The sequence below is a fragment of the Streptomyces sp. NPDC008139 genome (assembly GCF_042957025.1).
Classification (GTDB): Bacteria; Actinomycetota; Actinomycetes; order Streptomycetales; family Streptomycetaceae; genus Actinacidiphila.
On record NZ_JBIBHM010000005.1, the window covers coordinates 253393 to 481935 of the forward strand.

At 71.7% G+C, this 228543-nt stretch carries 205 protein-coding genes, 1 tRNA gene, 2 pseudogenes and 1 riboswitch (2 of these 209 cut by a window edge); of the genes and pseudogenes, 116 read left to right on the forward strand and 92 right to left on the reverse strand.

The annotated features are described in order from the left end of the window. Nucleotides 1-429 carry the beginning of a glucosyl-3-phosphoglycerate synthase gene (locus tag ACFZBB_RS12420; protein WP_391120526.1) on the reverse strand. Its footprint begins 540 nt before the window's first position, so the window shows 429 of its 969 coding nt (coding positions 1-429); it begins with the start codon at nt 427-429; the stop codon falls past the left edge of the window. Between the two features lie 195 nt (nt 430-624). Then, a riboswitch (SAM riboswitch) is annotated at nt 625-754 on the forward strand. A gap of 17 nt (nt 755-771) precedes the next feature. Between ACFZBB_RS12420 and thrC the strand changes: the two genes are divergently transcribed. The 11 genes from thrC to ACFZBB_RS12475 all read left to right on the forward strand — a co-directional run bounded on the left by thrC (nt 772) and on the right by ACFZBB_RS12475 (nt 11530). Further along, a complete protein-coding gene (gene thrC / locus ACFZBB_RS12425; RefSeq protein WP_391120528.1) occupies nt 772-2064 on the forward strand; it encodes a threonine synthase in 1293 nt (430 codons plus the stop codon). Then, a complete protein-coding gene (locus ACFZBB_RS12430) occupies nt 2061-2336 on the forward strand; it encodes a MoaD/ThiS family protein (RefSeq protein WP_188285379.1) in 276 nt (91 codons plus the stop codon). The genes thrC and ACFZBB_RS12430 overlap by 4 nt, the downstream gene beginning before the upstream one ends. Before the next feature lie 476 nt (nt 2337-2812). After that, nucleotides 2813-3019, forward strand: coding sequence for a cold-shock protein (locus ACFZBB_RS12435; RefSeq protein WP_093715500.1), 207 nt, complete (start codon nt 2813-2815; stop codon nt 3017-3019). 308 nt (nt 3020-3327) lie between these two features. Next, nucleotides 3328-4953, forward strand: a complete 1626-nt coding sequence (gene groL / locus ACFZBB_RS12440; RefSeq protein ID WP_188285378.1) for a chaperonin GroEL — start codon at nt 3328-3330, stop codon at nt 4951-4953. A 297-nt stretch (nt 4954-5250) separates the two neighbouring features. Then, on the forward strand, nt 5251-6432 hold the full coding sequence (locus ACFZBB_RS12445; protein ID WP_355337346.1) for an ATP-binding protein: 1182 nt from the start codon (nt 5251-5253) through the stop codon (nt 6430-6432). An 8-nt stretch (nt 6433-6440) separates the two neighbouring features. Then, nucleotides 6441-6845, forward strand: a complete 405-nt coding sequence (locus tag ACFZBB_RS12450) for a roadblock/LC7 domain-containing protein (RefSeq protein ID WP_391121086.1) — start codon at nt 6441-6443, stop codon at nt 6843-6845. Continuing rightward, on the forward strand, nt 6842-7216 hold the full coding sequence (locus ACFZBB_RS12455) for a DUF742 domain-containing protein (protein WP_355337348.1): 375 nt from the start codon (nt 6842-6844) through the stop codon (nt 7214-7216). The genes ACFZBB_RS12450 and ACFZBB_RS12455 overlap by 4 nt, the downstream gene beginning before the upstream one ends. Then, nucleotides 7191-7808: an ATP/GTP-binding protein gene (locus ACFZBB_RS12460; protein ID WP_391120531.1), complete on the forward strand. Its 618-nt coding sequence runs from the start codon at nt 7191-7193 to the stop codon at nt 7806-7808. Before ACFZBB_RS12455 ends, ACFZBB_RS12460 begins: the two co-directional genes overlap by 26 nt. Nucleotides 7809-7862: 54 nt before the next feature. Then, nucleotides 7863-9212, forward strand: a complete 1350-nt coding sequence (locus tag ACFZBB_RS12465) for a cytochrome P450 (RefSeq protein WP_391120533.1) — start codon at nt 7863-7865, stop codon at nt 9210-9212. A 594-nt stretch (nt 9213-9806) separates the two neighbouring features. Beyond that, nucleotides 9807-10718, forward strand: a complete 912-nt coding sequence (locus tag ACFZBB_RS12470) for a cytochrome P450 (protein ID WP_391120535.1) — start codon at nt 9807-9809, stop codon at nt 10716-10718. A gap of 47 nt (nt 10719-10765) precedes the next feature. Further along, a complete protein-coding gene (locus tag ACFZBB_RS12475) occupies nt 10766-11530 on the forward strand; it encodes an enoyl-CoA hydratase-related protein (RefSeq protein ID WP_391121089.1) in 765 nt (254 codons plus the stop codon). Nucleotides 11531-11548: 18 nt separating this feature from the next. On the opposite strand, the gene murQ is transcribed toward ACFZBB_RS12475, so the two are convergent. Continuing rightward, a complete protein-coding gene (gene murQ / locus ACFZBB_RS12480; protein WP_355337360.1) occupies nt 11549-12493 on the reverse strand; it encodes an N-acetylmuramic acid 6-phosphate etherase in 945 nt (314 codons plus the stop codon). Between the two features lie 40 nt (nt 12494-12533). Further along, nucleotides 12534-13502, reverse strand: coding sequence for an SIS domain-containing protein (locus ACFZBB_RS12485; RefSeq protein WP_391043062.1), 969 nt, complete (start codon nt 13500-13502; stop codon nt 12534-12536). An 89-nt stretch (nt 13503-13591) separates the two neighbouring features. On the opposite strand from ACFZBB_RS12485, the gene ACFZBB_RS12490 reads away from it, so the two are divergent. After that, a complete protein-coding gene (locus ACFZBB_RS12490) occupies nt 13592-13945 on the forward strand; it encodes a hypothetical protein (RefSeq protein ID WP_391043064.1) in 354 nt (117 codons plus the stop codon). Nucleotides 13946-13970: 25 nt separating this feature from the next. Continuing rightward, the gene (locus ACFZBB_RS12495) at nt 13971-14237 is read left to right on the forward strand and encodes a DUF4031 domain-containing protein (protein ID WP_355337366.1); all 267 of its coding nucleotides are present in this window, start codon (nt 13971-13973) and stop codon (nt 14235-14237) included. 15 nt (nt 14238-14252) lie between these two features. Here the strand turns inward: ACFZBB_RS12495 and ACFZBB_RS12500 are convergent, their stop codons facing one another. After that, nucleotides 14253-14933 (reverse strand): hypothetical protein, encoded by a 681-nt coding sequence (locus ACFZBB_RS12500; protein ID WP_391120537.1) that lies wholly within the window; start codon nt 14931-14933, stop codon nt 14253-14255. A gap of 60 nt (nt 14934-14993) precedes the next feature. Here ACFZBB_RS12500 and ACFZBB_RS12505 point away from each other — a divergent pair, with 60 nt between their 5' ends. The 3 genes from ACFZBB_RS12505 (at nt 14994) to ACFZBB_RS12515 (ending at nt 16774) form a co-directional block, all read left to right on the forward strand. Then, on the forward strand, nt 14994-15704 hold the full coding sequence (locus ACFZBB_RS12505) for a copper homeostasis protein CutC (protein ID WP_391120539.1): 711 nt from the start codon (nt 14994-14996) through the stop codon (nt 15702-15704). 193 nt (nt 15705-15897) lie between these two features. Beyond that, nucleotides 15898-16317 (forward strand): helix-turn-helix domain-containing protein, encoded by a 420-nt coding sequence (locus tag ACFZBB_RS12510; RefSeq protein ID WP_391121092.1) that lies wholly within the window; start codon nt 15898-15900, stop codon nt 16315-16317. A 52-nt stretch (nt 16318-16369) separates the two neighbouring features. Next, a complete protein-coding gene (locus tag ACFZBB_RS12515) occupies nt 16370-16774 on the forward strand; it encodes a VOC family protein (RefSeq protein ID WP_391120541.1) in 405 nt (134 codons plus the stop codon). Nucleotides 16775-16840: 66 nt separating this feature from the next. Here the strand turns inward: ACFZBB_RS12515 and ACFZBB_RS12520 are convergent, their stop codons facing one another. After that, nucleotides 16841-18955: a HelD family protein gene (locus ACFZBB_RS12520; RefSeq protein ID WP_391120543.1), complete on the reverse strand. Its 2115-nt coding sequence runs from the start codon at nt 18953-18955 to the stop codon at nt 16841-16843. A 465-nt stretch (nt 18956-19420) separates the two neighbouring features. On the opposite strand from ACFZBB_RS12520, the gene ACFZBB_RS12525 reads away from it, so the two are divergent. From ACFZBB_RS12525 to ACFZBB_RS12535, 3 genes are read left to right on the forward strand one after another with little or no spacing between them, the layout of a single operon-like run. Beyond that, entirely contained in the window at nt 19421-19591 is a 171-nt protein-coding gene (locus ACFZBB_RS12525) for a hypothetical protein (RefSeq protein WP_391120545.1), read from the forward strand. Between the two features lie 59 nt (nt 19592-19650). Beyond that, the gene (locus ACFZBB_RS12530; protein ID WP_391120547.1) at nt 19651-21018 is read left to right on the forward strand and encodes a glycosyltransferase 87 family protein; all 1368 of its coding nucleotides are present in this window, start codon (nt 19651-19653) and stop codon (nt 21016-21018) included. Next, a complete protein-coding gene (locus tag ACFZBB_RS12535) occupies nt 21015-21491 on the forward strand; it encodes a hypothetical protein (RefSeq protein WP_391120549.1) in 477 nt (158 codons plus the stop codon). The genes ACFZBB_RS12530 and ACFZBB_RS12535 overlap by 4 nt, the downstream gene beginning before the upstream one ends. Nucleotides 21492-21574: 83 nt before the next feature. Here ACFZBB_RS12535 and ACFZBB_RS12540 read toward each other — a convergent pair whose 3' ends face one another. The 3 genes from ACFZBB_RS12540 to ACFZBB_RS12550 all read right to left on the reverse strand — a co-directional run bounded on the left by ACFZBB_RS12540 (nt 21575) and on the right by ACFZBB_RS12550 (nt 24538). Beyond that, complete coding sequence (locus ACFZBB_RS12540; protein WP_391120552.1) at nt 21575-21886, reverse strand: hypothetical protein; 312 nt, start codon at nt 21884-21886, stop codon at nt 21575-21577. Nucleotides 21887-22254: 368 nt separating this feature from the next. Continuing rightward, the gene (locus tag ACFZBB_RS12545; RefSeq protein ID WP_391120554.1) at nt 22255-23901 is read right to left on the reverse strand and encodes a DNA repair helicase XPB; all 1647 of its coding nucleotides are present in this window, start codon (nt 23899-23901) and stop codon (nt 22255-22257) included. A gap of 172 nt (nt 23902-24073) precedes the next feature. Further along, nucleotides 24074-24538, reverse strand: a complete 465-nt coding sequence (locus ACFZBB_RS12550) for a hypothetical protein (protein ID WP_391121145.1) — start codon at nt 24536-24538, stop codon at nt 24074-24076. A 19-nt stretch (nt 24539-24557) separates the two neighbouring features. On the opposite strand from ACFZBB_RS12550, the pseudogene ACFZBB_RS12555 reads away from it, so the two are divergent. Together ACFZBB_RS12555 and ACFZBB_RS12560 are read left to right on the forward strand one after the other, a co-directional pair. Further along, a pseudogene (locus ACFZBB_RS12555) lies at nt 24558-24677 on the forward strand (LPXTG cell wall anchor domain-containing protein); the annotation flags it as partial. 116 nt (nt 24678-24793) lie between these two features. Then, the gene (locus ACFZBB_RS12560; protein ID WP_391120556.1) at nt 24794-25831 is read left to right on the forward strand and encodes a VanZ family protein; all 1038 of its coding nucleotides are present in this window, start codon (nt 24794-24796) and stop codon (nt 25829-25831) included. On the opposite strand, the gene ACFZBB_RS12565 is transcribed toward ACFZBB_RS12560, so the two are convergent. Continuing rightward, nucleotides 25794-28322, reverse strand: a complete 2529-nt coding sequence (locus ACFZBB_RS12565) for a helicase-associated domain-containing protein (protein WP_391120557.1) — start codon at nt 28320-28322, stop codon at nt 25794-25796. The two genes, ACFZBB_RS12560 and ACFZBB_RS12565, sit on opposite strands and share 38 nt — an antisense overlap. A gap of 126 nt (nt 28323-28448) precedes the next feature. Between ACFZBB_RS12565 and ACFZBB_RS12570 the strand changes: the two genes are divergently transcribed. Both ACFZBB_RS12570 and ACFZBB_RS12575 read left to right on the forward strand, forming a co-directional pair. Further along, nucleotides 28449-29462 carry a hypothetical protein gene (locus ACFZBB_RS12570; RefSeq protein WP_391120559.1) on the forward strand — a complete coding sequence of 338 codons (1014 nt, stop codon included), beginning with the start codon at nt 28449-28451 and terminating at the stop codon, nt 29460-29462. Nucleotides 29463-29871: 409 nt separating this feature from the next. Further along, nucleotides 29872-30525, forward strand: a complete 654-nt coding sequence (locus tag ACFZBB_RS12575) for a haloacid dehalogenase-like hydrolase (protein ID WP_391120561.1) — start codon at nt 29872-29874, stop codon at nt 30523-30525. A 58-nt stretch (nt 30526-30583) separates the two neighbouring features. On the opposite strand, the gene ACFZBB_RS12580 is transcribed toward ACFZBB_RS12575, so the two are convergent. Next, the gene (locus tag ACFZBB_RS12580) at nt 30584-30832 is read right to left on the reverse strand and encodes a hypothetical protein (RefSeq protein ID WP_391120563.1); all 249 of its coding nucleotides are present in this window, start codon (nt 30830-30832) and stop codon (nt 30584-30586) included. A 165-nt stretch (nt 30833-30997) separates the two neighbouring features. Between ACFZBB_RS12580 and ACFZBB_RS12585 the strand changes: the two genes are divergently transcribed. Next, on the forward strand, nt 30998-31381 hold the full coding sequence (locus ACFZBB_RS12585) for a cold-shock protein (protein ID WP_033173507.1): 384 nt from the start codon (nt 30998-31000) through the stop codon (nt 31379-31381). 155 nt (nt 31382-31536) lie between these two features. On the opposite strand, the gene ACFZBB_RS12590 is transcribed toward ACFZBB_RS12585, so the two are convergent. From ACFZBB_RS12590 to ACFZBB_RS12605, 4 genes are all read right to left on the reverse strand, one after another. After that, a complete protein-coding gene (locus tag ACFZBB_RS12590) occupies nt 31537-32421 on the reverse strand; it encodes an MqnA/MqnD/SBP family protein (RefSeq protein WP_391120565.1) in 885 nt (294 codons plus the stop codon). After that, complete coding sequence (locus ACFZBB_RS12595; RefSeq protein WP_391120567.1) at nt 32411-33073, reverse strand: futalosine hydrolase; 663 nt, start codon at nt 33071-33073, stop codon at nt 32411-32413. Before ACFZBB_RS12595 ends, ACFZBB_RS12590 begins: the two co-directional genes overlap by 11 nt. 71 nt (nt 33074-33144) lie before the next feature. Continuing rightward, entirely contained in the window at nt 33145-33636 is a 492-nt protein-coding gene (locus ACFZBB_RS12600; RefSeq protein WP_391120569.1) for a hypothetical protein, read from the reverse strand. A 153-nt stretch (nt 33637-33789) separates the two neighbouring features. Next, nucleotides 33790-35169, reverse strand: coding sequence for an MFS transporter (locus tag ACFZBB_RS12605; RefSeq protein WP_391120571.1), 1380 nt, complete (start codon nt 35167-35169; stop codon nt 33790-33792). Between the two features lie 259 nt (nt 35170-35428). Here ACFZBB_RS12605 and ACFZBB_RS12610 point away from each other — a divergent pair, with 259 nt between their 5' ends. Together ACFZBB_RS12610 and ACFZBB_RS12615 are read left to right on the forward strand one after the other, a co-directional pair. Next, nucleotides 35429-36325, forward strand: a complete 897-nt coding sequence (locus ACFZBB_RS12610) for a DUF3027 domain-containing protein (protein ID WP_391120573.1) — start codon at nt 35429-35431, stop codon at nt 36323-36325. 139 nt (nt 36326-36464) lie between these two features. Then, the gene (locus ACFZBB_RS12615) at nt 36465-39701 is read left to right on the forward strand and encodes a sacsin N-terminal ATP-binding-like domain-containing protein (RefSeq protein ID WP_391120575.1); all 3237 of its coding nucleotides are present in this window, start codon (nt 36465-36467) and stop codon (nt 39699-39701) included. Nucleotides 39702-39722: 21 nt separating this feature from the next. On the opposite strand, the gene ACFZBB_RS12620 is transcribed toward ACFZBB_RS12615, so the two are convergent. Together ACFZBB_RS12620 and ACFZBB_RS12625 are read right to left on the reverse strand one after the other, a co-directional pair. Continuing rightward, nucleotides 39723-42194 carry an HAD-IC family P-type ATPase gene (locus tag ACFZBB_RS12620; RefSeq protein ID WP_391120577.1) on the reverse strand — a complete coding sequence of 824 codons (2472 nt, stop codon included), beginning with the start codon at nt 42192-42194 and terminating at the stop codon, nt 39723-39725. A gap of 30 nt (nt 42195-42224) precedes the next feature. Continuing rightward, nucleotides 42225-42503, reverse strand: a complete 279-nt coding sequence (locus ACFZBB_RS12625; protein ID WP_391120579.1) for a DUF2530 domain-containing protein — start codon at nt 42501-42503, stop codon at nt 42225-42227. Nucleotides 42504-42676: 173 nt separating this feature from the next. Between ACFZBB_RS12625 and ACFZBB_RS12630 the strand changes: the two genes are divergently transcribed. After that, nucleotides 42677-44086, forward strand: a complete 1410-nt coding sequence (locus ACFZBB_RS12630) for a solute carrier family 23 protein (protein ID WP_391121095.1) — start codon at nt 42677-42679, stop codon at nt 44084-44086. Here ACFZBB_RS12630 and ACFZBB_RS12635 read toward each other — a convergent pair. Further along, the gene (locus tag ACFZBB_RS12635; protein ID WP_391120581.1) at nt 44056-44307 is read right to left on the reverse strand and encodes a ribbon-helix-helix protein, CopG family; all 252 of its coding nucleotides are present in this window, start codon (nt 44305-44307) and stop codon (nt 44056-44058) included. The two genes, ACFZBB_RS12630 and ACFZBB_RS12635, sit on opposite strands and share 31 nt — an antisense overlap. Nucleotides 44308-44514: 207 nt before the next feature. On the opposite strand from ACFZBB_RS12635, the gene ACFZBB_RS12640 reads away from it, so the two are divergent. The 3 genes from ACFZBB_RS12640 to thpR all read left to right on the forward strand — a co-directional run bounded on the left by ACFZBB_RS12640 (nt 44515) and on the right by thpR (nt 47485). Continuing rightward, complete coding sequence (locus ACFZBB_RS12640) at nt 44515-44892, forward strand: MarR family transcriptional regulator (protein ID WP_391121098.1); 378 nt, start codon at nt 44515-44517, stop codon at nt 44890-44892. A gap of 252 nt (nt 44893-45144) precedes the next feature. Then, the gene (locus ACFZBB_RS12645; protein ID WP_391120583.1) at nt 45145-46701 is read left to right on the forward strand and encodes an MFS transporter; all 1557 of its coding nucleotides are present in this window, start codon (nt 45145-45147) and stop codon (nt 46699-46701) included. Nucleotides 46702-46891: 190 nt separating this feature from the next. Continuing rightward, a complete protein-coding gene (gene thpR, locus ACFZBB_RS12650; protein ID WP_391120585.1) occupies nt 46892-47485 on the forward strand; it encodes an RNA 2',3'-cyclic phosphodiesterase in 594 nt (197 codons plus the stop codon). Nucleotides 47486-47768: 283 nt separating this feature from the next. On the opposite strand, the gene ACFZBB_RS12655 is transcribed toward thpR, so the two are convergent. Beyond that, the gene (locus ACFZBB_RS12655) at nt 47769-48764 is read right to left on the reverse strand and encodes an aldo/keto reductase (RefSeq protein ID WP_391043100.1); all 996 of its coding nucleotides are present in this window, start codon (nt 48762-48764) and stop codon (nt 47769-47771) included. 126 nt (nt 48765-48890) lie between these two features. After that, nucleotides 48891-49571 (reverse strand): GDSL-type esterase/lipase family protein, encoded by a 681-nt coding sequence (locus ACFZBB_RS12660; protein ID WP_391120588.1) that lies wholly within the window; start codon nt 49569-49571, stop codon nt 48891-48893. 47 nt (nt 49572-49618) lie between these two features. Between ACFZBB_RS12660 and ACFZBB_RS12665 the strand changes: the two genes are divergently transcribed. Further along, complete coding sequence (locus tag ACFZBB_RS12665) at nt 49619-50674, forward strand: hypothetical protein (RefSeq protein WP_391120591.1); 1056 nt, start codon at nt 49619-49621, stop codon at nt 50672-50674. 166 nt (nt 50675-50840) lie between these two features. Here the strand turns inward: ACFZBB_RS12665 and serC are convergent, their stop codons facing one another. Both serC and ACFZBB_RS12675 read right to left on the reverse strand, forming a co-directional pair. Beyond that, a complete protein-coding gene (serC, locus tag ACFZBB_RS12670) occupies nt 50841-51959 on the reverse strand; it encodes a phosphoserine transaminase (protein ID WP_391043108.1) in 1119 nt (372 codons plus the stop codon). 191 nt (nt 51960-52150) lie between these two features. Next, nucleotides 52151-53251, reverse strand: coding sequence for a citrate synthase (locus tag ACFZBB_RS12675; protein WP_391120594.1), 1101 nt, complete (start codon nt 53249-53251; stop codon nt 52151-52153). Between the two features lie 363 nt (nt 53252-53614). Here ACFZBB_RS12675 and pdxH point away from each other — a divergent pair, with 363 nt between their 5' ends. Then, complete coding sequence (gene pdxH, locus ACFZBB_RS12680) at nt 53615-54253, forward strand: pyridoxamine 5'-phosphate oxidase (protein ID WP_391121101.1); 639 nt, start codon at nt 53615-53617, stop codon at nt 54251-54253. Between the two features lie 323 nt (nt 54254-54576). Beyond that, nucleotides 54577-56073, forward strand: coding sequence for a PAS domain-containing protein (locus ACFZBB_RS12685; RefSeq protein ID WP_391120597.1), 1497 nt, complete (start codon nt 54577-54579; stop codon nt 56071-56073). Nucleotides 56074-56180: 107 nt separating this feature from the next. On the opposite strand, the gene ACFZBB_RS12690 is transcribed toward ACFZBB_RS12685, so the two are convergent. After that, on the reverse strand, nt 56181-56942 hold the full coding sequence (locus ACFZBB_RS12690; RefSeq protein WP_355337455.1) for an SIS domain-containing protein: 762 nt from the start codon (nt 56940-56942) through the stop codon (nt 56181-56183). A 124-nt stretch (nt 56943-57066) separates the two neighbouring features. Here ACFZBB_RS12690 and ACFZBB_RS12695 point away from each other — a divergent pair, with 124 nt between their 5' ends. Beyond that, nucleotides 57067-57759, forward strand: coding sequence for a metal-dependent transcriptional regulator (locus tag ACFZBB_RS12695; protein WP_188279958.1), 693 nt, complete (start codon nt 57067-57069; stop codon nt 57757-57759). A gap of 340 nt (nt 57760-58099) precedes the next feature. Beyond that, nucleotides 58100-59098, forward strand: a complete 999-nt coding sequence (locus ACFZBB_RS12700; RefSeq protein ID WP_391120600.1) for an alpha/beta fold hydrolase — start codon at nt 58100-58102, stop codon at nt 59096-59098. A gap of 115 nt (nt 59099-59213) precedes the next feature. On the opposite strand, the gene ACFZBB_RS12705 is transcribed toward ACFZBB_RS12700, so the two are convergent. The 5 genes from ACFZBB_RS12705 to ACFZBB_RS12725 form a co-directional block, all read right to left on the reverse strand. Continuing rightward, entirely contained in the window at nt 59214-59993 is a 780-nt protein-coding gene (locus ACFZBB_RS12705) for a hypothetical protein (protein WP_391120603.1), read from the reverse strand. Next, complete coding sequence (locus ACFZBB_RS12710; RefSeq protein ID WP_391120606.1) at nt 59990-60859, reverse strand: hypothetical protein; 870 nt, start codon at nt 60857-60859, stop codon at nt 59990-59992. The genes ACFZBB_RS12705 and ACFZBB_RS12710 overlap by 4 nt, the downstream gene beginning before the upstream one ends. 149 nt (nt 60860-61008) lie before the next feature. After that, nucleotides 61009-61890 carry a hypothetical protein gene (locus ACFZBB_RS12715; protein WP_391120609.1) on the reverse strand — a complete coding sequence of 294 codons (882 nt, stop codon included), beginning with the start codon at nt 61888-61890 and terminating at the stop codon, nt 61009-61011. A 139-nt stretch (nt 61891-62029) separates the two neighbouring features. Further along, on the reverse strand, nt 62030-63373 hold the full coding sequence (locus ACFZBB_RS12720; RefSeq protein ID WP_391120612.1) for a putative T7SS-secreted protein: 1344 nt from the start codon (nt 63371-63373) through the stop codon (nt 62030-62032). 5 nt (nt 63374-63378) lie between these two features. After that, nucleotides 63379-63672: a hypothetical protein gene (locus ACFZBB_RS12725; protein WP_391120614.1), complete on the reverse strand. Its 294-nt coding sequence runs from the start codon at nt 63670-63672 to the stop codon at nt 63379-63381. A 254-nt stretch (nt 63673-63926) separates the two neighbouring features. Here ACFZBB_RS12725 and ACFZBB_RS12730 point away from each other — a divergent pair, with 254 nt between their 5' ends. After that, nucleotides 63927-64382 (forward strand): hypothetical protein, encoded by a 456-nt coding sequence (locus tag ACFZBB_RS12730; protein WP_391120617.1) that lies wholly within the window; start codon nt 63927-63929, stop codon nt 64380-64382. Nucleotides 64383-64421: 39 nt separating this feature from the next. Here the strand turns inward: ACFZBB_RS12730 and ACFZBB_RS12735 are convergent, their stop codons facing one another. Next, nucleotides 64422-68960 (reverse strand): FtsK/SpoIIIE domain-containing protein, encoded by a 4539-nt coding sequence (locus tag ACFZBB_RS12735; RefSeq protein ID WP_391120620.1) that lies wholly within the window; start codon nt 68958-68960, stop codon nt 64422-64424. A 506-nt stretch (nt 68961-69466) separates the two neighbouring features. Here ACFZBB_RS12735 and ACFZBB_RS12740 point away from each other — a divergent pair. The 15 genes from ACFZBB_RS12740 (at nt 69467) to ACFZBB_RS12810 (ending at nt 82732) form a co-directional block, all read left to right on the forward strand. Continuing rightward, entirely contained in the window at nt 69467-70132 is a 666-nt protein-coding gene (locus ACFZBB_RS12740) for a hypothetical protein (RefSeq protein ID WP_391120623.1), read from the forward strand. A 19-nt stretch (nt 70133-70151) separates the two neighbouring features. Next, entirely contained in the window at nt 70152-70955 is an 804-nt protein-coding gene (locus tag ACFZBB_RS12745; RefSeq protein WP_391120626.1) for a hypothetical protein, read from the forward strand. Further along, on the forward strand, nt 70952-72259 hold the full coding sequence (locus ACFZBB_RS12750) for an ATPase, T2SS/T4P/T4SS family (protein ID WP_391120629.1): 1308 nt from the start codon (nt 70952-70954) through the stop codon (nt 72257-72259). The genes ACFZBB_RS12745 and ACFZBB_RS12750 overlap by 4 nt, the downstream gene beginning before the upstream one ends. Further along, on the forward strand, nt 72259-73335 hold the full coding sequence (locus tag ACFZBB_RS12755) for a type II secretion system F family protein (RefSeq protein ID WP_391120632.1): 1077 nt from the start codon (nt 72259-72261) through the stop codon (nt 73333-73335). The genes ACFZBB_RS12750 and ACFZBB_RS12755 overlap by 1 nt, the downstream gene beginning before the upstream one ends. After that, nucleotides 73332-74243: a type II secretion system F family protein gene (locus tag ACFZBB_RS12760; RefSeq protein WP_391120635.1), complete on the forward strand. Its 912-nt coding sequence runs from the start codon at nt 73332-73334 to the stop codon at nt 74241-74243. Before ACFZBB_RS12755 ends, ACFZBB_RS12760 begins: the two co-directional genes overlap by 4 nt. A gap of 100 nt (nt 74244-74343) precedes the next feature. Further along, nucleotides 74344-74592 carry a hypothetical protein gene (locus ACFZBB_RS12765; RefSeq protein WP_355337495.1) on the forward strand — a complete coding sequence of 83 codons (249 nt, stop codon included), beginning with the start codon at nt 74344-74346 and terminating at the stop codon, nt 74590-74592. A gap of 159 nt (nt 74593-74751) precedes the next feature. After that, nucleotides 74752-75132: a TadE/TadG family type IV pilus assembly protein gene (locus ACFZBB_RS12770; RefSeq protein WP_391121104.1), complete on the forward strand. Its 381-nt coding sequence runs from the start codon at nt 74752-74754 to the stop codon at nt 75130-75132. Nucleotides 75133-75136: 4 nt separating this feature from the next. Then, entirely contained in the window at nt 75137-75580 is a 444-nt protein-coding gene (locus ACFZBB_RS12775; protein WP_391120639.1) for a TadE/TadG family type IV pilus assembly protein, read from the forward strand. 3 nt (nt 75581-75583) lie between these two features. Then, nucleotides 75584-76075, forward strand: coding sequence for a pilus assembly protein TadG-related protein (locus ACFZBB_RS12780; protein WP_391120642.1), 492 nt, complete (start codon nt 75584-75586; stop codon nt 76073-76075). Nucleotides 76076-76214: 139 nt separating this feature from the next. Next, the gene (locus ACFZBB_RS12785; protein ID WP_391120645.1) at nt 76215-79271 is read left to right on the forward strand and encodes a BTAD domain-containing putative transcriptional regulator; all 3057 of its coding nucleotides are present in this window, start codon (nt 76215-76217) and stop codon (nt 79269-79271) included. Nucleotides 79272-79407: 136 nt separating this feature from the next. Continuing rightward, nucleotides 79408-79683 carry a hypothetical protein gene (locus ACFZBB_RS12790; protein ID WP_391120648.1) on the forward strand — a complete coding sequence of 92 codons (276 nt, stop codon included), beginning with the start codon at nt 79408-79410 and terminating at the stop codon, nt 79681-79683. A gap of 5 nt (nt 79684-79688) precedes the next feature. Beyond that, nucleotides 79689-81056 carry a hypothetical protein gene (locus ACFZBB_RS12795; RefSeq protein WP_391120651.1) on the forward strand — a complete coding sequence of 456 codons (1368 nt, stop codon included), beginning with the start codon at nt 79689-79691 and terminating at the stop codon, nt 81054-81056. A 55-nt stretch (nt 81057-81111) separates the two neighbouring features. Next, entirely contained in the window at nt 81112-81498 is a 387-nt protein-coding gene (locus ACFZBB_RS12800) for a hypothetical protein (protein ID WP_391120655.1), read from the forward strand. Then, the gene (locus ACFZBB_RS12805) at nt 81495-82130 is read left to right on the forward strand and encodes a hypothetical protein (protein WP_391120658.1); all 636 of its coding nucleotides are present in this window, start codon (nt 81495-81497) and stop codon (nt 82128-82130) included. Before ACFZBB_RS12800 ends, ACFZBB_RS12805 begins: the two co-directional genes overlap by 4 nt. Next, a complete protein-coding gene (locus ACFZBB_RS12810) occupies nt 82127-82732 on the forward strand; it encodes a hypothetical protein (protein ID WP_391120661.1) in 606 nt (201 codons plus the stop codon). Before ACFZBB_RS12805 ends, ACFZBB_RS12810 begins: the two co-directional genes overlap by 4 nt. A gap of 9 nt (nt 82733-82741) precedes the next feature. Here the strand turns inward: ACFZBB_RS12810 and ACFZBB_RS12815 are convergent, their stop codons facing one another. Further along, complete coding sequence (locus tag ACFZBB_RS12815; RefSeq protein ID WP_391120665.1) at nt 82742-83380, reverse strand: ABATE domain-containing protein; 639 nt, start codon at nt 83378-83380, stop codon at nt 82742-82744. Nucleotides 83381-83574: 194 nt separating this feature from the next. Here ACFZBB_RS12815 and ACFZBB_RS12820 point away from each other — a divergent pair, with 194 nt between their 5' ends. Then, nucleotides 83575-84927 carry an MFS transporter gene (locus ACFZBB_RS12820; protein WP_391120668.1) on the forward strand — a complete coding sequence of 451 codons (1353 nt, stop codon included), beginning with the start codon at nt 83575-83577 and terminating at the stop codon, nt 84925-84927. Here ACFZBB_RS12820 and ACFZBB_RS12825 read toward each other — a convergent pair. The 3 genes and pseudogenes from ACFZBB_RS12825 to ACFZBB_RS12835 form a co-directional block, all read right to left on the reverse strand. Then, nucleotides 84866-86545: a transporter gene (locus ACFZBB_RS12825; RefSeq protein ID WP_391120671.1), complete on the reverse strand. Its 1680-nt coding sequence runs from the start codon at nt 86543-86545 to the stop codon at nt 84866-84868. The two genes, ACFZBB_RS12820 and ACFZBB_RS12825, sit on opposite strands and share 62 nt — an antisense overlap. After that, a complete protein-coding gene (locus ACFZBB_RS12830; protein WP_391120674.1) occupies nt 86545-87426 on the reverse strand; it encodes an ATP-binding cassette domain-containing protein in 882 nt (293 codons plus the stop codon). The genes ACFZBB_RS12825 and ACFZBB_RS12830 overlap by 1 nt, the downstream gene beginning before the upstream one ends. 141 nt (nt 87427-87567) lie before the next feature. Beyond that, a pseudogene (locus ACFZBB_RS12835) lies at nt 87568-88224 on the reverse strand (bifunctional DNA primase/polymerase). Nucleotides 88225-88481: 257 nt separating this feature from the next. Between ACFZBB_RS12835 and ACFZBB_RS12840 the strand changes: the two are divergent. The 3 genes from ACFZBB_RS12840 (at nt 88482) to ACFZBB_RS12850 (ending at nt 92952) form a co-directional block, all read left to right on the forward strand. Next, nucleotides 88482-89861 (forward strand): transcriptional regulator, encoded by a 1380-nt coding sequence (locus ACFZBB_RS12840; protein ID WP_391120677.1) that lies wholly within the window; start codon nt 88482-88484, stop codon nt 89859-89861. A gap of 235 nt (nt 89862-90096) precedes the next feature. Continuing rightward, nucleotides 90097-91569, forward strand: coding sequence for a hypothetical protein (locus ACFZBB_RS12845; protein WP_391120680.1), 1473 nt, complete (start codon nt 90097-90099; stop codon nt 91567-91569). A 198-nt stretch (nt 91570-91767) separates the two neighbouring features. Beyond that, a complete protein-coding gene (locus tag ACFZBB_RS12850; protein WP_391120683.1) occupies nt 91768-92952 on the forward strand; it encodes a serine hydrolase in 1185 nt (394 codons plus the stop codon). A 64-nt stretch (nt 92953-93016) separates the two neighbouring features. Here the strand turns inward: ACFZBB_RS12850 and ACFZBB_RS12855 are convergent, their stop codons facing one another. After that, the gene (locus ACFZBB_RS12855; RefSeq protein ID WP_391120686.1) at nt 93017-94279 is read right to left on the reverse strand and encodes an ABC transporter substrate-binding protein; all 1263 of its coding nucleotides are present in this window, start codon (nt 94277-94279) and stop codon (nt 93017-93019) included. A gap of 160 nt (nt 94280-94439) precedes the next feature. Here ACFZBB_RS12855 and ACFZBB_RS12860 point away from each other — a divergent pair, with 160 nt between their 5' ends. Together ACFZBB_RS12860 and purU are read left to right on the forward strand one after the other, a co-directional pair. After that, nucleotides 94440-94886: a hypothetical protein gene (locus ACFZBB_RS12860; RefSeq protein ID WP_391120689.1), complete on the forward strand. Its 447-nt coding sequence runs from the start codon at nt 94440-94442 to the stop codon at nt 94884-94886. Between the two features lie 151 nt (nt 94887-95037). Beyond that, a complete protein-coding gene (gene purU / locus ACFZBB_RS12865) occupies nt 95038-95913 on the forward strand; it encodes a formyltetrahydrofolate deformylase (protein ID WP_391120692.1) in 876 nt (291 codons plus the stop codon). 69 nt (nt 95914-95982) lie between these two features. On the opposite strand, the gene ACFZBB_RS12870 is transcribed toward purU, so the two are convergent. Next, a complete protein-coding gene (locus ACFZBB_RS12870; RefSeq protein ID WP_391120695.1) occupies nt 95983-97332 on the reverse strand; it encodes a maleylpyruvate isomerase N-terminal domain-containing protein in 1350 nt (449 codons plus the stop codon). Continuing rightward, a complete protein-coding gene (locus ACFZBB_RS12875) occupies nt 97329-97907 on the reverse strand; it encodes a sigma-70 family RNA polymerase sigma factor (RefSeq protein ID WP_391120697.1) in 579 nt (192 codons plus the stop codon). Before ACFZBB_RS12875 ends, ACFZBB_RS12870 begins: the two co-directional genes overlap by 4 nt. A 282-nt stretch (nt 97908-98189) precedes the next feature. Between ACFZBB_RS12875 and ACFZBB_RS12880 the strand changes: the two genes are divergently transcribed. Next, nucleotides 98190-98579, forward strand: a complete 390-nt coding sequence (locus tag ACFZBB_RS12880) for an anti-sigma factor antagonist (protein WP_391043574.1) — start codon at nt 98190-98192, stop codon at nt 98577-98579. Between the two features lie 94 nt (nt 98580-98673). Here ACFZBB_RS12880 and ACFZBB_RS12885 read toward each other — a convergent pair whose 3' ends face one another. Then, on the reverse strand, nt 98674-99312 hold the full coding sequence (locus ACFZBB_RS12885; RefSeq protein ID WP_391120700.1) for a TetR family transcriptional regulator: 639 nt from the start codon (nt 99310-99312) through the stop codon (nt 98674-98676). 104 nt (nt 99313-99416) lie between these two features. On the opposite strand from ACFZBB_RS12885, the gene mca reads away from it, so the two are divergent. Next, nucleotides 99417-100268 carry a mycothiol conjugate amidase Mca gene (gene mca / locus ACFZBB_RS12890; RefSeq protein ID WP_391120703.1) on the forward strand — a complete coding sequence of 284 codons (852 nt, stop codon included), beginning with the start codon at nt 99417-99419 and terminating at the stop codon, nt 100266-100268. 70 nt (nt 100269-100338) lie between these two features. On the opposite strand, the gene ACFZBB_RS12895 is transcribed toward mca, so the two are convergent. Continuing rightward, a complete protein-coding gene (locus tag ACFZBB_RS12895; protein ID WP_391120706.1) occupies nt 100339-101871 on the reverse strand; it encodes an AMP-binding protein in 1533 nt (510 codons plus the stop codon). Nucleotides 101872-102049: 178 nt separating this feature from the next. Between ACFZBB_RS12895 and ACFZBB_RS12900 the strand changes: the two genes are divergently transcribed. The 5 genes from ACFZBB_RS12900 to ACFZBB_RS12920 all read left to right on the forward strand — a co-directional run bounded on the left by ACFZBB_RS12900 (nt 102050) and on the right by ACFZBB_RS12920 (nt 107147). Then, nucleotides 102050-103240, forward strand: coding sequence for an amidohydrolase family protein (locus ACFZBB_RS12900; RefSeq protein WP_391120709.1), 1191 nt, complete (start codon nt 102050-102052; stop codon nt 103238-103240). Next, nucleotides 103230-104138: an SDR family oxidoreductase gene (locus ACFZBB_RS12905; protein ID WP_391120713.1), complete on the forward strand. Its 909-nt coding sequence runs from the start codon at nt 103230-103232 to the stop codon at nt 104136-104138. Before ACFZBB_RS12900 ends, ACFZBB_RS12905 begins: the two co-directional genes overlap by 11 nt. 7 nt (nt 104139-104145) lie before the next feature. Next, nucleotides 104146-105366, forward strand: a complete 1221-nt coding sequence (locus ACFZBB_RS12910) for an acyl-CoA dehydrogenase family protein (RefSeq protein ID WP_391120716.1) — start codon at nt 104146-104148, stop codon at nt 105364-105366. Then, nucleotides 105351-106358 carry an acyl-CoA dehydrogenase family protein gene (locus ACFZBB_RS12915; RefSeq protein ID WP_391120719.1) on the forward strand — a complete coding sequence of 336 codons (1008 nt, stop codon included), beginning with the start codon at nt 105351-105353 and terminating at the stop codon, nt 106356-106358. The genes ACFZBB_RS12910 and ACFZBB_RS12915 overlap by 16 nt, the downstream gene beginning before the upstream one ends. Nucleotides 106359-106733: 375 nt before the next feature. Beyond that, the gene (locus ACFZBB_RS12920; RefSeq protein WP_391120722.1) at nt 106734-107147 is read left to right on the forward strand and encodes an ATP-binding protein; all 414 of its coding nucleotides are present in this window, start codon (nt 106734-106736) and stop codon (nt 107145-107147) included. Nucleotides 107148-107271: 124 nt separating this feature from the next. On the opposite strand, the gene ACFZBB_RS12925 is transcribed toward ACFZBB_RS12920, so the two are convergent. Further along, a complete protein-coding gene (locus tag ACFZBB_RS12925; RefSeq protein WP_391120725.1) occupies nt 107272-108198 on the reverse strand; it encodes a cyclase family protein in 927 nt (308 codons plus the stop codon). A 135-nt stretch (nt 108199-108333) separates the two neighbouring features. On the opposite strand from ACFZBB_RS12925, the gene ACFZBB_RS12930 reads away from it, so the two are divergent. From ACFZBB_RS12930 to ACFZBB_RS12945, 4 genes are all read left to right on the forward strand, one after another. Further along, nucleotides 108334-109245 (forward strand): SDR family oxidoreductase, encoded by a 912-nt coding sequence (locus ACFZBB_RS12930; protein WP_391120728.1) that lies wholly within the window; start codon nt 108334-108336, stop codon nt 109243-109245. An 8-nt stretch (nt 109246-109253) separates the two neighbouring features. Then, nucleotides 109254-110420: an acyl-CoA dehydrogenase family protein gene (locus ACFZBB_RS12935; protein WP_391120731.1), complete on the forward strand. Its 1167-nt coding sequence runs from the start codon at nt 109254-109256 to the stop codon at nt 110418-110420. Nucleotides 110421-110449: 29 nt separating this feature from the next. Then, nucleotides 110450-111271, forward strand: coding sequence for an SDR family oxidoreductase (locus tag ACFZBB_RS12940; protein WP_391121107.1), 822 nt, complete (start codon nt 110450-110452; stop codon nt 111269-111271). A 127-nt stretch (nt 111272-111398) separates the two neighbouring features. Then, complete coding sequence (locus ACFZBB_RS12945; RefSeq protein WP_391121110.1) at nt 111399-112448, forward strand: alcohol dehydrogenase catalytic domain-containing protein; 1050 nt, start codon at nt 111399-111401, stop codon at nt 112446-112448. Nucleotides 112449-112508: 60 nt separating this feature from the next. Here the strand turns inward: ACFZBB_RS12945 and ACFZBB_RS12950 are convergent, their stop codons facing one another. Next, the gene (locus tag ACFZBB_RS12950) at nt 112509-113504 is read right to left on the reverse strand and encodes a helix-turn-helix domain-containing protein (RefSeq protein ID WP_391120734.1); all 996 of its coding nucleotides are present in this window, start codon (nt 113502-113504) and stop codon (nt 112509-112511) included. A 181-nt stretch (nt 113505-113685) separates the two neighbouring features. Between ACFZBB_RS12950 and ACFZBB_RS12955 the strand changes: the two genes are divergently transcribed. Next, nucleotides 113686-115026: an MFS transporter gene (locus ACFZBB_RS12955; protein ID WP_391121113.1), complete on the forward strand. Its 1341-nt coding sequence runs from the start codon at nt 113686-113688 to the stop codon at nt 115024-115026. Here ACFZBB_RS12955 and ACFZBB_RS12960 read toward each other — a convergent pair. The 4 genes from ACFZBB_RS12960 to ACFZBB_RS12975 form a co-directional block, all read right to left on the reverse strand. After that, nucleotides 115016-115711 (reverse strand): flavin reductase, encoded by a 696-nt coding sequence (locus ACFZBB_RS12960; RefSeq protein ID WP_391121115.1) that lies wholly within the window; start codon nt 115709-115711, stop codon nt 115016-115018. The genes ACFZBB_RS12955 and ACFZBB_RS12960 overlap by 11 nt on opposite strands. 185 nt (nt 115712-115896) lie before the next feature. Further along, on the reverse strand, nt 115897-116757 hold the full coding sequence (locus ACFZBB_RS12965; protein WP_391120737.1) for an enoyl-CoA hydratase-related protein: 861 nt from the start codon (nt 116755-116757) through the stop codon (nt 115897-115899). A gap of 181 nt (nt 116758-116938) precedes the next feature. Next, complete coding sequence (locus tag ACFZBB_RS12970; protein ID WP_391120740.1) at nt 116939-119116, reverse strand: acetate--CoA ligase family protein; 2178 nt, start codon at nt 119114-119116, stop codon at nt 116939-116941. A gap of 290 nt (nt 119117-119406) precedes the next feature. Next, complete coding sequence (locus ACFZBB_RS12975) at nt 119407-120588, reverse strand: NAD(P)-binding domain-containing protein (protein ID WP_391120743.1); 1182 nt, start codon at nt 120586-120588, stop codon at nt 119407-119409. Between the two features lie 183 nt (nt 120589-120771). Between ACFZBB_RS12975 and ACFZBB_RS12980 the strand changes: the two genes are divergently transcribed. Then, nucleotides 120772-121224 (forward strand): DoxX family protein, encoded by a 453-nt coding sequence (locus tag ACFZBB_RS12980; RefSeq protein WP_391120746.1) that lies wholly within the window; start codon nt 120772-120774, stop codon nt 121222-121224. Beyond that, complete coding sequence (locus tag ACFZBB_RS12985; protein WP_391120749.1) at nt 121221-121658, forward strand: OB-fold domain-containing protein; 438 nt, start codon at nt 121221-121223, stop codon at nt 121656-121658. The genes ACFZBB_RS12980 and ACFZBB_RS12985 overlap by 4 nt, the downstream gene beginning before the upstream one ends. 27 nt (nt 121659-121685) lie before the next feature. On the opposite strand, the gene ACFZBB_RS12990 is transcribed toward ACFZBB_RS12985, so the two are convergent. From ACFZBB_RS12990 to ACFZBB_RS13000, 3 genes are all read right to left on the reverse strand, one after another. Further along, nucleotides 121686-122618, reverse strand: a complete 933-nt coding sequence (locus ACFZBB_RS12990; protein ID WP_391120753.1) for a trypsin-like peptidase domain-containing protein — start codon at nt 122616-122618, stop codon at nt 121686-121688. Between the two features lie 74 nt (nt 122619-122692). Then, nucleotides 122693-123871, reverse strand: a complete 1179-nt coding sequence (locus ACFZBB_RS12995; RefSeq protein ID WP_391120757.1) for an acetyl-CoA acetyltransferase — start codon at nt 123869-123871, stop codon at nt 122693-122695. 53 nt (nt 123872-123924) lie between these two features. Next, on the reverse strand, nt 123925-124191 hold the full coding sequence (locus tag ACFZBB_RS13000; RefSeq protein ID WP_355337618.1) for a hypothetical protein: 267 nt from the start codon (nt 124189-124191) through the stop codon (nt 123925-123927). A gap of 286 nt (nt 124192-124477) precedes the next feature. On the opposite strand from ACFZBB_RS13000, the gene ACFZBB_RS13005 reads away from it, so the two are divergent. Beyond that, nucleotides 124478-125704: an acyl-CoA dehydrogenase family protein gene (locus ACFZBB_RS13005; protein ID WP_391120760.1), complete on the forward strand. Its 1227-nt coding sequence runs from the start codon at nt 124478-124480 to the stop codon at nt 125702-125704. An 80-nt stretch (nt 125705-125784) separates the two neighbouring features. Then, the gene (locus tag ACFZBB_RS13010) at nt 125785-126237 is read left to right on the forward strand and encodes a nitroreductase/quinone reductase family protein (RefSeq protein ID WP_391121118.1); all 453 of its coding nucleotides are present in this window, start codon (nt 125785-125787) and stop codon (nt 126235-126237) included. Nucleotides 126238-126526: 289 nt separating this feature from the next. Here the strand turns inward: ACFZBB_RS13010 and ACFZBB_RS13015 are convergent, their stop codons facing one another. Further along, nucleotides 126527-127174 carry a TetR/AcrR family transcriptional regulator gene (locus ACFZBB_RS13015; protein ID WP_355337624.1) on the reverse strand — a complete coding sequence of 216 codons (648 nt, stop codon included), beginning with the start codon at nt 127172-127174 and terminating at the stop codon, nt 126527-126529. Between the two features lie 4 nt (nt 127175-127178). Continuing rightward, nucleotides 127179-127961, reverse strand: a complete 783-nt coding sequence (locus ACFZBB_RS13020) for an SDR family oxidoreductase (protein ID WP_391120763.1) — start codon at nt 127959-127961, stop codon at nt 127179-127181. Between the two features lie 111 nt (nt 127962-128072). Here ACFZBB_RS13020 and ACFZBB_RS13025 point away from each other — a divergent pair, with 111 nt between their 5' ends. The 5 genes from ACFZBB_RS13025 to ACFZBB_RS13045 all read left to right on the forward strand — a co-directional run bounded on the left by ACFZBB_RS13025 (nt 128073) and on the right by ACFZBB_RS13045 (nt 132449). After that, nucleotides 128073-128822, forward strand: a complete 750-nt coding sequence (locus ACFZBB_RS13025; protein WP_391120765.1) for an enoyl-CoA hydratase family protein — start codon at nt 128073-128075, stop codon at nt 128820-128822. Then, the gene (locus tag ACFZBB_RS13030) at nt 128819-129691 is read left to right on the forward strand and encodes a CoA-transferase (RefSeq protein ID WP_391120769.1); all 873 of its coding nucleotides are present in this window, start codon (nt 128819-128821) and stop codon (nt 129689-129691) included. Before ACFZBB_RS13025 ends, ACFZBB_RS13030 begins: the two co-directional genes overlap by 4 nt. Continuing rightward, nucleotides 129688-130503 (forward strand): CoA-transferase, encoded by an 816-nt coding sequence (locus ACFZBB_RS13035; protein ID WP_391120772.1) that lies wholly within the window; start codon nt 129688-129690, stop codon nt 130501-130503. Before ACFZBB_RS13030 ends, ACFZBB_RS13035 begins: the two co-directional genes overlap by 4 nt. Continuing rightward, on the forward strand, nt 130500-131573 hold the full coding sequence (locus ACFZBB_RS13040; protein ID WP_391120775.1) for a nitronate monooxygenase: 1074 nt from the start codon (nt 130500-130502) through the stop codon (nt 131571-131573). Before ACFZBB_RS13035 ends, ACFZBB_RS13040 begins: the two co-directional genes overlap by 4 nt. 84 nt (nt 131574-131657) lie before the next feature. Then, nucleotides 131658-132449, forward strand: coding sequence for a VOC family protein (locus ACFZBB_RS13045; RefSeq protein ID WP_391120777.1), 792 nt, complete (start codon nt 131658-131660; stop codon nt 132447-132449). Between the two features lie 6 nt (nt 132450-132455). On the opposite strand, the gene ACFZBB_RS13050 is transcribed toward ACFZBB_RS13045, so the two are convergent. After that, nucleotides 132456-133607 carry an acetyl-CoA C-acetyltransferase gene (locus ACFZBB_RS13050; protein WP_391120780.1) on the reverse strand — a complete coding sequence of 384 codons (1152 nt, stop codon included), beginning with the start codon at nt 133605-133607 and terminating at the stop codon, nt 132456-132458. A gap of 175 nt (nt 133608-133782) precedes the next feature. Between ACFZBB_RS13050 and ACFZBB_RS13055 the strand changes: the two genes are divergently transcribed. The 3 genes from ACFZBB_RS13055 to ACFZBB_RS13065 all read left to right on the forward strand — a co-directional run bounded on the left by ACFZBB_RS13055 (nt 133783) and on the right by ACFZBB_RS13065 (nt 139264). Further along, nucleotides 133783-134931, forward strand: coding sequence for an acyl-CoA dehydrogenase family protein (locus ACFZBB_RS13055; protein ID WP_391120783.1), 1149 nt, complete (start codon nt 133783-133785; stop codon nt 134929-134931). After that, nucleotides 134928-136145, forward strand: a complete 1218-nt coding sequence (locus ACFZBB_RS13060; protein WP_391120788.1) for an acyl-CoA dehydrogenase family protein — start codon at nt 134928-134930, stop codon at nt 136143-136145. Before ACFZBB_RS13055 ends, ACFZBB_RS13060 begins: the two co-directional genes overlap by 4 nt. Before the next feature lie 521 nt (nt 136146-136666). Continuing rightward, entirely contained in the window at nt 136667-139264 is a 2598-nt protein-coding gene (locus ACFZBB_RS13065) for a PQQ-binding-like beta-propeller repeat protein (protein WP_391120791.1), read from the forward strand. A 60-nt stretch (nt 139265-139324) separates the two neighbouring features. Here ACFZBB_RS13065 and ACFZBB_RS13070 read toward each other — a convergent pair whose 3' ends face one another. The 4 genes from ACFZBB_RS13070 to ACFZBB_RS13085 all read right to left on the reverse strand — a co-directional run bounded on the left by ACFZBB_RS13070 (nt 139325) and on the right by ACFZBB_RS13085 (nt 142514). Then, the gene (locus ACFZBB_RS13070; RefSeq protein WP_391120794.1) at nt 139325-139972 is read right to left on the reverse strand and encodes a hypothetical protein; all 648 of its coding nucleotides are present in this window, start codon (nt 139970-139972) and stop codon (nt 139325-139327) included. A 156-nt stretch (nt 139973-140128) separates the two neighbouring features. Further along, nucleotides 140129-140905 carry an enoyl-CoA hydratase-related protein gene (locus tag ACFZBB_RS13075; RefSeq protein ID WP_391120797.1) on the reverse strand — a complete coding sequence of 259 codons (777 nt, stop codon included), beginning with the start codon at nt 140903-140905 and terminating at the stop codon, nt 140129-140131. Beyond that, nucleotides 140902-141351, reverse strand: coding sequence for an OB-fold domain-containing protein (locus ACFZBB_RS13080; RefSeq protein WP_391121121.1), 450 nt, complete (start codon nt 141349-141351; stop codon nt 140902-140904). The genes ACFZBB_RS13075 and ACFZBB_RS13080 overlap by 4 nt, the downstream gene beginning before the upstream one ends. 8 nt (nt 141352-141359) lie before the next feature. Continuing rightward, nucleotides 141360-142514: a lipid-transfer protein gene (locus ACFZBB_RS13085; protein WP_391120800.1), complete on the reverse strand. Its 1155-nt coding sequence runs from the start codon at nt 142512-142514 to the stop codon at nt 141360-141362. Nucleotides 142515-142615: 101 nt separating this feature from the next. Here ACFZBB_RS13085 and ACFZBB_RS13090 point away from each other — a divergent pair, with 101 nt between their 5' ends. Further along, nucleotides 142616-144319, forward strand: coding sequence for a FadD3 family acyl-CoA ligase (locus tag ACFZBB_RS13090; RefSeq protein WP_391120803.1), 1704 nt, complete (start codon nt 142616-142618; stop codon nt 144317-144319). A gap of 363 nt (nt 144320-144682) precedes the next feature. Here ACFZBB_RS13090 and ACFZBB_RS13095 read toward each other — a convergent pair whose 3' ends face one another. Both ACFZBB_RS13095 and ACFZBB_RS13100 read right to left on the reverse strand, forming a co-directional pair. Beyond that, entirely contained in the window at nt 144683-144850 is a 168-nt protein-coding gene (locus ACFZBB_RS13095; protein ID WP_391120806.1) for a hypothetical protein, read from the reverse strand. A 166-nt stretch (nt 144851-145016) separates the two neighbouring features. Continuing rightward, entirely contained in the window at nt 145017-147950 is a 2934-nt protein-coding gene (locus ACFZBB_RS13100) for a BTAD domain-containing putative transcriptional regulator (RefSeq protein ID WP_391120809.1), read from the reverse strand. 574 nt (nt 147951-148524) lie between these two features. Here ACFZBB_RS13100 and ACFZBB_RS13105 point away from each other — a divergent pair. The 14 genes from ACFZBB_RS13105 (at nt 148525) to ACFZBB_RS13170 (ending at nt 166917) form a co-directional block, all read left to right on the forward strand. Continuing rightward, nucleotides 148525-149313, forward strand: coding sequence for an AMP-binding protein (locus ACFZBB_RS13105; RefSeq protein ID WP_391120812.1), 789 nt, complete (start codon nt 148525-148527; stop codon nt 149311-149313). A 97-nt stretch (nt 149314-149410) separates the two neighbouring features. Next, nucleotides 149411-150673, forward strand: a complete 1263-nt coding sequence (locus tag ACFZBB_RS13110) for an amidohydrolase family protein (RefSeq protein ID WP_391120814.1) — start codon at nt 149411-149413, stop codon at nt 150671-150673. Between the two features lie 3 nt (nt 150674-150676). Further along, the gene (locus ACFZBB_RS13115; protein WP_391120817.1) at nt 150677-151633 is read left to right on the forward strand and encodes a TIGR03619 family F420-dependent LLM class oxidoreductase; all 957 of its coding nucleotides are present in this window, start codon (nt 150677-150679) and stop codon (nt 151631-151633) included. A 55-nt stretch (nt 151634-151688) separates the two neighbouring features. Beyond that, complete coding sequence (locus ACFZBB_RS13120; RefSeq protein ID WP_391120820.1) at nt 151689-152471, forward strand: glucose 1-dehydrogenase; 783 nt, start codon at nt 151689-151691, stop codon at nt 152469-152471. Between the two features lie 111 nt (nt 152472-152582). Then, a complete protein-coding gene (locus ACFZBB_RS13125; protein ID WP_391043245.1) occupies nt 152583-153707 on the forward strand; it encodes an LLM class flavin-dependent oxidoreductase in 1125 nt (374 codons plus the stop codon). 48 nt (nt 153708-153755) lie between these two features. Continuing rightward, entirely contained in the window at nt 153756-155498 is a 1743-nt protein-coding gene (locus ACFZBB_RS13130; protein ID WP_391120823.1) for an amidohydrolase family protein, read from the forward strand. 130 nt (nt 155499-155628) lie between these two features. Continuing rightward, nucleotides 155629-156216: a GNAT family N-acetyltransferase gene (locus tag ACFZBB_RS13135; RefSeq protein WP_391120826.1), complete on the forward strand. Its 588-nt coding sequence runs from the start codon at nt 155629-155631 to the stop codon at nt 156214-156216. Between the two features lie 151 nt (nt 156217-156367). After that, entirely contained in the window at nt 156368-157273 is a 906-nt protein-coding gene (locus tag ACFZBB_RS13140; RefSeq protein ID WP_391120829.1) for an alcohol dehydrogenase catalytic domain-containing protein, read from the forward strand. 124 nt (nt 157274-157397) lie between these two features. Then, nucleotides 157398-157754: a DoxX family protein gene (locus ACFZBB_RS13145; protein WP_391120832.1), complete on the forward strand. Its 357-nt coding sequence runs from the start codon at nt 157398-157400 to the stop codon at nt 157752-157754. 275 nt (nt 157755-158029) lie between these two features. Next, complete coding sequence (locus ACFZBB_RS13150; protein ID WP_391120835.1) at nt 158030-160612, forward strand: hypothetical protein; 2583 nt, start codon at nt 158030-158032, stop codon at nt 160610-160612. 48 nt (nt 160613-160660) lie between these two features. Further along, the gene (locus ACFZBB_RS13155) at nt 160661-161488 is read left to right on the forward strand and encodes a TIGR03619 family F420-dependent LLM class oxidoreductase (protein WP_391120838.1); all 828 of its coding nucleotides are present in this window, start codon (nt 160661-160663) and stop codon (nt 161486-161488) included. A 114-nt stretch (nt 161489-161602) separates the two neighbouring features. Continuing rightward, entirely contained in the window at nt 161603-164182 is a 2580-nt protein-coding gene (locus ACFZBB_RS13160; RefSeq protein WP_391120841.1) for a bifunctional FO biosynthesis protein CofGH, read from the forward strand. 156 nt (nt 164183-164338) lie between these two features. Continuing rightward, nucleotides 164339-165559, forward strand: coding sequence for a phosphodiester glycosidase family protein (locus ACFZBB_RS13165; RefSeq protein WP_391120845.1), 1221 nt, complete (start codon nt 164339-164341; stop codon nt 165557-165559). Between the two features lie 254 nt (nt 165560-165813). After that, nucleotides 165814-166917, forward strand: coding sequence for an ADP-ribosylglycohydrolase family protein (locus ACFZBB_RS13170; RefSeq protein WP_391120848.1), 1104 nt, complete (start codon nt 165814-165816; stop codon nt 166915-166917). Between the two features lie 233 nt (nt 166918-167150). Here the strand turns inward: ACFZBB_RS13170 and ACFZBB_RS13175 are convergent, their stop codons facing one another. Then, complete coding sequence (locus tag ACFZBB_RS13175; RefSeq protein WP_391120850.1) at nt 167151-168722, reverse strand: sodium:solute symporter family protein; 1572 nt, start codon at nt 168720-168722, stop codon at nt 167151-167153. Nucleotides 168723-169154: 432 nt separating this feature from the next. Between ACFZBB_RS13175 and ACFZBB_RS13180 the strand changes: the two genes are divergently transcribed. Next, a complete protein-coding gene (locus tag ACFZBB_RS13180; RefSeq protein WP_391120853.1) occupies nt 169155-169943 on the forward strand; it encodes an SDR family oxidoreductase in 789 nt (262 codons plus the stop codon). A gap of 118 nt (nt 169944-170061) precedes the next feature. Here the strand turns inward: ACFZBB_RS13180 and ACFZBB_RS13185 are convergent, their stop codons facing one another. Further along, nucleotides 170062-171252 (reverse strand): aminotransferase class I/II-fold pyridoxal phosphate-dependent enzyme, encoded by a 1191-nt coding sequence (locus ACFZBB_RS13185; RefSeq protein ID WP_391120856.1) that lies wholly within the window; start codon nt 171250-171252, stop codon nt 170062-170064. Nucleotides 171253-171347: 95 nt separating this feature from the next. Between ACFZBB_RS13185 and ACFZBB_RS13190 the strand changes: the two genes are divergently transcribed. After that, the gene (locus ACFZBB_RS13190) at nt 171348-172226 is read left to right on the forward strand and encodes a hypothetical protein (RefSeq protein WP_391120859.1); all 879 of its coding nucleotides are present in this window, start codon (nt 171348-171350) and stop codon (nt 172224-172226) included. A gap of 210 nt (nt 172227-172436) precedes the next feature. Here ACFZBB_RS13190 and ACFZBB_RS13195 read toward each other — a convergent pair whose 3' ends face one another. The 3 genes from ACFZBB_RS13195 to ACFZBB_RS13205 all read right to left on the reverse strand — a co-directional run bounded on the left by ACFZBB_RS13195 (nt 172437) and on the right by ACFZBB_RS13205 (nt 174783). Beyond that, the gene (locus ACFZBB_RS13195) at nt 172437-172646 is read right to left on the reverse strand and encodes a DUF397 domain-containing protein (RefSeq protein ID WP_355337727.1); all 210 of its coding nucleotides are present in this window, start codon (nt 172644-172646) and stop codon (nt 172437-172439) included. Nucleotides 172647-172818: 172 nt separating this feature from the next. Further along, nucleotides 172819-173676: a Scr1 family TA system antitoxin-like transcriptional regulator gene (locus tag ACFZBB_RS13200; RefSeq protein ID WP_391120862.1), complete on the reverse strand. Its 858-nt coding sequence runs from the start codon at nt 173674-173676 to the stop codon at nt 172819-172821. 405 nt (nt 173677-174081) lie between these two features. Next, nucleotides 174082-174783, reverse strand: a complete 702-nt coding sequence (locus ACFZBB_RS13205; protein WP_355337733.1) for a GPP34 family phosphoprotein — start codon at nt 174781-174783, stop codon at nt 174082-174084. A gap of 253 nt (nt 174784-175036) precedes the next feature. Between ACFZBB_RS13205 and ACFZBB_RS13210 the strand changes: the two genes are divergently transcribed. Continuing rightward, nucleotides 175037-177586, forward strand: coding sequence for a D-alanyl-D-alanine carboxypeptidase (locus tag ACFZBB_RS13210; RefSeq protein WP_391120865.1), 2550 nt, complete (start codon nt 175037-175039; stop codon nt 177584-177586). Here ACFZBB_RS13210 and ACFZBB_RS13215 read toward each other — a convergent pair. From ACFZBB_RS13215 to ACFZBB_RS13230, 4 genes are all read right to left on the reverse strand, one after another. Then, the gene (locus ACFZBB_RS13215; protein WP_391120868.1) at nt 177570-178283 is read right to left on the reverse strand and encodes a rhomboid-like protein; all 714 of its coding nucleotides are present in this window, start codon (nt 178281-178283) and stop codon (nt 177570-177572) included. The two genes, ACFZBB_RS13210 and ACFZBB_RS13215, sit on opposite strands and share 17 nt — an antisense overlap. A gap of 94 nt (nt 178284-178377) precedes the next feature. Beyond that, the gene (locus ACFZBB_RS13220) at nt 178378-179559 is read right to left on the reverse strand and encodes a DNA glycosylase AlkZ-like family protein (RefSeq protein ID WP_391120871.1); all 1182 of its coding nucleotides are present in this window, start codon (nt 179557-179559) and stop codon (nt 178378-178380) included. Nucleotides 179560-179587: 28 nt separating this feature from the next. Beyond that, the gene (locus ACFZBB_RS13225; RefSeq protein WP_391120874.1) at nt 179588-181873 is read right to left on the reverse strand and encodes a heavy metal translocating P-type ATPase; all 2286 of its coding nucleotides are present in this window, start codon (nt 181871-181873) and stop codon (nt 179588-179590) included. Nucleotides 181874-181965: 92 nt separating this feature from the next. Then, a complete protein-coding gene (locus ACFZBB_RS13230; RefSeq protein WP_391120877.1) occupies nt 181966-182178 on the reverse strand; it encodes a cation transporter in 213 nt (70 codons plus the stop codon). Between the two features lie 222 nt (nt 182179-182400). On the opposite strand from ACFZBB_RS13230, the gene panD reads away from it, so the two are divergent. Continuing rightward, nucleotides 182401-182823, forward strand: a complete 423-nt coding sequence (panD, locus tag ACFZBB_RS13235; protein WP_391120881.1) for an aspartate 1-decarboxylase — start codon at nt 182401-182403, stop codon at nt 182821-182823. Between the two features lie 105 nt (nt 182824-182928). Here panD and ACFZBB_RS13240 read toward each other — a convergent pair whose 3' ends face one another. After that, nucleotides 182929-183144, reverse strand: coding sequence for a hypothetical protein (locus ACFZBB_RS13240; protein ID WP_188279703.1), 216 nt, complete (start codon nt 183142-183144; stop codon nt 182929-182931). Nucleotides 183145-183466: 322 nt separating this feature from the next. Between ACFZBB_RS13240 and ACFZBB_RS13245 the strand changes: the two genes are divergently transcribed. Continuing rightward, a complete protein-coding gene (locus ACFZBB_RS13245; RefSeq protein ID WP_391120884.1) occupies nt 183467-184267 on the forward strand; it encodes a VOC family protein in 801 nt (266 codons plus the stop codon). A 49-nt stretch (nt 184268-184316) separates the two neighbouring features. Here the strand turns inward: ACFZBB_RS13245 and ACFZBB_RS13250 are convergent, their stop codons facing one another. From ACFZBB_RS13250 to ACFZBB_RS13275, 6 genes are all read right to left on the reverse strand, one after another. After that, a complete protein-coding gene (locus ACFZBB_RS13250; RefSeq protein WP_391120886.1) occupies nt 184317-184727 on the reverse strand; it encodes an STAS domain-containing protein in 411 nt (136 codons plus the stop codon). After that, complete coding sequence (locus tag ACFZBB_RS13255; RefSeq protein WP_391120889.1) at nt 184724-185872, reverse strand: cobalamin-dependent protein; 1149 nt, start codon at nt 185870-185872, stop codon at nt 184724-184726. The genes ACFZBB_RS13250 and ACFZBB_RS13255 overlap by 4 nt, the downstream gene beginning before the upstream one ends. Beyond that, nucleotides 185869-187476, reverse strand: coding sequence for a SpoIIE family protein phosphatase (locus ACFZBB_RS13260; RefSeq protein ID WP_391121124.1), 1608 nt, complete (start codon nt 187474-187476; stop codon nt 185869-185871). The genes ACFZBB_RS13255 and ACFZBB_RS13260 overlap by 4 nt, the downstream gene beginning before the upstream one ends. Nucleotides 187477-187713: 237 nt before the next feature. After that, nucleotides 187714-188670 carry a pseudouridine synthase gene (locus ACFZBB_RS13265; RefSeq protein WP_391120892.1) on the reverse strand — a complete coding sequence of 319 codons (957 nt, stop codon included), beginning with the start codon at nt 188668-188670 and terminating at the stop codon, nt 187714-187716. A 16-nt stretch (nt 188671-188686) separates the two neighbouring features. Beyond that, nucleotides 188687-189034, reverse strand: a complete 348-nt coding sequence (locus ACFZBB_RS13270; RefSeq protein WP_391120895.1) for a hypothetical protein — start codon at nt 189032-189034, stop codon at nt 188687-188689. Further along, nucleotides 189035-189394 (reverse strand): hypothetical protein, encoded by a 360-nt coding sequence (locus ACFZBB_RS13275; RefSeq protein WP_391120898.1) that lies wholly within the window; start codon nt 189392-189394, stop codon nt 189035-189037. It lies immediately after the preceding gene. A gap of 153 nt (nt 189395-189547) precedes the next feature. Here ACFZBB_RS13275 and ACFZBB_RS13280 point away from each other — a divergent pair, with 153 nt between their 5' ends. Both ACFZBB_RS13280 and ACFZBB_RS13285 read left to right on the forward strand, forming a co-directional pair. Continuing rightward, nucleotides 189548-190480, forward strand: coding sequence for an NAD-dependent epimerase/dehydratase family protein (locus ACFZBB_RS13280; protein ID WP_391120901.1), 933 nt, complete (start codon nt 189548-189550; stop codon nt 190478-190480). A gap of 20 nt (nt 190481-190500) precedes the next feature. Continuing rightward, nucleotides 190501-191547, forward strand: coding sequence for an RNA polymerase sigma-70 factor (locus ACFZBB_RS13285; protein ID WP_391121127.1), 1047 nt, complete (start codon nt 190501-190503; stop codon nt 191545-191547). 42 nt (nt 191548-191589) lie between these two features. On the opposite strand, the gene ACFZBB_RS13290 is transcribed toward ACFZBB_RS13285, so the two are convergent. The 5 genes from ACFZBB_RS13290 to ACFZBB_RS13310 all read right to left on the reverse strand — a co-directional run bounded on the left by ACFZBB_RS13290 (nt 191590) and on the right by ACFZBB_RS13310 (nt 197752). Next, nucleotides 191590-192225: a sigma-70 family RNA polymerase sigma factor gene (locus ACFZBB_RS13290; protein WP_391120904.1), complete on the reverse strand. Its 636-nt coding sequence runs from the start codon at nt 192223-192225 to the stop codon at nt 191590-191592. 203 nt (nt 192226-192428) lie between these two features. Next, a complete protein-coding gene (locus ACFZBB_RS13295) occupies nt 192429-192878 on the reverse strand; it encodes a hypothetical protein (RefSeq protein ID WP_391120907.1) in 450 nt (149 codons plus the stop codon). A 53-nt stretch (nt 192879-192931) separates the two neighbouring features. Continuing rightward, nucleotides 192932-194773: a hypothetical protein gene (locus tag ACFZBB_RS13300; protein ID WP_391120910.1), complete on the reverse strand. Its 1842-nt coding sequence runs from the start codon at nt 194771-194773 to the stop codon at nt 192932-192934. Then, the gene (locus ACFZBB_RS13305) at nt 194770-196185 is read right to left on the reverse strand and encodes a tetratricopeptide repeat protein (RefSeq protein WP_391120913.1); all 1416 of its coding nucleotides are present in this window, start codon (nt 196183-196185) and stop codon (nt 194770-194772) included. The genes ACFZBB_RS13300 and ACFZBB_RS13305 overlap by 4 nt, the downstream gene beginning before the upstream one ends. Before the next feature lie 121 nt (nt 196186-196306). After that, nucleotides 196307-197752 carry a DUF4331 family protein gene (locus ACFZBB_RS13310; protein WP_391120916.1) on the reverse strand — a complete coding sequence of 482 codons (1446 nt, stop codon included), beginning with the start codon at nt 197750-197752 and terminating at the stop codon, nt 196307-196309. Between the two features lie 425 nt (nt 197753-198177). Here ACFZBB_RS13310 and ACFZBB_RS13315 point away from each other — a divergent pair, with 425 nt between their 5' ends. From ACFZBB_RS13315 to ACFZBB_RS13325, 3 genes are all read left to right on the forward strand, one after another. Further along, complete coding sequence (locus ACFZBB_RS13315; protein ID WP_391120919.1) at nt 198178-198981, forward strand: hypothetical protein; 804 nt, start codon at nt 198178-198180, stop codon at nt 198979-198981. Beyond that, nucleotides 198978-199832, forward strand: a complete 855-nt coding sequence (locus tag ACFZBB_RS13320) for a class F sortase (protein WP_391120922.1) — start codon at nt 198978-198980, stop codon at nt 199830-199832. Before ACFZBB_RS13315 ends, ACFZBB_RS13320 begins: the two co-directional genes overlap by 4 nt. A 168-nt stretch (nt 199833-200000) precedes the next feature. Then, nucleotides 200001-201851 carry an FG-GAP-like repeat-containing protein gene (locus tag ACFZBB_RS13325; RefSeq protein ID WP_391120925.1) on the forward strand — a complete coding sequence of 617 codons (1851 nt, stop codon included), beginning with the start codon at nt 200001-200003 and terminating at the stop codon, nt 201849-201851. Nucleotides 201852-202000: 149 nt separating this feature from the next. Here the strand turns inward: ACFZBB_RS13325 and ACFZBB_RS13330 are convergent. Together ACFZBB_RS13330 and ACFZBB_RS13335 are read right to left on the reverse strand one after the other, a co-directional pair. Further along, nucleotides 202001-202073, reverse strand: a tRNA-Arg gene (locus ACFZBB_RS13330). 73 nt (nt 202074-202146) lie between these two features. Beyond that, nucleotides 202147-202845 (reverse strand): DJ-1/PfpI family protein, encoded by a 699-nt coding sequence (locus ACFZBB_RS13335; RefSeq protein ID WP_391120928.1) that lies wholly within the window; start codon nt 202843-202845, stop codon nt 202147-202149. 212 nt (nt 202846-203057) lie between these two features. On the opposite strand from ACFZBB_RS13335, the gene ACFZBB_RS13340 reads away from it, so the two are divergent. Then, nucleotides 203058-204167 (forward strand): CE1758 family FMN-dependent luciferase-like monooxygenase, encoded by a 1110-nt coding sequence (locus ACFZBB_RS13340; RefSeq protein WP_391120931.1) that lies wholly within the window; start codon nt 203058-203060, stop codon nt 204165-204167. Further along, nucleotides 204164-204877, forward strand: coding sequence for a CE1759 family FMN reductase (locus ACFZBB_RS13345; protein ID WP_391120934.1), 714 nt, complete (start codon nt 204164-204166; stop codon nt 204875-204877). Before ACFZBB_RS13340 ends, ACFZBB_RS13345 begins: the two co-directional genes overlap by 4 nt. A 60-nt stretch (nt 204878-204937) precedes the next feature. On the opposite strand, the gene ACFZBB_RS13350 is transcribed toward ACFZBB_RS13345, so the two are convergent. Next, a complete protein-coding gene (locus ACFZBB_RS13350) occupies nt 204938-206275 on the reverse strand; it encodes a hypothetical protein (protein WP_391120938.1) in 1338 nt (445 codons plus the stop codon). A gap of 683 nt (nt 206276-206958) precedes the next feature. On the opposite strand from ACFZBB_RS13350, the gene ACFZBB_RS13355 reads away from it, so the two are divergent. Together ACFZBB_RS13355 and ACFZBB_RS13360 are read left to right on the forward strand one after the other, a co-directional pair. Beyond that, nucleotides 206959-208545 carry a DHA2 family efflux MFS transporter permease subunit gene (locus ACFZBB_RS13355; RefSeq protein WP_391120941.1) on the forward strand — a complete coding sequence of 529 codons (1587 nt, stop codon included), beginning with the start codon at nt 206959-206961 and terminating at the stop codon, nt 208543-208545. A 78-nt stretch (nt 208546-208623) separates the two neighbouring features. After that, entirely contained in the window at nt 208624-209421 is a 798-nt protein-coding gene (locus ACFZBB_RS13360) for an ATP-binding cassette domain-containing protein (protein ID WP_391120944.1), read from the forward strand. A 60-nt stretch (nt 209422-209481) separates the two neighbouring features. Here ACFZBB_RS13360 and ACFZBB_RS13365 read toward each other — a convergent pair whose 3' ends face one another. After that, nucleotides 209482-209967: a MarR family transcriptional regulator gene (locus tag ACFZBB_RS13365; protein WP_391120947.1), complete on the reverse strand. Its 486-nt coding sequence runs from the start codon at nt 209965-209967 to the stop codon at nt 209482-209484. Nucleotides 209968-210245: 278 nt separating this feature from the next. Between ACFZBB_RS13365 and ACFZBB_RS13370 the strand changes: the two genes are divergently transcribed. Both ACFZBB_RS13370 and ACFZBB_RS13375 read left to right on the forward strand, forming a co-directional pair. Continuing rightward, nucleotides 210246-210929 carry a TetR family transcriptional regulator gene (locus ACFZBB_RS13370; RefSeq protein ID WP_391043333.1) on the forward strand — a complete coding sequence of 228 codons (684 nt, stop codon included), beginning with the start codon at nt 210246-210248 and terminating at the stop codon, nt 210927-210929. Nucleotides 210930-211122: 193 nt separating this feature from the next. Continuing rightward, nucleotides 211123-212628 (forward strand): DHA2 family efflux MFS transporter permease subunit, encoded by a 1506-nt coding sequence (locus ACFZBB_RS13375; protein WP_391120950.1) that lies wholly within the window; start codon nt 211123-211125, stop codon nt 212626-212628. 125 nt (nt 212629-212753) lie between these two features. On the opposite strand, the gene ACFZBB_RS13380 is transcribed toward ACFZBB_RS13375, so the two are convergent. From ACFZBB_RS13380 to ACFZBB_RS13390, 3 genes are all read right to left on the reverse strand, one after another. Further along, a complete protein-coding gene (locus ACFZBB_RS13380) occupies nt 212754-213380 on the reverse strand; it encodes a hypothetical protein (RefSeq protein ID WP_391120953.1) in 627 nt (208 codons plus the stop codon). A gap of 19 nt (nt 213381-213399) precedes the next feature. After that, the gene (locus ACFZBB_RS13385; RefSeq protein WP_391120956.1) at nt 213400-214185 is read right to left on the reverse strand and encodes a dioxygenase; all 786 of its coding nucleotides are present in this window, start codon (nt 214183-214185) and stop codon (nt 213400-213402) included. 140 nt (nt 214186-214325) lie between these two features. Further along, nucleotides 214326-214847, reverse strand: coding sequence for a GNAT family N-acetyltransferase (locus ACFZBB_RS13390; protein WP_391120959.1), 522 nt, complete (start codon nt 214845-214847; stop codon nt 214326-214328). A 208-nt stretch (nt 214848-215055) separates the two neighbouring features. Between ACFZBB_RS13390 and ACFZBB_RS13395 the strand changes: the two genes are divergently transcribed. Next, on the forward strand, nt 215056-216054 hold the full coding sequence (locus tag ACFZBB_RS13395) for a sigma-70 family RNA polymerase sigma factor (RefSeq protein WP_391120962.1): 999 nt from the start codon (nt 215056-215058) through the stop codon (nt 216052-216054). A 123-nt stretch (nt 216055-216177) separates the two neighbouring features. Next, the gene (locus ACFZBB_RS13400; RefSeq protein WP_391120965.1) at nt 216178-216912 is read left to right on the forward strand and encodes a VIT1/CCC1 transporter family protein; all 735 of its coding nucleotides are present in this window, start codon (nt 216178-216180) and stop codon (nt 216910-216912) included. Here the strand turns inward: ACFZBB_RS13400 and ACFZBB_RS13405 are convergent. After that, the gene (locus tag ACFZBB_RS13405) at nt 216870-218102 is read right to left on the reverse strand and encodes a low temperature requirement protein A (RefSeq protein WP_391120968.1); all 1233 of its coding nucleotides are present in this window, start codon (nt 218100-218102) and stop codon (nt 216870-216872) included. The genes ACFZBB_RS13400 and ACFZBB_RS13405 overlap by 43 nt on opposite strands. Nucleotides 218103-218164: 62 nt before the next feature. Beyond that, the gene (locus ACFZBB_RS13410) at nt 218165-219247 is read right to left on the reverse strand and encodes a pyridoxal-phosphate dependent enzyme (RefSeq protein ID WP_391120971.1); all 1083 of its coding nucleotides are present in this window, start codon (nt 219245-219247) and stop codon (nt 218165-218167) included. A gap of 281 nt (nt 219248-219528) precedes the next feature. Between ACFZBB_RS13410 and ACFZBB_RS13415 the strand changes: the two genes are divergently transcribed. Further along, nucleotides 219529-219753, forward strand: a complete 225-nt coding sequence (locus ACFZBB_RS13415; RefSeq protein WP_391120974.1) for a hypothetical protein — start codon at nt 219529-219531, stop codon at nt 219751-219753. A gap of 13 nt (nt 219754-219766) precedes the next feature. Here ACFZBB_RS13415 and mscL read toward each other — a convergent pair whose 3' ends face one another. From mscL to ACFZBB_RS13445, 6 genes are all read right to left on the reverse strand, one after another. Beyond that, entirely contained in the window at nt 219767-220237 is a 471-nt protein-coding gene (mscL, locus tag ACFZBB_RS13420; RefSeq protein WP_391120977.1) for a large conductance mechanosensitive channel protein MscL, read from the reverse strand. 102 nt (nt 220238-220339) lie between these two features. Beyond that, entirely contained in the window at nt 220340-220639 is a 300-nt protein-coding gene (locus ACFZBB_RS13425) for a hypothetical protein (RefSeq protein WP_391120980.1), read from the reverse strand. Nucleotides 220640-221128: 489 nt separating this feature from the next. After that, a complete protein-coding gene (locus ACFZBB_RS13430; RefSeq protein ID WP_391120983.1) occupies nt 221129-221986 on the reverse strand; it encodes an S-methyl-5'-thioadenosine phosphorylase in 858 nt (285 codons plus the stop codon). A 93-nt stretch (nt 221987-222079) separates the two neighbouring features. After that, nucleotides 222080-222412, reverse strand: a complete 333-nt coding sequence (locus tag ACFZBB_RS13435; RefSeq protein ID WP_391043359.1) for an FmdB family zinc ribbon protein — start codon at nt 222410-222412, stop codon at nt 222080-222082. A gap of 66 nt (nt 222413-222478) precedes the next feature. Next, nucleotides 222479-223732 (reverse strand): MFS transporter, encoded by a 1254-nt coding sequence (locus ACFZBB_RS13440; RefSeq protein ID WP_391121130.1) that lies wholly within the window; start codon nt 223730-223732, stop codon nt 222479-222481. A 292-nt stretch (nt 223733-224024) separates the two neighbouring features. After that, complete coding sequence (locus ACFZBB_RS13445; RefSeq protein ID WP_391121133.1) at nt 224025-225554, reverse strand: potassium/proton antiporter; 1530 nt, start codon at nt 225552-225554, stop codon at nt 224025-224027. A 157-nt stretch (nt 225555-225711) separates the two neighbouring features. Here ACFZBB_RS13445 and ACFZBB_RS13450 point away from each other — a divergent pair, with 157 nt between their 5' ends. Further along, nucleotides 225712-228426 (forward strand): penicillin acylase family protein, encoded by a 2715-nt coding sequence (locus ACFZBB_RS13450; RefSeq protein WP_391120986.1) that lies wholly within the window; start codon nt 225712-225714, stop codon nt 228424-228426. Nucleotides 228427-228479: 53 nt separating this feature from the next. On the opposite strand, the gene ACFZBB_RS13455 is transcribed toward ACFZBB_RS13450, so the two are convergent. After that, nucleotides 228480-228543, reverse strand: the 3' portion of a protein-coding gene (locus ACFZBB_RS13455; protein WP_391120989.1) for a 5-formyltetrahydrofolate cyclo-ligase. It continues 530 nt past the right edge of the window; the window shows 64 of its 594 coding nt (coding positions 531-594); its start codon lies off the right edge, out of view; its stop codon occupies nt 228480-228482.

Here is a 228543-nt window from a genome sequence, read left to right on the forward strand (position 1 = left end):
CCCCGACACGAAGCGCGAGTCGAACGAGCGCAGGTCCGCGTCCACGAAGCAGACGATCTCGCCGCTGGTGACCAGCAGCGACCGCCACAGCACCTCGCCCTTGCCGGGCAGCGTGGGCAGCCGCGGCAGGATCGCGTCGCGCTGCACCACCCGCGCTCCGGCCCGCGCCGCGACCTGCGCCGTACGGTCGCGGGAGCCGGAGTCGACCACGATCAGCTCGTCGACCAGCGGCACCTCGTCGGTCATCAGGTCGCGGCGGATCGCCGCGACGATCTCGCCGACCGTCGCCTCCTCGTCGAGCGCGGGCAGCACCACGCTGACCGTGCCCTGCGGCCCCGCCGCCCGCTTCGCGGCGAGCAGCAGGTCGAGCGGCCGGTCGGCGGCGGACCAGGACCGCCGCTCCAGCCACCGCTCCACCTCATCGAGCACGGTCCCGTCCCCTTTTCGTACGGTGGAAGTGCGCCGGACGGCCGCCCCAGCGGCCATCTCGCCGTTCGGACGACTATCTCAACTGTCACGCTTGTCGGTTACAGTCTTGAACAACGCGTATGACCGCCGCATGCCGGGGGTCGTAGCGCGGGACAAACGCGTCGCCGCCGCACTGAAGGCGGGCAGGCGCCATACCGCTCATCCAGAGGGGCAGAGGGAACGGCCCGTTGAAGCCCCGGCAACCCTCCCGCCGACCGCGAGGTCACACGGTGGGGAAGGTGCCAATTCCGTCTTGTGGCGACGTACGTCACAAGGAAGATGAGGAGAAAGGGCCTCGCCATCATGGCTGTGCAGACCGTCGCCAGCACCCACGACAGCACCAGCACCCCCCCCTTCGGACCGGCCTCCGCGCTGTCCTGCCGGGAGTGCGGCACCCGCTTCCCGCTGAGCCCGATCTTCGCCTGCGAGGAGTGTTTCGGGCCCCTCGAAGTGGCGTACGACCTGCCGCTCGGCGACCCCGAGTCGCTGCGCAAGCGGATCGAGGCGGGACCCACCAGCATCTGGCGGTACGCGCCGCTGCTGCCGGTCCCCGCCGACGTCACCGACAAGCCCAACCTCCACCCGGGCTGGACCAAGCTCGTCAAGGCCGACAACCTCGCCCGTGAACTGGGCATCACCGGCGGCCTGCACATCAAGGACGACTCCGGCAACCCGACGCACTCCTTCAAGGACCGTGTCGTCGCCATCGCCCTGGAGGCCGCCCGCACCTTCGGCCTCACCACGCTCTCCTGCTCCTCCACCGGCAACCTCGCGGGCGCCGTCGGCGCCGCCGCCGCGCGCGCCGGTTTCCGCTCCTGCGTGTTCATCCCGCACGACCTGGAGGCGGGCAAGGTCGTCATGGCCGCGGTCTACGGCGGCGAACTGGTCGGCATCGAGGGCTCGTACGACGACGTGAACCGCTTCTGCTCCGAGCTGATCGGCGACCCGATCGGCGAGGGCTGGGGCTTCGTCAACGTCAATCTGCGGCCCTACTACGGCGAGGGCTCCAAGACCCTGGCGTACGAGATCTGCGAACAGCTCGGCTGGCGCATCCCCGACAACCTGGTGATCCCGATCGCGTCCGGCTCCCAGCTCACCAAGATCGACAAGGGCCTGCGTGAGCTGATCAAGCTCGGCCTGGTCGAGGACAAGCCGTACAAGATCTACGGCGCCCAGGCCGAGGGCTGCTCGCCGGTCTCGGCGGCGTTCAAGGCGGGGCACGACGTGGTGCGGCCGGTGAAGCCGGACACCATCGCCAAGTCGCTGGCGATCGGCAACCCGGCGGACGGCCCGTACGTGCTGGACATCGCCCGGCGGACCGGCGGCGCGGTCGACGACGTGAACGACGAGCAGGTCGTGGACGCGATCAAGCTGCTCGCGCGCACCGAGGGGATCTTCGCGGAGACCGCGGGCGGGGTGACGGTGGGGGTGCTGAAGAAGCTGATCGAGACCGGGCAGCTCGACCCGGCCGCCGAGACCGTCGTCCTCAACACCGGCGACGGACTGAAGACCCTGGACGCGGTGGCACCGACCACCGGCCCGACCGCCACCATCCGCCCGACCCTTGACGCGTTCCGAGAGGCTGGCCTCGCATGAGTGCTTCTGTACGTATCCCCACCATTCTCCGCACCTACACCGGCGGCCAGGCCGAGGTTCCGGCCGAGGGCGGCACGCTGGCCGAGGTGATCGACTCGCTGGAGAAGAATCACGCGGGCATTTCGGCGCGCGTTCTCGACGACACCGGAAAACTCCGTCGTTTCGTGAACGTCTATGTCAACGACGACGATGTTCGCTTTTCCGACGGTCTCGCCACCGCTGTCCCCGACGGTGCGAGCGTTTCGATCATTCCGGCGGTAGCGGGCGGCTGATCAACTTCTCGTAACGGCCTGGCTACACCTGCCGTTTTGTGCCCCGTTCACCCTTTTGCGGTGGATGGGGCACAGTGCTGTCCGGGGGTCGGACCTGGCCGAACGGCCGTGTCCTGGGCGGTAGTTGAAAGGTTGTACTGTTGCCACGGGCAAGTTGCCGCCGCGAACGGTCGGTGCGGCGATTTATCGCCAAATTCACGTGTGGATTGTCGCTTAGGCGACGTATGTCCGGTCCGAGATGCCCTGCCATAGCGCCCTATTCTGGTGTATTTCCGATCGGTCGCTCCCCGAATTCTCGTCCGATTGACCTGTTGCAGAGGGCATCCGTGCAGATACATTCAGCCGCGGTCGACGCGTTCCGGCGCACACCACCAGGGATCCCCTGTCGCTCAGGCAACGGCTTCCCCGGCGGTGAGTTCTGACCCGGACCCGCGGAGTGCGGGGCCGCGATAGGGCCAGTAATAGGGGAGTTAGGAATGGCTCAGGGCACCGTCAAGTGGTTCAACGCGGAGAAGGGCTACGGCTTCATCGCGGTCGACGGTGGTGCGGATGTCTTCGTCCACTACAGCGCGATTCAGATGGACGGTTACCGCACCCTCGAAGAAGGCCAGCGGGTCGAGTTCGAGATCTCGCAGGGTCAGAAGGGGCCGCAGGCGGACATGGTCCGGCTGGCCACCGCCTGACAGCCCGGCGCGCTCGGCGACCGACACGACGCACTCACGCACCAAGGGTCCGTACCTCTTTGAGGGGACGGGCCCTTCGTGCGTGCCCCGGAGTTGTCCACAGGCGCTTGCACTCGATGGGGTCGAGTGCTAATCATTGGCGTTAGCACTCTCCTAGTGAGAGTGCTGAAGGACCGGGTCGGTGAGGCCCGCCCGGCCGCCGGGAAGGAACCGGCGACCAGGTCGGCCGTCCGTCGCGGGCACCACACGGTCCGAGCCGTCGCCCCCTGCTCCGGTGGGGGAACCCCAGTCCGCGGAGGACACTTCACATGGCAAAGATCATCGCGTTCGACGAGGAGGCACGGCGCGGTCTCGAGCGCGGGATGAACCAGCTCGCCGACGCCGTCAAGGTCACCCTCGGCCCGAAGGGCCGCAACGTCGTCCTCGAGAAGAAGTGGGGCGCCCCCACGATCACCAACGATGGTGTGTCCATCGCCAAGGAGATCGAGCTCGAGGACCCGTACGAGAAGATCGGCGCCGAGCTGGTCAAGGAGGTCGCGAAGAAGACCGACGACGTCGCGGGTGACGGCACCACCACCGCGACCGTCCTGGCCCAGGCCCTGGTCAAGGAAGGCCTGCGCAACGTCGCGGCCGGCGCCAACCCGATGGCCCTCAAGCGCGGCATCGAGAAGGCCGTCGAGGCCGTCTCCGCCGCTCTGCTGGAGCAGGCCAAGGACGTGGAGACCAAGGAGCAGATCGCTTCGACCGCCTCCATCTCCGCCGCCGACACCCAGATCGGCGAGCTGATCGCCGAGGCCATGGACAAGGTCGGCAAGGAAGGCGTCATCACCGTCGAGGAGTCGCAGACCTTCGGGCTCGAGCTCGAGCTCACCGAGGGCATGCGCTTCGACAAGGGCTTCATCTCCGCCTACTTCGCGACCGACCTGGAGCGTATGGAGGCGTCGCTCGACGACCCGTACATCCTGATCGTCAACTCCAAGATCTCCTCGGTGAAGGACCTGCTCCCGCTGCTGGAGAAGGTCATGCAGTCCGGCAAGCCGCTGCTGATCATCGCCGAGGACGTCGAGGGCGAGGCCCTGTCGACCCTGGTGGTCAACAAGATCCGCGGCACCTTCAAGTCCGTCGCCGTCAAGGCGCCCGGCTTCGGTGACCGCCGCAAGGCCATGCTCGGCGACATCGCCATCCTCACCGGTGGCACCGTCATCTCCGAAGAGGTCGGCCTCAAGCTGGAGAACGCGGGCCTGGACCTGCTCGGCCGCGCCCGTACCGTCGTCATCACCAAGGACGAGACCACCATCGTCGACGGTGCCGGTGACAGCGACCAGGTCGCCGGGCGGGTCAACCAGATCCGCGCCGAGATCGACAACAGCGACTCGGACTACGACCGCGAGAAGCTCCAGGAGCGCCTGGCGAAGCTGGCCGGCGGCGTGGCCGTCATCAAGGCCGGCGCCGCCACCGAGGTCGAGCTCAAGGAGCGCAAGCACCGCATCGAGGACGCGGTGCGCAACGCGAAGGCCGCCGTGGAAGAGGGCATCGTCGCCGGTGGCGGCGTGGCCCTGCTCCAGGCGACCGCGGTCTTCGAGAAGCTGGAGCTCGAGGGCGACGAGGCGACCGGTGCCAACGCCGTGAAGCTCGCGCTGGAGGCCCCGCTGAAGCAGATCGCCGTCAACGGTGGTCTCGAAGGCGGCGTCATCGTCGAGAAGGTGCGCAACCTGCCCGTCGGCCACGGCCTCAACGCCGCGACCGGTGAGTACGTCGACATGATCGCCGAGGGCATCATCGACCCGGCGAAGGTCACGCGCTCCGCGCTCCAGAACGCGGCCTCCATCGCCGCGCTGTTCCTCACCACCGAGGCCGTCATCGCCGACAAGCCGGAGAAGGCCGCCCCCGGCGGCGCTCCGGGCGGCATGCCCGGCGGTGACATGGACTTCTGATCCACGGGGCGCGAGCCCGGATCAGCAGGACCGCACGACGGCACCCCCCGGTCACCCGGGGGGTGCCGTCTTTGTGTTCGGTGCATTGTTCGGAACAATTCACCAAGACTGCCCCAAAACGGGGCAATTTTGAATTACCGTCAGATGCCGGTAGCAGGACAAGTACGGGGGGTACCGGGGTCAAACCTGCTGCTAGGCTCTCATTGCTTGGCAAGTGTCATGCGCAAGTGTTCCGCATTTTTGTTCGGATTTGAAAGAGATTCCGCAAATGGCGGCCCCTCGCCTGAAGAGAGCCTCATGACGTCCTACTTACATGATCCAGCACTTTGGGGCCTGATCGCAGGTACTCCTGTCGCCGCGACCGCGATTGCGCTCAGCCGGAAAACTAATGCGAAGCTCCGTGCCGCGCTCGCCGAGCAGTCGGCGCGCCGCGCCTCCCTGGAAGTCGGCCGCGAGCAGATCGTGGATGAGGCCAGACGCCGGGCCGAGGAGGGCACCAAGAGCGTGCTCAAGGCCGCCATGCGGACCCTCCAGGGTCTGGCGGGCGAGCAGCAGGTCGCCATCGCCAAGCTCCAGCGGGAGAACGGTGAGCACGCGGCGCTCCAGGGCCTGTTGGACGTGGACCACGGCAACGCGCAGTTCACCCGGCGCGCCCAGTCCATAGCCGTGCTCTGCGACGGCTGGCTCGGCCGCCGCAAGAACGCGGCGTCCGTCTACGACGTGGTCCGCAGCGCCAAGGGCCGCATCCGGCATTTCACGCGCGTGGAAATCCGTTCGCAGAGCAATTTCGCGGTGGTGAGCCGCGCGGTCGAACCGGTCGCACTCGCCCTTTCTGAACTGCTCGACAACGCCACGAGTTATTCGGCCCCTGAAACGTCCATCGAAATCAATATCCAGCCCGTGCCCAAGGGCGTCTGCATCGTCGTCGACGACGCGGGTGTCGGCATGAGCGACGAAGAGAAGACGCTGGCGGGAGAACTCCTCACCGGCCAGCGCACTCCGGGTGTTTCCGGCCTCGGAAATCCGCCGCAATTCGGTTTCGCGGTGATCGGCGTACTCGCCAACCGTTACGGATTCAGCGTCTCGGTGGATTCCACCTCGCCGTACGGCGGAGTGCGCGCCGTGCTGCTGCTCCCCGACGAACTCCTCACCACCACCATCGAGCCCGAGGAGACTCCCGTCGTGGGTGAAGCGTCCGAGCCGGTGGAGCAGAGCGCACCCGAGCCGGTGGTGCCCGCCACCACCTTCGGCGGCCTGCCCAAGCGGCGGCGCTTCCGGCACCCGATCTCGATAGTGCCCACGGCCGAGGAGCGGTCCGACGACAGAACCGGTGACAGAGCCGGGGACAGAGTCGAGCGGGCGCCCGAGCCGGTGCGCGACAGTCACGAAGTCGCCTCCCGCATGGGCGCGTTCCAGCGGGGCACTCAGTCCGGCCGCCGTTCCATCGGCGCGAGCAGCGAAGGGCAGGACGCCCAATGAGCCCAATGATCGGAAGAGATCTGTCGTGGATGCTCGACAGCGCCCTTGAGGTGCCCGAGGCCCGGCACGCGATCCTGGTGTCGGCCGACGGCCTGCTGATGGCCCGCTCCAACGAGGTCGGCAGGGACCACGCCGACACCGTCGCGGCGGCGATGAGCGGCATGCAGTCGCTGAGCCGTACGGTGTCCGACTTCGTCGGCGGCGACGACCACCGCCAGGAGTGGCGGCAGACCCTGGTGGAGTTCGACCACGGCTGGGTCTTCCTCATCTCGGCAGGTGAAGGCGCCTATCTCGCGGTCTCCGCGTCCCCGGACGCGGACCTCGCGGAGATCACCTTCCGGATGCAGCAGCTCGTCGGCCAACTCGGCAAGGTGCTGACCACACCTCCTCGCGAGAACGCTGACGTCAATTGACGGGCGAACCGGAGCTGGAGTTAGAAGCCACGGAATTAGTGCGTCCGTATGTGATCACCAACGGTCGCGAGCTTCCGGTCGACGGCGGCTTCACGATGATCACACTGGTCGCCGTATCCGAAAACGCGCCCCGGACAAGGGTTCTTGATCCCGAGAAGCTGCGGGTGATGGAACTGTGCTCGGGCGGTTATCTCGCGGTCGCGGAGATCGCCGCGCACACCGGGCTGCCGATGGGCGTGGTCAAGATCCTTCTGTCGGATCTGGTGGAGGACGGGTATCTGCTCGCGCGGGCACCCGTTCCCCGCGCGCAGTTGGTCGAGAGGGAACTGCTGGAGGAGGTGCTGCATGGGCTCCGGGCTCGCTTCGGATAGGGACAGTGCTCCCCAGACGCCGCGCGACAACGTCTATCTGCCCAGTTCGGTACGGACGGTCGCCAAGATCCTCGTGGTCGGGCACTTCGCCGTGGGCAAGACGACGTTCATCGGCACCATGTCGGAGATCCCGCCGCTGCGCACCGAGGAAGTGATGACGCAGGCCAGCGCGGACATCGACGACCTCAGGGGCGCGCCCAACAAGACCACCACCACGGTCGCGATGGACTTCGGCCGGCTGACCCTCAGCGACGAACTGGTGCTGTACATGTTCGGTACGCCGGGCCAGCAGCGGTTCGTGCGGCTGTGGGAGGACCTGTCGCGCGGCGCGCTCGGCGCGCTCGTGCTGGTCGACCCGCTCCGGCTCCAGGAGTCCTTCCCCGTGATGGACCTCGTGGAGCGGCACGGTCTGCCGTACGCCATCGCCGTGAACCGCTTCGACGGTGCGCCCCCGCACTCGCTCGAAGAGGTGCGCGAGGCGCTGGATCTGCTTCCCGAGACCCCGGTGGTCTCGTGCGACGCACGCGACGAGCGGTCATCGGCGGGTTCACTGATCGCTCTGGTGCAGTATTTGCAGTCTCGCCTCAACTAGTAGGTCACCGCAGGTAGTTCAGGTAGCTCAGGTATTTCAACGAGGAGCACAGGCATGCAGACCCCTCCGGACTTCCAGGCCCCGCCGCCCGGCTGCCCCGCGCACGACAGCGGCCAGAGTGTGCCGCTGTACGGCCCGGAGTTCGCCGCCGCTCCGGAGGCGTTCTACTCCTACATGCGGCAGTTCGGCCCGAGTGCTCCGGTGGAGCTGGCGCCGGGGGTGGAGGCCGAACTCGTCACGGACTACACCGAGGCGCTGCGGGTCCTCCAGAACCCGGGCACCTTCGCCCGCGACTCGCGCCGCTGGCGCGCGATGAACGAGGGTCAGATACCGGCGGACAGTCCGGTGATGGGGATGATGGCCTACCGGCCGAATCTGCTGTTCTCCGACGGCGCCGAGCACATGCGGCTGCGGCAGGCGGCGACCGACAGCCTGGCCATGGTCGACTCGCACCGGCTGAGCCGGCACGTCGACCAGGTCGCCTCGTATCTGATCAGCCAGTTCAGCGCCAAGGGGCGGGCCGACCTGGTCGCCGACTACGCGCAGCAGGTGCCGCTGCTGGTCTTCAACGACCTCTTCGGCTGCACCGAGGACATCGGCAACCGGCTGGTGTTCGGGATCTCCGGCATCTTCGATGGCATCGATGTCGAGAAGTCGCTGGAGGTGCTGACCGGGGCGCTGGTCGAACTGGTCGAGCTGAAGCGGACCACGCCGGGCGAGGACATCACCTCCTGGATGATGCAGCACCGCTCCGCGCTGACCACCGAGGAGATGATCCACCAGCTCTTCCCGATGATCGCCGCGGGTACCGAGCCGGTGCAGAACATGATCTCCAGCGCGCTGCGGCTGCTGCTGTCCGACGACAAGTACGCCGACAGCCAGCACATGGCGGGCCTGCTGGTCGAGGACGCGCTCAACGACGTGCTGTGGAACTACCCGCCGATGGCCAACTACGGCGTGCACTACCCGGTGCACGACGTGGACCTCGCCGGGATCACGCTGCGCGCGGGCGACCCCGTGGTGATCAGTTACGCGGCGGCCAACACCGACCCGAGCCTGGGCGGCGGCGGCCAGACGATGAGCAAGCGGGCACACCTGGGCTGGGGCGCGGGCCCCCATGTCTGCCCGGCCAAGGACCCGGCCACGCTGATCTCGCTGCGGGCCATCGAGAAGCTGCTCAACACGCTGCCGGACATCGACCTGGCGGTGCCGGTGGAGAGCCTGACCTGGCGTCCGGGTCCCTTCCACCGCGCGCTCACCTCGCTGCCCGCCCGGTTCACCCCGGCGCGGCAGCCGGTCCGCTCGGAGGAGAGCCAGGCGGGCCAGGCCCCGGCCGACCACGGGCAGGGCAAGCCGAAGGCGGCCAGCCGCTGGAGCTCGTTCCTCAACTGGCTCAAGGCGTAACACGCGACGACGCACAAGTCGAAAACCGGCCGACCGTGGCTTTACGGTCGGCCGGTTTCGATAAAGAACGGACCTGGCCGGAAACCATCGCCGACGGTGTGACGCTTGCCACAATTACAAGCAGTGTCCGATCGGATACGCATCTCGTGCCCGGGGTATGCAGGACAGGTCAATCAGGCCTGGCATTGAGGACCAAGGAGAAATGCCGCCATGGTCACACCGTATTCGGTCGCCCCCACCGACCGGCGAAGAGTTGTATCACTTTTTTCCCGACTCCGTAAGCCCGGCGGACAGGAAAGTCCGCTGCCTCTTTACGACGAGCTTCGCTCGATGGGGGATGTCGTCCCGGCGCCCTGGGGTGGCCACCTGGTCACGTCGTTCGGCCTCAGCGACCAGGTGCTGAGGGACCGGTCCTGGCGTGTGACCGACAACGAATGGGCCGCCAGGCAAGGCCAGGGAACGCGCTGGAGCGCGCCTTCCTCACGGCAGATCGGCCAGACTCTGGTCCGGCTCAATCCACCGCATCACACAATGATGCGCCGCTCGGTCGGAAATATGTTCGACCGGAGGGCGCTCGGTGACATTCGGATATCGGTGGAAAAGACGACGGACCGCCTGGTCGGCCGGCTCGCGGAACACCTGCGTGACGGAGTGGCCGATTTTGTGTCACTGGTGAGCGAGGAGCTGCCGGTGCGCACGATAGGAGAGTGGATGGGTTTGCCTTCCGCTGACTTCCCTCTTTTGCGGGACTTGACCCACGCCCAGGTGTTCACCCAGGAGCTGCTGCCCACCCCGAGCCAGCTCGCGATCTCCGACGAAGCCACCGTGACACTGCACCAGTACTTCGCCGCGTTGGTGCGTGAAAGGCGCAGGTCGCCGGGGGACGACCCGGTCTCGCAGTGGCTGCGCACCTGGGACGAACTGGAGCCGGACCGCGACCGCGCCGACGAGGCCGTCTACTACCTCGCGCTGCTGGTGGTGCTCGCCGCCCTGGAGACCACCTCCAATCTGCTGTCCACCATGGCGTGGCTGATCGCCGAGCACCCCCGCCAGATGGGCTGGCTGCGCGCCCACCCGCAGGACATCCCCGGCGCGGTCGAGGAGGTGCTGCGCTACGACCCGCCGATACACGTCGTGACGCGGGTCGCGGGCGACGACATGACGCTCGCGGGCATCGAGGTGCCCAAGGACGAGACCGTCCACCTGATGCTCGCCGCCGCCAACCACGACCCCGCGCAGTACGCCGACCCGCACATCTTCGACATCCGCCGCAAGGTCAGCCACCTCAGCTTCGGCGGCGGCATCCACTACTGCGTCGGCGCCCCGCTGGCCAGGATGGAGGCCACCGCGCTGCTGACCGCGCTGCTCAGGAAGCTGCCGGGACTGAGCGTCCACCGCGACCCCGAGTGGGCGCCGCGGGTCGCCTTCCGGCGGATGACGACACTGACGGTGTCCGACTCCGCGTCCGCCCGCGTACCCGAACAGGCGGGCCCCAGAGACCTGTAGGCCGCACACGGCACGACCGTACGAGAGAACCGGTGGCGAACGACAGCATGATGAACTACTTCAAGGTCCTGCGCGTCAGCCAGGAAGGAGCGCTGCTGCGCGTACGGCTGAACACCCCGGAGACCGGGAACGCCGTCACCGGCCCGGTCCTGGACGAACTGCTCGCCGTACTCCGCTCGGTGCAGGACCACCCCGGCATACGGGTGCTCGAACTCTCCGGCGCCGGCGAGCACTTCTGCCTCGGCGGCGACCGCAGGGAATTCGCCGAGTCGCTGGCCGCCGACCCCACGGGGTCCGGCCTGCGCACCATGGGCAACAAGGCGCGGCAGGTGTGCGAGGCGCTCGCCACGCTCGGCGCCGTCACCGTCGCGCGGGTGCACGGCGACGTGATCGGCGCGGGCGTGGCGCTCGCGATGTTCTGCGACCTGCGGGTCGGCGCCGACACCAGCCGGTTCCGGCTGCCCGAACTGGCGTTGGGCCTGCCGCCCGCCTGGGGCGGCATCCTGCCCCGGCTGCTCAACGAGGTGGGAGCCGCCCGCATCCGCGAACTCGTCCTCACCGGCGAGGCGTTCGACGCGGTCAGGGCCGTCGAGCTGTCCGTCCTGCACAAGGCCGTGCCCGAGGCCGAGCTGGACGCCGCCGTCGACCAGTGGGCGCGGCCGATGCTCCGCCGCTCCCCGGCCGCGCTGCGCGCCGCCAAGACGATGCTCAACGCGTACGGCGGCGCCCACCGCCTGGCGGACGCCACCCTCTTCGACGGCGAATGGCTGGCCTCGGTGCTGATGGCGGCCGAGTCCGCCAAGCGCCCGTGAACTCCCGTTCCCGCGCGGCTACTTCGGCGCGGCCTCCAGCGCCTGCCGCAGGTGGCCGCCCGACTCCGTCAGCAGCCGGGCCGCCGTGGCCGCGTCCACATGGGCGAGCAGCGTCAAGATGGCGTGCTTGACCTCGCCGTCGGTGGCGGTCAGCGCGTCCTCGATCGCCTCCTCGTCCGCACCGGTGGCCAGCGCGACGATCCGCCGCGAGCGTGCCCGAAGCTTCTCGTTGGAGGCCCGCACGTCGACCATGAGGTTCCCGTACGTCTTGCCGAGCCGGATCATCGTGATGGTCGAGAGCATGTTGAGCACGAGCTTCTGCGCGGTGCCGGACTTCAACCGGGTGGAACCGGCGATCAGTTCGGGCCCGACGACGACCTCGATGCCGTGGTCGGCCGCCGCCGCGAGCGGCGAGTCCGCGTTGCAGGACAGGCCCACGGTGAGCGCCCCGGTGGCGCGCGCGTACTCCACCGCGCCGACCGCGTAGGGCGTGCGCCCGGAGGCGGAGACGCCGACGACGCTGTCGGCCGGGGTCAGTCCGAGTGCGGCGAGGTCGGCGGCGGCCAGCTCCTTGCTGTCCTCCGCGCCCTCGATGGAGGTGATCATCGCGGACGGGCCGCCCGCGATCAGTCCGAGCACCTCGCGTCCCGGCGTGGTGTTGAAGGTCGGCGGGCACTCGCTCGCGTCGAGCACGCCGAGCCTGCCCGCCGTACCGGCGCCCGCGTAGATCAGCCGTCCGCCGCGTTCCATCCGGGCGGCGATCCCGTCGATGGCGGCGGCGATCACGGGCAACTGCCCGGCGACCGCGGCCGGAACGGTGGCGTCCTCACCGTTCATGGTCCGCGCGATCTCCAGGGTGGGCATCCGGTCGATCTCGGCGAGCTCGGGCCGGAACGCCTCGGTGGTGAGGGTCTCCAGCTCGCGGCGCAGCTCGGTGTAGTGCGACATATGCGGCTCGTTCATCCTTCTGCTGTGGGGGTCGTGGAGTGGTGCGGACCGGCCGTCAGGCGCGGCCCGAGCGGGGACTGTGCCGGTGCGCGAGCGCTTCGTACGAGGCGGACAGCGCCGGGGCCGCGGTCTCGTAGGTGCGCTGCGCGACGCCGATGAACAGACAGTCGACGACGAGGAGCTGACTCGTACGACTGGACATCGCGGCGGGCCGCAGCTCGCTCTCGCGGGAGGTGGACGTGGTCAGGACCAGATCGGCGTACTGCGTGACCGCGCCGTCCGCCCGGCCGGTGATGGCGATGGTCGTCGCCCCCCGGTCGAACGCGGCCCGCAGCGGCTCGATGACGTCGTGCGTACTGCCCGAGTGCGTGATGGCCAGGGCCACATCGCCCGGCTTGAGCTGTACGGCGTTGGTGACCGCCAGGTGCGGGTCGGCGTGCGCGTGCGCGATCAGGCCGATCCGCAGCAGCTTCTGCGCCAGGTCCTGGCCGACCAGCGCGGACGCGGCTATCCCGTAGATGTCGGTCCGCCGGGCGGCGGCCAACGCGGCGACGGCGGCCTCCAGTTGGCCCATGTCGAGCTGGGCGGCGGTGTCGGCGAGGGTCTGCTGCTCCTCCATGGCCAGCTTGGTGACCACGTCGGCGAGCGGGTCGTCGACGGCGATGTCGGCGGTGACGGCGGGCGGCGCCCCGGTGGCCTGCTGGGCGGCGAGCGCGGCCAGCGCCAGCCGCAGATCGCGGTAGCCGGGGTAGCCCAGCAGCCGGGCGGTGCGGACGACGGTCGCCTCGCTGGTGCCGGTGCGCACCGCGAGCGCCGTGACGGTCAGATGGGCACAGCCCGCCGGATCACCCGCGACGGCTTCCGCGACCCGGTGCATGGACCGGGTCATCGACGGCGCGAGGGTGCGGACCTTGGCGGCGAGGGCCCCCGGGTCGGGGGGCGTGACGGGGAGGACGGGCGCGCCGGACACGCCGCGGAGGGCGCGGACGCTCGGGGAGAAAGTTTCCTTCACGCTATAGGTCACCTTCTGAAAGGTATTTTCAGAGACGGCCGTACGTCAAGGCACCCGCCGATCACGGCGTCCGCGTCCGCCGGGCTTGCGACAATGGAGGGATGGAAGGTGAAACCGTGCTGCATGGTGCCCGAGCTCTCGTGCTGTCCGACCTCAGCGCCCGCGGTGTCGCGGAGGCCGACATCGTCTCGCTGGTCGAGGATGCCGTCAGCAAGCGCCGCTGGTGGCTGGAGCAGTGGCCGGACGGCGCGGAGTACATCCCCGGGCTGCTCGCCCAGGACGTCCAGGACGCCCTGCTCGAACGCTACGGGCGCTGGCCGCTGTGCCCGGACTGCGACGACCCGCACGCCCTGGCCGTCGAACCCGAACTCGGCCCCGACCCGCACTGGGTCTGCGAGGCCCGCGGCGCCGTCGTCGCCCCCGTCGGCGCCCTGACCCCGGTGAACCCGGTATGACCCACTACGCCGAGTCGGACCCCTCATGACCCTCTACATCGACCCGCCGACCTGGCCCGGCCACGGCCGCCACTGGTCGCACCTGGTCAGCGACGTCTCCTACGCCGAACTGCACGCCTTCGCGGCCCGCCTCGGCGCCCCGTCCCGCGCCTTCGAACGCGACCACTACGACATCCCCTCCGAGCGGTACGCCGACGCGGTCGCCCTCGGCGCGGTCGAGACCGGCAGCAAGGAGATCGTCCGCCTGCTGACCGCCGCGGGCCTGCGGCGGCGCAAATACGTCAGGCCGTGAGCAGCTCCAGCTCCGTCAGGCCGTGAGCAGCTCCAGTTCCGTCGTCAGATTGCGGCGGGCCGTGCGTTCCCACTGGTCCCTGCCGTAGGGGGTGCGGAACAGGGCGGGGAGGGCGAGGAGTTGGCGCAGGACGGCGGCGCGGCCGGTGCGGAAGGCGTCGTCGGGCACGAAGGCGTACTCGGAGCGGACGGCGGCGGCGTAGGCCGCGTAGGCGGCGGGGTCGCCGGCCAGGACGGCGAGGTCGGCGTCGCAGAGGACCTCGCCGTTGTGGTCGCCCTCGGCCGGGTCGTGGGTGACCGTCAGACGCACCAGGCGGGCGACTTCGGCGGTGCGGTCGGCGGCCACGCCCGCCTCGGGTAGGGCGCGTTCGGCGAGGTGGGCGCTGCGCTCCTCGTTCTCCGAGCGGTCGGGGCGGTAGACCGCGTCGTGGAACCAGGCGGCGAGGGCCACCGCGTCGGAATCGTCGGCGTACGCGGTCAGTTCGGTGGCGTGGTCCAGGACCGCCTGGAGATGGTCCAGCGTGTGGTAGCGCCGCTGCGGTTCGGCCCATCGGCCGAGCAGATCGGCGCCGTACGGCGCGGGGTCGGGGGCGGGCGCGTCGTCCGCTGTCGGCTCCTGGCAGCGGCGCAGCAGGTCGCACCACTCGGCGAGCAGGGCGTCGTAGCGGGGGTGAGGGGCGGCGGGCGTGAAGGACATGCCGGTAATTGTGCGCTACACGTCTCGCGCGGGAGTGACGCATGTGGCACCCTTGCTCATATGTCTAGACCAATCTTCGAGGTGATCGCCCTCGGCGCGGACGATGCCGTAGCGGCCCGGGACGGCGGCGCGGACCGCCTCGAACTGGTCACCGACATGGCCGCGGACGGGCTCACCCCCTCCCGCGCCACCTTCGGGGCGGTCAGGGCGGCCGTCGACATCCCGCTGCGCGTCATGCTGCGGCTGTCCGACGGATTCAGCGCCGGGGACGCGCGCGACCTCGACGCCCTGTGCGCCGCCGCGCAGTCCCTGCGGTCCGAGGGCGCCGACGAGTTCGTCCTCGGCTTCCTCGACGACGGCGGGCGCGCCGACCTCGACGCCGTGCACGCGCTGGTCGACGTCATCGACGGCTGCCGCTGGACCTTCCACCGGGCCATCGACCGCGCCGCCGACCGCGACGCGCTCCGCCTCCAGCTCGCCGGGCTGCCGGGCCTCGACACGTACCTCACCGCGGGCGCCGCGGACGGCGTGCCCGCCGGGCTCTCGGTGCTCTGCGACGAGGCCGCGCGCACCGGCGAGCCGGGGTACGAACCCCAGCTCCTCGTCGGCGGCGGCCTGCTCCTTGACCATGTGCCGCACCTGCGCGGCGCGGGGCTCGACGGCTTCCACGTCGGCGGCGCCGTGCGCCCCGCGGGCTGGACCTCCCCGGTCGACGTCCGCGCCGTCGCCCGCTGGCGCACCGCCCTGGACACCCCGGTCGCGGTCTCCTGAGGCACGGCGGTACGGCCGCCGCGCCGCCCCGGACGGTCCCGCCGTCCGGCGGACGGGAGCCGTGCGTCTGCGGGCGCGCCGCCTCGGCCGCCCCCGCCGTCCGGCGGGACCGGCGGCTCCGGTCCGGTGCGCCTGGTCCGGGGCGCGTACCGGCGTTGTCGTACCCCCGCGCCACAATGGAGCCATGAGCGTCATGGACCTGGACGAACTGCGGCTTCTTCGGCGTGCCCGCGACCGTATGGACCGCGAGTACGCCGAGCCGCTCGACGTCCCGGCCCTGGCCCGGACCGCGCTGATGTCGACCGGCCACTTCAGCCGCCAGTTCCGCGCGGCGTACGGCGAGACCCCGTACTCCTACCTCATGACCCGCCGCATCGAGCGCGCCACCGCCCTCCTACGGCGCGGCGACGTCAGCGTCACCGACGCCTGCTTCGCCGTCGGCTGCACCAGCCTGGGCTCCTTCTCCGCCCGCTTCACCCAGATCGTCGGCGAGACCCCCAGCGCCTACCGCGCCCGCGACCACAGCGACTTGGAGGTCGTCCCCGGCTGCCAGGTCATGCTGGTGACCCGCCCCCGCAAGACGGGCGGCGCCGCCGCGCGCTCGCCGCTCTGACGCCGCGCCCGTCGCCTCCGGTATCGGCCGGACAGGCCCTAGCATCGGCCGTATGACCGTTTCCATCAGTGCCGTGCACGTCCTCGTCGACGACCCCGACGCCGCCCTCGTCTTCTACCGGGACACCCTCGGTCTCACCGTGCGCAATGAGGTCGAGCACGACGGGTTCCGGTGGATCACGCTGACGACCAAGAGCCAGCCGGAGATCCAGATCGTGCTGTCGCAGCCGCACGCGGGGCGGTCGAAGGAGGACGGGGACACGCTGGCGGCGCTGCTGGCCAAGGGGGAACTGCGGCCGTTGCACTTCCGCAGCGACGACCTCGACGCGACGTTCGAGGCCGTCGCGGGGGCGGCGGGGGCCGAGGTGCTCCAGGAGCCCGCCAGTCAGCCGTGGGGGGTACGGGACGGCGCCGTACGGGATCCGGCGGGCAACTTCTTCCGCATCGAGCAGTCGTAGCGCGGAGCGGCGCGCCAGGCGCGGTCAGTCGGGCGCCGTCAGCGGCCGAGACCGTGCGGACGCGCCCTAGACCGAGGCCAGGGCCTCGGGGAGCGGCGCGGTGTGCAGCACCGCGAGGCCGGAGACGGCGCGGGTGAGGCAGACGTACAGGCGTCGCAGGCCGGTGCGGACGTCGGGCTCGGCGGCCACGATGTCCGCGGGCTCGTCGAGCACGACGTAGTCGTACTCCAGGCCCTTGGCCAGGGACGCGGGCACCAGCGTGACGCGGGCCTCGGCGGAGGTCTCCTCGCCGGGCGAGACGTACTGGATTCCGGCGGCGTCAAGTGCCCTGGCCAGTACGGGAATCCGCGGGTCGGCGGCGATCAGGCCGACGGACCCCTCGTGCCGGAGCGCCGTGTCGCAGGCCGCGAGCACGGCCGCGTCCAGCGCGTCGGCGGCGACGGCCCGTACCGACATCGTGCCGGCCGCCTCACGGACGGACGTGGCGGGCGCGAGGCCCGGCGCGATCTGCGGCAGCAGCCGCGTGGCGTACGCGATCACCTCGCGCGGCACACGGAAACCGGCCGTCAACTCCTCGACGCGGGCGTCCGGTTTGCCGAGATGGCCCAGCGCCTCGGCCCACGAGCCGGTGGCCCAGGGCGTGGTGCCCTGCGCGAGGTCGCCGAGCACGGTCGCGGACCCGGTCGAGCAGCGCCGCCCCACCGCGCGGTACTGCATCGGCGACAGGTCCTGCGCCTCGTCCAGCACCACATGCCCGAGCGACGACGTCCGCTGCACGAGGTCGTACGCCTCGTCGATCAACACCGCGTCGGCGGCTGACCACTTGGCCGACGCCAGCCCCCGCGCGGGCTTCGCCCACAGGATCGTCCGCTGCTCCTCGGCGTCCAGCACCCCGTCCGCCGCCTCGGCCAGGAACTCCGGGTCCGACAGCAGCCGCAGCACCGTCTTGGCCGGGTCGACCGCGGGCCAGCAGGCCTTGACGGCCGCCTTCACGGCGGGAGTTCGCGCCACCGCGTCCTGCACGCGGTCGTCCGGCGCCTCGCCCGAGCGCTCCATCTGTACGAGGACGACGTGCGCGATCCGCTGCGGCAGCGCGTCGTGCGCGGCGCCGTACCGGATGTCGCGGGCCGCCAACTCCTTGACGATCTCCTCCAGTTCGTACGCCGGGACCCGCCAGCGCCGCGAGCCGCGCACCACCATCACCGGCTCGGTGGGCATCCGGATGCCGGACCGCACCGCCCGTCGCAGCACCTCCGCCATCCGCGCGTCGCCCTTGACGGTGGCCGCCGCCGCCGAGTCGGTGCCGCGCACCTCGACATGGGCCACCAGGTCGTCCACGGTGGCCTGCTTGACCTGCAACTCGCCCAGCGCGGGCAGCACTTGCTCGATGTACTGGAGGAAGGACCGGTTCGGCCCGATCACCAGCGTGCCGGTCCGCGCCAGCCGCTCGCGGTGCGCGTACAGCAGATACGCGACCCGGTGCAGGCCGACGGCGGTCTTCCCCGTGCCGGGCGCGCCCTGCACACAGACGCTGCCGGTGATGTCGGCGCGGACGATCTCGTCCTGCTCGGGCTGGATGGTGGCGACGATGTCGCGCATGGGGCCGACGCGAGGCCGTTCGATCTCGCTCTGGAGCAGCTTGCTCGACGTCCCCGGATCCGCCGCGCCCTCGGGCGGGTCGGTGAGGTACTCGTCCTCGTACGCGGTCAGGTCCCCGCCGGTGTAGCCGAACCTGCGGCGCAGCCGTACGTCCATCGGCTTGCGGCGCGACGCCTGGTAGAAGGGCTGCGAGACCGGCGCGCGCCAGTCGATCACCATCGGGTCGCCGTCCGCGTCGTGCACATGGCGGCGGCCGATGTAGAACTGCTCGCCGGTCGCGCCCTCGGCCAGTTCCGTGCCGGGCGCGTGCAGGTAGTCCAGGCGGCCGAAGAAGAGCGGGGTGTCGGCGAGGTCGGAGAGCGCCTTGATGCGGTCGTCGATCTCGGCGGCGAGGATCTTGGCGTTGACCCAGTTTCCCGTCACGTCCGTGATGTCGAGCGACTCCACGTCGTGCCGCATGGCGCGCAGCGCTGTACGGGACGAGGCGAGGTGGGAGCGTTCCCTGCCGAGCGGGTCGGGGGAGTGGTCGGTGCTGTCCTGCGGGCTGGGGCTGCTGCCCTGGGTCGGGACGTGCGAGGGCACGGCTTTGCCTCCGGCTGATACGAGTGCGTACGCGAGGGGTCGTCGGCGAGGCGACGAGCCGACCGGTTTCCGTCCGGCCGGCGGCACTCCCGTGGGGAGGCGGCAAGACCGGCGATCATACGCGTCCGCGCGGGGAGCCGCGAATGGATTTCACCCCCCGTTCGACCCGCGGCCGGGCGGTGCGGGGACGCGGCGCGGGCGGGGCCTCGGCGGGGTGCGGGCGCGGCGGGGACACGGGGCGGGCACGTCCCGGGCGGGGTGCGGGCGGGTCCCGGTCGGGGCTTTGGCGGGGCGCGGTCGGCGCGGGGGATCGGGGTGCCCGGGGGAGCCGCAGGCCGTAGGGCCTCAGGGGTGACCCTGATACCCGGGTCAGGGTCCGGTGTCAGACCAGAGTCGGACACGGAGCGTGAGAGTTACGCCCTGAGCCCGACGTAGGCCGTATGCCTGATTTCGTACGGTGGATTCATGACCACCTCCACCGTTGCCCCAGGTCCCACCGTCCACGGCGGCACCGCTCTCGGTGCCCGCCCCGATCACCCCCGCCACCTGCTGGGAAGCACGCTGCGCGCGGTCCGTGTCTTCGCCGTCACGGCCGTCGAAGTGGTGCTGCTTGGCAACGAGGGCAAGCGCTATTGAGCGGCGGCCCCGCGCCGCCTTGACGATCACCGGCGGGCAGGTCCACTACTGTCGCCGCGGTGACCGCTCCCGCGCTCGGCCCGGCGCGCCCCGCCGACCCTCGCCGTCCCCGTAGCGCCCGCTTCTCCGGCACGACCGCGCCGGCGCTGGCCGCGCTCGCGCTCTCCCTCGCCCTCTTCGCTGCCTGGTGGCTCTGCCGCCCGGTCCCGATGGCCGACCTTCAGGTCTACCGCGCCGAAGGCGCCGCCGTCCTCGGCGGCCGGGACCTGTACGGATTCCGCGTCACACGCTGGCGCCTGCCCGCCACGTACCCGCCCTTCGCGGCCCTGCTCTTCGCCCCGGTCGCCCGGCTCCCGCTGTCGGCCGCCCGCGCGGCCTGCGTCGCCGCCAATCTGGCCCTGCTGGCCGCCCTCGTCCGCCTCTCCCTGCGGCTGGCCGCGGACACCAGGACCGCCGCCGCCGCCGACGCCGTACGGTCCCGGCGGTACGCGGCGCCCGTCCTGCTCGGCACCGCGGGCGCGCTCTGGCTCGAACCCGTCTTCCAGACGGTGGTCTTCGGGCAGATCAACCTCGCCGTCGTCGCCCTCGTCCTGTGGGACCTCACCCGCCCCGAGGGCGCGCGCGGCAAGGGATTCGCGCTGGGCCTCGCGGCGGGCGTCAAGATCACGCCCGCGCTGCTGGCCGTGCACCTCGCGCTCACCGGCCGCCGCCGGGAGGCGGGCCGCGCCGCCGCCGGATTCGCCGCGAGCGCGGCCCTGGGGCTCGCCGTCCTGCCCGGCGCCTCGCTGGACTTCTGGACCGCCCGGCTCTACGAGACCGACCGGGTCGGCAAGGTCTGGATCGTCGACAACCAGTCCCTCCAGGGTCTGCTCGCCCGCGTCCTGCACACCCCGGCCCCCGGCCTGCTCTGGGCCGCGTCCGCCCTGTTCACCGCCGCCGCGGGACTCGCCGTCGCCGCCCGCGCCCACCGCTGCGGCCGGCCCGCGCTCGGCCTGCTCTGCGCGGCCGTCACCGCGCTGCTGGTCTCGCCGGTGAGCTGGTCCCACCACTGGGTCTGGTGCGTGCCCCTCCTGACGTTCCTGGCCACGCGCCTGTCCGCGGAAGGCCCAGGCCCAGGCCCAGGCAGCGGCCCAGGCCCCGGCTCCCGTACGGCACGGTCGCGCGGTCCGCGCCCCGCCGTCCTGCTCGGCCGCTGCGCCGCGCTCCTCGGCTGCGCCGCCGTCTTCTACGGCCGCAGCATGTGGCTCGTGCCGCACCAGGGCGACCGCGACCTGCACTTCCGCTGGTGGGAACAGCCCCTCGCCGCCCCCTACCCCCTGCTCGGCCTCGCCCTGCTGGCCGGCACCGCCCTGAGTACCCGCCCACGCCGACCTGAGTACGACGCCGGATCTGGCCCGGCCGCCCGGTCCGTTGAATGGATGACATGACCAACAGCCGCCCGTACGTCCCGCAGGACCCGTACGGCCCGCCGCAGCCGCACGAGTGGCAGCACGGCGCGGGCGTCCGTCCGCAGGTCCGGCAGAGCCCCGCCTACGGCCCCGCCCCCGTCATGCCTGCCTTCGTGCCCCGCTTCAGGCCGCCGGACCACGACAGCCGCGCCTACGTCGCCCCGCTGATCGCCACCGTCCTCGGCGGCCCGGTCATCGCCTTCTGCGGCCTGATCGCGATGTTCTCCCCGATGGCGACGGACTCCTGCACGCCGAACGGCTGCCAGGCGCTGACCACCATGCTCCTGGTCGCCCCCGCCGTCCTCCTGCTCGCCGTCGTCGCGCTCGTCGTGTCCTGGGTCCTCCCCTGGCGCCTGCGCCACCGCACGACCCGCGCCGTCGCCTCCCTCGCCGCCCCGCTCCTCGCCGTCACCACCCTCCTGATCTACTTCCACCTCCCCGCCGCCGGCTAAGCGCTGTCGTCATGACGCCGGGCCCGCACGGCAGCTCTCAGCGGGGGCAGTCGCTGCCGCGGACTCCCGCCCGCCGCCCGGATCTACGGCGGCGGCCACTGGACTCCGCTTGCCGCCAAGCGGTTCCGATGCCGCGCGAGTCTGAGCCGCGCGATGCCGAGCCCGATCAGGTACACGGCGAAGAAAGCCAGCCATACGCCCGCGCCGACGAGGACGTGACGCACGGTGTATCCGGGAAAGAAGAGGACGACCGCTATGACGACGAGCAGCACCAGGATGTTCTTCAGCGCCCGCCGGCTGTAGCGAAGGCACGCGTCGACGACCATCCGCGAATGGATCAGGCGCACGTCACCCGCCGCCGACTTCGCGGGCCGCAGCCCGCGTCCCTCGACCATCCCCGGCAGCGGACCGCCCCCGGCCGGGTCGGGATACCGGGCCGCGGTCCGCGCGGCGAGATCCCCCGACTCCGGGCTCCGCCGGAAGGTCATCAGCGGCTGGTTCATCGAGCGGGCTGCCGGGCGCCGGGCCCGCGTACCGGTAGCCGAACTGCTCGGCCACATAGGCGTAGGCGGCGAGTTTCCTCAGGCCCGGAGAGGTGAGCCGCACCTCGTACTGGTCGCGTCCGGTGGCGACGGCGTCCCTCAGCGCGGTGAGCGGAGTCCCGTGTGGCATGAAGCGCTCCTCACCGCCCTCTCCCTGGCCGTCGGCCGCCGTGCCCGCGTATGCGGAGATCCCCTTCGTGGCCTCGGAGATCGGAACCGGTCTAGGCCGTCTCGCCTTCCAGGAGGCCGTCGGCGTCGATGATGCGATAGGCGTAGCCCTGTTCGGCGAGGAAGCGCTGGCGGTGGGCGGCGAAGTCCTGGTCGATGGTGTCGCGGGCGACGACGGAGTAGAAGCGGGCCTCGTGGCCGTCGGCCTTGGGGCGCAGGACGCGGCCGAGGCGCTGGGCCTCCTCCTGGCGGGAGCCGAAGGTGCCGGAGACCTGGATGGCGACGGTGGCCTCGGGGAGGTCGATGGAGAAGTTGGCGACCTTGGAGACGACCAGGACGGAGATCTCGCCGTTGCGGAAGGCGCCGAAGAGCTTCTCGCGCTGGGCGTTGGTGGTCTCGCCCTTGATGACGGGGGCGTTGAGGTGTTCGCCCAACTCGTCGAGCTGGTCGATGTACTGGCCGATGACGAGGGTCTGCTGACCCTTGTGCTGGGCGACCAGCGCCTCGGTGACGCGCCGCTTGGTGGCGGTCGTGGCGCAGTAGCGGTACTTCTCCTCGGGCTCGGCGGTCGCGTAGGCGAGCCGCTCGGAGTCGGTGAGGTTGACGCGGACCTCGACGCAGTCGGCGGGCGCGATGTAGCCCTGCGCCTCGATCTCCTTCCAGGGCGCGTCGAACCGCTTCGGGCCGATGAGGGAGAAGACGTCGGACTCGCGGCCGTCCTCGCGGACCAGCGTCGCGGTCAGGCCGAGCCGCCGCCGGGCCTGGAGGTCGGCGGTGAACTTGAAGACCGGCGCGGGCAGCAGGTGTACCTCGTCGTAGAGGATCAGACCCCAGTCGCGGGAGTCGAACAGCTCCAGGTGCGCGTAGACGCCCTTCCGCTTGGTCGTCAGCACCTGGTACGTGGCGATGGTGACCGGCCGGATCTCCTTGCGGGTGCCGCTGTACTCGCCGATCTCCTCCTCGGTCAGCGACGTCCGCTTGATCAGCTCGCTCTTCCACTGCCGCGCCGAGACGGTGTTCGTCACCAGGATCAGCGTGGTCGCCTTGGCCTCGGCCATCGCGCCCGCGCCGACCAGCGTCTTGCCCGCGCCGCAGGGCAGCACGACGACACCGGAGCCGCCGTGCCAGAAGTTCTCCACGGCCTGCCGCTGGTACGGCCGCAGCGCCCAGCCGGTCTCGTCCAGCTCGATCGGGTGCGCCTCGCCGTCCACGTAACCGGCGAAGTCCTCGGCGGGCCAGCCGAGCTTGAGCAGCACCTGCTTGATCTGGCCGCGCTCGGAGGGGTGCACCAGCACCGTGTCCGGGTCGATCCGGTCGCCCACCAGCGGCTGGATCTTCTTCGAGCGCAGGATCTCCTCGAGGACCGGGCGGTCGGTGCTGGTCAGCACCAGGCCGTGGGTGGGGTGCTTGCTCAGCCGCAGCCGCCCGTAGCGGTCCATCGTCTCGGCCACGTCGACCAGCAGCGCGTGCGGCACCGGATAGCGCGAGTACTCGACCAGCGCGTCCACCACCTGCTCGGCGTCGTGGCCCGCCGCCCGCGCGTTCCACAGGCCGAGCGGGGTCAGCCGGTAGGTGTGGATGTGCTCGGGGGCGCGCTCCAGCTCCGCGAAGGGCGCGATGGCCCGGCGGCAGGCGTCCGCCTGCTCGTGATCGACCTCCAGGAGGAGCGTTTTGTCGCTCTGCACGATGAGACAGGACACGCATTACCTCCGCTGACGGGACCGAACAGAGAAGTGTACTGCGAATGGCGGTCAAGACCGCGTGTCGCGGTTCACCCCGATGGCGGCCAACCCTGCGCGCAACCGTTCGCCATCCGAGCGAAGCTGCGCCGATCGCGTACGTGGCGACCGGCGCGTCGCACCCGACCTGCTGTTATCTGCCCGCTATGGACAACCCACTGTCTCCTCCCCCCGCGCTTCCCCCCGCAGACCCGCGTGAGCGGGGGAAGCTGCGGGCCGTCGCGGCCTCCACAGCCGTCGTCGGCGCCGCGGTCATGGCCGCGGCCGGGCTGCTGCTCCCCGGTTCGGCGGCCGGCGCGGCCCCGAGCCCCGCGGACGGGCCCTCGTACAGCGATACGGGATGGTCGTCCGCCCCCGACACCGGGTGGCCGTCGCCCAGCGAGAGCACGTCGTGCCCGCCGACGACCCCGCCGTACTCGTCGCCTCCCACGTCGCCTCCCACGTCCCCGCCCACCACGCCGCCGACGACGGGCTGGACGACGCCTCCGACCACGCCGCCGACCACCCCGCCGACGACGGGCTGGACGACGCCTCCGACCACGCCGCCCACGACGCCGCCGACGACGGGCTGGACGACGCCTCCGACGGCCCCGCCCACGTCACCTCCGACCTCGCCTCCCGGGCAGCTTCCGCACACCGGCGCGGAGACCGCGTGGCTGGCCGTGGCGGCGGCCGGGGCGCTGGGAGCGGGCGGGCTGCTCGTCGCGGCGACGCGACGCAGGGGCCGCCACGGCTGAAGTCCCCTGCCGCCCAAGGAGATCGGCCGTCGAGTCGTCGTGTGCGGACGGCGTACGGCGGCCGGTCGCGGGTATGCGCCGCCATGACGGTGTCTATCCGAGGGGGGCAAGGGTTCATGGCGGTGAGGATGGCGCTGTTCCGCGCGGCGTCGAAGGAACCGAAGGACGGGCCGAAGGCGAAGGCGTCGAAGGCCACGGCGGACCCGGCCCCCACGGCGAAGTCCGCGGCCAAGCCCGCACGCACCCCCGTACGCAAGGCCGCCCAGCCGCGTACCAAGGCCCAGGCCCTGACCCGTAAGAAGGCACCGGCGAAAGCACCCGCGAAGACGGCACCGAAGGCCCGGACGACGGCTCGGGACACGCCGCCCGCCCGGACCTGGCCCTGGACGAAGGCCGCGCCCCCGGCCGCCAAGGCCGGTCCGAAGGCGACCCCGGAGCCCGAGCTGAGGCCCACGCTGAGGTCCAGGTTCGGGCCGAAGCCCAAGGCCGCGCCCGTCGTCGAGCCCGAGCCGGTCGAGGAGCCGTACGTCCCCCTGCTGCAGCGCCGTTCGTGGGGCGCGACGCTCGCCCGTGTGGTGGTGCTGGCGGCGGCGATCGTCGGGATGGTGGCCTTCGCGGTGGCGCTGGCGAAGGTCACGCTGGTGCCGTCACCGGCGTCCGTCTCGCTGATCCACTCCAATCTGCATCCGGGCCACTCGATCAGGGCCTACCTCAACGGGCCGAGCACGCGCGACGCGGTGAAGCAGATCGGCGGGAACATCCTGCTCGGCGTGCCCTTCGGAATCCTGCTGCCGATGCTGTTCCCGAAGGCGCGCGGCCTGCTCAGGGTGGGCGTGCTGACCGGTCTGGTGATGCTGATGGTGGAGACCACCCAGGGCGTCATCATCGTGGGCCGGTCCTTCGACATCGACGACGTCATCCTCAACACCGCGGGTGCCCTCATCGGCTACCTGCTGCTGGGCCTGCGCCTCGGCCGCGCCCTCTACCCGCGCCGCCACCACTGGTGGCAGGGCAGGCGGCCGGACAGCGGACCGCGCCGGGACGGGCGCCGGGACGTCCGGCGGGGCGTACGGCAGGAAGGGATCGTGCGGCCGGAAGGGACCGTGCGGGCGCGCGTCAGGCCGGGTCGTCGGCCAGCTCCGAAACGCCCGTGACCCGGTGCAGCGCGAAGGTGCGCACCTCGTCCACGGTGTGGTCGTACGCCGTCACATAGCCGCCCTCGACCCGTACCGGCGCGATCACCCGCTGACTGGCGGCGCCGTCCGCGTTGACGTAACCGATCCACAGCGACTCGCCGCTCAGCACCGCCGCCTGCATGGTGGCGAGCGTGTCGGCGGCGGGCGTACGGGGCAGGCCGCCGTCCCCGCTCCCGGCGGCGGTTGAGGACACCGCGGAGTCGGGCGAGCGGCGTACGGCGGTCGAGGCGCGGTCGCCCGCGCGGACCGCCTTCACCGCGGCCCCCAGCAGCGCCCCCGCGGGCACCGGCGGCCCGTCCGTGACGGGCGTGGGCGGCGTACGCGGCGGGGTGCGGCGGGCGTCGGCGCGGGTGATCAGCACATCGCCGTCCGCGGACTCGGCGGCCGGGGCCAGGCCCATCGCGCGCAATTTGTCGAGCAGCACGGCCGGTTCCGACTGGGCCGCGAGCACCGTCGGCGCCAGGCGGCGCAGCCCGAGGCCCGACGCGCGCCGGTCGGCGAGCAGTTCGGTCAGCAGCGCGTCGTCGTCGCAGCGCAGATACGCCGACGCGGCCCCCACCCGCAGCGTGCCGTGCCTGCGCGCCACGTCGTCGATCAGGTAACTCAGCGGCTGCGGCACCGGCGTGCGCGAGTGCGAGGTCAGGAAGTCCTGGAGCTCCGCCGCCGTGCGCCCGGCGTCCAGGGCGCGCCGTACCGACTCCGGCGTGAAGCGGTAGACCGTCGCGCCGCCCTTGGACTCGATGTCGGCCAGCACCCCGAGCGTCTCGGCGAGCGGCGCCATCAGCGGCCCCGGCGCAACCGCCGTCAGGTCGGCCTGGAGCAGCACGTGGTCCAGCGGCTCGGGCAGCAGCGGCGCGAGCAGCCCGGCCGCGGCACCGGCCGCCGCGGCGGACTCCGCCGCCGTGCGGGTCCCCGCGCCGCCCAGCAGCGGCCTGGCGTGCGCGGCGAGCGCCCCGCGCCCGGTCAGGCCCAGATTCTCGGCGTCCTGGAGCGTCCAGCGCAGCAGGTCGGCGCGGAGCGCGTCCGCGCCGGGCCGCAGCGGCCGTTCCCAGCGCAGCCGGGCCAGCAGTTCGTCGGGGGCCGCCGCCGAGCCCGGCGGCAGATCGGCGAGGACGCGCAGCGTGCGGCGGCGCACCCGGGGCGCGAGCGACCGGTCGAGGTCGGGGCCGAGCGCCGACAGCGCGCGGCCCTTGGCGTCCTTGCTGCCGACCACGCCCGGCGTCCGCGTCGCCGTCAGCCAGGCGGCGGCCAGCGTCGCCCACCGCTCCTGCGCGGGCAGCAGCAGCCACTCGTCGGCCGCGGGCGTCGGCGCGTACGCCTCGTCCAGCTCGCCGTCCGTCGCGATCAGCCCGGCCGCGTAGGCCAGCTCCAGCCAGAAGGCGGCCTGCGCCTCGGTCAGGTCCAGCGCGGTCGCGGTCCGCTTGAGGTCGCGGACGCTGATGCCGCCCGCGCGCAGGACGGAAGGACCGCCGGTCTGCCACTCCTTCAGCAGCTCGCCGACCGTGCTGACGGCCGTGAACGCCTGCCCCGCCGCCGTCATGTCCACGGTCCGCTCGGTACGCGGCACCGGCGCGACGGCGGGCGGCAGCGGCTCCGGCGTACGGTGCGCCCGGCCGCCGCGCAGGCTCAGCGCGGCCTCGCGCGGCAGCAGCACATTGTGCTGGCCCGCGGGCAGCAGCAGGCCGCGGGCGAGCAGCCACTGCACGGGCGTCACCGCGTCCGCGGCCCGCACCGGCACGGTCGCGTCCCGTACCTCGCCGTACGGCGGCCCCCACACCAGCCGGTCGAGCACCTTGCGCGCGTCCCCGTCCGGCGCGGTGTCCAGCAGCGCCGCCGTGCGGTCGCGGTCCGCGAAGAGTCCGGCCAGCGCGGTGACCGCGCTCATCGGGTCGTGCGTCGGATCGAGCCCGGCGTCGGCCAGGATCTCCTGGAGCCGGGAGGGCGACATGCCCGAGGTCGCCTCGCTCACCGAGGGTCCGAGGCCGGTCGCGGACGGCACGGTGGCGGCGGGCGCCAGCACGTCCCGCGCGGTGCGCACCAGCCGCAGCCGGTCGTCGGGGCCCCACAGCAGCGCCCGCGCCCGCAGTACGTCCACCGCGCGCGGCAGCGCGGCCGTCACCGCGGCCACCAGCTCCGCGTCCAGCGGCTCCGCGTGCCCGGTGCCCTCGGGGCCGCCCGTCATCAGCGTGAGCAGCGTCCCGTACGAGCACGGGTCCTGCGTCACCGCCAGGGCCTCGGCGACCTGCTGCGTGAAGCGGTCCAGGTGCTCCAGCGCGCGGACCACCGACGTACGGGTGGAGGCGCGGGTCGCGAGCTGCGTCAGGTCGTTCGGTACGGGGCTCAGCAGGTCCGGCCGGGCGCGCAGCAGCCGCCCCAGCGCCTCGTCGTCACGTGCGCGCAGGTCCTCCGCGAGCGTGCGCGGGACAGATCCTTGCCCTCCGGTCGTCATCCGTTCCACATTAGCCCCCCTCGGCGCGGCGGCCATGGATGGCGGCCGCGGATGAGGACAGCGGTGACGGCGGGCGGGTACGGTCGGTGCAGGGTCGGACACGGGCGCGGACAAAGGGGCTTGGCGGTGGGTGTCGAGAGCGACCAGATGGTGTTCGACTACCTCAGCCGGATCGGCGACCTCGCGCAGACCGCGCTGCCCGCCTCCCAGCGCATGCGGCTGGTCGCGCAGCTCCGCACCGACATCGACCGGGAGCGCAAGGACAGCGACAACCCGGCGACCGTCCGCCGCATCCTGGGCCGGATCGGCAGCCCGGACGCCGTCGTGGAGGCCGCGGCCGGCGGCTCCGGTGCCGCCTCGTCCGGCGCCGCCGCCGGCCCCGAGGTCCCGGCCCCGCCCTCGTCCCCGTCCGCGCCCGCCGGGGGCCCCTACGGCCCGTACGGCGTGCCCTCGATGCGGAAGACGGCGGGCAGGGACGGTACGGAGAAGGCCGGCGGCGGCAAGGGCGGCGGCGGCAAGGGCGCGGGAAAGAAGGACGACTGGTGGGACCGGGACGAGCGCCGCGACGGCCACCTCAGGGCCGGTGACGAACTCACGGGCCTGCCCGGTATGACCGGCGGCGTCTTCATCCCCTTCGACGACGAGGACCTGGACGACGACGGTGACACCCGGGCCAGGGTCAGGCCCGGAGCGGCGCGTGCGCCGGTCGAGGAAGAGGTCGAGGAGGGGGCCGAGTACGAGGAGGAGGTCGCCGCCCGTCCGCGCCGCCGCTGGCTGCCGCGCCGCCGCGCCGCCCGTACCGTCACCTGGGGCAGCCCGCTGCTCCTGCTCGCCGCCGCCCTTCTCGTCGCGGGTGCCGTCATCGGCTCCTGGATTCCCCTCGGCCTCGGCTGGCTCGCCGGTTATCTCTCCCGCCAACTCACCCGCCGCCAGGCCAAATTCGGCATCCTCGGGATTCCCGGGGCCGCCGCCCTCGGGCTCGTCGTCTGGGTCTGGGGGCGCGACACCGGCAAATGGGGCGATCCCATCGCCCAGGGGCAGATGGGCCACGCCTTCCAGGACGCCTATCCCTTCGCGGTCCGCGTCGCCGCCGTTGGCTCCGCCCTCTACCTGATCCTCCGCGCCCGCCGCCGCGCCTAGGGCTCCGCTCCGGTCGGTTCCCCTTGCGAAGGCGGGTTCTCCCCGAGGCGCGGCCCCGGTCGGTCCCTATGCGCCGGGCGGCGGGCCGAGTCTTCCGGGGCGCGGCCCCGGTCGGTCCCTTTGCGCTGGGCGGCGGGCCGATCTTTTAGGGGCGCGGGGAACTGCGCGCTCAGCCACGATGCTCCCGCAGGTCACCACCGGCCCCAGAGGGGCAATTCGGTGGTGTCCCGACCACCGGTCGGTGGGGGCGGGCCGCGCAGTTCCTCCCCCAGCTACCGCTGGGAGGTGCCCCCAGCGCCCCTTCGGGGCACGAACCCGCCGTGCGGACAGTGCACCGCCGCGACGGCTGGCCGCGCGGTTCCCCGCGCCCCCTACGGGGACAAAAATCGGGTTGACCCGGCAGGGGAGAATGGGGGGCGTGACCAGCGACCTCAGCCCCGTACTGCCCCGGCCCACCCTCACGGTGGGCTTCGACCTCGACATGACGCTCATCGACTCCCGGCCGGGGATCAAGGCCGTGTACGACCGGCTCTCGGCGGAGACCGGTGTGTGGATCGACTCGGAGTTGGCGGTCACGCGGCTGGGCCCGCCACTGGACGACGAACTGGCGAACTGGTTCCCCGCGGAGCGCGTGGCCGAGATCGGCGATCTGTACCGGGCGCTGTATCCGGACCACGCCATCGCGCCGACGCCCGCGATGCGCGGTGCGGCGGAGGCGGTCGCGGCGGTGCGGGCGGGCGGCGGGCGGCCGGTGGTGGTGACGGCGAAGTACGGGCCCAACGCGGAACTGCACCTGGCGCACGTCGGGATCGAGGCCGAGGTGCGCGGCTGGCTGTGGGCGGAGCAGAAGGCCCAGGCGCTGATCGAGTACGGCGCGAGCGTGTACGTCGGCGACCACGTCGGGGACGTGCGCGGCGCGCGAAAAGCGGGCGCGCTGTCGGTGGCGGTGGCCACGGGCCCGTGCGACGCGGCGGAGTTGCGGGCGGCCGGAGCCGATGTCGTCCTGGACGATCTCACCGAATTTCCGGCCTGGTTCGCGGCCCACACGTCCGCGGCGGCCTGAGCGCACCGGAGGCGGCGGAAGCCGCCGCCGGATTCGGCGGGAGAACCCGGCGGCCGGTTCAGGAACCGGCCGCGCCCCGCTCCCGTGCGGTCTGCCGCTGAGCGAGGGCGGACCTCAGCAGCCCGCACAGCGCCACCGCCATACCCACGCCCATCAGCATGGACACGAAATACGCCGGCGTCGGCAGCGTATGCGTGCCCAGCAGCAGCGGCGCGACGGTGACGAGAGTGCCGACCGCGCCCACGAGGAAGACGATCGCGCCGACACGGACCAGGAGGTCACCGGCGCCCATGGTTTGTTTGCTCACCGGACAAGGGTAGATCCGTTCAGGGGGCGGTCGAACGGCCGGGGAACGGGACCTTGGCGTCTTGTCACACAGCACCAGGCCATTAGCCTTGGTGCCAGCGGGTCTCCGATGGACCCGCTGAAGTCTTATTCAGAGTCGTTTCGAGCAATGAGGACGAGGTCGGACGTGCCTACCGGCAAGGTCAAGTGGTTCAACAGCGAGAAGGGCTTCGGCTTTCTCTCCCGCGATGACGGCGGCGACGTCTTCGTGCACTCGTCGGTGCTGCCTGACGGAGTCGCTGCGCTCAAGCCCGGCCAGCGCGTGGAATTCGGCGTCGTCGCAGGACAGCGCGGTGATCAGGCGCTTTCGGTGACACTTCTGGATCCCGCTCCTTCGGTCGCGGCGGCACAGCGCCGTAAACCCGATGAGCTGCTGCCGATCGTCCAGGACCTCACCACGCTGCTCGAAGACGTCGCGCGTTCCCTCCAGCGCGGCCGGTATCCCGACAAGGCGCACGGACACAAGATCGCTTCCGTACTGCGCGTTGTCGCCGATCAGCTCGACGTATGAGTCTGCTATGACGTATGGAAGTTGACCGTTTTTAGCGCCGCTTTGCCGGAAGCCCGCCTTCCGGTAAAGCGGCGAAGTGCCGATGTACGCAACTGCCGAAGTGCGCAAGTGCGCAACGGGCACGGTGAATTCCGGCCACCCGACGAAAATCTCGGTCAGAATGCGAGCGCGTCGGGGGCGAGCGGCGGCACCAGTCCCTCGGCGGCGGCCCGCGTCAACAGTCCGCGTACGGCGGCGTATCCGTCCTCGCCGAGATCGGCGGTGAACTCGTTGACGTACAGCCCGATGTGCTGGTCCGCGACCGCCGGGTCCATCTCCTGCGAGTTCTCCAGCACGTAGTCGCGCGACGGCTCCGGGTCGTCCCACGCCATCCGTACCGACGTACGGGCCGACTCGGCGAGCGCGTGCAGCCGCTCCTTGCCGAGCGAGCGCTTGGCGATGATCGCGCCCAGCGGGATCGGCAGCCCGGTCGTCGCCTCCCAGTGCTCGCCCATGTCCGCGAGCTTGTGCAGGCCGTAGTTCTGGTAAGTGAAGCGCGCCTCGTGGATCACCAGACCGGCGTCCACCCGGCCGTCCCGTACCGCGGGCATGATCTCGTGGAACGGCAGCACCACGATCGCCCCGACCCCGCCCGGCACCTCGGTCGCCGCCCAGAGCCGGAACAGCAGATACGCCGTCGACCGCTCGCTGGGCACCGCGACCGTCCTGCCCGCCAGGTCCGCGCCCGGCTCCCGGGTCAGCACCAGCGGCCCGCAGCCGCGCCCCAGCGCCCCGCCGCACGGCAGCAACGCGTACTCGTCCAGCACCCACGGCAGCACCGCGTACGACACCTTCAGCACGTCGAACTCGCCGCGCTCGGCCATCCCGTTGGTGATGTCGATGTCCGCGAAGGTCACGTCGAGCGGCGGCGCCTGCGGCACCAGGCCGTGCGCCCACGCGTGGAAGACGAAGGTGTCGTTGGGACAGGGGGAATACGCGATCCGCAGCGCGGCATCGTGCGGGGCCCCGGCCGGGCCCGTGTTCGCGGTGTCAGTCGTCATGTGTGGCTTCAACCTCCAAGGCGGCCGGGAGCTTCCCGAACGCCACCGTCAGGGCCGCCAGCGCGTCGCCGATCCGCCACGCCTCGCGGTCACGGGGGCCGACGGCGTTCGACACCGCGCGGATCTCCAGCATCGGCACATCGCGCGCCGCGGCGGCCTCCGCCACCCCGAAGCCCTCCATCGCCTCCGCGACGGCGCCCGGGTGACGGCCGCTCAGCTCCGCGGCCCGCTCCCCGGTGCCGGTGACCGTGCTCACGGTCAGCAGCGGGCCGTACGCCGCGCCCAGCGCCCGTGCCACGCCCCGGCTCAGCCGCGCGGGCGGCCGGTGCTCAGAGGTGCCGAAACCCAGCTCCACGACCGGTACGAAGCCCTCGTCGGTCTGCGCGCCCAGGTCAGCCGCCACGACCGTCTCCGCGACCGTCACATGGCCCACCGGCGCGACCGGCGCGAAACCGCCCGCGATCCCGGCGCAGACCACCAGGCCGTACGGCGCGCCCGCCGCCTCGGCCAGCGCCAGCGCGGTGGCCGTGCCCGCCGCTGCCGCCGCCGGACCCACACCGACGGCGATCACGTCCGCCGTCACGGCGGTGGGCGGTGGCGCCGCGCTCAGCCCGGCCTCGACGGCCGCGCGTTCCGCGTCCACCGCGGTCACGACGAGGAGCCTGCCGTAAGGCGCGGGACCCAGTTCCGGGCCGGGCGCGGGACCGGCGGCGCGGTCGGGTGTCACTTGCCGCGGACGAGCTTGATCTTCCAGATGCCGTACGTCTTGCGGCCCGTCAGGTCGCCGGACTCCACGATGTTCAAGGTGACTTCCTTGACCTGCGTGGACTGGCCGGTCTGCTGGTCCTGCACGGTGAACAGGGTGCCGCTGTCGAGCGTCCAGTACGTCTGGTTCTTGAGCAGTTCCTGCGTGACGAGCTGGGTGCCGTTGGCGAGCAGCCAGCCCTTCTTCGCCAGCTTCGGGTCGACGCCGATGCGTACCTGGTCGCCCAGGCCGACCGTGAGGTGGTGCTTGGGGGCGGCCGTCAGACACGCCTCGAAGATCGTCTGGGGGAGCAGCTTGCCGTGGGCGTAGCACTTGTCCACGGCTTCCGCGGTCACGGACCGGGTGCCCACGGTCACGGTTGCCAGGGGGGTCGGCTTGTCGCAGGCGGTCAGGGCGACGAGCCCGAGGGAGACGGCACCGATGGTGGTGGCAGCGCGGCGAATGCTCATGGCAGGAGGCTACCGGGCTGTTGCCCCCAGGCTGCGCGGGGGTGGGACGTGTCCCGCGACGGCCCGACGATCACCGCCGCCGTACACCCGTACCGGTTACGGCCGGATCCCCGCCGCGTACGCCAGGGCCCGTACCGCGTACGGGCGGTGTCCTTACGCCACCCGTGCCGACGCCGTGTTGCCGCCGCGCCGCGCCGAGCCGAACAGGCCGCGTACCGACACCACGAACGCCACGAGCACCAGACAGGCCGCGACCGACATGCCGAGCTGGCCGTTGAGCGGGAGCACTATGCCCAGGCCGCCGCCGACCACCCAGGACAGCTGGAGGGCGGTCTCGGAGCGGGCGAAGGCGGAGGTGCGCACCAACTCCGGCACATCGCGCTGGATCAGCGCGTCCAGCGACAGCTTCGCCAGGGCCTGCGAGATGCCCGCGACGGCCGCCGCGGCGGCGACGGTGACCAGGCCGTACCAGGTGGCCGCGGCGATCGTCGCCGTCAGCGAGCAGATCAGGACACTGCCGATGATGATTTCGGGGCCGCGCGCCTTCAGCCACGCGCCGAGCGCCGTGCCCAGCGCGTTGCCCGCGCCGGCGGAGACGACCACGACGCTCAGGGAGGCCGCCGCGGTGAGGCCGCCCAGCGGATGCTCGCGCAGCATGAACGCCAGGAACATCGTCAGGAAGCCGGACAGCGAGCGCAGCCCCGCGTTGCCCTGGAGGGCGTGCAGCACCGAGGAGCCGACGCCCAGCAGGCTCGGCCGCTTGCCCGGAATCCCCGACGGCTCAGGCGGCGCCTCCTCGTCGGCCGACAGCCGGACCTTGCCCTCGCCGCGCGAGGAGTCGACCTTCGAGGGCAGCGACATCGACAGCAGCGCGCCGATGATGAAGATCACGAAGGCGCCGTAGAGCGGCCACTGCGGGCCGATGGCGTGCAGCCCCGCGCCGACCGGCGCGGCGATGGCCGTCGCGAGCAGACCCGCCAGCGTCACCCGTGAATTGGCCTTCACGAGTGTCGTTCTGTCCGGCAGAAGCCGTGGCACCACCGCGCTTCGCACCACGCCGTACGCCTTCGACGCCACCAGGACGCCCAACGCCATCGGATACAGGCCCAGGCCCGCGGTGCTGATCACCCCGGCCATCGTCCAGGCCAGCACGCCGCGCGCCATCATCGCCATCGCTATGGCCGCCCGGCGGCCGTGCTGGAGCCGGTCGAGCAGCGGACCGATCACCGGGGCCAGGAGCGCGAACGGCGCCATCGTCACGAGCAGGTAGAGCGCGACCCGGCCGCGGGCCTGTCCGGTCGGGACCGAGAAGAACACCGAACTCGCGAGCGCGATCGTGATCAACATGTCGCCCGCCGAGTTCACGGCGTGCAGTTCGATCAGCTTCGCCAGCCCCGACTCGCCCGCGCCGCCCGCGTGTGTCGTACGCCTGATACGACGGCGCAAGGCACCGCCGGACCGCCCCACGCCGTTAGCGAGGGCGCGTCCGGCCCTGCGCACGGGCCCTGGGCCCGCAGTCACCGTTCGTGCCACGACAGCAATCCTGCCCCAATCGGAAGACCACGCACCCCCTCCTTTGCGCACGTGGTGCGCACAGGTAGCGTGCGATCGCGCAGAATGGGTGACAACAGGTGCGCCCGAAGACGCTCGGGCAGGGCCACGAAGGCAGAAAACCAAGGCGTCGAAGCGGTCCACAGGTCCGCTCCGCCCCGGTTTTCCGCGTCGGGTCCGTCGCGTCGCGGCGCACACGTGAGACGGCGTAGAGAGAGAAACGATTTCTGTGAGTGCTGCGATGCGAAGCCGTACCCCTGACCGCCTGTGCGCCGAGGCGGTCGATGTCGCGCTGGCTGTGACGGAGGAGGCGGCGGGGCCGCAGTCCGTCGGCGAGCACCTCGGCGTCGTCGCCGAGGGGGACCGCGTCGTCACCCACTACTTCGCCTGTAAAGAGCCCGCCTACCGCGGCTGGCGCTGGGCCACCACCCTCACGCGGGCGTCCCGCGCCAAGGTCGTGACCATCGACGAGACGGTGCTGCTGCCGGGCGACGACGCGATTCTCGCGCCCGAGTGGGTGCCGTGGAGCGAGCGGCTGCGGCCCGGCGACATGGGCCCCGGCGACCTGCTGCCCACCGAGGCCGACGACCTGCGCCTGGAGCCGGGGTGGACCGGTGAGGACGACGAGCGCTTCCCGGGCTTCCCCGACGGGTCGGCCGACGCCCCGGCCCCCGAGGGCGCCGCGGACCCCGCCGACGCCGACTTCGTGGTGCCCACGCCCGCGACGATCACCGCGGTCGCCGCCGAGATCGGCATGGGACGGCCGCGGGTGCTCTCCCGCTACGGCCTGCACGCGGCCGCCGACCGCTGGGAGGAGCAGTTCGGCGCCAAGACGCCCATGGCCCAGGCCGCGCCCGCCAACTGCGTGAGCTGCGGCTTCCTCGTCGCGATCAAGGGCTCCCTCAGCCAGGCGTTCGGGATCTGCGCCAACGAGTTCTCGCCCGCCGACGGCCGCCTGGTCTCCCTGTCCTACGGCTGCGGCGGCCACTCCGAGGCCGCCGTGATGCCCAAGACCCCCACGCCGCCGCCGATGGTCCTGGACGACATGGAGGAGACCGAGCAGGTCTCCCTGCACCCCGGCCGCGTGTCCCCGGCGGACGACGACGCCGCCGAAGCGGACTGGCCGGGCCGCTCGTAGCCGCGGTACCCCCGGCGGGTGGGCCGGGGGCGGCGGGGAACCCCGTGCGGGCGACCGCCGCGCGGGCGCGGCCCCATTGGCGGTACGGTCGCCCCGACAGGGGCCCGGCCGCGGGCCGCAGGAACAACCGGAGGGCCACGTGAGCCGCGCAGGGACCCGACCGACGGTCGTCACGGAAGCCACCAGCGACCCCTTCGGCACCGCCGCGCTCCGCGCGGGCGTGACCACGGCCTGGTCCGCGTCGGCCGCCCGCTTCCGTGAGGACGCGAACGCCGAGGAGGACCTGGCCCTCGGCGGCTACCGCGACCGCCTCGTCGTGGAACTGGCCCAGAACGCCGCCGACGCGGCGGTGCGGGCCGGCGTCCCCGGCCGCCTGCGGCTGACCCTCCACGGGGCCGGTGAGGGCGATGACGACCCCGCCCTGCTGGCCGCCGCCAACACCGGCGCGCCGCTCGACGCCGCCGCCGTCGAATCGCTGTCCACGCTCCGCGCCTCCGCCAAGCGCGACGACGGCCCGGCCGCCGTCGGCCGCTTCGGCGTCGGCTTCGCGGCGGTGCTGGCCGTCAGCGACGAACCGGCCGTGGTCGGCCGCACCGGCGGCGTCCGCTGGTCGCTGGCCGAGGCCCGCGCGCTGGCCGCCGAAGTCCCCGGCCTGACCGATGAGTTGCGGCGCCGCGACGGCCATGTCCCGCTGCTGCGCCTGCCGTTCCCCGCGGAGGGCCGCGCGCCCGACACGTACGACACCGTCGTGCTGCTGCCGCTGCGCGACGGCGCCGCGGGCGACCTCGCGGCCCGGCTGCTGGCGGCCGTGGACGACGCGCTGCTGCTCGCGCTGCCGGGCCTGTCCGAGGTCGTGGTGGAAACCCCGGACGGGGTACGGACCCTGACCCGCCGTCAGACCGAAGACGGCGACGTGGTCATCGAGGACAGCGACCGCGACGGCGCCGCCCGCTGGCGTGTGTCGTCGGCCTCCGGTGCCCTCACCCCCGACCTGCTGGCCGACCGCCCGGTCGAGGAACGGCTGCGCCCCGTCTGGTCGGTGACCTGGGCGGTCCCCGTGGACGAGGAGGGCGCCCCGGCCGCCCCCCGCACCGCGCCCGTCGTCCACGCGCCCACGCCCACCGACGAACCGCTCGGCCTGCCCGCGCTGCTGCTCGCCTCCTTCCCGCTCGACCCGACCCGCCGCCACGCCGCCCTCGGCCCGCTCACCGACTTCCTGCTGGCCCGCGCCGCCGAGTCGTACGTGGCGCTGCTGGCCGGCTGGCGGCCGGTCGACACCGGCGTGGTCGACCTGGTGCCGGGACCGCTCGGCAAGGGCGAACTCGACGCCGAGCTGCGCCGCAGGATCCTCGCCGAGCTGCCCCGTACCGCCTTCCTGCCGCGCGCCGCCGAGCCGCGCCCCGACGACGGCCCCGACAGCCCCGAGACGGCGGAGAAGGCCGCAGACGACGGCTCCTGGGACGGCGGCGGCCCGCTGGCCGGTGAGGCGCCCGCGCTGCGCCCGGTCGAGGCCGAGGTCGTGGAGGGCGCCACGGCGCAGGCCGTACGCGTCCTGGCCGAGGTGCTGCCGACGCTGGTCCCCTCCACGCTCGAACGGCGGCCCGCGCTGCGCCAGTTGGGCGTCGCCCGGCTGACCCTCGCCGACGCCGTGGACCGCCTCGCGGGCACCGAACGCCCCGCGGGCTGGTGGTGGCGCCTGTACGACGCGCTGGCCGGAACCGACGCCGACGTCCTCAGCGGCCTCCCGGTGCCGCTCGCCGACGGCCGTACGGTCGTCGGCCCGCGCCAGGTGCTGCTGCCGGTGCCGGGGGAGGGGGACGACGGCGACACGGGCGCGGTCGACCCCGCCGCGCTGGCCCGCCTCGGCCTGCGCGTCGCCCACGCCGACGCCGTGCACCCGCTGCTCGAAAAGCTCGGCGCGTCCCCCGCCACCCCGCGCGCCGTCCTGAACACCCCTCAGGTCAGGGCCGCCGTGGCCGCCTCGCTGGACGACGAGGGCGCCGCCTGGGACGACGAGAACGCCCTGGACACCGAGGAGTTGGCCGACACCGTCCTCGCTCTGGCCCGCGCCGCGGGGCTCGCGCCCGGCGAGGAGCCCTGGCTCGCCGCCCTCGCGCTGCCCGACGAGGAGGGCGAACTCGCCCCGGCCGGCGAGCTGGTCTTCCCCGGCAGCGCCCTGGAATCCGTCCTGCGCGAGGGCGAACTGGCCGCCGTGGACGCCGAGTTGGCCGAGCGCTGGGGCGAACAGCCGCTCGCCGCGGTCGGGGTGCTCGCCACCTTCGCGCTGGTCCGCGCCGCCGACGTCGTCCTCGACCCCGACGACCTCGAACCGCGCGACAGCGACTGGGCCGAGCCCGACGACATCGGCCTGCTCGACGCCGTCGACGTGTGGTGCGAGGACGTCCTGGACCGCCTCCCCGAGACCGACGTGCCGCCGGTCGCCACCGAGGTGATCGGCGTCCGCGACCTCGACCTGGTGGACGACGACGCCTGGCCGCAGGCGCTGGCGCTGCTCTCCCGCCCCCCGCTGCGCGACGCGATCACCGCACCCGTACGCGTCCTGCTCCCCGACGGCACCACCGACTCCGTACGCCCCTACGCCGCCTGGTGGCTCCGCGACCACCCCGTGCTCGACGGCCGCCGCCCGGTCGGCCTGCGCGCGGCCGGCGGCGACCCGCTGCTCGCCGGGCTCTACGACGAGGCCGCCACCGGCACGGCCGTGGACGAGCAGGTGCTGCGGGCGCTGGGCGTCCGCACCTCCGTACGCGCGCTGCTGGACGAACCGGGCGGGGCCGCCGAACTCCTCGCGCGGCTGGCCGACCCCGAGCGGCGGGTCACCCCCGCCCAGCTCCACCACCTCTACGCGGCGCTGGCCGAACTCGACCCCGAGCAGGTCACGCTCCCCGACGATCTGCGGGCCGTCGTGGACGGCGTGCCCCGAGTGGTCGACGCCGCCGACGCGTTGGTCGCCGACGCCCCCGACCTGCTGCCGCTCGCCGCGGGCCGCGCCCTGCTGCCCGTGCCGCCGCGGCTGGCCGCGGACCTCGCCGACCTCTTCCAGGTCCGCCGCCTCAGCGACGCCGTCGAGGCCCGTGTCGTCTCCGAGGGCGAGATCCACGACGTGCTGCCCGCCGTCCACGACCTGCTCCCCGGCGCCCCCGCCACGTACATCGAGCACGAGGAACTGCTCGTCACCGGGGACGTCGAACTCTCCTGGCGCTACGTCGACGGCACCCTGCACGCCTCCACGGTCGAGGGCGTGGCCGCGGGCCTGGCCTGGGCCACGGCCCACTGGCACCGCCGCTTCGAACTGGCCGCGCTCCTCGAAGACCCCACCCGTACCGAGGAGTTGGCCATGGACCGCTGGTTCGACTGACGGACCCTCAGGTGTGGGGGTTCACGCCTCGTCGCGCCTGCGCAGCCACCCCCACACCACTTCGAGCACCACTCCGCCCGCCACCGCGATACCGACGGCCGTCCACGGCATCTGCGTGCCCACCAGCTTCAGCGCGAAGAAGGACTGGAGCCACGGGACGACCAGCACGATCAGGAAGCCGACGCCCATCGCCAGCACCAGCGCGATCCGCCACCAGGTGTAGGGCCTGGCCACGATCGCCAGCACCCACACCTCCAGCAGGAACAGCGTGAGCGTGGCCGCGCTGGTCTCGGCGTCCAGCCCCCCGCCGCCGGAGTAGTGGTGCCGGGCCAGCAGGTACGACAGCATCGCCGCGAGCCCGCAGACGATCCCCGCTGGGGTCGAGTACCGCATGACCCGCCGGACGAAATGCGGCTTGGCCCGCTCCTTGTTGGGCGCCAGCGCCAGGAAGAAGGCGGGCACGCCGATGGTGAGCGTGGACAGCAGCGTGAGGTGCCGCGGCAGGAAGGGGTACGGCACCTGCCAGCACACCACCAGCACCGCGAGCAGCACGGAGTAGACCGTCTTGGTGAGGAACAGCGTGGCGACCCGGGTGATGTTGCCGATCACCCGCCGGCCCTCGGCGACCACCGAAGGCAGCGTCGCGAAGCTGTTGTTGAGCAGCACGATCTGGGCGACGGCGCGGGTGGCCTCGGAACCCGACCCCATGGAGACGCCGATGTCGGCGTCCTTGAGGGCGAGTACGTCGTTGACGCCGTCGCCGGTCATCGCCACGTTGTGCCCGCGGGACTGCAGGGCGCCGACCATGTCCCGCTTCTGCTGCGGCGTGACCCGCCCGAAGACGGCACCGTCCTCCAGCACTTGCGCCATCTCGTCCTGGTCGGTGGGCAGTTGGCGCGCGTCCACCGGGGCGTCCGCGCCCGGCAGCCCGAGCTTGCCGGCGACCGCGCCGACCGACACCGCGTTGTCGCCGGAGATGACCTTGGTCTGCACATTCTGCTCGGCGAAGTACCGCAGGGTGTCCCCGGCGTCGGGCCGCAGCCGCTGTTCGAGGACGACCAGCGCGTACGGGGTGACGGTCTCGGCCACCCGCGGGTCGTCGAGCGGGCGGTCGGTGCGGGCCAGCAGCAGCACCCGCAGGCCCTCGTTGTTGAGCTGGTCGATCTCGGCGAGCGAGCCGTGCCCGGTGGGCAGCAGCACGTCGGGCGCGCCGAGCAGCCACGTACTGCTGGTGCCGTCGGGCTCGTTGAAGGCGGCGCCGCTGTACTTGCGGGCCGAGCTGAAGGGCAGCGCCTCGGTGCAGCGCCAACCGCCGTCCGCGGCGGCGTCCTTGGCGGCGCTGTTGTCCTGGGCGCCGTCCTGGTTGCCGTCCTCGGAGCCGCCGTTGGAGCCGTCCTTCGAAGCACTGCCGCCCGGCTGGGGGTAGGCGTCGATGATGGCCTGGAGGCTGGCGTTGGGGCGCGGGTCGGAGGTGCCGAGCGCGGACAGGACGCGGGCGACGTAGTCGCGGTCCGCGCCGTCCAGCGGGCGCAGGTCCGAGACGTCCATGCCGCCCTCGGTGAGGGTGCCGGTCTTGTCCAGGCAGACGATGTCCACCCGGGCCAGGCCCTCGATCGCGGGCAGTTCCTGGACCAGGCACTGCTTGCGGCCCAGCCGGATCACGCCGATCGCGAAGGCCACCGAGGTCAGCAGCACCAGACCCTCCGGCACCATCGGCACGATGCCGCCGACCGTACGGCGGACGGCCTCGCTCCCGTCGTGGCTCTCCACCGTGAACTGGCTGATGATCAGGCCGACCGCGGTCGGCACCATCATCCACATCACGTACTTGAGGATCTGGCTGATGCCGTTGCGCAGCTCGGAGTTGACCAGCGTGAAGCGGGACGCCTCGTCGGCGAGCTGCGCCGCGTACGCCTCCCGGCCGACCTTGGTGGCGGTGAAGGCGCCGCCGCCCGCCACCACGAAGCTGCCGGACATCGCCTGGTCCCCGGCGTGCTTGAGCACGGGGTCGGCCTCACCGGTCAGCAGCGACTCGTCGATCTCCAGGCCGTCGGCCTCCTCGATGACGCCGTCCACGACGACCTTGTCACCGGGGCCCAACTCGATGAGGTCGCCGAGGACGATCTCCGAGGTGTGGATCTCGGCCGACGCTCCGTCACGGCGCACCGAGGGCTTGGACTCGCCGATCACGGCGAGGCTGTCCAGGGTCCGCTTGGCGCGCAGCTCCTGGATGATGCCGATCGCGGTGTTGGCGACGATCACGAAGCCGAAGAGGCCGTCCTGGATCGGACCGACCACCAAAATGATCAGAAAAAGAAAGCCGATGATCGCGTTGAACCGGGTGAAGACATTCGCCCGGACGATCTCGGAAGTTGAGCGGGAGGAGCGTACCGGTACGTCATTGACCTCGCCGCGCGCGACGCGTTCCGCGACCTCGCCGCCGGTCAGTCCCGTTTTCCGGGTGACGACCTCCGTGTCCGTGCGTTCCGTCATGGGTCCGACGGTACGTGGCGCCCGGCGCTTCTACCCGGCGGAGGTCCCTTCCTGACCGCGCGCCGCGGCGGCGCGACGGATCGCGGCACGCCGCGCGGTGACGTATTTCAGGCCGATCAGCCCGAGCCCCGCACCCGCCAGACAGGTCCAGATCAGCCACGTATGGCCGTGATCCGCGTACCAGCCGTAGAGGGGGAGCTGCACGACGAACAGCACGGCCCAGATGATCGTGCCGACTGTGACAGTGGCCACATCGTTGGCCTCCAGCGGCTCTGGGGCCTCGCGCAGGGGGGTCCGGTTGCTGCTCATGTGCCCATCGTAAGGGGGCCGGTCGCGGTGCCCGCGAGGTGGTGGCGGCCGTGCGGTTCAAGGATCTACGCGCGCAGATGGCGTTTGACAAGTTGTTTATTCATACTGAAGCAGCCACGCGCTGGCCGAATTTGTTCGTATGATCATCCAAGCTGAGCACCTTGAGGACCCGTATGCCGCCCGCCGCCCCCGGCCTTGACCGCTATTTCCGGATCTCCGAGCGCGGGTCCAGCATCCCGAGGGAGATTCGCGGCGGTCTCGCCACGTTCTTCGCGATGGCGTACATCATCGTGCTCAACCCGATCATCCTCGGCTCCGCCGTGGACAAGTACGGCCACCACCTGGTCGGCGGCCAGCTCGTCACCGCGACCGTGATCACCGCCGCCTTCACCACCCTGCTGATGGGCGTGGTCGGCAATGTGCCGATCGCGCTCGCCGCCGGGCTCGGCGTGAACACCGTCGTCGCCCTCCAGCTCGCGCCCAAGATGAGCTGGCCGGACGCGATGGGCATGGTCGTGCTCGCCGGTTTCGCGATCATGATCATGGTCGCCACCGGGCTGCGGGAGCGCGTGATGAGCGCGGTGCCGCTCGGCCTGCGCAAGGGCATCGCGATCGGCATCGGCCTGTTCATCATGCTGATCGGCCTGGTCGACTCCGGCTTCGTCACCCGTATCCCGGACGCCGCCCACACCACAGTGCCGCTCCAGCTCGGCGCCGACGGCCACCTCAACGGCTGGCCCGTGCTGATCTTCATCCTCGGCACGCTGCTCACCCTGGCGCTGATCATCCGCAAGGTCGCGGGCGCGATCCTGATCTCCATCGTCGCGATGACGGTCCTCGCGGTGATCCTGGACGCCGTCGCCGACATCCCCGCCGCCAACTGGGGCCTCACGGTCCCGAAGTGGCCCGGCAACCCGGTCGCCAGCCCCGACTTCGGCCTCGTCGGCAAGGTGAGCCTCTTCGGCGGCTTCCAGCAGGTCGGCATCCTGACCGGCGTGCTCTTCGTCTTCACCGTGCTGCTGTCCTGCTTCTTCGACGCGATGGGCACCATCCTCGGCGTCAGCGACGAGGCGGATCTGCTCGACGAGAAGGGCGACCTACCCGGCATCAACAAGGTGCTGATGATCGACGGCATCGCCACCGCCGTCGGCGGCGCCTCCTCCTCGTCCGCCAACACCTGCTTCGTGGAGTCCACGGCGGGCGTCGGCGAGGGCGCCAGGACCGGTCTCGCCAGCATCGTGACCGGCCTGATGTTCGTGCTCGCGCTGTTCTTCACACCGCTGGCCACCATGGTCCCGGCCCAGGCGGCCACGCCCGCCCTGGTCGCGGTCGGCTTCCTGATCCTTGCGGGCTCGGTCCGGGAGATCGACTGGAGCGACTTCACCATCGCGGTGCCGGCGTTCCTGACCATGGTGATGATGCCGTTCACGTACTCGATCACCAACGGCATCGGCATCGGCTTCCTGAGCTTCTGCCTGCTGCGGCTGGCCGCCGGCCGCTGGCGCGAGGTGCCGGTCGCGCTCTACGCCGTGGCCGCGGTCTTCGCCTTCTACTACCTGATGCCCGCGCTCGGCCTGCTCTGAGCCGGTGCCTGAGGGGTGGGGGCGGGTCCGCTCAGCGGCCCGTCCTGCCCGTAGAACCGCTCGGTCTCGTCGACGGCCGCCTTGAACCGTTCGTCGAAGTCGTCACGGATGAGCGCCTGGACCACATAGTCCTGGGCGCTCATTCCGCGTTTGGCGGCATGGTCGCGGATCCGGTCCCACAGGTCTGCGTCTATGCGGAGGCTGAGCACTCTCGATGCCATACGCCCAAAGGTCCCCGGACGGGGGGCCGCCGCGGGGGGCTTTCGGCGGCCATCTCACCCGTATGGGTGAGATCAGGGCACATGAGGGTTGAGTGGGGACCCGGTGGGCCAAGTTTTACTTAGGTTAGCTAATGAGCTAATCTAAGGAACGTGACCGAACTGTCCGAGGACGACCGCGCCGCAGTGAATTCGCTGCGCTCCGCCGTGATGCGCCTCTCCCGCCGACTGCGCCACCAGCGTGTCGACGAGACGCTCAGCCCGACCGAGATGGCGGTACTGGGCACCCTGGCCCGCTGCGGGTCCGCCACCCCTGGCGAACTGGCCCGCAGGGAACACGTGCAGCCGCCGTCGATGACCCGCATCGTGGCGATGCTCGAGGCCAAGGGGCTGGTCCGCCGGGAACCGCACCCCGACGACCGGCGCCAGGTCGTGGTGAGCCAGACCGAGCAGGCCGAGGCGATCCTCGCCGACGCCCGCGCCACGCGGAACGCCTGGCTGGCCCGGCTCACCGAGGGCCTGACCGACGAGGAGCGCGCGGTGCTCCGCGAGGCGGCTCCTGTCCTGGAGAAGCTCGCTCACCTGTGACCTGTACGACCTCGTACGACCTCGTACGACGCGCACGAACCGTATGACCTGCACGAGCTGTACGACCCGCACGAACGTATGACCGTATGACCTGCACGAGCTGTACGACCCGCGCGAACGTATGACCGTATGACCTGCACGAACCGTATGACCGTATGTACCGCACGAGCTGTATGACCCGTACGACACCTGTGCCGCGCGAGCCATCGGACAGCACGACCGACCACCTGTTGAAGGGGAGGCGAGACCCGATTGAGTTCGGCAGCCGGACCAGGCACCGTAACCGAACCTGACCGACCCGCGGACGGCAGGACGAGCACCTTCAGCTCGCTCAAGGTCCGCAACTACCGGCTTTTCGCGACCGGCGCCGTGGTGTCCAACACCGGCACCTGGATGTCGCGGATCGCCCAGGACTGGCTGGTGCTCAGCATCACCGGCTCGTCCTTCGCGGTGGGCATCACCACCGCGCTGCAATTCCTGCCGATGCTTCTCTTCGGCCTCTGGGGCGGCGTCATCGCCGACCGCTACCCCAAGCGGCAGATCCTGATCCTCACCCAGGCCGCACTCGGCCTCCTGGGACTCCTGCTGGCCTTCCTCACCCTCAGCGGTGTCGTCCAGGTCTGGCACGTCTACACGATCGCCTTCCTGCTCGGCGCGGTCACCGTGATCGACAACCCCGCGCGGCAGACCTTCGTCATGGAGATGGTCGGCCCGAGCCATGTGCGCAACGCGGTCTCGCTCAACTCCGCGAACTTCCAGTCCGCGCGCCTGATCGGCCCCGCCGTCGCCGGTGTGATGATCACGGCCGTCGGCAGTGGCTGGGCGTTCCTCTTCAACGGCCTGTCCTTCATGGCCCCGCTCGTCGGCCTGCTGCTGATGCGCACCTCCGAGCTGCACCGGGTCGACCGCGTGCCCCGCGGCAAGGGCCAGCTCCGCGAGGGCCTGCACTACGTGGCGGGCAAGCCGGAACTCATCTGGCCGATCGTCCTGGTCGGCTTCATCGGCACCTTCGGCTTCAACTTCCCGATCTGGCTCTCCGCCTTCGTCAACCAGGTCTTCCACAGCGGCGCCAGCACCTATGGCCTGCTCAACACCCTGATGGCGGCCGGTTCCCTGCTCGGCGCGCTGCTCGCCGCCCGCCGCACCCGTACCCGGCTGCGCATGCTGGTCGCCGCGGCCTGCGTCTTCGGGCTGCTGGAGGCCGCCGCGGCCGTGGCGCCCGCCTTCTGGATCTTCGCCGTCCTGCTGGTCCCGATCGGCATCTTCGGCCTGACGTTCAACACGACGGCCAACGCCACCGTCCAGCTCGCCACCGAACCCGTCATGCGCGGCCGGGTGATGAGCCTGTACATGATGGTCTTCGTCGGCGGCACCCCGATCGGCGGTCCGGTGATGGGCTGGGTGACCGACACCTACGGCGCCCGCGTCGGCTTCCTGTCCGGCGGCCTGATCTCCGCGGCGGCTGCCGCGGCAGTCGCCATCGTCCTGGCGCGGATCGGGGGCCTCCGGCCCCGTCTGAACCTTCGCCACGGCAGGATCAAGGGCCAGCCCCTGCTCTCCTTCGTGCCCCGCGAGCCGGTCACCGGCGACGTGGACGCCGAGGACGCGCCGGAGGCGGCGGGGGAGGGCGCTCCGGCGGCACCCTGCCCGGACGCGAAGACGCCGGCGCCTCAGGGCCAGGCGCGGGCCACGTCCCACGCACAGGATCGGTCCCAAGCCCAAGCCCAGGCCCAGACCCGGTCCCAGGCGCGGCCTCAGCCCCAGCCTCAGGACGACGAGTCGGCGCCCCGGCTCACCCCGGCCGTATGAGCCCGCGCGGGCTCGCGGGACCGGTGCGGGCGGCGGCCCCCGCCGGGTCGGTTCCGGTACCGCCGGTTCCGTCCCGGTCGGTTCGGGCACACCTGCTTACGGCACACCTGCTTACGGCACGCCTCGCTCCGGCCCGGCGGCTTCCGGCTCGCTGGGCCACGGCCCGCCCGGTTCCGGTACGGCCGGTCCTGTGAGGCTCTTCGTCGCGCTGCTGCCGCCACCGTCCGTCGCCGACGAACTGGCCGACGCGGTCGGCCCGTTGAGGCGTCTGCCCGACGCCTCGGCGCTGCGCTGGACCACCCGGGAGAGCTGGCACTTCACCCTCGCCTTCCTCGGCGAGGTGGCCGACCCCGTCAGATCCGAGCTGGCGGAACGCCTCGGGCGGGCCGCCGCCCGTCACGACCTCTGCGCACTGCGGCTGTCCGGCGGCGGCCGGTTCGGCGATCGCGCGCTGTGGGCGGGCGCCGACGGCGACCTGACCCGTCTCGCCGCGCTGGCCGACTCCGTACGGGCCGCGGCCCGGCGGGCGGGCGCGCCACCCGACGCGGAGCACGCCTTCCGCCCCCACCTCACCCTGGCCCGCACCCAGCGCGGCCACGCGGTGAGCCTGCTGCCCTTCGCCGACGCCCTCGCCGCCCTCCACGGGGCGGCCTGGAGCGCCGACACCCTCCACCTGGTCAGCAGCGCCCTGCCGCGCTCCGGGGTCCCCGGCGAGCAGCCCCGCTACACCACGGAGGAGTCCTGGCCGCTGGGCCGCCCGGCGGCCCACCGGCCGGAGGAGTGACCGGGGCCGGTTAACCTCGGGGTGTGGACCCCAAGACCCGTACCCGTGTGATGACCGCCGCCTTCGTCCTGATGCTCGTGGTGGTGGTCGTCGCCGCCGCGCTGGGCTGACCCGCGGCGGCACCTCCGGACCGTCCGTCCACACCGCCCGGCTGCGCGGGCCGCCTGGCCGCCTGGCCGTCCGGGCCGGACGTCGGCGCGGCGGGCACGGCCGCCGCGGCTGTTCCGCCCGCCGCGCCCGCCGTGTTCCTCTGGGTTCCTCTGAGTTCCCTCGGTGCCGGGACCTACCAGGCGAAGGCTTCCGGGGACGGCCCAGGACCGGGGAAGATCTCGTCGAGCGCCGCCAGGAACTCCTCCGACAGCTCCAGCTCCAGCGCGCGCAGCGCCGAGTCGAGCTGGTCCTGCGTGCGCGGGCCGACGATCGGACCGGTCACACCCGGACGGGTGAGGAGCCAGGCGAGACCGACGTCACCGGGCTGGAGGCCGTGCTTGTCGCACAGGTCCTCGTACGCCTGGACCTGGTCGCGCAGCTTGCCGTCCTGGAGCGCCTTCGCGGTGTGCCCGCTGGTGGAACGCGCGCCGCCGCCCTCGCGCTGCTTGCGCAGCGCGCCGCCGAGCAGACCGCCGTTCAGCGGCGACCAGGGGATCACGCCGAGGCCGTAGTGCCGCGCCGCCGGGATGACCTCCATCTCCGCCCGCCGCTCCGCCAGGTTGTACAGGCACTGCTCGGTGATCAGACCGAGCGAACCGCGCCGCGCCGCCGCCTCATTGGCCTGCGCGATGTGCCAGCCCGCGAAGTTGCTCGACCCGGCGTAGAGGATCTTGCCCTGCTGGATCAGGACGTCGATCGCCTGCCAGATCTCCTCCCACGGAGTGTCCCGGTCGACGTGGTGGAACTGGTACACGTCGATGTAGTCGGTGTTCAGCCGCTTGAGGCTGGCCTCGACGGCGCGCCGGATGTTGAGCGCGCTGAGCTTGTCGTGGTTCGGCCAGGGCTCGTCGGCGGTGCCCATGTAGCCGTTCACCTTGGTGGCCAGCACCGTCTTGTCGCGGCGGTCGCCGCCCTTGGCGAACCAGGTGCCGATGATCTTCTCGGTGCGGCCCTTGTTCTCGCCCCAGCCGTAGACGTTGGCGGTGTCGAAGTAGTTGACGCCCGCCGCGAGGGCCGCGTCCATGATCGAGTGGCTGTCCGCCTCATCCGTCTCCGGGCCGAAGTTCATCGTGCCGAGAACCAGACGGCTGACCTTGAGGCCGGTACGTCCGAGCTGTGTGTACTCCATGGCGTTCAGCCAAGCTCTTGGAGTGCGCTCGAATCAAGGGGCAATCCGGGGGGCACCCGCGGCGTCGTCCGCTGTTCGGCCCACGGTCCTGGCGCCGTTCGGCCCACGGTCCTGGCGCCGTTCGGCTCAGTACTCGTTGTAGGGCGCCCCGATGTCCCACGCCTGGTACATCGCGTCCGCGAAAGCCGCCGCCAATTTGTGCTCGCCCGCCGCGTTGGGATGGGTGCCGTCGTAGGTGTGGAGCAGGATGTCGTACCCCTCGGGGCGGGAGGCCAGCAGCAGCGGCGAGGCGGGCGAGTCGTGCTCGGCGACCGCCTTCGCCATGCGGGTGTTCAGCTCCGCGCACTGGTCCGCGAAGCCCGGATCCAGATCGGCCCTGGTGTTGGGGATGACCGGCAGCAGCACCATCCGCAGTTCGGGGCCCGCCGCGCGGGCCGCCGCGATGAACCGCTCCACATTGCGCGCGGTCTGCTCGGCGTCGGTGTAGAAGCCGAGGTCGATCAGGCCGAGCGATATCAGCAGCACGTCCGGACGGTGCTCCCGTACGACGTCGCCGATCATCGGCACCATGTGGTGCCAGCCCTCGCCCCAGCCCGCCAGATGCCGCCTGGCCCGGTCCGGGAACAACGGGTCGGCGTAGTCGGAGGAGACGGCCGCGCCGGCCGCCGTGTCGTACAGCGTGGTGCGCGGCCCCACCACCGTGAACGGCTCGCCCAGCTCGTTCAGGTGCTGCCACATGCGGTAGCGCCACGTGTAGTCGCCCGCGGCGCCCACGGTCATGGAGTCGCCGACGAATAGGTAACGCATGCCGGGCATCATCCCCGACCGCCCGCCGACCAGGGACACTGGGGTGCATGCGTGCGTATCTCCTGACGGCCGCCGCGTGCGCCGCCGTGGCCCTGGCCTGCGGCACCGCCGTACCCGCCGTCGCCGACAGCGGCCCCTCGGTCGCCTTCTCCCTCAGCGACCCGCGGATCACCGAGTCCAGCGGCCTGGCCGCCAGCCGCCTCCACCCCGGCGTGTACTGGACGCACAACGACAGCGACGACGGCCCGTACGTCTACGCCGTCGACGCGGCCACCGGCAAGACCGTGGCCAGGGTCACCATGCGCGGCATCCACGCGCGGGACGTGGAGGCGATCGGCCTGGGCCCCGACGGCGACCTCTACGTGGGCGACATCGGCGACAACCTGGGCGGCACCTGGCCCGAGGTCTGGATCTACCGCTTCCCCGAGCCGAAGCAGCTCGGCGACCGCACCGTCGACGTCACCCGCTACACCGTCCGTTACGACGCGGGACCCCGCAACGCCGAGGCCCTGATGGTGCATCCGAAGACAGGCCGGGTGTACATCGCCAGCAAGAATCAGGACGGCGGCGCCCTTTACGCCGGTCCGGCCGAGCTCAGCGCGGGCGGCGTCAACACCTTCCACCGCATAGCCGACGTCCCCTGGGTGACCGACGGCGCCTTCTCGCCCGACGGCACCCGCCTGGTGCTGCGCGGGTACCTCGGGGCGACCGGCTACCGCTGGGCCGACGGCGCCCCGCACAAGATCGGCAGCCTCGACGTCCCCATGCAACGGCAGGGCGAGTCCGTCACCTTCACCACCGACGGCCGGAATCTGATGTTCGGCAGCGAGGGCAAGAACAGCGACGTGTGGCGTGCGCCGCTCAGCGGCGACGAACTGCCCGACAGCGTGGCCGCCTCGGCGAGCGCGTCGGCGGACGACCACAAGGGCGCCCAGACCTCTTCCGGGGCCTCTCCGGTGGCCTCACCGGGCACGGCCAAGGACACCGGCACCACGAGCACCGGCAGCAGGGTCGTGGGCATCGGGGTGCTCGCCGTGATCGGCGCCGTCGGCGTGGGCGCCCGCAAGCTGCTGCGCCGCAACCGGGAACGTCACCGCGACTGACGCCGACTGGCCGCGGCGGTACGGGCGTACGGGCGTACGGGCGTACGGGCGGCACGGGCGGGCAGACGATACGACGATGCGACGGTACGCCGCGACCCCGGCCGTCCTGCCTGGCCGGGGTCGCGGTTCCGTCGTACGGGGCGTGCGTTCGTACGTGGAGCAGCGGTCAGAGCTGCCCGATGACGTAGTCGATGCAGGCGGTCAGCGCCTCGACGTCGGCCGGGTCGACGGCCGTGAACATCGCGACCCGGAGCTGGTTGCGGCCCAGCTTGCGGTACGGCTCGGTGTCCACGATCCCGTTGGCCCGCAGCACCTTCGCGACGGCCGCCGCGTCGACGCCGTCCTCGAAGTCGATGGTGCCGATGACCTGCGAGCGCTGCGCGGGGTCCGCCACGAACGGCGTCGCGAAGGAGGACTTCTCCGCCCAGCCGTACAGTCGCGACGCGGAGTCGGCGGTGCGCTTGACCGCCCACTCCAGACCGCCCTGGCCGTTGATCCACTCGAGCTGCTCCTTGAGCAGGAAGAGCGTCGACAGCGCCGGGGTGTTGTACGTCTGGTTCTTCACCGAGTTGTCGATCGCCGTCGGCAGGTCGAAGAACGCCGGGATGTGCCGCCCGGACGCGGCGACCGAGGCCGCCCGCTCCAGCGCGGCGGGGGAGAAGGCGGCGACCCACAGGCCGCCGTCGGCCGCGAAGTTCTTCTGCGGCGCGAAGTAGTAGACGTCCGTCTCGGTGATGTCGACGGGCAGACCGCCCGCGCCCGAGGTGGCGTCCACCAGGACCAGGGCCCCGTCGTCCGCGCCCGCGACCCGGCGCAGCGGCGCCGCGACACCCGTGGACGTCTCATTGTGCGTGAAGGCGTATACGTCGACGCCCGCCTCGGCGACCGGCTCCGGGTGCGTACCCGGCTCCGACTTCACGATCGTCGGCTCCTGGAGCCACGGCGCGAGCTGCGCCGCCTTCGCGAACTTCGACGAGAACTCGCCGAAGGACAGGTGCTGCGACTTGCTGTCGATCAGCCCGTGCGTGGCGATGTCCCAGAACGCGGTCGAGCCGCCGTTCCCGAGCACCACCTCGTAGCCGTCGGGCAGCGAGAAGAGCTCCTTGACTCCCTGGCGGACCTGGCCCACCAGGTTCTTCACCGGCGCCTGCCGGTGGGAGGTACCGAGCAGGGACGTCCCGGTCGCGGCCAGCGCTTCGAGCGCTTCCGTCCGCACCTTGGAGGGGCCCGCCCCGAATCGTCCGTCGGCGGGCTTGATGTCAGCGGGAATCTCGATATCGGCCACGGTCGCAGCGTAGTCCGTCACGGGCGTGTTTCCGGGAGCGTTCCATCGGGTGAGACGGTGTCACACAGGGTGTGCGCCCCGGCCGGACGGACACCTGGCCCTGCGTCGCGCACCGGCGCGCGAAACGGCGAAGGGGCGCGCGAGGACCGGCCGACGGCCCTCCCGCGCCCTGCGCCGACATGCGCCGCGGTTCAGTGCGCGATACTCGCGAAACCCTCGATGTCCCGCGGTCCGCGGACACCGGGCCCGACGTAGCGCGCCGAGGGCCTGACAAGGCGGCCGGTACGTTTCTGCTCCAGGATGTGCGCGGACCAGCCGGCCGTACGGGCGCAGGTGAACATCGAGGTGAACATGTGCGCCGGGACCTCCGCGAAGTCCAGCATGATCGCCGCCCAGAACTCGACGTTCGTGGCGAGCACCCGGTCGGGGCGGCGGGCGTGCAGCTCGGCGAGCGCCGCCTTCTCCAGCGCCTCGGCGACCTCGTAGCGCGGCGCGCCCAGCTCGCGCGCCGTACGCCGCAGCACGCGCGCCCGCGGGTCCTCCGCGCGGTAGACGCGGTGGCCGAAGCCCATCAGGCGCTCACCCTTGTCGAGGGCGGCCTTCACGTACGCCTCCGCGTCCCCGGTCCGCTCGATCTCCTCGATCATGCCGAGGACGCGGGACGGCGCGCCGCCGTGCAGTGGGCCCGACATGGCGCCGACCGCGCCGGACAGCGCGGCGGCGACGTCCGCGCCGGTCGAGGCGATGACCCGTGCGGTGAAGGTGGAGGCGTTCATGCCGTGCTCGGCCGCCGACGTCCAGTACGCGTCCACCGCCGCGACGTGCTTGGGGTCGGGCTCGCCGCGCCAGCGGATCATGAACCGCTCGGCGATGGACTGCGCCTTGTCGATCTCCTTCTGCGGCACCATGGGCAGCCCCTGGCCGCGCGCGGACTGGGCGACGTACGACAGTGCCATCACCGCGGCGCGCGCGAGGTCGTCGCGCGCCTCCGCCTCGTCGATGTCCAGCAGCGGCCTGAGACCCCACACCGGGGCGAGCATGGCGAGCGCGGACTGCACGTCCACCCGGATGTCGCCGGAGTGCACCGGGATGGGGAAGGGCTCGGCGGGCGGCAGACCGGGGTTGAACTTCCCGTCGACCAGCAGGCCCCACACGTTCCCGAAGGACACATGGCCGACCAGGTCCTCGATGTCGACACCGCGATAACGCAGCGAACCGCCTTCCTTGTCGGGCTCGGCGATCTCCGTTTCGAACGCGATGACTCCCTCGAGTCCGGGTACGAAGTCGGACATGAGGCGGCTCCTCTTGATGATCACGACAGTGCGGTGGTGCGGCAGTGCCTGATGAATGAGATGACGACGGTGCCCGGGGGTGTGCGGGCGGGGGTGCGCCGGACGGGCCGACCCCACGGTCATGCCCCGCCCGAGGGGCTGTCACCCTGCTCCATCCGGATCAGCCTGGACCGTCCACGATCCGCCGGACAGGACCTGGCCCCGGCCGGTCATTCTCCTTGCTGCCGGACGCGCCGGACAGCGTGAGTTCCGGCACATTCGCGGACGTCGGCGCCGGGACCCGCCGTCCTGCAAGATGTGCCCGTGCGACAACCACACGAAGAGCGCCAGGTGAAGCCCCTCCCGGCCGCGGACCCGGCGGGGATGCGCGAGCAGTACCGGGCCGCGGGACTGACCGAGCCGGAGCTCGCGGCCGACCCCTACGAGCAGTTCGCCCGCTGGTTCGCCGACGCCGTACGGGCACGGGACGACGGCGCGCTCGCCGAACCCAACGCCATGGTGGTGTCCACGGCCGACGCCGACGGCGTACCCAGCTCCCGTACGGTCCTGCTCAAGGGCTACGACCAGCGCGGATTCGTTTTCTTCAGCAATTACGCGTCGCGCAAGGGCCGTGAGCTGGCCGCCAACCCGCACCTGGCGCTGCTCTTCCCCTGGCATCCGATCGCCCGCCAGGTGATCGTCGGGGGCTCGGCGACGCGCGTGCCGCAGGACGAGACGGCGGCGTATTTCCGCAGCCGCCCGTACGGTTCGCGGATCGGCGCCTGGGCGAGCGAGCAGTCGGCCGTGGTGGCCTCACGCGAGGTGCTGGAGGCGCGTTACGCGGAGCTGTGCGCGCGCTGGCCGGAAGGGACGGACGTGCCCGTACCGCCGTTCTGGGGCGGCTTCAGGGTCGAGCCGCGCACCGTCGAATTCTGGCAGGGCCGGGAGAACCGGCTGCACGATCGGCTGCGCTATACGCGCGGTGCGGACGGCGGATGGGGAATCGAGCGCCTGGCGCCGTAGAACGCCGGTGCTGGAGCGGTGGGTCCCGGAAGGCCGGTCCTTGAGGGCCGGTCCTGGAGCGCTGGTCCTGGAGCGCTGGTTCCGGAACGCGAACGACCCGCGGGCTGCTCCCCGGAGCCAGGAGGCTCCGGGCACCGGCCGGACAAGTCCGACGAGCCCGCGGGTCGGGTGAACTGCGTGGGATTGGCGCGCTTCGCGCACGCCCAGTGCGCGGAGCTAGCCCGCAGCCACCTCACGTGTCCGAGTGCACTTCATGCGTCAGACCACCTCCCTTCGTGTGTCCCGCAACAGTAAGAAGCCGGCCGGAACCGCACAACCTATTTATGGAAATCTCGTGTGACGCAGCCCACACCAGAGTTCAATGTTGCGACGTGCAGCCTTTCGACGCGCAATCAAAGCCGCTCGATGACGGCGGCAGTGGCGACAACGGTGGTGGCGAAGTCCACGGGAGCCAGGGGGGTGGCGACGGCATTGCCCCGGACGGGGCCCATGACGGGCACGAGGGCGACGAGCACTTGCTCGCCGCGCTCCTCGACGGCATGGAAGCGGGCCTGTGCGCCTTCGACCGCCATGGCGTGATCACCCACTGGAACTCCGAAGCCGTCCGCATCCTGGGCTGGACCGCGCAGGACGCGATCGGGCGGCACGGATTCGCCGGCTGGGCGGCGCGTACGGCCGACGCCCGCGAGACCGAGGAACGCCTGCTCGGCGCCATGGACGGCCCCGGCCGCCAGGTGCACGAATTCGCGCTCGTCACCAAGGACGGCCGCCGGGTGCTCGTCCGTACCCAGTCGGCAGCCGTGCAGGGCGCCGACGGGCAGCCGAGCGGCGTCTATTGCGCCTTCTCCGAGGTACACGCGCAGATCGATCTGGAACGCTCGATCGCTCTCAGCGAAGTGCTCTTCACCGACGCCTCATGGGGTGTGGTACTGATCGACGCCGATCTGCGCCCCGCCGTGGTCAACGCGCACGCCGCCCGCCTGCTGCGCACCGGCCGCGACTCGCTGCTCGGCAGGCCGCTGGGCGACCTGCTGGCCCAGGGCGTCGAGGAGCTGGAGAACGTGCTCCAGCACGTGCTCTCCGAGGGCGCGCCGCCCGCCACCACCGACCTGTGGGTGACCGTGCGCGGCGACGAGACCGGCGGGCGCTACTGCTGGCGCAGCGGATTCGTCCGGCTCGGTTCGCCGCTGGGCGAGGAACCCGTACCGCTGGGCGTGGGCTGGCTCTTCCTGGACATCACCCGGCAGAAGGCGCTGGAGAAGGACGGGGCCCAGGTGCGTTTCCGCTACCAGCAGCTCCACCGCGCCGACCGCGCCGCCGCCGAGTGCGAGAGCGCCCTTGAGGCCGCGACCTTGCAGCTCGACTTCGCGCTGGCCGGATTCGCCGACCACGCCCTGGTCGACATCACCGACGACGCGGGCCGCCTGATCCGGATCGCGGCGACCCCGGCGGGCGAGCCCGGCCCTGCCGACGCCACCGAGGACAACTCCATCCCGGTCGGCTACGGCGTCGCCCACCCCGTCCTCCAGGCGCTGGAACGGATCGGTACCGTACGCGCCAGCTTCGGCGCGCTGACGGCGGACGAACCGGCGACCGGTGAACGGATCGACGAGTGGGCGGCGGCCAGGCGCTGGCCCTCCGGGACCGTGCACGGGCTGGCCACGGTGCTGCGCAGCAGAGGCCGTACGGTCGGCGCGCTCACCTTCCTGCGCGGCTCGGGGCGCAGGCTCTTCGACCGGGCGGACGCGGCGTACGCGGAGGACGTCGCGGCGCGGGTCGCCATGGCGCTGGACCTTGCGGGACTGACGGGGGACCGCTGAGCGCCGACGCCCCTCGCGGGGCGTCGGCGCTCAGTGGACGAACGCCGGTGCGGGCGGCCCTGTCGCCGGTCAGTGCCGGAACGTCGGTGCGGCCGGCCCGTCGCCGGTCAGTGCCGGAAGAAGATCCGCTCCCGGTACTCCTCGAAGATCCGGCCGTTCCAGTCGTGGCCGCCGTCGACGTTGCCCGAGCGCAGCATGGGCGGGGTGACGCCGCGGGCGGCGAGCCCGGTGGCGGCGGTCGCGACGACGGCCTGCATCAGGGCGCTGATGACGACCGTGGAGGCGGGGGCGAAGGGCGCGGGGATGGCGTCGTCGGTCAGCTCCGCGTCGCCGACCGCGATCTTGGAGTCGAGGACGATGTCGCAGTGGTCCTTGAGGAAGGTGCCCGAGGCGTGCCGGGAACGCGTCTCCTTGGCGTACGCGACCGAGGTGACGCCGATCACGGTGAGGCCGAGGGCGCGGGCGTTCTGCGCCATCTCGACCGGCAGCGCGTTGCGCCCGGACAGGGAGATCACGAACAGGACGTCGCCCGGCCGTACGGGGCTGGTGTCCAGAACGGCGCCCGCGAGGCCGTCGACCCGCTCCAGGGCGCTGCCCAAGGTGGCGGGCATCACGTCCACGCCGACGACGCCGGGAACAGCCAGTAGATTGATGAGGGCGAGGCCGCCCGCCCGGTAGACCACGTCCTGGGCGGGCAGCGAGGAGTGGCCGGCACCGAAGACGAAGACCCGCCCGTCCGCGGCGATGGCGTCGGCGACGGCGTCCGCGGCGGCCTGGATCCCGGCGGCCTCCTCGTCCCTGATCCGGTGCAGAAGGGTGATCGCGGCGTCGAAGTATCGGTCGGCCAGGGACTCGCGAGGCTCACTCATGCGGATCACCGTGCGGCCCCCGCGAGCCGGTGTCAAGAAAGGCCGACGACCGGATCGGGGACCGTTGTCGGCGCTATGGGTCAGAATTGGTTGAGGGCCACGCACGAACAAACGAGGGGCGCGCATGTCCGGATTGATCGACACGACGGAGATGTATCTCCGCACCATCCTGGAGTTGGAGGAGGAGGGTGTGGTCCCCATGCGCGCCCGAATCGCCGAGCGGCTCGACCAGAGCGGCCCGACGGTCTCCCAGACGGTGGCGCGGATGGAGCGCGACGGGCTGCTGCACGTCGCCAACGACCGGCATCTGGAGCTGACCGACGAGGGGCGCCGCACCGCCACCCGCGTGATGCGCAAGCACCGCATCGCCGAGTGCCTGCTGGTCGATGTGATCGGCCTGGAGTGGGAGCAGGTGCACGCGGAGGCGTGCCGCTGGGAGCACGTGATGAGCGAGGCGGTGGAGCGGCGCGTGCTCGAACTGCTGCGCCACCCGACCGAGTCGCCGTACGGGAACCCGATTCCCGGGCTCGAGGAACTGGGCGAGAAGGGCGAGGCCGATCCGTTCCTGGAGGACGGCATGGTCAGTCTCAACGAGTTGCAGCCGGGCGCCGCCGGGGCGAGCGTCGTGGTGCGCAGGATCGGTGAGCCGATCCAGACCGACGCGCAGGTGATGTACACGCTGCGGCGGGCCGGTGTGCAGCCGGGCGCCGTGGTCAGCGTCACGTCGTCGGCGGGCGGAGTGCTTGTCGGCAGCGGCGGAGAGGCGGCCGAACTGGACGCCGAGATCGCCTCGCACGTCTTCGTGGCCAAGCGGTAGGCCCACGGCTTCGTGCCTACCTGAAGGTGAGGGCCCCGACGCCGTCGAACGGCGTCGGGGCCCCTCCTCCCCTTGTCCCTCCCCTTGGGACCCCCTCGAAGGACCCGGGACCCCGAGCCTCCCGAGTGCCTCCCGCGGCCCGCTTCCCCTGCGCGCCGCGCCCCGCAGAAGTCCTCCCCTCGGCCTGAGCCGCCAATCCTTGAGCGTTGTCACTCGAAAGAGCGGTGTTGGGCGCGTGACGAGCTTGTTCGAATAAAAGTTCGATAGCGTGGGGGTCCTGGACGAGCCGGCCGCGAGCGTGCGGCCGGACGGACGAGATCGACGGAAGGGGGTGGGGCACATGGCCGGCCACGCGACGCGGCAGACTGCTCGGCACACGACGCGGCATACGACCCGGCGCACCGAGGTGATCGGGGCGGACGGGGTCCGGCTCGCCGCCTGGGACTTCGCGGCCGAGGTGGATTCCGGCGCCGGTTCCGCTTCCCGTTCCGGTGGTGACTCCCCTTCCCGTTCCGGAGCCGGTCCCGGTCCAGGGCCCGAATCCAGTGCCCGGCGTCCCGGCGTGCTCCTCCTGCACGGCCTGCTCGGCCGCGCCTCGCACTGGGCGCCGACCGCCCGCCGTCTCTCCTCGCGCTACCGGGCCGTCGCCCTCGACCAGCGCGGCCACGGACGCAGCGCGAAGCCGGAGGGCCCGTACACCCCGGAGGCGTACGTGGCGGACGCCGTCGCCGCCGTCGAACAGCTCGACCTCGGCCCGGTCACCCTGGTCGGCCACTCCATGGGGGCGCTCACCGCCTGGCAGGTCGCCGCGAGCCGTCCCGACCTCGTGGCCGCGGTGGTCATCTGCGACATGCGCGCGGCGGCGCTCGGCGAGGCCGGGCAGCGCGAGTGGGAGGACTGGACGCGGTCCTGGCCGCTGCCCTTCGACACGCTCGCCGACGCGCGCCGGTGGTTCGGCGTGGAGGACCCGTGGGCCGATCCGCCGAATCCGGCCAGGGGTGACTTCTTCGCCGAGGTCATGGAGGAGCGGGGCGACGGCTGGCGCCCGCTCTACGCGCCCCGCCATCTGCTGCGCTCCCGCGACCCCTGGATACGTGACGCCCACTGGGACGAGCTGGCGCGGGTCGGCTGCCCCGCCCTCGTCGTCCGCGGTCTCGACGGCGAGCTGGGCCGCGCGGAGGCCCAGGAGATGGTCCGGGTGCTGCCCCGGGGCAGTTACGCGGAGATCCCGGACGCCGGTCACCTCGTCCCGTGGGACCAGCCCGACGCGTGGTGCGAGGCGGTCGAGGGCTTCCTGCGGGGCGCGCTGGCGGAGCCGCAGACGGCGGAGAGCCGCTGAGACCGGGCGTACGGGGGGCGTCCGTCCGGCGGCGGTCGGGGTGCCTGTCGGGAGGCGGTGGTGGCCGCCGTGCCGCCCGGCCGCCCTGCCGGTGGGGCCAGGCGTCGGTGTCCGGTCAGGCGGAGGCGCGGGAGCCGTAGTCGGGGGAGGCCAGCCGACGGGGGTAGTAGCCGGGGTTCGGGCCCTCGGCGGGGCTGGCGGCGCCGGTCAGCCGGTAGCGCTCACCGACGGCGGTGGCGCGCACGATCGTGAGGACGAGCAGGAGGAAGGCGCCGCCGACGAAGCCGGAGAGGACCGGCGAGCCGTCGGTGCGGTCGCCGAACGCGGGGGCGGCGATGCCGGAGGGGTCCTGCGTCACGGTGACGTGCTTGCCGACCGACGCCCGGTCGCAGCGGATCTCCCGGTCCACCATGGCGCCGCTGTCCAGCCGGACCCGGCACGACTCCCAGGACGTACGCAGCGTGGTGCGGTTCGTGTACTCGGTGATCACACCGGTGGACACCTCACCGCGCGCCGCGAACAGCGCGCTGGAGACGGCGTAACCACCGACGAACATGCAGAAGAGCAGAAGGAGGAAACCGCACATGACCTGACCGATGGAGCCGTGCAGCCAGTACAGCGTCAGCACCATGGTGACCGAGGCGGTCACCACGATCAGGGCGACGCCCGCCACGGCGAAGGAGCCCGCGTAGGTGGCGTGCGACCAGCCGATCGCGACCGCGACGGTCGCGAGCACGGTGAACAGCAGGGTGACGGCGCAGCGTGCCCAGGCGGCGCCGCGGGTCGGGGAGCCGATCCGGCCCGCTTCCCACACGCGGGCGAATCCGGTGGGGGGTCCGGTGGGGAGTCCGACCGCTTCCGGGTCGTGGGGCGTGCCGGGAAGCGGCGCCGTCATCGGTCGGCCTGCGGCGAGGTCGTGCCGGTGCCGGTGCCGGTGCCGGTGCCCGTGCTTGCGCCGGGGCCGGTCGGCGTCACGGTCTGGCCGTTCCCGCTGCCGTTCCCGCTTCCGGGTCCGTCCTCGGCCGCGGATGCCGTTGCGGTGCCGTCGCCGACGGTGCCGTCGTCGTCCGCGAAGCTGACGCTGCGCAGGATGGCCATCGTCAGCTCGCTGAACTCGCCCCAGTAGTTGACGGCCGCGGTGTCCAGGGTGAAGACCGCGGTGTAGGGGCCAGTGGGGAAGGGCACGTACACCTGCACCTGGCCCATCTGGAGCTTGACCTCTTCGCCGCTGGCGGTGAGTTCGGCGCCGATGACGTATTCGCGCAGGGTCACGCAGGAGACGGCGGGGCCGCAGGGCAGGTCGAGCCAGCGGGCGTCGTTGGTCTCCTCGCGGACCAGGATCTCCCGGATGCCGAGCGCGGCGACCTCGGGGGAGGGGTGATCGGAGGCGATCGCGGCGACCGTGAAGGAGCAGTGGGCTATGCCCTCGTCGATGGAGAACAGGCCCATCGCGGAGTACGCGAGTCCCCGGTCGCCCATCGCCTCGCCGAGCGCCGCGTAGTACGGGGCGGCGGGCGTCCACAGGTCGTCGTTGCCCTCCGGGTACATCTCCCGTACGAACTCCTCGGCGAGCGCGGCGCGCTCCTCGGGGGTGGCCGCGATCGGCAGTCCGTGGAAAGACTCGGGGACGACGAAGGACATCGGGGGGACGTCCGACATCTCGACTGCCTGGAGTTCGGGGCCGGTGTCGTCCGCCGCGGCTGTCGGGCCCGCCGCGGCGGGGGTTTCCGGGGTGATGGCGTCCGGAGGGGGAGTCGTCATGGTGGTCTCGCCTAGAGGTTCTGGACGGCAGAGGTCGTCAAGGGGAGTCGGGGCGTCGGGCGTCGGGTGTCGGGGCGTTGGACGGCTGGGCGTTGGACGGCTGGGCTTCGGACGGTGGGGCTTCGGACGGCGGCCGAGGACCGGCGGGGTCAGAGGTCACCGGGCTGCGGGCGGGCCGGTTCGCCGGACTCGCCCATGATGACGGAGTGGGTCTCGAACAGCCCCTTGCCGACCTTCGCCGGGACCTGGGACTCGACGAGGACGGCACCGCTGGCCAGCCGGAAGGCGCGCGGCGGCTGCGCCGTGGCGGGCAGTTCGCCGACGAAACGGGCCAGCCGCTCGCGCTGTCCCGCGGTCAGTTCGGACTCGGGCAGCGGCTTGCGCCGCTCGGCCAGCACCCCGGCGAATTTGTCGGCCGCTCCGGTGGACAGCCGCACCCACGACCCGTCGGTGAAGGTGACGCGCACATCGTGCCCGCCCTCGCTGAACGCCAACTGCTCGGCACCGCCCACCGACTCGCGGGGCGTCTCCCACAGGACGGTGGCGGACGCCGTGAGGTCGGGCCCGACGCCCAGCAGCAGGAAGCGGCGCTCGGTGACGACCGCGTCCACGCGGGTGCGCTCCGCGCTGCGCGCGGGGTCCAACTGCCACGGCAGGGTGCGGGCGACGGTCCCCGGCGCGGCCCACATCACCGGGAAGTCCTCGGACTCGTTCGCCGGGTCCTGCGGCGCCGACCGCGACGCCCCGCCGACCTGCACGGAGTTGCCGCCGGTCACCGCCTCGACGGCGACATGCAGCGCGGTCACGATGCCGCCGAGAAGGCCGCCGCCCACCCGGTCGACCTTCTGCGTCGTCTTGGAGTGCAGGGTGTACTCCGGCCCGGCGGGCCAGCCCGGCAGCTCCGCCTGGATGTCGCGCCGCTCGGTGTCCCGGAACCACCGCGAGCCCGCCACCGGATGCGCGTAGCCGGTGGCGAAACGGATCGGCGTACGTACCAGCGTGGATTCGTCCTGATCCGGGAACCAGTCCATCGTCGTGCGCCTTTCGGTCGGCTCTGAGCGGAGTCGCTGTGCGGAGTCACTGTGCGGGGTCGCTGTCGACGTCGCCGTGGAGTCCTCGTGCGGCGGCTGTGCGGATACGACCGTACGCGGCCGCCGGTCGCGCCGGTCGTCAGTTGGCGGTGGCCGCCCGGTCGAAGCGGTCGCCGAGGTGGACGGCCTCGCCGATGTGCTGCGGGATCGAGTAGAGCTTCGGCGCGAGCTTGAGCCCCACGTCGATGGAGCGGCCCACGTTGCCCATCGCGTCGATCGCCACCCGGCCGCCGGTGACCATCTTGATGCCCTTCGTACCGATCAACTGGCCACCGTGGTAAAGCTGCTCGGAAACCGTCTGCATACGATTGATGATCTTGCCGTCGGAGATGACCTGCCCGGCGGTCTTGAGGCCGCCGAACTCCAGGGTGACGTTCTTGAACAGCTTTATCTGCTTGCCACCGGCGATGAAATCGCCCGCTTTGCCGACGAAGTTCCGGCTGATGGTGGTGACCCCGCGGAATCCCTCGCCGAGTTCGGCGGCGCGGGTGGCGGCGATGGCTCCGTCGGCGACCTTGGCGCCCTTGGCGAAGGCGCCGATTCCGGGTATCGCGCCCAGCGCGTCGAAGCCGATGCTGATCCAGCTCACGTCGGCGCCCGCGGCCATGGCGATCAGGTGGGTGATCAGCGCGGCGGCGCTGGTGACGACGGCCGCGGCGGCGAAGATCGCGCCCAGCGGCTCGAAGGGCGCGGTGATGATGGCCAGTACGCCGAGGAGGCCGCTGAGGTCGCTGAGCAGGTCGCCGATGAGTTTGATCATGTCGGCGTGGTCCTTGACCCACTGGATCGTGTCGTTCCAGGCGTCCTCGATGCCGTGCACCATGCGGCTGAACAGGCCCGGCTTGTCCGGGGCGATGTCACCGGCCTTGTCCAGGTCGTGGCTGATCGCGTTGGCGGCGCTGGTGAAACGGTTGTGCAGCTCTTCCGCGCGGTGGCGCACGCCGTCCAGCGCGTTGTTCGCGTCGGTGACGGCCTGCTGCTTCTTCTTCGCGTCGGCGGCGGCAGCCGGGTCCGGGTCGGGGGACGCCTGAGGCTGCGGGTGCGGAACGCTGTTGTCCGTGGGGATGCCCGCGGCGGTCTTCGCGTGGTCGAGCGTGCCCTGCTTGGTGGCGGCCTCCCGCTCCAGCGTGTCGGCCTCCGCCTGGAAGCCGTGGAGTTGCTCGGCCCAGCGGCCCAGCGCGCTGGAGGCTCGGCCGAAGGAGTCGTGCGCCTTCTTGATCAACGGGGTGACATCGCTGTCGATGTGAGAAATGAAGGCCTTGGCGGCCTCGCCCTTCCAATAACCGCAGTCGAGCCGGCCCAGTTCGGAGACCGTGGTGCTCAACTCGGTGTGCACATCACCGATCTGCCGGGCCAGTGAGCGGGTGAGCTCGACGTCCCCGGGCGTGGGGTCGAAGCCCAGATGCGGAAAGCTGCGCGTCACGCCCGTCACTTCCCGGCGGTCTTGAGGGAGTTGGCGAGTTGCAGGTCGGCGTCGTCGAAGGTCTTGCCGATCTGGTCGATCATGTGGACCGCGGTGTCGGCGTGCTGGCCGATCTGCTTGATGCCGTAGTGCCAGTCGTCGGCGAAGTCGTGGACGTCGTCTATCAGCTTGGGCGCGCCGACCGACTCGCCGTTGGCATTGCCCATCGCCCGGCTCACCGTGTCCATTCGGTCCGCAATGGTGGAGAACGTCTTTCGCAAGTCCCCCATCACCGTCCCGTTGATCTGCAAGTCCCCCATGGAAAATCAACCCTTTCTCGGCATTACGTAAGATTCCGCGGGCCGCGTGCGGATCTCAGGGCCCCTACTCTATTAGGCGTATGCGGGCCGTCGATGGCCCACTGGTCACGGTCCTGTGGCAGTCGCGTGTGTGCGCCGATCTACCCACGCCCGCTTCGGGGACCTGCTGGTAGCTTGCCGACGCCGGGTCCAGACAGCGACATGGGGGAGTTCAGGTGCTTCGTCGTACGTCCACGGGAGCGGGAATCGCCGCAATGGCGGTCGTCACCGCACTCGCTGTGAGCGGGTGCGGAAGTGGCGGCGGGAACGAGGCGAAGAAGGCGCCGCCCGCGAGCGCGCCCGCGACCGGCACTCCGGGCACGGCGGCGAGCATGTCCGCCGAGCCGGGCGCGTCGGGCAGTCCGACCGCCTCCTCCGGCGTCGGCGGCGACTCGACGCAGGGCGTCGAGGGCGTCTGGCTGGCGACGCAGGGCTCGACGAAGGTCCAACTCGTCCTCGGCAAGGGCAAGGCCGGGCTGACCAGCGGCCACCTGTGCGGCGGCACCTACACCGACCGCGACGGCCTAGGCCTGACGCTGACCTGCATGGACGGCGACAAGGAACGCACCTCCGGCCGCGGCGAACTGACCGGTGACGGCAAGACCCTCACCGTGCGCTGGACCGGTGGCCCGACCGACACCTTCTCCCGCACGGGACTGCCGAGCAGCTGACCGGCGGCCCGTCAGGCCGCCGGTCCCCACGGCGGTCGCTCAGGTGGTCAGCGGCACCGTCACCGTCAGCGGCTCACCGTCGCCGAGGTGGAGCAGAGCCCGGCCCGGCGTGACCTGCCCGCCGACGCTGCTGCGGCTCAGCCGTGTACCGATCAGTTCACCGCTCATGGTCTGCTGCGGCGAGAGCAGCACACCGCGGCGCGCCTTCTTGGCGTCGACCTGCCAGCCGGAGAAGCCCGAGCAGATGTCCTCCTCGCCGCCCGCGATGACCACGGCCCGGCCGTGGTCGGAACCGCGGGCGATGATCTCCTTCAGCACATCCTTGGCGTCGCAGTCGCGCAGCAGCTCCGCGTCGTCGGCCATGACGACCACCGGGCCGCCCTCGGCCTCCTCCAGCGCCTTGCCCAGGTCGTCGGCGGGTATGTCGCTGTCGGTGTACATCCGCAACACCCCTTCGCCGCCCGCCAGTTCACGCAGCGGTGACGTGCGGGGAGCCGCGACGACCAGCTTCACGCCCTGCTGCTGGTAGCTGCGCGCGAGGGTGAGCAGCAGCGTCGAGCGGCCCGACTTGCCGGGGCCGCCGATGACGAACGCGGGCAGGCCGTCGGACAGGTTGGGCCCGTAGCCGGTGAGTTCGTCGCCGCCGACGCCGACGAGCGCCCACAGCGGATTGCGCGCCGCGTCGGTGTCGCGCATCTCCCACGCGTCGGCGAACGACAGCCGCGAGGGCAGCACGTCCACCCGGAACGGCCGCCGCGCCCTGGGCAGCGCCGCGTCCCGCTCGGTGGCGGCGGCGCCGATCGCGGCGAGCGCCGCGGCCTGGCCCTGACCGGTGGAGTCGTCGGTGAGCAGCGCGACCTGCGTCTCGATACCGGACTCCGCCCGGTACGCGCGGCCCGGCTGGATCTCGTCAGGCACCTTGCGCGGATTGACCGAGATCAGCGAGAAGTCCGAGCGGTCCGCGAGCCGGAAGGCGATCTTGTCCTCGGTGAGCGTGGAGATCCGGCCCGCCATCAGCGTGCGGTCACCGGTGATGATCAGGTGGATGCCGACCGAGGCGCCTTCCCGCAGGAACATGAACAGCTCGTCGCTGAGCGCCCCGTGGTCCAGCTCGCCGAGCGAGGGCGTCCAGCCCTCCCAGCGGTCGAGCAGGATCACGATGTGCGGCAGCCGCTCCTCCTCGGTGGTCACCGCCGCGCGCTGCTCGCCGATGTCCGCGAACCCGTCACCGGCCAGCAGCTCCTGACGGCGCGTCATCTCCGCCTTGAGCCGCCCGATCAGCCGGATCGCCCGCTCCGACTGCGCCCGGCCCACGACCGCGCCGCAGTGCGGAAGCTTCGTCAGCGCGTTCAGCGCGCCGTTGCCGCAGTCGATGCCGTACAGGTGCAGATCCGCGGTGGAGTGCGTACGGGCCAGCGAGCCCGCGATCGTCCGCAGGAGCTGGGAGCGGCCGGAGCGTGGGGCGCCCGCCGCCAACAGGTGGCCGAAGGTGTGGAAGTCGATGGCCACCGGGCGCCGGGCCTGGAGCGCGGGCAGGTCCTCGATGCCGTACGCGGCGGGCGGCAACGCCCCCGCGGCGACCGGCGTCGGCAACTCGTCCAGCAGCAGACTGTCGGGCAGCGCGGGCAGCCACGGGCTGTGCTGCGGCGGGATCGCCATCCGCTCGTTGGCCTCGCAGATCGCCTCGACGAGCACCTTCAGGTCGGTGATCTCGTCCTCCTCGCCCTTGGCGCCCGCGGGGCGGCGGGGGGCCGAACGGCCGAGCTGCGACCAGTCGACGATGCCCACCCAGGGCGCCACCGTCACGTTCTCGACCGCGCCCGGCCGCCGTCCGCCGACCCGGCCGGACTGGAAGGGGACCAGCGAGGTCGCGCCGAGCCGCACATAGGCGCGGCCCGGAGTGGACTTGGAGATGTTGCCCGCGTCCGGGGCGTCGATGACGTCGGAGGACTCGCTGCCGTCGGTGACGCGCAGCGCTATCCGCAGGTTGGTGTTGGCCCGGATCTCCGGCGAGACGACACCGCTCGGCCGTTGCGTGGCGAGGATGAGGTGGATGCCCAGCGAACGGCCTCGCTGGGCGATGTTGACCAGACCGGTGACGAAGTCGGGCAGCTCACGGACCATCGAGGCGAACTCGTCGATCACGATCAGCAGCCGCGGCATCGGCTTCAGCTCGGGCTGGCGCCGCATCAGGTCGGTGTAGTCCTCGATGTCCTTGGCCCCGGCCTCGGCCAGGATGTGCTCGCGCCGCTTCAGCTCCGCGCCCAGCGACTCCAGCGCGCGCTCCACCAGGTGGGCGTCGAGGTCGGTCACCATGCCGACGGTGTGCGGGAGTTGCACACAGTCCTTGAACGCCGAGCCGCCCTTGTAGTCGATGAGCACGAACGTCATCGCCTCGGGGGTGTTCGCCACCGCCAGCGAGGCCACGATGGTCTGCAACAGCTCCGACTTACCCGAACCGGTCGTACCCGCGATCAGGCCGTGCGGCCCGTCCTTGCGGATGTCGATCGCGAACGGACCGTCGTAGGACTCGCCGACGACCGCCTGGGTGGAGATCGGGCTCAGCCGCCAGCGCGAGGCGATGGCGTCGGCCGTCGGCGGCTCGATCTCCAGGACGTCCAACAGGCGGCTGGCGGACGGGATCGCGGAGTCCTCGGCGTCACCGCTGATGTCCCGGATGGGCGACAGGCAGCGGGCCAGCCGGGAGCACCAGGCGGGCGAGACGAGGTCGGGCCGCACCTTGCGGATGCGCGCCACCCCCGCCTGCTCGACGCGCAACCGGAAGGCGCCGGAGGCCGGTTGCGCCGCCACCGCCTGGGCCTGCTGCGCGCCCGCGTACCAGGCGTTCACCGAGGGGAAGCCGCCCTGCCGGGGCGCGGCCGACGCGGCGGTCTCCGGAACGGAAGCGACGGTCGCGTCCACGGCGGGCGCCTCGAACTCCGCAATCACCACGGCCTGGCACTCGCCGGGCAGGAAGCGCTCCTCGGAGTCCAGACAGATGGCGAACATCCCGACACCGGGGCCTTCGCGCAGCAGTTGCACCACGCCGGGCAGCGACCGCATCCGCCGCGACCCGTCGAGGATCACCACGATGTCCGGGTCCTTGAAGAAGGCCGCGTGATTGGCCGCGCTGCCCGCCTTCTGCTTCGCCTTCTGCCGTCCGTCCAGAATGGAGGTCAGCTCGGCGACCCGCGCTGCGACCGTCTCGGCGTCCGTGCCCAGCAGCGCGCTGGCGTCCTGCCCGTCGGTCGGCCGCGAGTGCGGCAGCCACCGCACCCAGTCCCAACTCTGCTGCCCCGACTGCTCGGTGAGCACATAGAACTGCACATCCATCGGGCTGCTCAGCGCCGCCATCTGCGCCACCGCCCAACGGCCCATCGCGCGCGCGTCGTCGCCGGGCGCCGCGAAACCGATCACGCCGAGCCTGCGCAACTCCACTGCGACCGGGGCGTCGTCGATCTCCCAGGTCACCTTGCGGCGGTGCTCCTCCTGCTCCGGGTCGTCCAGGATCACCTCGGACGGCAGCTTCGCCGTGCCGACCCTGATCAGCAGGTGGTCGGCGTCGCCGCGCCGCCGCTCCCACAGCCGGGTGCGCGGTCCCGTCGCGGTGTTGAGCACGGTCGCCGGGTCGGGCGAGGCCGCGGCCCGGTCCTTGCGTTCGAGGTCGAGCGCCTTGTTGGCGTCCTGCTCGATGCGTTCCTTGCGCTCGCGGAACTCGGTGACCGTCTTCGCGTACGACTTACGGCCGTTCTTCTTGTCCATGAAGTGGTTGCCGACCATGACCATCGGGCTGACGACCGCCATGAACAGGTACATCATGCGGTGCATCATGAAGGCCATCATCACGGCCATGAGCAGCGGCATGACCGCCATCAGCCACGGCAGCGGCCGGCCGGCCGGCTCCTTCGGCGGGGTCGGCAGCCGGAAGACGGTGGTCCGCTCGGGCGGTGACAGCCGCGGCGGACGGTTGTAGTCGTAGGTCGCCCCGTCCTCGCCGGGATGCAGCGCCGCGTTCGGCGGGATATAGGGGCCAAGCTCCAGAAGGCTGTTGCCGAGGGAGAGCTGGTCGCCGAGCGGCCATTCCTTCGTGTCGCCGCCGACCGTGACCTGGCAGGTGCCGCCCATGCCGACGGTCAGCACCGCGGCGCGCTCCGCCAACTCCGAGTCGTCGATGCGGATTCGGGACGAGGCACCGCGCCCGATCTCCACCTTGCCGATGCCCAGACGGTGGACCGCGCCAGCGTCCGGGCCGCCCGCGACCCGCAGTTCGACCACACCGGCGGGCTCGCCCGGCAGGCAGCCCGCCGGGTCGTAGAGGCTGACCACCGCGCCATCGCGCAGCGGTGACTGGGCCACCGACCAACTCGGGTCGACCGCGTACCCGTCCACGTACACCGCGGGCGAGCCGGGCGCGCGCGAGGGGCCGCCGGAGATCGAGATGATCTCCGCGCCGCCTCCGCCGACTTTCCGTCCGAGCTCGCGCGCGACATCCGCCACGGTCGACGCGGACTCGGTCTCCACCACAACATCGGCGCGGTCCCCGCCGAGCGGGTCGACCACGGTCAACGACAGACGCACGACGTTCCTCGTTCCCCCGGATTCGACTTGGTTTCTCAGGACGATATCCGCTGGAGGCCGGTCGTGGGGCCGCAGGTGCCCGGCCTGTGGATAACCTGCACGGGTTTATCCACAGGCTGGGAACAGGGCTGGACACGGCCCCCGTCGCGGGTGGGACAGTGGTCCTCAGGCCGGAGGGAAGAGGGGTGGACGGGGCGGGTGGGGTAGCGTGCGGCCCGAGCGTGGGCATGTCACGGAAGCCGTTCCGTTCTGTTGCAAGGCTGTGAGTCGCTTGTCACGGGATGCGCCTTGAGGGTGTTTGTAAGGCGCTGATAGCGTGCGGTGACTTGACATCGGCCTGCGGGCTGTCGCCGGACAGGAGCGCGGCAGTCTCTCCCCACGCAACCGATTTCGAAGAAGCACGGCGGCTCGACGGGGGCAGTGACGTGAGGACCAGAGAACGTTCCGCTGCGGGCGGCGGCAGTAACAGCCGTCAGTCCGGATCCGCGCCCATGCATGGGGCGCCGATGGGCGGAGAGCGGCTGCCGACAGTGTCGCGGGAGCGCAAACCCGCGCTGGCCGCACTGGCCGTGCTGCTCATTCTCGTCGGCGCGCTCGGCGCCACCGTGATGGTCATGCGCGCGGGGAACAAGATCTCGGTCGTGAAGATCGACCAGGACATCCCGGTCGGGGACCGGATTCCCACCTCCGCGCTCCGCGAGGTCATGGTCTCCGACGACTCCGGGGTCAACTTCGTGCTGTGGAAGCAGCGCGGCGACCTGGAGAAGAACTACCGGGCGTCCACGAACATCGTCAAAGGCTCCGTCCTGGTCAAGGAGATGGTGACGAACAGCAGCGCCCTCCCGGCCGGGAAGTCGCTGGTCGGACTCTCCCTCAAGCAGGGCGTGTTCCCCGACGGTCTCGCCAACGGCCACACCGTCGCCGCGTATCTGGTGGGGAACGACGCGGCCAAGGGGCAGAACGGCTCCTCGGGCGACAGCGGCGGAGCGAGCGCCAACACGCTGATCAGCGACAGCCTGATCATCAAGTCCGTGAAGTCCGACTCCTCCGGGCTCGGTGGCGGCGACACCCTGGTCACCGTGATCGCCGACTCCTCGGTCGCGGGCAAACTCACCCTCGCCGCCGCGGCGAACGAAGTGGCGCTCGTGCTCATGCCCGACAGCAAGAACTGAGCGAGCGGGCGAATACGTCATGGCACTGATCGCAATCGCCGCGGACAAGGGCTCACCAGGCGTCACCACCAGCGCCGTCGCGCTCGCCGCCGTATGGCCGCGCCGTGTCCTGCTGGCGGAGGCCGACCCGGCGGGCGGCGACCTCGTCTACCGCTCGCCCGCCGCGCACGGCGGCATGCTCGACCCCAACACCGGCCTGCTCTCGCTGGCCGCCACCGCCCGACGCGGCCTGGCCGCCGAGCAGTTGTGGGACCACGCCCAGCCGCTGGCCGGCGGACTCGACGTCCTCGTCGGCATCGGCAGCGCCGAACAGGCCGCCGGCCTGTCCGGACTGTGGCCGATGCTCGGCCAGGCCTTCGCCACGCTCGGCGAGTCGCCCAACGGCGCCGCTGACGTGATCGCCGACTGCGGCCGGATCGGCGCCGACTCGCCCACCCTCGACCTTTTCTCGCACGCCGCCCTCGTCCTCCTGGTGGCCCGCACCGAACCCGAACACCTCGCGCGGGTACGGGACAGGGCCGGTGCGCTGTCGGCCAAACTGCACGGCTCGCAGCGCGGCGCCGCCGCCGCGCTCGGCTACCCGCCGATCGGCATCGTGCTCATCACCGACCCCAGCCACAGCGCCCGACAGGCCAGCCAGGTCAACGAGATGCTGGTGGCCTCGCAGATCTCCGCGCGGGTCGTCGGCACCCTCGCCCACGACACGGCGGGCGCCGACACCCTCAACGGCCGTCGCCGGGGCCGCCTGGACAAGTCCCTGCTGATCCGCTCGGCCCGGCAGATCACCGCCGACGTACCGCACCGGTACGGAGTGCTCCGATGAGCACCGTCGACCACCAGTTGGTCAAGCGGTTCCGGCAGGAGGCGGGCGACCGCATCTCGGAACAGCGCCGACTGGACCAGGTGACCGGCGAACCCGCCATGTCACCCGAGGACGAGCGGCAGTTCGCGCGGGCGATCATCGCGCAGATCCTGGAGGACTACGCCCGCGCCGAGATCAACCTCGGCCGCACCCCGCCCGACGCGCAGGCCGAGGAGGCATACGCGGCAGCCGTGCACGCCGCGCTCTTCGGCGTCGGCAGGCTCCAGCCGCTGCTCGACGACACCGAGGTCGAAAACATCGACATCAACGGCTGCGACCAGGTCTTCGTCGGCTACTCCGACGGCCGCGAGCTCCAGGTCGAGCCGGTCGCCGAGTCCGACGAGGAACTCATCGAGCTGATCCAGGTGCTCGGCGCGTACTCCGGCCTGTCCTCGCGCCCCTTCGACTCCGCGAACCCGCAACTCGACCTGCGGCTCCCGGACGGCTCCCGGCTCTCCGCAGTCATGGACGTCACGCGCCGCCCCGCGCTGTCCATCCGCCGTGCCCGCCTCGGCAAGGTCTTCCTCTCCGACCTGGTCGGCAACTACACGCTCACACCGGAGTTGGGCTCCTTCCTGTCGGCCGCCGTCCTCGCCCGTAAGAACGTGATGATCGCCGGCGCCACCAACGCCGGAAAGACGACGCTGCTGCGCGCGCTGGCCAACGTCATCCCGCCGCACGAGCGCCTGATCACCGTCGAGCGCGCGCTGGAACTCGGCCTCGACCAGTTCCCCGAGATCCACCCCAACGTCGTGGCGTTCGAGGAGCGGCTGCCCAACTCCGAAGGCCAGGGTGCCATTTCGATGGCCGAGCTGGTCCGCCGCTCGCTGCGCATGAACCCCTCGCGCGTCATCGTCGGTGAGGTACTCGGCGACGAGATCGTCACCATGCTCAACGCGATGTCACAGGGCAACGACGGCTCCCTGTCCACCATTCACGCCAACAGCTCCGCCGAGGTCTTCAACCGCATCTCCACCTACGCCCTCCAGGCACGCGAGCGGCTGCCGGTCGAGGCGTCGCAGATGCTGGTGGCGGGCGCCATCGACTTCGTCGTCTTCGTACAGCGACGCAACGACTTCCAGCGCGGCGGCACCCTGCGCCGTATGGTCACCTCCGTCCGTGAGGTGAACGGCGTGGACGGCCGCGTACTGTCCAGCGAGGTGTTCGCCGAGGGGCGGGAGGGCGTGGCACTGCCGCACGCCCCGATCTCCTGCCTCGATGAACTCCTCGCCAACGGCTACCAGCCCACGGGGGTGTGGCGGTAATGACCGGGATCTTCTCCCTGTCCGTGCTCTACGGACTGCTCGCCGGAGCCGCCGTCGGCGGCGGTATCGCGCTGTTCGTCCTCGCGATGCGCGGCTGGGCGCCCAAGCCCGGTGCGACAGCGCCGGGTGAGTCGTCCGGCGACAAAGCGGCGGAGTTCATGCGCTTCCTGTCGCAGCGCGGCTCGCTCGCCATCGTCGCGGGACTCGTCGTCCTCGGCCTGACCCGCTGGGCCGTCCTCGGTGTCTCCACCGCCGTGCTGGTCTTCACCTGGGACAAGCTCTTCGGCGGCGCGGCGGAGGAACGCGCCGCGATGAAGCGCGTCGAAGCCCTGGCGGCCTGGACCGAGTCGCTGCGCGACACCATCGCGGGCGCCGTCGGCCTCGAACAGGCCATACCCGCCTCGGCCCGCGCCGCCGCACCCGCACTGCGCGGCCACCTGTCGTCGCTCGTCGACCGCCTCAGGTCGCGCACCCCGCTGCCGGAAGCGCTCCAGCACCTCGCCGACGAGATCAACGACGCGTCGGCCGACATCATCATCGCCGCGCTCATCCTCAACGCCCGCCTGCGCGGACCCGGTCTGCGCGAAGTGCTCGGCGCGCTCGCCAAGTCGGCCCGCGAGGAAGTGGACATGCGGCAGCGCGTGATGGCACAGCGCGCGAGCACCCGGCGCAGTGTGCAGATCGTCGTCGTGGTGTCCGTGGCCTTCGTGCTGGGCCTGGCCATCTTCAACCGCAGCTTCGTCGAGCCGTACGGCACGGCGATCGGCCAGGCCGTACTCACCTTGGTGTGCGCCCTGTTCGCGGCCGGATTCTGGTGGCTGCGGAAGCTGTCGAACATCGAGACGCCGGACCGGTTCCTGGTCCATGAGCCGGAGCGGATCTCGGCCGCCGACCGCATCGGCGTGCCGCCGGGCCACGGCGCCCACGCACAGGCGACCCCCGGCCAGCCGCTGCCGGGTCACGGAGCGCCGGGGCGCGCCGCACCCGGCCACGCGGCGGCACCGGGCCACGGCGGAGTGCCCGGCCACGGCGGCGTACCGGGCCAGGCCATCCCGGGTCAGGGGGCGGCACGATGAACAACATCCTCTTCACCTGCCTGGTCGGCGCGGCCGTCGGCCTCGGCGTCTTCGTCCTCATCCGGGCGCTCATGCCCGGCAAGCGCAGCGCCGTGCACACGGTGGCGCAGATCGACGCGATGCGCGCCGCGGGCCCGGTCAGCAGCGGACCGGCGCACTCCGCACCGACCGACTTCAAGGGCCGCGTCGGCCAGCGGGTCGCGAACTTCTACCTCCAGCAGGGCTGGGAGCAGCGCTCGCTCCGCGCCGACCTCGCCGTGCTCGACCGGAGCTGGGAGAACTTCCTGGCCACGAAGATCATCCTGGCCGCGGCCGGTGTGATCTTCGGGCCGTTCCTCTTCGCCGTGATCTGGCAGCTCGGCATGGGCAGCAACCCCGTGATCCCGGTCTGGATGGCCCTGATCTGCGGCGGCGTCTTCTTCCTCCTGCCGGACTTCGAAGTGCGCCGTGACGCCGCCGACAAGCGCAAGGACCTGCGCCGGGTCATCGGCGCCTACCTCGACCTGGTGTCCATGAACCTCGCGGGCGGCCGTGGTCTGCCCGAGGCCCTGATGGCCGCCGCCGAGATCAGCGACGGCTGGGCCCTGACCCGTATCCGCAACTGCCTGGCCGATGCCCGGATCACCGGCACCAGCCAGTGGGTGGCCCTCGGCAGACTCGGCGACGAGCTGGGCGTCGAGGAGTTGAGGGACCTGTCCGTCACACTCGGCCTGGTGGCCGACGACGGCGCGAAGGTCCGCGAGTCGCTCGCCTCGCGCGCCGAGACGATGCGGCACCGGGAACTCGCCGAGATCGAGGGATCCGCGGGCGAGAAGTCCCAGTCCATGCTCGTCGCGCAACTCCTGCTGTGCGCGGGCTTCCTGGTCTTCCTGATCTTTCCCGCCGCGATGCGCGTGTTCCAGGTCTGACCACCAACGTCTCTGAGCACCACTGTCTCCGATCGTCACCGTCCCTCCTGAGCACCACTGTCATCGAAACGCCGAGCGTCGAGTCGAGAGGACTTGAACCATGAACCGCTTGCCCAAGGTCAGCCATCCGGCTGTCGACTTCCTTCTCACCTTCCTCAAGGGGCGCGTCGAGCGCGCCCGTTCCGAGGGCCTGTCCCGCGGTGCCTCCGCAGTCGAGTGGGTGATCATCTCCGCGGTGGTCGTCACCGTCGTCGGCGTGGTCGCCGTCATCATCAACGGCGCGCTCAAGGGCAAGGCCTCGGACGTCGGCAACTGCATCTCGAACACCACGGACAGCAAGACCTGCTGAGGCCGGGGACCGATATCCGTGATGGAACGACGAAGCGACGCGCTGCACCACGCCGTACGCCGCAGGCTGGACGCCGCCAGCGGCGACAGCGGCGTGGGCAGCCGTACGAGCACGAGAGCGGTAAGCGGCGCGGGGGCGCCTACCGGCGATGACCGCGGGATGACCGCGATCGAGTTCGTCTTCCTCACCCCGGTCCTGTTCTTCATGATCTTCGCGACGGTGCAGTTCGGTCTGTACTCCTTCGCCGACCATGTCGCGCAGGCGGCCGCGCACGCCGGTGCCCGCAAGGCGCGGGCGGAGGCCGACGCGGATCCCGGCGGCTGGTCGGGCAAGGCGACAAGCGCGGCCGAGGACCGTATCGACCAACTCGGACCGAATCTGCTGGACGGCCGCAAGGTGACGTCCTTGCAGCCGGACGCGGCCACGGTCGGCGTGCGCGTCACGGCCGACGTACCGACCATCTTCCCCGGCTTCCACTTCAAGGTGAACGAGAGTTCCCAGGGGCCGGTGGAGCGCTTCGTACCGGACAACGGGGGCTGATCCGATGCGTACCCGACTGCGAACCGCACTGCGCACCAGACGGGTGGGCGAGCGGGCCGACCGAGGGCTGTCCACCATCGAGGTGGTGATCCTCGCCCCGATCATGATCCTGTTCATCCTGATCCTGGTCGCCTTCGGCCAACTCGTCGACGGCCGGGGCGCGGTGGACGGCGCCGCCAGGGACGCCGCTCGCGCGGGGTCGATCCAGCGCAGTCGGGGCGTCGCCATGTCCGAGGCGATCGCGGCGGCCCAGGCGGACCTCGGCGACACCTGCGTGGCCGGCACCTTGTCGGTGAAACAGACCAGCCCGGGTTTCGAGGCCGACACCCTCTTCAGGGTCGAGGTGAGCTGCACCATCCGCGGCCTCGCCTCGCTCGGGCTCAAGATCAACAAGACGATCACGTCGACGGCGGCCTCACCGCTCGACCCGTACCGACGGGCGGAGTGACCGATGCACGCGACACGGCACGTCGTACGGCGCCTCGTAGGACTGGCGGCACGGAGGGTGGTACGCCGCCCCGACCGCGGCTCCGGCACCGCCGCGATGCTCATCTTCGCCGTGGTGTTCATGGCGCTCGCCGCCTTCGTCGTCGACGGCGGACTGTCGATCTCCAAGCGCGAGCGCGCCGCCGACATAGCCGAGCAGGCGGCCCGTTACGCGGCCCAGGACATCGACGTCGAGGCGCTGCGCAACGCCCCCGCGGGCACCCAGCCCGTGATCAACACCGGGGCCTGCACCGGCAGGGTCAGAACCTTCGCTGAGCAGTCGGGGCTGAGCCCGGCCGACGTGACCGCCTCCTACTGCACCTCCGCCCTGCCCAACCGGGTGGAGGTGACCGTCCAGCTCACGTATCAGCCCATGCTCACCGGTTTCTTCTACGACCACAACATCGTCGTCCACGGTACGGCGGCGGCCGAGTCCGTCACGGGACCGGCCAACTAGTCGGCCACCAGCAGCTCTTAGCAGCAGTCGTTCAGCAGCAGTCGTATAGCACCAGTCGTTCAGCCGAAGCACCAGTCGTATAGCAACAGCCGTTCAGCCGAAGCACCAGCCGCTCCAACCGAAGGCAGAGGAAGCAGCCATGGCACGCACGACCGCCACGGGACGTAACCGTACGCAGCAGGGTGGGGCGGCGGCGCGCCCGCCGCGCAGGCACCGTACGTTCGGCGACTTCGTGCGCGCGCTCGGCGCGTTCCTGGCGCTCGCCGTGCTCGTGGTGGGTGTGCCGGGCGCGCTCCTGTACTTCATCGGGTCGCCGTTCCCGCACCACTTCGACTCCGACCTGGTGCAACAGCCGATCACCAGCGAGACGTTCGTCAACACGCTGGCCGTGATCGTATGGCTGGCCTGGGCGCAGTTCACGGCGTGCGTGCTGGTCGAGACCAAGGCGGCGGTCTCCGGCGTGGGCATGCCGAGCCGAGTGCCGGGCTCGGGCCCGAGCCAGTTGCTGGCACGGCAGTTGATCGCGGCGCTGCTGCTCGTCGGCGTGAGCACGGCGGGCCTCGTCCCCGGTCTGTCCCAGCTCGGTCAGGGCAACCAGCACGAGAGCCAGGCGCGGCCGGGCGTGGCCGCCACCGCGCAGCAGACCCCCGGCCAGCAGCACCAGGCACGTACCGTCAGCGCCGCCGTGCCGCATCAGCAGGCCGCCCAGCACGCGGCGGGATCGCATCAGAGCGCGGGTCAGTCGGCGCAGAAGGACACCAAGTTCTACCGGATCCAGCCGCCCGAGGGCCGGCACCACGACTCGCTGTGGGAGATCGCGCAGCGCCACCTCGGCGACGGACGCAGGTACAACGAGATCTACCAGCTCAACAAGGACCGCGTGCAGCCGGACGGCTCCAAGCTGTCGCAGGCCAGCCTCATCCGGCCCGGCTGGGTCATGGAGATGCCCTCCGACGCGCACGGCGGCGACCTCGTGGAGATGCCCGTCGCGGCCACCCATGTCGCGCCCGACGTGCAGCATTACGCCGAGCACGGCGGCGCCAAGGACACCACGGCCGAGGGCGCGCACGCCTCCGCCCAGCACGCGGCGGCCGAGCAGGGCGGCGACGGGACCGGCGCCCAGGGCGGCGGATCGGGCGGTTCCGGCTCCACCGACAGCGCGTCCGCCGAGACCGGCCCCGGCGGTACGGGCACGGGCGGTACGGGCGGGTCCGGCGGTCGCCACGCGGCCGTCACCACCCCGGCCCACGCCGAGACGGCCCCCGAGCACGGGCCCACCGCCGCCTTCACCGCGAACTCCTCCCACTCGCACGGCTTCGACCTGTCCGAAGCCCTGATCGCCGCCCCGCTGCTGGCCGCGGGCCTGCTCGCCGCGCTCGGCCGCCGCCGTCGTACGGCCCTGTGGCAATCGGTCACCGCGGGCGGCCTGCGCACGCCGCGCACCCCCACCGGGCCGCAGGCCGACGCCGCCGACGCGCTGCGCGTGGGCGCCGACCAGGACACCGTCGCCTTCCTCGACCGCGCGCTGCGCGCGCTGTCCGGCCGCCTGGACGCCGAGGGCCTCAAGCTCCCGACCGTCTACGCCGCTTGGCTCACCGACGAGGCCCTGCACCTGCAACTGGCCTGGCCCGAGGGCCAGCCGCCGGCCCCCTGGCAGCTCGGCCAGGACCAGACCTTCTGGCGGCTCGACCGCGCCGACCTCACCGAGGACGCGGACGTGTCGGCGGCGGCCCCGTACCCCGGCCTGGTCGCGCTCGGCACACTCGACGGCGCGCGGCTGCTGCTCAACCTCGAAGCGGTGCCCGGCATCGTCTCGCTGTCCGGAGCCGCCGCCGACCGCGAGGCCGTACTGGCCTCCGTCGCCTCGGAGCTGGCCACCAACGGCTGGTCGGACCGGATGACCGTCACCCTCGTCGGCTTCGCCGAGGACCTCACGGCCCTCGCCCCCGCCCGCGTCCGGCACCTCGCCGACGTGCCCGAGGTCATCGAGACGATGTCCGCGGAGACCGCGCAGCGGGCGGGCGCCCTGCGTACGGCGGGCCAGGACAGCGTCCTCACCGGCCGCACCGGCCGCGCCCAGCACACCCAATGGGCACCGCACCTCGTCCTGCTCGCCGCCGAGCCCACCGAGGAGGAGGCGAACCGGCTGGCCGAACTCGCCTCCGACGCGGGCCGGCTCGGCATCGGCTACCTCGTCGCCTCCAGTCGTCCCGACATGCCGGGCGCCGCCTGGGAGCTGGAGATCACCTCCGCGGGACGGCTGCTCGCCCCGCTGCTCGGCCTCGACCTCGAAGCGCAGGTGCTGCCCGCCGACCAGTACCAGGCCGTGCTGCGGCTGTTCGCCGAGGCAGGCGGCGAGGAGGGCCCCGGATCGGGCCCCGACGCCCCGCCGTTCATGGTGGACCTCTCCGACCAGGGACGGCCTGGCGTGTACGCGCGCCTGCTCGGCTCCTTCGAACTCGTCGGCGTCGACGAGCCGTCCGCCGAGCGCAGCCAGCTCCTCCACGAGGCCCTGGCCCTGCTCCTCCTGCACCGGGAAGGCGTCCACCCCCGCGTCATGGCCTCCGCGCTCTGGCCGCGCGGCGTCACCGAGGACGTACGCGACGCCCTCGTCGAGCGCCTCCGCGACTGGCTCGGCACCGACCCCGGCGGCATCGCCCGGCTCACCATCGACGACACCGGCCGGATCGTCCTCGCGTCCTCCGTCGTCTCCGACTGGGACGTCCTCCAGACCCTCCACCACGAGGCCACCGAGGGCAGCGCCGCCTCCGACCCCACCGCCCGCCGCCGCCTGCTCACCCAGGCCCTCTCGCTGGCCCGCGGCCCGCTCCTCCAGGACCGCACCGCTGGCCGCTACGGCTGGCTCTCCCACGAGATAGTCGACGCCCAACACCCCGTCCTCGTCGCCGAGATCGCCCTCGCGCTCTCCGCCCTCCACCTCGACGCGGCCAAGCCGAAGGCGGCCGTCGCGGCCATCGAGACGGCCCTCGTCGTCTCCCCCAACGACGAGCGCCTCTGGCTCGAACTCCTCCGCGCCACCCAGGCCACGGGCGACCCCGCCCGCCTCCAGGCCGCCGCCAACTCCCTCATCGCCCGCAGCGACTCCCTCAACGGCCCCAGCCGCGGCCTCCCGCCCCGCGTCGAAGCCCTCCTGGACGAGCTGCTCCCCGAATGGCGCGGCAGCATCGCCAACTGACCCCCGGAAGGCTCTGCCTTACGCGCCGCGCGCCGTCAAATCCGATTCACCCGTAACCCCGAGGCGGATCGGGGTCGTTGTCAGTCCGTAGGTAACGGCATATGACGGCGACAACGAGGGTGGTCGGGGTACGAGGATGGCGGACCTCAAGGTGACGGATCAGGTGCTCGCCGATTCGGAGCGGCTGTTGACGAAGCTGCACTTCGAATTCAAGAGCATCAAGGCCCATCGGGACGACCTGCACCACATCTGGGGGTCGGGCGCGGTGGCGGGGGCGATGGACGCGTTCGTCAACAACTGGGCCTGGTACCGCAAGAAGCTCATCGGCGGCATCGAGTCCGTCGGCGGACTCGTCGGCGCGGCCCGCGAGACGTTCAAGCAGACCGACGAACACCTCGCCAAGAGCGGCTGACCCCCGTGGCGACCACCACCAAGCCGCGCCCGCGCGACTGGCACCCCCTCACCGACACCGATCCCACCCCCGGCGACCCCGAGTCCATCCGCGACGAGGTCGCCCACATGAAGCACCTCGCGGGCATGCTCAGAGCCGAGGCCGCCGACCTCAAGGTCATCGGCACCGGCGACGGTCTCAAAGGCCGCTACGCCACCAAACTCCGCGACGAAGCCCGCGAACTGGAAGACCACCTCCGCGAGACCGCCGGCCGCTACGAACGCGTCCACGGCCATCTCACCGCCTGGGCCGCCGAATTGGAGGCCATCCAGTCCGACGCCGACCGCATCCTGCGAGGCGCGCGCGCCGACGCCGAGACGGCTCCCCCTGAGGACGCCGAATCCGCCTCCGAATCCGCCTCCGCCTCCGCCTCGGGCTCGGGCTCGGGCTCCGGTTCCGGTTCCGGCGACGACCCGCTCGCCAGGCACCGCCGCTCCCTGACCAGGGTCGAGGCCCACCGCGACGAGCGGGCGGCGCACTACGCGGCGCGTATCCGGCACGAGATCAACGACGAGATCAAGGACAGTTGGTGGGAGCGGCGCAAGAACGAGATTGACGGGGTAAAGGGGGCGATTTCGCTTGTCGCGGATGTGATGAGCTGGGTCGCCACGGTCATCGCCCTGGTGGCGATCGTGATGACTCCAGCGGGCTGGGTCGCGGCCCTCGCGATGTGGCTCGCGATCGGCGTTTTCGCCGCGCACCTGCTGCTCGCCTCCGCCGGTGACTGTTCCTGGCTGGACGTCGGCATGGACATCTTCGGCCTCCTCACCATGGGCGTCGGCACGATCGCCCTCAACAATCTCCGAGGCGTCCAGATCGCCACGAAGCTCGCCGCGGAGGCCGCAGCCGAGGAGCGGGCCGCCGCCACCGCCACCCGCGCCTCCCGGTCGGTCCTCGACCGGACCTCCGCCACCGTCAACCGTCGCGGTACCACCAACGCTGCCCGGGCCACGGCCCGCCACGAGCGCAACATCGCCAAGGCGGCGGCCAAGCGCGCGGGCCGCGCCGCCGCTGCGGGCGAGGCCGCCACCCCAGTGGCCGAGGCCACCCAGCGCGAAGCGGTGCTTCTCGGCGGCGACCGCGAGACGGCGAATCTCTACAAGGACGTGGTCCGGATGCGGGCCGCGTATCCGGAGAGTGGCGCTGTGAAGCGGGCGAGCCAGGGTGCCGAGAGGCACCGACGGCTGTTTCAAGGAGCTTGGGGAGCTGCCACCGCGGCCGATGGCGTCGACAAGATCGTGGGCGATAGCGATGCGATTCCGCAGAAACCTGCTTATGGGCCCTACGGAGACTTCAAGGACCGGTACACGCGGGAGGTCGGAACCACGTGGTAAGCGCACGGCAGCAGACGGCGGCTCACGACTTGCTCCGGGAACAGGGGTGTTCTCTGTGAGCGACACGACGAATGCTTCCTTGCTCGCGCGCAGCGACAAGTTGGTCCGTTGGGGCGCGGTGGTGCCGTTCGGTGGGCTCTGCCTGATTTCCGTCACAGCTCGCCTGACCGATCTGAGCCGGACCGTCTTCGTCGCGGAGATGCTGAGTTTGTCCTGCGCAGGACAGCTCCTGGTGTGGCTAGGAATGCACGGGCTGCGGCGTAGTCGAGGCTGGGATTCCGGGGTGCTCTTCTACGTGTGGCTCGGCGGATTGATGAACGCCTTGGCGGTCGCGTCGACCGGCATCGTCTACCTCGCCCCCATCCCCCTCTTGGCTCCAGCCACCGCCTGGCTCGCCAAAGTGCGGCTGCGCCGCAAACCCCCGGCGGAGGCGGCCCGGTGACCGCCGCGACCCTCCCCGTCGGGTACACCCTCGTGCTGCCCCCGGGCTGGGCCCGGATCCCTCTGCGCGCGGGCACCGCGACGGCGTTGGACGAGAAGGTGTTTCGGGGGATCGAGCGGATTCCGGCGGGGGTGCCGAGGGATGAGGGGATGGCGTTTCGGGCGGAGGTGCGCCGGAGGGTGGAGGGGATGGCGCGGGAGGCGAGGGCGGGGGGTGGGCTGGATCTGTATGTGCCGGTGAAGGCGCGGGCGGGGCTGGTGGTGGGGGCGTCGTTCGTGGTCGCCGAGGTGGCGGGGGAGTGGGCGGGGGAGGAGACGGGGGCGGAGGCCGTGTTGGGGCGGCTGGTGGGGGAGGAGCGGGGCGGGGCGCCGGGGGAAGTGCGGGAGGTCGCGGGGACGTTGGGCGTGCGGTGGGAGTACGTGGAGCCGCCGGCGCACCGCGAGAGTGAACCGGTGGAGACGTATGCGCGGCATGTCGACTACGTCGTCCCCGTGCCGAGGCAGGGCGCGGGGCGGTGGCTCGCGGTGGCGTTCTCGACGGTGGGGGACGGGGATCCGGGCAGCGAATTCACCAGGGCGCTGGCCGAGTTGTTCGACGCGCTGATGACGACGTTCCGTTGGAGCTACGCGTGAGCGGGAGCCGGCTGGACGTCCGGCGGGTGGACGGTTCGCGGTGGGTGTGGGTGCCGCCGGAATGGCCGGTGCCGGGGAGCGAGGGGGAGTTCCCGGACGCCGCCGCGTACGCGCGGGTGATCGCCGAGGCGCACTGGGAGGACAGCGCCTTGACGCCGGGCCCCGGCGAGGTGCGGGAGTTGGCCGAGGCGCTGACGTACGGGATGGAGCGGTATCCGCGCGTCTATCCGGGGTACGGGCTGCACTTCCACCTGGACGGCCCGCGCGGGAATCCGCTGGCCGTGTACTGGGCGGAGTTCGACATCGAGGGTGAACTGCCCCGCGAATTGCGGGAGCTCACCCACGCGGACGCGGAGTACGCCGTGGAGCCGCCGATCGTGGAGGACTTCGGCAGCGAGCACTTGGGCACCGGGATCCGCGTGATGCGCTACTTCGTCGACCCGGACGACAACGGCATCACCATCGGCCTTCGTTACGCGTGGCGCGTGCCCGAGCACGGTGCGGACGTGCTGCTGATGACGGCGGCGCCCGATCCGGGGCGGGTGCTCCGGGCGATGGACGACATCGACGCCTTCGCGCGTGCCCTGCACTTCGGCCCCTGACGTCACCGGCTACGCGCTCCGCGCCCGTAGCGCCGTCTTCTTGGCCTGGTTGCCGCACACGTCCATGGAGCACCAACGCCGCGTCCCCGGACGGGACTGGTCGAGGAAGACGGCGCCGCAGGTCGGAGAGGCGCAGGGGCGCAGGCGCGGAAGCAGTTCGGGGGTGGCGGCGAGGTCGAGGGCGTCGCGGGCGATCAGGGCGAGGGTCGCGGTGAGGGGGTCGTCCGCGTGCCACTGGAGGTCGCCGGAGGGGGCGAGGCGGGGGGCGGGGACGGCGTGGGCGGCGGCGCGGTTGAGCCGGGTGCGGGCGGTGTCGTCGAGGCCGGAGCCGGGGGCCGCGCCGGGTTCCCTGCCGGGATCCATGGCGGCGCTGACCAGCGCGTGGACCGCCTCACGCAAGGCGCGGGCCTCGCGGAGCCGGGCGGGTGTGGGCGGGGTGACGGGTACGTCGGAGCAGGGGCCGCACTGCCGTACCCAGGCGATCAGCGCCTCCGGATCGGCCAGCTCCTCGGTGACCGCGGGCGTGCCCCGGTAGCGCAGTGTCCGCAGGTAATCGAGGCACAGCCGCCCGGCGCCCTCGCGGAAACGCGGCTGAGTACGGCCGCCGTCGAGGGCCGGGGCGTAGGCGTCGATGCCGTTCGCGGTCATACGGCCCACTCTACCGGGGAACCGGTTTAACTGGTACCTTCGGAACTGGTTAAACCGGTTTCCACTTCGACGAGGTATCGATGTCCCAGCCGTCGTCCGACGCACCGTCCCCAGGGCCCGAACCCGTACACATACCCGCGTCCGGACCCGCCGCCGCAAGGCCCGGACGGGCAGTCGGCGCCACACCGGTCCCCGTGCCGGGCCCGCCCCGCCGCCTCATCGTCCTGCTCGCCGTCGCCTGCGGCCTGACCGTCGCCAACCTCTACTATGCGCAGCCGCTGCTCAGCGAACTGCGCCAGGCGTTCGGGATCGGCGCGGTCGCCGCGGGCAGCCTCGTCACCGTCTCCCAACTCGGTTACGCCGCCGGCCTGCTGCTCATCGTCCCGCTCGGCGACGTCATCGAGAAGCGCCGCCTCGCCACCGTCCTGCTCGCCCTCACCATCGCCGGTCTGGTGCTGGCCGGTCTCGCACCGGGCTTCGCCGTCCTGCTCGCCGCGCTGCTGATCGTCGGCACGACGCTCGTCGTCGCCCAGATCCTCGTACCCTTCGCCGCCGACCTCGCGCCGGACGAGAGCCGCGGAAAGGTCGTCGGGCAGGTGATGAGCGGCTTGCTGACCGGCATCCTGCTGTCCCGTACCTTCGGCAGCCTGCTGGCGAACGCGACCAGTTGGCGGGTGGTCTACCTGACCTCGGCCGGGCTGATGACCGTACTGACCCTGGTATTGCGCAGGTCCCTGCCGCGCCGCGCTCCCGGAGCCGACGCCGCCGCGCTGTCGTACGGGCTCCTGCTGCGCTCCACCGCCCGCCTGCTGCGCGTCCACCCGGCGCTGCGGCGCAGGGCGCTGTACCAGGCCGCGATGTTCGGCGCCTTCAGCGTTTTCTGGACCACCATCTCCTTCGTTCTGACCAGCGATCCCTTCAACTACAGCCAGTGGCAGGTCGGCCTCTTCGCGCTCGCGGGCGCGGGCGGCGCACTGGTGGCGCCGCTCGCCGGACGCTGGGCCGACCGCGGCCTGGTCCGGCCGATGACGGCCGTCGCCTTCGTCACCGCCGCCCTGGCCTTCGGCCTCGCCGGGGTGGGACGGCACAGCGTCATCGCGCTCGGCGCCGCCGCGGTGCTTCTCGACATGGCCGTGCAGACCACCCTGATCCTCGGCCAGCAGGTGATCTACCGGCTCGACGGCCAGGCCAGGTCCCGGCTCAACAGCGCCTTTATGGCCACCTTCTTCGTCGGCGGCGCGATCGGCTCACAGGCCGGTTCGTACGCCTACCACGCCGGTGGCTGGACCTCGGTGGCCCTGCTCGGCGCCGCCCTGCCCGCCCTCGCGCTGCTCTACTGGATCGCGGAATGGCGCCGTCCGCGGCGCAGCGCCGACCGAGCGGACGGCATCGGCACGGCCAGCACCGTCGACAGGAAAATCAGCACAGGCTGGGCAGGCAAGGAGGGCGCCGCCCTTGAGGACCACGTGCCACCGGCCCCGCCCGTCACGCCTTCGCCACCACCCCCAGGATCTCCGGAAGACGATCGAGCAGCCGCGGAGCGGTGAACCGTAGCGAGGCCGCCGCGACCGCGAGCCCGTACAGCGCGCCCACCGGGAGCACCAGCCACAGCAGCGAATGGAGATCGTTGAAGTGGAGGGCGAGAGTAAGCGCGATCACCGGTAGCGACAGCGCCGCGCCGCTGAAGGTGCCGCCGACGACGTTCAGCGCGACGAGACCGCCCTGGCCGGGCGCCGCGTTGGCGAACGGGTTGTCCTGCGGGAGCGCGTACGGGTAGCGGACGCTCGCGTAACTGCCGGTCGCGACGAGCGCGCCCAGGAAGGCGAAGGACAGCCCCAGCGTCTCGGGCAGCGCCGACACCCGGTGGAGCAGCAGCGCCGCGCCGGTGGTGACGACGGTGACGTACGGCACGGCGATGGCGGCCAACGTCAGCGCCCGGCCGCGCAGTTCGAGCGCCGCGTCCCTGCGGGTGGTGATCGTCGCCGACACCGTCCAGAAGGCGGAGCCGTCCATGCCGAACTGGTTGTACATCTGCATGCCGAGCAGCCCCGCCGCCCACAGGCACTGGTAGACGGTGCCGTGCTGCACCACCGCGACCAGCGGCAGCAGCAGCCCGACGGCCAGCCCGGTCGCCCACGCCGCCTTCGACCTCGGGTCGCGCCACAGGTACCGGAACTGCCGCTCCATCACCGTGGCCGTCCGGCCGCCCACCAGCCGTCCGGGCAACAGCCGGGCCAGCAGCGAAGGGCCCGCCGCCGTCCCGCCCCGCGCCTTCGACCCCTCGCGCTCCGGCGCCGCCTGGAGCGTGGACGCGTCGGGTGACACCATCAGCCGGTGCAGGCTGGCGTGCCACCAGCGCAGGACCAGCGCCAGCACGGCGACGGTGAGGGCCAGTTGCACGACGGCCAGGCCGTACGACCCGCGCGCCGTCGAACGCACCGCGTCCACGGCGGGCGCGGGCGGAATCCAGCGCAGTACGGACGCCACCGAGGTCGCCCGGTGCAGACCGCCGTCGGACGACAGCGAGTTGACGCCGAGGTTGACGAGCTGGGCACCCACCGCCACGAACAGACCGCTGAGCAGGGCCAGGTCGCGGCCCTTGCGGCTGGTCAGCAGCCGGGTGTTGGCGGCGGCCACCGCCCGCGACAGCGCCACGCACAGCAGCAGCGTCAGGGCCACGGCCAGGACGGCGACGACCCACGCGGCCCCGCCGTGCGCGACCGCGACGACCGCCCCGGTCGACACCAGCAGTGTGAAGAGCGGACCGACGCCGATCAGCGACGACACCAACAGCGCCGTTATCAGCGGGCGCGGCCGTAGCGGCAGCATCGCCAGCCGGGTCGGGTCGAGCGTGTCGTCGCCGCCGAAGAAGAACAGCGGCATGATCGCCCAGCCCACGACCAGGACGACGGTCACCGTGACGGCGGCGGACGGTGCGTAGTGGTTGTTCCGCAGCGCGACCATTCCGGCGCCCATGCCGAGCGCGTACAGCATCGCGAAGGCGACGCCGAGGGACCAGCCGACGGTACGGCCGGTGGACCGGCGCAGGCCGTTGCGGAAGAGGGTGAGCTTGAGCCGTACGAAGACCGGCGTGAGCGAGGAACCGCGACCGGGCGGGGGCGCCGGCGCGGGAGCGGCGAGCGGGGCGGTGGCCGAGGTGGTCATCACTTGCCGCCGCTCAGCCAGTCGAGCGCCTGCCCGTCGCGCCGGTCGGCGCCCACCAGCGACAAGAAGGCGTCCTGGAGCGAGGGAGCGGTGCCGCGCACCTCGGCGAGCGGGCCGCGCGCCACGATCTTGCCCGCGGCCATGACCGCGACCCAGTCGCACAGGCTCTCCACCAGCTCCATCACGTGCGAGGAGAAGACGACCGTGCCGCCCGACTCCGTATAACGCTCCAGTACACCGCGGATGACCTGCGCGGACACCGGGTCGACGCCCTCGAACGGCTCGTCGAGGAAGAGGACTTCGGGATTGTGCAGCAGGGCGGCGGCCAGGCCGATCTTCTTCCGCATACCGGTGGAGTAGTCGACGACCAGTTTGTTCTGCGCGGCCGACAGGTCCAGGACGTCGAGGAGCTGACCGGCGCGCTTGTCGACCTCGGCGCCCGGCAGACCGCGCAACCGGCCCGTGTAACCGAGCAGTTCACGCCCCGACAGCCGCTCGAACAGCCGCAGGCCCTCCGGCAGCACGCCGATCCTGGACTTCACGCCGACCGGGTCCGTCCACACGTCGTGGCCGACGATCCGCACACTGCCGTCGTCCGGCCGCAGCAGGCCGGTGATCATGGAGAGCGAGGTCGTCTTCCCGGCCCCGTTGGGCCCCACCAGGCCGATGAAGCGGCCCGCGGGCAGCTCCAGATCGATCCCGGCCACGGCCACTTGCTCGCCGAACCGCTTCCACAGCCCGCGCACACGCACAGCGACCGGATCGGTGTCTCCGGCCGCCTCGGACACCTCCTCGGCGGTCCTCCCGTACGGCACCGGCCGGTACGGCTTCAGCTTCCGCTGCGACTCCTGCTCCCCCTGCGACCTCTGCGGCTCCGACATGGCGGCACCTCTCCCCGTCTCGCGCCCCTGCCCTCGGCGCGCCGCTGGTCGGACGACGCGCGAAGGTCTACGTCCGACAACCCTAGACGCGACCACTGACAGTGACCGAAGGACTCGGGAGCGTGAGCTCCCGCGTGGGGGTCAGCGGCCCCTCGCCGCCGCCAACTCCCGCCCGCACGCGTACGCCAGCGGGCTCAGCAACTCCTCGACGTCCGGCAGCCACCGGTTCAGGGCGGTCGGCTGCCGCGCCCACTGCACCGAGGCGCCCGGCCCCGTCCGCGTCGGCGGCGCGGCGATCCAGTCGCCCTCGCCGCGCACCCGCAGGTCGAGCGAGCCGGGCGCCCAGCCCAACTTCCGCAGCAGATCGGGCACCTTGACGGTGGCGCCGGGCAGGACGAAGAAGACCAGCCTGCGGTCGGGCGTGCAGATCACGGGACCCAGCGGCAGATCCATCCGCTCCATCCTGGCCAGCGCCAGGCACCCCGCCACCTCCGGCACGTCGACCGCGTCGAACGTACGGCCCGTCGGCAGCAGCACCGAGGCGCGCGGCTGCTTGCCCCACATGCGCCGTACCGCGTCGGCGCTGCCGCTGGCGTGCGCCGCCCAGTCGGGTCAGGTCGGGTGGGCGCCGGGAGCCGGGCAGGTGGGAGACGCGCAGGAGCACAGCGCGGGGCCGCCCGTGTCGTCCTCGATCCAGGAGCCGGGGAGCACGTCCCAGTGCCGCTCCTGCGCGTATCGGACGGCCGTGTCGAGAAGTTGGGCGGTGAGCTGCCGCGGTGCTCCGATGGTGTCTTCCACGCGCTGCACAACTTCCCTCGTCAGCGTGAGTTACGGGGCCGGCCCCTCGGCTCATGGCGGGCGCACTGGTGCACGCCCGGGGGCGCGTGCGCGATCCGGGCCCGTATTCGGGTAGTCACTTGGGGTCCGCGTGTCGTTCCGCTCCTTCCGCTAAAGGCGAAAACGACATGAAATGCAGCTGTAACAGGGCATTTTTCGGTTGTGAGATGGGCACCTGTCACCAGGACGAGGTACGCATCGTTGAAGTGGGGGAATTGATGGCCGCACGACCGCTCGTGGCTCGGCAACCGAACGAACGGCTCCAGGCACTTATCCAGGAGGCCGGCTGCTCCAACGCCGGGCTCGCCCGCAGGGTCAACATGTGCGGTGCCGAACACGGCCTCGACCTGCGGTACGACAAGACGTCCGTGGCCCGCTGGCTGCGGGGTCAGCAGCCGCGCGGCCGGGCCCCGGCCATCATCGCCGAGGCGATCGGCCGCAAGCTGGGACGCGCCGTGTCCATCGACGAGATCGGCATGGCCAACGGCAAGAACCTGGCCACCGGCATAGGTCTGCACTTCGCGCCGACCGTCCTCGGCGCGATCGAGCAGGTCTGCGAGCTGTGGCGCAGCGATGTCGGCCGCCGCGACTTCCTCACCGGCTCCACGGTCGCCGCCTCCGCCCTCGTCGAGCCCAGCCGCGACTGGCTGATCACCCGCCCCGACCAAGGCGTCGCCCGCAACGGCGGTGCCAGGGTGGGCATGTCGGACGTCGAGGCCGTCAAGGCGACGACGCGGGCGCTCACCGACCTGGACCACCGCTTCGGCAGCGGACACGTCCGCCCGGTCGTCGTCCACTACCTCAACAGCGTGGTGTCCGGGTTACTCGCGGGCACCTACCGCGACCAGGTCGGCAGGGAACTCTTCGGCGCCGTAGCGCGGTTGACCGAACTGGCGGGCTACATGGCCGTCGACACCGGGCAGCCGGGACTCGCCCAGCGCTATTACATCCAGGCGCTGCGCCTGGCCCAGGCGGCGGGCGACCGCGGCTACGGCGGCTACATCCTCGCGGCCAGCATGAGCCACCTCGCCGCCTCCCTCGGCAACCCGCGCGAGATCGCCCAACTCGCCCGCGCGGCACAGGAAGGCGCCCGCGGCCAGGTGACACCCACGGCGGAGGCGATGTTCTACGCCGCGGAGGCCCGCGGCCACGCGCTGCTCGGCGACGCCCGCACCTTCGCCACCGTGGCCAACCTCGCGGTCGAGTCCATGGAACACTCCCGGCCCGACGACGACCCGCCCTGGATCGCCCACTTCGACCACGCCTACCTCGCCGACGAGTTGGCGCACTGTCACCGCGACCTCGGCCAGGCCGCGCCCGCCGCGCGCCGCGCGGAGGAAGCACTCGCCGCGCACCCCGAATCGCGCACCAGGCGCCGTGCCATCGACCTGCTGCTGCTCGCCGACGCCCAGGTGCAGCAGCGCGAACTGGAGGAGGCCTGCAACACGGGCACCCGCGCCGTCACCCTTCTGTCCGGTCTGCGCTCCAACCGCGGCGCGGAGTACCTGGACGACTTCCGGCGCCGCCTGGAGCCCTACGCGGCGGAGCCCGTGGTCCGCGAGTTCGGCGCCCGTCTGGAGGAACAGGACGCCGCATAGCGGACCATCACCGAATCGTTACGCGACCGACACCGCGTCCCCGCGCGGTGGCCAAAGCGCTGGAGAGACCTTGCGGGAACGGGCCCGGTACGCCCGGTACTTCCGCCCTCTCGGTGTGTCATGACGTTCACTCGTTCGGGTACGTGGTTGATGGTCCGGTTAACCCGGTAGCGTTGGTGGATGGTTCGGAAGGATCCGGCAACGGACGACAGGGCATAGGCAGGAGTCAGCGGCGATGCACACCGACGGACGCGGCGAGGAGACGCCTGAGGCGTACCGGGGCGTCGTGGTGCCCGCGGGGCGGCAGCAGCCGCCCTACGGGGAACATGTGCAGCCGGCCGGCGGCTCCCCCTGGGGCGAGCCCGCCCCACTGCCCGAGCCCGCCGACGCCACCCAGATGCTGCCGCCGTATCCCGGGAGCATGCCGCCGCCCGCCGTTCCGGTGGCCGACGCCACGCAAATGCTGCCCCCGTACCCCGGCGGCGACCCCGGCATGCCGATGGCCGCCGCGAGCCAGGGGCCGGGCCCCGTACCGCCGCTGCCGCCCGTACCGCCGCAGGCACCGCCCACGGCCCCGCAGCAGCAGGCCGCCGACGCCACCCAGGCGCTGCCGCTGTCGATCTTCCAGGACCGCGACCAGCAGGAACAGCAGCCGCAGTACGGCGGCCCGCAGTCCCCGCCCCCGCAGCAGTCGTACGAGCAGTCCTATGAGCAGCCTTACGACGGCTACGGGCAGCAGGGGTACGACCAGCAGCAGTCGTACGGCGGCCAGAAGCAGTACGGCCAGCAGTCTTACGACCAAGGCCAGGGCCAGGGCGGCGGGTACGAGGAGCAGCCCCAGACGGGGCCGCAGCACGACAGCGACTACGACCACCTGTTCCGCAGCGACGTGCCGGGCCCGGAACCGCTGCGCCAGCGGATCATCCAGCCGCCGTCCCAGCAACAGCAACAGCAGCAGTACGGGCAGCAGCAGGGCGGAATGGGCCAGCCCCCGCAGCAGCCGTACGACCCCGGTTACGGCTACGACGGCGGGCACGGTCAGGACGGCGGTCCGCGCCGCAGGCTGTCGCCCCTCATGGTGATCGGCATCGTCGTCGCCGGGTGCGTGGTCGCGGGCCTCGTGGTCGGCGGGCTGTTGAACAAGGGCGGCGACGCCAAGACGGACAACACCGCGTCGAAGAGCGGCACCCCGGCGTCCTCCGCGCCGAGCACGTCCGCGAGCGGCAGCACCGACTCCGCGGCCGACGACGCCGTCAAGCAGCAGGCGCAGGGCCTCGACGCGCTGCTGAAGACCAGCGGCAACAGCCGCAGCTCCGTGGTGAGCGCGGTCGAGTCGATCAAGAACTGCAAGAATCTCGGCCCCGCCGCCGCCGACCTGCGGTCCGCCGCCACCCAGCGCACCGGCCTGGTCACCCAGCTCGGCGGCCTGTCGGTGGACAAGCTGCCCAACCACGCCGACCTGACCGAAGCCCTCACCAAGGCGTGGCAGGCGTCGGCCGCCGCGGACGGCCACTACGCGAACTGGGCCGACCAGGCCGCGCACAACCACAGCGTCTGCAAGGGCGGCCACGCCCGCAGCACCGGCGAGGCCCAGGACGGCAACCGCGAGAGCGGCACCGCCACCGAGCAGAAGAAGCGCGCGGTCCGGCTGTGGAACGCCATAGCGAAGCAGTACGGGCTCACCGAGCGGCAGTACAGCCAGCTCTGAGCCGGGCCCGTTGGTTTACGGGGCCACGCGCGTATACGCGTCACCGCGCGGTTACTTGCACTCCTGTGCGCTCCCGTGCGCTTATATGCGCGCGTACGCGGACGGACGGTGACGGACCCGACGCGTCCGCGCCCGACCGATGAATCCGCGCCGACGCGGCGGTCTTCCTCTCGACCGCACCATGCGAGAGGTGGACCGATGACGCATCCAACGAACAGTTCCACGACCGATCCGGCGCCGGGCCTGCGCGGTGTCCTGGAGCCGTACATCGACAACGGCACGATTCCGGGTGCGGTGGGTCTGGTGGCGCGCGGCGACCGGGTGGAGGTCGCAGCGGTCGGTTCCGCGCACCTTGAGGGCGCCGTGCCGATGGCCAGGGACGCGATCTTCCGGATCGCCTCCGTCAGCAAGCCGATCACCGCCGCCGCCGTGATGATGCTCGTCGACGACGGCCGGATCGCGCTGGACGACCCGATCGCGACCTGGCTGCCGGAACTGGCCGCGCCGGTCGTCGTCCGCACCCCGGACGCCCCGGTCGACGACGTGGTCCCGGCCGACCGGCCGGTCACCGTGGCCGACGTGCTCACCTTCAGGGCCGGGTACGGCATGCCCAGCGACTTCTCGCTGCCCGCCCTGCAACCGCTGTTCACCGAGCTGAAGCAGGGCGCGGCGCGGCTGTCGGGCTTCGGAGGCCCCGACGACTGGCTGGCGACGCTGGCCCGTATCCCGATGCTCCACCAGTCGGGAGAAGCGTGGCTGTACAACACCGGCTCGGACATCCAGGGCGCGTTGATCGCCCGGGTCTCGGGCCGCTCCTTCGCAGAGTTCCTCGCCGAGCGGATCTTCGAACCGCTCGGCATGGCCGACACCGGCTTCACCGTGGCCGCGACCGCGCTCGACCGGCTGACCAGCGCCTACGGGACGGGCGCGGACGGCGGTATCGAACTGTCGGACCCGCCGGGCGAGGAGTGGACCAAGGCGCCCGGTTTCACCTCGGGCGCGGGCGGCCTCGTCTCGACCGTCGACGACTGGTTCGCCTTCGCCCGCATGCTGCTCGCCGAGGGGACCGTGGACGGCCGCAGGCTGCTGTCCGCGCGGTCGGTACGGATGATGGCCACCGACCACCTGACGCGGTCCCAGCGCGACGCGAGCGAGCTGTTCCTCGAAGGCCAGGGGTGGGGCTTCGGCGGCTCGGTGGACGTCGCGGAGATCGCCCCGTGGAACGTCCTCGGCCGCTACGGCTGGGTCGGCGGCAGCGGCACCACGGCGCACGTCACGCCGTCGACCGGCGCTGTCGGCATCCTCTTCACGCAGCGCTCGATGACCGGCCCGACGCCGCCCCAGGTGATGCGGGACTTCTGGCGGTACGCGGCGGGGGTGTGAGGCGCGCGCGTCCTGGACGGGACGCTACGGGGCGCTACGGGTCGGTCGGGCCGCTCGTGGGCGGTCAGTTCTGCCCGGACGAGTTCTGCCTGAGCGTCTTCGTCAGGTCCACGAAGCCCGGCCGGGCCAGCACGAGCCGCCCGTCGCGTACCACCTGATAAGTGACCTTGGAATTCACCATCCGGGAGTGGCTCGGGATGCCCAGCAGATCGGCCTGCGTCCAGCCGAGGTCCGGGGTGAGGCCGCCGGTCGACAGGTGGGTCGTGGTGTCCATCGCGCGGTGCAGATTGTCGGCGTTCACGCTGACCTTCTCGTCCATCTCCCGCACCACCTTGGCGAAGACGGTGTACGCGACCCAGGTGGTCTGCACCCCCGGGTCGGCGACGTCGATCCGGTCGTCGCCGAACGCGTACTTCTTCACCACCGACTTCATCTCGGCCCACTTGGCGTCGGACGCGGGCGGGTACCAGCCGGTCACGTACGCGTTCTCCAGCGGGCTGCCCGCGCCGCCGGTCGAGTCCACCACCGACTGCTGCACGCTGCCGAGCACCGAGGACAGCCGCACTTTCGGCTGTTCCTCGCCGACCCGGCGCAGGGAGTCGAAGAAGGTGCTGGTGCGGTCGCCGAGCACTGCGGAGACGCAGGTGGACGGCTTGTTGTTGCCGACCGCGGCGGTGGCGATGTCGGTGTAGTCGTTGGAGTCGTCGGCCGTGAGCATGTCGCGCGCGGGCGGCCGGCCGCCGCTCTTGAGCCCCTGGTCGAGGAAGATCGGGAACTGGTCACCGGTGATCGTGTCGGGCCGCACCAGATTGACCTTCTTGCACAGGTCCGCCAACTGCCGTCCGCTGCCTGCCAGCAGCGCGGGCAGACCGCCGTTGACCGGGTACGACAACAGGCTCTGGAACTCGTCGGCAGTGATGCCGTAGCCGCCGATGTACGGGATGCCGTTCGACTCCAGGGCGGTGGTGAAACTGCCGCCCTCTTCGCTGTAGGAACCGACAACCGCGACCGCGCCCGCCTTCGCCGCCTGCTGCGCGCAGTCCGTGACGGCGACCGCGTCATGGCGTTCGTTGCAGGTCAGCACCTTCAACTTGCGGCCGTTGAGACCGCCCTGCTCGTTGGTGTACTTCTCGAATGCCTGCGCCATGGCGAGCATTCCCGGCATATTGGTCGATTTCGTGTCGATCGGCGCCCACGTCATCACCACGAGCGGTCCCGTGGAGCCGCCCGAACCTCCGGGAAGCACACCGCACCCGCTGAGCAGCGCACTTGTGGCCAGCAGCGCGACGGCAGCCGTGCGGACCCTGCGGATACGCCGTTCCCTCATGTCATGCGAAGATTCCGGCCCGCACCCAACGCCGGGGTGACCACAAGCGAACGGGCGGTCACTATCAGGTGAATTACGGGTGGCGTTGGTGGAGAACGTACGATGCGCCATTGTGCAAGGTTCGGAGAAGTCTTCCCGTCGCGGCCGTCACTCCTCCACGATGGGGGGCATGCCGCTCAATGACATGCCCTGGTGGCGCTGGCGCAGCAATGTGCGCTCCGCGCTGCACATGATCAGCGACCCGGTGTTCCAGCGGGAGGTCTGGCAGACCGGCCGCGAGGGATACGGGGACGTCACGGACGCCGTGTACCGGCTCGTCGAGGACACCTGGCTCGACAACTGGTCCGCCGAGAAGTACGTGGGCACGATCTTCCGCGACTCGCAGGAGGCCGCGCTCGTCGACGTCGCCGTGCTGCGCGTCCTGAAAATCCTGCACCAGGTGGGCGCCGACGCACCAGTCGCCGCCTATCTCGACCACCACGCCTGGCCGGAGGCGGTCCGCGCCGCCCGCGACGCCCACGTACGGATGTCCGCCGCCGACGGCGACGACCCGGACACGCCGCCGCGCTCGTTGGACGTGCTGGCGATCTACATACGGTCGGCGTGACCGTTGGACGTTCGTACGTCCCCGGGCCACACCTGGTGCGTGTTTTCCGGTGGCACCTGGTTTTCCCCGCGCCACCTGGCGCGCGATATCCGTGGGTTCCGCTTGACGGACAGTCCGACCTGAGGGGGTCGGTTTGTGCGAGGCTGACGGCGTGACCGAACAGCAGCCGCCGCAGCCAGACCCGCAGTACGTCCTCACCCTGTCCTGCCCGGACAAACAGGGCATCGTGCACGCGGTCTCCAGCTATCTCTTCATGACCGGTTGCAACATCGTCGACAGCCAGCAGTTCGGCGACCAGGACACCGGCCTGTTCTTCATGCGGGTGCACTTCTCCGCCGAGCAGGCGGTGACCGTGGACAAGCTGCGCGCCAGCTTCGCGGCGATCGCCGAGGCGTACCACATGGACTGGCGGATCCACCCGTCCGACGAGCGCATGCGGATCGTGCTCATGGTCAGCAAGTTCGGGCACTGCCTCAACGACCTGCTCTTCCGCACCAGCATCGGCGCGCTGCCGGTCGAGATCGCCGCCGTGGTCTCCAACCACACCGACTTCCAGGAACTTGTGGGTTCCTACGGCGTTCCCTTCCACCATGTGCCGGTCACCAGGGACACCAAGGCCGAGGCCGAGGCGCGGCTGCTGGAGATCGTGCGCAAGGAGGGTGTCGAACTCGTCGTGCTCGCGCGCTACATGCAGGTGATCTCCGACAACCTGTGCCGTGAGCTGTCCGGTCAGATCATCAACATCCACCACTCCTTCCTGCCGAGCTTCAAGGGCGCCAAGCCCTACCACCAGGCGCACGCCCGCGGTGTGAAGCTCATTGGTGCCACCGCGCACTATGTGACGGCCGACCTCGACGAGGGGCCGATCATCGAGCAGGAGGTCGAGCGGGTCGGCCACGAGGTCACGCCGGAACAGCTCGTCGCCATCGGGCGCGATGTGGAGTGCCAGGCGCTGGCCCGCGCGGTGAAGTGGCACAGCGAGCACCGGGTGCTGCTCAACGGCCACCGGACGGTCGTCTTCGCCTGAGCGGGCTCTTCGGTTGAAGCTTTTGTTTGCGCGGGCTCTTCACCCGGCCCTCGTCAGGGCAGAGGCGTCTCAGAGGCGGGACAGGGACGCCGTGGCGAAGAGCACGTCACGGATGACGTCGCGGTCGCCGATCTGGCCGACCGCGATCCGCTCCGGCTCGATGTGGCCCGCCGCCAACTGGCAGAACTCGACGCAGTCCATCGCCACATGGGCGACCATCGCCTCCGGCGACGCGGCGGCGCCGGGCGAGTCCAGCGGCAGATACCACTGGCCGCCGCCCTTGCCCTCGACTTCGAGCAGCAGCGAACGGCCCGGCGTACCGGCCGTCACCAGATGCGTCGGCGAGGTGGTCAGACCGGCCCTGCGCCGACCTGCCAGCGCCTCGGGCAGCAGCCGCGCGGCGAGGTCGATGATGCGGTTGAGGTTGCGCGGCTCCGGAGGATCGTACGGATAGTCCACGGCCTCGGCGATGTCCGACGCGTGGATCCAGCACTCGAAGGCCCGGTCCAGGAAGGCGTCTTCCAGCGGCAGCGCGAACGAGCCGTAGTCGACATCGAGCCCTGCCGCGCCGCCGCCCGCGAAGGAGACCGTACGCACCAGGCTGTGGCTCTGCTCGCGCCACAGGGAGCGCACGGTGGCTCCGGGCAGCATGCTGTGCGTCGCCCAGTGCGCGGCGGTGCGCTCGACCGGGGTGAGCGGGAAGTCGCCCATATTGCGGGCATTGCGCAGCCGGGCGCGGGAGGCGATGCCCATACCGATGCCCAGGCCCAACCCGCCGAGCCCGGAACGCGGCGGGTCCGCCGACGGGTCGCCGCCGTCCGGCGGCAGCCCGAGCGACCTGGCGATCAGGCTGTCCACGGCGGTGAGATGACCGATGACCTGCGCGACGGTGAACTCCGTCGAGCGCTGCTCGCCGTCGTGCCACTTCAGCTCGACCGGTGCCTTCCAGTAGCCGTCGCCGAGGTCGCGCAGCAGCGCGTCCAGCCGGGCGGCCTCCGCGTCGAACGGTCCGGCCCACTCGGGCACCGGGATACGCGCCGGCCGGCGGCCCAGGCAGCCTTCCAACACCCGTGCCCGCAGCAGCGGATCGAGGTCGAGCGAATCCTCCTGGTGCAGCAGACCCACCGCGTCCCGCAGTCGCAGCGCCTCATCCGCACAGGTGGCGCAGTCCGTCAGATGCACTTCGACCGCCAGTGCCTCGTCGTGCGAGCACACCGACAACGCCCACGCGCCGAGCAGCGACTTGAGGGTGCGGTGGTCGTAGTGCGGCAGTTGGGGCATCGGCTGGTGCGGCTCCGCGGGCGGCTGCCGGTGCGCGGTCTCCCGCGTCTCGGGCTGTTCGCGCTGGTACGGGACGCGCGGCTCGCCGTCGTCCCCGCCGTGCGCACCGTCGCCGTTGTGGAACGCGGGACCGCTCATCGTCGCCCTCGCTGTCCCCGGGGATCCAGCGGGTGGTCGTCGCCCTGCTCGCCCGGTTCCATGGCGGTGGACAGCAGTTGCAGCCCTAGCCGGAGCCGACGGCGCGCTTCGTCCTCGCTCACCCCGAGCCCGGCCGCCGCGGCGCGGTAGTCGACCCTTTCCCGGTAGGCCAGTTCGAGGGCGGCGCGCAGCGGCGCGGGCATCGAGGTGACGATGAAGTCGGCGCGGGCCGCCGTGTTGGCCTCGCGTACCCGGGCCTCCACCTCGTCCGGCGTGGAACGGCCCCGGTTCGACTGCTGTCGCAGCCGGTGCACGGCCTGCCGCTGGGTGAGTGTCGCTATCCACGAACGCAGCGAGCCGTGCTTCGGGTCGTAGGCGTCCGGATTTTCCCAGATGTAGCCGAACACCTCGCGGGTGATGAGGTCGGCCGCGTCGTCGTCGTCCATCACGCGATAGGCCAGGCCGTGCACGAGTGAGGCGTACCGGTCGTACAGCTCGCCGAGTGCGGCTTCCTCACCGCGCGCCAGCCGCTGCTGCATCTTGCGGTCCCAGCGCGGTGGTGCGGGTGTCGCCATCTGCCGCCCCCTTGCCTCGTCGCCTGCCCTGTCGCCCCTCGCCCGGCCACCGACCGTAGCCAAGTGTGTTCAGCGCGCCCGAATGCGCTCAGGTCGAATGTAACGGGCACCTCCTGCGACGTGCGTCGCTTTGCACCAACCTGCTGCTGACTGTGATCGATTTTGGCGGTCTGTTATCCGGGTGTGACCGGAACATTGCAGAGTTACGACGGAGAACGGGCATAGGGTCATGGTGATGATGTTCCTGAAGTCGACGGCGAGGCGAGGTGGGAACCGGTGCTGGTGACCCAGGCCGAGCGAGACGGCTGGGTGGTGGTGACGGTCGCGGGTGAGATGGACCTGATCTCGTCTCCCGCGGTCCGGCAGAAGGTTCACGACGCGGTCGCCGCAGGGCGGCGCCGGGTGGTACTCGACCTCGTTGACGTGCGCTTCTGTGATTCCAGCGGAGTCGGTGTCCTGATCGGTGCCCGGCGACTGATGCGGTCCTGTGCGGGCCGCCTGCGCATCGTGCTGCCCGAGGACGTTCCCACGGTGACGGCGCCCACCGAGGGCTACGGCGGCGGCGCGCACGTCAACCGGGTGCTGGCCGCCCTCGGCGTGCGACGGCTCTTCGAGGTCTATCCGGATCTGGAAGCCGCGACGGACGACACCGCCAGGCCCCTCTCGGCCTGAACCGGCCTCTGTCGGCGGCCCCTTTCGGCCAATCTCGCTCGACTTCCCTCGCCTTCACCATTCCTCTCCTTTCCCCTTCCATTCCCGTCCGTCTTCACTCGTGCGGGGACTCCCGCACCGCGTACGCGCCCAATGACGGCTCAAGTCGCGTGAACGCCTCCCGCGCAATCAGTCCCAGCGTGTCGAACAACTCCCTTTCGGTCGTGCCCTGTCGCACCCGGCGCTGCGCCTCGCCGAACAACAGCCTCAGCACCGTGCTGAGTTGGGCGGCGGCATGCCGCGGCTCGAAGGCGTCCGGCTCGTCGCCCACGGCCTCGGCGAGCGTGACGGACAGTGCCTGCTCCTGGTGGTCGTACATCTCGCGGAGCCGGGCACGCAGCACCGGACTCTCGTCGATCAGCCGCGTGAATCCAGGCTGGGTCCAGCCGAGCAGCGCGTCGTGCCGCTCGACCGCTTCGAGGTAGTCCCGGCGCACCGCGTCCAGTGCGGACTCGCCGACGGGGCGGGCGGCGAAGGCGCGGGCGGGGCCGGTGATCACCTCTTCGTGCATGTCGAAGAACAGGTCCTCCTTGCGCGGGAAGTAGTTCGTGACGGTCATCTTCGAGACCCCGGCCGCCTCGGCGACGTCGGCGATCGTCGTCCCCTCGAAGCCCCGCTCGACGAAGAGGGCGGTGGCGGCGTGGGTGATGGTCTGTCGGGTCTGTTGCTTCTTGAACTCGCGGAGCTGGGCCATGGTTCCCACTTTAGTAGGTCGGACCTAAAAAAGGTCTTGACAGGTTGAGTGGGTCAGTCCTAATTTTAGGTCTAACACAAGAAATCGAGGAAGAGGAGACCTTGATGACGCTCCGACTGATGGCCGTCCACGCCCACCCCGACGACGAGTCCAGCAAGGGCGCCGCCACGCTCGCGCACTACGCGGCCCATGGCGTCGATGTCCTGGTCGTCACCTGCACGGGTGGGGAGCGCGGTGACGTGCTCAACCCGCTGCTGGACACACCGGAGGTCAGGGCCCGGCTGCCGGAGGTGCGACGACGGGAGATGGCCGCAGCGGCGGCCGTCCTCGGTGTGCGCCAACGGTTCCTCGGTTTCCCCGACTCGGGACTGCCCGGGCAGGGCGAGACCCTGCCGGACGGCTGCTTCGCCCGCGAGGATCCGCTGGTCGCAGCCGAGCGGCTGGTCGCGGTGGTCCGGGAGTTCCGGCCCCATGTCCTCGTCACCTACGACGAATCCGGCGGCTATCCACATCCGGATCATGTCCAGACCCATCGCGTCGCCGCCGAGGCGTTCGACGCGGCGGGGGACTCGGCGCGCTTCCCGCTGGCGGGTCCGGTCTGGCAACCGCTGAAGCTGTACTACCAAGTGGCCTTCTCGCGCGCCTGGTTCGAGACCCTGCACCACGGCATGACGGCCCGGGGGCTCACCTCCTCGATGGGCCAGGTGCTGGACGAGTGGCCCGACTGGGCGGTCGAGTTGCACCCGACGACCCGGATCCGCTGCGAGGACCACTTCACCACCCGCGACCAGGCCTTTCGCGCGCACGCCAGTCAGGCCGCTCCGGACAACCCCTTCTTCTCCCACCCTCGCGACCTCGAACGGGCCCTGTGGCCCACCGAGGACTACGTTCTCGCCCGCTCGTACATCCCGGCAAAGCTTCCGGAGACCGATCTCTTCGCCGGAATCAAGGAGTGACGGGGGGTGCTTCGGGGAGGAGGGAGCGCGGGGCGCGCGGCGCCGGTCGCGACCTGGTCGGCCGGTCCGCTCAGTTCCTCCGCTCGCGAGTGTCGGCGAAGCGCTCGCGGAGCTTGAACTTGAGGACCTTGCGCAGGGTCTCGTTGCGGGGTAGGGCGTCCACGATCTCCAGTTGCTCGGGGAGTTTATGGACGGCGAGGCCCGAGCGGCGCAGATGGTCGACGACGGCGGCCAGGGTGAGGGGACCGGCGCCCGGCGGCTGTTCGACCACGGCGCAGACGCGTTCACCACGGTCGGGATCCGGCAGGCCGATGACGGCGACATCGCCCACCGCCGGGTGCTGGTAGAGGAGTTCCTCGATCTCCTTGGCGGAGATGTTCTCGCCCTTGCGGATGATGACGTCCTTCAGGCGCCCGGTCAGGACGAGATGACCGGTCTCGGTGAGGCGGCCGAGGTCACCGGTGTGGAAGTAGCCCTGGGTGTCGAAGGATTCGGCGGTCAAAGCGGGGTCGGTGTAGCCGAGGCACACGGCCTCACCGCGCAGCAGCACCTCGCCGTCGTCGGCGATGAGGATCTCCATCGCGGCGGGCGGGCGGCCCTCGGTGGTGGCCCTTTGGTCGACGGTGTCACGGGGCGAGCCCATGGTGATCATCGGTGCCTCGGTCATGCCGTAGCCGTGGGCGAGATCGCAGCCGAGTTCCCGGACGATCTCGTGGTACAGCTCCGGCGGCTTGGGGGCGCCGCCTCCGGAGAGCAACCGCAGGGTGGGGATGAGTGTGCGGCCGGGCTGCTTGCGCTGCTCGGTGAGGAAGAGCGAGTAGAAGGCGGTGGAGCCGCCGGCCATGGTGACGCCGTGGGACCGGTAGGCGTCCAGAGAGGCGGGGAGGGCGAATTGTTCGAGGAGCAGGGCCGGAAAGCCGTACAGCAGCAGCATCACCAGATAGTCGGGTCCACCGATGTGAGCGAAGGGGAAGGCGATGGAACCGATGTCCTCGGGCCGCATCTCCAGTGCGTGGGCGAGACAGGAACCGCCCGCGATCAGACCGCGGTCGCAGTGCAGCACGCCCTTGGGGTCCGAGGTGGTGCCCGAGGTCCAGTAGATCCAGCGGACGGTGGTCCCGTCGGACGGCGGCGAGGGCAGGGCGCCGGGATCGCCTTCGGGAAGGGAGTCATAGGCGATCAGGACGGACGGGCGCTCGGCGAGATCGAGGCGGTCGGCCATGGCGGTGTAGTCGAAGCCGCGCCAGGTGCCGGGTACGGCGAAGAACTCGGCCCGTGTGCGGTTGAGGGCGTAACCGACCTCGCGGTCGCGGTAGATGGGGATGACCGGGATCTGCACCGCCCCGAGCCGGGCCAGGGCCAGGGAGAGGACGACGGTCTCGACGCGGGTGGGCAGTTGCCAGGCGAAGTGGCTGCCGGGCCGCACCCCGAGTCCGTACAGGCCGGCGGCGACGCGCAGCGCCCGTGCGTGCAGTTCGCCGAAGGTGACGCGGCGGTCCTCGGCGTCGAACAGCACGGGGGCGTCGGGGCTGAGGGCGGCGCGGCGGTCCAGTAGCTCCCACAGGGTGCGGGAGTCGCTGAGTGTCGCGATGGTCGGATCCATGCCGATCGCCTCCCGGGCACCATAACTGACGACGCGTCAGATTTTTCAGAAGGGTAAGTCGCCGCCGCTTGTCGGTCCAGAGGTGGGTCGATACGGTATATCTGACGGTCCATCAGATCGGATGCCTCGTCAGATCGGCGATCGGAAGCGTCATCCGGATGCAGTGAGGGAGTGGCCGATGGAACTGCCCAGGATCATCAGCGTCGACGACCATGTCATCGAGCCCGCGCATCTCTTCTCGACCTGGCTGCCGGAGAGGTTCCGCGAGCGGGGGCCGCAGCCGCTGACGGCGGGGATCGGTGAGCTGGAGTACGTCGGGGGGAAGTACCGGTTCACCACTGATCCCGAGGGTCAGCTCACTGACTGGTGGCAGTACGAGGGCGAGTTCTTCCCGTACAAGCGGATCATCGCGGCGGTGGGGTTCTCGCGGGACGAGATGACGCTGGACGGGATCACGCGGGAGGAGATGCGGCGGGGGTGCTGGGATCCTGTCGAGCGGCTGAAGGACATGGATCTCAATCATGTGGAGGGGTCGCTGTGTTTCCCGACGTTCCCGCGCTTTTGCGGGCAGACGTTCGCGGAGGCGCAGGACAAGGAGGTGGCTCTGGCGTGTGTGCGGGCCTACAACGACTGGATGGTGGAGGAGTGGTGCGGTGACAGCGGGGGCCGGCTGATCCCGTTGTGCCTGATTCCTTTGTGGGACGTGGAGTTGGCGGTGGCGGAGATCCGCAGGAACGCCGCGCGGGGGGTTAGGGCGGTCACCTTCAGTGAGATCCCGACGTATCTGGGGCTGCCGTCGATCCACTCGGGGTACTGGGACCCGTTCTTCGCGGTGTGCGAGGAGACCGGCACGGTGGTGAACATGCACATCGGGTCGTCGTCGCAGATGCCCGCCGCGTCACCGGACGCGCCTCCGGCGGTGCAGGCGAGTCTGAGTTTCAACAACGCGATGGCGTCGATGATGGACTTCCTGTTCTCCGGGGTGCTGGTGAAGTTCCCGCGCCTGACGCTGGCCTACAGCGAGGGCCAGATGGGCTGGGTGCCCTACGCGCTGGAGCGCGCGGACGACGTGTGGCGCGAGCACCGGGCCTGGGGCGGGGTCAAGGACCTGATACCCGAGCCGCCGTCCACGTACTACCGCAGGCAGATCTACTGCTGCTTCTTCCGCGACATGCACGGTGTCGCCTCGCTGGACACCATCGGCGAGGACAACGCGATGTTCGAGACCGACTACCCCCACGTCGACTCGACCTGGCCCCACACCAAACAGGTCGCCGCCGACCACATGGCGGGGCTGTCCGACGAGGTCACGTACAAGCTGCTGCGCGGCAACGCCATCCGGATGCTGAGCCTCGACCTTGACCGGTGAGGGAGTTGGCGAAGCCGTCGGCGGTGCCGGGGTCGCCCACGGCCTGGTGGCCGCTGTCACCGGGGCCGCGCGCGGGATCGGCAGGGAGCACGCGCTGGCCTTCGCGGCCGAGGGCGCCCGGGTCGTCGTCAACGACGTGGAGTCGGCGGCCGAGGTGGTGGCCGAGATCCGGGCGGCGGGCGGTGAGGCGGTCGCGCACGAGCGCTCGGTCGGGGAGTGGTCGGGCGCGCGGTCGCTGGTGGACGCGGCGGTGGAGCACTGGGGCCGGCTGGACGTGCTGGTCAACAACGCGGGGGTGCTGCGGGACCGAATGCTGGTCTCGATGACGGAGGAGGAGTGGGACACGGTCGTACAGGTCCATCTCAAGGGGCACTTCGCGACGCTGCGGCACGCGGCGGCGCACTGGCGGGAGCGGAGCAAGGCGGGTGAGAAAGTGAACGCGAGCGTGATCAACACGACCTCGGGCGCGGGGCTGCTCGGCAGCGTCGGCCAGGCCAACTACGCCGCCGCCAAAGCCGCGATCACCGCGCTCACCCAGGTCGCGGCGGTGGAACTGGCGCGCTACGGCGTCACCGTCAACGCCATCGCACCCGCCGCCAGGACGCGGATGACCGAGCAGGCGATGCCGGACCTGGTTGCCCGGCCCGCCACCGGCTTCGACGTCTACCACCCGGCCAACGTCTCCCCGCTGGTCGTCTGGCTCGCGGGACCCGAGGCACGCGAGGTCACCGGGCGGGTCTTCGAGGTCGAGGGCGGCGCCGTATCGGTCGCCGACGGCTGGCGGCACGGCCCGCGGACCGACGTGGGACGGCGTTGGCGGCCGGTCGAACTCGGCCCCGTGGTGGGCGCGTTGCTCGCCGAGGCGACCCCGCCGGAACGCGTCTACGGAACGGGGTGAGCGGACCGTGGACCTCGCATACACCGACGAGGAAGAGGAGTTCCGCGCCCGACTGCGCGCCTGGCTCGGCAAGGTGCTGCCCACCCTGCCGCCACCCCCCGACCCCCGCGACTGGCCGGGACGGCGGGCGTACGACACGGGCTGGCAGCGGCTGCTCTACGACGCCGGATACGCGGGGCTGCACTGGCCCGCGGACGCCGGGGGCCGAGGCGCCACCCCCACCCAGCACCTGATCTACCTGGAGGAGACCGAGCGGGCCGGAGCGCCGTACGTCGGCGCGAATTTCGTCGGGCTGCTGCACGCGGGGCCCACCATCGCGGCCGAGGGCACCGAGCGGCAGCGCCGCCGTTGGCTGCCGCCGATCCTGCGGGGCGAGGAGGTGTGGTGCCAGGGGTTCAGCGAGCCGGACGCCGGTTCCGACCTCGCGTCCCTGCGTACCCGCGCGGTCCGCGACGGCGACGCGTACGTCGTCACCGGCTCCAAGATCTGGACCTCGCACGCCGAAGTGGCCGATTGGTGCGAGCTGTTGGTGCGCACCACCCCGCGCGCCGACGGCACGCCCAAGCACCACGGCATCAGCTGGCTGGCGATGCCGATGGACGCGCCGGGAGTACGGGTACGGCCGCTGCGGACACTCGCCGGATCGACGGAATTCGCGGAGATGTTCCTGGACGAGGTCCGGGTGCCGGTCGGCAACCGGCTGGGGGCGCAGGACGACGGCTGGCGGGTCACCATGGTGACGCTGTCCTTCGAGCGCGGCACCGCGTTCGTCGGCGAAGTCGTCGCCTGTCGCCGCACCCTCGGTGAGGTCGCCCGCGCGGCCCGCGCCAACGGCACATGGGACGACCCCGCCGTCCGCCGCACGCTCGGCCGGCTCGCCGCCGAATTCTCCGTCCTGTGGCGCCTCACCCAGTGGAACGTCAGCGCCTCCCAGCACGCCCTGCGCACAGGCGGCAACGCCGTCCCCGGCACCGGCGCCTCCGTCTTCAAGCTCCGCTACTCGCAGGCGAGGCAGCTCCTCTACGACACCGCCGCCACTGTCCTCGGCCCCCGCGCCCCCGACGCCGACCACCCGTGGACGGCCGAACGCCTCAGCTCGCTGTCCTACACGATCGCCGCGGGCACCTCGCAGATCCAGCGCAACATCGTCGCCGAACGCGTCCTCGGCCTGCCCAAGGAGCCGAGAGGGTCGCCGGAGAGGAGCACACCGCCATGGACTTCCGGCTGACCGACGACCAGCGCGCTCTGATCGGCGCCTTGCGGGACCTGCTGGCCGCCCGCTTCGACCGGACCGCCCTGCGCGCCGCCGTGGACGCGGTCGAGGCGGAAGGCGGTACCGCCACCCCGCCACGGGACATCTGGCGAGCCCTCGGCGAGACCGGCTTCTTCGGGCTGCGCCTGCCCGAGGCGGACGGCGGCGTCGGGCTCGGGCTGCCGGAGGCCGCGCTGCTCTTCGAGGAGGCGGGCGGCGCGTTGGTGCCCGGCCCGCTGACCGCCACCCACCTCGCGGCAGGAGTGGTACCGGGGGCCGCGACCGGCGAGGCCGTGGTCACCCTGCTCGACGCGAGGGGAGCGGGCCCGCACTCCGTCGCCCACCTCGACGCGGCAGACGCCGTCCTCGTCCTCACCGGCACCGAAGCGGCCGAGGCCGAGGCCGAGGTCACGGTCACGGTCGCCGAGGCGTCCGCCGTACGGCGGCACGCCGAGCCGCTGCGGTCGGTGGACCCGCTGACCCCGCTGCATCTGGTCACCATGGCAGACATATCGGAAATAACGGTGAGCGGGACCGTGCCCGTGCGGGCCGTCGCGTTACGGCGCGAGGCTGCCGTGCTGGAGGCCGCACAACGGGTGGGGAGCGCGGGGCGGATGGTGCGTATGGCAGTGCAACACGCCCGGGAGCGCGAGCAGTTCGGACGGCCGATCGGCTCCTTCCAGGCGGTCAAGCACCTCTGCGCCGAGATGCTGGTCCGCGCCGAACTGGCCCGTACCGCGCTCTACGCGGCGGCCGTCACCGCCGACCCGTACGAGACCGCCGCCACGCGCCTGCTCGCCGACGAGGCGGCGGCCCGTAACGCACGCGACTGCCTGCAGGTCTTCGGCGGCATGGGCTTCACCTGGGAGGCGGATGTGCAGCTGCACATCAAGCGCTCGTGGATACCCTCCGTGTGCGGCCAGGAGTTGGCGGCTGACGAGGACATGCTCGCCGATTGGCTGCTCTGATGACGCTGAGCACACACCGTGGCCGTTCGCTGACCCTCCGAATGCGGAGTATCCGCACGGTGTTGTGTCCGATGCGTGACTTGCCACGCAGTGGAGTCGGGGAGCACCTCAGGTACGCTCCATCGGGTGCGTGTAGGTTCCAGGCTGCCCAGAGGCGCCGTCCGGCTGAGTCGGATGGGCGTCACGGCTGGGCGTTCGGACCCCCGTCGGAAGCGCCGCACAGTATGCAGCACGCGTACTCCGTTGCGCTGGAATATGCCCGAAGCGCTTGTTGGCGTGACTGTAGGTCAATCATGCTGTGTTGTGCCGGGATCACGCACGGTGATCTCGGGCAGAAGCGAGGCGTTGTGTCCGCCGGTTCGGATGGTGTGAGCGGTGCAGGTGCTTCAGGTGCAGCTTGAGGTCGGTGTGGATCCCGCGGAGGTGGGACGGGCGCGTCGCTGGGCGCGGTCCCGGCTCGTCGGTTCGGGTATAGGAGCCGACGAGCCGGTCGCGGAGACGCTGATCCTGCTCATCTCCGAGCTGGTGACGAACGCGGTGGTGCACACCGGCTGCCCCGCCGTCCTGCGGATGCTGTTCCCCGCAGCGCCCGCCTCCCCGGTGCGGGTCGAGGTGTCCGACAGCAGCGAGGCCCCTCCCGCCCCCCGGCACGCGCACCGCGACGAGACCGGCGGTCGCGGCCTGGAGCTGGTCGACGGCCTCGCCGACCGCTGGGGCTGGCAGCCGGAAGGCGCGGGCAAGCAGATCTGGTGCGAGGTCGACCGCCGTCAGGCCACGGTCCTCACCTAGGACGCGGGGCTTCGGACCGCACACCCCCGCCGTACAGGCACCGCACCGCGCGCCCGACTCGCAGCGCCAGCGCCAGCACCCCCACCACCCCGTGCCATCCCAGGGGTCAGGGTCACCGCACCGCTCACAGCACCGCCACCGGAGCCACCGGCGCGCCCGCGCCGCCCACGAAGGGCTCCGGCGTGGCATCGAGCCAGAACGCGTAACGCCCCTCCTCGGCGCAGGCCGCCGACAGGCCTTCCAGATTCCAGTTCTGGCCCTGGAGCATGCCCATCTCGACCAGGTCGAGCCCGTGCACCGCCAGCCACAGATTCTCGACCTCCGGCGGGAAGATCTCGAAGGTCAGCGTGTCGTTGGCGACCGCCGCCACATCCCGCGCGTGGAACCACTCCGGTGTGCGGATCGACAGGCCGGGTGACGGATACGCGTACGCCTCCTTGTCGCCGCCGAGATACGCCCGCACCTGGCCGGTCCGCACCAGCACCACATCCCCGGCCCGTACCGCCGTGCCCGCCAACTCCTCCGCCGCGGAAAGGTCTTCCGGGGTCACCGGGTGGTCGCCGGGCAGTCGGTCGACGCCGAGCGCGCGCGCCACGTCCAGCAGCACGCCGCGCGACACCACCGAGGTGACCTTCTCGATGCCGCTGAAGGCGGCGCCCGCGTGCGCGGTCACCGAGTCGGCCGGGCGCCCGTTGTAGATCAGGCCCGAGTGCGAGACGTGGGGGAGGCCGTCCCAGTGCGTCCCGGCCTGAAGGCCGAGGGTCACCACGTCGTCGCTGGTCGCGATGGTGCCGGGCCCGAAGATCTGCTGGTTGAGCGCGACCATCGTGCGCAGCGGATTGACCCGGCCGGGGATTAGCCCGGTCTGCACGCCGTCCTGCCGCAGCGGCAGCGCGAGCGGTACGCGGCGGCCACTGCGTACGGTCGCGGCGGCGGCGCGCACCACCTCGTCGGTGATCAGGTTGAGGGTGCCGATCTCGTCGTCGGCACCCCAGCGGCCCCAGTTGTTGACCCGGCGGGCGATGTCGAGGAACGCGTCGGGGAGGGCCACCGGAATCTCCAGATCATGTGAGGGGTCACGTACGCGGTCGTGTACGGGTCTTGTGCTGGACGGGGTCCGCACTCGTAATATCTAACGACCCGTCAAATCTAACGGTCCGTCAGAAACGATGAGAAGGGGCGGGACGTGGGCAACTTCCTGGCCGGAAAAGTCGTGGCCGTCACCGGCGCCGGGCGCGGCATCGGACGCGCGGTCGCCATCGCCTGCGCCGCGCAGGGATCGAAAGTCGTCGTCAACGACTACGGCGTCGCCATGGACGGCGCGGGCCAACCGGCAGGCGAGGTCGCCGAGTCGGTGGTGAAGGAGATCGAGGCGGCGGGCGGCGAGGCGGTCGCCGTGGCCGACGACGTGTCCACGATGGCGGCAGGAGACAGGATCGTGTCGGCCGCGACCGACCGCTGGGGACGGCTCGACGGCGTCGTCTGCGTCGCCGGCATCCTGCGCGAACGCATGCTCTTCAACATGGCGGAGGACGAGTGGGACCCCGTCATCGCCACCCACCTCAAAGGCACCTTCACCGTATTCAGGGCCGCCAGCGCGGTCATGCGCCGCCAGGGTCACGGCACGCTGATCGGCTTCACCAGCGGCAACCACCAGGGCAGCGTCTCGCAGGCCAACTACTCCGCCGCCAAGGGCGGCATCATCTCGCTCGTCCGCAGCGCCGCACTCGGCCTGAACAAATACGGCGTCACCGCCAACTGCGTGGCCCCCGTGGCCCGTACCCGGATGTCCGCGGGCGTGCCCATGGAGCTGAAGGAGATCGGTGAGCCGGAGGACGTCGCCGCGCTCGTCGTCTACCTGCTCTCCGACCGCGCCGCCGACACCACCGGGCAGGTCTACACGGTCGCGGGCCCCAAGATCGCGCTGTGGGCGCAGCCCAGGGAGATACGTTCCGCCTGGTCGCAGGACGGGCCCTGGACGCCGGAACGGCTGGCCGACGTCATCCCGGCCACCATCGGCACGGACCCCATGCCCATGCTGGAACAGCTCGATGCCATGCGCAGGGCCGCCGCAGCCAAGGACCGCCCCAACGCCTAGGGAGCGCCATGGACTTCACCTTCGGACCCGAGGTCGACGCCTTCCGCGCGGAGGCCCGCCAGTGGCTCGCCGCCAACGCCCCCGCCGACGCCCCGGCCGCCACCGACATGCGCGCCGCGCCCGACCGCCGGGCCTGGGAACGCGCCCTCGGCGCGGCGGGCTGGATCGGCCTCGGCTGGTCCGGAACGTACGGCGGCAACCGGCGCGCGACGCTCGCCCAACAGGTCGCGTGGGGCGAGGAGTACGCCCGCGCGGGCGCCCCCGTACGTACAGGACACATCGGCGAGAAGCTATTGGCGCCCACCCTGGAGGCGCACGGCACGCCCGAGCAGTGCGAGCGCTTCCTGCCGCCGATCGCGCGTGGCGAGGAGCTGTGGTGCCAGGGGTACAGCGAGCCGGGCGCGGGCTCCGACCTGGCGGGCGTGCGGACGACGGCGGTACGCGATCCGGCGGACGGCTCGTACCGGGTGTCGGGGCAGAAGATCTGGACGTCACTGGCGCGTGACGCCGACTGGTGCTTTCTGCTCGCGCGCACCGAGCCCGGCTCGCGCCGCCATCACGGCCTGAGCTTCCTGCTGCTGCCGATGGACCAGCCGGGGATCGACGTGCGCCCGATCCGGCAGATGTCCGGCGCGGCCGACTTCAACGAGGTGTTCTTCGACGGCGCCCGCGCCGTCGGGGTCGTCGGCGCGGAAGGCGGCGGCTGGCAGGTCGCCATGGCGCTCCTCGGCCACGAGCGCGGCGTGTCCACACTGGTCCAGCAGATCGGCTTCGGGCGGGAGCTGGCGGAGGTCACGGAGGCGGCGCGGCGCACAGGGGCCGACACCGATCCGATGATCAGGCAGCGGCTGATACGGCTGTGGGCGGAGTTGCGGACGATGCGCTGGAACGCGCTGCGCACCCTCGGCACCGCCGACCTCGCCGCGCCCAGCGCAGCCAAACTCCTCTGGTCGGCCTGGCACCAGCGGCTCGGCGAGCTGGCGATGACCGTACGCGGCCCGTCCGCCGCCACCGGCCCGCGCGACTGGACGCCGGCCGCGCCGTACGAACTCGACGCCGCCCAGCACCTGTTTCTCTTCTCCCGCGCCGACACCATCTACGGCGGCTCGGACGAGGTGCAGCGCACGATCATCGCGGAGCGGGCGCTGGGGCTGCCGAGGGAGCCGAAAGGGTGAGCGCGTCCGAGGAGGAAGAGGCCATCAGGGTGAGCGCGTCTCCCCAGTACGCCCCGCACCCGCCGCACGGCCCCGGGCGCGAGCCGCCCTACGAGCCCGCGCACGGCCTCCTGCGCGGCCGTACGGTCCTGGTCACGGCCGCCGCGGGCAGCGGCATCGGCTTCGCGACCGCGCGGCGCTGCGCCGAGGAGGGCGCGGTCGTGGCGATCAGCGACCGGCACGAGCGGCGGCTGGCCGAGGCGGCCGCGGAGTTGGACAAGCTGACCGGCCAGGCGCCGCTGGCCGTGCCGTGCGACGTGACGGTCGAGGACGATGTGCGGCGGCTCTTCGCGGCCGTCACCGAGCGGTTCGGCGGCCTGGACGTCCTGGTCAACAACGCGGGCCTCGGCGGCACCGCCGCGCTCGTCGACATGACGGACGCGCAGTGGTCGACCGTCCTCGACGTCACCTTGAACGGCACCTTCCGCTGCACCCGCGCCGCCCTGCGCCACATGCGGGAACGCGGCGCAGGGGTGATCGTCAACAACGCGTCCGTGCTGGGCTGGCGCGCCCAGGCCGGGCAGGCGCACTACGCGGCGGCCAAGGCGGGCGTGATGGCGTTGACCAGGTGCGCGGCCGTGGAGGCGGCCGAGTTCGGCGTACGGGTCAACGCGGTCGCGCCGTCGCTGGCGATGCACGCCAACCTCGCGAAGGTCACCAGTGACGAATTGCTGGCGGAACTGACCGCGCGCGAGGCGTTCGGCCGGGCCGCGCGGCCCTGGGAGGTCGCCAACGCGATCGTCTTCCTGGCCAGCGGCTACAGCTCCTATCTCACGGGCGAGGTGGTCTCCGTCTCGTCCCAACACCCTTGACACCCTTGAGGGGGCGCACATGAGCGGGCACGGCGGCACGGTAGGCAGCACTAATGGTGACGCGCATGCGGACGGCACCAAGGGGGGCGTCGCGCTGGACGGCACTCATGGTGACGTTCGGGGACGCGTGCGGGGCGTCGTCTTCGACGGCAAGCAGGCACAGGTCGTGGACGACCTGGAGGTCCGCGCGCCCGGGCCCGGTGAGGTGCGGGTACGGATCGCGGCGGCCGGGCTGTGCCACAGCGACCTGTCGGTGATCGACGGGACGATCCCGTTCCCGGTGCCGGTCGTGCTCGGCCACGAGGGCGCGGGAGCGGTCGAGGCGGTCGGCGCGGGGGTGACCCACGTGGTGGTCGGCGACCATGTGTCGCTCTCGACGCTCGCCAACTGCGGCACGTGCCCCGAGTGCGACCGCGGCCGCCCCACCATGTGCCGTCAGGCCATCGGCCGCCCGGGAAAGCCCTTCACCCGGCAGGGGAAGCCGCTCTTCAACTTCGCCTCGAATTCCGCCTTCGCGGAGCTGACCGTCGTCAAGGCCGTCCAGGCGGTGAAAATCGCACCGGAGATCCCGCTCACCTCGGCCGCCCTGATCGGCTGCGGTGTGCTGACCGGCGTCGGCGCCGTCCTGAACCGGGCGCGCGTCGGCCTCGGCGAGAGCGTCGTCGTCATCGGCACCGGCGGCATCGGCCTGAACGTCCTCCAGGGCGCGCGGATCGCGGGCGCCTCCCGCATCGTCGCCGTCGACAACAACCCGGCCAAGGAAGCGCTGGCCCGGCAGTTCGGCGCCACGGACTTCGTCGCCGACGCCGCTTCCGTACGCGACCTGCTGCCGCACGGCGCCGACCACGTCTTCGAGTGCGTGGGCCGAACCGCCCTGATCCGGCAGGCGATCGACCTGCTCGACCGGCACGGCCAGGCGCTGCTGCTCGGAGTGCCGCCCGCCGACGCCGAGGCGTCGTTCCGCGTCTCCTCGATGTTCCTGGACAAGGCGATCCTCGGCTGCCGATACGGTTCCTCGCGGCCGCAGCGCGACATCGCCCTCTACGCCGACCTCTACCGGCAGGGGCGGCTGCTGCTGGACGAACTTGTCACCGAGACCTACCCGGTGGAGGACTTCGCCAAGGCGGTGGACGACGCCGCGCACGGGCGGGTGGCGCGCGGCGTGCTCACCTTCTGAGCCCTCTCTCCCGGCCGTCCGAGTCCTACGGGCCCTCCGCGTCTTCCGGACCCTCACGGCCTACCGTCCGGCCGCGCTGTGGAACGTGCGGCGGTACGCCGTCGGTGACACGCCGAGCGCGGCCTGGAGGTGCTGACGCATCGACGCCGACGTGCCGAAACCCGCCTGCCCGGCGATCTGGTCGACCCCGAGATCGGTGGACTCCAGCAGGTGGCGGGCGTGTTCGACGCGCTGCTGCGTCAGCCACTGTCCCGGGCTCATCCCCACCTCCTCGCGGAACCGCCGGGTGAAGGTGCGTACGCTCATCGACTCGCGCTCGGCGAGCTGCCGCAGCGTGAGCGGCGCGTGCAGCCGGTCCAGCGCCCAGGAGCGCGCCCGCTCCGTACTGGCCAACTGCGGCTCCGCCAGCGGCCTGCGGATGTACTGCGCCTGGCCGCCCTCCCGGTGCGGCGGGACGACGGTGCGGCGCGCGACCCCGTTCGCCACCGCCGTACCGAAGTCGCGGCGCACGATGTGCAGGCACAAGTCGATGCCCGCGGCGACCCCGGCCGAGGTCAGGACATCGCCGTCGTCCACGTAGAGGACGTCGGGGTCCACCTTGACCTGTGGGAAGAGCCGCTGGAAGTGGTCCGCGCTGCTCCAGTGGGTGGTCGCGGGGCGGCCGTCGAGCAGGCCCGCGGCGGCGAGCAGGAAGGAGCCGGTGCAGATCGAGACCGTACGGGTGCCGGTCCGCATCCGGCGGAAGGCGGCGGCCAGCTCGGGCGTCAGCACCCCCTCGGTGTAGACGGTCCCCAACTCGTGCGAGGCGGGCACGACCACCGTGTCCGCCTCGGCCAGCGCTTCGAGCCCGTGCTTGACGACGACGCTGAAATCGGCGTCGGTGCGGACGCTGCCGGGAGCGACGCTGCACGTCACGACCTCGTACAGCTTCCTGCCGTCCTCGACGCCCTGTGCGGCGCCGAAGATCCGCAGCGGGATGCCCAGTTCGAACGGGATCACGCCGTCGAGCGCGAAGACGGCGACCTTGTGCCGGTCGGGGTGCGGGAAAACGGCCATGGCCCGATCCTTTCACATCATGGCCATCGGGCCACTCGTCCGGTGGTACCGACCTCCGGAGACTGTTCGAGTGACGCAGACATCGCACTCCGCCGGTCAGGTCCCTGACACCGTGACCGCCGCACCTGGGTCGGCCGCCACGCCTGGCGAGGCCGCCGCGCCCGGTGTCGTACCCGGCGCCATGCCCGGTGTCGGTGTCGGTGTCGTGCCTGGTGCCGTATCCGGCGTCGCTCCTGACCTCGGTCCCCGCCCCGGCGCCCGCGTACGACCGCACCGTGCCTGGGCCGTCGCCGTCGTCACCTTCGTGACCCTCGTCGGCGCCGCCGCCTTCGCCTCGCTCCCCGGACTGCTGATCGACCCGCTGCACACCGAATTCGGCTGGTCGCGCGGCATGATCGGCTTCGCGGTCTCGGTCAACCTCGCGCTGTACGGCCTCACCGCGCCCTTCGCCGCCGCGCTGATGGACCGCTTCGGCATCCGGCGTGTGGTGGCGTGCGCGCTGGTCACCATCGCGCTCGGCGCGGGACTGACCGTCTATATGACGCAGGTGTGGCAACTCGTGCTGTGCTGGGGCGTGCTCGTCGGCCTCGGCAGCGGCTCGATGGCGCTGGCCTTCGCCGCCACCGTCACCAACCGGTGGTTCGTCGCCCGCCGCGGCCTGGTCACCGGCATCCTCACCGCGGGCGGCGCGGCCGGACAACTGGTCTTCCTGCCCGTGCTGTCCTGGATCACCGAACACCACGGCTGGCGCCCGGCCGCCGCTGTGGTGGCCTGCGCCGCGCTCGCCGTCGTCCCCTTCGTCTGGTTCCTGCTGCGCGACCACCCCGCCGACGTGGGTCTCGCGGCTTACGGCGCCGCCGAGTTCACCCCCAAGCCCGCACCGGTCGCGGGCGCCGCGGGCCGGGCGCTGCGGGCCTTGCGCGACGCGGCGCGTACCGGACCGTTCTGGCTGCTCGCGGGCACCTTCGCCATCTGCGGCGCGTCCACCAACGGCCTGGTCAAGACCCACTTCGTGCCCGCCGCCCACGACCACGGCATGCCCGTCACCGCCGCCGCCTCCCTGCTGGCCGTGATCGGCGTCTTCGACATCGCGGGCACGGTGGCCTCCGGCTGGTTCACCGACCGCGTATCACCGCGCCGCCTGCTCGCGATCTACTACGGCCTGCGCGGCCTCTCCCTGATGTTCCTCCCCATCCTGCTCGCGGACAGCGTCCATCCGCCGATGGTGCTGTTCATCGTCTTCTACGGCCTCGACTGGGTCGCCACGGTCCCGCCGACCATCGCCCTGTGCCGCGAGCACTACGGCGAGAACAGCGCGATCGTCTTCGGCTGGGTCCTCGCCTCCCACCAGATCGGCGCCGCCCTCGTCGCCTATCTGGGAGGTGTCGCGCGTGACGCGTTCGGTTCGTACGACGTCGTCTGGTACTCCTCCGGTGCCCTGTGCGCGGTGGCCGCGCTGATGTCCCTCGTCATCCGCAGCCGACCGGTCGCCGCGGTACCGGCGTTGGCGGTTACGGGGTGAACGGGCCGAAAGGAGCGAAAGTTCCGAATCCGCCCCGGTAGAACAGCAAAGGTCCGGAAAGGTTCTCGGGCCCGGCCGGGACGTCCGGGCTGTCGTCGCCGCCCGTCGCACCCAGTGCGACCACGCGGCCCACCACCACGAGGTGGTCGCCCCCGGTGTGCACCGCGTGGATGGCGCAGTCGATCCACGCGGACGCGCCGCCGATCCGGGGCGACCCCGAAACGGGCGCGGGCGTCCAGTCCACGTCCGCGAACTTGTCCGCGCCGCTCACCGCGAACTGCCTGCACAGATGGGCCTGCCCCGCCGTCAGTACGTTGGCGCAGAAAACGCCCGCACGGGCGATGCGCGGCCAGGTCGTTGACGTACGCCCGACCATGAACGCCACCAGTGGCGGATCCAGCGACAGCGACACGAACGACTGGCAGGCGAAGCCGGCCGGCCCGTCGGGGCAGGCCGTCGTCACCAGCGTCACGCCGGTCGCGAAACGGCCGAGCACACCGCGGAATTCACCCTGGTCCACCGGCGCCCGCTCGTCCGGGCCCACCGCCCGCAGCGCGGCACGCGCCCCGGCCAGTGGTGCGGCGCCCGGCAGCGCAGAAGGCACCGCCGCCGATCTTCCGGCACTCGGCGCTGCGGCCGTCGCCGCCCCGACCGACCTCAGGTACCGCACGGCGGTCTCCGCCATTCCCGCATGTCCCATCACCCCTCCATTGAATCTGACGAACCGTCAGATAGGAAGAGTGAGGTGAGGTCGGGGTGAGGTTGGGTGACGTCGATCGGCGGGAACCGGGTTTCTCGGCGGGGGCGTGCTTGTCGGCGGGTGGCGGGTGGCAGGTGGCGGGTGGCAGGTGGCGGACGGCGGGAATCGGCTCAGCGGCCCCGGAAGCGCGGCTGCCGCCGCTCGGTGAAGCTGCGGACGCCCTCCAGTGCGTCGGCGGTGGTCATGACGATCTCCTGCGCCGCCGCCTCGGCGGCGAACGCGGTGGCGCGGTCGGTGTCGAGGGAGGCGTTGACGAGCTGTTTGGCCAGCGCCGTCGCGCGCGTGGGCCCGGCGGCCAGGCGGTCCGCCCAGGCGCGCGCGGTCTTGTCCAACTCGGCGGCCGGCACGACGCGGTTGACCAGCCCGAGGCGTTCCGCCTCGGCGGCGGGCAGCGCGTCGCCGAAGAAGAGCAGTTCCTTCGCGCGCTGCGGGCCGATCAGCCGCGGCAGCAGATACGCGCCCCCGCCGTCGGGGGCCAGGCCGCGCCGGACGAACACCTCGATGAACGTGGCCCGTTCCGAGGCGAGGACGAGGTCGCAGGCGAGGGCGAGGTGGGCACCGATCCCGGCGGCGGTGCCGTTGACCGCCGCGACGACCGGCTTCTCGCAGTCGAGCACGGCCGCGATCAGCCGCTGCGCGCCGCGCCTGATCGTCCGCGCCACATCGCCCGGCACCCGCTCGGCCGGTGCGCTCGCGCCTCCGCTCAGATCCGCGCCCGCGCAGAACGCCCGGCCGGTCGCGGTCAGTACGACGGCCCGCACGTCCGGTTCCGCCGAGGCCGCTTCGAGCAGGCCGATCAGGCGTTCGCGCTGGTCCCAGGTCAGGGCGTTCATGGCGTGCGGGCGGTCGAGCGTGATCCACGAGACCCCGTTGTCAGTGGCGTGACGTACAACTGACTCAGCGGAATCGTCCGGTGACTCAGCGGAGTCGGCGGCGGTGTTGTCGGAGTCGGTGGAGGGGGAGTCGGCCATGGGAATCCTCGGTCGGAGCGGGAAGAGCGGGCACGGGGCATGCGGGCACGGGGTGTTCGAGTGCTGGGCATGGGGGCGTGCGGCGTCCGGGAGCGGGTCGTGTCGGCGTGCGCCCTTCCGGCGCGGACCGTTCCGGCACGGCCCCGTGAGGGGCGAATCGTCGGCGAACAGGTCGGCGCGGTCAGTAGCAGGCGGCCAGCGCGTCGAGCGCGACCGCGCCCTGCCCACGCGGCAGCACCATCAGCGGGTTGATGTCGAGTTCGGCGAGCGAGTCGCCCAGTTCCATGGCCATCCGCTGCACGCGCATGACCACGTCGACGAGCGCGTCGGTATCGGCGGGCGGCGCCCCCCTGACCCCGTCGAGGAGCCTGCGGCCCCGCAGGTCGTCCAGCATGCCGCGCGCGGTGTCCGGCCCGAAGGGCGGTACGCGTACGGCGGTGTCGGCGAGGACCTCGACCAGGATTCCGCCGAGTCCCACGGTGACGGTCGGGCCGAAGAGCGGGTCGGGCGAGATGCCGACCACCATCTCCACGCCGCGCTCGACGAGTTGGCAGACCAGGATGCCGTCCAGGTTGATGTCGGCGGCGCGGGCGGTGTCGGTGAGTTCGCGGTAGGCGTCCCTGACCTGGCTGGCCGAGGTGAGGCCGAGCCTGACCAGGCCCAGCTCCGTCTTGTGCCCGAGCTGCGCCGCGGAAGCCTTCATCACCACCGGGTAGCCGACGAGGCCCGCGGCCCGGACGGCGCCCGCCGCGCTGGCCACCAGCTGCTCGCGCGGCACCCGGATCCCGTAGGCCCGCAGCAGTTGCTTGGCCGCGTGCTCGCTGAGCTGGTGGCCCGCGCGCAGCAGGCCGCGCGCCTTGCGCGCCGAGGACGACGGTGTGCGCGGCGCCTCGTCGAAGGGCGAGCGGTAGGCGGCGGTGAAGCGGTGGTGGTCGAGGTAGGACTTCACGGCGGTGACGCAGTTGCCGAAGGTGCGGAAGGTCGCCAGCCGGGAGGAGCCCAGCAGGGTGGTGCGGTAGGCGTCCTCGGTGCCGACCGGGGAGCCCCACACCACGCAGATCAGTTTCTCCGTCTCCTCGGCCGCGTCCGCCAGGTCGCGCGCCAGCTTGTCGCTCATCGGCGGGAAGGGGCCGGTGATGGGACAGATCAGTACGCCGACGGCCGGATCGGCCAGGATCGCGTCGATGATCTTCCGGCCGCGCCAGTCGCCCACCGGGTGGCCGCCGTTGTCGACCGGGTTGGCGACGTTCAGGTAGTCCGGGATCCACTGGTGGAGTTCGGTGCGCTTGGCCTCCGACAGCGTGGGCAGCCGCAGCCCGGCCGAGGTGGCCAGGTCGGCGAAGTGCGCGCCGGTGCCGCCGGATATGGAGTAGACGACGACCCCGTCCGCGGCGGGCGGCCGGGCGCGGGCCAGCAGGGCCGCGGTGTCCTGGAGTTCGTCGAGGCCGTCGACGCGAATCACGCCGAACTGCCGCAGGGCGGCGTCGATCACGGAATCGGTCCCCGTGAGCTTGCCGGTGTGCGAGGCGGCGGTCCTGGCCCCGGCGTCGGTGCGGCCCACCTTGACCATCACCACCGGCACCTTGCGCCGGGCGGCGCGGTCGGCGGCGAGGCAGAACGACCTGCCGTCCTTGAGCCCTTCCACATACGCCGCGATGGCGCCGACCTCGGGCTGCCCGGCGAAGTAGGAGATGAAGTCGGCGGTCTCCAGGTCCGCTTCGTTGCCGGTGGGCGCCCAGTGGCTGAGCCGGATGCCGAGTTGCTGGAGGGAGTGCAGGGGGCGGCCCTGGTGGCCGGACTGGGTGATCAGCGCGATGGCGGGTCCCGTGAGGTCCTCGCGGAACTCCTCGAAGGCGTTGAGATTGGTGTTCGGTCCGAGCAGCCGCATGCCGGAGCGGGCGACGACCTCGGCCAGCCGGGTCTGGGCCGCCGCACCCTCGGCGCCGGTCTCGGCGAAGCCGGAGGCGAAGGCCACGGCGAAGGAGACCTTCGCCTCGCCCAGTTGCTCGATCACCGGCAGCGGGTCGGCGACCAGCAGCACGGCCAGGTCCACGTCCTCCGGGAGGTCGGCCACCGAGGCGTGGCAGGGCAGGCCGAAGACGGTCTCCCGGCCGGGGTTGACCGGCAGCAACTGGGCGCCGACCCGCTGCGACCAGGTCAGGAGCTGTCGGGTGATGCCGGTGTTGGGCCGCCCCTCGGTGTCGGACGCGCCGACCACCGCGACCGTCCGTGGCCGGAAGAACCGGTCGAGGTCGGGTACGGGGGCGTGCAGCGGACGGCCGCCGACATCGGTGTCCGACCCGCCGCGCGCGACGGGCCCCGGGCCGGGACTGCGGGTGCTGAACGTGGATCCGAGCATCGGTCTCGCCCCCTCCTGCTGCTGGGTCTACAGAACTGACGCATAGTCAGATTACTGAACTGACGACCTGTCAGGAACAGTCGGGTCACGGAAAAGAAATGTGCGGCCCTGTGCGGGGTGCGGACACGCGGCGTCCGGTTCGCTCGCGGGGACACGGGGTTCTGGCGTCCTGAGCGGGTCGGCGGGCATGGAGAGAGGAGGATGTGGGAGCGGGGGTGTGAGAGTGGGCGTGCGTCAGCGCGCGCACGCCCGGTTGCCACGGCGTTGCGTACGGAGCGGGCGCGTACGGGTCAGCGGGTGTGGGACACCTTCCGGGCGATCCGGCGGGCGTCGATGGCCATTTCGCGGAACATACCGCTGATGGGGTTGGTGAAGCCGGTGAAGTACAGGCCGGGGGCGCCCTTGGGCGAGCGGGCGCCGTGCACGACCGGGCGCCCGCGCCCGTCGAGTACGCCGAGGTGGCCGACGAGCGGTTCGAGGCCGCGCCGGTACCCGGTGGCGGCGATGACGACTTCGGGGCTGATCTGCGAGCCGTCGGCCAGGTGCACCTTGTCGCCGTCGAAGCGCTCGACGGCGGCGACGGGTTCGACCCGCCGGGCGCGTACGGCCTCGATCAGGCCCACGTCCTGCACGGGGATGGAGCCGTCGAGCACGCGCGCGTACAGGCCGGTCTCCGGGCGGGGCAGGCCGTACGCCGACAGGTCGGGCACGCTGGCCCGCTCGATGTACGGGGCGACGCGGTCGACGACGCGGGTCGGCAGCCGTCGGCACAGGATGCCGCTGGCCTGCGCGGGCCAGCCCGCCGTGGACCGGCGCATGATGTGCGGCGGGGTACGGACGGCAAGCCGTACCCGGGCGGCGCCGCCTTCGACGAGGTCGACGGCGATCTCGGCGCCGCTGTTGCCGACGCCGACGACGAGCACGTCGCGCCCGGCGTAGGGGGCGGCGTTGCGATAGGCGGCGGAGTGCAGGAGCTCGCCGGGGAAGGTGTCGCGGCCCTCCCAGTCCGGTATGTGCGGCGCGTGGTTGTGGCCGGTGGCGACCACGACCACAGAGGAGGTGAGCACCCGGCCGCCGTTGGCCGGCAGTTCCCAGCCCGCGCCCGACGCCGCGCGGTCGACGCGCTCCACCGCTATGCCGGTGGTGATGTCCAGGTCGTGGTGCTCGGCGTACTGCTCCAGGTAGCGCACCACATCGTCGCGGGCGACCCAACGGCCGTACGCGCGCGGGATCTGCAGCCCGGGCAGCGCGGACAGCCGGCGCGTGGTGTGCAGCCGCAGCCGGTCGTAGTGGGCGCGCCAGGAGGCGCCGAGGTGCTCCGAGCGCTCCAGCACCAGGGGGCGCACCCCTCGCGCTCTGAGCGCGGCAGCGGCGGCAAGGCCGCCGGGTCCCGCGCCGATGACGATGGCGTCCGGCTCGGCGGTCGCGCTGCTCGCGGGCGTGCCCGAGCCGGCGTTGCTGGGGTGGGACATGGAAACTCCCGGGGCCTGAAAGTCGTACGAGAAACGAGTTGCGGCGGTACCGGAAGGTAACTGCTCGCGCGCGTGTGAGCGTAGCCCGGAACGGATCGGTCGGCGAGGTTTGGTCCGGCCTCTTGCGCACACCGCCTGCCGTCCGCTGAACTGACGTACCGTCAGATTTGGAGGAGGTCCGGCATGCGCGCGATCTGGCTCAGCGGCCCGGAATGGCTGGCCGTACTGCGCATAGGGCTGGGGCTGTGGTGGCTGGAGAGTTGGCGGCACAAGGACAAGAAGGCGTGGTTCGCGCGCGGCACGGGCATCGCCTGGGCCGCCGACGTGGCCGAGCGGCACCGCTGGCCCTTCGTGCGCACCGGCTTCGCGGCGGTCGTCGCCCCGCGCCCGCGCCTGATGGCGTACGTCGTCGTCTACGCCGAACTCGCCCTCGGGCTCGGCCTGGTCACCGGCCTGCTCACCCCCGTCGCCCTTGTCGGCGGCCTGCTGCTGAACCTGCTCTACCTCGTCCTGATGATCCACGACTGGGCCGAGCAGGGGCAGAACGCGATGATGGCGCTGATCTCGGTCGTGGCGTTCTTCGCCGTGAGCTGGCAGACGTGGTCGCTGGACGACGCCTTCGGGCTGTTCCGGTGAGCGGCGCGGCGCGGTTCGACCTGCCGCGGACCGACGCCTTCACCCGGACCTATTGGGACGCGGCGGCCGAGGGGCGGCTGCTCATCCGGCGCTGCCGGGCCGACGGGTGCGGCGCCGCGCACCACTACCCGCGCGAATTCTGCCCGCACTGCTGGAGCGAGAACGTGGTCTGGGAGACCGCCTCCGGCCTCGCCACCCTTTACACCTGGTCGGTCGTCCATCTCAACGACCTGCCGCCGTTCCGCGACCGACTCCCCTATGTGGCGGCCGTCGTCGACCTCGCCGAAGGGCCGCGCATGATGACGGAAGTCATCGACTGCGCGGCGCAGGGATTACGGATCGGCATGCCGCTGAGGGTGGATTTCCGCCGTGGCGCGAACGCGGGAACGCCACCCGAGGATGAGCCCGTGATCCCCGTCTTCCGCCCGGCCTGAGCCCCTGCCGCCCGCGTGAGGCGGGCGTCAGCGCTTGGCCGTCACCATGTGCGGCGTCTGCGACCGGGTCCGTACCGCCTTCCGGTACAGCGCCTGGATCGCGTCGTCGAAGAACGGGCTGTACGAGATCCGGTCGGACAGCCCGCCCTCGTCCTCGCCGCCGATCAGGCCGATGACGCTGCCGCTCTTGGTGCGGGTGTTGTAGTCGAGCAGCCACGGGCTGCCGGAGGTGCCGGCGAAGTAACCCGCGCACACCAGTTGCAATTGGCGCAGCCCTTCGAGCCGCGAGGTGGTCGTCGTGCAGGTGATCGCCTCGTCGGACGGGTCGTCGGAGGTGCGCGGGTAGCCGATGACGGTGACGCGGTTGTGGAAGCCGGGCGTACGGATCAGGCGGTTGCCGCCCGTCACCTCCTCGATCCGCCGCCCGTCCGCGTCCGGCGCGACCCGGGCGAAGGCGAAGTCGTAGGCGGATTCGGCGTCGTCCGCGGGTGCCCAGCGCGCGTCGGTGAAGACCTGCGAGACGGCCCAGATCCCGTACGGCTGCCGGGCCGCACCCGCGCGGAACTGCGGTACGAAGCCGATGTTCGCGCCCGGCCGGCAGTGCGCGGCGGTCAGGATCAGGTCGCGGTCGGGGCTGTGCACGACGCTCGCGGTGCAGAAGTGCGCGGTCATGTCGCCGTCGACCGAGAAGAGCATGCCGACGGTCGGGACGCCCCCGAAGTGCGTCGCGGTCTCGGAGCGGGTGAACGGCCCCGGCACGGTGCCCGGTTCCGCCGCCGGGCCGAGCTGCCGGACCGACGACGGCATGGAGTCGGCCATCCGCTCGGGGGTCCAGAAGCGCGCGGCGGCCCTGTTCGTCCAGTGTGGCGCCGTACGCGGGCGTCCGGCGCCGGGCAGCAGCACCGACACCAGGACCAGCGCGGCGGTGCACACGGCGGGCAGCAGGAGACGTCGCAGCACGCGGGAAGGGTATCGGGCGCACCCGGCCGCGTACGGCCGGGACACCGGCGCTGACCGGTGCGGACCGCCCGGCCTCAGCCCCGGCCGAGCACCATCGTGCCGGAGGAGCAGAACCAGCCGCCGGTCCCCGAGGCGACGGCCAGCTCCGGCAGCCGCCCGCCCGCCTTGCGCACCTGCCGCTCACCCGCCTCGCCGCGCAACTGCCGTACGGCCTCGACCAGCAGGAAAAGACCGCGCATGCCGGGGTGGCAGGCGGACAGGCCGCCGCCGTCGGTGTTCACCGGCAGCGCGCCGTCCACCGACAGCCGTCCGTCCGCCACAAAGGCACCGCCCTCGCCCTTGGCGCAGAACCCCAGATCCTCCAGCGTTACCAGCGTCATATAGGTGAAGGCGTCGTAGATCTCCGCCAGGTCGATCTCCGCGGGCGTCACCCCCGCACGCTCGAAGGCCAGCCGTCCCGAGGCCGCAGCGGGGGAGACGGTGAAGTCCGCCCACTGCGCCATCGACGTGTGCGACACCGACGTGCCGCTGCCCAGCACCCATACCGGCGGCTTGGCGCAATCCGGCACATATTCCTCGGCCGCCAGCAATACGGCGCCGCCGCCGTCGGAGCGCACGCAGCAGTGCAGCTTGGTGAACGGGTCCGCGATCATCGGTCCCGACAGCACCTCGTCCACGGTGATGGGCGCGCGGTACATGGCGTCGGGATTACGGGCCGCGTTCGACCGCGCCTGGACGGCGACTTCGGCGAGCTGCTCCAAGGTGGTGCCGTACTCGTGCATATGGCGCCGCGCGGCCATCGCGTACTTGGAGATCAGCGTGTGGCCGTAGGGGACCTCGAACTGGAGCGGGCCGCCCGCGCCGAAGGACAGATTGGCGGTACGGCGGCCCGCCTTGAGATCGGCGCGGGCGGTGGAGCCGTAGACGAGCAGCACGGCGTTGGCGTGGCCCGCCGCTATGGCGTCCGCCGCGTGCGCGGCCATCACCTCCCATGTCGAGCCGCCCACGGCCGTGGAGTCCACCCAGGTCGGCCGCAGCCCCAGATACTCGGCCACCTCGACCGGCGCCAGCGTGCCGAGCCCGGCGGAGGCCAGGCCGTCCACCACGGCCCGGTCGAGACCGGAGTCGGCGAGCGCGCGCCTGGCCGCCTGCGCGTGCAGCGCGTACGCGGTGGCGTCGTCCACCCGTCCGCAGTCCGACAGGGCGACGCCGACGACCGCCACAGCACGTTGTCCACGGGGGCGTTGAGCCATGAATCTGACGGTACATCAGATTCGGTGGGCGGCGATACGGTCCCGGTACGGGTTCAGCGCCTCCTGTCCGAGCGCTTGCTCAGCAGTGCGAGCGCGCTCAGCGCCTGCGTGATCGAGACCAGCGACAGCAGGATGTACAGCGCCCTGCGCAGCCCGTCCGGATGCGCCCAGAACTGCGCGCTGATCCACACCACCAGCAAGATCGCCCACGTCCACGCGTACGCCCTGAGCTGGGTCGTCGAGGAGTCGGGGCCGGGGGAGAGGAAGCGGCGGAGGGCGCTGCGCCGCGGCGCCCCCGGCGGCTGGCTGCTGCTGGTCATGCGGGACATGATGCCCCGCCGGGGCGTGCGCGTCAGTGCGCGGGGGTCCGGGGTGGTGGGTGTTACGGTCCCAGGCGGGCGCTCTTGTGGGGCCGCGCACGGGTGGCGGTCGCCGTGCGGCGCCGCGGGTTCGCGTATTCGCCCGGGCGCTGGTGGGGCTCTCGTCGCCAGGTGCAGGCCTTGGCATCGGCTCGCGTATCGGCGGTGCACGGGCCTGGGCATCGCGGCGGGGGGCACCTATGATGACGGCCCGTCAGATCGCAGTCGCGGCAGGGAGGAGCGGCCGATGGACGCCGCGTTCACCGACGAGCAGGCCGAAATCCGGCGCACATTGCGGGACCTGCTGCACAAACGCTGTGGTCCCGACGATGTGCGGGTCGCCGTCGCCACGGCGGCGGGGCACGACGAGGCGTTGTGGCGCCATCTCGCGCAGGCGCTCGGCCTGCCGGGGCTCGCGCTGCCCGCAGCGGTCGGCGGCGTCGGCTGCGGCCCCACCGAACTGGTCCTCGCCTGCGAGGAGACCGGCCGGGCGCTGCTGCCGTCCCCGCTGCTCGGCACCTCCGTCCTGGCCGCGCCCCTGATCGCGGCCCTCGGCAGCCAGGAGCAGCGGGGCCGCCTGCTGCCGCGGATCGCCGACGGCACCCTGACCGCCGCGCTGGTCACCGCGGGGCCGCCGGCCACCGCGCTGGCCCTCACCGGGCCCAATGACGGCGACTGGGCGGGCGGCGGCCGGGCGGGCGGCGTCCAGGCCCGCGCGGCGGCCGACGGGCCGGCCGGACGGCACCTGCTCTACGGGCAGGCGGACCGCGCGCTCGGCGCGCACAGCGCGGACCTGTTGGTCGTGGCGGCCCACACCGGTGGATACGCGGCCACCCGTACCCGGCTCTTCCTCGTCGAATCCTCCGCACCGGGACTCGTACGCACCCGCCTGACCGCGCTCGACGAGACCCGGCCCCTGGCCCGCGTCGAGCTGCGCGACGCTCCCGCCGAAGCGCTCGGCGGCGCCCCCGCCGCCGCCCTGGCCGACGCCGGCCGCCTCGCCGCCGCCGCGCTCGCCGCGGAAGCCGTGGGCGCCGCCGATCACGCGCTCACCTCGACGGTGGAGTACGTGAAGGTCAGGGAGCAGTTCGGCCGCCCGATCGGCTCCTTCCAGGCGGTCAAGCACCGGCTCGCCGACCTGTACGTACAGCTTCAGGCGGCGCGGTCCGCCGCCTATTACGCCGCCTGGGCGGCCGGGGCCTCCTCCGGGGTGGACGACACCGAGGCGAGCGCCGAGTTCGAGCTGGCCGCGCCCATAGCCCTCGCCCAGGCGCTGGAAACGCTGCGCACGGTGGCGGGCGCGGCGATCCAGTTGCACGGCGGCCTCGGCTTCACGTGGGAGCACCACGCGCATCTGTACTTCAAGCGGGCCACCGCCGACGAGCTGCTCTTCGGACCGGTCGACGCCCTGCGCGCGCACGCCGCCGACCGGGCGGGGCTCTTCGCGCCCGCGGTGGTCAGGAGCGCGGCGTGAGCGGCGCGGCCGACGCCGACGCGAAGGGCGCCGTCAGCGGGCGCGGTGTCGTCAGCAGGACCGGCGTCCTCGGCAGGTTCGTGCAGAAGGTGTCGGCCACCCGGGCCTTCGCCAAGGTCGCGCCGCATGTGGTGCCGGTCATGGACAGCGCGGTCCACCGGCTGACCGGCGGGAGGTTCCTGGTCAGCGCGAGCCTGCTGCCCGGCGTCGTCCTCACCGCGACCGGCGCCCGCAGCGGACTGCCGCGGCGTACGCCGCTGGCGTGCATGCCCGAAGACGGCGGCACTCTCGTGCTGGTGGGCAGCAACTTCGGCCGTCCGGGGCATCCGGCCTGGTCGGCCAATCTGCTGGCGCATCCCGACGCCGTGATCAGCGGCCGGGGCCGCGACCTCCAGGTCACCGCGAACCTGCTGACCGGCGACGACCGCGCCGCCGCCTGGAAGGCGCTGGTCGCCTTCTGGCCGCCTTACGCGGTCTATGCCTCCCGCGTGACGCGCGAGATCCGGGTGTTCCGGCTGGCGCCGCGCGAGTGAGGTGCGGGCGGGGGTGAACCGTCACCCACACGAAGACGCGGATGGGGGCGTCACCCACACGAAGACGCGGATGGGGGCGTCACCCACACGAAGACGCGGGCAAGAAGTCGCGCGCACGGAGGCGTGCACACGGGAGGGTGCACACGAAGCCGGGAATCCGTGCCGTCACCCACACGAAGACGCGGGCGCCGCGTACCTCCCCCGAGGACTGTGCGGCGCCCGCGTCAGGGCGTGACTTTCTGGCAGGACGGCGAAACGTCAACGCGAAAAGCGGTGCGTGCCGCGTCCGCTACTTGGCGGGCTTCTTTCCGGTCACACCGAGGTGGACCAGCAGCGCGAGATTCGGCTTCAGCTCGGCCTGCTTGACGCCCCAGCTCGTGAAGCCCTTCTGGTGAGCGGCGACAGCGGCCAGCATGGCGACCAGCGATCCGGCGACGGCCGCCGGGCTGACCTCCTTGTCGACCTTGCCCTTGCTCTGAAGGTCCTTGATGGAGTCGGTCAGGGAATTGGTGACGGCGTTGAGGATCTTCATGCGGATCTTGTAGAACCGCTTGTCCCCTTCCGCTGCTCCGAGGTCGACGACGCGCAAAATGGCGTCGTGCTTCCGCCAGAAGGAGAGGAAACCGTCGACGAGTTCCTCGGCCGCCTGGGCGCCTGATTTGCCGACCCAGGAGCGGCCCGCGACCAATTCGGTCAGGCCCGCCCCCTCCTTGGCCATCTCGTCGGCGAGTTCGAGAACGGCGCCCTCGACGTCGGGGAAGTACTGGTAGAACGTTGCGGGGGAGGTGCCCGCCATCCGGGCGACGTCGATGACCTTGACGTCCCGGTACGGCGACGTGCTGAGCATCTCGCCCAGGCAGTCGAGCAGCTTCTGCCGCGTCGCCTGCCCGCGGCGACCGGCAACACGGCCGTCGACGGTGCGAACTTGTCCTGTCATGCCGTCAGTTTACCGACGGGTGATCAGCGCGCGATTCGGCCGCCTGCAAATGGGGAGGCAGCTCACCGCCACCATGAACATGCAGCTCAGCGCCGGTTACATAGCGTGCTGACGGGGAGGCCAGAAAGAGGACGGGACCGGCGATGTCGGCCGGTTCCGCGAATCTCCCCAACGGTATGGCGGCGGCCACCGCGCGCTGTACGGCGGGGTCGCCGTCCCCGTAGTGCGCCGCCGAGCGGGCCGTCAGCACCAGGCCCACGACCAGGCAGTTCACCCGGATCGCGGGGCCCCACTCGGCGGCCAGTGAGCGAGTGAGGGAGGCAAGGCCCGCTTTGGCGGCGCCATATGCGGCGGTTCCCGGTGAGGGGCGGCTGCCGCTGACGCTGCCGATGTTGACGATGGATCCGCCGTCCGGCTGGCGGGCCATCAGGGCGTACGCGGCCTGTGCGCAGTACAACGGCGCCAGCAGATTCAGCTCGACGACCGCCCGCGAGAAGCGCGGCGAGGCGGTGGCGGCGTCGGCGGCGGGGGAGCCGCCCGCGTTGTTCACCAGCAGGTCGAGCCGCCCGTACGCCTCGGCGACGTGCGCGAAGAGCGCCCGCACCGCCTCGGGGTCGCGGACGTCGGCGGCCCGGAAGGCGACGCCGGGCGGCAGGTCCGCGGGCGCTGTGCGCCCGCACACCAGCACCCGGGCGCCGGCCGCCGCCAGCCCCTCGGCGATGCCCCGGCCGATGCCGCGGGTGCCGCCGGTCACGAGCGCCACTCGCCCTTCCAGGTCGTCCGTCACGTGGGTTATCGTGCCAGAGGAACTGACGTTCCGTCAGATCTGTGCCGGACATCGGTCGGGATCCGGATCCGTACATCCGTAAAAGGCCAACGAGCGGGCGGAGGACGGCGCATGGCGATACAGGTGGCACGTCCCGGGACCGGCGTCGCGGAAGTGGTGATCGACGCGCCGCCGGTCAACGCGATCGATGTGAAGGGCTGGTTCGCACTCGCCGACGCGCTCACCGCGCAGGGCGCGGACCCCGAGGTGCGGGCGGTGGTCCTGCGCGCGGAGGGCCGCGGATTCTGCGCGGGGGTCGACCTCAAGGAGATGCAGGGCACCGCCGGATTCGACGCGCTGCTCGGCGCCAACGCCGGATGCGCCGCCGCCTTCTCCGCCGTCTACGACTGTCAGGTCCCCGTGATCGCCGCCGTGCACGGCTTCTGCCTCGGCGGCGGCATCGGCCTGGCCGGGAACGCCGATCTGCTCATCGCCTCCCATGACGCGTACTTCGGCCTGCCCGAGGTCGACAGGGGCGCGCTCGGCGCCGCCACGCACCTGGCCAGGCTCGTACCGCAGCAGCGGATGCGGCACATGGTCTACACGTCGCAGAACGCCACGGCCGCCGAGCTGCACGGCTACGGCACGGTCCTCGCGCTCACCCCCAGGGATCGTCTGCGCGACGCAGCCATCGAGATCGCCACCGCGGTCGCCGCCAAGGACCCGCAGGTGGTCAGGGCCGCGAAACAGTCGCTCAACGGCATCGACCCGGTCGACGTCAAGCGCTCCTACCGCTACGAGCAGGGCTTCACCTTCGAACTCAACCTGGCGGGCGTCGGCGACCGGCTGCGCGACGCCTTCACCGAGGGAGGCGCCGGATGACGGACAAGCGCATGACCGCCGACGAGGCGATAGCGCACCTCGCCGACGGCATGACCGTCGGCATCGGCGGCTGGGGCTCGCGCCGCAAACCGATGGCCCTGGTGCGGGCGATCCTCCGCTCCCCGCTCACCGACCTCACCGTGGTCTCCTACGGCGGCCCCGACGTCGGCCTGCTGTGCGCGGCGGGCAAGGTCCGCAAGGTCGTCTACGGCTTCGTCACCCTCGATTCCGTCCCCCTGGAACCGCATTTCCGCGCCGCCCGCGAGAACGGCACCGTCAAGGCGCTCGAAATGGACGAGGGCATGTTCCTGGCAGGGCTGCGCGCCGCCGCCCTCCGGCTGCCCTTCATGCCGGTACGCGCCGGGCTCGGCGCCGACGTGCTGCGGTACGCGCCCGAGCTGCGGGTGCTCCCCGACCCCTACGGCACCGGGGACGAGGTGGTCGCCGTACCGCCGCTGCGGCTGGACGCCGCCCTGGTGCACGCCAACCTCGCCGACCCCGCGGGCAGCGCCGCACTCACCGGGCCCGACCAGTTCTTCGACGACCTGTTCTGCCAGGCCGCGGACGCCGCCTATGTGTCGGCCGAACGCGTCGTGCCCACCGCGGACCTGCTCAAGGAGGCGGGGTGCGTGCACGCCCTCGTCCTGCACCGCTACCTCACCCACGGCGTGATCGAGGCGCCGCGCGGCGCGCACTTCACCGAGTGCCCGCCCGAATACGGCCGCGACGAGCCGTTCCAGCGCGCCTACGCGACCGCCGCGGCCGACCCGGCGGCCTGGGCCGCCTTCGCCGAACGCTTCCTCAGCCATATGGATGAATCGTCTTATCAACATGCTGTGGATAACTTCCACGAGGGAGCGGCCCGATGACCGCGACACCGAACGGCCCGACCGCGCCCTCGAAAGGCTCGACCGCCGCGGCGACCGGCCCCGCCACCAGGGCCGAGATCTGCGTCACCGCCTGCGCCGACGCCTGGCGCGGCGACGGCGAGATCCTGGCCAGCCCCATGGGCGTCGTGCCCACCCTCGGCGCCCGCCTCGCCCGAGCCACCTTCGCCCCCGACCTGGTGCTCAGCGACGGCCTGGCCTATCTGCTGGCCGGCGACGTCCCCCTCGGGACGGCCCCCGACGCGCTCACCGTCGAGGGCTGGCTGCCCTACCGCGCGGTCCTCGACCTGGCCGCGCGCGGGCGGCGCCACGTCATGATGGGCCCCAGCCAGATCGACGCGTACGGCAACGCCAACATCTCCTGCATCGGCCCCTGGGCCCGCCCCGCCCGGCAGCTCCTCGGCGCGCGCGGCGCCCCCGGCAACACCGTCAATCACACCACCAGCTACTGGGTGCCCCGGCACGCCACCCGCGCCTTCGTCGAGCGCGTCGACGTCGTCTGCGGCATCGGCTACGACCGTGCCGCCGCCGTCGGCCGCGCCGCGCGCTTCCACGGCCTGCGCACGGTCGTCACCAATCTGTGCGTCCTGGACTTCGGCGGACCCGGCCACCACATGCGGCTCGCCTCGCTGCACCCCGGCGTCACGCTGGAGCAGGTCGTAGCGGCGACCGGCTTCCGCCTCACCGTCCCGGCCCGCGTTCCCACCACCAGACAGCCCACCGACGCCGAACTGCGCGTCCTGCGCGACGTCCTCGACCCGCGCTCCGTCCGTGACCGCGAGGTCCCCGCATGACCGCCGGCGGTCCGCTGAGCACCCGCCTCACCGACCTCACCGGCATCCGCCACCCCATCGTGCAGACCGGTATGGGATACGTCGCCCGCCCGAGCCTCGTTGCCGCCGCGGCCAACGCCGGGGCCCTCGGCGTACTGGCCGCCGCCACCTTGTCGTACGACGAACTGACCGCGGCCGTTGCCGAGGTCAAGGCGGCGGCCCCCGGACGGCCCTTCGGGGTCAACCTCAGGGCCGACGCGCCGGACGCGGCACGGCGGATCGCGCTGATGGGCCGCGAAGGAGTACGGGTGGCGTCCTTCGCCCAGGCGCCGACCAGGGAGCTGATCCGCGCCGCACACGACGAGGGCATGGTCGCGGTGCCGTCGGTCGGGGCGCGGCGGCACGCGGAGAAGGCCGCCGAGTGGGGCGCGGACGCGGTGATCGTGCAGGGCGGCGAGGGCGGCGGGCACACCGGCCGGGTGCCGACCACGCTGCTGCTGCCGCAGGTGGTGGACGCGCTGCGGGGCAGCGGGGTGGTCGTGGTCGGCGCGGGCGGCTTCTTCGACGGGCGGGGCCTCGTCGCGGCCCTCGCCTACGGCGCCGACGGCATCGCGATGGGCACCCGCTTCCTGCTGACCTCCGACGCGCCCGTGCCGCGCGCCGTCCAGGACCGCTACCTGGCCGCCGACGTCACCGGCACCCTCGTCACCACCGAGGTCGACGGCGTGCGGCACCGCGTCCTCGCCACCGACTTCGTCCGCTCGCTGGAACGCGGCGGCCCCCTCGTCCGCTACCCGCGCGCGCTGCGCAACGCCGTCCGCTTCTCCCGGCTGTCCGGGACGCCGCTGCGCGCGATGCTCCGGGAGGGACGGGCGATGCGCGGCGCCCGCGAGCTGAGCTGGCCGCAGGTCCTGATGGCCGCGAACACCCCGGTGCTGCTCCGCGCCGCGATGGTCGAAGGGCGCGCTGACCTGGGCGTCATGGCCTCGGGGCAGGTGGCGGGAGTGATCGCCGACCTGCCCTCGTGCGCGGAGCTGGTGGACCGGATCATGGCCGAAACCGAGGAAGTCCTGGGCCGCCTCAAGAATTGACCATATGTTCGAATTCTGTCTCGTGCGGACGGGAAGATCACTGGTTACGGTGGCATTCCAGACATTCGCGAGAGGAATCAGCTCATGTCCGCATTCGGTGAAGGTGCTCCCTGTTGGGCCGACGTCTCGCTTCCCGACCTCGCGGCCGGGCAGCGTTTCTACGGCGAACTGTTCGGCTGGACGTTCGAGGACCAGGGCGAGCAGTTCGGGCACTACACACTGGCCAAGCTCGACGGGAAGAACGCGGCGGCCCTGATGGGCAAGATGGACGAGTCGATGCCCACGGCCTGGGGCATACACCTGGCCACCGCGGACGCCGCGAAGACCGCGGCCAAGATCACCGAGGCGGGCGGGCACGTCGTCTTCGGCCCCGACGAGATCGGCGACACCGGTGTGCTGGTCGGCGCCGTCGACCCGGGCGGCTCCTTCTTCGGCGCCTTCCAACTCCGCGGCCACCCCGGCTTCGACGTGGTCAACGTGCCCGGTGCCTACTGCTGGGCCGAGAACCACACGCGGGACGCGGCGGCGGTCGACGCCTTCTACGAGACGGTGTTCGGCTACGACGGCGTGCAGGTCGGTGACGGTGTCCACTTCGACTACAAGGTGTGGTCCCGCCCCGGCGACCCCGAGGGTCAGCTCGCCGGCCGGATGAACAGCGCGTCCGGGGGCGGGGACGAGCCGCCCGCGTTCCAGGTCTACTTCGTGGTGGCGGACTGCGACGCCGCCGCCGACACCGTGGGCCGGCTCGGCGGACGGGTCGTCATGGGGCCGGAGGACTCGCCGTTCGGACGGATGGCCGTCGTCGCCGACGACCAGGGCGCGAGGTTCGCGATCATCGACGTGACACGGAGGAGCGGCTCCATACCCGGCGCGTGAGCTGGATCAGAGCCGTTCGATGACGGTGACGTTGGCCTGGCCGCCGCCCTCGCACATGGTCTGGAGGCCGTAGCGGCCACCGGTGCGCTCCAGGTGGTGCAGCAGGGTGGTCATCAGCCGGGCGCCGGTCGCGCCCAGCGGGTGGCCGAGGGCGATGGCGCCGCCGCACGGGTTGACCACGTCGGGGTCGGCGCCGGTCTCCTTCAGCCAGGCCAGGACCACGGACGCGAACGCCTCGTTGATCTCCACCGCGTCGAAGTCGCCGATGGACATGCCCGTCCTGGCCAGGGCGTGTTCGGTCGCGGGGATCGGCCCGGTCAGCATGCGGATCGGGTCGGAGCCGCGGGCGGACAGATGGTGGATCCGCGCGCGGGGGGTCAGGCCGTGGTCGCGCACCGCCTGTTCACTCGCGACGAGCAGCGCGGCGGCGCCGTCGGAGATCTGTGAGGACAGGGCCGCGGTGAGCCGGCCGCCGGGCACGATCGACGGCAGGGCGGCCATCCGCTCCGCCGAGGTGTCGCGGCGGGGGCCCTCGTCGGCGGCGAGTTCGGGGAGGGCGGCCGTTTCGCGGGCGAACCAGCCGCTGTCGAGCGCGTGCAGGGCGCGACGGTGGCTCTCCAGGGCGAAGCGCTCCATGTCCTCGCGGCTGATGTCCCAGTCGCGGGCGATGAGTTCGGCCCCGCCGAACTGGCTGACGGGCTGGTCGCCGTAGCGGGCGCGCCAGCCGGTGGACCCGGAGAACGGATCGGTGAAGCCGTACTCGCGGCCCACCACCATGGCCGCGCCGATCGGTATCCGGGACATGCTCTGGACGCCGCCCGCCACGACCAGGTCGCTGGTGCCGGACAGCACGGCCTGCGCCGCGAAGTGCACGGCCTGCTGGGAGGAGCCGCACTGCCGGTCGACGGTCACGCCCGGTACGTGCTCGGGCAGTCCTGCCGCCAGCCAGCAGGTGCGGGCGATGTCACCGGCCTGGCCGCCGATGGCGTCGACGCAGCCGAAGACGACGTCCTCGACGGCGCCGGGGTCGAAGCCGCCGCGTTCGACCAGGGCGGTCAGCACATGGGCGCCGAGGTCGGCGGGGTGGACGGGGGCGAGGGCGCCGTTCTTGCGGCCGACGGGGGTGCGTACCGCTTCGACGATGTAGGCCTCGGGCATCGGGGGCTCCGTTCTCGCAGGGCTGGGAGGTGATGAGAGGTGACGTGAGGGTGATGAGAGGTGAGGCGATGTGAGGTGAAGGGCGTTGAGGTGAGGGCGCGGTGGCGTGCGGTGAGGTGCGTCCTGACCGTACCGGGATCTGACGCTCCGTCAGATTGTCGGTTATCCTAGCGCGGTGACGGACCTTTCCTTCAGTGCTCAACAGGACGCGTTCCGGCAGGAGATACGGGACTGGCTCGCCCGTCAGGTGCCGCACGAGCCGCTGCCGTCGATGGACACGGCGGACGGTTTCCGCGCGCACCAGGAGTGGGAGCGGACGCTGTACGAGGCCGGGTGGGCGGTCGTCGGATGGCCGGAGGAGTACGGGGGAAGGGGCCTCGGCCTGGACGAGTGGCTGATCTTCGAGGAGGAGTACTGGCGGGCGGGCGCGCCGGGGCGCGTCGGGCAGAACGGGATCTTCCTGTTCGCGCCCACCGTCTTCGCCTTCGGCACGGAGGAGCAGCGGGCGCGGGTGCTGCCGCCGATGGCCAGCGGGGAGGAGGTGTGGGCGCAGGGCTGGTCGGAGCCGGAGGCGGGTTCAGACCTGGCGAATCTGCGGGCGCGGGCGGTACGGGACGAGGCGCGCGGCGGGTGGCGGCTGAGCGGGCAGAAGACGTGGAGTTCGCGGGCGGCTTACGCGCACCGGCTCTTCGGCCTCTTCCGGAGCGACCCCGACTCGCGGCGGCACCACGGCCTGACGTACTTCATGGTCGACCTGGCGGCGCCGGGCGTGACGGTACGGCCGGTCCGGCAGCTCGACGGGGAGGCCGGATTCGCGGAGGTGTTCCTGGACGACGTGTTCGTGGCCGACCGGGACGTCCTGGGGGAGGCGGGGGAGGGGTGGCGGATCGCGATGTCCACCACCGGGAGCGAGCGGGGGCTGAGTCTGCGGAGCCCCGGACGGTTCCTGGCGGCGGCCGACCGGTTGCTCGACCTGTGCCGCCTGCGCCCCGAACAGGCGGCGCCGCACCGGGACGCGGTGGCGGACGTGTGGATGCGGGCGGAGGCGTACCGCCTGTACACCTACCGGACGGTGACGCGGATGCGGGAGGGCAAGGAGAGCGGGCCGGAGTCCTCGCTGAACAAGGTCTTCTGGTCGGAACTGGACCTCGACCTGCACGACATCGCACTGCGCGTGCTCGGCGCGGAGGCGGAGCGGTGCGGGCCGTGGCTGGACGGCTACCTCTTCGCGCTCGCCGGACCCATCTACGCGGGCACCAACGAGATCCAGCGCAATGTGATCGCCGAGCGGCTGCTCGGCCTCCCCCGGGAGCCCCGCCGATGAGACTCGCGCCCACGCCCGACGAGCAGCTCTTCGCCCGCACCGCCCGCGAGCTGCTGGCGGCGCGTTGCACACCGGCCGACGTGCGCGCCGGGTTCTCGCGGGACCGCTGGCGTGCGCTCGCCGGGATCGGGGCGACCGGGCTGCTGGTCCCGGAGGAGTACGGCGGCCTCGGTCTCGGTTCCGGTCTCGGTGCCGACGACTACGGTCCCGACGACTACGGTTCCGGCGGCCACGGTTCCGGCAGGCAGCCCCTCGGAGAGCAGCGCCTCGACGAGCCGCCCCTGGGCGCGCGGGCGCTCGTCGCGCTCACTGAGGAGGCGGGCCGCGCCTGCCTGCCCGAGCCCTTGCTGGAGGCGGCGGTCGCGGCGGAACTGCTCGGCGGGCTGCCGGAGGGGGCGGATGTGCTGCGGGGGCTGGCGGAGGGCGCGGTGACCGTCGCCGTGTCCCTCCCCGCCCCGGACCCGGCGCCGGGAGCGGTACCCACGTCCGCGCCTCCGCCCGCATCCGTACCCCCGCCCGCATCCGTACCCACGTCCGTATCCGTATCCGAACCGGCAGGTCAGCCCGTCGTCGCGCACGCCGCCCACGCCGATCACGTGCTGGTGGTCACGGAAGACGGTGAGCTGCGGGAGGCGGGGTCCGGGCCGCGTACGCCCGTTGCCGGGGTCGACCCGAATCGGGGGCTGGCGCGGGTGGCGGACGGCGGCGGGCGGGTGCTCGCGCGGGAATGGGGGGAGGCGGCCGGGAAGGCGGCGCGGCTCGGGGCGATCGGGGCGGCGGCCGACCTGGTGGGCGCGGCGGCGGCGATGCTGGAACGGACGGTGGAGTACGCCAAGGGCCGCGTGCAGTTCGGGTCCCCGATCGGCGAGCGGCAGGCGGTGAAGCACCGGCTGGCGGACGTCCTGCTGGCCGTGGAATTCGCGCGGCCGGTGGTGGCGCGGGCGGCGTACGCGTACGACCACGGGCTGCCCAGTGCCGCGCGGGACGCGGCCATGGCGAAGGTCTTCGCGAACGAGGCGGCGGGAAAAGCGGCGCGCGGGTGTCTCCAGGTGCACGGCGCGATCGGTTATACCGACGAGTACGACCTCTCGCTCTGGCTGCGCCGGGTGTGGGCGCTCTCCGGCGCGTGGGGCGATTCCACCCGGCATCGCGCCGCCGTGGCGGCTGACCTCTTCGCGCAGGACGGCCCGTCCCCGTCCTGCCCGCCGCGCTGAACCCCGCCGACCCGCGAGCGCCCCGCGAGCGACCCGCGCGGCCCCCGTCCACGGGCGCCGGCCCCGACTCGCCCGCCCCGTACGGCACTTGGACGCCGCCGGTGCGCCACGTGCGTCCCATGGCTCCCTCCCGGACGCCCCGTTCGGCGCGCCGCGCGCCAGGGACGGTGCGAATGGCGGATGATAACGAGTTCGCTCTCCGGGCGTGTCGCGGCGGCCCCGGGTTCGCAACCGGCGCCCATCCCAGGAAGAATCAGGCCCGTACCCTGGCGCTTGGGCCGGTCGAACGGGGTACGGAGCGCGCAGAGCGGGCAAAGCAGTACAGGCGGGCGCGAGTGCTCGATCACGACAGCACGGCACGAGCACGGCGACAACGGCAGAGCGACCACAGCACCACAGCACCACAGCACCACAGCGCAACAGCACGACGGCAGAGCGACAACGGAACGACGATACGGCGCGCAGCACGGGGTAAGGCCGCGACAGCGCGGGCAACGCGGGCACGGGGAGGTGGCAGGGCAGTGGTGGAGCAGCTTACGCAGCACGACCCGAGACGGATCGGCCCTTTCGAGGTGCTGGCGCGGCTCGGCGCCGGCGGCATGGGGCTGGTCTATCTCGCCCGCTCGGCTTCCGGCCGCCGCGTGGCGATCAAAACCGTGCGCGCCGAACTGGCCGAGGACCAGCTCTTCCGGGTCCGCTTCACGCGTGAGGTGGAGGCCGCCCGCGCGGTCTCCGGCTTCTACACCGCGGCCGTCGTCGACGCCGACCCCCGCGCCGCCGTCCCGTGGCTCGCCACCGCCTACGTCCCGGCCCCGTCGCTGGAGGAGATCGTCAACGAGGCGGGCCCGATGCCCGCGCAGGCCGTACGGTGGCTGGCCGCCGGAATCGCGGAGGCGTTGCAGTCGATCCACGCCGCCGGTCTCGTGCACCGCGACATGAAGCCGTCGAACGTACTCGTCGTGGAGGACGGGCCGCGCGTCATCGACTTCGGCATCGCGTCCGGCGTCTCCAACACCCGTCTGACCATGACGAACGTGGCCGTCGGCACGCCCGCTTACATGTCGCCCGAGCAGGCCCGCGACTCCCGCAGCGTGCGCGGCGCGAGCGACATCTTCTCGCTCGGCTCCACCCTGGTCTTCGCCGCGACCGGCCACGCGCCCTTCCACGGCGCCAACCCCGTCGAGACCGTCTTCATGCTGCTGCGCGAGGGCCCCAATCTCCACGGCCTGCCGCCCGAGCTGCGCCCGCTGATCGAGTCCTGCATGCGGATGGAGGCGGACCGGCGGCCCACCCCCGCCGACCTCCAGGCGCAGCTCGCACCGCATCTGTACTCCACCGGCGGCGATGACACGGGTACGGCGTCGGCCTGGCTGCCGCCCGGCGCGGTCGCGTTGATAGAGCAGCGCCGCAGCGGACGGCCCGCCGTCGCCGCGGGCGGCAGCCGTGGCGCGCACGCCGCGGGCCCGCAACTGCCCGGCAACGCGCCGCCGCTCCCGCCGAACTCCCCGCCCCGGCCGCAGCAGCCGCCGAACAACGCACCGGCGCACGCGGGCGCGCCCGACGGCCGCGGCAACCACCGCGCGCCCGTACCCGTATCCGGCCCCGCGGCCGGACCCGCGGCGGGCCCCGGCTCCGGTCCCACCTCCGGTCCCACCTCGGGTCCCGCCTCCGCCGTTCCCGTACAGCTCGCCGGTTCCGCGCCGATCGGTCCCGGGATGCGGGTCGCGGACGCCGCGGACCACAAGGCGGGGGCCGCGCCCGGTACGGACTGGGTACGCCGCCGCGCGGGCGCGCACCGCGCGAACGCCAACGCCGGTGCCGCGGCGAACGGCGGCGCCGCCCAGGCCCCCGCCGCCGTCCCGGAGCAGCAGGGCCAGCGAGCGCAGCAGGCTCCGCAGTCACAACAGCATTCACAGCAGCAGTCTCAGCAGTCTCAGCAGGCCCAGCACGGCGCCCCGTCGGGCCTCCAGTCCCAGGCCGCCGCTCCCGGCGAGTGGCGGCCGTGGCGTTTCCGCATGTCGAACGACGTGTGGGGCACCCCCGTCGTCTCCGGCGGACTCCTCTACGTCACCTCCTTCGAGGTGCACGCGCTCGATGTGGCCAGCGGGCGCCGCCAGTTCAAGACCCGCGACGTCGCCTGGACGATGGCCGTCGACGGCGGCCGTATCCACGCCTCCGACGGGCCCAGCCTCTTCGCGCTCGACGCGGTCGACGGCGGCGAGCGCTGGCGTACGGCGATCGACGGCTGGGTGTACGCGCTGCGCGCCGACTCCGGCACGGTCGTGACCGCCACTCGCGGCGGCGGCATCCAGGCGTGGGACGCGGCGCGCGGGGGACTGCGCTGGGAGCGGTCGGGCGCCCAGACCGAATTCGAGTCCCCGGACTCCGGGCCCACCGTCCTCGGCCGCGCCGTCTACTACCAGGGCGGCGGCCACCTGCACGCCGTCGACTCCCTCACCGGCGCCGAGATGTGGTCGTACCCGGTCGGCGAACCCGGCGTCGCGGGCTCCGTGCCCACCCGGCCGGTCGTCGCGGACGGCATCGTGCACCTCACCGCCGGTACGCGGGTCGTCGCGCTCGACGCCCGCAGTGGCGCCGAGCGCTGGCATTTCGACGCCCCCGCCGTCATGTTCTCGCCGCCCGCGCATGTGCCGGGGCCCGGCGTCTCGGGCGGCGGCGTGTACGTCGCCGACCACCTCGGCACCGTCTACGCCCTCGACCCCGCCGACGGGCACGCGCGCTGGCGCGTCGCCACCGAGCCGCGGCAGTCGCTGGAACCCGTCATCGTCGCCAATGGTGCGCTGCACCTCGGCGCGGGGAGCGCGCTCTACACGCTGGACGCCGTCAGCGGCGCGCCGCGGTGGCGCTTCGCGGCGCAGAACGAGATTGTCGGCTCGCCGGCCGTGGCGGCCGGGCGGGTGCACTTCGGGTCCAAGGACCACTGTCTGTACACGGTCGACGCGGCCGGGGGGCAGTTGCGGTGGCGGCTCGAGACCGGCGGGGAGATCACCGGGTCGCCGGTGACGTCGGAGGGGGTGGTGTACGCGTGCTCGAAGGACCGGTGCGTGTACGCGCTCGACGCGACGAAGGGGACCGGGGCGACTTCGCGTCGGGCGTGAGCCCGTGAGGCCCTGAGCCGGTGGGCCAGCGGGCCCCTGAGCCCCTGAGCCCGTGGGCCCTCAAGCGCCGGGCGGGCTGGTGGGTGGGGGTTGCGCGCCGCTGGGCAGGTCGTCGGTGCCGGGCCGGGGCGCCTCCTCGAACTGGGTCTGCCTGGTCGTCTCGTATGCGTCGTCCACTTGTCGACGCAGCTCTGCGGGTGCACCCCGGCCCGTCCCCTCCTCCTCGTACGGCGGCTCCTCGTACGGCGGCTCCTCGTACCGCGGCTCCTCGAATATCGGCGCGGCTCGGCGCAGCCGACGGCGGCCGGGGAGGACGGCGGCGGAGAGGAGGAGCAGGAGGCCGGAGGCGAAGGCGGTCGCGACGCCGTAGTCGAGGCCGTTGCCGCCGGCGGTGAGGGAGCCGGAGGCTTGGCCTTGGCGGACCATCCAGAGGATGGTGATGCCGAGGACGAGGAGGGCGGCGAGGGCGAGGGTGAGGCGGGAGCGGAGGAGGACGCCCAGGAGGGTGAGGAGGGCGGCGAAGGCCATGGGGAGGAAGAGGGAGCCGAGGAGGGCCGCCTTGTCAGGCGTCACGCCGACCCCGGTGAAGAGGTCGTCGACCCGGATGCCGGAGCCGTGGCGGCCGCCGTACCAGGCACGGAAGGGGCTCCAGACGGCGCCCGCCGCTCCGATGAGGGCGAGAAGCGACCCGACGACGGTGCGGAACATCTCGTGGTCGCCTCGCTTCGCTCGCTCAGCCCCCTCGGGGCCGACGCTACGCCGCGACCGTCGCACCCGCCATGTGAGCCGCACGCACCATCTGAGCCGCACCCGCCACGTGAGCCGCACGCACCATCTGAGCCGCACCCGCCACGTGAGCCGCGCTCACCTCAACCGGAAGGCGGCGGGCCCCCGGGCGCGCCCGGTGAACAGCTCCGCCTGCCGCTCCGGCGGCAGATTGCCGAGGGCGATGAGGTGCGGCGCGAGCGCGGTGGCGTGCGCGCGGGCCGCCTCCCGGGCCGACCACACGGCGCGCACGGTGCCCTGGACGGCGTCGGTCGGGTAGGAGGAGAGGACGGCGGCGGCGCGCAGGGCGGTGGCGAGGAGGTCGGGGCCGGGCACGACCTCGGAGACGAGACCGGTCTCGTAGGCCCGTCGCGCGCTCACCCGTTCGGCGGTGCCCATCAGGGACATGCGCATGGCCTCGCCGTAGGGCATGCGCTGCGCCATCAGGACGGCCTCGTAGGCGCTGACCATGCCGTAGGCGGTGTGCGGGTCGAAGAAGGTGGCGCCTTCCGCGGCGATGAGGAATTCGGCCTCGCCCAGGAGGTAGAAGGCGCCGCCGCAGGCCATGCCGTTGACGGCGGCGACGATCGGCTTCCACAGGTCGTTGGCCTTGGGGCCCGCTGTGAGCAGGGGGTCGTCGACGGAGTACGGGGACGACGGCTGCGGGACGTCGAGGCCGCGGTCGACGCCGGTGCAGAACGCCCGGTCGCCCGCGCCGGTGAGGACAACCGCCCGTACCGCGTCGTCGAAGCGCAGGTCGCGCCACACCTCCCGCAGCCCGTCCACGGTCGCGCCGTCCAGGGCGTTGTGCCGCTCGGGCCGGTCGAGGGTGACGAGCGCGACCCCGTCACCAGCCGCCGTGCGCCGGACGCTCATGGCCGCTCCAGCAGCCAGCGCGGTACGACGACGCCGTCCGTGGCGGCCGGGTCGGGGAAGGCCACCTTCACGGCGGCGCCGATCCGCAGCCGCGCCGGGTCCACGGAGTCAAGGCGCGCGTCGGCGCGGGCGACGAGGTTGCCGACCAGCCGGATCCGGCCGCCCTCGGGGGTGGCCTCCTCGGCCAGTTCCACCACTATCACGTTGTACGGGGCCTGCTCGGCGTAGTCGGGCAGCAGCGGGGGATGGGCGAGGACGTACGACCAGATCCGGCCGCGTCCGCTCATCCGCTCCCAGCGGGACCCGAAGGACCGGCAGTACGGGCAGCAGGGGCGCGGCGGGAAGCGGCGCCGTCCGCAGTCGGCGCACGCCTGGACGCGCAACTCTCCCTGGCGCGCGTACTCCCAGAAGGGCGCGCCGTCCTCGTCGATGACCGGCAGCAGCATCGCGGCTGTCAACTCCTCAGCAGCAGAGCGGATGTGGGGACGCACTCGCCCGCCGTGACCAGGCAGGTGGCGGCGTCGGGGACTTGGGCGGTGGAGGTGCCGCGCAGTTGCCTGACGCCTTCGGTGATGAGGTTGAAGCCGTGGACGTACGCCTCGGACAGGCCGCCGCCACCGGTGTTGATCGGCAGCCGCCCGCCGGTCTCCAGGGCGCCGCCCTCGGTGAAGGCGGCGCCCTCGCCGCGTCCGCAGAAGCCGTAGCCCTCAAGGGAGAGCGGGATCAGCGGGGTGAAGGCGTCGTATATCTGGGCGACATCGACGTCCTGCGGCCCGAAGTCGGCCTGCTTCCACAGGTGTCGGGCGGCGGTCCAGGAGGGTCCGGTGAGCGGGTCGTCGGTCCAGTAGTTGACCATGCCGTGGTGCTGGGCGGGCAGGCCCTGCGCGGCGGAGTGCACGTAGACGGGCTTGCGGCGGCAGTCGCGGGCGCGTTCGGCGGAGACCACGACGCAGGCCAGCGCGCCGTCGGTCTCCATGCAGTTGTCGAACAGGCAGAGCGGTTCGCTGATCCAGCGCGCGGTCATGTACATCTCGCGGGTCAGCGGGCGCTCGTACATCAGGGCGGCCGGATTCTGGTTGGCGCGGTTGCGGCAGGCGAGCGCCACATTGAACAAGTGGTCGCGGGTGGCGCCGTATTCGTGCATGTAGCGCCGGGCGAGCATGCCGATCTCGTCGACCGGGCGGAGCAGACCGTACGGCCGGGACCACTGCGCCGGGGTGGGGAGCTGGACGGTGGTGCTGCTCCACGGGCGCGGCCCCGAGCCGCGTTTGCGCGACCGCCAGGCGACGCCGACCGACGCCTGACCGGTGGCGACGGCCGCCGCGAGGTGCGCGACGGTCGCGCACGAACCGCCGCCGCCGTAACCGGACTTGGCGAAGAAGGTGACATCGCCCGCGCCGATCGCCTTGGCCAGTTCGACCTCGTCGGTGTCCTCCATCGTGTACGAGGCGAAGCCGTCGACCTCGCCGGGGTCGATGCCCGCGTCGTCGAGCGCGGCGAGCACCGCCCGGCACGCCAGCGTCTTCTCCGACTCCGGGAGCGACTTGGCGAACGGTGTCTGGCCTATCCCGACGATGGCCGTCGCGTCTTTCAGGGCAGCGCCGCCCATGGGCACACACCTCCGCAGGTCCCCGGATCCACTGACGAACTGCTGACAGGGCGTCAGGCTACCGTTAATCTGACGGGTAGTCAGCTAAGGGAGAGGACGCCATGGATGTGGACCTGCGGGACGACGATCCGCGCGACACCTCGTACGGCGACGCCTCGTCCGAGGTCGGCGCCTTCAACGACGGTTCACTCACGGTCGGTTCACCCGCCGACGACCCCCGCGCCGACCTCCGCTGGGGCACCCTGCCCCGCCTGGTGCGCGCCGCCGCCCGCGCCCACGGCGGGCACGAGGCCGTCGTGGAGGGCCGCACCCGCGTCAGCTACGCCGAACTCGGCGCCCGCGTCGAAAGCGCCGCCGCCGCGGCCGTCGCCTCGGGACTGCGCCCCGGCGACCGGGTCGCGATCTGGGCGCCCAACTCGCTGAACTGGATCGTCGCCGCGCTCGGCGCGGTCAGCGCGGGCGGCGTCCTCGTCCCGCTCAACACCCGCTTCAAGGGCGCCGAAGCGGCCTGGATACTCCAACGCACCCGCACCAGGCTGCTGTTCGTCACCGGCACCTTCCTCGGCACGTCGTACGTGGCGGCGCTGCGCCGCGCCGCGGGGGAGGGCGACGGCGAGGGCCCGCTGCCCGGCCTGCCGCACCTGCGTGACGTCGTCGTCCTCGGTGACGACGCGCCGCCCACCGGATTCCTGTCCTGGCACGGCTACGTGGCGGCCGGCGCCGACGTACCCGCCGCGACCGTACGCGCCCGCGCCGACGCGGTAGCGCCCGGCGACGCCTCCGACATCATCTTCACCTCGGGCACGACCGGACACCCCAAGGGCGCCGTCATCACGCACGCCCAGACGCTGCGCGTGTACGGCGTCTGGAGCGCGCTGGCCGGACTGACCGCGCGGGACCGCTACTTGGTGGTCAACCCCTTCTTCCACACCTTCGGCTACAAGGCGGGCGTCATCGCCTGCCTGATGCGCGGCGCCGTGATCGTGCCGCAGCCCGTCTTCGACGTGGACACCGTCCTCGCCAACATCGCCGCCGAGCGGATCTCCGTACTGCCGGGCCCGCCCACCCTGCACCAGTCGCTGCTCGACCATCCGGCGCGCGCCGCCCACGACCTGTCCGCGCTGCGGCTCGTCGTCACCGGGGCCGCCGTCATCCCGCTGGAACTGGTCGAACGGCTGCGCGCCGAACTGCGGATCGCCACCGTCCTGACCGCGTACGGCCTCACCGAGGCGTCCGGCACCGTCACCATGTGCCGCAGGGGCGACCCGGCCGCCACCGTCGCCGTCACCTCGGGGCGCGCCATCCCCGACACGGAGGTACGGGTCGACGCCGCGCCCGGCGCGCCCGGCGAAGTCCTGGTCCGCGGCTACCACGTCATGTCCTGCTACTTCGAGGACCCCGAGGGCACCGCCCGCGCCGTCGACCCCGACGGCTGGCTGCACACCGGCGACATCGGCGTCCTGGACCCCGAGGGGAATCTGCGGATCACCGACCGCCTCAAGGACATGTACATCGTCGGCGGTTTCAACGCCTACCCCGCCGAGATCGAGCAACTGCTGCTGCGCCACCCCGACATCCGTGACGCCGCCGTCATCGGTGTCCCCGACCCCCGCCTCGGCGAGGTCGGCCGCGCCTACATCGTCCGCCGCCCCGGCTCCACCCTCACCGCCGACGACCTCATCGCCTGGTCGCGCCGCGAAATGGCCAACTACAAGGTCCCACGCGGCGTCCGCTTCGTCCCCGAACTCCCGCGCAACGCGGGCGGGAAGGTGAAGAAGAACGAGCTGCGTACGGCCGCGGACTGACCTGTGCGCGACCCGGCCCCCTGAAAAGGACTGACCTGCGCGCGGCCCCGGCTCTCTGAAACGGACTGATCCCGCGCCCGGCACCGGACCCGGACGCGGACTGACCGCGACGCCCCCTCCGCGCCGCGGTCAGTCTTTGGTGCGCCCCCGGGTGCGTGCTGTGGAACCCCCCGCAGTCACCCGGCCCCCCCTTGGGCGGCTTTCACCGGTCCCCCTCGGCCCCCACCGAGGTTCCCCGGTCCCCCGATCCCCCGTGTCCCCCTGTTGCCCCGTGCTGTTTTCCCCCTGATCAACCCCGTGGATCCCCCTGCGGTCCCCTTGGGGTCCTCCGCGGCCCCGCCCTCCCCAGAGCGGGCCGGGAAGCTACTTGGTGACGCTGTCGTTGTGGAAGTTGTCCGGCTTGACGGTCGGCTTGGGCTTCTGCGGAGTCAGGAGCCCGTCCGGAGCCGCCTGCTCGGTGCTGTCGTTGTGGAAGTTGTCCGGGTCGAGCGGCGGGTCCGTCTTCGGCGGCTTCGGAACTTCGGTGCTCATGGTGCTCTCCAAGTGTGCTTGGGGACGTGCTGTCGTAGCTTGCGTAAACGCCCGCCCGGTGGCGACCCCCGTACACCACCGAGCGGGCAGCTCGTGCAGTGATGGAATCGTGGCATCCGTCGATAATCAACTGATAAACGGGCGCGTTGAGCGATTCAACCGGGGGTCATACCGCGACAGAGGGGGATGATTCGTCCCCCAAAAGGCGCCGTACATCAGCAGCTTCGGGCGAACCAAGACCGGTGAAGACGGCCAGCGCGTCGTGCCAGCAGGCGTGGGCGCGGACCGGCTGGCCCATGCCGTCCAGCGCGCGGCCGAGGGCGGTGAGCGCGTTGGCCGTACGCCATTCGCCGCCGACCTCGCGGAGGATGACGAGGGACTGTTCGGTGTGGGCGGCGGCCTGCCGCCACCGGTGGCCCGCGAGGTAGACCTGGGAGAGCCGGAAGAGCGTCATGCCCTCCCAGAACTGCTGCCGCGCCTCGCGGAAGATGCCCAGTGCCTCGGTGAGGCAGGTCAGCGCGTCGTCGAGCCGGTCATCCGCGGTGAGCGCGATGCCCCTGGCGTACAGGCCGTTGCCGAGCCGGAAGCCGGCGCCCAGCTCGCGGTAGATCGCGACGACCTGCTCGGTGGTCGCCACGGCGGCGTCCAGTTCGCCGATCTCCGGCTGGACGCGGGAGAGATTGGCCAGCGCCGCCGCCTCCCCGTGCCGGTTGCCGTCCGCGCGGAAGGCGTCGAGCGCGGCCAAGTGGTACTGCGCGCACTCCTCGAAGCGGTGTCCTTTGTGCGCGATGATCCCGCGCAGATTCGGCGCGTAGCTGCACGTGAGCGGGTCCTCGGCGGCCAGGCCGAGGATGAGGGCCAGCTTGACCTCGGTCTCGGCCTCCTGGAACCGCCCCGACATGCACAGGAGTTGGCCGAGCCACACCCGCCCGCGCCCCTCCACCAGCGTGTCCCCGCAGTCGTGCGCCGTCGTCACCAGCGTCCGCGTCGCCTGCTCGTATTGCCGCGCGTAGACACCGGACTCCATCAGGTCCTGGGCGACCAGCAGCAGGTCGACGGCGCGGCGCATCGGGCCCTCGCAGCCGTCGTCCGCGGACTGCTGGACGGCCGCCAGCAGATTCTGCGCCTCGGAGAAGAGCCACTCCAGGGCCTCGTCCGGGGCGCCGAAGGTCAGGCCGGAGTGCGCGGTGAGGGCGAGGTGGTCCAGGACGCGGTCGCCGGGGTTCTCCAACTCGTAGGCGCAGGAGGCCGAGGCGAGGTAGAAGTCCAGCACCCGCGACAGCGCCGCGCAGCGCTCCTGCGGTGTCTCGTCGCGCTCCGCGCACTCGCGGGCGTACAGACGCAGCAGGTCGTGGAAGCGGTAACGGGCGGGCGCGGCGGACTCGATGAGGCTGATGTCGACCAGCGCCTCCAGCAACTCCTCGGCCTCGTAAGGGTCCAGGTCGAGGGCGGCCGCCGCCGCAGGCAGCGAGATGTCCGGGCCGTCGGCAAGCGAGAGCAGCCGGAAGGCGCGGGCCTGCGGCGCCGACAGGTGGCCGTAGCCGAGGGCGAAGGTGGCCTTCACCGCGAGGTCCCCGGCCCGTAGTTCGTCCAGCCTGCGCCGCTGGTCGGCCAGTTTGTGGGCGAGTACGGAGACGGTCCAGGTGCGGCGGGCGGCCAGCCGGGACGCGGCGATCCGGATGGCCAGCGGCAGGAAGCCGCAGGCGGCGACGACGTCGAGGGCGGCCTGGCGTTCGCTGGTGACGCGCTCCTCGCCGACGATCCGGGTGAAGAGCTGGAGCGCCTCCTCCGGCGACATCACGTCGAGGTCGACCAGATGCGCGCCCGCCAGGTCGACCATCCGCACCCGGCTGGTGACCAGGGCGGCGCAGCCGGGGGTGCCCGGCAGCAACTGGCGGATCTGCGCGGCGTCGTAGGCGTTGTCGAGCAGCGCGAGCACCCGGCGGCCGTCGAGGGTGGAGCGGTAGAGCGCGGCGCGGTCGGCCAGCGACTCGGGGATCGCGGAGTCCGGGGTGCCGAGCGCGCGCAGGAACGAGCCGAGTACGGCCTCGGGTTCCGCCGGGCGCGGGTCGGTGCCCTGGAGGTCGACGTACAACTGCCCGTCGGGGAAGGAGTCGCGGGCCTCGTGCGCGACATGGACGGCGAGCGTGGTCTTGCCGACGCCGCCGATGCCCGCGACGGCGGACACCGCCATCACCCCGCTGCCCTGCGACGCCTGGGCCAGTTGCTCGCTCAGTTCCCTGACCACATTGCGGCGGCCGGTGAAGTCCGCGACGGTCGCGGGCAGTTGCGCGGGCCGTACGATCTCGGCCGGTCCCGCGGCGGAACTGGCCGGGGCGGCGAGCGAGGGGTCGGCCTCCAGGATCTTCTGGTGCAGGTCCTTCAGTTCGCCCGACGGGTCGATGCCCAGCTCTTCGGCGAGCAGACGGCGGGTGTCGGCGTAGACGCCGAGCGCCTCCGCCTGCCGGCCGCTGCGGTACAGCGCCAGCATCAGCAGGGCGCGCAGCCGCTCGCGCAAGGGGTGTTCGGCGGAGACCGCGGTGAGTTCGGAGACGGCCTCGGCGTGCGCGCCGAGCTCCAGGTCCAGTTCGAGACGGGTCTCGATCAGGCCGAGGTGCCATTCGGCGAGCCGGTTGCGCTGGGTCTCGGCGTGCGGCCCCGGAAGGCCCGCAAGCGGCTCGCCGTGCCACATCTCCAGGGCGGTGCCCAGCAGTTCGCGGGCGCGGGCCGGGTCGACGGCGCGCTGCTTGTCGGCCTCGGCGGCCAGCCGCTCCACGACGGCGCAGTCCAGCGCGTCGTCGGCGACCCGCAGGGAGTAGCCGCCTGAGTCGGTGACCAGGGCCTCGGGGCCGAGCGCCTTGCGCAGCCGGAAGGCGTACGAACGCAGCGCGGCGAGCGCGGTGTTGGGCGGCGACTCTCCCCAGACGGCGTCGAGCAGTTCCGACGCGGTCGCCGTGCGCCCGCCGCGCAGCAGCAGCGCGGCCAGCAAGGCGCGCTGCTGTGGTGCGCCGGTGACGATCGGCTCGTCGTCTCGCCAGGCGCGCACCGGACCGAGGACCGCGAACCGCAGGCTGTTGCCCGGTTCCGTCCTGCTTTCCATCTCTGCCCCCTGAACGTGGACCTGCTCATTGTGTACCCGCGCCTGGAGCGGCGCACTGCTTGTGCCAGCCTCCGGCGGTGGTCGGCCGCCGGGCGCTGAATGGTGCGTGACCCGATTATTGGCGAAGCCGGGCGCCCCCGCGGCCCGTCGCCCGCACGTATATCAATCGTTCATCGCCGGACGGAACAGTTGTCCGCATGGCGCACGGGACCGAGGGTTCGGCACCGTCCGTGCCAGTTTGCCGTGTCGGGCCGCCGGGGTCACCCCGTGCAAGGACCCGAACCGGACTTGCAGCAAAAGTTGGGCTGGAATTTGAGGTTCCGTCTGTGCGTGCGCGGAGGTTGTGCTGTGTGGGACTGGTCCATGCCGGTGTGTGTCCTGCGAAAGAACAGGTAGCGGGCGTTTCATGTGTGCTGAGTGCACGAGTCATGCGGCAGGTGCCGGTGAGCCGGACGGGTCGATCGGGTCACTGCCTGTCAGGCCGAGGCAACTGCCGTCGGCCGCCGGTTCCGAGCTGTTCCGGGCTCCGGTACGCGAGGTGCGCCCGGTGCGCCCGGCCGGATCCGTACGACGGATGCCGGCCCCGGCCGCGGCGCCCGCGATGAGCGGCGAGGGCCGCGAGCGGCCCGGCGGCGGGGGCGGCGGCAACGGCGGCACGCGGCGGCTCGGGGACGCCGGACGGCTGCCCGGCGAGCTGCTGCGCCGCCGCGCCGAGCGCGCCCCGCAGGCCGTCCCCGCGCTGCCGTATCCGAGTACGACCGTCAGCGGCACCGCGGGGTGCAGCTTCGCCGAACTCGACCGGCGGGCCCGCGCGGTGGCCGCCCGGCTCGGCGGTCTGCTGGCTCCGGGCGCGCGCGTGCTGCTCGCCTATCCGCAGGGCCCGGATCTCGCGGGCGCCTTCTTCGGCTGCCTGTACGCGGGGATGGCCGCGGTGCCGCTGGTGCTGCCGGGACCGGGCGCCAACGACGCGGTCTCCCGCGCGGTCCGCCGCTGCGACCCCGACCTGGTGCTGACCGGCTCCGACGGCTGGTCCGCGCTGGCCGTCGACCGCACCCGTACCCAGGTGATGGAGGCGGACGGCGTACGCGTCGCGGGCGAGCCCGTGTGGCGGCTGGCGCAGAACTGGCGGCCGGTCGGCGTCCTGCGCAGCGCGCCCGCGTACCACCGCTACTACGACGACGGCGTGGTCGGCGGGCGGCTGGAGCCCGCGATGGCGCACGCCGATCTCACCGAGGTGATGGGGGAGTTGGCGCAGGCGGTACGGCTGGGCACCGACGAGGAGAACGTCGGCTGGATCGCGGCCGTGCACGGGGTGGAGGACGCGGTGTGGCGGATTCTGCTGCCGGTGCGGGTGACCGACTGACGTCCGCCGCCGCGGAGGAGCCCCGGAGCCCGGTAGTGCCGACGATGTGACGGCACGTTAGCTGACGGATCGTCAGATTGGCGCTACCGTTGTGCCCATGGAGACCTTCCCGAAGATCATCTCGGTGGACGACCACACCGTGGAGCCCGGCAATGTCTGGCGGGACCGGCTCCCGTCGAAACACCACGACACCGCGCCGCGCATCGTGCGCGCGCCCCTGAAGGAAATGACGTTCCTCGGCGGCCGGTTCGCGCCCACGATGGGCGAGCCGGGGGACGAGGGACCGCTCGCCGACTGGTGGCTGTACGAGGGCCTGCGCCGACCGCTGACCCGGCTCGACACCGCCGTCGGCTACTCGCGCGACGAGATCAGGCTCGAAGCGATCACGTACGAGCAGATGCGGCCCGGCTCGTACTCCGTGCCCGAGCGGCTGGCCGACATGGACGTCAACCATGTGCAGTCCGCGCTCTGCTTCCCCACCTTCCCGCGCTTTTGCGGCCAGACCTTCACCGAGGCCGAGGACCACGACCTCGGGCTGCTGTGCGTGCGCGCCTACAACGACTGGATGGTCGAGGAGTGGTGCGGCCCGCAGGCGGGCGGGCGGCTGATACCGCTGACCCTGATACCGCTGTGGGACGCCGAGTTGGCCGCCGCCGAGGTACGGCGCAACGCGGCGCGCGGCGTACGGGCGGTCTGCTTCTCCGAGATCCCGCCGCACCTCGGACTGCCGTCGGTGCACACCGACTACTGGGACCCCTTCTTCCGTGCCTGTGACGAGACCGGCACCGTCATCGCCATGCACATCGGCTCCTCCAGCCGGATGCCGTCCACCTCCGCCGACGCGCCGCCCGCCGTCGGCTCCACCATCACCTTCGCCAACTGCTGCTTCTCGATGGTCGACTGGCTGATGTCCGGCGCCCTCGAACGCTTCCCGAACCTCAAGATCATGTACGCCGAGGGGCAGATCGGCTGGATCCCGTACATCCTGGAGCGCGCCGACATCGTCTGGGAGGAGAACCGCGGCTGGGGCGGGGTCGCCGACAAGGTGCGGCGCCCGCCGTCCGAGACCTTCGCCTCGCACGTCTACGGCTGCTTCTTCGACGACGCCGTCGGCCTGCGCAATCTCGACGCGGTCGGCGTCGGCAACGTCCTCTACGAGACCGACTACCCGCACTCCGACTCCACGTGGCCCAAGTCGCGCGAGGTCGGCGAGGCCCAGATGGGCCACCTCTCCCAGGACGTGGTGGAGCGGATCGTGCGCGGCAACGCCATCGACCTGCTCGGCCTGACCCCCGACGGCCTGTGGCCCGGGCCCGGTTCGAGCGCCGGGCCGGTCCCGGGACCCGGCGCGGGGGCGTAGGCCATGGGCATCCCGCGCGTGCTGCCGCAAGGGCGGCTCTCCTACGGTATGCAACTCCCCGTCCAGTCGCAGAGCACGATGTACGCCGAGGGCTGGGAGGCCGACGCGGGCCCGACCGAACTCGCCGCCGTCGCCCGCGCCGCCGACCGGCACGGCTTCGCGTACGTGGCCGTCTGCGACCACATCGCGGTGCCGCGCAGGCTGGCCGCAGCGATGTCCACCACCTGGTACGACCCGGTGGCCACCCTCGGCTATCTCGCCGCCGTCACCGAACGCGTACGGCTGCTCAGCCATGTCGCGGTCGTCGGACTGCGGCACCCGCTGGCCACCGCCAAGCAGTACGCGACGCTCGACCGGCTCTCCGGCGGACGGCTGATCCTCGGTGTCGGGGCCGGGCACGTGGTCGAGGAATTCGACGCGGTCGGCGCGGACTTCGCCGGGCGCGGCGGCGTACTCGACGAGACCATCGACGCGCTGAAGGCGGCGCTCGGCGAGGACGAATTCCCCGAACACCACGGCGAGCGCTACGACTTCGCCGGTCTCGGACAGCGGCCACGTCCGGTGCAGACTCCCCGGCCGCCGGTCTGGGTCGGCGGCTCGTCACCGGCCGCGGTCCGCAGGGCCGCCCTCAGGGGTGACGGCTGGCTGCCGCAGGGCGACCCGCGCGACCGGCTGCCGGGCCAGATCGACCGCGTCCGGCGGCTGCGCGCCGAGGCCGGGATCGCCGACCCGATCGAGATCGGCGCGATCGCGGAACCGCTCTACGTCGGCGAGCCCGGCTGGCACGTCGGCCGGTACACCCTGCACGGCAAGCCGGACGCGCTCGCGGAGAGCCTGCGCGCCTACCGGGCCATGGGCGTCGACCAGATCCAGGTGCGCTTCCGCAGCCGGGGTGTGGCCGAACTCCTCGACCAGATGGCGGCGTTCGCCGCCGATGTGGCACCGCACCTCGACATGTGAGCCCCGTTGGACCCCCGTTGACCCCCCCGTTGTCCCACCACCCCCGGAGGCCCGGATGGGCAAGCTCGACGGCCGTACCGTCCTGATCACCGGCGCCGCGCGCGGCCAGGGCGAGCAGGAGGCCCGGCTCTTCGCCGCGGAGGGCGCGCGCGTGCTGCTCGCCGACGTGCTGGACGACCAGGGCGCGGCGCTGGCCGAGGAGATCGGCGACGCGGCCCGCTACACCCGGCTCGACGTCGGCAGCGAGGACGACTGGACGGCGGCGCTGAGTTACGCCGACGAGCAGTTCGGCGGCCTCGACGGACTGGTCAACAACGCCGGGATCCTGCGCTTCAACGCGTTGGCGAACACCCCGCTGGACGAATACCTCCAGGTCGTCCGGGTCAACCAGGTCGGCGCCTTCCTCGGCATGCGGGCCTGCGCGCCCGCCCTGACCGCCGCGGGCGGCGGCACGATCGTCAACACCGCGTCGTACACGGCGCTCAGCGGCATGGCGCTGCTCACCTCGTACGCGGCGACGAAGGCGGCGATCGTCGCCATGACGCGGGTGGCGGCGCTGGAACTGGCGCCGCACGGGATCAGGGTGAACGCGATGTGCCCCGGCGCCGTCGACACCCCGATGGCCAATCCCGCGGTGCTCGACCCGGCCGCCGACCAGGAGGCGATGGCGGCGGCCACCGCCCGCTTCTACCGCAAGCTGCTGCCGCTGGGCCGGATGGGCCGGGCCGACGAGATCGCCAGGCTCGCGCTCTTCTTGACCAGTGAGGACTCCTCGTACGTCACCGGGCAGCCGTTCGTCATCGACGGCGGCTGGCTGGCGGGAGTCGCGGCGCTCTGAGTCCGCCGTCGAGCGTATCTGACGGTCCATCAGCTATTGACGCCCCACCGTGCCGGTGGAAGAGTCGGATCAGATCTGACGGAGCGTCAGAAATCGGAGGATGGTGACCCCTTGGAATTCGGGCTCTTTGTACAGGGATATGTGCCCGCCGCGCGGGCCAAGGCCGACCCCGAGGCCGAGCACCACGCGCTGATCGAGGAGACCGAGTACGTCATCCAGGCGGACCGCTCCGGCTTCAAGTACGCCTGGGCCTCCGAGCACCACTTCCTGGAGGAGTACTCGCACCTGTCGGCCAACGACGTCTTCCTCGGCTACCTCGCCCACGCCACCGAGCGCATCCACCTCGGCTCCGGCATCTTCAACCCGCTCGCGCCGGTCAACCACCCGGTGAAGGTCGCCGAGAAGGTCGCCATGCTCGACCATCTCTCCGGCGGACGCTTCGAGTTCGGCTCGGGGCGCGGCGCGGGCAGCCACGAGATCCTCGGGTTCATGCCGGGCATCACCGACATGAACCACACGAAGGAGATCTGGGAGGAGACCATCGCGGAGTTCCCCAAGATGTGGCTCCAGGACGAGTACCCCGGCTTCAGCGGCAAGCACTGGTCGCTGCCCCCGCGCAAGATCCTGCCCAAGCCGTACGGCCGCTCCCACCCGGCGATGTGGTACGCGGCCGGCTCGCCGCCCTCGTACGCGATGGCCGCCCGCAAGGGCCTGGGCGTGCTCGGCTTCAGCGTGCAGAAGGTCTCCGACATGGAGTGGGTCGTCGAGTCGTACAAGTCGGCGATCGGGCAGGCCGAGCCGGTCGGCGACTTCGTCAACGACAACGTGATGGTGACCTCGACCGCGATCTGCGCCGAGACCACCGAGAAGGCGCGGCAGATCGCCGTGGGCGGCGGGCTCAACTACCTCCAGTCGCTGCTCTTCCGCTACCACGACACCTTCCCGCGCCCCGACGGCATCCCGGTCTGGCCCGAGCTTCTGCCGGACTACACCGAGGAGTTGATCGATCTGCTCATCTCCGAGGAGCTGATGATCTGCGGCAACCCCGACGAGGTGCTGGCGCAGTGCAAGCGCTGGGAGCAGGCGGGCGCCGACCAGTTGACCTTCGGGCTGCCGATCGGCATCGGCTACGAGGACACGATGAACACGATCAAGCTGATCGGCGAGCACGTCATACCCGTCATCGACACCGACCCGGTGCACCGCACGACCCGGTTCCGGCAGGCGGCGGCGTAACGCGACCGGGCGGCACGCACCAGCGCGACGTACGAGAGGAGCACACCCGTGTTCGACCATGTGATCAAGGGCGCCACCGTGGTGGACGGCACGGGCGCGCCCTCCCGTACCGCCGACGTGGCGCTGCGCGGCGGCCGGATCGCGGCCGTCGCCGAACCCGGCGGCCTCGGCGAGAGCGGGCGCTCCCAGGAGGACGCCACCGGCCTCGTCCTGACCCCCGGCTTCGTCGACCCACACACCCACTACGACGCCCAGCTCTTCTGGGACCCCTTCGCCACGCCCTCGATGAGCCACGGCGTGACCACCGTCGCGGGCGGCAACTGCGGCTTCACGCTCGCGCCGCTCCACCCCGACCGGCCCGAAGACGCCGACTACACCCGGCGGATGATGTCCAAGGTCGAGGGCATGTCGCTGGCGGCGCTCGAAGAGGGCGTCGACTGGACGTGGTCGTCCTTCGGCGACTACCTCGACGCCCTGGAGGGGCGCGTCGCCGTCAACGCCGGTTTCATGGTGGGCCACTGCGCGCTGCGCCGCCATGTGATGGGCGCCGACGCGGTCGGCGGACAGCCCACGCAGGACCAACTCGACGCCATGCTGCGGCTCTTCCACGAGTCGATGGAAGCCGGCGGCTGGGGCCTTTCCACCACGCAGTCCAGTACGCACTCCGACGGCGACGGACGGCCGGTCGCGTCCCGGCACGCGCGGCCGGACGAACTCCTGGCCCTGTCACGGGCGGTGGGCGAACACGAGGGCACCCAGATCGAGGCCATCGTGGCGGGCTGCCTCGACCAGTTCGCGGACGAGGAGATCGACCTGCTCGTGGAGATGAGCGTCGTCGCCGGGCGCCCGCTCAACTGGAACGTCCTCACCATCGACGCCGCCGTCCCCGAACGCGTCCCGCGCCAGCTCCTCGCCTCGGAGCGGGCCCGCAAGGCGGGCGGCCGGATCGTCGCCCTCACCATGCCGATCCTCACCCCCATGAACATGTCGCTCGGCACCTTCTGCGCCCTCAACCTCATCCCCGGCTGGGGCGACGTCCTCGCCCTGCCCGTCCCCGAACGCATCGCGCGGCTGCGGCAGCCCGCCGTACGCGCCGAGATGCTGCGCCGCGCCACCAGCCCCGAGGCCGGGGTCTTCCGCCGCCTCGCCGACTTCGGCCGTTACGTGATCGGCGACACGTACAGCGACGCGAATCAGGGGGTGTCGGGGCGGGTCGTCCGCGACATCGCGGCCGAACGCGGGCAGGAACCCTTCGAGACGATCGTCGAGATCTGCGCCAACGACCGCATGCGCACAGTGCTCTGGCCGATGCCCACCGACAACGACCCCGACTCCTGGGCGCTGCGCCGCCGTACCTGGGACCACGAGGACGTCATGCTCGGCGGCTCCGACGCGGGCGCCCACCTCGACCGGATGTGCGGCGCCCCGTACACCACCCGCTTCCTCGGCGACTGCCTGCGCGGACGCCAACTCCTCCCGCTGGAACGCGCCGTGCGCATGCTCACCGCCGACCCCGCCCGCCTCTTCGGCCTGCGCGGCCGAGGCGTGATCACCCCGGGCAACGCCGCCGACCTCGTCCTCTTCGACCCCGAACGCATCGACGCCGGCCCCGCCACCCTCCTTCACGACCTCCCCGGCGACAGCCCCCGCCTCGACTCCCGCGCCACCGGCATCCTCAGCGTCCGCGTCAACGGCGTCGAGACGATCCGCGACGACACCGTCACCGGCGCCATCCCCGGCACCGTCCTGAGATCCGGCCGCGACACGGCAACCGTCCGAACCACCCCCTGAGCGGCGGGGGGCCGCGGCGCCGGTGCCGGGCTGGGCGGTGCCGGGCTGGGCGGTGCAGTGCAGTGCTGGGCGGTGCGCACGGGCCGAAATCCCTTCGCCTACAGGAACGTTGGCTACCTAGCATGCGAGCGTGACCAAGGACGTGGAAGACGAGGGCGAGCGGCGGCGGGTGCCCGTGCTGCGCGGGCGGGGCGTCGCGCTCACCCCGCTGGAGGCGGACGACGCCGAGTTGCTGCACGAGTGGCGGGCGGACCCGGTGGCCACCCACGAGATCGGCATCTGGCCGCGCCCGCTGTCCTGGCTGCGCGAGCGCGTGGAGCGCGACATCGACGACAACGACCGCGACGACTTTCTCGTCCTGTTGCCGGACGGCACCCCGATCGGGCACGTCGCCCTGATCGAACAGGACATCGCCGACGGGACCGCCGAGCTGTATCTGCTGCTCGACGCCGCCCATCGCGAGCGCGGCCACGCCACCGCCGCCCTCGACGCGCTGATCGACCTCGCCTTCGGCGACCTTCCGCTGCACCGCCTCCAGGCCGTCACCCACACCACCAACACGCCCGCGCTCGCCGTACTCGCCGCCTCCGGTTTCGTCCACGAGGGCGTACGCCGCTCCTGGTGCCAGCACCGGGGCCGCCGCCACGACGCCGCTGTCCTCTCGCTGCTCCGCCCCGAGTGGGAGGCGCTGAGCAGGCCCCGCGTGTGGGACCACTGAGGTACGGCCGCCGATCCGCGTCGGTCTTCGCGTCGGACTCCGGTCCTAGGTCCCGGGCCCGGCGGGACTGACAGACTGCCGCGAACGCGCGGCATTCGCGGCACCCCTGGCTCCCGCCCCTGTCCCCGCGCGCCGAGATCGGAGCGAAGTGATGAAGGCGGCCCGTTTCAGCCGGTTCGGGGGACCCGAGGTCCTGGAGATCGTGGACCTTCCCGATCCGTACCCGGGCCCCGGCCGGATCCGGATCGCGGTACGCGCGGCGGGACTCAACGCGAGCGACTGGAAGAAGCGGAAGGGCCTCATGGACGAGGAGCTTCCGCAGACCCTGGGGTACGAGGCGGCGGGCGTCGTCGACGAGGTCGGCGAAGGGGTGACCGATGTGGCCGTCGGCGACCGCGTGTTCGGCCTCTGCGCCGAAGGCGCCGCGCAGGCCGAGCTGGCGGTGCTCTCCTTCTACGCGCCGATCCCGGCGTCACTCGACTTCGCCGGGGCCGCCGCGCTGCCGTCCGCCATCGAGACGGCGGCGCGCGGCCTGGACCAGCTCGGCGTCCGCGGCGGCACCGTCCTGATCAACGGCGCCTCCGGGAGCGTCGGCGCCGCCGCCGTGCAACTCGCCGTGGCGCGCGGCGCCCGCGTCATCGGCACCGCGAGCCCGGCCAACCACGACGTCCTCCGCTCGCTCGGCGCCGAACCCGTCTCGTACGGCGACGGTCTCTCCGACCGCGTCCGCGCGCTCGCCCCCGACGGCGTGGACACCGCCCTCGACGTCGCCGGGAGCGGCGCCCTCCCCGAACTCATCGCCCTCGCGGGAGGCCCCGACCACGTCGTCACCCTCGCGGACTTCCTCGGCGCCCAGGAGCACGGCGTCACCTTCAGCCGCGGTGACAGCGGCCGGGCCCTCCACGTCCTCACCGAGATCGGCCCGCTGATCGAGGCGGGCCGCTTCTCGTTGCCCGTCGCCCGGACGTTCCCTCTCGCCGACATCGCGCACGCGCACCGCCTCAGCGAGGAGGGCCACGTACGGGGCAAGATCGTGCTGGTGGTCGACGCCGCGTAGCCGCGCGCGGTTCACGCCGTGCCAAGTGCGTGCGACTCACGGTCAACTCCCGCTCCGCGGGGACGCCTTAGCCTTCCCGTACGAGGTGTCACCCCGACGTGTCACGCACAGAAGCGGAGCTGCCGTGTTCGCCGCCTATCTGACGGTCACCGTCCTCGGCGCCCTCTTCAACGGCGCCGCCGCCGTCACCTACCTCATCGGCCACGAATACCCCAAGACCCAGGCCGACATGAAGGGCCTGCCCCGCAAGTGGGTGCCTGTCCTCGGCGCGTTGCTCGCCGCCGGCACGGTCGGCCTGCTGGCCGGGCTCGCCGTCCCGGTCCTCGGCACCCTCGCCGCCTGCGGCCTCATCCTCTACTTCATCGGCGCCATCACCGCCCACCTCCGCGTCGGCTCCCGCGACATCCTCGGCGGCATCGTCTTCCTCGCCACCGCGGCAGCCGCCCTGACCCTGGGCCTGGCCCACCACGGGGCCTGGTAGACCTCCGGGCGTGACGGTGCCTTTGGGGTTCGGGAGGCCGACGGCCAGTAAGGGCGTACCGCGTACCGGACGCGCTCAGTGATGCGCCGATAACGCTCTGGATTTGAGTCGTCCACTGAAGCTAGGCTGCCGGGAGAGGGAACTGCGACCGTTTGGCCGGGCAGTGTTCGGCCGGGGAGGGACGGGCCGACGCGATGGAACTCGACCGAATCTTCGATCAGCGGAGAACATCACCCGTTACCGTGGGTGACGTATTCGTCGATCGTGTCCGTTATGTGACGGCGTTCGAAGAGGCGTTGCGGGGGCTGCGAGACCATCCCGCCGCTGCCGGTTCGTCGGCGCCGCCTCGCCACAATGTCCTCGTCTTCTACGGGCTGGGCGGAATCGGGAAGTCGACGCTGTCCCGGCAGTTGGAACGGCGATTACGCGAAGGGGAATTGGACGGGGCGTCGGCGGACGGTCCTGAACGGCGCGTGACCTGCCGGATCGACCTGGAGGACAGCTCCCTGGCCGATCTGGAGACCGCGGTGATCGCCGTGCGGGGCACGCTCGGTGAGGTGATGCGTTCCTGCCCCGCATTCGACTTGGCCTTCGCCGTGTACTGGCGGCGCTGCCATCCGGGTGTCCCTCTTGAGGCCGCGATAGCGCGGAATTCCTCGCTCGGACGGCTCGGCGAATCCCTTTCGCTGGCCGAGCAGTTGGACGGCACGCTGGATGCGCTGCTCGGCCCGATACCCCTCGCGGGTGTGGCCCGGCGTGCCGCGGGAATTCTGGTGGGCAGGATCCGCGAGCACCTGCGCAAAGACCGGCTGCTCGCGGAATGTCCCGGATTCGCCGAACTGCTGGATGTCGAGTCGCCTGCGGACATGCTGCCGTTCCTGCCGGCTCTCCTGTCCTGGGATCTGGCCGAGTACCGCCGTAGGAAATCCCTGGACGTCGTCATCTTCTTCGACACGTTCGAGCGGGTCGACGGGAGGCGCCGGGAAGCGGGTGGGCTCGAGGACCGGTTGGCCCGGCTGGTCTACCTGATGCCGAACGTACTGTTCCTCATCACGGGGCGGAACCGGCTGACCTGGGGCGACGGTCATCACCCGGCCATCCACTACTCAGGGCCCAACTACTGGCCGAGTCTGGTCACCGACCCCGGCACGCTTCCCGCCATGCAGCACCGGCTGTCGGGGCTCGAGGAGGACTACGCCGACACCTACCTGCGGCTTCGCCTGACGAGGGACGGGGAGCCCGCCATTCCGGCACCGTTGCGGCGTCGGATTATCGACGCGGCAGGCGGGGTACCGCTGTATCTGGAGTTGTCGGCCGAGTACTTCGACCAACTGAGCGCGGAAGGCCGCGTCCCCGCGGTGGAGCAATTCGGAGGGACTTTCGCCGAGATGGTGATCCGTGTGATGCGTGATCTGTCCGCAGAAGAGCGCGCGCTTCTGCGGGCCGCCTCTCTCGCCGAGCGCTTCGACGCCGACTTGCTGAGGGCGGCGGTCCCGAGCGTGGCGGACGCCGTCGTACGGCGATTCCTCGAACGCCCCCTGGTGCAGAGCGATTCGTCGAGGTGGCTGACACACACCGTGGACGAGTACGTCCGCAACGCCGTCCGTCTCCACGACGGGAACACGGACGACGCCTGGTCGGAGGAGGAGTGGCGCAGCGCGGCCGAACGAGTCCTGGAACACCTCCGGGATCGGCTGCGCGGCGGGGTCAGAAATCCGACGTCGACCGACAGGAGCGAACTGGGCGAGGGCTTCACCACCGCCGGGCTCCTCACCCTGAACACGAGCCGTGTCCCCGACTGGTTGTACGACCTTGCCTACGGTGTCGACCTGTGCGGCCTCGGAGCGGTGCTCACCGGGACCCGGAACTGGCCTGTGCAGTCCGGCAGCCACCCCGCCGGAGCGTTGGCGCTCACCTGCCAGGGGATGGCCGCGCGCAGCGCGGGCGACAGGACAGCGGCCCTGTCGCTGACCGAGGCGGCCCTGGCCCATCCGGGCATCGGACCGTACCAACGCCTCTTCATCTCGCACCGGTTGGCCAAGACGCTGGAGGAGTTCGGCCGGTACGCCGAGGCGGAACGGCTGACCGCCGAGGTCGCCGCCGAGCCCGGGCCCCTGCGGGAGAACGCGGAGAAGGACCTGGCCTGGATCCAATGGCTCCGGGGGGACGGACGGCGGCTCCAGACCTGGGCGCTGCCCCATTGCGACAGCCCCCTTGGCTTCCGCCGCGCGCAGTCCCAGGATCTCCTGGGCCAGTTCAGTTTTCTGCAGGGGGACTTCGCGGCGGCCGAGAGATATCTCCGCAAGGTGGCTGACGACGCCGAACTGGCCGCCGCGGGCATGTCTCGCGACACCAGTTACCGCCACCTGGGCATGGTGCTGTCGCTGGCCCGTCCGCTGGACGCCGAGACGGTGCTGGAGCACGCCCATGAGATCAACCAGGACGTCGGAACGCCGGTCGGTGTGGCGCAGACGCTGATCTGGCGGGCGGCGGCACGCACCGGGCGCGAACCGGCCGCGGAGGTATTGACACTTCTGACGAATGGTGAGGAGATGCTGGCGCGCAGCGGTGGCGGCGCCGACCGGTGGATGGTGCTGACCGTGAAGCTGTTCCTCGCCGCCGTCGAAAGCACGGACGCCGAGGTCCTCGCCGCGGGGCGGGAGCTGATCAGCCATGTGGAGGAACAGGACTGTCACCCCGGCCTCGGGGAGATCGCCCAGCGCTGGCTGGAGGTGCGCGGCCTCGACGTCGCCGTTCCCCGGCGGGAGTTCTGGACGGACCGGGACCGGTCACTCGCGGCCTGGGAGAAAGTCCTCACCGACCGGCGCGGTCTCAGGGCCGCCACCTCGGACGGCTGAGATATACGTTCACACCCGGTATCCGTCGACAATCCACCGGAGGTGCCCGTGCGGATCGCCGTCACGATCTTCCTGACCGATCAGACCATCGGGCCGGTGCGGCTCGCGCGGGAGCTGGAGCAGCGCGGGTTCGCCGGGGTCTATCTGCCGGAGCACACGCACATTCCGGTGTCGCGGGCGACGCCGTATCCGGCGGGGGAGCCGCTGCCGGAGGAGTACGGGCGGACGCTGGACCCGTTCGTGGCGCTCAGCGCGGTCGCGGCGGTCACCGAGCGGCTGGAGGTGGGGACGGCGATCACGCTGGTGGCGCAGCGCGACCCGGTGGTGCTGGCGAAGGAGATCGCGACGCTCGACCACCTGTCGGGCGGGCGGTTCACGCTGGGGGTGGGCTTCGGGTGGAATGTGGAGGAGGCCGCCGACCACGGGGTGGACTGGCGGCGCCGCCGCGAGCTGGTACGGGACCGGATGGCGGCGATGCGCGCGCTGTGGGCGGCCGAACCCGTCGCCTATGCGGGCGAATTCGCGTCCGTGCGGGCCAGCCAGGCGTATCCGAAACCGGCGGGCGGCCGGGTGCGCACCCTGGTGGGCGGCGCGGCGGGCCCGAAACTCTTCAGCCATGTGACGGATTACGCGGACGGATGGATGCCGATCGGAGGCGGCGGTCTGGGTGAGTCGCTGCCCAAACTCCGGGCCGCGTGGCGGGAAGCGGGCCGCGGGGAGGAGGGCCCGGAGGTGGTGCCGACTGCCGTACGCCCGGACGCGGGCAAGCTCGCGTACTACCGCGACCTCGGCATCGAGGAGATCGTCGTCCAGCTCCCGCCGGCCGGGACCGACGAGGTGCTGCGGGCGCTCGACGACTACGCGCAGTATTTGTAGCCGGAGTATTCCTCGGACGGTCCGATCTCCGGGTGATATTGCCGACAGGGGGATCGGGCCGAAGACGGCCTGAGCCCCCAGCGAATTGTCGGCGGGGCCGCCTATCCTCGGAGAATGACTTCGCCGACGCCCACCGCCAATGCCATGCGCCGCGCCCTGCACCGCGCGGACGAAGGTGTCGCCCTGGACACGGGCGAGGCCGCCGTCCTGCTGCAAGCCCGTGGCCAGGACCTGGCCGGACTCGCGGGCACCGCGGCCCGGCTGCGGGACGCCGGCCTCGAAGCGGTGGGACGGCCGGGCGTCATCACGTATTCGCGGAAGGTCTTCATTCCGCTGACACGGCTGTGCCGGGACAAATGTCATTACTGCACATTCGTGACCGTGCCCGGCAAGCTGCGCCGTGAAGGGCACGGCATGTACTTGTCGCCCGACGAGGTGCTGGACATCGCCAGGCGCGGCGCCGAAATGGGCTGCAAAGAAGCGCTGTTCACCCTCGGCGACCGCCCCGAGGAGCGCTGGCCCGAGGCGCGCGAGTGGCTGGACGCGCACGGCTACGACGACACGCTGGCGTACGTACGGGCCATGTCGGTGCGGGTGCTGGAGGAGACCGGCCTGCTGCCGCACCTCAACCCGGGTGTGCTGAGCTGGACCGACCTCCAGCGGCTCAAGCCGGTCGCGCCGTCCATGGGCATGATGCTGGAGACGACCGCCACCCGCCTGTGGTCGGAGCCGGGCGCCCCGCACTACGGCTCGCCGGACAAGGAGCCCGCCGTACGGCTGCGGGTCCTGGAGGACGCGGGCCGGTCCAACGTGCCGTTCACCACCGGCGTCCTCATCGGCATCGGCGAGACGTACGAGGAGCGCGCCGAGTCCCTCTTCGCGATCCGCAGGACCGCCCGCCGCTACCACGGCATCCAGGAAGTGATCATCCAGAACTTCCGCGCCAAGCCGGACACCGCCATGCGCGGCATGCCGGACGCGGAGCTGGAGGAGCTGGCGGCGGCCATCGCGGTGGCCAGGATCGTGCTCGGGCCGTCCGCCCGCATCCAGGCGCCGCCGAATCTGGTGGACGGCGAGTACGCGCGCTTCATCGAGGCCGGCATCGACGACTGGGGCGGTGTCTCCCCGCTCACCCCGGACCACGTCAACCCCGAGCGCCCGTGGCCGCAGATCGACGAACTGGCCGCCCGTACGGCCGAGTCGGGCTTCGCGCTGCGTGAACGCCTCACCATCTACCCGGAGTTCGTCCAGCGCGGTGAGCCCTGGCTCGACCCGCGCCTGATCCCGCACGTCACGGCGCTCGCCGACCCCGCCACCGGTCTGGCGGACGAGGACGCGCCGGTCGTGGGCCGCCCGTGGCAGGAGCCGGACGAGGGCTTCACCTCGGCCGCCACCGGCCGCACCGACCTGCACCGCACGATCGACACCGAAGGACGTACGGCCGACCGCCGCGACGACTTCGACGAGGTGTACGGCGACTGGGCCGAACTGCGCGAGCAGGCCGCGCCCGGCATGGTCCCCGACCGGGTGGACGCCGACGTCAAGCAGGCCCTGTCGGTGGCCGCCGACGACCCGACCCGGCTCACCGACGCCGAGGCGCTGGCCCTGCTGCACGCGGACGGCCCGGCCCTGGACGCGCTGTGCCGGATCGCGGACGACCTGCGGCGCGCGGTCGTCGGCGACGAGGTGACGTACATCGTCACCCGCAACATCAACTTCACCAACGTCTGCTACACCGGCTGCCGTTTCTGCGCCTTCGCGCAGCGCCGCACCGACGCCGACGCGTACACCCTCTCCCTCGACCAGGTCGCCGACCGCGCCGAGCAGGCCTGGCAGGTCGGCGCCACCGAGGTGTGCATGCAGGGCGGCATCCACCCCGACCTGCCCGGCACCGCCTATTTCGACATCGCGCGCGCCGTCAAGGCCCGCGTCCCCGGCATGCACATGCACGCCTTCTCGCCGATGGAGGTCGTCAACGGCGCGACGCGCACCGGCCTGTCGATCAGCGACTGGCTGGCCGCCGCCAAGGAAGCGGGCCTGGACTCCATCCCCGGCACCGCCGCCGAGATCCTGGACGACGAGGTCCGCTGGGTCCTCACCAAGGGCAAGCTGCCGACCGCCACCTGGATCGAGGTCGTCAAGGCCGCCCACGCGCTGGGCATACGGTCCTCGTCCACCATGATGTACGGCCATGTCGACCAGCCCCACCACTGGCTCGGCCACCTCCGGCTGCTCGCGGAGATCCAGAAGGAGACCGGCGGCTTCACCGAATTCGTCACCCTCCCCTTCATCCACACCAACGCCCCGGTCTACCTCGCGGGCATCGCCCGCCCCGGCCCCACCGCCCGCGACAACCGGGCCGTCACCGCCATGGCCCGCCTGCTGCTCCACCCGCACATCACCAACATCCAGACCAGTTGGGTCAAGCTCGGCGCGGACGGCGCCGCCGAAATGCTCCGCTCCGGTGCCAACGACCTCGGCGGCACGCTGATGGAGGAGACCATCTCCCGTATGGCGGGCTCCAGTTACGGCTCCTACCGCTCCATCCGCGACCTCGTCGCCATCGCCGAAGCCGCAGGCCGCCCCTCCCGCCAGCGCACCACCCTCTACGGCCAGGTCCCCGAAGAGCGCATCACCACCGGCCTCGCCTCCGACGGCCACCTCCCCGACCTCCTCCCGGTCCTGGGCGACTGACGCCCGCCGCGCACCGGAGGGGTGAATTCGCACCACCGTCATGGCCGCGTTTCACCGTGTTCCGGTGCGGGGACTGCGGGGGTGGTGGAGTCCTGTGGGAAACACGGGAACCGAGGCACCCTTGGGGGAACAGTGGCGTGGAGCGGGCGGGCGGGCGTGGCCCTGGCGGTCGCGGCGGGAGTGCTCGCCGGGGGACTGGCGGGGGCGTCGGCCGTCGCGGCGGACAGCGGCACCGGCGGCGGGCTGCCGTACGAGCGAGTGGAGCGGCTCGGGCCGGGCGTGGAGTACCGGGAGTTCTCGGTGGCGGCCTCGCGGGGGACCGTGCACGGGCATGTGCTGGCGGTGGATCTGCGCGATTCCCGTACCCGGCTCGACCTGTTGACGCCGGGGGCGGTGGCGGCGCGGCAGGCGGTGTCCGGGCTCGCCGACGACCGGCAGGCGGTGGGCGCGGTGAACGGCGACTTCTTCAACATCACCGAGGACCAGCACCCCGGCGTGGCGCCGACCGGCTCCTCGGTGGGCCCGGAGATCGGTTCCGGCCGGGATCTCAAGGCCGCCGTGCCCGACGGCCAGCGCTTCGGGCCCGCGATGCCGCCGGGGGAGACCACGCACGACGTGCTCGGCATGGGCAAGGACCGCAAGCTGCGGCTCGACCGGCTGGACCTGCGCGGGTCGGTGCGCACCCCGCGGGGGAGCATCCCGCTGGGCGGCTACAACCAGTACGCGCTGCCCGTCGGCGGCGTCGGCGCGTACACGGCGGACTGGGGGACGGTCTCCCGGCAGCGGGCGGTCTGCGGCACGGACACCTCGCGCGGCGCCGGATGCAGCACGGACACCTACGAGGTGACGGTACGTCAGGGACGGGTCGCGGCGGTCGCGCAGGCGCCCGGCGCGGGAGCGATTCCCGCGGGCAGCACCGTACTGCTCGGCCGGGACGCGGGCGCCGACACACTGCGCGCCCTGCGTGTGGGCGAGCGCGTGGAGGTCGACAGCCGCCTCACGCCGACGCTCTCGCGCGTGCCGTACGTCTTCGCGGTCGGCGGCTTCCCCGTCCTGCGCGCCGGACAGCCGCTCGCGGGCCTGGACACCACGACGGCGGCCACGCGTACGGCCGCCGGTTTCGACGCGTCGGGCAGCACGCTGTACCTGCTGGCGCTGGACGGCTCCGCCGAGTCCGGCGCGGGCCTGACCATCGCGGAACTTGCGTCCGTCATGAGGGAATTGGGTGCAGATTCGGCGGTGAACCTCGACGGCGGCGGTTCCACGACGCTGGTCGCCCGCGACCCCGGCGCGGCGGCGGTGACCGTACGCAACCACCCGTCGGGCGGCGCCGAGCGCCCGGTCGCCAACGCCATCGGCGTCTTCTCGGTTACGTGAGCCGCGTATGTGTGCCTTACGCCCCAGTTGCGGGGCCGCGTCACGGACCCGACTGCCGTACCCGACTGCCGTACCCGCGTCCCGCGCCCGAGCCGCGCGTCGGAGGATTTCCGACGTCCGGCCGTATCCGATCGGATCACCACCGTTCGCGGACAGGCGTCACCAACCCCAGGGCCCCCTTCCGCTCCTGGTGACGTCGGCTATCGTGCTGGCGCAGAACGGGTTCGGATCGGGGTTGATCGAAGGGGACCGCTTTGACCGCTGTCTGGGGTCGCGCGCAACAGCAGGACTTCCGCAGCCGCGTGCGGGGCTGCCTGCTGGGCGGGGCGATCGGGGACGCGCTGGGCGCGGGCGTCGAGTTCGAGTCGTTCGAGGCGATCCAGCGCAATCACGGCACGGACGGCGTCACCGACTACGTTCCGGCGTACGGCAGACGCGGCGCGGTCACCGACGACACGCAGATGACGATGTTCACGGTCGAGGGCCTGATCAGAGCCCAGGTGCGCCGGGACACCGGCGCCTGGCACCCGCCCACCGACATCCACCGCGCCTACCGCCGCTGGTCGGCCACCCAGACCGAGTGGGGGCCCGACGAGCGCCGCAAGGACACCGGCTGGCTGGCCCGCGAGGAGTGGCTCTACGCGCGGCGAGCGCCGGGCGAGGCGTGCCTGAGCGGCCTGTCCGACGACCGGATGGGCACCTTGGAGGAGCCGAAGAACCCCGGCTCCAAGGGGTGCGGCACCGTGATGCGCTCCGCGCCCTTCGGGCTGCTGGTCGGCTGGGAGCCGCAGCTCGTCTTCCAGCTCGCCGTGGAGTGCGCTGCCCAGACGCACGGCCACCCCACCGGGCAGCTCGCCGCCGGAGCCTTCGCCGTCATCGTGCACGGCCTGGCGCGCGGCGAGGCCCTCGACGGCTCCGTCCAGCACGCCCTCGCCCTGCTCGGCGCCCGCCCCGGCCACCAGGAGACGACGGACGCGCTCCAGGGCGCCCTGGGCGCCGTACGGCAGGGGATGCCGTCGCCGCAGCGCGTGGAGGCGCTGGGGGAGGGCTGGACGGCCGAGGAGGCGCTGGCGATCGGCGTCTACTGCGCCCTCGTCGCCGAGGACGTGCGCCACGGGCTGCTGCTCGCCGTCAACCACTCGGGCGACAGCGACTCCACCGGCTCCATCTGCGGCAATCTGCTCGGCGTCCAGCACGGGGAGACGGCGCTGCCGCCGGCGTGGATCGCCGAGGTGGAAGGGCGGGCCACGCTGCTCCAGCTCGCCGACGACTTCGCCATGGAGATGACGCAGGCGCCCGCCCTGCACGGGCCTTCGGGCGCCAGCCCGGCGTGGCTCGACCGCTACCCGGCCGCCTAGCGCCTGTCGTGTGGATCTCCGCGGCGTCTCGGCGCCCGGCACGCACATCTGCCGCGTCCGACAGGCCCTAGCCACGACGCTCCCGCACGTCACCACCGGCCCCAGCGGGGCAGTTCGGTTGTCCCCCGGACCACCGGCCGGTGGGGAACCGCGCGGCCAGGGACGCTCCCGCACGTCACCACCGGCCCGCCGGGGCTCCCCCCCCGGTGGGGAGGGGAGCCGCCGGACGGGCCCTAGTCCGAGACCTTGGTGTGGGTCGGCTCGGAGGAGGGCTCGGGGAGGGAGACGGACGCCGGTCCGGGGCCGCCCCCGTCATCGGAGTTGATCTTCGCGAGGAGCGCGTCCCGCTCCGGCGTGTCCTCCGGCTTGATCCAGCCGATGGCGATGTAGAGGACGAGCGAGACGGCCAGCGGGAGCGAGATCTGGTATTCGAGGTTGACGCCGCCCGAGACGGCGTCGTTGATGGGGTAGTTGAGCAGGTAGAAGGCGAACAGGCCGAGCGCCCAGCTCGTGAGGGCGGCGGTCGGGCCGGACTTGCGGAAGCGCGGCAGCAGTCCGAGCATGAACGGGATCGCGATCGGCCCCATCAGACCGGCCACCCACTTGATGACGATGGTGATGATGTCCTTGAAGGTGGGGGAGTTGACCTGGGTGGCCACGGCCATGGACAGGCCGAGGAAGGTCAGCGTGGTCAACCGGGCGGCGATCAGGCCGACGTGGGCCGACCATTCGCGGGCGGTCTTCGAGAAGGCCGGGGCGATGTCGCGGGTGACGACGGCGGCGATGGCGTTCGCGTCGGAGGAGCACATGGCCATGGTGTGCGAGAAGAAGCCGACCACGACCAGGCCCAGCAGCCCGTGCGGCAGGAGCTGTTCGACCATCAGACCGTACGAGTCCGACCCGTCCGGCTTCTTGGCGTGCACCAGCAGCGGCGAGATCCACATCGGGAAGAAGAGGACGACCGGCCAGACGAACCACAGGGCCGACGACAGCCAGGCGCTGCGGGTGGCCTCGCGGGCGGAGCCGGTGGCCATGTAGCGCTGGGCCTGGTTCCACATGCCGCCGTTGTACTCGAAGGTCTTGATGAACAGGTACGCCAGCAGGAAGACGGTGGTGTACGGGCCCGCGACCGGGTCGGCGTGGTGCTTGAGCGCGGGCTCGTCCCACACGTTCCAGATGCCGCTGATCCCGCCGACCTTGTTGAGCGCGGCGACCAGCATCGCGAGCCCGGCGATCAACTGGATGACGAACTGGCCGAGTTCGGTGAGGGCGTCCGCCCACAGGCCGCCGACCGTGCAGTAGACGGCGGTGATCGCGCCGGTGATGACGATGCCCTGGGTGATGGTGACCCCGGTGAAGACGGACAACAGGGTCGCGATGGCGGCCCACTTGGCGCCGACGTCCACGATCTTGAGCAGCACGCCGGACCAGGCGAGCGCCTGCTGGGTCGTCAGGTTGTAGCGGTTCTTGAGGTATTCGAGCGGCGAGGCCACGTGCAGCCGTGAGCGCAGCCGGTTGAGCCGGGGCGCGAAGAGCTTGGCGCCGATGGCGATGCCGAGCGCGATCGGGAAGGACCAGGTGACGTACGAGGTGATGCCGTAGGTGTAGGCGATGCCCGCGTAACCGGTGAACATCACCGCGCTGTAGCCCGACATGTGGTGCGAGATGCCGGACAGCCACCACGGCATCTTGCCGCCCGCGGTGAAGTAGTCGCCGACGTCGTCGACGCGCTTGTGGGACCAGAGTCCGATCGCGAGCATCACGCCGAAGTACGCGATCAGCACGGTCCAGTCGAGACTGTTCATGTCCCCTCCAGAGGGGTCCGCCTTGTGAACAGGAGCGCACTTCGCTGTGGCGCCGGTCCGGGCGGGTCGCCCCCGTGCGGGAGTGGGGACTTCCGGGATTGAACCCCTCGTGCGGGGGGCCGGTCAAGAGTCTCTGCGTTCAAGAGTCTGAACTCAGATCAGAAAGCCGAACGATTTTACTCGCTCTTTGCCCGCCTTGGCATTGTCGTGACCCTGATCACCAACCCACGATGAGCGGACACTTCGCTGGACGTCGCACGAGGCCCGCGGGACGCGCGGGACACAGGAGGCAGCCGTCCGGGATACGGGATCCCGTGCGGAAGCAGAGGGGAGCGGCCGATCGCCGACGCGAGCGTGACCGCCGCGGCCTTCCCTCCTGCGGGCGCCCGCCCTATCCTGACGCTCCGTCAGGCAACGGTTGCGGAGGCCGACATGCTGCTGAACGGGAAGACCGTGGTCGTGACCGGCGTCGGCGCCGGGCTCGGGCAGCGCGTGGCGGCGGCCGTCGTACGCGACGGCGGACGGGCGGTGCTGGGCGCGCGGACCGCCGAACGGCTGGCGAAGACGGCGGCCGAGATCGACCCGGCGGGCACGTCGACGGCCTGGCTGCCCACCGACATCGCCGACGGCGCGCAGTGCGAGGCGCTGGCGGCGCTGGCGCAGGAGCGGTTCGGCGGGATCGACGCCGTCGTCCAGGTCGCCGCGCTCGACGACTATTTCGGCGGCCTGGAGGACGCGGACTTCGCCGTCTGGCAGCGGGTGCTCGACGTCAATCTGCTCGGGTCGCTCAGGCTCGCCCAGGCGTGCCTGCCCGCCCTCAAGCGTCAGGAGCGCGGCGGCTCCGTCGTGTTCATCGGCACCCAGTCCGCGGTCGCGGCGCCCAGCCAGGTCCGCCAGGCGGCGTACGCGGCCTCCAAGGGCGCCCTCACCTCCGCGATGTACTCACTCGCGCGCGAGCTGGGTCCGTACCGGATCCGGGTCAACACCGTGCTGCCCGGCTGGATGTGGGGTCCGCCCGTGCGGTCCTTCGTCGCGCTCACCGCCCGCGCCGAGGGCGTCGGCGAGGACGAGGTGCTGGCCCGCCTCGCCCGCCGCATGGCACTGCCCGAACTGGCCACCGACGGCGACGTGGCGGAGGCCGCCGTGTTCCTCGCCTCCGACCGCGCCCGCGCGATCACCGGACAGTCGCTGCTCGTCAACGCGGGCGAACTGATGCGGTGACGCGCCGTTGGAGGCGTACGGCGCGGCGCCGTCCGTGCGTACGGCGCCGCGCCGTTCCTCGTGCGCGCCGCCGCGCCGTTCCTCGTGCGCCGCCGCGCCACCAGTCGTCCCGACAGCCTCAGGCGAAGACCTTCGCCAGCCGCCGCAGCCCTTCCTCGATCTCCTCCGGCGTGTGCGTCGTGAAGGACATCCGCAGCGCCCCCGCCTCCGGCGCCTCCGCGAAGAACGGCAACCCCGGTACATACGCCACGTTGTGGCCGACCGCGGTCGGCAGCAGCGCCGTCGCGTCGTACCCCGCGGGCAGCCGTACCCACACGAACATGCCGCCCTCGGGCCGGTTCCAGGTGCTGCCGGAGGGCAGCGCGGCCGGCAGTCCGGCGAGCAGCGCGTCGCGCCGGGCGCGGTAGGCGGTACGCACCCGGTCCAGATGGACGTCCAGGTCGTGATCGGCGAGGTAGCGCGCGGCGGCGGCCTGGTCGACGGTCGAGGTGTGCAGGTCGGCGGCCTGCTTGGCGATCACGCAGGCGCGCAGCAGCGCGGCGGGCGCCCGCAACCAGCCCAACCGCATCCCCGGCGACATGATCTTGGAGAAGCTGCCGAGCAGGATCGTCCGGTCGGCGGCCTCGGGCAGCGCCGAGATCCACGGCACGCTCTCCCCCTCGAACCGCAGATCCCCGTACGGGTCGTCCTCCGCGATCCACAGTCCGTGCCGCTCCGCCACCTCGGCCACCGCGCGGCGGCGTTCGAGCGGGAGCGTACGCCCGGTCGGATTCTGGAAGTTGGGCACCAGGTAGAGCAGTTTCGGCCGTTCCCGCCGCGCCACCTCCTCCAGCGCCTCCGGGATCACCCCGTACGCGTCGGTCGGCACCGGCACCACCCGGGCGCCCGCGAAGCCGAAGCACTGGAGCGCCGCCAGATACGTCGGGTTCTCCACCAGCACCACATCGCCGGGCTCGATCAGCGCGGTCGCGATCAGCGCGAGCCCCTGCTGCGAGCCGCCGGTCACCAGGATGTCGTCCATGCCCGTCGCCAGGTCGCGCCCGCTCAGCCGGGCCGCCACGGCCGCGCGCAGCGCGGGATCGCCCTCGGTCGTCGAGTACTGGAGCACCTTGTGCGGCTGCTCGGCCAGGACGCGGGCGTACGCCTCCGCGATGGCCGCCGCGTCGAACAGCTCGGGCGCGGGCAGCCCGCCGGCGAAGGAGATCACCTCCGGCCGCGCGGTCAGCGCCAGGATCTCCCGTACCGGCGAGGCGCCCACCGAAACGGCGCGTTGGGCGAGGGCGGGCACGGCGGCTCGGGTCGAGGTCATGTCCGGCAGCCTACGAAGAATCGTTGCCATGTCCAGGTACTTTCCAGCATCCGGGCACCTTCACTTCTCCTCGTAGCTGACGTAGCGTCAGATTCATGGCTGAGGACGTGAGAACGGGCCCGGACGGCGGAACGGACGTCGAGGCGTACGGACGGCTCGCGGCCGTCGGGCCGTACGGCGTCGACGTCGGGCACGCGCTGATCACCATGGTCGAGCCGCACGCAGGGCACGAATACGCGTACAACCGGTGGTACGAGGACGACCACTTCATCGCCGGTGCGATGGCGATGCCCTGGCTGTACGCCGGGCGCCGCTGGGTGGCCACGCGGCCGCTGCTGGACCTGCGGTACCCGGCGGACTCCGCGGTCGCGCGGCCGGTCACCGCGGGCTGCTACCTGTCGCTGTACTGGATCACCGCGGGTCGCTACGACGCGCACATGCGGTGGACGGTCGGCATCAACAAGCGGCTCAATCGCGACGCCCGCGTCTACCACGACCGCACCCACGTCTTCACCGCGTTCCAGGACCGGGCGGCGAGCGTCTACCGGGACGGCGCCGCCGGTCCGCGCGACATCCACGCGCTCGACCACCCGTACCGCGGACTCGTCCTCGAAGTGCTGGAAGCGGAATCCGCAGAAGGGCGGGACGAATTACTGGAATGGCTGCGGGCCCGCCACCTGCCGAAGAAGCTCGCCGGATCACCGGCGGCGATGGTGGTGATCTTCACGCCCACTCCGCTGCCGCTCGACCGGATGTCGTATGTGAAACAGGTCGAAGGCGTCGAAACCCGGCTCACTCTCCTGTGGTTCCTGCAACAAGATCCACGCGAGGGGTGGGAAGAGCATTTCGCCGGTCACGCCGCCGAGATCGCCGGCCGGACCGACTCGGCGGGGCGCTCGGCGAAAGTGGAATTCATCGCTCCCTTCATTCCGACCGTTCCCGGCACGGACACGTACGTTGATCAACTCCGTTGATCCGTCGGCGTGATCACCCGGTCCGCCGGCCCGGTCCGCCGGCCCGGTCCGCCGGCCCGGTCCGCCGGCCCGATCCGCCGGCGTGATCACCCGGTCCGCCGTGTTGATCACCCCGCCCGGAACATCAGGACAGCAGTGAGCCCCCTCGGCTAGGACGGCGGCCAGACGAGAGGGCTCTTCTGCGGTACTGCTGAAGGTGCGCGCGCTGTACTAGTTGATCGTGAAGGCGCCGCGGTCGACGTCCGTGACGAACGCGGTCCACGCCTCAGGGGAAAAGCTGAGGACCGGACCCTGCGGGTCCTTGGAGTCGCGGACCACGACCGACTCGACGGCCGGGGACTTCACTTCCACACAGGCGCCATTTCCGGTGGACCGCGAGGACTTCATCCACGCGGGGGTACTGCCCAGCTTGATTGCCATCTCTGCTCCGGTCTGTGCTGATGGCGGCGGCGAGGTACGCCATTGCCTGACTACGCGCTCGACGCTACTAGTCAACATCACGGACCGGTGAGCCACTTCACCCAAGTGGATGGCATATTCCCGGTAACTCTTCCAATGGAAGTGAGCGGGGGTGTACCGTATCGCCCGCACTTCAGCGGGTGTATCGTTCCGCCGCCTCGGTGATGAACTGCCGGGTCTGTTCGGCGCTGAGCGCCTGGGCCCGCAGGTGCTCGTACATCACGCTGTACGCCTGCACATCGGTGTCCTTCTCCAAGTACAGGTCGCTGTTGACGCCTTCGAGATAGACGACCGTGGCATCGGTCGCGTCGGTGAACTCCAGCACCGCGAACTGCCCGCTCAAACCGGGGTGCGCGCCCGCCTCGAACGGCAGCACCTGCACGGTCACATGCGGCAGATGGCTCAACTCCACCAAATGCAGAAGCTGTTCACGCATCACGTGCTCGTCGCCGACCTTGCGGCACAGCGCGGCCTCGTCCACCACGGCCCACATCCGCAGCGGCCCGTCCCGGTCGGTGATCCGCTCCTGCCGGCGCATTCTCACGCTGACGCGCTTGTCGACCTGTTCGGGAGTGGCCTCCGGCAGATTGCCCGCGATCATCGCGGCGGCGTACCCCTGGGTCTGCAACAGGCCCGGCACCACCTGGGGTTCGAAGACGCGCAGACTGGCCGCCTCGGTCTCCAGGCCGATGTACACGCTGTACGGGATGTCGCCGAAGGCATGCCACCAGCCCTGCTGGCGCGACTCCTTGGCCATCTGCATCAGCGAGTCGACGATCCGCACGTCCTCGACGCCGTACACACCGCACAGGTCGCGCACATCGCGCTGGCTGATGCTTCGGCGCCCGTTCTCCAACCGGCTGATCTTCGACTGCGACACCAGGAGCCGGGCGGCGACCTCCTCGGCCGTCATGCCCTTCTGCTCCCGCAGCTTGCGCAGTTCCGAACCCAGCCGGCGGCGCCTGACGGTGGGATTGACGTTGGCGACCACTGGAAGTGCACCTCCACGCTGAACCTACTGATGGTCAGCAGCCTGCCACTTGCGGTCATCGGCGCGCTGGCGAATGAGGGTAACCCGACAGGGGCGTGTGCGCGGTGGTACACGGGGGTGTATACGGCGACGCGCGGTGCGACGGATCCCGGAACGTGTTCCGAGTCCCGCCGCACCGCGCGTCACAGCGGCTCCCGGAACGGGTCGCTGAGGACGGCGCGATGGTCGCGGATTGCGGTGCCCCGTCCCTGCCGACGGGCGCCGCAGCCGTCCCTGATGAGGGGGTTGCCGAGCGCTACGTGCTCACCTGCGCACGCGCTCTCACGTACTGAACGTACTGAGCGTGCCGAACGTACTGACCGTGCTGCCTGTGCTGCCTGTGCCCACTCGCTGTCGCACGCCGACTCAACGGGCGCCGGCGCGGGCCATCGTGCTGTGCCCCGCCGCTCGCGGTGCCGGAGCGGCCGGCCGCTTCGGCTGCGCCGCCACGCCGTTCTGCACATCCATCACGGCATGCGCGACGAGGCCGCCCATCGGGTCGTACCTGATCAGGTCACGCAGGCGCGATCGCGACGACCGGCCCTCGTTGCCCGGGTAGAGGTGCTTGCCGAGTCCCACGGCGTGGGCGAGCGCGGCGAGCGCGGCGGTCCGCGGGTCCGGCGGCACGCCGGTACGGATCGCACTGTCCAGCCGGGTACGGATCTCCCGGCTGACCGCGCTGTCGGACGCCTGGTACCGCGTCGTCGGCAGCACCCCGCACATCTGGCCGGGCACGGCGTGCACCATGCCGCACCGCTCCAAATGCGCGAGATACGTCTGGCGGAGCCCGAGGCGGGGTCCGCCGATCCAGTGGACGGCCCGCACCGGACTGCCGCGTCGCCGCAACAGTTCGAGAGCGGAGTCCAGGGTCGGATCTCCAGTCGGCCGTGGGTGCACCACGGCTATACGATCCCCGTCAGGGGCTATCCGTCCGGCCAGGGCCAGCTCGACGAGCTGCGCCCCGGCGAGGCCGAGGTCGAGCGATTGAGGCTGCGCCGTGGTCCCGGTCGTCGGGTCCAGTGCGAGCAGCAACAGCTCTTCCGGAATTGTTCTGCGGCTCTTGCCCATCCATGCCTCCCCGCGTGGATGAATGACAGGGTGACGCCTCTCACACCGGCCTGTCGAGAGCGCCTTTGCCTTATCGACGGGAACCGGGTGGTATGTCGTTCTCGTCTACGGGGTGGGCGGTGGTGTCGCGGACGGGTCGCGGGCCTGTCGGCGGGACACTGCCAGTGTGAGCTTTGAAGGGGTATGGGCGCCATTCGGCATCCGCCCCCGCACGATGTGTGCGGCCATTTCGTGATGTGTGGAGGAGGTCTGCGTGGCGGGCGAGTCCCCCGGCAGGGAACAGCGGCAGAGCACGTCGGGGGAGGCGGTCGAGCGGTCGACCGCTGATCCGAGGCTGGTGGTGTTCCGGGCGCCCACCGAGGGGCACGGGACACGCGTGGCGGAGGGCGTACGGGAGGAGCACGCGGGCGCCGCGGTCGGAGCCGTCCCCTCCGCGCCCCCCGAATCGGCGGACTCCGCGGGCTCCGGCGCACGCCCCCACCCGGCCGCCGCCTCCACGGCGAATACGCCGGACGGCGTAGCGGCCGTAGACGAATCCTCCGACGCGGCTCCGTCCACGACGCCGCCCGCGCCCCGCACCCCGGAGGTCCTGCCTCCGGAAGCGGAACCGAATCGTGACCTCCAGGACCCGGATTCCGCCGCCGAGGAAGCCCCCGAGGACGGGCCGGACCCCGAAACGGGTTCGGAAGCGGAAGACTCCGCGCCGACCGAGCCGCCCGCGGCGGAGCGCGACGAGCACACCGCCGTGCTCCGCGTCGGGGGGCGCGGGGGCCTGCTGGGCGTCGGCGCCACCGCCGGCGGTTCTCCGGCCGGTGACGGTACGGCTGAGGGCGCGGACGGGCACGCCGTGGACGACGCCGAGGCCGTGAACGGGGCGGGCGCCGACGACGTACCGGGTGCCGTATCGGACGCGGCCCCGGCCTCCGGCGACGGCCAGGACTCCGAGGACGCGGACCCCGAGGACGCGGACCCGGCGGCCTCGACCGACGCCGCCGACGACGTGGCGGACGCCGCGCCCTCTGCCGGTGACGCGCGGGACGCCGGTGACGCCGAGGACGCCGCTCCGGAGGACTCCGAGAGCTCCACGCCCGAGGACGCGTCCAAGAGCACCTCCAAGGACGCCCCGGAGGGCGATGCCCCCAAGAGCCCCGGCGCCCGGAGCGCCTCCGTCCTGCGCCCGCTTGTGTCCGATCTCCCCGCCGAGCGCCCGGCGGAGCGGGGTGCGGAAGGCGCCTCAGGAGCCCGTAGCGCACCCTCTGGCGCCTCCGCGCCCTATGGGGCGCCCCCGGCCCCACCGGCGGGCGCCAAGCCGCGTACGGGCCCCGTGAAGCCCTCGGAGAGTCCGGCCGCGGGCCCGATCGGGCAGCAGTCCGCCCCGCCGAAGCCCGCCGCGGGCGCGCCGCTGCCCCCGTACGCCGGGAGCCCGTCCGCGATCGGCGCCCCCACGGCGGCCTCGCCGGACGGCGCGGCGGCCGGGCCCGACGGGACGCGGTCGATGCCCGTGCCGCCGGAGCCCGAGGCGCCGCTGAAGCTGCTCGCGGAGCTGACGAACACCCCGCCGCCGCGCCAGACGCTGCTGCGGACGGTCGCGCGCCGGTTCAAGATCTGGACCCCGCTGGTGCTGCTGCTGGCGATCGTGTTCGTCGTGGTGCAGGCGCTGCGCCCGCTGCCGACGCCGTCGATGGCGCTGACCGCGGCCTCGTCGTACACCTTCGACGGCACGCCGCTGCCGCAGTCCATGCCGTGGCCGTCGCAGGGCCAGTCGGTGGCCGAGGTCGAGGGCCTGGGCTCGCTCGGCGTGCACGGCGCGCAGACCCCGGTGCCGATCGCGAGCGTCACCAAGGTGATGACCGCGTATCTGATCCTGCGCGACCACCCGCTGACGGGTAAGCAGACCGGTCCGACGATCCCCGTGGACGCGCAGGCGGCCGACGAGGCGAGTTCGAGCGACGAGTCGACCGCGCAGGTCAAGAAGGGCCAGCGGTTCACCGAGCGGCAGATGCTGCAACTGCTGCTGATCCCCTCGGGCAACAACATCGCCCGCCTGCTGGCGCGTTGGGACTCCGGCACCCAGGAGGCGTTCGTCACGAAGATGACGAAGGCCGCCGCCGACCTCGGCATGACCAACACCACGTACACCGGCGCGAGCGGTTTCGAGGAGACCACGCGGAGCACCGCCGTCGACCAGCTGAAGCTGGCCCGCGAGGTCATGAAGAACGACGTGTTCCGGTCGGTCGTCGCGCAGCCGAACATCGACATCCCCGGTGTCGGCACGATCTACAACAACAACAACGACCTGGTCAACGTGGGTGTGATCGGCATCAAGACCGGTTCGAGCACCCCTGCGGGCGGCGCCCTGATGTGGGCGGCGAACAAGAAGATCGACGGCAAGGACCAGTTGATCCTCGGCGTCGTCCTCCAGCAGCGCGGCGGCACGACCGTCTACGACAGCCTCCAGGCGGCGCTGGTCAACTCGCAGAAGCTGATCAACTCCGTACAGGGCGGCCTGACGTCGTCGACGATAGTGAAGAAGGGCGAGGTCGTCGGCTATGTGGACGACGGGCTCGGCGGTCACACGCCGGTCGTGGCGAGCAAGGACCTGAAGGCCGTGGGCTGGCCGGGCCTGAAGACGACGCTGTCGCTGACCCCCCTCAAGGACGGGCTGCCGCACACCGCGACGTCCGGCGCCGAGGTGGGCACGATCGGCTTCGGCACCGGCTCGGCCCGCACCACGGTGCCGGTCGTCCTCCAGTCCGACCTGAGCGAGCCGTCGTTCGGCACGAAGCTCACCCGGGTCGGCTGACCCCGAGCCGCCTGCGGGCGGCACCGCGCAGGCTCCGGTACGCGGCGGCCGGGTCGATCCGACCCGGCCGTCCGCGTGTCAGCGGGTAGCAGGCCAGGCCGAGCAGCACCGACGTGAAGTGCCCGACATCGGTGAAGGTGCGGCCCTCGCCCAGCGCGAGCCCGTAGAAGAGCAGCACGCAGGCGCCGTACAGGTACCGCCAGGGCATCGTGACCGCCCAGGTCAGCACCGCCTCGACCGCCGCCAGCCCGTAACTGACGCCCACGTCGAGGGTCTCGGCGGCCGACTGCGGCGCGTGCCCGTGCCGGATCGCCCACAGCAGCACGCCCTCACTGATGTACGTCGCCGCGACGTGCCCGATCAGCACGACCGTGAGCCACCGCCAGGTGCCCAGCCAGCGCTCGGCGGTGGCGTGGAAGATCGTGTAGAGCAGCACGTACGGCAGCCATCCGCCGCCGTCGATCCACAGCGCGCTGCGCACCAGGGCGCGGACCGGCTGGCTCGACAGATTGTGGATGTTCGTCGACCGCAGCCGCAGGAAGTCGTCCACCGTGGCGGGCGCCATCCGGTGGATCGCGACCGTGGTGAAGAACAGGATCGCCAGCCAGATGTACGTGCCGGGGGCGCTGCGGATGTACGCCCACACGGCGCGGGCCACGGCGCGGGTGACACGCGCTGAGCGTGAGGGGAGATGCACGCTCCGGATTCTGTCCGGAAAGCGAGGTTTATACGGCCGCGCCGCGCGAAAGCGCGGCCTACCGAGTCCAGCGGGTGCGCGGGTCCCGACCGGGTCACGCGGACAGTTCGCGCTCCAAAGGGGTGCGGAATCGCGGTGTGACCGTCACACCGCCGTCCGCGAGAAAAGCGGTGAGACGCTCCGCCGCCGCCTCGACCGCGTCCGCCGCCCGCGCGCCCCGGTCGGCCAGCAGCCGCCAGGCGACGGCGCCGTCCGCGCGGTGCGCCCAGCCGCCGATCACCTCGCCGCCCCACCACACGGTGGGCCCGACGTTGCCCGAACGGTCGAAGAGGGACGCCCGGTGCTCGGGCGGCAGGAACCAGTCGCGCTCCTGCCACCCCATGGGCGTCGGGTCCAGCGCGGGCAGCAGCGTCGCGGCGGGCGGCGGCGCGTCCGCCGACGGCCCGGCGTCACCGGGCAGTACGTGGCCGACGGCGTCCCCGTCCAGCAGCACTTCCTCGGCGCCGACCGCCGCGAGCGCCTTGCGCACCTCCGTCAGCGACCAGCCCGTCCACCACTTCAGATCGGCCGCCGTCCCCGGCCCGTACGCCCCCAGCCACGCCTTCACCACCCCGGCGCGCGCCTCGGCCACCGGCACCTCGGGCAGCGGCTCGGCGTTCGCCCACCGGAACTGGCTGCTCGTCCACGAGCCGGCCGGCCTGCGCCGCTCGATCCGGCCCTCGGCGGCCATCGTCCTGATGATCCGGCTCGCCACGTTCTGCCGCGCCTCGTACGGCTTCCCCGCCGCCACCAGCACCTGCTCGCGCAGCTCGGGCACCAGCTTCGACAGCCCCGCGCCGCTGGTCTCGCCGTGCGCGTCGAGCGCCGCGCGCACCCGCGCCTCGACGTCTTCCAGCCACGCCTCGTCCCAGCCGCCGCCCTCCGCCAGGAACGCCAGCAGCCCCTTGCGCTCCTTCGCCGCGATCTGCCGCCCGGCCGCCACGTACACCCCCGCCGCCGCCGCCCGGCCCACGACGAACATCGTGCGCCGCATCGCCAGCATCCGCACCAGCGACCCGGTCTCCCCGTACAGCGCCTCCTCCAGCGCCCCGACGCCGTCGCCCGGCTCGCGCAGCCGCGCCGCCACCGTCAGGAACACCGTCGCCGGATCGGTCGCGTGCAGCGCCACGAGCGCGTCGGCGACCTCCTCGCAGGTGCCCACGGCCCGCAGCTGCCGCCGCACAAGCCGCCCCCGCCGCTCCTCGTTCCCGACCTGTCGCCGCCGCGTTCCGCTCATGCCCTCATGCTCACACGCCCCGCCGTCACTACCGGCTCAGCGGCCGGAAGCCGCGCAGGCGCAGGCTGTTGGCCACGACGAAGACGGAGGAGAAGGCCATGGCCGCGCCCGCGATCATCGGGTTGAGCAGACCCGCCGCCGCCAGCGGCAGAGCGGCGACGTTGTAGCCGAAGGCCCAGAAGAGATTGGACTTGATGGTGCCGAGCGTGCGCCGCGCGAGGCGGATGGCGTCGGCGGCCACGCGCAGGTCGCCGCGGACCAGGGTGAGGTCCCCGGCCTCGATGGCGGCGTCGGTGCCGGTGCCCATGGCGAGCCCGAGGTCGGCCCGGGCGAGGGCGGCGGCGTCGTTCACACCGTCGCCGACCATGGCGACGCTGCGCCCCTCGGCCTGGAGGCGCCGGACGACGGCGACCTTGTCCTCGGGGAGGACGTCCGCGAAGACGTCGGCGGCGTCGATGCCGACCTCGGCGGCGACGGCCGCCGCGACGGCCGCGTTGTCCCCGGTGAGCAGCATCGGCCGCAGGCCGAGCGCCCGCAGCCGCCGTACGGCCTCCGCGCTCGTCGGCTTGACGGCGTCGGCGACGACGAGCACGGCCCGCGCCCGCCCGTCCCAGCCCACGACGACCGCGGTGCCGCCGTGCGCCTCGGCCGCCGCCTTGGCCTCGGCGAGGTCGGCGGGCAGGACGAGCCCGCGCCCGCTCAGCAGCCGCTCGCGGCCGACCAGCACCTCGTGGCCCTCGACGACACCGCGCACACCGAGGCCGGGGACGTTCTCGAAGTCCGTGACCGGCGGCAGTTCACCGGCCGCCTCGCGCGCCCCGGCGGCGACGGCCCGCGCGATCGGGTGCTCGGAGGCGTCCTCCAGGGCGCCCGCCAGCCGCAGGACGTCGGCCTCCTCGGCTCCCGACACACGCACCCCGGTCAGCGTCATCGACCCGGTCGTGACCGTCCCGGTCTTGTCCAGCACGACCGTGTCGACGGCCCGCGTCGACTCCAGCACCTCGGGCCCCTTGATGAGGATGCCGAGCTGCGCGCCGCGCCCGGTGCCCACCATGAGCGCGGTCGGCGTGGCGAGCCCGAGCGCGCACGGGCAGGCGATGATGAGGACGGAGACGGCCGCGGTGAAGGCGGCGGTCGCGCCCTCCCCGGTGAGCAGCCAGAAGGCGAGCGTGCCGAGCGCCAGCACGATCACGACGGGCACGAAGACGGCCGAGATCCGGTCGGCGAGCCGCTGCGCGGCGGCCTTGCCGTTCTGCGCGTCCTCCACCAGCCGTGCCATACGGGCGAGTTGGGTGTCGGCGCCGATCCGCTCGGCCTCGACGACGATGCGCCCGCCCGCGTTGACGGTGGCGCCGGTGACCCGCGAGCCGGGCCCGACCTCGACCGGAACGGACTCCCCGGTGAGCATCGACGCGTCGACGGCGGAGCCCCCGTCGCGTACGACGCCGTCGGTGGCGATCTTCTCGCCGGGACGTACGACGAAGTGGTCGCCGACCGCCAACTCGCCGACGGGGATACGCACTTCCCGCCCGTCGCGGAGCACCGCGACGTCCCTGGCGCCCAGTTCGAGCAGCGCGCGCAGCGCCGCCCCCGCCTTCCGTTTGGCGCGGGCCTCGAAATACCGCCCGGCCAGGATGAACGCGGTGACCCCGGCCGCCGCCTCCAGATAGATGTGGCCGCTGCCGCCGCCGCGCGAGACGGTGAGGTCGAAGGAGTCCTTCATGCCGGACATGCCCGCGTCGCCGATGAACAGCGCCCACAGGGACCAGCCGTAGGCGGCGAGGGTGCCGACCGACACCAGGGTGTCCATGGTGGCGGCGCCGTGCCGCAGATTCGTCCAGGCGGCGCGGTGGAAGGGCCAGCCCGCGTAGACCACGACCGGTGAGGCGAGCGTCAGCGCCAGCCACTGCCAGTTGTCGAACTGGAGCGCCGGGATCATCGACATGGCGACGACCGGCACGGCGAGGACGACGGCGGTGATCAACCGCTCGCGCAGGGAGGTCGATTCGGGGTCGCGAGCCGCGCCGGCGGCGGTCCCGTCGGCGTCGGCCGGGGGCGCGAGCGGGGGCGGGGGGAGCGCGGCGGTGTACCCGGTGGCCTCGACGGTCGCGATGAGATCGCCGACCGCGACTCCCTCGGCGTACGCCACCTTGGCCTTCTCGGTCGCGTAGTTGACGGTGGCGCTGACGCCGTCCATCCGGTTGAGCTTCTTCTCGATCCGCGCGGCGCAGGACGCGCACGTCATGCCGCCGATCTCCAGCTCGACCGCCTGCTCGGCCGCCGCCGTCCCGCCGTCCTTCGCCGCCGTGGTCATCGCCGCTTCCGCTCCCCTCGTGTCCCCTTCTTGCCTTTCCTGCCTTCCGGCCCCTGCCCCCGGCCCCCGCCGTGGGGGCCGCGAAGCGCCGGTCAGGCGCGGCCGACCAGTTCGTAACCCGCCTCGTCCACGGCGGCGCGTACCGACTCGTCGTCCACCGGCTGCTCGGACGCGACGGTCAGCAGACCGGTCGAGGCGACCGCCTTGACGGAGGTGACACCGGGAATCGCGGTGACCTCCTTGGTGATCGCGGACTCGCAGTGACCGCAGCTCATTCCGGCCACGGAGTAGACGGCCTCGCTCATGGTGTTCTCCTCGATACGTGCGTGCGTGCCTGCTGGTGCGGACGCGCTTTTCCGTCCGCCGGGAACAACCATATACCCCCTAGGGGTATTCCACGAAGCTGAGATCTTCCGCACTCCGGGCGCCCCGCCGGTCCCGGCGCGCCGGGCGCTCGCCTAGGCTGGACGCGTCGGCGCGTACCCGTGGCAGGGACGCGACCAGCCCTTTCACCAGGAGGCGGCAGCGTGCTGCGCACCATGTTCAAGTCGAAGATCCACCGGGCCACCGTGACCCAGGCGGATCTGCACTATGTGGGCTCCGTGACCGTCGACGCCGATCTGATGGACGCCGCGGACCTGCTGCCCGGCGAACTCGTCCACATCGTCGACATCACCAACGGCGCCCGGCTGGAGACCTATGTCATCGAGGGTGAGCGCGGCTCCGGCGTCATCGGCATCAACGGCGCCGCCGCCCACCTCGTGCACCCCGGAGACCTGGTCATCCTGATCAGCTACGCGCAGGTCGAGGACGCCGAGGCCAGGGTGCTGCGCCCGGCCGTCGTCCATGTGGACGCCGGCAACCGGATCGTCGCGGTCGGCGGCGACCCGTCGGAGCCCACCCCCGGCGCGGACACGCTCCGCCCCCCGCACGCCGTGGCGCGGGTCTGACGGCCGTAGCCGGACGGCTGGTGTGCCGGGTGCCCGCTCGCTGATCGCGGGGTGTTCGCGGACCGCTCGTGGCGCGTCGCGCCCCCGTGCGTCCGACGGTGAGCGTTACGCGGCGGTGACGACCGCCGCGCCGCTCACCGGGCCGACGGCCGGGCCCTGGACCGGGCGTATCGGCATCTGGGTACCACGCGCGGCGGCGGTCCACTCGGCGCGCAGCCGCGCCAGCTCCGTGAGCTCTTCGGCCGTCCAAGGCCGGTCGCCGTGCTCCTGCACATAAGCGCGCAGGGCCGCGTTCGCTTGATCGAGACTTCCCCCGTACATGTGAACCACAGTAGACGGCGGCACTGACAATCCCGAATCCGTTAAACACCGCGCGTGACCGTGTCGATGCGGCACGGCGCCTTCCGTTTCGCCCGCCAAGGCGGTGACCTGCGCACGAACGGCGATGGTCGGGACCAGCTGCCATGCTGGGTGTGAGAGAGGACACTGCGTCCCAATCGGACAAAAAGCCCGGCACCCACCCGATCCGCCCGGCACCCACCCGATCCGCCCGGCACCCACCCGATCCGCCCGCCACCCCTGATCCGCCCGGCGCCTGCGATCCGCCCGGCCACCGCACGACAGCTCCAGGAGGAAGGCACCCATGCTCACCAACGACTACGTGCCCGGCGCGCCCGACTGGATCGACCTGGGCAGCCGCGACACCACGGCCGCCGCCGCGTACTACGGCTCGCTCTTCGGCTGGGAATTCGAGCCGGGCGGCCCCGCGTCCGGCGGGTACGGCACCTTCGTGCGGGACGGCGCGACGGTCGCCGCGCTGGGCCCGCTCCAGGACACCGGCGCCCACCCGGCCTGGACGGTCTACTTCGAGACCGCCGACGCCGACGCCACCACGGCCGCCGTCGAGGAGAACGGCGGCACCGTACGGGTACCGCCGATGGACGTCTTCGACCAGGGCCGCCTCGCCTCCTACACCGACCCGACCGGCGGCGAATTCGGCGTCTGGCAGCCCGGCACCAACAAGGGCCTGGACCACGTCGGCCCCTGGGGCCTGTGCTGGACCGAGCTGTACACACCGCAGGCCCAGCGCGCCAAGGACTTCTACGCCGCCGTCCTGGCCTGGGACTACGAGGACATGCCGCTGCCCGGCGACGCGTCCGCCGACGTCTACACCGTGGTGTCCCGCTCCGGCGGCGGCCAGGACGGCTCGCACGGCGGCATCCTCCAGCTCGGCCCCGACCTGCTCCCCACCGGTACGGCCTACTGGCAGCCCTACTTCGGCGTCGATGACTGCGACGCCGTCGTCGCCAAGGCCACCGAGGGCGGCGGCACGGCCCTCATGCCCCCCACCGACTTGGCGGGCGTCGGCCGCCTCGCCCTGCTGACCGACCCCGAGGGCGCGTTCTTCGCGGTGCTCACCTCGGCGGCCTCGATGACGTCCTGAGCCCGTACGGCCCGTAAAGCCGGCACAGCGTGCCCGGCCCGCGCACCCCTCAGGCCCGCGGGTCCTGGCCCGTGGAGGGGGCGGCCTGTTCGGCGGCGGACGGCTCCGCCGCACCGGCCCCGGACGCGGGGAGCGCCGTCAGATGGGCGAGCGTGCCGGTGATCGTCAGCAACCGCTCCAGCGCGGAGGACCGGTCGTCCAGGTGGAGCCGGACACCGGCCTCGTCGGTGCGGCGGCGGATCATCAGCAGGGCCGAGAGCCCGCTGGAGTCCGTGCTGCCGAGCCCGGCGCAGTGCAGGTGCAGATCCGCCAGGCGCGGATTGTCGGCGATCTTGTCGCTGACGACGGTCAGCAGCCGGTCGGCGTTGTCGTAGTCGAGGTCGCCGTGCAGTTCGATCCGCACGGTGGTCTCGGTGTCGACGGCCGTCAGCCGCAGACGGCTCGGGGGAATCATGGTCATGCGGTGGTCCTGGCCGTGGTGAGTGCGGACGAGGTCAGACAGTCGGTGCCGAGCCGGAGTATCCGGACCGCGCGCGGGAAGTCCTTCAGCTCGTCCGACAGGATCCGCAGCGCGGGCGGCAGGCTGTGCGCGGGAACGCCGCGGGCGGCGAGGATCCCGGCGGTCCAGGTGAGGAAGTCGGCGAAGAGGTCCTCATCGCCCGTGTAGAGGGCGATGGTGAGGAAGTCCACGATGTGCGCGAGGTCTTCCGCGGTGTGCTCGCGCTGGAGTTCGCTGTACGCGCGCATCGCGGGGAAGGCGGCCTCCAGCCCGCCGAAGACGGTCCGCACCAGGGCCGTACGGGCGCGCGCGACCATCGTGTACTCCTGGTCGGCCAGGTGCGGCAGATCGTCTATCGGCTGGTGCTCGGGCTGCGGGCGCGGCAGCGGGCCGCGCGCGAGGCGCTCCGCGGCCGTCCGCGCGTCGGGGGCCCAGGCGTCGGCGCCCAGCAGCCGCGCGTGCCGGCCGTCCGGGCCGAAGGCGGCGCCGCCGACGAGGACCGGCACCCCGACGGCCTGGCAGGCGGTGATCGCCGCGTGCGCGGTCGGCAGGCGGGTGGCCAGCGAACTGGAGAGCGCCACCGCGTCGCACGCGGTGCGGTGCAGATGGGTGATGAGGTGCGCGGTGGGCACCTGGGCGCCGAGGAAGTCGACGCGCCAGCCGCGCAGCTTCAGCACCTCGGCCAGGATCCGGGCGGGCAGCGCGTGCCACTCGCCCTCGACGCAGGCCACCGTGATCCTGCCCCGCCAGGGTTCGGTACGGGCGGCCGGGTGCAGGGAGAGCGCCGCCACGGCCCGGTCGTTGATCGCGGTGGCGGCGTGCTCCTGGGCGACGCTCAACCGGTTGGCCGCCCACTCCTCGCCCACCTTGCCCTGCACGGGCGCGATGACGTCGAGCAGCACGCTCTCCGCGTCCACCCCCGTGTCCAGCGCGCCGAGCACCACACCGGCCGCCGCGTGCTCGTCGCCGTGCGCGACGGCCTCCCACAGCTCCGTCACGCGCCGCCCGAGCCCCTGATCAGGTCCGGAGCGGGGTCCGGACGGCGGGGCGGGCGGCGAGGACGCGGAGTGCGACGGGGGTGCGGTCGGCTCGGTGTCGGTGCTCACGCTGTGTACCTGCCCCGAGTACGGCCGTTCACCGCACTCAGGTGATGCGTCCGGGGCGCGGAGATCACGACGACGGCCATGTCGTCGTGACGCCCCGTGCCGACCCACTCGGCGGCGAGCATCTGGACCCGCTCCACGATTCCTTCCGCGGGCATGCCCGCGCACTCCGACAGCACGCGCCGCAGCCGCTTCTCGCCGAACAGCGCCCCGCCCAGGGGGCCGCCGCGCGCCTCGGTGATCCCGTCCGTGTACAGCACGCAGGTCTCGCCGGGCGCCAGGGACAGCGTGACGGTACGGGAGACGGCGTCGGGGATCGCGCCGACCAGGGTGCCCTTGGTGTCGGCCTGCTCCACCTCGCCGTCGGCCCGCACGATCAGCGGCGCGAGGTGCCCCGCGCTGGTCAGCCGCAGCCGCACCTGGTGCCCGTCGCGGAGCGCGGAGGCCAGGATCAGCGTCGCGAAGCGGGTGTGGTGGGAGTTCAGCAGCGCCGTGTTCAGCAGGCTGAGCATCCGCTGGTGGTCGTCGGCCATGGGCAGCAGCGCGTGCAGGGTGTTGCGGATCTTGCCGGTCAGCACGGCCGCCTCGAGGCCCTTGCCGCACACATCGCCCAGCACCGCCAGCGACGCCTCGCCCTCGGCCACCGACGGGTGCACGTCGTAGAAGTCCCCGCCGATCCGCTCGTGGTCCTGCGAGGGCCGGTAGCCACCGGCGAAGTCCACCCCGCCGACCTGGTGCAGCGACGGCGGCAGCAGTTCCCGCATCAGGACGTCGGTGATCGCCGACTGCTCCGCGTACAGCCGGGCCGCCGACATGGCGGCGCCCGCGCGCGCGGCGAACAGCCGGGCGAAGACCTCTTCGCGTTCGGTGAAGGCGTCGGTCTCCGAGCGCCGCAGCAGGACGAGGGCGCCGGCCGACACCCCGTGCCCCGGCAGCGGGGTGATCACTATCGAACCGACCGGCCCGAAGCCCTCGGGCACCAGCCAGGAGGGGGCCGTCGCCGGGTCGAGCCAGCGCGAGGGCACCGGCGGGAAGCCGCGCAACGCCTCGCCGAGCCCCGGCACTTCGTCCGGATCGACGCCCAGGTGCGACTGCGAAGGGCTGCCGCCGCGCACACAGGAGACCACCGGCAGCCGGTTCGCCCGCGACGGGGCGATGACCATGGCGGCGTCGGCCAGGTGCTCGGCGGCCATCTGCGCGGTGACGTCCATGCACCGGTCCAGGTTGAGCGAGGAGAGCAGCAGGTTGGACGAGCGGCTGAGGAATTCGGTGCGCTCGCGTTCCATGCGCAACGCCTCGCGCGCCAGCCGCCGGTCGGTGTCCTCGACCAGCCACCACACGGCGCTTCCGTCGGCCAGCACCGTCGGATGCGCCTCGAAGGTGCGCCCGCCGACCGCGCCCCAGGCCACGGCCACGTCCACGTCAGCGGTCGCGGCCACGTCCGTGCCCGGTGATTCCTCCGTCGGCGCGCGCAGCGTTTCGTGTGCCCGGGACAGCCAGGGTGGCGCCACGTCCGCGAGCGCCACTCCTTCCCCGGCCCCCGGCAGCAGAACCCCCGCCGCCTCGTTCGCGAGTATCAGCCTGCCATCGGCCTCGACCACGAGCACCGGGTAGGGCGCCGGCAGGGGGGACGGAGTCTCGCTCCTCGAAACGCTCACCGGTGCGTCCGCACCGGCTGCCGTCGTGACGGAACCAACCACACATTCAGGATCCGCTGAGCGAATCCCTCACCTCATCGACTAGGGGACAGTTGCGTACGGCGACCAGAAGACCGTTGCCGTCCAGCAACCATCCCGTACTTCCCCGCGGCCCCGCAACCAGCTCACCGGACCGTGGCCGACCGGTCACAGGGCCTCGCGCCACGCCGCCAGCTCCCGCGCGCTGTCGAACCGCAGCGCCCGTCCGGTCACCGGATCGGTGAATTCCAGCGCCCGCGCGAGCAGTTGCAGCGGCCGGGTGAAGTCCTCCCGGCCGCCCTCCGATTCGGGCTCCGGCAGCACCTGCGGATAGACCGGGTCGTACAGCAGCGGCAGCCCGAGCGCGCTCATGTGCAGCCGCAACTGGTGGGTACGGCCCGTCGCGGGCAGCAGCCGGTAGCGGCCCCGCGCACCGCGCCGCTCCAGCAGTTCGACCCGGCTCTCCGCGTTCGGCGGCCCCGGCTCCTCCCACGCCGCGATCCGCCCGCGCTCCTTCACGATCCGGCTCCGTACCGTCCTCGGCAGCTCCACCCGCGGGTCGTACGCGGCGACCGCCTCGTACTCCTTGCGCACCCGCCGATCCCGGAAGAGCGTCTGGTACGCGCCCCGGTCCTCGGGGCGGATCACGAACAGCACCAGGCCCGCCGTCAGCCGGTCGAGCCGGTGCGCGGGCGACAGTTCGGGCAGCCCGCAGTCGCGCCGCAGCCGCGCCAGGGCGGTGTCCGTTACGTGCCGTCCGCGCGGGGTCGTCGCCAGGAAGTGCGGCTTGTCCGCCACCACGATCCGCTCGTCGCGGTACACCACCGTCACCTCGAACGGCACGGCCGTCTCGGGCGCCACATCGCGGTGGAACCATACGTACGCGCCCGCCTCGTACGCCGTCCCCGCCGTCACCGGACCGCCGTCACCGGTCACGAAACGCCCCTCGGCCAGCATCGCCCCGACGCGCTCCGCGCCCACCGCCCCCGCGTACCGCTCCAGCAGATACGCCGCCACCGTCCTCGGCTCCCCGCCCCCGCCGGGCAGCCGCAGCCGTACCGGGTCCACGCCGTCCCGCTGCGCCAACGGCGACGGCGGCGCCTTGCGCCCGCCCCTGCGTGCCACGTCCCCGCCCCCCCCGTCAGCGCGCGACCGGGTAGCCGATCCGCTCCAGCTCCCCGGCCACCGCCTCGAAAGGAGCCGCCGGATTCAGCGCGGCGACGGCCTCGCGGTCCAGTGGCCGCAGCGCGTACACCCCGCGCACGGCCTCGGCCGCGAGCCCGCTCTCACGCGCGTACGCCTCGGGATCGCGATCGGTGAGCGGCGCGAACAGCCAGGCCGCGCCGTCCGGTTGGCCCCGCACGCCGGACTCCGCGGCCGGGAAGACGATGCCGTCGCCGGTACGCCACCGGTCGTCGTCCGCCGTACGCCACGCGCAGGCCGTGACCAGCGGCACCTCGGCGGCCAGGAAATCCGGCGGCTCCGCCACCTAGGGCGCGAACACCGGCGGCACCGCGTCCAGCACCCCCGGCCAGTTCCGCGGCGGCGGCCCCGCCGCGTACGGGCTCATCGGCGACGCGTGGTCGAAGCCCAGCACGATCGCCCCGTAACACGTGAACGCCACCGCGTATCCGTCACCGCTCCCCGTCCGCCACACCCCCACATCGGCGCCCGTCCGCCAGCCGCGCACGAAATCCCGCTCCCGTTCCCCCCGGCCGTCCCCCTGAACCTCCCGCGCCCCCGGATACCGCACGATCTCCAACGCGGCCAACGCCCGGCACACATCCCGCAGCCCCGCGATCGACGGCAGCCCTCGAGCGACGTCATGGATCGTCACACGCTCAGTCATGCCCCATCCCTATCAAGCCGCACTGACATTCCCCGCACACCTCGCACACCCGCACCGTCCCTCGCGTGTCACAGGCGCCCGCGCTGTCCCGTCCCGTGAGGGAGAGCCCCGCGATGAGCCGGGGACGACCGGAACGCGAGGACGGTGGCGGTCATGCGGGTGTTCGTGGCGGGCGGGAGCGGGGTACTGGGGCGGCGGCTGGTGCCGCTGCTCGTGGACGGGGGCCACCAGGTGACGGCCACCACGACGAGCGCGGCCAAACTGGACTCGCTGAAGGCGCTGGGCGCCGACGGCGTCGTGATGGACGGCCTGGACGCGGCGTCGGTCGGCGAGGCGGTGGCCACGGCGCGGCCGGACGTCATCGTGCACCAGATGACGGCGATCGCCACCGCACACGCGGGCAAGCCCGACCTCAAGCACATGGACCGCTGGTTCGCCCCCACCATCCGGCTCCGCACCGAAGGCACCGACCACCTGCTGGCGGCGGCCCAGGCGACCGGCGTGAGCCACGTCGTCGCCCAGGGCTACGCCTCCTGGAACGGCGTCCGCGAGGGCGGCTGGGTCAAGACGGAACAGGACCCGCTCGACCTGATGGAGGGGACGGCGGCGCAGGCGGGGATGCGGGCGATCCGGCACGTCGAGGACGTGGTGGCGGACTTCGGCGGCGCGGTCATGCGCTACGGAAGTTTCTACGGCCCCGGCGTCACCGACGACATGGTCGAACTCCTGCGCAAGCGGCAGCTCCCGCTCGTCGGCGCCGGCGCGGGCCACACCTCGTGGATCCACCTGGACGACGCGGCGAGCGCCACCGCCCTGGCCGTCGAGCGGCGCGCGACCGGCCTGTTCAACGTCGTCGACGACGAACCGGCGCCGGCCGCCGAGTGGCTGCCGTATCTGGCCCGGTGCGCGGGCGCGAAACGGCCGATGCGGGTGCCCGCGTGGCTGGCTCGTTTGCTGGCCGGGGAGGTGGCGGTGACGATGATGACCGAGGGCCGCGGCTTCTCCAATGCCAAGGCCCGGCGGGAACTGGGCTGGGAGCCGCGCTACTCGTCGTGGCGCGAGGGGTTCGAGAAGGGGCTGAAGTGACGCGGGAGGATGCGCGGCAGGTGCAGGGTTCGGCGCGGTCTGATGCGGCGCGGTCTGTTGCGGCGCGGCCTGATGGGGCACGGTCTGTTGCGGCACGGTCTGGTGCGGCGCGGTCTGATGGGGCACGGTCTGTTGCGGCACGGTCTGTCGCGGCGCGGGCGGGGGAGTTCGAGGACCTGCGGCCGCTGCTGTTCTCGATCGCGTACCGGATCCTGGGCAGCGTGAGCGAGGCGGAGGACGCGGTCCAGGACACCTGGCTGCGCTACGAGGCCGCCGGGACCTCGCCCGCCTCGCCCAAGGCGTACCTGTCGGCCGCCGTCACCCGCGTCTCCATCGACGTGCTGCGCTCCGCCCGCTTCCGGCGCGAGGAGTACGTGGGGGAGTGGCTGCCGGAGCCGCTGCTCGCCGACCCCTACGACGACCCGGCGCGCTCGGCGGAACTGGCCGACTCCGTCTCGACGGCCGCCCTGTTGCTGCTGGAGCGGCTCAGCCCGCTGGAGCGCGCCGTCTTCGTGCTGCGCGAGGTCTTCGGTTTCGGCTTCCCCGAGGTCGCCTCCGCCGTCGGCCGCTCCGAGGCGGCCTGCCGTCAGCTCGCGGTACGGGCCAGGCGGCACATGGACGAGGGCCGCCCGCGCTTCGAGGCCGACCGGCGGGAGCGCGAGCGACTGGCGGGACGGTTCTTCGACGCTCTGCGCGAGGGCGACGTCGAAGCCCTGCGCGACGTGCTCGCCGCGGACGTCCAGGTCGTCGGCGACGGCGGCGGCAAGACCCCGCAGTTCGCCCGCGCCATCAGCGGCGTCGAGAACGTGACGCGCCTGCTCGCCACCACCTTCCCCTGGTTCTTCCGCATCGACGTGACCGTCGAGTCCCACGAGATCAACGGCCAGCCCGGCATGATCTTCCGTGACCGCGACCGCAAGGTGCTCAACGTGTGGACGCTGGACGTGCTCGACGGCCGGATCCAGATGATCAACTCCGTCAGCAACCCCGACAAGCTCGGGCACCTGGGCCCGGTCGGGGACGCGTGGGCCGTCTACCGCGAGTGGAACGCGGCCCGCCGCCCGTAACGCCCCCACGTTCGTCATCCCGCCTCCGTCGCTCCAGGTCCGTCATCCCAGGTCCAGGTCCAGGTCCAGGTTCAGGTCCAGGTCGAGACCGAGGTCGCGGCGCAGACGCGTCAGGGCGCTGCGGACACGGGACTTGGCCGTGCCCAGCGGGATGCCGAGCGTCTCCGCGACCTCCTGGTGGCTGCGCTCGGCGTAGAACGCCAGGTGGATCGCCTCCCGTTGCCGATCGGTCAGCACGCTCACCCCGCGCCGCACCGCCGCCTGCCTCATGCGCAGCTCGACGATGTCCAGGACGTTGTCGCCGGCCGGCAGCCGCGTCCTGCGGGCCGCCAGGTCCTCACTGCGCAGCAGTACGGCGTTGCGCCGGATCCAGTCGACGGCACGGCGGTGCGCGATGGTGACGACCCAGCCGCGTACGCTCCCCTGCTCCGGCCGGTACAGCGACGCCTTCGCCCACACCTCGGCCATGACGTCCTGGGCGATGTCCTCGGCTTCGGCGCGCAGCCGCACCCGCCGCTGGATCAGCGACCTGACCATGGGAAAGAGCAGCGTGTACAGCGCGGTGAACGCCTCTTGGTCGCCGCGTCCCGCCGCCAGCATGCGCTGTTCGAGGCCGTCGCTCTCCCAGCACTCCGCCTCCGGCGGCAACGGGAGACGCGTCGGACCTGCGTCCGGCATTCGGCTCACCTCCTCAGCGCCCGGTGCTGAACCGGGTGCCGTGCGGACCAAGGGGAGTTCGTGGCCCCGGTCCTCAGGTATGGCCGCTCCGCCCGATGGCCACCTGGAAGGGGGTACGGACGTACGGATGTACGGGCGCCCTGACGTGGCGCCCGTCGGCCGTCCGCCGGGGTCATGGGCGGAGTCGGGGGCCGGTGGCGCGCTCAGCGCCGGGTGAGGTCGCCATAGAGGGTGTCCCAGGCGTCGTCCTGACGGCTGGCCGGTTTTCCGTCGCAATAGGGCAGCGCGTGCTGGGCGGTGTAGTAGCGGAGCATCGACAGTACGGCCATCGGGTCGCTGTTCTTGCCCGCCGTGTAGTCGCGGTCGGGCAGCGTCGCCTGGTGGACGCGGCAGGTCGGACGCGGGCTCGCGGGGCCGGTGACCAGCGCTCCCGTGTGCCGGTCGGCGGCGCAGGAGGTGAGAGCGAGCGCGAGGACGGCGGCGGTCAGGGCGGCGCCGAGGAGGGCGGCCGGGCGGGAGGCCGTACGCGATGACGTACGCGGTGTCATACGCGTGGCCGTGCGGGTGGTCATGCGGGTGGTCATGCGGGTGGTCATGCGGGTCGTGCCGGTCATATCAGTCGTGCGGGTCGTCGTACGCGAGGGTGTGCGCATGGTTCTGTCCTTGTGGCGTCCGTGGGACAACGGGTGCGGGTGTTGTCGATCCGTCAGAGGGGCATCGCACGCAGGGCGGTTCCCACGCCCACGGCGAGAATGAGCAGCGCGGTGCCCAGGGGGGTGAGGCGACCGCTCCACGCGCCGACGGCGTGCCATCTTCCGCCGCTCAGCGCGGGGAAGCGGTCCCTGAGCGTCAGCAGGAGCAGGCCCGCGGCGGCGAGGGTGGCGGCCATGCCGAGGCCGTAGCAGACGACGAGCAGCACGCCGAACGCCGTACGGCCGAGGGCGATCGAGCCCAGCAGGACGACCAGCGCCGAGGGACTGGGGACCAGGCCGCCCGCGATGCCGATGCCGATGAGACCGCCGCGCTTGCGGGCGCCGCCAGCGGAGTGGGAGTGGTGATGGTGGCCGTGGCCGAAGAGGCCGTGGCGGTGCGGGTGTTCGTGGGCGGTGTGATCGTCGGGGTGGTGCGAGTGGTGACCGTCGTGGCCGTGGTCGTGCTCAAGGCCGTGCTCGTGGTCGTGTTCGGGGGCCTCCCGTTCGTCCAGGACCGCGACCCGCGTGGTGGCGACGGCCGTGGCCGCGCCCTGCTGGGTGATGCCCTCGGCGCCCTCGGCGCCCTCGGGGACCTCGACGAGCGGGCCGGACGACGGGTGCGGGTGCTGGTGCTCAGCCCCGGGGCCGTGCCTGTGCCCGTGCCTGTGTCCCGGTCCGTGCTCGTGGCCGCTTCCGTGTGAACCGTGAGCGCCGCCCCCCGCGTGCCCGTGCTCCGCCTGCCGCGCCCGGAAGACCCGGATGGCCGACGGCAGCAGCCACAGACCGGCCGCGGTGATGACGATGCCGCTGACCGTACCGAGCCAGGCCAGGACATCCTCGCCGACGAGCGCGGAGGACACGCTGAGCGCGATGCCGAGGACGAGGACGGAGGCGGTGTGGGTCAGCGTCACCGTGCCCGCGACCGTGACGGCGTCGCGCGGACGCCCCTGACGGCCCGCCAGATACGCGGCCATGACGGTCTTGCCGTGACCGGGCAGCGCCGCGTGCCCCGCGCCCAGCACCATGGCCATCAGCACGGCGAGCAGACCGACGGGGAGGGTGAGCCGGTCGTGGTCGGTGAGCGCGCCCAGCCGCCAGTCGAGGGCGGCGTACCAGGAGGAGGGCCAGCCGGTGCCGGGCGCGCCGGCCGCGACGGCGCCCGGACCCGAGCCCAGGACGAGCCGCGTACGGCGCTGGTCCAGCGGGTCGGCGAGCAGGTCCGCCGGATACGCGCGCAGCTCGCGCGAGACCGAGACGGCAGGGACGTCCGAGGAGCCGATGCGTACGCCGTCCCCGTGCGCGGTGATCTCGTGCCAGCCGATCCGGCTGCTGTCCACGCCCGTGGCCAGCGCGATCGTGTCGCCGCGGCCGGGGGAGGCGGGCGCGGACAGCCGGCACTCCAGCCGTCCGGTGTCGAGCCCGGCCTGCCCCGGCACCAGCCGGAAGGACGCGTCCGTCAGTCCGAACCGCAGGGCCTTGGCCCGTCGCGCGTCCCCGGCGCCGCCCGCGGTCCCCGAACCACCGGCCGCGCCCGTGTCGCCGCTGAGCGTCGCGTCGATGCCGCGCGCCAGGTCGGTGCAGGCGGTGTGCGCGTGGGCCGCGGCCTCCGCCGGGCTCAGGGCGCCGTCGTGGTCGGTGTCCATGGCGGCCTTGGCCTGGAGCGTAGGGATCTCGGCGGTGTCCACGACGGCGAGGTCGTCGATCCGGTCGGGGCGTACGGTCAGACCGTCGTACCGGTTGACGGTGAAGTTGCCCAGCGGGTGGGCGGAGACGGCCGGGGCGGCCAGCCACAGCAGCGAGGGCACCGCCACCAGCAGCAGGGCCGCGCCGCGCCGGGCACGGATCGGGGTCGTCATCGCTGTCCTCGCCGTCCTTGCGGTGGTTGTGCCGCCGGTTCCTTCTGATCCTTCTGAAGGGCGGTCAGCCGGGCGCGCGCGTCCGGCGCGTACAGCGGCGAGAAGGCCGGGTTGGCGGCCAGGGCCCCGGCCAGGTCCGTACGCGCCGCCTCGTCGTCGCCGAGCGACTGCTCGATCACGCCCCGGTGGTAGCGCAGCAGCGCGTCCCGCCAGCCGAGCCGGTTCGCCTCCTCGGCCAGCGGCAGCGCGTCGCCGTCACGGCCCGCCCGGTGCAGCGCCCAGCTCAGCGCGTCCGCGACCAGCACACTGTGCCGCCGGTCCCACTCGGCGCTCAGCAGCTTCACCGCGAGGTCCGCGTCGCCGTGATCGGCCTGATATTGGCCGAGGTTGAGGTCGTCCACCACGCCGTTGGCCGCGAACAGCCTCTGCTCCGCCTCCAGCACCCCGTACTGCGCCTTGGCTTCCGGCGCCCGGCCCAGCGACTCCAGCAATTCGCCGAATTCCAGCACATATTGCGGCTGCGGCACCCGGTCGATCGCCGTCCGGTAGTCCGTGACCGCCTGGTCCGTCCGCCCGAGCGCCGCCTCCGCCCTGGCCGCGCCCGCCAGCGACGCGGTGTACGTCGGATCCAGCGCGAGCGCCGTCCGGTACTCCCGCAGCGCCTCGCGCGTCTTGCCGGTGTTGAAGGCCAGCTCGCCCAAGTAGTGGTGGCAGAAAGCCTGGTCGGCCGCCGTCGTCGCGTCCTGGAGCGCCCGCCGCAGCGCCTGCTCCGCGTCCGCGGTGCGCCCGTGCAACTCGAAGGTGTACGACGCCCGGGTGAACGACGCCGTCGACGGGTGCAGATCGAGCATCCGCTGTACGGCGTCCTGCGCGGCGCTGTCCTCACCCAACTGGGTGAGCGCGTCGTTGAGCGCGCCGTACGGCGCCCAGGCGTACGGGTCGTCGCTGATCGCCTTGTCCGCCCACGTCCTGGCCTGCGCGAACTGGTGCCGCGCGTTGGCCAGTCCGGCCATTGCGGTGAGTGCGGCGGTGTTGTGCCGCGGCTGGAGCGCGAGCGACTTGCGCAGCGCCGCCTCGGACTTCGGGTACAGCGTCGGATCGACGTCGAGCCGGGCCTGTTCGACGTATTCCGAGCCGAGTTGGGCCCAGGAGGAGGCGTCGTTCGGCTGTGCGCGCAGCGTGCTCTGGAGCTTGGCGACGATGGCGTCCACGCTCAACGGCGCCGCCTGCGTGCCGGAGTCCGGGCCGGAACTCGTACCGGAACCTGTACCGGAATTCGTATCGTAACTCTGGCCCGGGACCGCGTCGGAAGGCGGCGGGGACGAGGTGCCGCCCGAGCGCTCCAGCGCTGCGAAGCCGGTCAGGCCCGCACAGAGCACGGCGGTGGTGGCGATCAGGGCGAGGCGGCGCATGGGGTCTGTTTTCTCCGCTCGGGGCGAACAGGGGCTCCGGCCGGTCGGACGGGTGGGGCGGTCGGACCGGAGGAGAGGGACCCGGCGTGGGCCTGTCAGGTGCCCACGCCGGGTGGCTTGCTCAGCCGGCCTGGTTGACCGAGCCGGTGTAGGGCAGCGCGACGTACGGGAAGGCGCCGGCGAAGGGGACGCCGGGTCCGTTCACGCCGTCACCCGCGGCGAGCGCCTGGATCAGGTGGCCGGGGGTCGCGCCCTCCAGCGCCTGGATCGCGATGTCCACGACGTCGTCACCGAGGCGGCGGCCGTTGGGGTAGCCCTGGAGGTCGCCGTTCAGCACGCCGAGGCGGTCCGGCTTCGCGGTGACCGGGGTGGACATGTTCAGCCGCAGCTCCTCGGCGGGGACGAACCGCTTCTTGTCGGCGTCCTGGTTCATGAGCTGCGAGTTGAGGTCCACGGCCAGGGGGCCGTTCGCCGCCTTCGCGATACCGGTCAGGAAGATCTCCTGAAGGTCCTTGCGCGGCGTCGCGGGCGCCGGAATCCCGTAGATCGACTGGATCAGCATCGGCAGCTCGGGGTTGAGCACCTTCGCCACGACCTTGGGCTGGTTGTGGTCCTGCGACGGCGGCAGCGCGTTGAACGCGTTCTTCAGACCCGCGGGCACCACCGCCTCGTTCACCAGCGGGTTGCCCAGCCGCGAGACCTGCACGTACGGGCCGCTGGCCGTCTGCTTGCCCGGGGAGAGGTTCATGGTGCGGCGCGAGGTGGTGCTCCACACGCCGATCACCGGGTTGCGCTTGGGGTTGCAGTCGAGCGCCAGCGCCGACTTCGGGACCTGGATCGCCAGGGTGTTGACGTTGTAGCCCTTGAGCGTGTTGTGCCCGGTCTCCGACAGATTCCCGCCGTAGAGCAGGTCGAAGACGCGCAGGTCGAGGAAGAACGGGTCGGCGGCCTGCGAGGCCACCGTCTGACCGCCGCCGGGCAGCTTCCGCGTCGCCTGGCCGCGCAGCCGCCCGTAGTTCGGCATCGACGCCTTGCCGACGTTCGACGGCGTGGCGATGCCGTCCTTCACCAGCGTGACCGGGCGCTTGCCCGCGCGCAGTTCCTGGAGCGTGTAGTGCTGGCGGAACAGCAGCGTCTTGTCGTTGAGGTTGTTCACCACGCCGTTGTTGTACAGGAATGTCTTGTCTCCGCGCCGGTCCTCGTTGCGGAAGGTCCAGCGGTACGTGAGGTCCGCCTTGCCGGTGCCCTGGCTGTCGATATTGATGTCGTACTGGGCGTCGGTGGCGAACGGGTAGAAGTTCGGCCCGCCGTTGGGCTCCTGGAACGGGTACCAGTTCGCGACCAGCGTCACCGTGTCCGACGTGTCAGGACTGGAGAACGCGTAGAGGTCGGTGTTGTCGACCTGTGGGTCCGCCGCGATCAGCGGCGCCTCGCGGTGGCTGGACGCCTGGCCGACGCCCGTACCGGGACCGGCGAGTGCCGCTCCCGCGATCGCCGTGCCGAGCGTCAGCAGCAGCGCTGCCGACTTCCACCGGCCGACGATGCCCGGTGTTCTGCGTGAACTCATGGGTGGTCTTTCTGTGGGGGTGAAGAGTCCGGCCTCGGGACTGCTCCCTGCACCCCGTTCGTCTCCAGGGGAGGTGCCGGATTGCCCGAAAGAGGTTTTTGTCCCCGATCGGGCGAATATGCGGATACGGATGCCGGGGGTGCGCCGTCCGGCTTGGCGGTGGTGCCGATGTTGACGGCGCGTCATGTCGTAGGCGGCGCAAGGCGCTCCGGGCATCCCCGGGCATCCCCGGCCATACGGACATACGTATGCCGTATGTCCGTATGCCCGGACGCGGAGGTACCGCCGCAAAGAGGTTATGGGCACACCCGTACCAATCCGCGCTCCCCACCGCTCCGAATGCCAGCGCGGAGGCACCCGCCTCCGGTCGCGGAGCCGACGCCATGCCGACTCCGCGGATCCGCGAGTGAAGGGGCAGCACCACTATGCGATCCACCGGCGCACGTGTCGTGACCGCGATAGCAGTCGCCGCAGTCCCGTTGGCCTTCCCGGCGGCGGCGTGGGCGGCGCCGCCGGACACCGACGTCCCCTGGACCACGTACCAGGCGTCGCTGGACCCGATCACCGCCAACCACGTCACGGGCAGCGGTACGGCGATGATCCAGCTCTCCGGCAACACCGCGAAGATCACCGTCACCGCGTCGGGCCTGGTCGGCGGCGGCTCCCCGCACGCCATGCACCTCCACGTCGGCGGCGCCGGTGTGTGTCCCAAGCCGTCCGAGGCCAAGGACCACAACGGCCACAGCTCCATCAACGTCGCCGACGCCATGAAGGACTACGGCATGATCGGCGCCTCGCTCACCACCAGCGGCGACAGCGCCCCCCAGAGCGCCCTGGCCGTCGACCGCTTCCCGGCCGGTTCGAGCGTCAAGTACAGCCGCACCCTCGAAGTCACCGACAACGTCGCCGCGAACCTCAAGTCCGGCAAGGCCGTCCTGGTCGTGCACGGCATCGACTACAACGGCAACGGCAAGTACGACAACGTGCTCGGCGCGAGCGAACTCGACAAGACCCTGCCCGCCGAGGCCACCGACCCCGCCCTCTGCGGCGCCTTCAACGTCTCCCAGATGACCTCGATGCCCGGCGGCGGCGCGGACACCGGTGACGGCGCCACGCAGACCGGAAGCGGCATCCACACCGGCATGGTCGCGGGCGGCAGCGCCGCCGCCCTGGTCGGCCTCGGCATCGGCGGATTCGCCCTGCGCCGCAGGGGCGTCACGACCCGATGAGTGACGACGCCGCCGCCGCGCACGAGGACGGCCCGGACGACGACACCGGCCGTACGGACGACACCGTACGTACGACCGGCGACGGCCGCACCGGCCGCACCGGCCGCACCGGCCGCACCGGCCATACCGGCCTCGTGGGCCGCACGCGACGTACGGCGGTCATACTCGTCGTCCTCGCGGTGGCCTGCGTCGCCGCGGGGGTCACCGCCGTACTCGCCGGGACCACCGGGGGCGGCGGCAACCCGCCGCCGCAGCCGGGCCCGGCCGTCGCGGGAAGCACGCCGCGGGACGACATGTCGGGTCACGAGATGTCCGGCCACGACATGGCCGCGATGCCCGCCCCGCCGAGCGGCGGCGCCTCGGCCGAAGCGGCCGGTCCGACGCCCACCCGGCCCGGCACCCTGCCCGCGTCCAAGCCGGTCGCCCTCGACATCCCGGCCATCGGCGTCCACTCCGACCTGCTGGACCTGGGCCTCAACAAGGACGGCAGTTTGGAGGTCCCCTCCAAGCCGCTGCGCGCCGGCTGGTACCGCAACTCGCCCGCCCCAGGCCAGACCGGACCCTCCGTCATCCTCGGCCACGTCGACTCCGAGGAGACCGGCCCCGCCGTCTTCTACCGGCTCGGCGCGATGAAGCCCGAGCAGCAGATCCGCGTCACCCGCGCCGACGACGAAGTCGCCGTCTTCACCGTCGACGCCGTCCGCTCCTACGCGAAGGCCCGGTTCCCGACCCTCGATGTCTACGGCAACACCGCAGACGCCGAACTCCGGCTCATCACCTGCTCCGACTGGAACGCGCGCACTCACTCCTACGAGGGAAACACCGTGGTCTTCGCCCACCTCGCGACCTGAGAACGGCTGACGGAGGCCGGGGTGTCCCCAACTTCACCCGTACGACGCCGTATTGACTTCCTCTGATCATCTGACCGCAGAGCACAACCAACCCGACGGGTCGGCTGTCGGACGGGGTGGGACACCAAGGGCGGTGTCCCACCCCGTTTCGCCCAGGAGGAACGTTCCTTGGTCTCCCTGCTCTCCCTGCTCTCCCTCCGCACCGGGCGCCGCCGTCTCGTCGCCGCGACCGCCACCGGCCTGGCCGTCACCCTGGGCGCGGTTTCGCTGGCCACCGCGGCCACCGCCACCACCTCCGCCTCCGTGGGTGCGACGCGGGCGTCCGCCGCGACGTCCGGGGTGAGCGGCCTGCTCCCGATGACGCCCGGCGCCACGCTGGCGTCCGCGGGCACCCAGGGCTTCTGGACGTACGTCCCGCACGACGGCGACGACGGCAAGCTCCGCTGGACCCCGTACGGGGGCGGGCCGGTCCGCGACCTGCGCTTCGACACCGCCAACGGGATCGCCGAGATCTCGGGGGACACCGTCACCACCACGAGCGACACGTCGGGGAGCCACGTGCTGGACATGCCCACCGGCACCTCCTTCGCGCTGCGGACGGTCGACGACGGGCCGGACAGCCTCTACGGGGGCGTCGCGGGCCGGGCGCTGTTCGTCCGGGGCGCCACGAAGCTGTGGGTCGAGACCGCGGACGGGGCGAACCGCGCCGTACAGGGCCTGCCCGAGGGGACGGACTACGGGCGGGTGCGGCCGGGCGACGCGACCCACGGCCTGGTCCCCACCGGGACCGGGGAGAGCGACCGGCGCTTCGGTCTCATCGACCTGACCACCGCCACCCTCACCTTCCCCTACCCGCGGCAGGCGCGGAATCCGGTGATCTCCGGCAACCGCCTCGCCTGGATCGAGGACGACACCGCCGCGAACACGCTCCGGGTGGTCGTCCGCGACCGGACCACCGGCGCGGACACCGCGGTGCCCGTGCCGGGCGTGAAAGCCGGTACGGACCTGACCTTCGGCCTGCTCGGCGACTGGGTGACGTACGGGACGACGGCCCTGCGCGTCGGGACCGGCGAGAAGGTCACCTTCCTCGACCGCGCCGACGCCTCGTACGCCGTCCCCGACGGCACCGCGCGGATCGTCCAGGGCAGCGACTCCGCCCAGGGCGCGGGCGTCTTCCGCGTCGCCCTCGACCCGAACGGCCGGCCGTTCGCGCGGCTCCTCGCGCACGCGGGCACCCCGACCTCCGCCCTGCACGACTTCGACAACGACGGTCTGCCCGACCTGCTGGGCCGCGACGCCTCGGGCGGGTTGTGGCGGGACAGCGCCGCCGACGGGCGCCAGCGGGCGCGGATCGGCGGCGGCTGGCAGATCTACGACAAGCTTGAGACCGTCGGCGACATCGCGGGGACGAACAGCCCCGACTACCTTCCCGAACTCGTCGCCCGCGACAAGGACGGGGTGCTCTGGCTCTACTCGGGCCGCGAGGACGGCGGTCTCACCCCGCGCGTCCGCGTCGGCGGCGGCTGGCAGACGTACACCCATCTCACCGGCGGCAGCGACCTCACCGGTGACGGCCGCCCGGATCTCGTCGCGGTCGACACGACCGGTGCCCTCTGGCTCTACCGCAGCACCGGCAGCACGGCCCGCCCCTTCGAGCCCCGCGTGGCCGTCGGCACCGGCTGGACCGGCTACGACCAGCTCACCGCCGTCGGCGACCTCGCGGGCGGACCCGCGGGCGACCTCGTCGCCCGCGACAAGCACGGCGTGCTGTGGCTCTATCTCGGCAAGTCCGACGGCACCTTCGAGCGCCGCACCCGGATCGGCTCCGGCTGGCAGACGTACTCCCAGCTCACCAGCGCCGGTGACGTCGACCACGACGGCAAGGCCGACCTCTTCGCCTACCAGGCCGCCACCAAAACCGTCTACCTCTACTCCGGCACGGGCGACCCCGCCCGACCCTTCGCCCCCCGCGCGATCTCCGACGCCCACACGGGCAACGCGTACACCAACATGAGCTGACCGGCCGGAGCCCCTCCGGGGCGTCCGGCCCCCGTCCCGGCCCCCGTCCCGGCCCCCGTCCGGCCCCCGTGCGGACTTCCACGGCCAAAGAGGCCCTCCCGTTCGACAACGGGAGGGCCTCTCATGGCTGTGACCTGCTACTTCCGGTGTGCCCCAGGCAGGATTCGAACCTGCGACACCAGCTTTAGGAGAGCTGTGCTCTATCCCCTGAGCTACTGGGGCGGGGACAGGCGCCAGTGTAGCGGGTCGGCGGTGACCGGTCGGGGGCCCGGGGGCGGGGCGGGAGGCCGGTTCGTCAGCCGAGGGTCTTGAGGATTTCGGCGGCCAGGGGACCGGCTGAGGCCGGGTTCTGACCGGTGTGCAGATTGCGGTCGGTGACGGTGTGCGGCGCCCAGAGCGCGCCTTCCTGGAAGTCGGCGCCGAGCTGCACGAGCCGGTCCTGGAGGAGCCAGCGGGCCTTGTCGGCGAAGCCCGCCTGGGTCTCCTCGACGTTGGTGAAGCCGGTCAGCCGGTAACCGGCGAAGGGGGAGGCGCCGCCGGGCCCCGTGGCGGTGGCGAGCAGCGCGGCGGGCGCGTGGCAGACGATGCCGAGCGGCTTGCCCGAGGCGAGGGCCGCGTTGAGCAGGGCGCCTGATACGGCGTCGGCCGACAAGTCCTCCATCGGGCCGTGGCCGCCGGGGTAGAAGACCGCGTCGTAGTCGTCGAGCGAGACGTCAGACAGCGTCACCGGGTGCTGGAAGGCGGCGATCCCGGCCAACTCGGCCGCCATCGCCGCCGCGCCCTCCTCGCCGCCGTTGAACTCGGGCGCGAGGCTTCCCCGGTCCACCGTCGGTACGACCCCGCCCGGCGTCGCGGCGACGACCTCGTGGCCCGCCTCGCTGAAGACCCGGTACGGGACCACGGCCTCCTCGGCCCAGAAGCCGGTCGGGTGCGCGCTGCCGTCGGCGAGCGTCCAGTGGGTGGCTCCGGTCAGGACGAACAGGATCCTTGCCATGGAGGTGGCTCTCTCTTCCGTGTCGCTGGGGGCGGGTGGGGCGGGCGTTTCCAACGTACGCCGAGGCGGGGGCTCGCGCCGGGTGTGGCCGGGGGCCGGGTGCGGCGGGGAGCCGGGTGCGGCGGGGTCGGGGGAATAGGTAGGGTGGCCGGAATGTTTCGGATGTTGAATGCTCAACCAAACAGGATGAGTGCGACAGGACGGTGGGTGTGATGCAGTTCGGGATCTTCACGGTCGGCGACGTCACGACGGACCCGACCAACGGACGGACGCCGAGCGAGCACGAGCGGATCAAGGCGATGGTCACCATCGCGCGGAAGGCCGAGGAAGTCGGCCTGGACGTCTTTGCGACCGGCGAGCACCACAATCCGCCCTTCGTGCCGTCCTCGCCCACCACCATGCTCGGCTACATCGCCGCCCGCACCGAGCGCATCGTGCTGTCCACCTCCACCACGCTGATCACCACGAACGACCCGGTGAAGATCGCCGAGGATTACGCGATGCTCCAGCACCTGGCGGACGGCCGCGTCGACCTGATGATGGGCCGCGGCAACACCGGGCCGGTCTACCCGTGGTTCGGCAAGGACATCCGGCAGGGCATCCCGCTCGCCGTCGAGAACTACGCGCTGCTGCACAAGCTGTGGCGCGAGGACGTCGTCGACTGGGCGGGCAAGTTCCGTACGCCGCTCCAGTCGTTCACCTCGACGCCCCGCCCGCTGGACGGCGTGCCCCCGTTCGTCTGGCACGGCTCCATCCGCAGCCCGGAGATCGCCGAGCAGGCCGCGTACTACGGCGACGGCTTCTTCCACAACAACATCTTCTGGCCCATGGAACACACCAAGAAGATGGTCGACCTCTACCGCCGCCGCTTCGCGCACTACGGCCACGGCACCGAGCAGCAGGCCATCGTCGGCCTCGGCGGCCAGGTGTTCATGCGCCGCGACTCGCAGGCCGCGGTACGGGAATTCCGGCCGTACTTCGACAACGCCCCGGTCTACGGGCACGGGCCGTCGCTGGAGGACTTCGCCGAGCAGACACCGCTGACCGTCGGCTCCCCGCAGCAGGTCATCGAACGCACCCTGACCTTCCGCGACGCCGTCGGCGACTACCAGCGCCAGCTCTTCCTCATGGACCACGCCGGTCTGCCCCTCAAGACCGTCCTCGAACAGCTCGACCTGCTCGGCGAGGAGGTCGTCCCCGTCCTGCGCGCCGAATTCGCCAAGGGCCGCCCGGCCGAGGTGCCCGACGCCCCCACCCACGCCTCGCTGCTCGCCCGCCGCGACGCCGACACCGCCAACGAAGTCCTGGAGGCCCGGGCATGACGCACCACCCGATCGAGCGACGCCGGCTCGCCGTCGTCACCGCCGGTCTCAGCCAGCCGTCGTCCACTCGGCTGCTGGCCGACCGGCTGACGGAGGCGGTACGCCGCCATGTCGACGGTGACGTGGACGTGGACGTACGGGTCATCGAGCTGCGGGGCCTGGCCAACGACATCGCGCACAACATGCTCACTGGCTTCCCGGCGCATCATCTGCGCGACGCAATCGATTCGGTGACCGGCGCCGACGGCCTGATCGCCGTCACCCCGGTGTTCACCGGCTCCTACAGCGGCCTGTTCAAGTCGTTCTTCGATATTGTCGACAAAGACGCACTGGTGGGCACCCCGGTGCTGGCCGCCGCCACCGGCGGCACCGCCCGCCACTCCCTGGTCCTCGAACACGCCATGCGCCCGCTGTTCGCCTACCTGCGCGCGATCGTCGTACCGACCGCCGTATACGCGGCCTCCGAGGACTGGGGCACGGCAGGCAGCGGCAATGGTGGTGGCAACGGCAACGGGAGCAGCGCCGTCGACGGCACCCTCGCCACCCGCATCGACCGCGCGGGAGCCGAACTCGCCGCCCTGATGAACTCCCGACCGTCCCGCCCGACGCCGGGCGGGAACGCGACGGCGGTCGTCGGTACGGATGCCGGTGCCGACGCCGAGGTCGTGCCGTTCGCCGAGCAGTTGGCGGCGCTCGGCGCGCGAGGGTGACGGCGCCACAAGGGTGACCGTGCGACGGAGCCGGGGCGAGGGATACGACAACGGCGTCAACTACGACGTCAACGCCCCGGATCCGCGCTCAGCCCCGCCGGTCGTATCAACGGCCGGACGCTCGTCCAGGAACTCGATGACCGCGAGCCCCGCCACCGTCACCAACGCGATCCAGAAGATCACCATGCCGGTCGGATACGGCCACAGCGCCAGGACCACCGAGGCGACCGCGACGACGACCCACCGCAGCCAGACGCGGAAACGGTCCACCCACGGCCCCACCGGCCCGGTCGACCGCACCCCCGCCGCCTCCCGCACCGCCGCGATCCCCGACTCCCACATCGTCCGCACCCGTACCGCCCACTGCCCCGAACCGCTCAGCCATGCACCCAACGCCACCACCACACCCAGGGTGATCACCATCCGAACGCTCGCCCGCAGAAACCGCACCACCTGGTCGTAGATCGCCGCAGCGGCCGCATGGTGCACATCGGGGGAGAGATGGTCGAGGTAGAAGGTGCGGAAGAGAGCGAGCGCGATGCCGAGGACGGCCACCCCCGCCGCGACGCCCAGCGCGGCGGCGACCAACGCGCGACGACGCCGTACGGCCAGCAGCACCCCGGCGCCCGCGATGACGACGGTGATCACCGGCAGCCAGTCCCCGGCCAGTTGCAGCGCCCGGAAACCGGTCTTCACCCGCCCGATCTCGTCCGACTTCAGCAATGTGAAGTCGGTGTGCACGTCGGGCAGCCGCCCGGCAACCTTCAGCCCGCGGTCCACCAACTGCTGCTTCACCCCGGCCACCACGGGCGCGAGATCGAGCGTCACCGTGTTGTGCTCGACCTGCACCGCCGAATCGTTACTGCCGGTCAGCGCGTCGACGACCGTCGCGTGGGCCCTCCGATTCAGCTCCTCCCAGATCGTCGAGAAGGCACTGCTCGACACGAACGTCGCCACCGTGCCGTGCACGAAATCCGTCACCCCCGACGTGATCGGGCCGCTGATCCCGCCCAGCGCCGCCTTCACCGCCGGCAGATCCGAGGGCGCCACGCTCGACAGCAGCGAGTCGAGGTCGATCCGGTCCATGACGGCCGACGTCACCTGATCGGTGACGGCCGCCCGCACCTGCGGGTTGTCGGCGAGCGGCGCCATCGTCGCCACATAGCGGTCGGTGTTGCCGACGATGTCGGCGGCCCACACCGCCACCGCACTGAGCGGAGCCAGCACCGCGGCCAGTGTGATGAGCAGTGCGGAGAAGAACGACCGCACCCGGTGCCGTGACCGCGTCCCCGCCATTCGCGCCCGCAGCGCCGTCAACTCCGCGCGCTCGGCGTCACCCAACGGTCCCGACCCTGACGCGCCGTCCCCGGCAGCGGGTCCGTCGGCGTTCGCCGCCATCCACGTACCCCTGCCTGTGCGGTTGCCGCCCGACCGGGCCTGTTCCTCTCAGGGAACGTGCTGCCGGGCGGGTGCGCGCGCGGAGTTGGTACGTCAGGGTTGTCGCTAAATCGCCTTTCGCGCGGTGTGTGACGTTGTGCGGCGCTACCTCAGCGCACGCGGTCGCGCTCATTGGGTCGCGCCATTCGGGTGATGACGCGTTAGTCCTATGGGATGGGCGGTTACTGATCGTTGTGTCGGTGCCGCAGACCCGGTGAAGCGCGGGTCGCGCGGCGGTCAGGTTCGTGAAGGGCGCACCGCGTGATCACCACCCGTCTGCTGCTGGACAGGACAGGCACGGCCACCGCTGTGCGGGTCCCGGCCGCGCGGACGACGCCCGCCCACGCCGCCACCGCGGAGCGGCGGACCACTCCGTGACCGTCATCGCCACCCGGGACGGTCGTCCGATGGCGGTCGCGGTGGACTCCAGGGCCCGGCGGGCGACCACCGCCGCGGACGCGACGACCGACACCGAAGACGGAGGAGCCGCCGCAGTTCCGGTACGGGGATCGGACCGCGGCGGCTCCTCGGCACTCTCCAGGGCCCTTGCGCCGTCCGGGCGACGGCTTCCCGCGTGGCGAGGCCGCTGAGCTGCGCCTAGCGTGGAGTCCCCGGGGGTGGTCGCGCCAAGGGAGATCTCCGTCATGGCCCGTAGCAGCCCGGACACCTCCGCTTCCGCCGCCGGCCTCGGCGGCGGCCCACAGCCCGACGGGAAGCCGGGCCGCAGCAGTGTCGTCGGCACCGCCTCCCACCGCTGGTGGGTGCTCGGCGTGATCGGCCTGGCACAGCTCATGGTGGTCCTCGACGCCACCATCGTGAACATCGCGCTGCCCTCCGCCCAGACGGCCCTCGGCTTCACCGACGGCAACCGTCAGTGGATCGTGACGGCGTACGCCCTCGCCTTCGGCTCGCTGCTGCTGCTCGGCGGCCGTCTCGCCGACCTGGTCGGCCGCAAGAGAGTCTTCCTGATCGGCCTGACCGGCTTCGCGCTCGCCTCCGCGATCGGCGGCGCCGCCCCCAACTTCGGCGTACTGGTCACCGCCCGCGCCCTCCAGGGCATGTTCGGCGCCCTGCTCGCCCCCGCCGCCCTCTCCTTGCTCACCACGACCTTCACCATCCCCAAGGAGCGCGCCAAGGCGTTCGGCATCTACGGCGCCATCGCGGGCGCGGGCGGCGCCGTCGGTCTGCTGCTCGGCGGTGTGCTGACCGAATACCTCGACTGGCGCTGGTGTCTGTACGTCAATCTGATCTTCGCCACGATCGCGTTCATCGGCGGCGTACGACTGCTGCAAGGCGGCACCTTGCCCGACCGTCCCAAGCTGGACATCCCCGGCACCGCCCTGGTGTCGGCCGGCCTGTTCTGCATCGTCTACGGCTTCTCCAGCGCCGAGAAGCACCCTTGGAGCTCGCCGCAGACCTGGGGCTTCCTGGTGGCGAGCGTCGTCCTGCTGCTCGCCTTCGTCACCTGGCAGCGCCGTGCGGCGCACCCCTTGCTGCCGCTTCGGGTGGTGACCGACCGGGACCGGGGTGCGTCGTTCCTGGCGATGTTCATCTCCGGCGGCGGGATGTTCGGCGTGTTCCTGTTCCTGACGTACTACCTCCAGCAGAGCCTGCACTACTCGCCGGTCTCCACCGGACTGGCCTTTCTTCCGATGATCGCCGTGATGGTGGTGACGTCGGTGACCACCACCAATGTGCTGGTGCCGCGCTTCGGCGCCAAGCCGATTGTGCCGACCGGCATGGCCCTGGCCGGCGTCGCCATGGCGTGGCTGACCGCGCTCGACCTGCACAGCACCTATCCCGCGCACGTACTGCCGCCGCTGCTGATCCTGGGCCTCGGCCTCGGCTCGATCTTCGCCACGGCGATGAACCTCGCCACCGCGGGCGTACAAGCGCGTGACGCGGGAGTCGCGTCCGCCATGGTGAACACCTCGCAGCAGGTCGGCGGCTCCGTCGGCACCTCGCTGCTGAACACCCTCGCCACCAGCGCCGCCGCCAGCTACGTGGTCGGCAAGCAGAACACTCCCGCCGTCGCCGCGCAGGCCCAGTTGCACAGCTATTCGACCGCCTATTGGTGGGCGGCGGGCTTCTTCGCCGTCGGCACCGTGGTGACGGCCTTCCTCTACCGGCGCGGCAAGCCGCGCGCCCTCGCGCAGCCCAGCACGCTGCCCGACGATTCGCCCGCGCCTGGTGACGCCGAACCCGACGCCCCGCCCGCCGCACATATGTGACGCCTCCCTCCCGCGCACGGCCCCTCACATCGTGGAATCCCGGGGCGGGAAGGTGGCGGATACAGCTACCGTGCCGTCATGACAGCCAACACCGTCGTGGCCGCTCTCGACGCCGTCAGCGTCCGCCGCTTCACCACCGGCCAGGTCATCCTCGACGACGTCAACTGGACCGTACGGTCCGGCGAGCACTGGGCGCTGCTCGGCGCCAACGGCGCGGGCAAGACGACGATGCTGCGCCTCATCGGCGCCCTCATGCATCCCACCTCCGGCACGGTCGACGTGCTCGGCCACCGCCTCGGCCGTGTCGACATGCGCGAATTGCGCGCGCACATCGGCCTGGTGTCGTCCTCGCAGAAGGTGCCGCTCGACGCCACCGCCCACACCGTCGTCCTGACCGGCCACACAGGCACGGTGCAGCCGCTGTGGCGCAAGTACGACGACGAGGTCCGCGAGCGCGCGCACGAGCTGCTGGCGGAGCTGGAGATCAAGGATCTGGCGGACCGGGCGTACGGGGTCTGCTCCGGCGGTCAGCGCGCTCGCGTCCTGGTGGCGCGGGCGCTGATGGCCGACCCGGCGCTGATGCTCCTAGACGAGCCCTTCAACGCGCTCGACCTGCCCTCCCGCGAGGACCTGATCGACGCCATGCACCGCCTCGCGCTCACCCGTACGGGTCTGGCGACCATCACCGTCACCCACCACCTGGAGGAGCTGTCGCCCGCGATCGGGCACGTACTGCTGCTCAAGGAAGGACGGGTGCTGACCTCGGGGACCGCGCGGCAGGTGCTCACGGCCGAGTCGATTTCCCACTGCTTCGGGCGGCCGATCGAGGTCAGCAGGCACGAGGGACGGTGGCTCGCCCGCTCCGGGCGGCGCTGACCGTATGGGGTGACTTCACGGGCGCGAGGTTGACGCTCCCGCGGTCGATGGCCGACCGTTTCAGCGCAGCCAGGGCAGGTCCGCGCGGTCCGGCTGGTGCAGGCCCTCGGCGATGACGCGGGAGATCTCCCCGAGCTGCGCCGTCTGCTCGGGGGTGAGCCGGTCGAAGATCGCGGAGCGGACGGCGGCGACGTGACCGGGCGCCGTACGCACCACCTCGTCGTAACCGGCGTCGGTGAGGACCGCGATCTGCCCGCGGCGGTCGGAGGGGCAGTCCTCACGGCGCAGCCAGCCGTTCCCCTCCAGACGGGCGACGGCGTGCGACAGCCGGGAACGGGTGATCTTGGCGCGCTCGGCGAGTTCCGTCATGCGCATGCTGCGGCCGGGCGTCTCGGAGAGGGTGCTGAGCAGCGCGTAGTACATGTGCGGCATGCCCGCGTCGCGCTGGAGCTGACGGTCGAGGTGGTCTTCCAGCAACGTCGTGGCGTGCAGGAACGCCCGCCAGGCGGCCTGCTCGTCTTCGGTCAGCCATGTCATGGCGTTCATGGTACGTGCACTTCTTGAAGCTTCAATAAAATGGCGTGTCACGCCGTCGGCTCGCGACCGGGCGCGTCCGGCTCGTACGACCGGACGCCCCTTTGGTGAAGTCTCCCGCCAACCCCGCCAATCGCGTGACGCAGGTCACAAGCGTGACGGGAAATATCCGGGGACGCGCTCCCCGTTTAGACCAGGTGACCGCGAAACGGGGAGTGCTTGTCCGTTTCAACGACGGGGCTCATACCCCCGTGAACGACCGCTGGATCGATCGGAAGGAGCCGCCCGCCGTGAGCCTCGACACTGTTGGTACGACCAGCGCCACCGCAACCACCAGCAGCACCAGGCCGCGTGCCGTGCGGCTGCGCGCGGACGCCACACGCAACCGCGAGCGCATCGTCGCCGCCGCCCGCGAGGCCATCGTGGAGTTCGGCCCGGACGTGCCGCTCGACGACGTGGCGCGCCGCGCGGGAGTGGGGAACGCCACGCTCTACCGGCACTTCACCGACCGCGCCGAACTGATCCGCCAGGTCACGCTCACCGTCATGGCCACGACCGCCGAGCGGGCCGAAGATGCCCTCGCTCAGGAGCCCGACGCCTTCGCCGCGCTGCGCCGCTTCGTCTTCGAAGCGGCCGAAGAGCGGATCGGGGCGCTGTGCCCGATGCTGTCGGACGCCTTCGACCGCCAGGACCCCGCCGTCACCCAGCAGATGGAACGGCTGGAGCGGTCGGTCAACGCCATCATGGAACGCGCGCAGAGCGCGGGCCTACTCCGTACCGACATCGCCGTCGGTGACCTGATGGTCGCCCTGACGCAGCTCACCCGGCCGCTGCCGGGCACCGGCTGCATGGGCTTCGACCGCTTCGTCCACCGCCACCTGCAGCTCTTCCTCGACGGGCTGCGCGCCCCCGCCGGATCCGTACTCGTCGGGACGGCGGCCACCCTGGAGGACCTCAAAGCCGGAAACAAATAGTTCGCAACGCCCATGAACCGGGCGATAACGTAGGGAAGTTCGCCGACTTACCGAAGCGCAGTTCTCGGCCGCTCGACCGATGAACACCGCGACCGGACCCCGGATCCCGGACCACGATCCGCATCGTCCGGCGCCAGCTCGCTGACACACGTCCCCACGTCCTGTCACTCCGCATCCATTAGTGAGATCAGTTATGCCTGAAACACGCTTGCCCGATCCGAAGCGCTGGACAGCGCTGATATTCATCGCCATCGCTCAGCTCATGGTCGTGCTCGACGCGACCGTGGTGAACATCGCACTTCCCTCCGCCCAGGCCGACCTCGGCATCTCGGACGGCAACCGCCAGTGGGTCGTCACGGCCTACACCCTCGCCTTCGGTGGCCTGCTGCTCTTCGGCGGCCGGATCGCGGACCTGTGGGGACGCAGGAACACGTTCATCGTCGGTCTGCTCGGCTTCGCCGCGGCCTCCGCGCTCGGCGGCGCCGCCGTCAACACGGCGATGCTGCTCGGCGCCCGCGCCCTCCAGGGTGTCTTCGGCGCCCTGCTCGCGCCCGCCGCGCTGTCCCTGATCTCGGTGATGTTCACCGACGCCAAGGAGCGCGCCAAGGCGTTCGGCATCTACGGCGCCATCGCCGGCGCCGGCGCCGCGGTCGGCCTCATCCTCGGCGGTGTCCTCACCGAGTACCTGAATTGGCGCTGGGCACTGTTCGTCAACATCTTCTTCGCCGTCGCCGCCGTCCTCGGCGCCATCGCCTTCATCCGCGAACCCGCCGAAGGCCGCAACCGCAACCGCCTGGACATCCCCGGCGTGGTCCTCGCCAGCACCGGTCTCGTCGCGCTCGTCTACGGCTTCAGCCGCGCCGAGTCCGACGGCTGGTCGTCCGGCGTGACCATCAGCCTGTTCGTCGCCTCCGTGGTGCTGCTCTCCTCGTTCGTGGCCGTGGAAGGCCGCGTCAAGGCCCCGCTGCTGCCGCTGCGCGTCATCACCGAGCGGAACCGGGGCGGCGTCTACCTGTCGCTGGGTCTCGCCATCATCGGCATGTTCGGCCTGTTCCTGTTCCTGACCTACTACCTCCAGCAGGTCATGGGCTACTCGGCGCTCAAGTCGGGCTTCGCGTTCCTGCCCATGGTCGGCGGTATGGTCATCGGCTCCACGCAGATCGGCACCCGTCTGATGCTGCGGGTCCGGCCGCGCTTCCTGATGGCTCCCGGCTTCCTGGTCGCCGCCGTCGGCATGGGCATCCTCGCCCAGATCAAGGTCGACTCCAACTACGCCGAAATCCTGCTGCCCGGCTTGGTCCTGATGGGCCTCGGCATGGGTACGGCGTTCATGCCCGCCATGAGCCTGTCCGCGCACGGTGTGCGTCCCGAGGACGCGGGCGTCGCGTCCGCCATGGTCAACACCTCGCAGCAGGTCGGCGGCTCCATCGGCACCGCCCTGCTGAACACCCTCGCGGCCAGCGCCACCACCACGTGGATCGGCTCGCACGCCAAGAGCCCGGCCGACCTGAAGAACCAGTTGTTCGTCAACCAGGCCGCCGTCCACGGCTACTCGGTCGCCATCTACTGGGCCACCGCCATCCTGGCGCTCTCCGCCGTCCTGGCCTTCGTCCTGGTCGACGCGGGCGTCCAGAACACCGGAGAGAGGGTCGCCGAAGGCGACTTCGAGGACATGCCGATCCCGGTCATCGCACACTGACCCGGCACGGCACTCACCCGATGGGGTGAGCGCGTGAAAACGGCAGGGCCCCGCCTCGTGCTTCACGAAGCGGGGCCCTGCCGTTGGTCATTCGTCATTCCATACGCAGCCCTGCGCGGCGACCGTCACAGCCCCTCGGGCCACTTGTACGAGCTGGGCACCGTCACCTTGTCCGAAGGCGCGCCGTACACGAGCGCGATCTCCTCGTGCGCGCCCAGCTTGATCGCCGCCGGGTCACCGGTCTGCTCCTTGCCGTTCACGTACACGTGCAGTTCCTTGCCGCCGCCGGTCTTGAGCGAACCGAGCGTGTCCTTCGTGAGCGGCACGTTCCACTCGGTCATGAACTCGCCGAGAGTGAAGTCGGCCTGCACCGGCGACTCGATGTGCACGACGCCACTGGTGTCGTGCGTGTGCAGCGGGCTGATCGACTGCTTCGCCTCGTCGATGCCGATCAGGGCGGGCACGACGACGGCCTTGCCGTCCACGAACACATCGAGGTGACTGTGGATGTGCAGCACCTGCCCCTCCTGCCCGAGCATCGGCAGACCCGCCGCCTTGACCTGCGCGGAGGCGTCGGCGGGCGCGGGCCACGAGACGGAACTGGCCGCGGGCTTGCTGTCGCCGCCGCCCGCGGTCGTCGCCGTGTCGCTCGCTCCCTTGCCGCTGGTGGAGCTGGATCCGGAGCCGCAGGCGGCCAGCGTCACCGCGCTTACCACTACGGCCACGCCGATCCCGATGCGTCGTTTCTGCATGAGCGTGGGGTCTCCCTGTTCAGCCGAACTGGACGGAACGCTTGGCGAGCCCCATCCAGAAACCGTCGATGATGCTGCGCTGGCTGCCGAGCTCGGACTCGGCGGCGCCGAGCGTAACGAACAGCGGGGCGAAGTGCTCGGTCCGCGGGTGCGCCAACCGCCCGGCGGGTGAGGTGTGTTCAAAGTCCAGCAGCGCGTCCACGTCCTGGGCTTCCAACGCCCGGTGACCCCAGTCGTCGAACTCCGCCGACCAGCTCGGCGGCTGCGGACCCGCGTTGCGCAGCGCCGCCAGATTGTGCGTGAAGAATCCGCTGCCCACGATCAGCACGCCCTCGTCGCGCAACGGCGCCAACTTGCGGCCGATGTCCAGCAGCTTCTCCGGGTCGAGCGTCGGCATCGACACCTGGAGCACCGGAATGTCGGCGGCGGGGAACATCTCCACCAGCGGTACGTACGCGCCGTGGTCGAGACCGCGGTCGGGCACGTCCTGCACGGGATTACCTGCGCCGCGCAACAGTTTCCGTACGGAGTCGGCGAGCGCGGGCGCGCCGGGCGCCGCGTACCGCACCTGGTAGTAGTGCTCGGGGAAGCCCCAGAAGTCGTACACCAGGGGGACGGTGGTGGTCGCGCCGATCGCCAGCGGGGCCTCCTCCCAGTGCGCCGAGACCATCAGGATCGCCTTGGGGCGCGGCAGGTCGGCCGACCAGGCCGCCAGCTCTGCGGGCCACACCGGGTCGTCGGCGAGCGGCGGGGCGCCGTGCGAGAGGTAGAGCGCGGGCATGCGCTCCGGGGTTGCCGTGGTCATCGCGCACCCTTCCTTGAAGTTTCAAGCGTACGGGAGCACTACCTTAACCCGATATGCTTGAACCTTCAAATAAGCCGCACGTGTCCGCCCTGTCCGCCCGTGTCCGCGCTGTCCGCGCGTATAGGCGTGCGAGAACGGCGTCAGCCCAGGCGCTTCTCGAACCACGCCACATCGTGGTACTCGCCGAATTTGTGGCCCACCTCCTCGTACACCCCGACCGGCCGGAAGCCGAAACGCTCATGCAGGCGCAGCGACGCCGCATTCGGCAGCGTGACGCCCGCGTACGCGCGATGCAGGTTCTCCTCCGCCAGGGCCGCGAAGAGCGCCGTATAGAGCAGTGTGCCGACGCCGCGCCCGCCCGCGTCGTGCGCGAGATAGATCGTCGTCTCCACCGACGTCGCGTACGCGGCCTTCGGTCGGAAGGGGCTGCTGGTCGCATAACCCAGGATTCGTCCCGGCGGGCCGGGAAAGTGAGCAACCAAGAGCCGGTGCGGGCCGTCTTTCGGGTGGGAGAGCAACCACGGACGACGTTGTTCGACGGTGAAGGGAACTACGTCGAACGTGATCGACGTTTCACGGATGTAGTGGTTGTAGATGTCGGTAAGAGCGGCCAGATCGCCCTCGCTACCTGGTCTGACCTGGACTTCTGGATGTTCCGGCACCCTTTGGCCTCCCTGTGTGGCGAGACAGGGTACTGCATGATCACAAAATTCAGGTCACGAGATGGGAATTGTGTCCGGATTCCAATCGTTATCCCGATCAGGACGGGGCAACCGCAAGGCAAGAGCCGCACCTGACGGAACCATCCGGCAAGCGGCCCGACCGCCCGGTCCGACCGAGACCCGACCGCACCTTCGTAAGGGAGCACGCATGGCAACCCGTGCCGTCGCCCGTCGTCACGCTGGCGGGACCAGTAGCGTTCGCGCCGCAGGCGGGGAAGTCGCCGACCGCGACCTCGTCGGCATGTACCTGGACGAGATCGCGCGGACCCCGCTGCTCGACGCCGCCAGGGAAGTGGAACTGTCCCGCGACATCGAAGCGGGCGTCTACGCAGAACGCATACTCGCAACCGATCCCGGACTGCCCGCAAAGGCCGGCGGTGACGCCCGCCGCGAGGAGCTCGAGGCCATCGTCGCCGCGGGCGAGCAGGCCAAGGACGTCTTCATCCGTTCCAACCTCCGGCTCGTCGTGGCCGTGGCCCGCCGCTACCCGCGCAGCGGACTGCCGCTCCTCGACCTGATCCAGGAGGGGAACGCGGGCCTGGTACGCGCCGTCGAGAAGTTCGACTACGCCAAGGGCTTCAAGTTCTCCACCTACGCGACCTGGTGGATCCGCCAGGCCATCACCCGCTCCATCGCCGACCAGTCCCGCACGATCCGGCTGCCCGTCCACCTCGTCGAGGAACTGGGCCGCATCCGCCGCGTGCAGCGCGAGTTCAACCGCGAGCACGGCCGCGACGCGGAGCCCGCCGAGATCGCCACCGAACTGGCCTCCACCCCCGAGCGCGTCACCGACGTCCTCGACTGGGCCCGCGACCCGGTGTCGCTCAACATGTCCGTCGACGCCGAGGGCGAGACCGAATTCGGTGACCTGGTGGAAGACGGCGCCGCGCCGTCCCCCGAGGACTCCGTGCTCGTGATGCTCCGCCGCGAGGAACTGGACGGGCTGATCGACCGCCTCGACGACCGCACCGCCTCCATCATCCGAGCCCGCTACGGCATCGTCGACGGCCGCGAGCGCACCCTCACCGAGGTCGGCAAGCAGCACGGACTGACGCGTGAGCGCATCCGGCAGATCGAGAAGCACGCACTGGCCGACCTCAAGCGGATGGCCCGCGCGACCGGCCTCGACCAATACGAAGCCGCCTGACCGGCGCGCTTCCCACAGACCCGAACCCCGGTGCATTCCCCCCCCGCACCGGGGTTCGGCCTGTCCGCGACACCCACAACCACCTGATCGGACACGACCGCCGCAGGTGAGACGCTTCCGTCTATGGACGACCAGACCGACGCCCAAGCCGGGCCCCACAAGAACGAGCCCCACCACGACGGACTCGGCACCCGGCTCAACTGGCTGCGCGCCGCCGTACTCGGCGCCAACGACGGCATCGTGTCCACCGCGGGCCTGGTCGTCGGCGTCGCGGGAGCCACCGACTCCCGCTCCACACTCCTGACCGCGGGCATGGCCGGACTCCTGGCGGGCTCCTTGTCGATGGCAGCGGGCGAATACGTCTCCGTCAGCACACAACGCGACTCCGAACAGGCCGCCCTCGCCCTGGAACGCGAAGAACTCGCCACCACCCCCCAAGCCGAACTCGACGAACTCACCGGCCTCCTCGAAGACCGCGGCATCAGCCAGGAACTCGCCCGCGAAGTCGCCGAGCAACTCACCGCACGCGACGCCCTCGGCGCCCACGCCCGCGTTGAACTCGGCATCAACCCCGACGAACTCACCAACCCCTGGCACGCCGCCGGCGCCAGCTTCGTCTCCTTCACCATCGGCGCCCTGCTCCCACTCCTGGCCATCGTCCTGCCACCCACCTCATGGCGCCTGGCCGTCACAGTCGTCTCCGTCCTGCTGGCCCTCGTCGGCTGCGGCTGGGCGAGCGCCCGCCTCGGCAGCGCACCGATCGGCCCCGCCATCCTCCGCAACGCCGCAGGCGGCGCCATCGCGATGGCCATCACCTACGCCGTCGGCGAGCTTCTCGGCGCGACCGGCGCCGTCTGACCACCACCCCGCGCCTGCAACGTCACCCCCACCGCCACCGTGACCGCACACACCAACCCGGCCCACAGCACGGCATGCGACCCCGTGAAGGTGCACGCCAACACCACCACCCCCGAGACCGGCAGCGTGAGCTGCTGCGCGAGACCCCGCTTGTAGTGCCGTGAGTGCAACAGCCAGACAGTGATGAGAAACACCGCGGCGGGAACCGTGACCCAGGCCGCCGCCACCCGCGTCGAGATCTCCGCCTTCCCGACCGCCTCCTCGACTGCAATCTCCATCCCCGCCCCGATCGCCGCCGCCGAACCGAACACCGCGAAGTGGCCGTAACCCCAAAGGAACGCCTGCCTGTTCGACACCAGGTGGTCATGGATCGGCACCGCGAAGTAGATCCACCACGCGGCGAAGACAATCAGCAACCCGCCGACCGCGATCGGCAACAACTCACCGAGCGCATCGTGCTCGTCGGCCGCCGACTGCACGGCGATGGTCGCCGAGGACACCGACTCCCCGAGCACGATGATCGTGAACAACCCGTACCGCTCCGCGATGTGACGCGGATGCCACGTCGTCGGTGCCGCCCGCTCCGCCAGCACAGGCACCGACATCTCAGCCACCGCCAACAACACGAACGCCCACACCGGCGGCGCCCCGTGCGGCAACAGCAACGCCATCCAGCCCACTTGGCACAACGTCACCCCGAACGCGTACCGCAGAGCCGTCCCCCGGGCCGCGCCCGTCTCCGCCCCGGCCGCCCGCAGCCACTGCGTCACCAACGCCAGCCGCATCACCGCGTATCCGCACACCGCCAACCGGAAGTCGCCGCTGTCGAAGGCGCGCGGCACCCCCGCCGCCAGTATCAGCACACCGACGATCTGCACCAGCGTGGTGATCCGGTAGGGCACATCGTCCGTGTCGTATGCGGACGCGAACCATGAAAAGTTGACCCACGCCCACCAGATGGCGAAGAAGACCAACAGGTAACCGGTCACGCCGTGTCCCGGATGCCCCTCCACGGCGGCATGCACCAGCCGGACGCCCGCCTGCGCGACCGCGACCACGAAACACAGGTCGAAGAACAGCTCAAGTGGCGTGGACGCGCGGTCTTCCTCGTCGCGGCTGCGTGCCGTCATCCGGCGCAACGCGCCGCTGGTCCTGGCCACCGGACCTGCCGGAGTCGTCGGTTCAGTCATGGAAGACACCATGGAGTACGGCAGGCACTACGCGCAGCGCGCCGCGCGGAAATCCGGGCCGCTCAGCCCCGACTCGCCTGCCCGCTCGGCGAATCCGCCCGCGCCAGCTCCCCCGTGGTCAGGAAGCGTTCGACGCGCTCCACGTAAGGGCCGATCCGGATGCCCTGCTCCGCCAGCCAGCCATCGGAGTAGTACTTCTCCAGATACCGCTCACCCGGATCACACAACAGGCCCACCACGCTGCCCTGTTCACCGCGTTCGCGCATCTCGGAGATGATCCGGAAGGCGGCCCACAGCCCGGTGCCGGTTGACGCGCCCGCCCGGCGGCCGAGCAGGCGCTCCAGGACGCGCACGCACGCGATGGAAGCGGCGTCCGGGACCCGCATCATGCGGTCGATCGCGCCCGGCACGAAACTCGGCTCCACCCGCTGGCGGCCGATCCCCTCGATACGGGACCCCGCTCCGGTCGTCACCGCCGGATCGTGATCCCGCCAGCCCGGAAAGAACGCCGAATTCTCCGGATCCGCGACGCAGATCCCCGTCGTCGCCTGGGCGTACCGCACGTACCTGGCCAGCGTCGCCGACGTCCCCCCGGTGCCGGCTGTCGCCACGATCCACGTCGGGACCGGGAACCGCTCGACCGCCATCTGCCGGAAGATCGACTCGGCGATGTTGTTGTTGCCCCGCCAGTCCGTCGCCCGCTCCGCGTACGTGAACTGATCCATGTAATGGCCGCCGGTCTCCCGCGCCAGCCGTGCCGCCGTCCCGTACACCTCGCACGGGTCGTCGACCAGATGGCATCGGCCCCCGTGGAACTCGATCAGCTCGATCTTCGACCGCACCGTCCCACGCGCCATCACGGCCACAAAGGGGACACCGATCAGCCGGGCGAAGTACGCCTCCGAGACCGCCGTCGACCCGCTGGACGCCTCGATCACCGGCCGCCCCGGCCGGATCCAGCCGTTGCACAGGGCGTACAGGAACAGCGAGCGCGCCAGGCGGTGCTTCAGCGAGCCCGTCGGATGCGTGGACTCGTCCTTCAGATAGAGGTCGACGCCCCAGTCCGCCGGGAGCGGAACTGACAGCAAATGGGTATCGGCGGACCGATTGGCGTCGGCATGGACCTTCCCCACAGCGTCGCTCAACCAGCGACGGTACGCGAGGTCGCTTCGGTCGAGATCCTGTTCCCGCGCCTGCGCCTCTACGTGCTCCCGCTCCGGTACGTGTGCCTGTGCGCGTCGCTGTTCCACGCTCTCCGCGTCCGGGCGTACGGCTGCCGGTGCGGGCGAGGGCGTCGGGTCCGGTATCTGCATGCGGCCAGGTATATCCGGCCGACTGACTCAAACGGACACTTGGGGTATCTCCCTCCGGTCGCTTGAGCAGGGACGACAGCCCGGCCACCAACGCCCCGCCGTACCCTGGAGGCATGAGCAGCGCCCCCGATCGCACCCCGGCCGAGAACCCCGGCGACGAGCCCGCCCCGGCCGTCGTACCCCCGGTGGGCCCCTCGGGCCTCGTCTTCGACGATCCGCTCGACCGCCCCTCAGCCGACGACACCGACCGAGGCTGGGGCGAGCGGCCCTCCGGCTCAGCGGCCGATGACGACGACTTCACGCGCTTCCTCAACGAGAAGCCGCCGCACCACCTCTGAGCGGACCGGACGATCAGTTCCCGCCCCCGCTGCGCGGCGAGACCAGCGCGTCGCGGATGTCGCGCAGCAGTGTGATCTCCTCGACCTCGGCCGCCATCTCCACCACCTCGTCGTGCTTGCGCTTGCTCGCCTGCCGCGCCAGGTAGCGGGACATCGGTACGACCATCAGGAAGTACACGACCGCTGCGGTGATCAGGAACGTCAGGACGGCGCTCAGCACCGAGCCCCACAGGATGTGGATCCCGCTGATCGTCTCGCCCTTGTCGTTGACGACGCACGGGCCTTTCAGACAGGACGAGTACCCAACGAGATCCTTCGTACCGAAGGCACCGACCAGGGGATTGATCACGCCGTTCACCACGGAGTTCACGATGTTGGTGAACGCGGCACCGATGACGACCGCGACCGCGAGGTCGATCACGTTCCCGCGCGTGATGAATTCCTTGAAGCCTGCCAGCACGCCCGGCTTGTTCTTGTCGGTCACCGCTATGCCTCTTCCGTGACGCCGATGTGGCGGAATGATGGGTTCCGCCATAGAAGGCAATGCGGGTTCGGCGTGTCCAATTGCCGTCCACGATCGGGTGATTCAGCACAATGTCACCGCCAGAGGTGACGAGACGGCCGCACCGGAGAGCGCCGCCGCCGTACGGCGGGGCACGGCGAGCACGACCAGTGCCCCGCCGCCCCCACCGCCACTGACATCGGGTGGGGCGGACTCTCCTGCGGGCTTCGAGTCGTCCGCGGGGCCCGGTACTGCCACAACGGTCGCGTTCGATGCCACCACCCGCGAACTGGCCAGCACATCGATCCGGTCGCCGGCGTGCAGCAGCGCGACGGCCGCCGCGTCGGCGATCCGCACCGGCGCCCTGACCAGCACCTCGGCCACGTCATGGGGTGCCGGTACGGTCGCTGCGTTGGCGGTGTCGCGGGCTGCCGCTGGCGCGGGTCCCCGTGGGGCCGCCGCGTCATGACGCGGGCCGGTCCCGCGCGCCGCGGACGCCGCCAGCGCGGCGGCCGTCAGTGCCAGACCGAAGGCCAATGAGCGCCGTCGGCGCCCCGGCGACCGCCGCAGGAGTTGCCGTCGGCCGCCCGCTCGGATCGGCGGGAAGTCCGGCACCGCGCAACGCGGCGGCGTGTACGGCTCGGGGCATGCCGGAGCCGAATAGGGAGTGGGGGAGCAGGACATGACGGACCACCGCCTGACGTGAGGTGTTCGATACCGGGATGTCCGGTCGATGCATCCACCATCGCGCACGGCGCCGACAGCGCTCCGATCCCTGTGGACAACTCCCGACTTGTGGATAACTCGGCCACCCGGAGGCGTGAATTACCGCTTCGCGGAAGGCAGGAGCTAAGGGATACGGGAGTCCGCGTGCTAGGGGAGGATGATCCCCGGGTCCTGGCCCCCCAGCGAGTCCACGCACAGGCAGTCCCGCGCGTCGTTGTCCGGCAGCTCGCCGATCAGGTCGAAGAGCACGTCCCGCATCCGGCCGACATTGGCCGCGAAGACCTCCAGCACCTCCTCGTGGGAGACGCCCTCTCCGGTATCGGCGCCCGCGTCCAGATCGGTGACCAGTGTCAACGACGTGTAGCAAAGCCCCAGTTCGCGGGCGAGTACGGCCTCGGGGTGGCCGGTCATCCCGACCACCGACCAGCCCTGCGCCGCGTGCCAGAGCGATTCCGCGCGGGTCGAGAAGCGAGGCCCCTCGACCACCACCAGCGTTCCGCCGTCGATCGCCTCCCAGCCGCCCGACCGTGCCGTGGCGACGGCGGCCTTCCGGCCCACCGGGCAGTACGGGTCGGCGAAGGTCACATGGACCACGTTCGGCACCTGACCGTCGGCCCGCGTCTCGCCGTCGAAGTACGACTGGGCGCGCGACTTCGTACGGTCCACTAGTTGGTCGGGCACCAGCAGCGTTCCGGGGCCGAACTCGGTGCGCAGACCGCCCACCGCGCACGGACCGAGCACCTGGCGCGCGCCGACGGACCGCAACGCCCACAGATTGGCGCGGTAATTGATCTTGTGCGGTGGCAGATGGTGCTTGCGACCGTGTCGCGGCAGGAACGCCACCCGGCGCCCCGCTACCTCACCGAGGAACAGCGAGTCGCTCGGCGGGCCGTAGGGAGTCTCGACCATGATTTCGCTCACATCGTCGAGGAAGGAGTAGAAACCGGATCCGCCGATGACGCCGATCTCGGCCTGCGCGTCCGTCGCACTGCTGCTCTGCACCATGTCGATCACCCTATTGCGGTGCCGGGCACACGACGAAACCCCCACCGTGGAAACGGCGGGGGTTCGTAAGATCTGCGGAAGCCTCGGAAGGGCTCAGGCCGCCGACGTGCTGTTCGAGGACGAGGAGCCCGTGCCAGAGCCCGAAGAGGAGCCGGACGATGAACCCGACGACGAGCCGGAGGACGGCTTGCTGTCGGACTTGCTGTCCGAGTTGCTGCTCTTGGCGGCAGGCGCGCTGCTCGTGGACGATCCGCGGCTGTCGGTCCGGTAGAAACCGGAGCCCTTGAAGACCACGCCCACGGCGGAGAAGACCTTGCGCAGGCGTCCGCCGCAGTTGGGGCACTCGGTCAGCGCGTCATCGCTGAACTTCTGCACCGCCTCGAGGCCCTCGCCGCACTCGGTGCACTGGTACTGGTACGTCGGCACTTGCTCCTCCTGGCACTCTGACTCATTGAGTGCTAACGACGCTCAATAGTGCAGTATTTCCCGGCGTCAGTCCACCGGGACCGCCGCACGGTGACCGATCACACCCGATGCGACCACTCCTCGCGATTGTGGCACCAGCCTCTCGCGCAGCCCCACCAGCACCATGAGCGCCAGCGCGGTACCGGCCAAGGGCACCGTGAAACCGGCGTGCGAGCCGGCGTGGTCGGCCAGCAACCCGGCCGTGGTGACGGCGGCCGCCTGCCCGAGCGCGACCGCCCCCGTCAGCCACGTGAACGCCTCGGTTCGGGACTCGCCCGGTACGAGGGCGTCGACCATCGTGTAGCCGGTGATGAGCGTGGGGGCGATGCACAGGCCCACCAGCAGCCCGAGCGGCGCCAGCACCGGCACGGCGTGGACGGCCCACAGCGGGGCGCAGGCGAGTGTCAGGGCCGCGTACGCCGCGAGCAGCCTGGCGCGCGGGCTGCGGCGCCAGGCGACCGCGCCGTAGACGACGCCCGCCAGCATGTTTCCGGCGGCGAAGGTCCCGTATAGCAGTCCGCTGATGCCGGGCCGGCCGATTTCCTCGGTGAAGGCGGTCAGCGACACCTGCATGCCGCCGAAGACGGCGCCGATGCCGAGGAAGGCGACGGCGAGCGCGCGCACTCCGGGTACGGACAAGGCAGAGGCGGGCTTTCCGCTGACGCCCGCCATGGTGGGGTGCGGGACCGGCGCGGTACTTCTCTGCGCGGCGAAGAGGATTCCTCCCGCAAGGGTCAGCGCCGCCTCGGTGATCAGTCCGGCCGCCGGGTGCACCGCGGTGCACAGCGCGGTGGCGAGCACAGGGCCGATGACGAAGGTGAACTCGTCGGTCACCGACTCGAAGGCCGCAGCCGTTGTCATCAAGAGGGAAGCGGCGCTGGAGGGTGCGGTGGCCGAGCCGTTCAACGCCACCGCCCAGCGGGCGCGCACCATGGGCCCGATCTGCGGCACGGTGGCACCAGCGGGCACGGCCGCTGCGAACAGCGTCCAGGTAGGCGCATGGGTCAGCGCGAGCGTCACCAGCCCGATGACGGAGGCGGTGTGCAGGGCGACGCCCGGTACGAGGACGGCACGTTGCCCGAGGCGGTCTGCCAGTCGGCCGCTCCTCGGGGCGCACAGGGCCATCGAGACCCCGGTGACGGCCGCGGCGGCTCCCGCTGTGCCGTAGGAGCCGGTGGTGTGCTCGACGAGCAGCACCATGCCGATGGTGAGCATCGCGAATGGCTGCCGGGCCGCGAAGCCGGGGAGCAGGAACGCCCAGGCGCCGGGGGTCCTCAGCAGTTGCCGGTAGCCGGTCTTTGCGTCGACAGCGGCGGGCGTGGGCGTTGTCCCGGCTGGGGACGTGGACGGGGAGGTGGGCACCTTGGATGCCACAGCCTGGTCTTTCTGCCGCCTGGTAGCGCGTGCGCGGATCCAGGTCCGCGAATGACCGCGCCGAGAGCCGTCCGCTCAGCGCGGGAATCCGCGCCGGCTCTGCGTCAGACAGAGGTTGAACTCGACAAATACCTCACCATGATACGCGGAGACCGGCGCCGTTTTCGCGCACCTGGTGCGGTCCGGACGTTGGTCGGGTTTATCGGTCTCCTGGTCGGCCGCGTTGCCGACCAGGAGACTTCTCCCCGAGCCACCCGGCGAGCTTGCCGCCGCGCCCGACGGCCCGCAGCCGGGCCTCGGCCGCGTCCCGTACCGGATCGGTGGTCACCACGAGCAGTTCGTCGCCGCGCCGCAGCACGGTCGACGGCAGCGGTACGAAACTGGCGCCCTCGCGCACCACCAGGGTGACGGCGGCTCCTGTGGGCAGCCGCAGCTCGTCCACCTCGACGCCGTGCATGCGCGAGCCGTTGGGGATGGCGACGGACAGCAGGTGGCCCTGGAGCCGTTCCAGCGGGGCGGATTCGATGCCGAGGTCGGCGGCGTCGCCGTTGCTGTCGCCGGACAGGCGCAGTCGGCGGGCGACCCATGGCAGGGTCGGGCCCTGCACCACGGTGTAGACGATCACCAGGACGAAGACGATGTTGAAGATCCGCTTGCTGTCGGTGATTCCCGCCACCATGGGGATGGTGGCGAGCACGATCGGCACCGCGCCGCGCAGCCCCGCCCAGGACATCAGCGCCTGTTCGCGCCAGGGGATGCGGAAGGGGAGCAGGCTCGCGATCACGGAGGCGGGTCGAGCGACCGCGGTCAGGAACAGTCCGATGATCAGGGCGGGGACGACGTCGTCACCCAGCTCGTGCGGTGTGATGAGCAGACCGAGTAGGACGAACAGGCCGATCTGAGCGATCCAGCCGAGCCCTTCGGCGAAACCGCGAGTCGCGGGCCGGTGCGGAAGTTTGGCGTTGCCGAGGATGAGCGAGGCGATGTAGACGGCGAGAAAGCCGGAGCCGTGCGCCATGGCACCTGCCGCGTAGGCGGCCACGGCGATCGCCATGACGGCGATCGGGTAGAGGCCGGAAGCGGGCAGGGCGACGTGCCTGAGGCCGTAGGCGCCGCACCAGCCGACCGCGAGCCCGATCGCGGCACCGATGACCAGCTCCAGCGCGATCTCGCCCACCAGGTGGTACCAGTGGTCGACGGGACCCGCCGCGGAGAAGGCGACCACCAGGATCACGACAGGGGCGTCGTTGAAGCCGGACTCTGCCTCCAGAACGCCGGTCACGCGCTTGGGAAGCGCCACATTGCGCAGCACGGAGAAGACGGCGGCCGCGTCCGTCGACGACACCACCGCGCCGATGATCAGCGCCTGCCGCCAGTCGAGGCCCACCAGATAGTGCGCGGCGCCAGCGGTGACGAAGACGCTCAGCATCAGGCCGAATGTCGACAACACCGCGGCGGCGGGCAGTACCGGTTTGATTTCCTGCCATTTCGTACCAAGTCCGCCTTCGGCGAGGATCACCACCAGTGCGGCATAACCCAGGACTTGGGTGAGCTGGACGTCGTTGAAGGTGAAGCCGAAGACGCCGTCCTGGCCCATGATGACGCCAATGCCCAGGTAGATGAGCAGAGTGGGAAGGCCACTGCGTGAGGCGAGGCGCACGGCCACGACCGCGACCAGCAGTACTGAGGCGCCGACCAGCAGGATCTCGTTGAGATGGTGGACAGTCAGGGTGCCGGTCCTTTCAACTTCGTTGCCTTACCTAACATTTTACGCTCTCTTGACATTCCACGGCCCACCGGCCGCCGACCGCTGGGCTGCCCCTATGGTTGCCCTTGCACAACGAGCACCTTGATCACCGGTCCGCCCTGCCCCTCGAAGGACAGCGATGCCCGCACGGAAGAAATCCCGCCGCGTACGCTTCATCGTGATCGCGTTCGTGCTGCTGCTCGTAGCGGGCATCGGATTCGGGTCCTACTGGAGCGTGAGCACAGTCCGCGCCTCCTTCCCGCAGACATCGGGCTCGCTGAAGCTCAAGGGCCTGTCAGGGCCCGTCGACGTCATGCGCGACGCGAACGGCATCCCCCAGGTCTACGCCGACAGCCCCGAGGACCTTTTCCGCGCCCAGGGCTTCGTCCAGGCGCAGGATCGGTTCTACGAGATGGACGTACGCCGCCACCTCACCTCGGGGCGGCTGTCCGAGATGTTCGGCAAGGGCCAGGTCGAGACCGACGCCTTCCTGCGCACCCTGAACTGGCGTGGCGCCGCGCAGAAGGAATACGACACCAAGCTCGACGCCACCACCAAGAAATACCTCCAGGCGTACTCCGACGGTGTCAACGCCTACCTCAAGGACCACAGCGGCGCCGGACTGTCGGTCGAGTACGCGGCGCTGTCGTTCAGCAACGACTACAAACCCGCACCCTGGACGCCGGTCGACTCCGTCGCCTGGCTCAAGGCGATGGCCTGGGACCTGCGCGGCAACATGCAGGACGAGATCGACCGCGCCCTGATGACCAGCCGCCTCAGCCAGGCGCAGATCAAGCAGCTCTACCCGGCGTATCCGTACGACCGCAACCGGCCGATCGTGGACGGCGGTTCCGTCAACAAGATCACCGGCGCGTACGAGCCCGCGTCGTCCGGCGGCCCGCAGGGACTCAGCAGCTCGGTCAACACACAACTTTCGGGTATCTCGCAGATCATCGACCAGATGCCCGCGCTGCTCGGTCCGTCGGGTGACGGCATCGGCTCCAACTCATGGGTGGTGTCCGGCACCTATACCACCACCGGCAAGCCGCTGCTTGCCAATGACCCGCACCTGGCGCCGCAGCTTCCCTCGCTCTGGTACCAGATGGGCCTGCACTGCCGGGTGGTGAACGCCGCCTGCCCGTACGACGTCGCCGGTTACACCTTCTCAGGAATGCCAGGGGTCGTCATCGGCCACAACCAGAGCATTGCCTGGGGAATGACCAACCTGGGTGCGGACGTCACCGACCTCTACCTGGAGAAGGTCACGGCGGGCACCTACCTCTACGACGGCAAGCAGCTGCCCTTCAAGACGCGCCAGGAGACCATCAGGGTCGCGGGTGGTAAAAGCCGCACTATTACGGTGCGCGAAACCAACAACGGTCCCGTGATCTCCGACCGCAGCGACGAGATCCGCACCGTCGGACAGACCGCACCCGTCACCGATCCACCGGGCGGCGTCAACAGTGGTTATGCCGTCGCTCTGCGATGGACGGCGCTCGAGCCCTCGAAGACCATGGACGCCGTCTTCGAACTCGACAAGGCGACGAACTTCGACCAGTTCCGCGCCGCCGCCGCCGACTTCGCGGTCCCGTCGCAAAATCTGATCTACGCCGACACCAAGGGCAATATCGGCTACCAGGCGCCGGGTCAGGTGCCGACGCGCGCCGACGGTGTGGACGGTACGTACCCGGTGCCCGGCTGGGACTCGCACTACGACTGGACGGGCACGATCCCGTTCAAGTCGATGCCGTACGAGTACAACCCCTCCCGCGGATACATCGTGACCGCCAACCAGGCCGTCATCGATCAGAGCAAGTACCCGTACCTGCTGACCCAGGACTGGGGATACGGCACCAGGAGTCAGCGCATCAACGACCTCATCGCGTCCAAGATCAAGGACGGCGGCAAAGTCTCCATGGACGACATGCAGTCGATGCAGGGCGACAGCAGCAGTGAGATCGCCAAGCTTCTCGTTCCATATCTTTTGAAGATCAACATCACGAACGACAAGGGTGACTACGTACGCAAGGCGCAGCAACTGCTGGAGGGCTGGGACTTCAACCAGGACGCCGATTCCGCCGCCGCCGCGTACTTCAACGCGGTGTGGCGCAATGTCCTGAAGCTGGCCTTCGGCAACAAGCTGCCCAAGGAATTGCGTCCCGAGGGTCAGTGCCTGCGGGTGCCCCCGGCCGGGCAGACCGGGCCGGTCGACAATCTCGACGGCAGCAGCGGCACGGTCCAGGAGTGCGGCGAGCGGGACGCCGACGAGGCGCAGCCCGACGGCGGCGACCGGTGGTTCGAGGTCGTTCGCAAGATGCTGCCGCAGCAGAACAGCCCTTGGTGGACGATGTCGACAACGGCGTTCTTCAGCGGCGACCCCAACAAGAAGCGCCACAGCGATCGTGACCAGCTCCTTGAGCAGGCCATGAAGGACGCACGCTACGAACTGACCGCCAAGCTCGGCAAGGACATCGACACCTGGAGTTGGGGCCGCCTCCACAAGCTGGAGCTGAAGAACCAGACGCTGGGCACCGAAGGCCCCGCCGTGCTCAAGTGGCTGCTCAACCGTGGCCCCTGGCAGCTCGGCGGCGGTGAGGCGGCCGTGAACGCGACCGGCTGGAACGCGGCGGGCGGTTACGACGTCGTCTGGGTCCCGTCCATGCGGATGATCGTCAATCTCCAGGACCTCGACAAGTCCCGGTGGATCAATCTGACCGGTGCGTCAGGTCACGTCTACAACGCGCATTACACCGACCAGACCAATATGTGGGCGAACGGCGAACTTCTCCCCTGGGTGTTCTCCGCCGAGCAGGTGGACAAGGCCACCAAGGCGAAGATGGCACTCACTCCGTAAATCACACCGGTTATCGCGCACCTGGTGACGGAAAACGTCACGCGCGAATGACGTCACTTGGCGAAGCGGTGTACTCCTTCTGGCGTCACCGCCAGGTCTACGAGGTGGTCGTGCGGT

Coding starts and splice junctions, on each gene's coding strand:
- ACFZBB_RS12975 (WP_391120743.1), bottom strand. CDS start 120,588: ATGTCCCACCCCAGCAACGCCGGCTCGGGCACGCCCGCGAGCAGCGCG.
- ACFZBB_RS13360 (WP_391120944.1), top strand. CDS start 208,624: ATGACAGCCAACACCGTCGTGGCCGCTCTCGACGCCGTCAGCGTCCGC.
- ACFZBB_RS12515 (WP_391120541.1), top strand. CDS start 16,370: ATGACCGTTTCCATCAGTGCCGTGCACGTCCTCGTCGACGACCCCGAC.
- ACFZBB_RS12465 (WP_391120533.1), top strand. CDS start 7,863: ATGCAGACCCCTCCGGACTTCCAGGCCCCGCCGCCCGGCTGCCCCGCG.
- ACFZBB_RS12700 (WP_391120600.1), top strand. CDS start 58,100: ATGGCCGGCCACGCGACGCGGCAGACTGCTCGGCACACGACGCGGCAT.
- ACFZBB_RS12590 (WP_391120565.1), bottom strand. CDS start 32,421: ATGACGACTGACACCGCGAACACGGGCCCGGCCGGGGCCCCGCACGAT.
- ACFZBB_RS12965 (WP_391120737.1), bottom strand. CDS start 116,757: ATGGCCGACTCCCCCTCCACCGACTCCGACAACACCGCCGCCGACTCC.
- groL (WP_188285378.1), top strand. CDS start 3,328: ATGGCAAAGATCATCGCGTTCGACGAGGAGGCACGGCGCGGTCTCGAG.
- ACFZBB_RS13075 (WP_391120797.1), bottom strand. CDS start 140,905: ATGAGCGTCCGGCGCACGGCGGCTGGTGACGGGGTCGCGCTCGTCACC.
- ACFZBB_RS12625 (WP_391120579.1), bottom strand. CDS start 42,503: ATGAGCAGCAACCGGACCCCCCTGCGCGAGGCCCCAGAGCCGCTGGAG.
- ACFZBB_RS13090 (WP_391120803.1), top strand. CDS start 142,616: ATGGATGTGGACCTGCGGGACGACGATCCGCGCGACACCTCGTACGGC.
- ACFZBB_RS12895 (WP_391120706.1), bottom strand. CDS start 101,871: ATGGATCCGACCATCGCGACACTCAGCGACTCCCGCACCCTGTGGGAG.
- mca (WP_391120703.1), top strand. CDS start 99,417: ATGACGCTCCGACTGATGGCCGTCCACGCCCACCCCGACGACGAGTCC.
- ACFZBB_RS12785 (WP_391120645.1), top strand. CDS start 76,215: ATGGCACGCACGACCGCCACGGGACGTAACCGTACGCAGCAGGGTGGG.
- ACFZBB_RS12860 (WP_391120689.1), top strand. CDS start 94,440: ATGGGGGGCATGCCGCTCAATGACATGCCCTGGTGGCGCTGGCGCAGC.
- ACFZBB_RS13290 (WP_391120904.1), bottom strand. CDS start 192,225: ATGCCGGACGCAGGTCCGACGCGTCTCCCGTTGCCGCCGGAGGCGGAG.
- ACFZBB_RS12830 (WP_391120674.1), bottom strand. CDS start 87,426: ATGTCGGAGCCGCAGAGGTCGCAGGGGGAGCAGGAGTCGCAGCGGAAG.
- ACFZBB_RS13345 (WP_391120934.1), top strand. CDS start 204,164: ATGACGCACCACCCGATCGAGCGACGCCGGCTCGCCGTCGTCACCGCC.
- ACFZBB_RS13105 (WP_391120812.1), top strand. CDS start 148,525: ATGCCGGCCCCGGCCGCGGCGCCCGCGATGAGCGGCGAGGGCCGCGAG.
- ACFZBB_RS12620 (WP_391120577.1), bottom strand. CDS start 42,194: ATGACGGAACGCACGGACACGGAGGTCGTCACCCGGAAAACGGGACTG.
- ACFZBB_RS13380 (WP_391120953.1), bottom strand. CDS start 213,380: ATGCAGAAACGACGCATCGGGATCGGCGTGGCCGTAGTGGTAAGCGCG.
- ACFZBB_RS13225 (WP_391120874.1), bottom strand. CDS start 181,873: ATGACCACGGCGGCGAAGGACGGCGGGACGGCGGCGGCCGAGCAGGCG.
- pdxH (WP_391121101.1), top strand. CDS start 53,615: ATGCGCGAGCAGTACCGGGCCGCGGGACTGACCGAGCCGGAGCTCGCG.
- ACFZBB_RS13275 (WP_391120898.1), bottom strand. CDS start 189,394: ATGACTGAGCGTGTGACGATCCATGACGTCGCTCGAGGGCTGCCGTCG.
- ACFZBB_RS12770 (WP_391121104.1), top strand. CDS start 74,752: ATGACCGCGATCGAGTTCGTCTTCCTCACCCCGGTCCTGTTCTTCATG.
- ACFZBB_RS13315 (WP_391120919.1), top strand. CDS start 198,178: ATGCGATCCACCGGCGCACGTGTCGTGACCGCGATAGCAGTCGCCGCA.
- ACFZBB_RS13310 (WP_391120916.1), bottom strand. CDS start 197,752: ATGAGTTCACGCAGAACACCGGGCATCGTCGGCCGGTGGAAGTCGGCA.
- ACFZBB_RS13385 (WP_391120956.1), bottom strand. CDS start 214,185: ATGACCACGGCAACCCCGGAGCGCATGCCCGCGCTCTACCTCTCGCAC.
- ACFZBB_RS12445 (WP_355337346.1), top strand. CDS start 5,251: ATGACGTCCTACTTACATGATCCAGCACTTTGGGGCCTGATCGCAGGT.
- ACFZBB_RS12675 (WP_391120594.1), bottom strand. CDS start 53,251: ATGTCCGACTTCGTACCCGGACTCGAGGGAGTCATCGCGTTCGAAACG.
- ACFZBB_RS12755 (WP_391120632.1), top strand. CDS start 72,259: ATGACCGGGATCTTCTCCCTGTCCGTGCTCTACGGACTGCTCGCCGGA.
- ACFZBB_RS12980 (WP_391120746.1), top strand. CDS start 120,772: ATGCGCGCGATCTGGCTCAGCGGCCCGGAATGGCTGGCCGTACTGCGC.
- ACFZBB_RS12690 (WP_355337455.1), bottom strand. CDS start 56,942: ATGAGTGAGCCTCGCGAGTCCCTGGCCGACCGATACTTCGACGCCGCG.
- ACFZBB_RS13245 (WP_391120884.1), top strand. CDS start 183,467: ATGCTCACCAACGACTACGTGCCCGGCGCGCCCGACTGGATCGACCTG.
- ACFZBB_RS13190 (WP_391120859.1), top strand. CDS start 171,348: ATGGCTGAGGACGTGAGAACGGGCCCGGACGGCGGAACGGACGTCGAG.
- ACFZBB_RS13365 (WP_391120947.1), bottom strand. CDS start 209,967: ATGAACGCCATGACATGGCTGACCGAAGACGAGCAGGCCGCCTGGCGG.
- ACFZBB_RS12875 (WP_391120697.1), bottom strand. CDS start 97,907: ATGGCGACACCCGCACCACCGCGCTGGGACCGCAAGATGCAGCAGCGG.
- ACFZBB_RS12665 (WP_391120591.1), top strand. CDS start 49,619: ATGCGTGCGTATCTCCTGACGGCCGCCGCGTGCGCCGCCGTGGCCCTG.
- ACFZBB_RS12610 (WP_391120573.1), top strand. CDS start 35,429: ATGCGAAGCCGTACCCCTGACCGCCTGTGCGCCGAGGCGGTCGATGTC.
- ACFZBB_RS12850 (WP_391120683.1), top strand. CDS start 91,768: ATGACGCATCCAACGAACAGTTCCACGACCGATCCGGCGCCGGGCCTG.
- ACFZBB_RS13230 (WP_391120877.1), bottom strand. CDS start 182,178: ATGAGCGAGGCCGTCTACTCCGTGGCCGGAATGAGCTGCGGTCACTGC.
- ACFZBB_RS12935 (WP_391120731.1), top strand. CDS start 109,254: ATGGACTTCACCTTCGGACCCGAGGTCGACGCCTTCCGCGCGGAGGCC.
- ACFZBB_RS12750 (WP_391120629.1), top strand. CDS start 70,952: ATGAGCACCGTCGACCACCAGTTGGTCAAGCGGTTCCGGCAGGAGGCG.
- ACFZBB_RS13080 (WP_391121121.1), bottom strand. CDS start 141,351: ATGCTGCTGCCGGTCATCGACGAGGACGGCGCGCCCTTCTGGGAGTAC.
- ACFZBB_RS13430 (WP_391120983.1), bottom strand. CDS start 221,986: ATGGTGCAGAGCAGCAGTGCGACGGACGCGCAGGCCGAGATCGGCGTC.
- ACFZBB_RS13000 (WP_355337618.1), bottom strand. CDS start 124,191: ATGACCAGCAGCAGCCAGCCGCCGGGGGCGCCGCGGCGCAGCGCCCTC.
- ACFZBB_RS12775 (WP_391120639.1), top strand. CDS start 75,137: ATGCGTACCCGACTGCGAACCGCACTGCGCACCAGACGGGTGGGCGAG.
- ACFZBB_RS13335 (WP_391120928.1), bottom strand. CDS start 202,845: ATGGCAAGGATCCTGTTCGTCCTGACCGGAGCCACCCACTGGACGCTC.
- ACFZBB_RS12725 (WP_391120614.1), bottom strand. CDS start 63,672: ATGGGGGACTTGCAGATCAACGGGACGGTGATGGGGGACTTGCGAAAG.
- ACFZBB_RS13160 (WP_391120841.1), top strand. CDS start 161,603: ATGACTTCGCCGACGCCCACCGCCAATGCCATGCGCCGCGCCCTGCAC.
- ACFZBB_RS12475 (WP_391121089.1), top strand. CDS start 10,766: ATGATGAACTACTTCAAGGTCCTGCGCGTCAGCCAGGAAGGAGCGCTG.
- ACFZBB_RS12730 (WP_391120617.1), top strand. CDS start 63,927: ATGGCGGTCGTCACCGCACTCGCTGTGAGCGGGTGCGGAAGTGGCGGC.
- ACFZBB_RS12635 (WP_391120581.1), bottom strand. CDS start 44,307: ATGGCATCGAGAGTGCTCAGCCTCCGCATAGACGCAGACCTGTGGGAC.
- ACFZBB_RS13110 (WP_391120814.1), top strand. CDS start 149,411: ATGGAGACCTTCCCGAAGATCATCTCGGTGGACGACCACACCGTGGAG.
- ACFZBB_RS12885 (WP_391120700.1), bottom strand. CDS start 99,312: ATGGCCCAGCTCCGCGAGTTCAAGAAGCAACAGACCCGACAGACCATC.
- ACFZBB_RS12825 (WP_391120671.1), bottom strand. CDS start 86,545: ATGACCACCTCGGCCACCGCCCCGCTCGCCGCTCCCGCGCCGGCGCCC.
- ACFZBB_RS12540 (WP_391120552.1), bottom strand. CDS start 21,886: ATGGTCGAGGGACGCGGGCTGCGGCCCGCGAAGTCGGCGGCGGGTGAC.
- ACFZBB_RS13320 (WP_391120922.1), top strand. CDS start 198,978: ATGAGTGACGACGCCGCCGCCGCGCACGAGGACGGCCCGGACGACGAC.
- ACFZBB_RS13450 (WP_391120986.1), top strand. CDS start 225,712: ATGCCCGCACGGAAGAAATCCCGCCGCGTACGCTTCATCGTGATCGCG.
- ACFZBB_RS13415 (WP_391120974.1), top strand. CDS start 219,529: ATGAGCAGCGCCCCCGATCGCACCCCGGCCGAGAACCCCGGCGACGAG.
- thrC (WP_391120528.1), top strand. CDS start 772: ATGGCTGTGCAGACCGTCGCCAGCACCCACGACAGCACCAGCACCCCC.
- ACFZBB_RS13095 (WP_391120806.1), bottom strand. CDS start 144,850: ATGAGCACCGAAGTTCCGAAGCCGCCGAAGACGGACCCGCCGCTCGAC.
- ACFZBB_RS13405 (WP_391120968.1), bottom strand. CDS start 218,102: ATGACTGAACCGACGACTCCGGCAGGTCCGGTGGCCAGGACCAGCGGC.
- ACFZBB_RS12950 (WP_391120734.1), bottom strand. CDS start 113,504: ATGGCCGTTTTCCCGCACCCCGACCGGCACAAGGTCGCCGTCTTCGCG.
- ACFZBB_RS13070 (WP_391120794.1), bottom strand. CDS start 139,972: ATGTTCCGCACCGTCGTCGGGTCGCTTCTCGCCCTCATCGGAGCGGCG.
- ACFZBB_RS13045 (WP_391120777.1), top strand. CDS start 131,658: ATGTCCGCATTCGGTGAAGGTGCTCCCTGTTGGGCCGACGTCTCGCTT.
- ACFZBB_RS13035 (WP_391120772.1), top strand. CDS start 129,688: ATGACCGCGACACCGAACGGCCCGACCGCGCCCTCGAAAGGCTCGACC.
- ACFZBB_RS12955 (WP_391121113.1), top strand. CDS start 113,686: ATGCCCGGTGTCGGTGTCGGTGTCGTGCCTGGTGCCGTATCCGGCGTC.
- ACFZBB_RS13115 (WP_391120817.1), top strand. CDS start 150,677: ATGGGCATCCCGCGCGTGCTGCCGCAAGGGCGGCTCTCCTACGGTATG.
- ACFZBB_RS12495 (WP_355337366.1), top strand. CDS start 13,971: ATGACCCTCTACATCGACCCGCCGACCTGGCCCGGCCACGGCCGCCAC.
- ACFZBB_RS12705 (WP_391120603.1), bottom strand. CDS start 59,993: ATGACGGCGCCGCTTCCCGGCACGCCCCACGACCCGGAAGCGGTCGGA.
- ACFZBB_RS13140 (WP_391120829.1), top strand. CDS start 156,368: ATGAAGGCGGCCCGTTTCAGCCGGTTCGGGGGACCCGAGGTCCTGGAG.
- ACFZBB_RS13295 (WP_391120907.1), bottom strand. CDS start 192,878: ATGCGCACACCCTCGCGTACGACGACCCGCACGACTGATATGACCGGC.
- ACFZBB_RS12745 (WP_391120626.1), top strand. CDS start 70,152: ATGGCACTGATCGCAATCGCCGCGGACAAGGGCTCACCAGGCGTCACC.
- ACFZBB_RS12565 (WP_391120557.1), bottom strand. CDS start 28,322: ATGACGACCGGAGGGCAAGGATCTGTCCCGCGCACGCTCGCGGAGGAC.
- ACFZBB_RS12870 (WP_391120695.1), bottom strand. CDS start 97,332: ATGAGCGGTCCCGCGTTCCACAACGGCGACGGTGCGCACGGCGGGGAC.
- ACFZBB_RS12510 (WP_391121092.1), top strand. CDS start 15,898: ATGGACCTGGACGAACTGCGGCTTCTTCGGCGTGCCCGCGACCGTATG.
- ACFZBB_RS12685 (WP_391120597.1), top strand. CDS start 54,577: ATGGAAATCTCGTGTGACGCAGCCCACACCAGAGTTCAATGTTGCGAC.
- ACFZBB_RS13395 (WP_391120962.1), top strand. CDS start 215,056: ATGGCAACCCGTGCCGTCGCCCGTCGTCACGCTGGCGGGACCAGTAGC.
- ACFZBB_RS12460 (WP_391120531.1), top strand. CDS start 7,191: ATGGGCTCCGGGCTCGCTTCGGATAGGGACAGTGCTCCCCAGACGCCG.
- ACFZBB_RS13005 (WP_391120760.1), top strand. CDS start 124,478: ATGGACGCCGCGTTCACCGACGAGCAGGCCGAAATCCGGCGCACATTG.
- ACFZBB_RS13060 (WP_391120788.1), top strand. CDS start 134,928: ATGAGACTCGCGCCCACGCCCGACGAGCAGCTCTTCGCCCGCACCGCC.
- ACFZBB_RS12505 (WP_391120539.1), top strand. CDS start 14,994: ATGTCTAGACCAATCTTCGAGGTGATCGCCCTCGGCGCGGACGATGCC.
- ACFZBB_RS12630 (WP_391121095.1), top strand. CDS start 42,677: ATGCCGCCCGCCGCCCCCGGCCTTGACCGCTATTTCCGGATCTCCGAG.
- ACFZBB_RS12710 (WP_391120606.1), bottom strand. CDS start 60,859: ATGACGACTCCCCCTCCGGACGCCATCACCCCGGAAACCCCCGCCGCG.
- ACFZBB_RS12575 (WP_391120561.1), top strand. CDS start 29,872: ATGGGGGGCGTGACCAGCGACCTCAGCCCCGTACTGCCCCGGCCCACC.
- ACFZBB_RS12435 (WP_093715500.1), top strand. CDS start 2,813: ATGGCTCAGGGCACCGTCAAGTGGTTCAACGCGGAGAAGGGCTACGGC.
- ACFZBB_RS13220 (WP_391120871.1), bottom strand. CDS start 179,559: ATGAGCGGAACGCGGCGGCGACAGGTCGGGAACGAGGAGCGGCGGGGG.
- ACFZBB_RS12600 (WP_391120569.1), bottom strand. CDS start 33,636: ATGAGCATTCGCCGCGCTGCCACCACCATCGGTGCCGTCTCCCTCGGG.
- ACFZBB_RS12970 (WP_391120740.1), bottom strand. CDS start 119,116: ATGCTCGGATCCACGTTCAGCACCCGCAGTCCCGGCCCGGGGCCCGTC.
- ACFZBB_RS12780 (WP_391120642.1), top strand. CDS start 75,584: ATGCACGCGACACGGCACGTCGTACGGCGCCTCGTAGGACTGGCGGCA.
- ACFZBB_RS13400 (WP_391120965.1), top strand. CDS start 216,178: ATGGACGACCAGACCGACGCCCAAGCCGGGCCCCACAAGAACGAGCCC.
- ACFZBB_RS12660 (WP_391120588.1), bottom strand. CDS start 49,571: ATGCGTTACCTATTCGTCGGCGACTCCATGACCGTGGGCGCCGCGGGC.
- ACFZBB_RS13015 (WP_355337624.1), bottom strand. CDS start 127,174: ATGACAGGACAAGTTCGCACCGTCGACGGCCGTGTTGCCGGTCGCCGC.
- ACFZBB_RS13205 (WP_355337733.1), bottom strand. CDS start 174,783: ATGGGCAAGAGCCGCAGAACAATTCCGGAAGAGCTGTTGCTGCTCGCA.
- ACFZBB_RS13195 (WP_355337727.1), bottom strand. CDS start 172,646: ATGGCAATCAAGCTGGGCAGTACCCCCGCGTGGATGAAGTCCTCGCGG.
- ACFZBB_RS13050 (WP_391120780.1), bottom strand. CDS start 133,607: ATGCCCGAGGCCTACATCGTCGAAGCGGTACGCACCCCCGTCGGCCGC.
- ACFZBB_RS12845 (WP_391120680.1), top strand. CDS start 90,097: ATGCACACCGACGGACGCGGCGAGGAGACGCCTGAGGCGTACCGGGGC.
- ACFZBB_RS12640 (WP_391121098.1), top strand. CDS start 44,515: ATGCGCCTCTCCCGCCGACTGCGCCACCAGCGTGTCGACGAGACGCTC.
- ACFZBB_RS12695 (WP_188279958.1), top strand. CDS start 57,067: ATGTCCGGATTGATCGACACGACGGAGATGTATCTCCGCACCATCCTG.
- ACFZBB_RS13085 (WP_391120800.1), bottom strand. CDS start 142,514: ATGGGCGGCGCTGCCCTGAAAGACGCGACGGCCATCGTCGGGATAGGC.
- ACFZBB_RS13350 (WP_391120938.1), bottom strand. CDS start 206,275: ATGGCGGCGAACGCCGACGGACCCGCTGCCGGGGACGGCGCGTCAGGG.
- ACFZBB_RS13030 (WP_391120769.1), top strand. CDS start 128,819: ATGACGGACAAGCGCATGACCGCCGACGAGGCGATAGCGCACCTCGCC.
- ACFZBB_RS12525 (WP_391120545.1), top strand. CDS start 19,421: ATGACCACCTCCACCGTTGCCCCAGGTCCCACCGTCCACGGCGGCACC.
- ACFZBB_RS12995 (WP_391120757.1), bottom strand. CDS start 123,871: ATGGCTCAACGCCCCCGTGGACAACGTGCTGTGGCGGTCGTCGGCGTC.
- ACFZBB_RS12430 (WP_188285379.1), top strand. CDS start 2,061: ATGAGTGCTTCTGTACGTATCCCCACCATTCTCCGCACCTACACCGGC.
- ACFZBB_RS12535 (WP_391120549.1), top strand. CDS start 21,015: ATGACCAACAGCCGCCCGTACGTCCCGCAGGACCCGTACGGCCCGCCG.
- ACFZBB_RS12900 (WP_391120709.1), top strand. CDS start 102,050: ATGGAACTGCCCAGGATCATCAGCGTCGACGACCATGTCATCGAGCCC.
- ACFZBB_RS12765 (WP_355337495.1), top strand. CDS start 74,344: ATGAACCGCTTGCCCAAGGTCAGCCATCCGGCTGTCGACTTCCTTCTC.
- ACFZBB_RS12915 (WP_391120719.1), top strand. CDS start 105,351: ATGGACTTCCGGCTGACCGACGACCAGCGCGCTCTGATCGGCGCCTTG.
- ACFZBB_RS12560 (WP_391120556.1), top strand. CDS start 24,794: ATGGCGGTGAGGATGGCGCTGTTCCGCGCGGCGTCGAAGGAACCGAAG.
- ACFZBB_RS12760 (WP_391120635.1), top strand. CDS start 73,332: ATGAACAACATCCTCTTCACCTGCCTGGTCGGCGCGGCCGTCGGCCTC.
- ACFZBB_RS13180 (WP_391120853.1), top strand. CDS start 169,155: ATGCTGCTGAACGGGAAGACCGTGGTCGTGACCGGCGTCGGCGCCGGG.
- ACFZBB_RS12500 (WP_391120537.1), bottom strand. CDS start 14,933: ATGTCCTTCACGCCCGCCGCCCCTCACCCCCGCTACGACGCCCTGCTC.
- ACFZBB_RS13025 (WP_391120765.1), top strand. CDS start 128,073: ATGGCGATACAGGTGGCACGTCCCGGGACCGGCGTCGCGGAAGTGGTG.
- ACFZBB_RS13040 (WP_391120775.1), top strand. CDS start 130,500: ATGACCGCCGGCGGTCCGCTGAGCACCCGCCTCACCGACCTCACCGGC.
- ACFZBB_RS13185 (WP_391120856.1), bottom strand. CDS start 171,252: ATGACCTCGACCCGAGCCGCCGTGCCCGCCCTCGCCCAACGCGCCGTT.
- ACFZBB_RS13280 (WP_391120901.1), top strand. CDS start 189,548: ATGCGGGTGTTCGTGGCGGGCGGGAGCGGGGTACTGGGGCGGCGGCTG.
- ACFZBB_RS13120 (WP_391120820.1), top strand. CDS start 151,689: ATGGGCAAGCTCGACGGCCGTACCGTCCTGATCACCGGCGCCGCGCGC.
- ACFZBB_RS12715 (WP_391120609.1), bottom strand. CDS start 61,890: ATGGACTGGTTCCCGGATCAGGACGAATCCACGCTGGTACGTACGCCG.
- ACFZBB_RS13175 (WP_391120850.1), bottom strand. CDS start 168,722: ATGAACAGTCTCGACTGGACCGTGCTGATCGCGTACTTCGGCGTGATG.
- murQ (WP_355337360.1), bottom strand. CDS start 12,493: ATGAACGAGCCGCATATGTCGCACTACACCGAGCTGCGCCGCGAGCTG.
- ACFZBB_RS12840 (WP_391120677.1), top strand. CDS start 88,482: ATGGCCGCACGACCGCTCGTGGCTCGGCAACCGAACGAACGGCTCCAG.
- ACFZBB_RS12790 (WP_391120648.1), top strand. CDS start 79,408: ATGGCGGACCTCAAGGTGACGGATCAGGTGCTCGCCGATTCGGAGCGG.
- ACFZBB_RS13240 (WP_188279703.1), bottom strand. CDS start 183,144: ATGTACGGGGGAAGTCTCGATCAAGCGAACGCGGCCCTGCGCGCTTAT.
- ACFZBB_RS13100 (WP_391120809.1), bottom strand. CDS start 147,950: ATGGAAAGCAGGACGGAACCGGGCAACAGCCTGCGGTTCGCGGTCCTC.
- ACFZBB_RS12655 (WP_391043100.1), bottom strand. CDS start 48,764: ATGGAGTACACACAGCTCGGACGTACCGGCCTCAAGGTCAGCCGTCTG.
- ACFZBB_RS12960 (WP_391121115.1), bottom strand. CDS start 115,711: ATGGCGGAGACCGCCGTGCGGTACCTGAGGTCGGTCGGGGCGGCGACG.
- ACFZBB_RS12740 (WP_391120623.1), top strand. CDS start 69,467: ATGGGCGGAGAGCGGCTGCCGACAGTGTCGCGGGAGCGCAAACCCGCG.
- ACFZBB_RS12815 (WP_391120665.1), bottom strand. CDS start 83,380: ATGACCGCGAACGGCATCGACGCCTACGCCCCGGCCCTCGACGGCGGC.
- ACFZBB_RS13305 (WP_391120913.1), bottom strand. CDS start 196,185: ATGCGCCGCCTCGCCCTGATCGCCACCACCGCCGTGCTCTGTGCGGGC.
- ACFZBB_RS13340 (WP_391120931.1), top strand. CDS start 203,058: ATGCAGTTCGGGATCTTCACGGTCGGCGACGTCACGACGGACCCGACC.
- ACFZBB_RS12490 (WP_391043064.1), top strand. CDS start 13,592: ATGGAAGGTGAAACCGTGCTGCATGGTGCCCGAGCTCTCGTGCTGTCC.
- ACFZBB_RS13300 (WP_391120910.1), bottom strand. CDS start 194,773: ATGACGACCCCGATCCGTGCCCGGCGCGGCGCGGCCCTGCTGCTGGTG.
- ACFZBB_RS13355 (WP_391120941.1), top strand. CDS start 206,959: ATGGCCCGTAGCAGCCCGGACACCTCCGCTTCCGCCGCCGGCCTCGGC.
- ACFZBB_RS12855 (WP_391120686.1), bottom strand. CDS start 94,279: ATGAGGGAACGGCGTATCCGCAGGGTCCGCACGGCTGCCGTCGCGCTG.
- ACFZBB_RS13375 (WP_391120950.1), top strand. CDS start 211,123: ATGCCTGAAACACGCTTGCCCGATCCGAAGCGCTGGACAGCGCTGATA.
- ACFZBB_RS13250 (WP_391120886.1), bottom strand. CDS start 184,727: ATGACCATGATTCCCCCGAGCCGTCTGCGGCTGACGGCCGTCGACACC.